General features: G+C 70.9%; 198 protein-coding genes, 1 tRNA gene, 3 pseudogenes and 2 riboswitches (2 of these 204 running past the window's edge). Of the genes and pseudogenes, 71 read left to right on the top strand and 131 right to left on the bottom strand.

Annotated elements, in window-relative coordinates; translation table 11 throughout:
- A protein-coding gene (locus OG485_RS29840; protein WP_328674715.1) for a purple acid phosphatase family protein crosses the window boundary here: on the top strand, window positions 1-264 show its end. 1,305 nt of this gene lie to the left of the window's left edge; 264 of the gene's 1,569 nt are visible here — the last part of the coding sequence; its start codon lies beyond the left edge, outside the window; it ends in the stop codon at window positions 262-264.
- Window positions 265-376: 112 nt separating this feature from the next.
- On the opposite strand, the gene OG485_RS29835 is transcribed toward OG485_RS29840, so the two are convergent.
- Together OG485_RS29835 and OG485_RS29830 are read right to left on the bottom strand one after the other, a co-directional pair.
- The gene (locus OG485_RS29835) at window positions 377-508 is read right to left on the bottom strand and encodes a hypothetical protein (RefSeq protein ID WP_328671621.1); all 132 of its coding nucleotides are present in this window, start codon (window positions 506-508) and stop codon (window positions 377-379) included.
- Between the two features lie 269 nt (window positions 509-777).
- Window positions 778-1,320 (bottom strand): GNAT family N-acetyltransferase, encoded by a 543-nt coding sequence (locus tag OG485_RS29830; RefSeq protein ID WP_328671619.1) that lies wholly within the window; start codon window positions 1,318-1,320, stop codon window positions 778-780.
- A gap of 198 nt (window positions 1,321-1,518) precedes the next feature.
- Here OG485_RS29830 and OG485_RS29825 point away from each other — a divergent pair, with 198 nt between their 5' ends.
- Together OG485_RS29825 and OG485_RS29820 are read left to right on the top strand one after the other, a co-directional pair.
- Entirely contained in the window at window positions 1,519-2,436 is a 918-nt protein-coding gene (locus OG485_RS29825; RefSeq protein ID WP_328671618.1) for an alpha/beta fold hydrolase, read from the top strand.
- A 52-nt stretch (window positions 2,437-2,488) separates the two neighbouring features.
- Entirely contained in the window at window positions 2,489-2,695 is a 207-nt protein-coding gene (locus tag OG485_RS29820) for a DUF5988 family protein (protein ID WP_328447798.1), read from the top strand.
- A 115-nt stretch (window positions 2,696-2,810) separates the two neighbouring features.
- On the opposite strand, the gene pruA is transcribed toward OG485_RS29820, so the two are convergent.
- Both pruA and OG485_RS29810 read right to left on the bottom strand, forming a co-directional pair.
- Complete coding sequence (gene pruA, locus OG485_RS29815) at window positions 2,811-4,442, bottom strand: L-glutamate gamma-semialdehyde dehydrogenase (protein ID WP_328671617.1); 1,632 nt, start codon at window positions 4,440-4,442, stop codon at window positions 2,811-2,813.
- Between the two features lie 130 nt (window positions 4,443-4,572).
- On the bottom strand, window positions 4,573-5,499 hold the full coding sequence (locus OG485_RS29810) for a proline dehydrogenase family protein (RefSeq protein ID WP_328671615.1): 927 nt from the start codon (window positions 5,497-5,499) through the stop codon (window positions 4,573-4,575).
- Between the two features lie 165 nt (window positions 5,500-5,664).
- On the opposite strand from OG485_RS29810, the gene OG485_RS29805 reads away from it, so the two are divergent.
- From OG485_RS29805 to OG485_RS29795, 3 genes and pseudogenes are all read left to right on the top strand, one after another.
- Complete coding sequence (locus tag OG485_RS29805; RefSeq protein ID WP_328671613.1) at window positions 5,665-6,909, top strand: PucR family transcriptional regulator; 1,245 nt, start codon at window positions 5,665-5,667, stop codon at window positions 6,907-6,909.
- Window positions 6,910-7,076: 167 nt separating this feature from the next.
- Window positions 7,077-7,832 (top strand): annotated as a pseudogene (locus OG485_RS29800) (transposase family protein).
- Between the two features lie 352 nt (window positions 7,833-8,184).
- Window positions 8,185-8,424: pseudogene (locus OG485_RS29795) on the top strand (helix-turn-helix domain-containing protein); the annotation flags it as partial.
- Between the two features lie 198 nt (window positions 8,425-8,622).
- On the opposite strand, the gene pdxR reads toward OG485_RS29795, so the two are convergent.
- A complete protein-coding gene (pdxR, locus tag OG485_RS29790) occupies window positions 8,623-10,059 on the bottom strand; it encodes a MocR-like pyridoxine biosynthesis transcription factor PdxR (protein ID WP_328671611.1) in 1,437 nt (478 codons plus the stop codon).
- A gap of 47 nt (window positions 10,060-10,106) precedes the next feature.
- Between pdxR and OG485_RS29785 the strand changes: the two genes are divergently transcribed.
- Window positions 10,107-11,420 carry an MFS transporter gene (locus OG485_RS29785; RefSeq protein WP_328671609.1) on the top strand — a complete coding sequence of 438 codons (1,314 nt, stop codon included), beginning with the start codon at window positions 10,107-10,109 and terminating at the stop codon, window positions 11,418-11,420.
- A 93-nt stretch (window positions 11,421-11,513) separates the two neighbouring features.
- On the opposite strand, the gene OG485_RS29780 is transcribed toward OG485_RS29785, so the two are convergent.
- A complete protein-coding gene (locus tag OG485_RS29780; protein ID WP_328671607.1) occupies window positions 11,514-12,089 on the bottom strand; it encodes a TetR/AcrR family transcriptional regulator in 576 nt (191 codons plus the stop codon).
- A 110-nt stretch (window positions 12,090-12,199) separates the two neighbouring features.
- Between OG485_RS29780 and OG485_RS29775 the strand changes: the two genes are divergently transcribed.
- Together OG485_RS29775 and OG485_RS29770 are read left to right on the top strand one after the other, a co-directional pair.
- Window positions 12,200-13,804 (top strand): MFS transporter, encoded by a 1,605-nt coding sequence (locus OG485_RS29775; protein WP_328671605.1) that lies wholly within the window; start codon window positions 12,200-12,202, stop codon window positions 13,802-13,804.
- 243 nt (window positions 13,805-14,047) lie between these two features.
- Window positions 14,048-17,020, top strand: a complete 2,973-nt coding sequence (locus OG485_RS29770) for an ATP-binding protein (RefSeq protein WP_328671603.1) — start codon at window positions 14,048-14,050, stop codon at window positions 17,018-17,020.
- A gap of 102 nt (window positions 17,021-17,122) precedes the next feature.
- Here OG485_RS29770 and serA read toward each other — a convergent pair whose 3' ends face one another.
- The 6 genes from serA to OG485_RS29740 all read right to left on the bottom strand — a co-directional run bounded on the left by serA (window position 17,123) and on the right by OG485_RS29740 (window position 27,324).
- Window positions 17,123-18,712 (bottom strand): phosphoglycerate dehydrogenase, encoded by a 1,590-nt coding sequence (gene serA / locus OG485_RS29765; RefSeq protein WP_328671601.1) that lies wholly within the window; start codon window positions 18,710-18,712, stop codon window positions 17,123-17,125.
- 309 nt (window positions 18,713-19,021) lie between these two features.
- Window positions 19,022-20,023, bottom strand: coding sequence for a ketol-acid reductoisomerase (gene ilvC, locus OG485_RS29760; protein WP_326785360.1), 1,002 nt, complete (start codon window positions 20,021-20,023; stop codon window positions 19,022-19,024).
- A 135-nt stretch (window positions 20,024-20,158) separates the two neighbouring features.
- On the bottom strand, window positions 20,159-20,686 hold the full coding sequence (gene ilvN / locus OG485_RS29755; RefSeq protein ID WP_037622651.1) for an acetolactate synthase small subunit: 528 nt from the start codon (window positions 20,684-20,686) through the stop codon (window positions 20,159-20,161).
- 20 nt (window positions 20,687-20,706) lie between these two features.
- Complete coding sequence (locus tag OG485_RS29750) at window positions 20,707-22,563, bottom strand: acetolactate synthase large subunit (RefSeq protein WP_328671594.1); 1,857 nt, start codon at window positions 22,561-22,563, stop codon at window positions 20,707-20,709.
- Between the two features lie 227 nt (window positions 22,564-22,790).
- Window positions 22,791-26,162: an EAL domain-containing protein gene (locus tag OG485_RS29745; protein ID WP_443048784.1), complete on the bottom strand. Its 3,372-nt coding sequence runs from the start codon at window positions 26,160-26,162 to the stop codon at window positions 22,791-22,793.
- 220 nt (window positions 26,163-26,382) lie between these two features.
- A complete protein-coding gene (locus OG485_RS29740; RefSeq protein WP_328671590.1) occupies window positions 26,383-27,324 on the bottom strand; it encodes a 2-hydroxyacid dehydrogenase in 942 nt (313 codons plus the stop codon).
- 73 nt (window positions 27,325-27,397) lie between these two features.
- Here OG485_RS29740 and OG485_RS29735 point away from each other — a divergent pair, with 73 nt between their 5' ends.
- Together OG485_RS29735 and OG485_RS29730 are read left to right on the top strand one after the other, a co-directional pair.
- Window positions 27,398-28,405 carry an aldo/keto reductase gene (locus OG485_RS29735; protein ID WP_328671588.1) on the top strand — a complete coding sequence of 336 codons (1,008 nt, stop codon included), beginning with the start codon at window positions 27,398-27,400 and terminating at the stop codon, window positions 28,403-28,405.
- A 103-nt stretch (window positions 28,406-28,508) separates the two neighbouring features.
- Window positions 28,509-29,681: a PQQ-dependent sugar dehydrogenase gene (locus OG485_RS29730; RefSeq protein ID WP_328671586.1), complete on the top strand. Its 1,173-nt coding sequence runs from the start codon at window positions 28,509-28,511 to the stop codon at window positions 29,679-29,681.
- A gap of 74 nt (window positions 29,682-29,755) precedes the next feature.
- Here OG485_RS29730 and OG485_RS29725 read toward each other — a convergent pair whose 3' ends face one another.
- From OG485_RS29725 to OG485_RS29655, 15 genes are all read right to left on the bottom strand, one after another.
- A complete protein-coding gene (locus tag OG485_RS29725; protein WP_328671585.1) occupies window positions 29,756-32,842 on the bottom strand; it encodes a helix-turn-helix transcriptional regulator in 3,087 nt (1,028 codons plus the stop codon).
- 167 nt (window positions 32,843-33,009) lie between these two features.
- The gene (locus tag OG485_RS29720) at window positions 33,010-33,207 is read right to left on the bottom strand and encodes a hypothetical protein (RefSeq protein ID WP_328671583.1); all 198 of its coding nucleotides are present in this window, start codon (window positions 33,205-33,207) and stop codon (window positions 33,010-33,012) included.
- A 200-nt stretch (window positions 33,208-33,407) separates the two neighbouring features.
- Complete coding sequence (locus OG485_RS29715) at window positions 33,408-34,022, bottom strand: hypothetical protein (protein WP_328671581.1); 615 nt, start codon at window positions 34,020-34,022, stop codon at window positions 33,408-33,410.
- A 34-nt stretch (window positions 34,023-34,056) separates the two neighbouring features.
- Entirely contained in the window at window positions 34,057-34,632 is a 576-nt protein-coding gene (locus tag OG485_RS29710; RefSeq protein WP_328671579.1) for a GNAT family N-acetyltransferase, read from the bottom strand.
- Between the two features lie 4 nt (window positions 34,633-34,636).
- Entirely contained in the window at window positions 34,637-36,952 is a 2,316-nt protein-coding gene (locus OG485_RS29705; protein WP_328671577.1) for an MMPL family transporter, read from the bottom strand.
- Window positions 36,953-37,135: 183 nt separating this feature from the next.
- A complete protein-coding gene (locus tag OG485_RS29700) occupies window positions 37,136-37,795 on the bottom strand; it encodes a hypothetical protein (RefSeq protein WP_328671575.1) in 660 nt (219 codons plus the stop codon).
- A 99-nt stretch (window positions 37,796-37,894) separates the two neighbouring features.
- Window positions 37,895-39,409: an Asp-tRNA(Asn)/Glu-tRNA(Gln) amidotransferase subunit GatB gene (gatB, locus tag OG485_RS29695; RefSeq protein ID WP_328671574.1), complete on the bottom strand. Its 1,515-nt coding sequence runs from the start codon at window positions 39,407-39,409 to the stop codon at window positions 37,895-37,897.
- A gap of 16 nt (window positions 39,410-39,425) precedes the next feature.
- Window positions 39,426-39,656, bottom strand: a complete 231-nt coding sequence (locus OG485_RS29690; RefSeq protein WP_326790784.1) for a hypothetical protein — start codon at window positions 39,654-39,656, stop codon at window positions 39,426-39,428.
- A gap of 8 nt (window positions 39,657-39,664) precedes the next feature.
- Window positions 39,665-41,170 carry an Asp-tRNA(Asn)/Glu-tRNA(Gln) amidotransferase subunit GatA gene (gatA, locus tag OG485_RS29685; RefSeq protein ID WP_328671572.1) on the bottom strand — a complete coding sequence of 502 codons (1,506 nt, stop codon included), beginning with the start codon at window positions 41,168-41,170 and terminating at the stop codon, window positions 39,665-39,667.
- 5 nt (window positions 41,171-41,175) lie between these two features.
- A complete protein-coding gene (gene gatC / locus OG485_RS29680; RefSeq protein ID WP_015036350.1) occupies window positions 41,176-41,472 on the bottom strand; it encodes an Asp-tRNA(Asn)/Glu-tRNA(Gln) amidotransferase subunit GatC in 297 nt (98 codons plus the stop codon).
- A 463-nt stretch (window positions 41,473-41,935) separates the two neighbouring features.
- The gene (locus OG485_RS29675) at window positions 41,936-44,167 is read right to left on the bottom strand and encodes a putative bifunctional diguanylate cyclase/phosphodiesterase (RefSeq protein WP_328671561.1); all 2,232 of its coding nucleotides are present in this window, start codon (window positions 44,165-44,167) and stop codon (window positions 41,936-41,938) included.
- A gap of 260 nt (window positions 44,168-44,427) precedes the next feature.
- Window positions 44,428-46,623, bottom strand: coding sequence for an NAD-dependent DNA ligase LigA (gene ligA, locus OG485_RS29670; protein ID WP_328671560.1), 2,196 nt, complete (start codon window positions 46,621-46,623; stop codon window positions 44,428-44,430).
- 15 nt (window positions 46,624-46,638) lie between these two features.
- A complete protein-coding gene (locus OG485_RS29665; RefSeq protein ID WP_328671559.1) occupies window positions 46,639-47,646 on the bottom strand; it encodes a methionine synthase in 1,008 nt (335 codons plus the stop codon).
- A 30-nt stretch (window positions 47,647-47,676) separates the two neighbouring features.
- Window positions 47,677-48,375, bottom strand: a complete 699-nt coding sequence (locus OG485_RS29660; protein ID WP_328671558.1) for an SDR family oxidoreductase — start codon at window positions 48,373-48,375, stop codon at window positions 47,677-47,679.
- A gap of 65 nt (window positions 48,376-48,440) precedes the next feature.
- A complete protein-coding gene (locus tag OG485_RS29655; protein ID WP_328671557.1) occupies window positions 48,441-48,980 on the bottom strand; it encodes a TIGR00730 family Rossman fold protein in 540 nt (179 codons plus the stop codon).
- Between the two features lie 50 nt (window positions 48,981-49,030).
- Between OG485_RS29655 and OG485_RS29650 the strand changes: the two genes are divergently transcribed.
- Complete coding sequence (locus tag OG485_RS29650; protein WP_328671556.1) at window positions 49,031-49,354, top strand: DUF427 domain-containing protein; 324 nt, start codon at window positions 49,031-49,033, stop codon at window positions 49,352-49,354.
- 76 nt (window positions 49,355-49,430) lie between these two features.
- Window positions 49,431-50,216, top strand: a complete 786-nt coding sequence (locus tag OG485_RS29645) for an alpha/beta fold hydrolase (RefSeq protein ID WP_328671555.1) — start codon at window positions 49,431-49,433, stop codon at window positions 50,214-50,216.
- Between the two features lie 162 nt (window positions 50,217-50,378).
- On the opposite strand, the gene mnmA is transcribed toward OG485_RS29645, so the two are convergent.
- A complete protein-coding gene (mnmA, locus tag OG485_RS29640; protein ID WP_328671554.1) occupies window positions 50,379-51,500 on the bottom strand; it encodes a tRNA 2-thiouridine(34) synthase MnmA in 1,122 nt (373 codons plus the stop codon).
- A gap of 60 nt (window positions 51,501-51,560) precedes the next feature.
- Between mnmA and OG485_RS29635 the strand changes: the two genes are divergently transcribed.
- Window positions 51,561-52,265 carry an N-acetylmuramoyl-L-alanine amidase gene (locus tag OG485_RS29635; RefSeq protein WP_328671553.1) on the top strand — a complete coding sequence of 235 codons (705 nt, stop codon included), beginning with the start codon at window positions 51,561-51,563 and terminating at the stop codon, window positions 52,263-52,265.
- A gap of 75 nt (window positions 52,266-52,340) precedes the next feature.
- Here OG485_RS29635 and OG485_RS29630 read toward each other — a convergent pair whose 3' ends face one another.
- The 3 genes from OG485_RS29630 to OG485_RS29620 form a co-directional block, all read right to left on the bottom strand.
- Window positions 52,341-53,510 (bottom strand): cysteine desulfurase family protein, encoded by a 1,170-nt coding sequence (locus OG485_RS29630; protein ID WP_328671552.1) that lies wholly within the window; start codon window positions 53,508-53,510, stop codon window positions 52,341-52,343.
- 180 nt (window positions 53,511-53,690) lie between these two features.
- Entirely contained in the window at window positions 53,691-54,065 is a 375-nt protein-coding gene (locus OG485_RS44055; RefSeq protein ID WP_443048783.1) for a DUF4190 domain-containing protein, read from the bottom strand.
- Window positions 54,066-54,143: 78 nt separating this feature from the next.
- Window positions 54,144-54,311 carry a hypothetical protein gene (locus OG485_RS29620; protein WP_326785385.1) on the bottom strand — a complete coding sequence of 56 codons (168 nt, stop codon included), beginning with the start codon at window positions 54,309-54,311 and terminating at the stop codon, window positions 54,144-54,146.
- A gap of 185 nt (window positions 54,312-54,496) precedes the next feature.
- Here OG485_RS29620 and OG485_RS29615 point away from each other — a divergent pair, with 185 nt between their 5' ends.
- Entirely contained in the window at window positions 54,497-55,123 is a 627-nt protein-coding gene (locus OG485_RS29615) for a TetR family transcriptional regulator (RefSeq protein ID WP_328447865.1), read from the top strand.
- Between the two features lie 284 nt (window positions 55,124-55,407).
- Here the strand turns inward: OG485_RS29615 and OG485_RS29610 are convergent, their stop codons facing one another.
- The 4 genes from OG485_RS29610 to OG485_RS29595 form a co-directional block, all read right to left on the bottom strand.
- Complete coding sequence (locus OG485_RS29610; RefSeq protein WP_328671551.1) at window positions 55,408-55,767, bottom strand: hypothetical protein; 360 nt, start codon at window positions 55,765-55,767, stop codon at window positions 55,408-55,410.
- A 145-nt stretch (window positions 55,768-55,912) separates the two neighbouring features.
- Window positions 55,913-57,556, bottom strand: a complete 1,644-nt coding sequence (locus OG485_RS29605) for a transposase (protein WP_328671550.1) — start codon at window positions 57,554-57,556, stop codon at window positions 55,913-55,915.
- Window positions 57,553-58,125: an IS607 family transposase gene (locus OG485_RS29600; RefSeq protein ID WP_328671549.1), complete on the bottom strand. Its 573-nt coding sequence runs from the start codon at window positions 58,123-58,125 to the stop codon at window positions 57,553-57,555. Before OG485_RS29600 ends, OG485_RS29605 begins: the two co-directional genes overlap by 4 nt.
- Before the next feature lie 21 nt (window positions 58,126-58,146).
- Complete coding sequence (locus OG485_RS29595; RefSeq protein ID WP_328671548.1) at window positions 58,147-59,160, bottom strand: helix-turn-helix transcriptional regulator; 1,014 nt, start codon at window positions 59,158-59,160, stop codon at window positions 58,147-58,149.
- Window positions 59,161-59,263: 103 nt separating this feature from the next.
- On the opposite strand from OG485_RS29595, the gene OG485_RS29590 reads away from it, so the two are divergent.
- Window positions 59,264-59,854 carry a TIGR03086 family metal-binding protein gene (locus OG485_RS29590; protein ID WP_328671547.1) on the top strand — a complete coding sequence of 197 codons (591 nt, stop codon included), beginning with the start codon at window positions 59,264-59,266 and terminating at the stop codon, window positions 59,852-59,854.
- A gap of 270 nt (window positions 59,855-60,124) precedes the next feature.
- Here the strand turns inward: OG485_RS29590 and OG485_RS29585 are convergent, their stop codons facing one another.
- Window positions 60,125-60,985: a thioesterase family protein gene (locus tag OG485_RS29585; RefSeq protein WP_328671546.1), complete on the bottom strand. Its 861-nt coding sequence runs from the start codon at window positions 60,983-60,985 to the stop codon at window positions 60,125-60,127.
- A gap of 173 nt (window positions 60,986-61,158) precedes the next feature.
- Here OG485_RS29585 and OG485_RS29580 point away from each other — a divergent pair, with 173 nt between their 5' ends.
- Window positions 61,159-62,484 (top strand): alpha/beta hydrolase, encoded by a 1,326-nt coding sequence (locus tag OG485_RS29580; RefSeq protein WP_328671545.1) that lies wholly within the window; start codon window positions 61,159-61,161, stop codon window positions 62,482-62,484.
- Here the strand turns inward: OG485_RS29580 and OG485_RS29575 are convergent.
- The 10 genes from OG485_RS29575 to OG485_RS29530 form a co-directional block, all read right to left on the bottom strand.
- Window positions 62,384-63,049 carry a trimeric intracellular cation channel family protein gene (locus tag OG485_RS29575; protein ID WP_328671544.1) on the bottom strand — a complete coding sequence of 222 codons (666 nt, stop codon included), beginning with the start codon at window positions 63,047-63,049 and terminating at the stop codon, window positions 62,384-62,386. The genes OG485_RS29580 and OG485_RS29575 overlap by 101 nt on opposite strands.
- A gap of 80 nt (window positions 63,050-63,129) precedes the next feature.
- A complete protein-coding gene (locus OG485_RS29570) occupies window positions 63,130-64,521 on the bottom strand; it encodes a M1 family metallopeptidase (protein ID WP_328671543.1) in 1,392 nt (463 codons plus the stop codon).
- A 106-nt stretch (window positions 64,522-64,627) separates the two neighbouring features.
- The gene (locus tag OG485_RS29565) at window positions 64,628-65,887 is read right to left on the bottom strand and encodes an ABC transporter ATP-binding protein (protein WP_443048782.1); all 1,260 of its coding nucleotides are present in this window, start codon (window positions 65,885-65,887) and stop codon (window positions 64,628-64,630) included.
- Window positions 65,884-66,978 (bottom strand): ABC transporter ATP-binding protein, encoded by a 1,095-nt coding sequence (locus tag OG485_RS29560; RefSeq protein WP_328671542.1) that lies wholly within the window; start codon window positions 66,976-66,978, stop codon window positions 65,884-65,886. Before OG485_RS29560 ends, OG485_RS29565 begins: the two co-directional genes overlap by 4 nt.
- Window positions 66,975-67,982 carry an ABC transporter permease gene (locus tag OG485_RS29555; protein ID WP_328671541.1) on the bottom strand — a complete coding sequence of 336 codons (1,008 nt, stop codon included), beginning with the start codon at window positions 67,980-67,982 and terminating at the stop codon, window positions 66,975-66,977. The genes OG485_RS29560 and OG485_RS29555 overlap by 4 nt, the downstream gene beginning before the upstream one ends.
- 72 nt (window positions 67,983-68,054) lie before the next feature.
- Entirely contained in the window at window positions 68,055-69,806 is a 1,752-nt protein-coding gene (locus OG485_RS29550; RefSeq protein ID WP_328671540.1) for an ABC transporter substrate-binding protein, read from the bottom strand.
- 59 nt (window positions 69,807-69,865) lie between these two features.
- The gene (locus OG485_RS29545; RefSeq protein ID WP_328671539.1) at window positions 69,866-70,864 is read right to left on the bottom strand and encodes an ABC transporter permease; all 999 of its coding nucleotides are present in this window, start codon (window positions 70,862-70,864) and stop codon (window positions 69,866-69,868) included.
- A 475-nt stretch (window positions 70,865-71,339) separates the two neighbouring features.
- Window positions 71,340-72,140 (bottom strand): enhanced serine sensitivity protein SseB C-terminal domain-containing protein, encoded by an 801-nt coding sequence (locus tag OG485_RS29540; protein ID WP_328671538.1) that lies wholly within the window; start codon window positions 72,138-72,140, stop codon window positions 71,340-71,342.
- Window positions 72,141-72,367: 227 nt separating this feature from the next.
- Window positions 72,368-73,141: an enhanced serine sensitivity protein SseB gene (locus tag OG485_RS29535; RefSeq protein WP_328671537.1), complete on the bottom strand. Its 774-nt coding sequence runs from the start codon at window positions 73,139-73,141 to the stop codon at window positions 72,368-72,370.
- Window positions 73,142-73,204: 63 nt separating this feature from the next.
- Window positions 73,205-73,873, bottom strand: coding sequence for an AAA family ATPase (locus OG485_RS29530; protein WP_328671536.1), 669 nt, complete (start codon window positions 73,871-73,873; stop codon window positions 73,205-73,207).
- A 175-nt stretch (window positions 73,874-74,048) separates the two neighbouring features.
- Window positions 74,049-74,145: riboswitch (glycine riboswitch) on the top strand.
- Window positions 74,146-74,256: riboswitch (glycine riboswitch) on the top strand. It begins immediately after the preceding riboswitch.
- Between the two features lie 34 nt (window positions 74,257-74,290).
- On the opposite strand from OG485_RS29530, the gene gcvT reads away from it, so the two are divergent.
- From gcvT to OG485_RS29500, 6 genes are all read left to right on the top strand, one after another.
- Window positions 74,291-75,409: a glycine cleavage system aminomethyltransferase GcvT gene (gcvT, locus tag OG485_RS29525; protein WP_328671535.1), complete on the top strand. Its 1,119-nt coding sequence runs from the start codon at window positions 74,291-74,293 to the stop codon at window positions 75,407-75,409.
- 158 nt (window positions 75,410-75,567) lie between these two features.
- A complete protein-coding gene (gene gcvH, locus OG485_RS29520; RefSeq protein WP_328671533.1) occupies window positions 75,568-75,945 on the top strand; it encodes a glycine cleavage system protein GcvH in 378 nt (125 codons plus the stop codon).
- An 11-nt stretch (window positions 75,946-75,956) separates the two neighbouring features.
- Entirely contained in the window at window positions 75,957-77,216 is a 1,260-nt protein-coding gene (gene glyA, locus OG485_RS29515; RefSeq protein WP_328671532.1) for a serine hydroxymethyltransferase, read from the top strand.
- Window positions 77,217-77,379: 163 nt separating this feature from the next.
- Window positions 77,380-78,747 (top strand): L-serine ammonia-lyase, encoded by a 1,368-nt coding sequence (locus OG485_RS29510; protein WP_328671531.1) that lies wholly within the window; start codon window positions 77,380-77,382, stop codon window positions 78,745-78,747.
- 425 nt (window positions 78,748-79,172) lie between these two features.
- Entirely contained in the window at window positions 79,173-79,730 is a 558-nt protein-coding gene (locus OG485_RS29505) for a glycoside hydrolase family 25 protein (RefSeq protein WP_328671530.1), read from the top strand.
- Between the two features lie 254 nt (window positions 79,731-79,984).
- Window positions 79,985-81,157, top strand: coding sequence for a N(5)-(carboxyethyl)ornithine synthase (locus OG485_RS29500; RefSeq protein ID WP_328671529.1), 1,173 nt, complete (start codon window positions 79,985-79,987; stop codon window positions 81,155-81,157).
- 26 nt (window positions 81,158-81,183) lie between these two features.
- Here the strand turns inward: OG485_RS29500 and OG485_RS29495 are convergent, their stop codons facing one another.
- On the bottom strand, window positions 81,184-81,846 hold the full coding sequence (locus tag OG485_RS29495; RefSeq protein ID WP_328671527.1) for an NADPH-dependent F420 reductase: 663 nt from the start codon (window positions 81,844-81,846) through the stop codon (window positions 81,184-81,186).
- Window positions 81,847-82,026: 180 nt separating this feature from the next.
- Window positions 82,027-83,055, bottom strand: coding sequence for a zinc-dependent alcohol dehydrogenase family protein (locus OG485_RS29490; protein ID WP_328671525.1), 1,029 nt, complete (start codon window positions 83,053-83,055; stop codon window positions 82,027-82,029).
- Window positions 83,056-83,156: 101 nt separating this feature from the next.
- On the opposite strand from OG485_RS29490, the gene OG485_RS29485 reads away from it, so the two are divergent.
- A complete protein-coding gene (locus OG485_RS29485; RefSeq protein WP_328671523.1) occupies window positions 83,157-84,080 on the top strand; it encodes an AraC family transcriptional regulator in 924 nt (307 codons plus the stop codon).
- Window positions 84,081-84,130: 50 nt separating this feature from the next.
- Here the strand turns inward: OG485_RS29485 and OG485_RS29480 are convergent, their stop codons facing one another.
- Together OG485_RS29480 and OG485_RS29475 are read right to left on the bottom strand one after the other, a co-directional pair.
- Entirely contained in the window at window positions 84,131-84,343 is a 213-nt protein-coding gene (locus tag OG485_RS29480) for an EF-hand domain-containing protein (protein ID WP_328671521.1), read from the bottom strand.
- A 60-nt stretch (window positions 84,344-84,403) separates the two neighbouring features.
- Window positions 84,404-85,318, bottom strand: coding sequence for a helix-turn-helix domain-containing protein (locus tag OG485_RS29475; protein WP_328671519.1), 915 nt, complete (start codon window positions 85,316-85,318; stop codon window positions 84,404-84,406).
- A gap of 54 nt (window positions 85,319-85,372) precedes the next feature.
- Between OG485_RS29475 and OG485_RS29470 the strand changes: the two genes are divergently transcribed.
- Window positions 85,373-86,008 carry a GNAT family N-acetyltransferase gene (locus tag OG485_RS29470; RefSeq protein WP_328671517.1) on the top strand — a complete coding sequence of 212 codons (636 nt, stop codon included), beginning with the start codon at window positions 85,373-85,375 and terminating at the stop codon, window positions 86,006-86,008.
- 37 nt (window positions 86,009-86,045) lie between these two features.
- On the opposite strand, the gene OG485_RS29465 is transcribed toward OG485_RS29470, so the two are convergent.
- The 6 genes from OG485_RS29465 to OG485_RS29440 form a co-directional block, all read right to left on the bottom strand.
- A complete protein-coding gene (locus OG485_RS29465) occupies window positions 86,046-87,245 on the bottom strand; it encodes a YncE family protein (RefSeq protein WP_328671515.1) in 1,200 nt (399 codons plus the stop codon).
- A complete protein-coding gene (locus OG485_RS29460) occupies window positions 87,245-88,084 on the bottom strand; it encodes a polysaccharide deacetylase family protein (protein WP_443048781.1) in 840 nt (279 codons plus the stop codon). Before OG485_RS29460 ends, OG485_RS29465 begins: the two co-directional genes overlap by 1 nt.
- A gap of 292 nt (window positions 88,085-88,376) precedes the next feature.
- Window positions 88,377-88,985, bottom strand: a complete 609-nt coding sequence (locus tag OG485_RS29455) for an ATP-binding protein (RefSeq protein ID WP_328674712.1) — start codon at window positions 88,983-88,985, stop codon at window positions 88,377-88,379.
- Window positions 88,986-89,164: 179 nt separating this feature from the next.
- The gene (locus tag OG485_RS29450) at window positions 89,165-89,932 is read right to left on the bottom strand and encodes an enoyl-CoA hydratase/isomerase family protein (RefSeq protein ID WP_328671513.1); all 768 of its coding nucleotides are present in this window, start codon (window positions 89,930-89,932) and stop codon (window positions 89,165-89,167) included.
- Window positions 89,933-90,124: 192 nt separating this feature from the next.
- Window positions 90,125-91,372, bottom strand: a complete 1,248-nt coding sequence (locus tag OG485_RS29445) for a L,D-transpeptidase (protein ID WP_443048780.1) — start codon at window positions 91,370-91,372, stop codon at window positions 90,125-90,127.
- A gap of 168 nt (window positions 91,373-91,540) precedes the next feature.
- A complete protein-coding gene (locus tag OG485_RS29440) occupies window positions 91,541-92,770 on the bottom strand; it encodes a L,D-transpeptidase (RefSeq protein ID WP_328671509.1) in 1,230 nt (409 codons plus the stop codon).
- A gap of 151 nt (window positions 92,771-92,921) precedes the next feature.
- Between OG485_RS29440 and glgX the strand changes: the two genes are divergently transcribed.
- The 5 genes from glgX to OG485_RS29415 all read left to right on the top strand — a co-directional run bounded on the left by glgX (window position 92,922) and on the right by OG485_RS29415 (window position 102,870).
- Window positions 92,922-95,243, top strand: a complete 2,322-nt coding sequence (gene glgX, locus OG485_RS29435; protein ID WP_328671507.1) for a glycogen debranching protein GlgX — start codon at window positions 92,922-92,924, stop codon at window positions 95,241-95,243.
- A 230-nt stretch (window positions 95,244-95,473) separates the two neighbouring features.
- On the top strand, window positions 95,474-97,276 hold the full coding sequence (locus OG485_RS29430) for an ABC transporter ATP-binding protein (RefSeq protein WP_328671506.1): 1,803 nt from the start codon (window positions 95,474-95,476) through the stop codon (window positions 97,274-97,276).
- On the top strand, window positions 97,273-99,300 hold the full coding sequence (locus tag OG485_RS29425) for an ABC transporter ATP-binding protein (protein WP_328671504.1): 2,028 nt from the start codon (window positions 97,273-97,275) through the stop codon (window positions 99,298-99,300). Before OG485_RS29430 ends, OG485_RS29425 begins: the two co-directional genes overlap by 4 nt.
- 43 nt (window positions 99,301-99,343) lie before the next feature.
- Window positions 99,344-101,116, top strand: a complete 1,773-nt coding sequence (locus OG485_RS29420) for an ABC transporter ATP-binding protein (RefSeq protein WP_328671502.1) — start codon at window positions 99,344-99,346, stop codon at window positions 101,114-101,116.
- A complete protein-coding gene (locus OG485_RS29415; RefSeq protein WP_328671501.1) occupies window positions 101,113-102,870 on the top strand; it encodes an ABC transporter ATP-binding protein in 1,758 nt (585 codons plus the stop codon). The genes OG485_RS29420 and OG485_RS29415 overlap by 4 nt, the downstream gene beginning before the upstream one ends.
- A gap of 142 nt (window positions 102,871-103,012) precedes the next feature.
- Here the strand turns inward: OG485_RS29415 and OG485_RS29410 are convergent, their stop codons facing one another.
- Both OG485_RS29410 and OG485_RS29405 read right to left on the bottom strand, forming a co-directional pair.
- A complete protein-coding gene (locus OG485_RS29410; RefSeq protein WP_328671500.1) occupies window positions 103,013-103,432 on the bottom strand; it encodes a hypothetical protein in 420 nt (139 codons plus the stop codon).
- Between the two features lie 89 nt (window positions 103,433-103,521).
- On the bottom strand, window positions 103,522-104,322 hold the full coding sequence (locus tag OG485_RS29405) for a TNT domain-containing protein (protein ID WP_328671499.1): 801 nt from the start codon (window positions 104,320-104,322) through the stop codon (window positions 103,522-103,524).
- Window positions 104,323-104,895: 573 nt separating this feature from the next.
- Between OG485_RS29405 and OG485_RS29400 the strand changes: the two genes are divergently transcribed.
- The 4 genes from OG485_RS29400 (at window position 104,896) to OG485_RS29385 (ending at window position 110,479) form a co-directional block, all read left to right on the top strand.
- The gene (locus tag OG485_RS29400; RefSeq protein ID WP_443048779.1) at window positions 104,896-106,941 is read left to right on the top strand and encodes a M4 family metallopeptidase; all 2,046 of its coding nucleotides are present in this window, start codon (window positions 104,896-104,898) and stop codon (window positions 106,939-106,941) included.
- A gap of 307 nt (window positions 106,942-107,248) precedes the next feature.
- On the top strand, window positions 107,249-108,910 hold the full coding sequence (locus OG485_RS29395; RefSeq protein WP_328671496.1) for a M4 family metallopeptidase: 1,662 nt from the start codon (window positions 107,249-107,251) through the stop codon (window positions 108,908-108,910).
- A gap of 70 nt (window positions 108,911-108,980) precedes the next feature.
- Window positions 108,981-109,481, top strand: coding sequence for a DUF1990 family protein (locus OG485_RS29390; protein WP_328671494.1), 501 nt, complete (start codon window positions 108,981-108,983; stop codon window positions 109,479-109,481).
- Between the two features lie 263 nt (window positions 109,482-109,744).
- Window positions 109,745-110,479, top strand: coding sequence for a thioredoxin domain-containing protein (locus tag OG485_RS29385; protein ID WP_328671493.1), 735 nt, complete (start codon window positions 109,745-109,747; stop codon window positions 110,477-110,479).
- A gap of 31 nt (window positions 110,480-110,510) precedes the next feature.
- On the opposite strand, the gene OG485_RS29380 is transcribed toward OG485_RS29385, so the two are convergent.
- Window positions 110,511-113,129 carry a glycosyltransferase family 1 protein gene (locus tag OG485_RS29380; protein ID WP_328671492.1) on the bottom strand — a complete coding sequence of 873 codons (2,619 nt, stop codon included), beginning with the start codon at window positions 113,127-113,129 and terminating at the stop codon, window positions 110,511-110,513.
- 349 nt (window positions 113,130-113,478) lie between these two features.
- On the opposite strand from OG485_RS29380, the gene OG485_RS29375 reads away from it, so the two are divergent.
- The 5 genes from OG485_RS29375 (at window position 113,479) to glgB (ending at window position 123,996) form a co-directional block, all read left to right on the top strand.
- The gene (locus OG485_RS29375) at window positions 113,479-114,705 is read left to right on the top strand and encodes a S8 family peptidase (protein WP_328671491.1); all 1,227 of its coding nucleotides are present in this window, start codon (window positions 113,479-113,481) and stop codon (window positions 114,703-114,705) included.
- 221 nt (window positions 114,706-114,926) lie between these two features.
- A complete protein-coding gene (locus tag OG485_RS29370; RefSeq protein WP_328671490.1) occupies window positions 114,927-117,500 on the top strand; it encodes a maltotransferase domain-containing protein in 2,574 nt (857 codons plus the stop codon).
- The gene (gene treS, locus OG485_RS29365; RefSeq protein ID WP_328671489.1) at window positions 117,497-119,218 is read left to right on the top strand and encodes a maltose alpha-D-glucosyltransferase; all 1,722 of its coding nucleotides are present in this window, start codon (window positions 117,497-117,499) and stop codon (window positions 119,216-119,218) included. Before OG485_RS29370 ends, treS begins: the two co-directional genes overlap by 4 nt.
- An 870-nt stretch (window positions 119,219-120,088) precedes the next feature.
- The gene (locus OG485_RS29360) at window positions 120,089-121,495 is read left to right on the top strand and encodes a maltokinase N-terminal cap-like domain-containing protein (RefSeq protein ID WP_328671488.1); all 1,407 of its coding nucleotides are present in this window, start codon (window positions 120,089-120,091) and stop codon (window positions 121,493-121,495) included.
- Window positions 121,496-121,542: 47 nt separating this feature from the next.
- Window positions 121,543-123,996, top strand: coding sequence for a 1,4-alpha-glucan branching enzyme (gene glgB / locus OG485_RS29355; RefSeq protein WP_328671487.1), 2,454 nt, complete (start codon window positions 121,543-121,545; stop codon window positions 123,994-123,996).
- A 57-nt stretch (window positions 123,997-124,053) separates the two neighbouring features.
- On the opposite strand, the gene OG485_RS29350 is transcribed toward glgB, so the two are convergent.
- From OG485_RS29350 to OG485_RS29335, 4 genes are all read right to left on the bottom strand, one after another.
- A complete protein-coding gene (locus OG485_RS29350) occupies window positions 124,054-126,381 on the bottom strand; it encodes a HelD family protein (protein ID WP_328674711.1) in 2,328 nt (775 codons plus the stop codon).
- 143 nt (window positions 126,382-126,524) lie between these two features.
- Window positions 126,525-126,857 carry a thioredoxin family protein gene (locus OG485_RS29345; RefSeq protein WP_328671486.1) on the bottom strand — a complete coding sequence of 111 codons (333 nt, stop codon included), beginning with the start codon at window positions 126,855-126,857 and terminating at the stop codon, window positions 126,525-126,527.
- Window positions 126,854-127,282 (bottom strand): MerR family transcriptional regulator, encoded by a 429-nt coding sequence (locus OG485_RS29340; RefSeq protein WP_328671485.1) that lies wholly within the window; start codon window positions 127,280-127,282, stop codon window positions 126,854-126,856. The genes OG485_RS29345 and OG485_RS29340 overlap by 4 nt, the downstream gene beginning before the upstream one ends.
- Window positions 127,283-127,347: 65 nt before the next feature.
- Window positions 127,348-127,869 (bottom strand): Lrp/AsnC family transcriptional regulator, encoded by a 522-nt coding sequence (locus OG485_RS29335; protein ID WP_328671484.1) that lies wholly within the window; start codon window positions 127,867-127,869, stop codon window positions 127,348-127,350.
- A 111-nt stretch (window positions 127,870-127,980) separates the two neighbouring features.
- Here OG485_RS29335 and OG485_RS29330 point away from each other — a divergent pair, with 111 nt between their 5' ends.
- Window positions 127,981-128,919 (top strand): NAD-dependent epimerase/dehydratase family protein, encoded by a 939-nt coding sequence (locus tag OG485_RS29330; RefSeq protein WP_328674710.1) that lies wholly within the window; start codon window positions 127,981-127,983, stop codon window positions 128,917-128,919.
- A gap of 1 nt (window position 128,920) precedes the next feature.
- On the top strand, window positions 128,921-129,820 hold the full coding sequence (locus OG485_RS29325) for an aldo/keto reductase (RefSeq protein ID WP_328671483.1): 900 nt from the start codon (window positions 128,921-128,923) through the stop codon (window positions 129,818-129,820).
- A 36-nt stretch (window positions 129,821-129,856) separates the two neighbouring features.
- Here OG485_RS29325 and OG485_RS29320 read toward each other — a convergent pair whose 3' ends face one another.
- Together OG485_RS29320 and OG485_RS29315 are read right to left on the bottom strand one after the other, a co-directional pair.
- Window positions 129,857-130,621: a DUF2127 domain-containing protein gene (locus OG485_RS29320; RefSeq protein ID WP_328671482.1), complete on the bottom strand. Its 765-nt coding sequence runs from the start codon at window positions 130,619-130,621 to the stop codon at window positions 129,857-129,859.
- A 426-nt stretch (window positions 130,622-131,047) separates the two neighbouring features.
- Window positions 131,048-132,715: pseudogene (locus tag OG485_RS29315) on the bottom strand (MFS transporter); the annotation flags it as partial.
- A gap of 178 nt (window positions 132,716-132,893) precedes the next feature.
- Here OG485_RS29315 and OG485_RS29310 point away from each other — a divergent pair.
- A complete protein-coding gene (locus tag OG485_RS29310; RefSeq protein ID WP_328674709.1) occupies window positions 132,894-133,511 on the top strand; it encodes a TetR/AcrR family transcriptional regulator in 618 nt (205 codons plus the stop codon).
- A 151-nt stretch (window positions 133,512-133,662) separates the two neighbouring features.
- Here OG485_RS29310 and OG485_RS29305 read toward each other — a convergent pair whose 3' ends face one another.
- The gene (locus OG485_RS29305; protein ID WP_328671481.1) at window positions 133,663-135,075 is read right to left on the bottom strand and encodes a cation:dicarboxylate symporter family transporter; all 1,413 of its coding nucleotides are present in this window, start codon (window positions 135,073-135,075) and stop codon (window positions 133,663-133,665) included.
- A 229-nt stretch (window positions 135,076-135,304) separates the two neighbouring features.
- Between OG485_RS29305 and OG485_RS29300 the strand changes: the two genes are divergently transcribed.
- From OG485_RS29300 to OG485_RS29290, 3 genes are all read left to right on the top strand, one after another.
- Window positions 135,305-137,215 (top strand): ATP-binding protein, encoded by a 1,911-nt coding sequence (locus tag OG485_RS29300; RefSeq protein ID WP_328671480.1) that lies wholly within the window; start codon window positions 135,305-135,307, stop codon window positions 137,213-137,215.
- Entirely contained in the window at window positions 137,212-137,889 is a 678-nt protein-coding gene (locus tag OG485_RS29295) for a response regulator (RefSeq protein ID WP_328671479.1), read from the top strand. The genes OG485_RS29300 and OG485_RS29295 overlap by 4 nt, the downstream gene beginning before the upstream one ends.
- A gap of 207 nt (window positions 137,890-138,096) precedes the next feature.
- The gene (locus tag OG485_RS29290) at window positions 138,097-138,810 is read left to right on the top strand and encodes a helix-turn-helix domain-containing protein (protein WP_443048948.1); all 714 of its coding nucleotides are present in this window, start codon (window positions 138,097-138,099) and stop codon (window positions 138,808-138,810) included.
- Window positions 138,811-139,007: 197 nt separating this feature from the next.
- Here the strand turns inward: OG485_RS29290 and OG485_RS29285 are convergent, their stop codons facing one another.
- Window positions 139,008-140,033, bottom strand: coding sequence for an ATP-dependent 6-phosphofructokinase (locus tag OG485_RS29285; protein WP_328671478.1), 1,026 nt, complete (start codon window positions 140,031-140,033; stop codon window positions 139,008-139,010).
- A 249-nt stretch (window positions 140,034-140,282) separates the two neighbouring features.
- On the opposite strand from OG485_RS29285, the gene pta reads away from it, so the two are divergent.
- The 3 genes from pta to pyk all read left to right on the top strand — a co-directional run bounded on the left by pta (window position 140,283) and on the right by pyk (window position 145,159).
- Entirely contained in the window at window positions 140,283-142,373 is a 2,091-nt protein-coding gene (gene pta, locus OG485_RS29280) for a phosphate acetyltransferase (protein ID WP_328671477.1), read from the top strand.
- Window positions 142,374-142,429: 56 nt separating this feature from the next.
- Window positions 142,430-143,632: an acetate kinase gene (locus OG485_RS29275; RefSeq protein ID WP_443048947.1), complete on the top strand. Its 1,203-nt coding sequence runs from the start codon at window positions 142,430-142,432 to the stop codon at window positions 143,630-143,632.
- Between the two features lie 96 nt (window positions 143,633-143,728).
- Entirely contained in the window at window positions 143,729-145,159 is a 1,431-nt protein-coding gene (pyk, locus tag OG485_RS29270; protein ID WP_328671475.1) for a pyruvate kinase, read from the top strand.
- Window positions 145,160-145,250: 91 nt separating this feature from the next.
- Here pyk and OG485_RS29265 read toward each other — a convergent pair whose 3' ends face one another.
- The 4 genes from OG485_RS29265 to OG485_RS29250 form a co-directional block, all read right to left on the bottom strand.
- Window positions 145,251-146,558 carry a hypothetical protein gene (locus OG485_RS29265; protein ID WP_328671474.1) on the bottom strand — a complete coding sequence of 436 codons (1,308 nt, stop codon included), beginning with the start codon at window positions 146,556-146,558 and terminating at the stop codon, window positions 145,251-145,253.
- A complete protein-coding gene (locus OG485_RS29260) occupies window positions 146,548-147,123 on the bottom strand; it encodes a DUF6114 domain-containing protein (RefSeq protein WP_328671473.1) in 576 nt (191 codons plus the stop codon). The genes OG485_RS29265 and OG485_RS29260 overlap by 11 nt, the downstream gene beginning before the upstream one ends.
- A gap of 120 nt (window positions 147,124-147,243) precedes the next feature.
- Entirely contained in the window at window positions 147,244-147,879 is a 636-nt protein-coding gene (locus OG485_RS29255; RefSeq protein ID WP_328448036.1) for a DUF6230 family protein, read from the bottom strand.
- 619 nt (window positions 147,880-148,498) lie between these two features.
- Window positions 148,499-149,479 carry a tetratricopeptide repeat protein gene (locus tag OG485_RS29250; RefSeq protein WP_328671472.1) on the bottom strand — a complete coding sequence of 327 codons (981 nt, stop codon included), beginning with the start codon at window positions 149,477-149,479 and terminating at the stop codon, window positions 148,499-148,501.
- Between the two features lie 245 nt (window positions 149,480-149,724).
- Between OG485_RS29250 and OG485_RS29245 the strand changes: the two genes are divergently transcribed.
- On the top strand, window positions 149,725-150,387 hold the full coding sequence (locus OG485_RS29245) for a TetR/AcrR family transcriptional regulator (RefSeq protein ID WP_328671471.1): 663 nt from the start codon (window positions 149,725-149,727) through the stop codon (window positions 150,385-150,387).
- Between the two features lie 411 nt (window positions 150,388-150,798).
- Here OG485_RS29245 and OG485_RS29240 read toward each other — a convergent pair whose 3' ends face one another.
- The 4 genes from OG485_RS29240 to OG485_RS29225 all read right to left on the bottom strand — a co-directional run bounded on the left by OG485_RS29240 (window position 150,799) and on the right by OG485_RS29225 (window position 155,226).
- Complete coding sequence (locus tag OG485_RS29240) at window positions 150,799-152,499, bottom strand: acyl-CoA mutase large subunit family protein (protein ID WP_326785448.1); 1,701 nt, start codon at window positions 152,497-152,499, stop codon at window positions 150,799-150,801.
- A gap of 74 nt (window positions 152,500-152,573) precedes the next feature.
- The gene (locus OG485_RS29235; RefSeq protein WP_328671470.1) at window positions 152,574-152,912 is read right to left on the bottom strand and encodes a DUF3817 domain-containing protein; all 339 of its coding nucleotides are present in this window, start codon (window positions 152,910-152,912) and stop codon (window positions 152,574-152,576) included.
- 112 nt (window positions 152,913-153,024) lie between these two features.
- Window positions 153,025-153,534 carry a MarR family winged helix-turn-helix transcriptional regulator gene (locus tag OG485_RS29230; protein WP_328671469.1) on the bottom strand — a complete coding sequence of 170 codons (510 nt, stop codon included), beginning with the start codon at window positions 153,532-153,534 and terminating at the stop codon, window positions 153,025-153,027.
- Between the two features lie 246 nt (window positions 153,535-153,780).
- Entirely contained in the window at window positions 153,781-155,226 is a 1,446-nt protein-coding gene (locus OG485_RS29225; RefSeq protein ID WP_328671468.1) for an MFS transporter, read from the bottom strand.
- A gap of 74 nt (window positions 155,227-155,300) precedes the next feature.
- On the opposite strand from OG485_RS29225, the gene OG485_RS29220 reads away from it, so the two are divergent.
- Both OG485_RS29220 and OG485_RS29215 read left to right on the top strand, forming a co-directional pair.
- The gene (locus OG485_RS29220; RefSeq protein ID WP_328671467.1) at window positions 155,301-156,284 is read left to right on the top strand and encodes an ArsR/SmtB family transcription factor; all 984 of its coding nucleotides are present in this window, start codon (window positions 155,301-155,303) and stop codon (window positions 156,282-156,284) included.
- 108 nt (window positions 156,285-156,392) lie between these two features.
- Entirely contained in the window at window positions 156,393-157,391 is a 999-nt protein-coding gene (locus tag OG485_RS29215; protein WP_328671466.1) for a glycoside hydrolase family 6 protein, read from the top strand.
- A 28-nt stretch (window positions 157,392-157,419) separates the two neighbouring features.
- Here OG485_RS29215 and OG485_RS29210 read toward each other — a convergent pair whose 3' ends face one another.
- The 4 genes from OG485_RS29210 to OG485_RS29195 form a co-directional block, all read right to left on the bottom strand.
- Window positions 157,420-159,408 (bottom strand): kelch motif-containing protein, encoded by a 1,989-nt coding sequence (locus OG485_RS29210; RefSeq protein ID WP_328671465.1) that lies wholly within the window; start codon window positions 159,406-159,408, stop codon window positions 157,420-157,422.
- Between the two features lie 3 nt (window positions 159,409-159,411).
- The gene (locus OG485_RS29205; RefSeq protein WP_328674707.1) at window positions 159,412-161,187 is read right to left on the bottom strand and encodes a glycosyltransferase family 2 protein; all 1,776 of its coding nucleotides are present in this window, start codon (window positions 161,185-161,187) and stop codon (window positions 159,412-159,414) included.
- Between the two features lie 229 nt (window positions 161,188-161,416).
- A complete protein-coding gene (locus OG485_RS29200; protein WP_326785456.1) occupies window positions 161,417-161,710 on the bottom strand; it encodes an MTH1187 family thiamine-binding protein in 294 nt (97 codons plus the stop codon).
- On the bottom strand, window positions 161,707-162,051 hold the full coding sequence (locus OG485_RS29195; protein WP_328671464.1) for a DUF3817 domain-containing protein: 345 nt from the start codon (window positions 162,049-162,051) through the stop codon (window positions 161,707-161,709). Before OG485_RS29195 ends, OG485_RS29200 begins: the two co-directional genes overlap by 4 nt.
- Window positions 162,052-162,288: 237 nt before the next feature.
- On the opposite strand from OG485_RS29195, the gene OG485_RS29190 reads away from it, so the two are divergent.
- Window positions 162,289-162,921: an AIM24 family protein gene (locus OG485_RS29190; protein WP_328674706.1), complete on the top strand. Its 633-nt coding sequence runs from the start codon at window positions 162,289-162,291 to the stop codon at window positions 162,919-162,921.
- A 10-nt stretch (window positions 162,922-162,931) separates the two neighbouring features.
- On the opposite strand, the gene OG485_RS29185 is transcribed toward OG485_RS29190, so the two are convergent.
- Window positions 162,932-164,158, bottom strand: a complete 1,227-nt coding sequence (locus OG485_RS29185; RefSeq protein ID WP_328671463.1) for an RNA-guided endonuclease InsQ/TnpB family protein — start codon at window positions 164,156-164,158, stop codon at window positions 162,932-162,934.
- 50 nt (window positions 164,159-164,208) lie between these two features.
- Here OG485_RS29185 and OG485_RS29180 point away from each other — a divergent pair, with 50 nt between their 5' ends.
- From OG485_RS29180 to OG485_RS29165, 4 genes are all read left to right on the top strand, one after another.
- The gene (locus tag OG485_RS29180) at window positions 164,209-164,367 is read left to right on the top strand and encodes an Arc family DNA-binding protein (RefSeq protein ID WP_328671462.1); all 159 of its coding nucleotides are present in this window, start codon (window positions 164,209-164,211) and stop codon (window positions 164,365-164,367) included.
- Window positions 164,368-164,456: 89 nt separating this feature from the next.
- Window positions 164,457-165,107: an AIM24 family protein gene (locus OG485_RS29175; protein ID WP_328671461.1), complete on the top strand. Its 651-nt coding sequence runs from the start codon at window positions 164,457-164,459 to the stop codon at window positions 165,105-165,107.
- Window positions 165,104-165,904: an AIM24 family protein gene (locus OG485_RS29170; RefSeq protein WP_328448064.1), complete on the top strand. Its 801-nt coding sequence runs from the start codon at window positions 165,104-165,106 to the stop codon at window positions 165,902-165,904. The genes OG485_RS29175 and OG485_RS29170 overlap by 4 nt, the downstream gene beginning before the upstream one ends.
- Before the next feature lie 104 nt (window positions 165,905-166,008).
- Window positions 166,009-166,485: a MarR family winged helix-turn-helix transcriptional regulator gene (locus OG485_RS29165; RefSeq protein WP_326785460.1), complete on the top strand. Its 477-nt coding sequence runs from the start codon at window positions 166,009-166,011 to the stop codon at window positions 166,483-166,485.
- Between the two features lie 44 nt (window positions 166,486-166,529).
- Here the strand turns inward: OG485_RS29165 and OG485_RS29160 are convergent, their stop codons facing one another.
- The 3 genes from OG485_RS29160 to OG485_RS29150 form a co-directional block, all read right to left on the bottom strand.
- Entirely contained in the window at window positions 166,530-166,814 is a 285-nt protein-coding gene (locus OG485_RS29160) for a hypothetical protein (RefSeq protein WP_328671460.1), read from the bottom strand.
- A 426-nt stretch (window positions 166,815-167,240) separates the two neighbouring features.
- Window positions 167,241-168,197: a methylmalonyl Co-A mutase-associated GTPase MeaB gene (meaB, locus tag OG485_RS29155; protein WP_326790793.1), complete on the bottom strand. Its 957-nt coding sequence runs from the start codon at window positions 168,195-168,197 to the stop codon at window positions 167,241-167,243.
- Between the two features lie 40 nt (window positions 168,198-168,237).
- Window positions 168,238-169,440, bottom strand: coding sequence for an acetyl-CoA C-acetyltransferase (locus tag OG485_RS29150; protein WP_328671459.1), 1,203 nt, complete (start codon window positions 169,438-169,440; stop codon window positions 168,238-168,240).
- A gap of 147 nt (window positions 169,441-169,587) precedes the next feature.
- On the opposite strand from OG485_RS29150, the gene mce reads away from it, so the two are divergent.
- The 5 genes from mce to OG485_RS29125 all read left to right on the top strand — a co-directional run bounded on the left by mce (window position 169,588) and on the right by OG485_RS29125 (window position 177,137).
- Window positions 169,588-170,028 (top strand): methylmalonyl-CoA epimerase, encoded by a 441-nt coding sequence (mce, locus tag OG485_RS29145; protein WP_328671458.1) that lies wholly within the window; start codon window positions 169,588-169,590, stop codon window positions 170,026-170,028.
- A 243-nt stretch (window positions 170,029-170,271) separates the two neighbouring features.
- The gene (gene scy, locus OG485_RS29140; RefSeq protein WP_328671457.1) at window positions 170,272-174,120 is read left to right on the top strand and encodes a polarized growth protein Scy; all 3,849 of its coding nucleotides are present in this window, start codon (window positions 170,272-170,274) and stop codon (window positions 174,118-174,120) included.
- A gap of 220 nt (window positions 174,121-174,340) precedes the next feature.
- On the top strand, window positions 174,341-175,276 hold the full coding sequence (locus tag OG485_RS29135; protein ID WP_328671456.1) for a cellulose-binding protein: 936 nt from the start codon (window positions 174,341-174,343) through the stop codon (window positions 175,274-175,276).
- A gap of 95 nt (window positions 175,277-175,371) precedes the next feature.
- Window positions 175,372-176,364, top strand: coding sequence for an ABC transporter ATP-binding protein (locus tag OG485_RS29130; RefSeq protein ID WP_328671455.1), 993 nt, complete (start codon window positions 175,372-175,374; stop codon window positions 176,362-176,364).
- 5 nt (window positions 176,365-176,369) lie between these two features.
- Window positions 176,370-177,137, top strand: a complete 768-nt coding sequence (locus OG485_RS29125; protein ID WP_328671454.1) for an ABC transporter permease — start codon at window positions 176,370-176,372, stop codon at window positions 177,135-177,137.
- Here the strand turns inward: OG485_RS29125 and OG485_RS29120 are convergent.
- The gene (locus OG485_RS29120) at window positions 177,118-178,062 is read right to left on the bottom strand and encodes a hypothetical protein (RefSeq protein ID WP_328671453.1); all 945 of its coding nucleotides are present in this window, start codon (window positions 178,060-178,062) and stop codon (window positions 177,118-177,120) included. The genes OG485_RS29125 and OG485_RS29120 overlap by 20 nt on opposite strands.
- A gap of 269 nt (window positions 178,063-178,331) precedes the next feature.
- On the opposite strand from OG485_RS29120, the gene OG485_RS29115 reads away from it, so the two are divergent.
- The 3 genes from OG485_RS29115 to OG485_RS29105 all read left to right on the top strand — a co-directional run bounded on the left by OG485_RS29115 (window position 178,332) and on the right by OG485_RS29105 (window position 181,572).
- Window positions 178,332-179,222, top strand: coding sequence for a hypothetical protein (locus OG485_RS29115; RefSeq protein WP_328671452.1), 891 nt, complete (start codon window positions 178,332-178,334; stop codon window positions 179,220-179,222).
- A gap of 227 nt (window positions 179,223-179,449) precedes the next feature.
- The gene (locus OG485_RS29110; RefSeq protein WP_328671451.1) at window positions 179,450-180,718 is read left to right on the top strand and encodes an ATP-binding cassette domain-containing protein; all 1,269 of its coding nucleotides are present in this window, start codon (window positions 179,450-179,452) and stop codon (window positions 180,716-180,718) included.
- Window positions 180,715-181,572: an ABC transporter permease gene (locus OG485_RS29105; protein ID WP_328671450.1), complete on the top strand. Its 858-nt coding sequence runs from the start codon at window positions 180,715-180,717 to the stop codon at window positions 181,570-181,572. Before OG485_RS29110 ends, OG485_RS29105 begins: the two co-directional genes overlap by 4 nt.
- Window positions 181,573-181,627: 55 nt before the next feature.
- Here OG485_RS29105 and OG485_RS29100 read toward each other — a convergent pair whose 3' ends face one another.
- Window positions 181,628-181,960: an ATP/GTP-binding protein gene (locus OG485_RS29100; protein ID WP_328448092.1), complete on the bottom strand. Its 333-nt coding sequence runs from the start codon at window positions 181,958-181,960 to the stop codon at window positions 181,628-181,630.
- Between the two features lie 266 nt (window positions 181,961-182,226).
- Here OG485_RS29100 and OG485_RS29095 point away from each other — a divergent pair, with 266 nt between their 5' ends.
- Entirely contained in the window at window positions 182,227-183,255 is a 1,029-nt protein-coding gene (locus OG485_RS29095; RefSeq protein WP_328671449.1) for an LLM class flavin-dependent oxidoreductase, read from the top strand.
- A 104-nt stretch (window positions 183,256-183,359) separates the two neighbouring features.
- Here OG485_RS29095 and OG485_RS29090 read toward each other — a convergent pair whose 3' ends face one another.
- Entirely contained in the window at window positions 183,360-183,752 is a 393-nt protein-coding gene (locus OG485_RS29090; RefSeq protein ID WP_266762851.1) for an SCO5389 family protein, read from the bottom strand.
- 364 nt (window positions 183,753-184,116) lie between these two features.
- On the opposite strand from OG485_RS29090, the gene nucS reads away from it, so the two are divergent.
- The gene (gene nucS, locus OG485_RS29085) at window positions 184,117-184,788 is read left to right on the top strand and encodes an endonuclease NucS (RefSeq protein WP_328671448.1); all 672 of its coding nucleotides are present in this window, start codon (window positions 184,117-184,119) and stop codon (window positions 184,786-184,788) included.
- A gap of 94 nt (window positions 184,789-184,882) precedes the next feature.
- Here the strand turns inward: nucS and OG485_RS29080 are convergent, their stop codons facing one another.
- The 4 genes from OG485_RS29080 to OG485_RS29065 form a co-directional block, all read right to left on the bottom strand.
- Window positions 184,883-187,417, bottom strand: a complete 2,535-nt coding sequence (locus OG485_RS29080; RefSeq protein ID WP_328671447.1) for an ATP-binding protein — start codon at window positions 187,415-187,417, stop codon at window positions 184,883-184,885.
- A gap of 272 nt (window positions 187,418-187,689) precedes the next feature.
- Entirely contained in the window at window positions 187,690-188,013 is a 324-nt protein-coding gene (locus OG485_RS29075; protein WP_261707178.1) for an STAS domain-containing protein, read from the bottom strand.
- A gap of 215 nt (window positions 188,014-188,228) precedes the next feature.
- Window positions 188,229-189,077: a 3-hydroxyacyl-CoA dehydrogenase family protein gene (locus tag OG485_RS29070; RefSeq protein WP_328671446.1), complete on the bottom strand. Its 849-nt coding sequence runs from the start codon at window positions 189,075-189,077 to the stop codon at window positions 188,229-188,231.
- Window positions 189,078-189,226: 149 nt separating this feature from the next.
- The gene (locus tag OG485_RS29065) at window positions 189,227-189,868 is read right to left on the bottom strand and encodes a TetR/AcrR family transcriptional regulator (RefSeq protein ID WP_328671445.1); all 642 of its coding nucleotides are present in this window, start codon (window positions 189,866-189,868) and stop codon (window positions 189,227-189,229) included.
- Between the two features lie 81 nt (window positions 189,869-189,949).
- On the opposite strand from OG485_RS29065, the gene OG485_RS29060 reads away from it, so the two are divergent.
- The 4 genes from OG485_RS29060 (at window position 189,950) to OG485_RS29045 (ending at window position 194,305) form a co-directional block, all read left to right on the top strand.
- On the top strand, window positions 189,950-190,732 hold the full coding sequence (locus OG485_RS29060; protein WP_328671444.1) for an ABC transporter ATP-binding protein: 783 nt from the start codon (window positions 189,950-189,952) through the stop codon (window positions 190,730-190,732).
- A 13-nt stretch (window positions 190,733-190,745) separates the two neighbouring features.
- Window positions 190,746-191,495 (top strand): ABC transporter permease, encoded by a 750-nt coding sequence (locus OG485_RS29055; RefSeq protein WP_328671443.1) that lies wholly within the window; start codon window positions 190,746-190,748, stop codon window positions 191,493-191,495.
- A 13-nt stretch (window positions 191,496-191,508) separates the two neighbouring features.
- A complete protein-coding gene (locus tag OG485_RS29050) occupies window positions 191,509-192,081 on the top strand; it encodes a cob(I)yrinic acid a,c-diamide adenosyltransferase (protein WP_328671442.1) in 573 nt (190 codons plus the stop codon).
- A gap of 394 nt (window positions 192,082-192,475) precedes the next feature.
- Window positions 192,476-194,305, top strand: coding sequence for a glycoside hydrolase family 18 chitinase (locus OG485_RS29045; protein WP_328671441.1), 1,830 nt, complete (start codon window positions 192,476-192,478; stop codon window positions 194,303-194,305).
- A 108-nt stretch (window positions 194,306-194,413) separates the two neighbouring features.
- Here OG485_RS29045 and OG485_RS29040 read toward each other — a convergent pair whose 3' ends face one another.
- The 27 genes from OG485_RS29040 to OG485_RS28910 all read right to left on the bottom strand — a co-directional run bounded on the left by OG485_RS29040 (window position 194,414) and on the right by OG485_RS28910 (window position 223,767).
- Complete coding sequence (locus tag OG485_RS29040; RefSeq protein ID WP_328671440.1) at window positions 194,414-194,860, bottom strand: DUF2550 domain-containing protein; 447 nt, start codon at window positions 194,858-194,860, stop codon at window positions 194,414-194,416.
- 160 nt (window positions 194,861-195,020) lie between these two features.
- On the bottom strand, window positions 195,021-195,395 hold the full coding sequence (locus OG485_RS29035) for a F0F1 ATP synthase subunit epsilon (protein ID WP_328671439.1): 375 nt from the start codon (window positions 195,393-195,395) through the stop codon (window positions 195,021-195,023).
- Window positions 195,396-195,524: 129 nt separating this feature from the next.
- Entirely contained in the window at window positions 195,525-196,961 is a 1,437-nt protein-coding gene (gene atpD, locus OG485_RS29030) for a F0F1 ATP synthase subunit beta (protein WP_326785481.1), read from the bottom strand.
- On the bottom strand, window positions 196,961-197,875 hold the full coding sequence (locus OG485_RS29025; RefSeq protein WP_328671438.1) for a F0F1 ATP synthase subunit gamma: 915 nt from the start codon (window positions 197,873-197,875) through the stop codon (window positions 196,961-196,963). The genes atpD and OG485_RS29025 overlap by 1 nt, the downstream gene beginning before the upstream one ends.
- 21 nt (window positions 197,876-197,896) lie before the next feature.
- Window positions 197,897-199,486 carry a F0F1 ATP synthase subunit alpha gene (atpA, locus tag OG485_RS29020; RefSeq protein WP_328671437.1) on the bottom strand — a complete coding sequence of 530 codons (1,590 nt, stop codon included), beginning with the start codon at window positions 199,484-199,486 and terminating at the stop codon, window positions 197,897-197,899.
- 127 nt (window positions 199,487-199,613) lie between these two features.
- A complete protein-coding gene (locus OG485_RS29015) occupies window positions 199,614-200,435 on the bottom strand; it encodes a F0F1 ATP synthase subunit delta (RefSeq protein ID WP_328671436.1) in 822 nt (273 codons plus the stop codon).
- On the bottom strand, window positions 200,432-200,977 hold the full coding sequence (locus OG485_RS29010; RefSeq protein WP_261707168.1) for a F0F1 ATP synthase subunit B: 546 nt from the start codon (window positions 200,975-200,977) through the stop codon (window positions 200,432-200,434). Before OG485_RS29010 ends, OG485_RS29015 begins: the two co-directional genes overlap by 4 nt.
- A 42-nt stretch (window positions 200,978-201,019) precedes the next feature.
- Window positions 201,020-201,250: an ATP synthase F0 subunit C gene (gene atpE, locus OG485_RS29005; protein ID WP_031039373.1), complete on the bottom strand. Its 231-nt coding sequence runs from the start codon at window positions 201,248-201,250 to the stop codon at window positions 201,020-201,022.
- 72 nt (window positions 201,251-201,322) lie between these two features.
- Window positions 201,323-202,144 carry a F0F1 ATP synthase subunit A gene (atpB, locus tag OG485_RS29000; RefSeq protein WP_328671435.1) on the bottom strand — a complete coding sequence of 274 codons (822 nt, stop codon included), beginning with the start codon at window positions 202,142-202,144 and terminating at the stop codon, window positions 201,323-201,325.
- A gap of 225 nt (window positions 202,145-202,369) precedes the next feature.
- Window positions 202,370-202,807, bottom strand: a complete 438-nt coding sequence (locus OG485_RS28995) for a hypothetical protein (RefSeq protein ID WP_326785487.1) — start codon at window positions 202,805-202,807, stop codon at window positions 202,370-202,372.
- A 294-nt stretch (window positions 202,808-203,101) separates the two neighbouring features.
- Window positions 203,102-204,457 carry an MraY family glycosyltransferase gene (locus OG485_RS28990; protein ID WP_328671434.1) on the bottom strand — a complete coding sequence of 452 codons (1,356 nt, stop codon included), beginning with the start codon at window positions 204,455-204,457 and terminating at the stop codon, window positions 203,102-203,104.
- Between the two features lie 129 nt (window positions 204,458-204,586).
- The gene (glyA, locus tag OG485_RS28985; RefSeq protein WP_328671433.1) at window positions 204,587-205,825 is read right to left on the bottom strand and encodes a serine hydroxymethyltransferase; all 1,239 of its coding nucleotides are present in this window, start codon (window positions 205,823-205,825) and stop codon (window positions 204,587-204,589) included.
- A 72-nt stretch (window positions 205,826-205,897) separates the two neighbouring features.
- Window positions 205,898-206,545, bottom strand: a complete 648-nt coding sequence (locus OG485_RS28980) for an arsenate reductase/protein-tyrosine-phosphatase family protein (protein WP_328671432.1) — start codon at window positions 206,543-206,545, stop codon at window positions 205,898-205,900.
- 52 nt (window positions 206,546-206,597) lie between these two features.
- Window positions 206,598-207,245: an L-threonylcarbamoyladenylate synthase gene (locus OG485_RS28975; RefSeq protein WP_103550972.1), complete on the bottom strand. Its 648-nt coding sequence runs from the start codon at window positions 207,243-207,245 to the stop codon at window positions 206,598-206,600.
- On the bottom strand, window positions 207,246-207,368 hold the full coding sequence (locus OG485_RS28970; protein WP_328671431.1) for a hypothetical protein: 123 nt from the start codon (window positions 207,366-207,368) through the stop codon (window positions 207,246-207,248).
- A complete protein-coding gene (prmC, locus tag OG485_RS28965) occupies window positions 207,365-208,204 on the bottom strand; it encodes a peptide chain release factor N(5)-glutamine methyltransferase (protein ID WP_328671430.1) in 840 nt (279 codons plus the stop codon). The genes OG485_RS28970 and prmC overlap by 4 nt, the downstream gene beginning before the upstream one ends.
- Before the next feature lie 79 nt (window positions 208,205-208,283).
- Window positions 208,284-209,360 (bottom strand): peptide chain release factor 1, encoded by a 1,077-nt coding sequence (gene prfA / locus OG485_RS28960; protein WP_326785496.1) that lies wholly within the window; start codon window positions 209,358-209,360, stop codon window positions 208,284-208,286.
- 170 nt (window positions 209,361-209,530) lie between these two features.
- Window positions 209,531-209,752 (bottom strand): 50S ribosomal protein L31, encoded by a 222-nt coding sequence (gene rpmE, locus OG485_RS28955; protein ID WP_100595864.1) that lies wholly within the window; start codon window positions 209,750-209,752, stop codon window positions 209,531-209,533.
- A 213-nt stretch (window positions 209,753-209,965) separates the two neighbouring features.
- Window positions 209,966-211,102 carry an LCP family glycopolymer transferase gene (locus OG485_RS28950; RefSeq protein WP_328671429.1) on the bottom strand — a complete coding sequence of 379 codons (1,137 nt, stop codon included), beginning with the start codon at window positions 211,100-211,102 and terminating at the stop codon, window positions 209,966-209,968.
- 212 nt (window positions 211,103-211,314) lie between these two features.
- Window positions 211,315-213,129, bottom strand: a complete 1,815-nt coding sequence (locus OG485_RS28945; RefSeq protein ID WP_328671428.1) for a trypsin-like serine protease — start codon at window positions 213,127-213,129, stop codon at window positions 211,315-211,317.
- Between the two features lie 178 nt (window positions 213,130-213,307).
- A complete protein-coding gene (rho, locus tag OG485_RS28940) occupies window positions 213,308-215,377 on the bottom strand; it encodes a transcription termination factor Rho (RefSeq protein WP_328671427.1) in 2,070 nt (689 codons plus the stop codon).
- 388 nt (window positions 215,378-215,765) lie between these two features.
- A complete protein-coding gene (gene thrB / locus OG485_RS28935; RefSeq protein ID WP_328671426.1) occupies window positions 215,766-216,695 on the bottom strand; it encodes a homoserine kinase in 930 nt (309 codons plus the stop codon).
- Between the two features lie 671 nt (window positions 216,696-217,366).
- Window positions 217,367-218,425 carry a threonine synthase gene (thrC, locus tag OG485_RS28930; RefSeq protein WP_326785500.1) on the bottom strand — a complete coding sequence of 353 codons (1,059 nt, stop codon included), beginning with the start codon at window positions 218,423-218,425 and terminating at the stop codon, window positions 217,367-217,369.
- 6 nt (window positions 218,426-218,431) lie between these two features.
- Entirely contained in the window at window positions 218,432-219,724 is a 1,293-nt protein-coding gene (locus OG485_RS28925) for a homoserine dehydrogenase (protein ID WP_326785501.1), read from the bottom strand.
- Window positions 219,725-219,962: 238 nt separating this feature from the next.
- Window positions 219,963-221,354 carry a diaminopimelate decarboxylase gene (gene lysA / locus OG485_RS28920; protein ID WP_326785502.1) on the bottom strand — a complete coding sequence of 464 codons (1,392 nt, stop codon included), beginning with the start codon at window positions 221,352-221,354 and terminating at the stop codon, window positions 219,963-219,965.
- 51 nt (window positions 221,355-221,405) lie between these two features.
- Window positions 221,406-222,617, bottom strand: coding sequence for an ArgS-related anticodon-binding protein NrtL (gene nrtL, locus OG485_RS28915; RefSeq protein WP_328671425.1), 1,212 nt, complete (start codon window positions 222,615-222,617; stop codon window positions 221,406-221,408).
- A 661-nt stretch (window positions 222,618-223,278) separates the two neighbouring features.
- Window positions 223,279-223,767: a response regulator gene (locus OG485_RS28910; RefSeq protein ID WP_328671424.1), complete on the bottom strand. Its 489-nt coding sequence runs from the start codon at window positions 223,765-223,767 to the stop codon at window positions 223,279-223,281.
- A 178-nt stretch (window positions 223,768-223,945) separates the two neighbouring features.
- On the opposite strand from OG485_RS28910, the gene OG485_RS28905 reads away from it, so the two are divergent.
- A tRNA-Arg gene (locus tag OG485_RS28905) sits at window positions 223,946-224,017 on the top strand.
- Between the two features lie 231 nt (window positions 224,018-224,248).
- Here OG485_RS28905 and OG485_RS28900 read toward each other — a convergent pair.
- The 14 genes from OG485_RS28900 to OG485_RS28835 all read right to left on the bottom strand — a co-directional run.
- Window positions 224,249-225,622 carry a tyrosine-type recombinase/integrase gene (locus OG485_RS28900; protein ID WP_328671423.1) on the bottom strand — a complete coding sequence of 458 codons (1,374 nt, stop codon included), beginning with the start codon at window positions 225,620-225,622 and terminating at the stop codon, window positions 224,249-224,251.
- Window positions 225,619-225,789: a helix-turn-helix transcriptional regulator gene (locus OG485_RS28895; RefSeq protein ID WP_328671422.1), complete on the bottom strand. Its 171-nt coding sequence runs from the start codon at window positions 225,787-225,789 to the stop codon at window positions 225,619-225,621. The genes OG485_RS28900 and OG485_RS28895 overlap by 4 nt, the downstream gene beginning before the upstream one ends.
- Window positions 225,790-225,800: 11 nt before the next feature.
- Complete coding sequence (gene repSA / locus OG485_RS28890; protein ID WP_328671421.1) at window positions 225,801-227,195, bottom strand: replication initiator protein RepSA; 1,395 nt, start codon at window positions 227,193-227,195, stop codon at window positions 225,801-225,803.
- Window positions 227,192-227,884, bottom strand: a complete 693-nt coding sequence (locus OG485_RS28885) for a DNA methylase (protein ID WP_328671420.1) — start codon at window positions 227,882-227,884, stop codon at window positions 227,192-227,194. Before OG485_RS28885 ends, repSA begins: the two co-directional genes overlap by 4 nt.
- On the bottom strand, window positions 227,881-228,093 hold the full coding sequence (locus OG485_RS28880; protein WP_328671419.1) for a hypothetical protein: 213 nt from the start codon (window positions 228,091-228,093) through the stop codon (window positions 227,881-227,883). The genes OG485_RS28885 and OG485_RS28880 overlap by 4 nt, the downstream gene beginning before the upstream one ends.
- On the bottom strand, window positions 228,071-228,328 hold the full coding sequence (locus OG485_RS28875) for a hypothetical protein (RefSeq protein ID WP_328671418.1): 258 nt from the start codon (window positions 228,326-228,328) through the stop codon (window positions 228,071-228,073). The genes OG485_RS28880 and OG485_RS28875 overlap by 23 nt, the downstream gene beginning before the upstream one ends.
- 5 nt (window positions 228,329-228,333) lie before the next feature.
- Window positions 228,334-228,519: a hypothetical protein gene (locus OG485_RS28870; RefSeq protein WP_328671417.1), complete on the bottom strand. Its 186-nt coding sequence runs from the start codon at window positions 228,517-228,519 to the stop codon at window positions 228,334-228,336.
- Between the two features lie 93 nt (window positions 228,520-228,612).
- The gene (locus OG485_RS28865; protein ID WP_328671416.1) at window positions 228,613-228,903 is read right to left on the bottom strand and encodes a SpdD protein; all 291 of its coding nucleotides are present in this window, start codon (window positions 228,901-228,903) and stop codon (window positions 228,613-228,615) included.
- Window positions 228,904-228,927: 24 nt separating this feature from the next.
- The gene (locus OG485_RS28860) at window positions 228,928-229,083 is read right to left on the bottom strand and encodes a hypothetical protein (RefSeq protein WP_093696326.1); all 156 of its coding nucleotides are present in this window, start codon (window positions 229,081-229,083) and stop codon (window positions 228,928-228,930) included.
- 12 nt (window positions 229,084-229,095) lie between these two features.
- Window positions 229,096-229,284 carry a mobile element transfer protein gene (locus OG485_RS28855; RefSeq protein ID WP_328671415.1) on the bottom strand — a complete coding sequence of 63 codons (189 nt, stop codon included), beginning with the start codon at window positions 229,282-229,284 and terminating at the stop codon, window positions 229,096-229,098.
- A gap of 15 nt (window positions 229,285-229,299) precedes the next feature.
- A complete protein-coding gene (locus tag OG485_RS28850; RefSeq protein WP_328671414.1) occupies window positions 229,300-229,965 on the bottom strand; it encodes a DUF2637 domain-containing protein in 666 nt (221 codons plus the stop codon).
- Window positions 229,966-230,039: 74 nt separating this feature from the next.
- Entirely contained in the window at window positions 230,040-230,213 is a 174-nt protein-coding gene (locus tag OG485_RS28845) for a hypothetical protein (protein ID WP_328671413.1), read from the bottom strand.
- Between the two features lie 4 nt (window positions 230,214-230,217).
- Window positions 230,218-230,421 carry a hypothetical protein gene (locus tag OG485_RS28840; protein WP_328671412.1) on the bottom strand — a complete coding sequence of 68 codons (204 nt, stop codon included), beginning with the start codon at window positions 230,419-230,421 and terminating at the stop codon, window positions 230,218-230,220.
- 83 nt (window positions 230,422-230,504) lie between these two features.
- A protein-coding gene (locus OG485_RS28835) for an FtsK/SpoIIIE domain-containing protein (RefSeq protein ID WP_328671411.1) crosses the window boundary here: on the bottom strand, window positions 230,505-230,686 show its 3' end. It continues 1,156 nt past the right edge of the window; the window shows 182 of its 1,338 coding nt (coding positions 1,157-1,338); its start codon lies off the right edge, out of view; its stop codon occupies window positions 230,505-230,507.

The raw sequence follows: 230,686 nt of genomic DNA, 5'->3' as shown, positions 1-230,686 counted from the left end.
GGCAAGAGCCTTTACCGCTTCCCCGTCGGGGTCAAGGACAGTTACGAGGGCAAGGTCACGCGGCGCGAGGCCGTCGAGACCTTCCACTGGACGAAGTCGAAGCAGCAGAAGGCGGACACCGTGGAGTGGTCCAGGGTGCGGTACACCGGCTTCTCCTTCCTCTCGGTGGAGGCGCAGGCGGGACCCTCGCCCCGGCTCACGGTGTCGGCGCTGGCCCAGAGCGGCGAGCGCATCGACCACTTCGAGGTGCGGCGCGGAAGCTGAAGGCCACGGCACCGTACGGCGTCCGGCGCAGCCGGGGCGAGGTGCGGCGCGGGGCACCGCCCCACGCCGCACCTTTCACGGGCGCGGCTCCCGGATACGAGGGCGGCGGGCCTCAGTGGCCCGTCGCTCCGCCGTTGTCCCTGCGGTCGAGGGCGCGCTGGAGCGCGGCGGCGGCGTTCTTGCGGTCGGACTCGCTGCTCGTGCGAGTGAGGTGACGGACTCGGCGGACGGTCGTCTCGGCCATGATGAATCGACTCCTTGCCTCCGACGGCGCCCGCACGGGCGGCCGGAAGTGCGATGAGGGATTTACGAGACGCCGGAAGGGGCGGGGAGCGGTGCCGCAGGGGTTGCCTGCCAAGGGCTCCGGCTCACGACCGCCATTCGCTTGGTCGAGCGAGACGTTCGGCTCCTACCAAGCTAGGTGAGGACCGCGCATCTGTCTCCACAATTACTCGGACTTCCTACTATCTGAGACGGCGGATTACGTCACACGGCCGCGACCTGGGGTTTCACTCAGAGCACGTCACCCTCGCGCCAGTCGAAGACCAGCGCGTACGTCGGGTCGAGGGGGCCCCGCACGGTGCCGGGGCGGACGAAGGTGGCACCCTCCTCCTCGGGGAGGCGGACGGCCCCGCCCGGAGCCAGCACGCACACCTGACCCGGCCAGAGCCGCCAGCCCCGCGCCGCGTAGAGAGCGGCCCCGTCCTCGCTCGCGGAGAGCGCGCCGAGTCCGTACGCACCCTCGATGATCCGTTCCAGCTCGGCCATCACCCGTCCGCCGAGCCCCGTACGGCGCACATCGGCGCGTACGCCGACCGCCTCCACGTATCCGACCCGCAGCGAGCGGCCGCGGTGCAGGACGCGCCGCTGGATCACCGAGCCGTGCGCCGCGAGACCCCGGCCGTCACGGACCAGGACGTGCAGGCCCCCGAGCGCGTGGTCCCAGTCCTCGTCCCTGAGGTCCCCGTCGAAGGCGTCCTCCAACAGGGCGCGTGCGGCGCGGAGTTCGGCGGTGCCGAGATCCGCCGTATGGGCGATCCGCAGTCGGGTGGCCATGCGGTCAGTATTCACACGGGAGACGGGAATCCCAGCCCTCCGGCCCACCGGCCGGCAGGCGACGGCAACCTCGGCGCGGCCCTTCACGGCGGCCACCTCTGGAGATCTAACCTTTAAAAACATCTTGACCGGTTAGGCGTGAGCATGCTGGACTGCTCTCACCACCAAGAAGACTTTCAGGGGTTAGGGGATCCGATCATGCGCAGCCACCCGGTCCAGCACCCGGTCCACCACCGCACCACCACCGTCGGCGGCCACCGCATCGCCTACCGCGAGGCGGGCCCCGCGGACGCTCCCGTCCTGCTCCTGCTGCACGGCTTCCCGGCCAGCTCGCACATGTTCCGGGACCTGCTGCCGCTGCTCGCCGACCGCTACCACCTGATCGCCCCCGACCACCTCGGCTTCGGCCGCTCGGACGCCCCGGCGGCCGCCGACTTCCCGTACTCCTTCGACCGCCTGGCCGAGATCACCGGGGAGTTCACCGAGCAGCTCGGCCTCAAGGAGTACGCGCTCTACATCCAGGACTACGGCGCCCCGATCGGCCTGCGCCTGGCGCTCGCGCACCCCGAGCGGGTGACCGCGATCATCACGCAGAACGGCAACGCGTACGAGGAGGGGCTGGGCGCGGACGCCTGGGCGCCGGTGCTGGCGCTGATCGCGGAGCGCACCCCCGCGACGGAGGCGCCGGTCCGGGCGATCAGCGGCCCGGACGGGATCCGGTGGCAGTACCTGACCGGCGTGCCGGACCCGACCCTGGTCAGCCCCGACGCCTACGAGCACGACACCGTTCTGATGGCCCGCCCCGGCCAGCCGGAGATCCAGCTCGACCTGATCTCCGACTACGGCTCCAACTTCGCGCTCTACCCGGCGTTCCAGGAGTACTTCCGCACCAGCCAGGTCCCGCTCCTGGCCGTCTGGGGAGGCGGCGACGAGATCTTCGTCCCGGAGGGAGCGCTCGCCTTCCGCCGCGACCTCCCGGACGCCGAGATCCATCTGCTCCCCACGGGGCACTTCGCCCTGGAGACGCACGCGGCCCAGATCGCGGCCCTCATCAGGGACTTCCTCGGCCGCGGCGCGACGGCCGACGGCCGCGAAGCGCGTCACCCGCACGACTGATCCTCGGCGCGGCATGCCACATCGGGCTCCGGCAACGGGAAACGGTGACGGCATGAGCGACACGACCAGAGCACTGCTTGAGGGCGGCCCGGACGACCTGCCCGAACGGATCGTCCCGGCCCCGGACCCCGGATCGGACGTGAAGATCGAGTTGCGCGGTGGATACGAGCACTTCAGGCCGACCCCGCGTCACGCGGACTCGCCGGAGGGCAGGCTGCCCGTGTACGAGTGGTGGGAGCGGACGGAGCTGCCCGGGTAGCTCCGCGGGGCCGGGAACCGGAACCGCCCCCGCTCCACGGACGGGGGAGACCGTGGGGCGGGGGCGGAGTGGGTGACGGGCGGCCGGCCCGGGGGCCGGCGGCCGCGTTCGGCTGTCAGCCCATGTGCGGGTAGCCGTAGTCGGTCGGCGGAACCAGCGTCTCCTTGATGGCGCGGGTCAGCGTCCAGCGCATCAGGTTCTGCGGGGCGCCCGCCTTGTCGTTGGTGCCGGAGGCACGGCCGCCGCCGAAGGGCTGCTGGCCGACGACGGCGCCGGTCGACTTGTCGTTGATGTAGAAGTTGCCCGCCGCGTAGCGGAGCTTGTCCATCGTGTACGCGGCCGCCGCGCGGTCGCCGGAGATGACCGCGCCGGTGAGCGCGTAGTCGGACGCCGACTCCATCTGGGTCAGCATCTCGTCGTACTTCTCGTCCTCGTAGACGTGCACGGCGAGGAAGGGGCCGAAGTACTCGGTCGTGAAGACCTCGTTCTCCGGGTCCGAGCACTCGACGACGGTCGGGCGCACGAAGTAGCCGACGGAGTCGTCGTACGAGCCGCCCGCGACGATCGTGCAGGTCGGGTCGGCCTTCGCGCGGTCGATGGCCGCCTTGTTCTTGGCGAACGAGCGCTCGTCGATGACCGCGCCGATGAAGTTCGACAGGTCGGTGACGTCACCCATGGTCAGTCCGTCGACCTCGGCCGCGAACTCCTCCTTGAAACCGGAGTTCCAGATGGAGGCCGGGACGTAGGCGCGGGAGCTCGCCGAGCACTTCTGGCCCTGGTACTCGAAGGAACCCCGGGTCAGGGCGGTCTTGAGGACCGCGCGGTCCGCCGACGGGTGGGCGACGACGAAGTCCTTGCCGCCGGTCTCGCCGACCAGACGCGGGTAGGAGCGGTACTTCTCGATGTTGTTGCCGACCGTCTTCCACAGGTACTGGAAGGTCTTGGTCGAGCCGGTGAAGTGGATGCCGGCGAGGTCGCGGTGCTCCAGGGCGACCTTGGAGACCTCGATGCCGTCACCGGTGACGAGGTTGATGACGCCCTTGGGCAGGCCCGCCTCCTCCAGGAGCTGCATCAGCAGCACGGCGGCGTGGGTCTGCGTCGGGGACGGCTTCCAGACGACGACGTTGCCCATGAGCGCCGGAGCAGTGGGCAGGTTGCCGGCGATCGCCGTGAAGTTGAAGGGCGTGATCGCGTAGACGAAGCCCTCCAGCGGACGGTGGTCCATGCGGTTCCACACGCCCGGGGAGTTCGCCGGCGGCTGCTCGGCGAGGATCTGGCGGGCGTAGTGGACGTTGAAGCGCCAGAAGTCGACGAGCTCGCAGGGGGTGTCGATCTCGGCCTGCTGGGCGGTCTTCGACTGGCCGAGCATGGTGGAGGCGGCCAGCGTCTCGCGCCAGGGACCGGCCAGCAGCTCGGCGGCGCGCAGGATGATCGCGGCGCGGTCGTCGAAGGCCATCGCGCGCCAGGCGGGAGCGGCGGCGAGGGCCGCGTCGACGGCGTCCTGGGCGTCCTGCTGCGTGGCGTTGGCGTACGTGCCGATGCGCGCCTTGTGGTTGTGCGGCTGCACGACGTCGAAACGGTCACCGCCGCCCATGCGCCGCTCGCCGCCGATGGTCATCGGCAGGTCGATCGGGTTCTCGGCCAGCTCCTTGAGCTTCGCCTCCAGGCGGGCGCGCTCGGGCGAGCCGGGGGCGTAGCCGTGCACCGGCTCGTTGACGGGGGTGGGGACCTGGGTCACAGCGTCCATTTTTTCCGTAACTCCTTGAGTCGAGCGGGTGGTTCGGTCTCAGCCCTTGGTGAGGATCGAGCGGGCGCTGTGCCTGCCCGGGGGACAACCCCCGGACCCCCGGCCGAAGCCGCGGCACAGCCAAGTGGAATCAGCCACGTGTGATCATGCTTCGCAGGAAGAACACGAGGTTGGCCGGCTTCTCCGCCAGGCGCCGCATGAAGTAGCCGTACCAGTCGGTGCCGTACGCGGTGTAGACGCGCATGCGGTGGCCCTCGGCGGCGAGCCGCAGGTGCTCGTCGCTGCGGATGCCGTAGAGCATCTGGAACTCGTACTCGTCCAGTTTGCGCCCGGCCGTCCGCGCCAGCTCCTGGGCGATCGAGATGAGACGGGGGTCGTGGGACCCGATCATCGGGTACCCCTCGCCCTCCATCAGGATCTTCAGGATGCGGACGTACGCCTTGTCGGTCTCCGCCTTCTGCTGGTACGCGACCTCGGCGGGCTCCTTGTAGGCGCCCTTCACCAGACGGACGCGGCTGCCGCTCCCGGCGAGGCGGCGGGCGTCGGCCTCGGTGCGGAAGAGGTAGGCCTGGATCACGCAGCCGGTCTGCGGGAAGTCCTTCCGCAGTTCCTCGTGGATCGCGAACATCGAGTCGAGGGTGGTGTGGTCCTCGGCGTCCAGCGTGACGGTGGTGCCGATGGCGGCGGCGGCCTCGACGACCGGACGGACGTTCGCGAGGGCCAGCTCGTGACCGCCCTCCAGCGCCTGCCCGAACATCGACAGCTTGATCGACATCTCGGCCTTGGTGCCGAGGCCGAGCTCTTCGAGGCGGCCGATCAGCTCCAGGTACGCGTCACGGGCGGCGTACGACTGCTCGGGGGTCGTGATGTCCTCGCCGACGACGTCCATCGTGACTTCCAGGCCCTTGCCCGTGAGGTCCTTGATGATCGGGACGACCTGGTCGACGGTCTCACCGGGGATGAAGCGGTCGACGACCGGCTTGGTCACCGGGGCGGCCGAGATCAGACGGCGCATCTTGTCGCTGCGCGAGGCGGCGAGAATCACGGGACCCAGCACGGGGCACCTCCACAACGAAAGTCAGCAGGAGGCCGCGTCCCGACGATTCGGGTACGGCACGGAGAACCACCGTGAAACCTAGGGATGTCTACGATCCTGGGCCATCGACAGCTGTCACGCATCCCTGCCCCGGATCTCAGACATATGTATGAAGGGCTCGCGGAAATGCGCGAGAATGCCGGGGTGAGCGGTGAACACAGAGGCGACTACCAAGAGCTGGTCGACGAGATCTCGGCGCTCCTCGGCGTCCCGGCGACGCTGGAGAACCGCGATTTCGAGCTGATCGCCTTCGGTGCGTACGACAGCGAGGGCGACCTCGACCCGTCCGCCCTGGACCCCGTGCGCACCCGCTCGATCCTCACCCGGCGTTCCACCACCGCGGTCCGCACCTGGTTCGAGGGCTTCGGCATCACCCGCGCGACCGGGCCCGTCCGTATCCCGCCGACCCCCGAGGCCGGGGTCTACCGGGGGCGGATCTGTCTCCCTGTACGTCACCGGGGCGTCGTCCTCGGCTATGTCTGGCTGCTCGACGACGACCCGGGCCCCACGGACGCCCAGCTCGCGGGGGCGATGCAGGTGGCCTCCCGCATCGGCGCGCTGCTCGCGGACGAGGCGCAGGCCGGCGCGGATCTCACCCGGGAGCTGCGTGCCGTCCTGACCGCCGAGCGCGGCTGGCAGCGGGACATGGCGGTGGCCGAACTGCGCACGGCGCTCGGCCCGCGCGGCGACGGCCTGCACACGGTGGTGTGCGTGGCCCCGTGGCCCTCGGCCGACCCGGACGACGCCCCTTCCGCCCGTTCGGTGCCGGGTACGACCGCCCTGTGCACCATCCCGTGGGGCACCACCGGCCAGAGCCTGGCCCTGCTGGTCCGGCTGCGTTCGCCCGACGTCCTGACTCCGGCGCTGACGGCGGCCGGCCGGTTCGTACGGGAGGCCGCGGGCGTCCGCGGCGAGGGCGCCGTCCCCGGCGGCGGTCCGGGAACCGCCTCCCCGGGCGGGACGGCGGCCGCCGGGGTCGCGGGGGCCCGGGAGGGGCTCGGGGAGCTGGGGGCCGCCTGGCGCGAGGCAGCCGCGGCCGCGCGCGCGGCGCTGGCCGAACCCCGGCTCGGTCCGGTCGCCGAGTGGGGGGCGATCGGCCCCTTCCGGCTCCTGACCGCCCTGCCGCCGGACGCGGCCCACGACCCCGCCGTGAACACCCTGTTGGGCACCGCGCACCGCGAACTCGCGCGCACGGCCGAGGTGTTCCTCGACCGTGCGGGCCAGGCCGGGCGCACGGCGGCCGAGTTGGGCATCCACCGCCAGACGCTCTACTACCGCCTGTCCCGCGTGGAACAGCTCACCGGCCTCGACCTGGACGACGGCGAGGACCGGCTGCTGCTGCACATGGCGTTGAAGGGGGCGCGGCTCTAAGGGCCTTCTAGGGTCCGCGACTTCGTTAGCAGCGAAGGCAGTTCGTTAGCAGTGAGCCTCTTCCAAGCTGGCGGCATTGACCGCCAGTTGGACAGTCCTGCGCAACGACGAAGCTCCTGGTAGACGGGTTCTCGACCAAGATCGCCCGTGTCCGCCAGGAGCTTCGCGTGCTTGTCTACCCGTCCTCGATCGACTTGTCCACCCGCACCCTGCAGTTCCTGGCCGGACAACTGACGGCCAGGCATCGGGACATCGGGACGCGGTGGCGGCGGCTTCCCGTGGCACGTTAGGCCCTGCTCGCCCTGGCCCACCTGCGGTGCGGCGACACCTACACCCAGCTCGCGGCTGGGTTCGGCATCGGGATCGCAACCGTCTACCGCTACATACGTGAGGCCATCGAGGTCCTGGCCGCCCTCGCCCCGACCCTGGCCGAGGCGATGAAGACCATCCGGACGAAGGCGTTCGTCATCCTCGACGGCACCCTGCTGCCCATCGACCGCATCGCCGCCGACACCCCGTACTACTCCGGGAAACACAAACGCCACGGCATGAACATCCAGGTCCTCACCGATCCGTTCGGACGGCTGCTCTGGGCCTCGCCAGCTCTGCCCGGCTCGACCCACGACCTGACCGCCGCCCGGCAGCACGGGATCATCGACGCCCTCACCGCAGCGGGCCTCAAGTGCTGGGCGGACAAGGCGTACCAAGGAGCCGGCAGGCCCGTCCGGGTCCCGTTTCAGGGCCGCCGCCTCAAGCAGTGGAAGCGCCGCCACAACACCACCCACGCCAAGATCCGTTGCCTTGGCGAGCAGGCCATGGCCACCCTCAAGGGCTGGCGGCTCCTGCGGAAACTCCGCTGCAGCACCAACCGCATTACCAACGTCGTGAAGGCAGTAGTCGTCCTTCACCACGCATCAGCGTGAGGTTGGAAAACGCTCAGTGAGGGGTCTCAAGCGGCAACGCCTGACTCGGAACCCAAGGGCGTGGGGAGTTTCGGGTGTGGTGCCGGGCCTCGAATTGGTGTCGTAGATCAGATTTAGTAAGCGGCTTACAGCGACCTATAATTGGGTTCTGATTACCTCATCCGGACGCGGCCACGGGAGCCTGGCGCATTGGACGTCTCAGATGAGCCACCGCCAGGACTGCGGACAGTGAGCCTTTTCCAACCTGTGGTCAGGCAAATGCAGTTGATGCTGTCGGGCTGTACGTAGCAGTGAAGCTCCTGATAGACGGGTTCACGACCAAGATCACCCGTAGCCTTCCAGGAGCTTCGTCGTGCTTGTCTACCGGTCCGCGATCGACCTGTCCAGTTCGGCCCTGCGCCTGCTGGCCCGGCACCTCGCCGCGCGACGCATCCAGCTGCGAACCCGCTGGCGGCGGCTGTCAACAGGACGTCAGGCTCTCCTGGCCCTGGCTCACTTGCGCTGTGGGGACACCTACACTCGCCTGGCCGCCGCCTTCCAAGTGGGCGTCGCCACCGCGCACCGGTACGTAGCCGAGGCAATCGACGTCCTGGAGACCTCCTTCGGTCGTACTCACCATCAGCAACTCGCGCACCTCACCACGCTTCTCTGCGTCGGCGGGTGAGATGCCCAGCAGCTCGGCAGTTCCGACACGGTCGTAGAGCGGGCCCCACCCTTCATGCGGCGACTTCTGAGGTCGCAGCTGCCGCACATTTCCGGGCTCCACCTGCTTCGTTGCGGGTGCCCGGCTCTAGCGGGTGCCCGGCTTGCCCGGCGGGCGGGCCTCGCCGGTCAGCAGGTCGCCGACGGCCGCGACGCCCTCGGCGATCGCCCGCTCCCCCACGTCACCGAAGCCGAGCACCAGCCGGGCCGGTGTCGTCGCCCGGTCCGAGCGGCACGGGCTCATGCCGTACAGGCCGACGGAGCGCTCCCGGGCCGCGGCGACGACGGCCCGCTCGTCGGCGGCCGGTGCCAGGTGCAGGACCGCGTGGAAGCCGGCGGCCAGCCCGGTGAGCCGGACCTCGGGAGCGTGCGCGGCCAGCGCGTCGACCAGGGCGTCGCGCCGGGCCGCGTAGACCGTGCGCATCCGGCGCAGATGGCGGTCGTGGCGCCCGGACTCGATCAGCCGGGCGAGGGCGAGCTGGTCGAGGGTCGGGGAGCCGCGGTCGGTGAGGCGCTTGGCCTCCGTCAGCGGGGCGGCGAGCGCGGGCGGACAGAGGATCCAGCCGATGCGCAGCGCCGGGGCGAGCGACTTGCTGACGGTGCCGATCGACACGACCCGGTCCGCGGCCAGCCCCTGGAGGGCGCCCACCGGCTCCCGGTCGTAGCGGAACTCGGCGTCGTAGTCGTCCTCGATGACGTACGCGTCCCGCCGCATGGCCCACTCGATCAGGGCGATCCGGCGTTCGGGGGCGAGGACGACCCCGGTGGGCCACTGGTGGGCCGGGGTCACGATGACGGCGCGGGCCCCGGTCGCGTCGAGCGCGCGCACGTCGACGCCGTCCTCGTCGACCGGGACGGGCACGGCCTTCAGTCCCGCTGCCCCGGCGGCGGCCGACGCGGTGGCGGGACCGCCGGGATCCTCGTACGCCACCACCCGTACACCGGTGTGCGCCAGGGTGCGCAGCGTCAGTCCGAGCCCCTGCGCGTACCCGGAGCAGACGACGATCCGCTCGGGGTCGGCCGCGGCCGCGCGCACCCGGCGCAGATATCCGGCCACCACCTCGCGCAGCACCGAACTCCCGCGCGGATCGCCGTAGTCGAGGTCCGCCGTCGGCATCGTGCGGGCCGCCTCGCGGGTCGCCCGGAGCCAGTCGGCGAGCGGGAAACTCCCCAAGTCCGGTACGCCGTGCCGGAAATCGGCGATCAGGCGCGGGGTCCCCCGGTCCCGGGAGGCGGTCGCGGGCGGTACGTGCGCTCCCTCGGCGACCCGGGTGGCGGAGCCGACGCGGGTCACCAGGTAGCCCTCCGCCTGGAGTTGGGCGTAGCAGTCCTGGACGAGGCCACGCGACAGACCGAGTTCGGCGGCGAGTCCGCGGGAGGAGGGGAGCCGTTCTCCGGCGCCGAGCCGGCCCGTACGGATCGCGTCGCGGAGCTGTCGCTCCAGCTGGGCGCGGAGCTGCTCGCCACTGTCCCGGTCGACGGACAGCAGCAGCTCGGGTGACGAACCGGCCCACTGCGGAGGCATGGAATTGGAGCTTACCGGCGGTCCGGCCGGAATCTACGGTCGTTCCCATGACGCCTTCCTCGATGCCACGGAGCTCCCGGCCGGCCGCGCGGACGCCGGTCCCGGCACCCACGCCGCCCTCGGCCGCCTCCCCGGCACCAACCCTGGCCCCGGCCCGCGCTCCCGCCACGGCATCCGCGGACCCGGCGACCGCGGCGGCCGCGGCGGCTCCGGTCGAGGGGGCCGCCGGTCGGCCGCCGCTGGTCACCCGGCCCCTGATGCTCCGCTTCGTGAGCATGATCGGGGCCTCGGTGAGCTTCTTCCTGCTGCTGTCGGTCGTCCCCGCCTACGCCACGGCGTCGGGGGCGGGCCCGGCCACCGGTGCGCTGATGCTGTCCACCGTGCTCGGTGAACTGGCCGGACCTCGGCTGGTCGGGAGGTACGGCTACCGGGTCGCGCTGGTCGCCGGTCTCGTGCTGCTCGGGGCGCCGGCGCTCCTCCTGACTCTCTCGGACTCCCTGGTGTGGATCGTGCTGGTCTGCCTGGTCCGCGGCCTCGGCTTCGCGCTGACACTGGTGGCCGGCGGCGCGCTGACCGCCTCGCTGATCCCGGCCGAGCGGCGGGGCGAGGGGCTGGCGCTGGTGGGCGTGGTCTCGGGCGTGCCGTCGCTGATCGCTCTGCCGCTGGGCATGTGGCTGGCCGGGCACGTGGGCTTCACCCCGGTCGCCCTCGCCGCGGGCGTGGCCGCGCTCGCCGCCGTCGCGTCGGTGCCGGCCCTGCCAGACCGGGACCGGGCGTCGGAGAAGCCCGTGGGGATGGTGGTGGCGCTGCGAACCGGCGCCCTGGCCCGGCCCGCGGCCGTCTTCGCGACCACGGCCCTGGCGACCGGCATCGTCGTCACCTTCCTGCCGCTGGCGGTCCCCGCCGCCGCCTCCGGGGTCGTCGCGGTGGCCCTCTTCGTCCAGCCCGCGGCGTCGACGGCGGCCCGGTGGGCGGCGGGCCGGTACGGTGACCGGCACGGGCCCGCGGGGCTCGTGCTGCCGGGCCTGCTCCTGTCGGCCGGCGGCACGCTGATCACCGCGTTCACCGGGAGCCCGGTCGCCGTCCTGGCCGGGGTGGCCGTCTTCGGAGCCGGCTTCGGCATCGCGCAGAACGCCACGCTGAGCCTGATGTACGCACGGGTCTCCGCTTCCGGCTACGGCACGGTCAGCGCGCTGTGGAATCTCGCCTACGACGGCGGCATGGGCGTCGGCGCCCTCGGCTTCGGAGTCCTGGCGGCACCGGTGGGGTACCCGGTGGCGTTCACCGTCACGGGTGTCCTGATGCTGGTGGCGCTGATCCCAGCTCTCCGGGACCTGCGTGCCCCCACCCCTCGGGAATGAGGGGGAACGGTCGCGGCCGGCCGGGAACGAGGGCCGTCGCCGGGCGACGGCGGTCCTCCCGTGACGTGACGGCAGGTGAGGGCCCTCCCCCGTTCACCCCGCCTCGCGCACCCCTTCGATCACCCGCCGCAGCCCCTCGGTCAGGGCGTCCCCGTCCGGGGCGGTCTTCGGGTCGAAGGTCCACTGCGCGATGAGGCCCGTCATCAGGGTCAGGTAGAAGCGGCCGAGCGTGTCCGCGGACTCGTCGGTCACCTCCTCCTCGGGCACGCCCATGAGGATCGCGACCAGGCCCCGCCCGCCTTCCCGCTGGGCGCGGGCCAGATGGTCGCGCACCTCGGGCAGTTCGATGGTCATGACCTCCATGCTGAGCCGCCACAGCGAGCCGGGCTCGCGCATGGTGCCGACGATGTTCGACCACACCTCGCGGAACCGCTCCAGCGAGCCGGGCGCACCGCTGATCCCGGTCACCCCGTCGCCGTCGAAGGGCATCTCCTCCACCAGCGCGATGTAAGCCTGCGCGAGCAGCGCGTCCTTCGACCCGTAGTGGTAGCCGATGGACGCCAGGTTCGTCCCCGACTCCTTGACGATGTCGCGCGCCGTGGTGCGCACGAAGCCCTTTTCCAGCAGGCAGCGCTTGGCGCCTTCGAGCAGATCCTCACGGTGTCCCATGCCCGCCAGCATACCCGCGATTCAGACAAGCGTCCCATACGGTCGTCAAAAACGAACGTCTTAAACGCTCGTACTAGACAAGCGTTTAAGACGTCCGTACAGTCGCTGTCATGACGAACCCGACGAGCACGACTACCGCCTCCGGCGCCCCGGGCGCCCTGGCCGGCCGCCGCGAATGGACCGCCCTCGGAGTCCTGATGCTTCCGCTGCTCCTGGTCTCGATGGACGTGTCCGTCCTCTACTTCGCGATCCCCTCGATCAGCGCGGACCTGGAGCCGAGCGGCACCCAGCAGCTGTGGATCTTCGACATCTACGCGTTCGTGCTCGCCGGGCTGCTGATGACGATGGGCTCGCTCGGCGACCGCATCGGGCGCCGCAAGCTGCTCCTGTTCGGCGCCGCCGCGTTCGGTACCGCCTCGGTGCTGGCCGCCTACGCGAACAGCGCCGAGATGCTGATCGCGGCCCGCGCGCTCCTCGGTGTGGGCGGCGCGACCCTGATGCCGTCGACCATGGCGATCATCCGGACGATGTTCACCGACCCCGGACAGCGCACGAAGGCGATCGGCCTGTGGTCCGGCGTCATGACCGGCGGCATCGCCCTCGGTTCGGTGATGAGCGGAGTCCTCGTCCAGTACTTCTGGTGGGGCTCGGTCTTCCTGGTCAACCTGCCCGCGATGGCGCTGCTGCTGGTCCTCGGCCCGTTCCTGCTGCCCGAGTCCAGGAACCCGGAGCCCGGCCGCTTCGACCTGCTGAGCGTTCCGCTGTCGATGGCCGCCGTCCTGCCGGTGATCTACGGCGTCAAGGAGATCCCGTCCGAGGGCTGGAAGACCGAGTACGTCGTCTCGGTCCTCGTCGGCCTGGTCTTCGCCGCCCTGTTCGTCCACCGCCAGCGCACCGCGAAGTCGCCGCTGATCTCCCCCGCCGTGTTCCGCGGCCGCGGCTTCGCACCCGCGGTCGTCCTCAACCTGATCTCGTCCTTCGGCATGATGGGCTCGGCGTTCTTCACCACCCAGTACCTCCAGTCGGTGCTCGGGAAGAGTTCCATGGCGGCCGCCCTGTGGTCCCTGCTTCCCACCGTCCTGGTGGGTGTGGCCGCGCCGGTCGCCGCGCAGCTCGTGCAGAAGGGCGTCCACCGCGCCCACGTCGTCTCCGGCGGATTCGTCGTCGCCGCCTGCGGCTACGGCCTGCTGGCCCTCGCCGGCACCGACTCCCTGTGGCTCGTACTGGCCGGCGCGGGCGTCCTCGCCTCCGGGATCGTCACCGTGATGTCGCAGATGATGGACCTGGCCCTCGGCACCGTGCCCCTCGGCAACACGGGCGCCGCCGCCTCCCTGCTGGAGACCGGCGCCGAGTTCGGCGGCGCCCTCGGCATGGCGGTCCTGGGCTCCATCGGCACGGCGGTCTACCGCCACGACATCCCGGCCGGCGTCCCGGCCGCGGCCCACGAGACGCTGGGCGGCGCGCTGGCCGTGGCCGGACAGCTGCCGGGCGACGCCGGGCGGGCGCTGACCGACGCCGCACGGGAGGCGTTCACCCACGGCATGCAGGCGGCGGCCGTGGCGGGCACGGTCCTGCTGCTGGGCGCCGCCGTCCTCGCCACGGCGAGCCTGCGCAAGGTGGCGGTGCGCGAGAGTGGCGATGTCGTCGACGCCGGGACCGGCGAGCCGCTCCAGGCGGCGGCTTCGGAGCAGAACAACGGTCTGACTCCCGCCTGAGGCCCGCTCACCGGGCGAACGGCGACCTGAACGCCCGTCCGCCGGGCGGGCCGGAGAACTCCGGCCCGCCCGGCGGACGCATGTGCCGGAAGGGCCCCTCCCGGCCAGGCATCCGCAGGCACCGGAAAGCCGCCCGGCACCGGGAAGCCGCGGGCAGAATCCCGCCCGGCCGGTCACCGGCGTGTGCCGCGATCAGGGCGGCTGCGCCGGGGAGTTGTCGGCGGGGCGTGCCAGGATGGGCGTGTGACACAGACATTCGGTACGCCGTTCATCGGCCGGGATGACGAACTCTCCCGGCTCACCGGCGTGCTGGAGCGCGCCAGGGGCGGCGAACCGCGCACGGTCCTGGTGGCCGGAGACGCCGGCGTCGGCAAGACCCGCACGCTGACGGAGGCCGCCGCGCGGGCGGCCGCCTCCGGGACGACCGTCCTGACCGGGCACTGTGTGGACCTCGGCGACGTGGGCCTGCCCTACCTCCCCTTCACGGAGATCCTGGGCGCCGCGGCCGAGGACGACCGCTTCGCTCCGGCGTTCGCGGCCCACCCGGCGGTGGACCGGCTGACCGGCTCCGGTCCGGGGCCCGGCGGCGCACCCGACGCCGGCGGCCGGCTCCGGCTCTTCGAGGCCATCACGGGTCTCCTCGCCGACCTGGCCGACATCACCCCGCTCCTGCTGATCCTCGAGGACCTCCACTGGGCGGACCAGTCCTCCCGCGACCTGCTCCGCTTCCTGCTCAGCCGGGGCGTGCTCCAGCGGCCCGGGGCCGGCAGCCCCGCCCGGCGTCTCGCGGTCTTCGCCTCGTACCGAGCGGACGACCTGCACCGCCGCCACCCTTTGCGCCCCCTGCTCGCCGAGCTGATCCGGCTGCCGGCCGTCGACCGGCTGGAGCTGCGGCCCATGGGCGACGCCGACGTGGCCCGGCTCGTGCGCGCGCTGCGCACCGGCCCGGTCTCCGACACCACGGTCAAAAGCATCGTCGAGCGCGCCGAGGGCAACGCCTTCTACGCCGAGGAGCTGCTCGCCGCGCTGCCCGGCGACGACGCCCGCGTCTCCCCCGCCATGCCCAGCGGACTGGCCGACCTCCTGCTCATCCGCATCGAGCAACTCTCCGGCACCGCCCAGCAGGTGCTGCGCACGGCGGCCGTCGCGGGGCGGCGCGTCGAGCACGAACTGCTGCGTGGCGCCGTACAACTCCCGGAGGACGAACTGGAGTCGGCGCTGCGCGAGGCCGTCGGCCACCAGCTCCTGGTCCCGGGGGACGACGCGACGTACTCGTTCCGGCACGCGCTCACCCGCGAGGCCGTGTACGCGGACCTGCTGCCCGGTGAACGCGTCCGGCTGCACCGCCAGTTCGCCGGACTTCTCGCGGGAGACGCCCGTTCGGCGAAGAACGCGGCGGAGCGCGCCCACCACTCACGCGAGAGCCACGACCTGGCCGACGCGCTCACCGCCTCCCTCGAAGCCGCCGATCACGCCCAGCGCGTCGGCGCCCCCGCCGAGGAACTGCGCCACCTGGAGGCCGCGCTCGAACTGTGGCCCGCGGTGGACGCCGGTGTCCGCCCCGACGGCGGCACGGTCGCCCTCACGCTGCGCGCCTCGGCCGCCGCCGCCAGCGCCGGGGAGACGCATCGCGCGGTCCACCTCACCCGTGACGCGCTCGCCAGGGCCGGCTCGGACGCCGACTCCGAGCTCGCCGCCCGGGTCCGGTACACCCTCGCGGGCAACCTGATGCGGATCGACAGCCTGAAGGACGCGTTCACGTACAGCAGCGAGGCGCTCGCCCTGATCCCCGCCGAACCGCCCTCGTACACCTGGGTGTGGGCGGCGGCGACCCATGTCATGGCGGCCCGCCTCGTGGGGCGGGAGGAGGACGCCGAGCGGGTCGCCCGGCAGGCGCTCGCCACCGCCGAACAGCTCCGGCTGGCCGACGCCCAGGCCGACCTGACGATCTCCCTGGTCGGTATGGAAGCGGACAACCGGCGCACCCCGAAGGGCCGCGAACGCCTGCGTCGGGCTCGTGAACTGGCCCACGGCGCCGGGAACTTCCCGGTGGAGATGCGTGCGCTGTTCAACCTGGCGATCGGGGCTTACGAATCCGGTGACCTGGAGGAGTGCCTGACCTGGCTCGGCGACGGTGTGGGCCGGGCCCGCCGCGCCGGTCTCCTCCCCTCGCCGTACGCCCTGGAGCTGCTCTATCTCCAGTCGCTGGTGCTGTACACGCTGGGCCGCTGGGACGCGTGCGCGCGGGCGGCCGCCGACGACGCCGAACTGCTGCCGACGGCGGCCGGGTTCGCGACGGGCCCCGCCCTGTACGTCGCCCTCGCCCGCGGTGAGCACGAGGCGGCCGTCGCCGGAGCCCGCGCCCTGCTCGACCGGCCGTTCGACTGGATGTCGACGCTCGTCGCGAGCATCGTCCTGACCGACGCGGCGGCCCGGAGCGGCGACGCCGAGGAGGCCGTACGGCGGCTGCGCACCGCGGCCGAGGACCTCACCGACGTCTCCGGCACCGGCCCGCCGCCGGTCGTGGCGCGGCTCGCCGCGCTCGCGCTGGCGGCGGTCGCGGACGCGGCGGAGGAGGCGCGCCGCTGCGGCGACGTGGCCGGCGGCGAGCGCTGGGCGGACACCGCGACCGAGCTGATGGAGCTGGCCGGGACCGCGGCGGACCGGGGCGGGAAGGAAGCCGAGCAGGGGCCCGAGGGCCTGGCCTGGTTCGCCCGTGCCGAGGCGGAGTCGCTGCGCGCCCGCACGGGACCGGACGTCGCGGCGTGGGAACGGGCCGTCGCGGCCTTCGGCTACGGCGATCCGTACGAGCTGGCCAGGAGCAGACGGCGGCTCGCCGAGGCCCTCCTCGCGGCGGGCCGCCGCGAGGAGGCCGGCGAACAGGCCCGCGCGGCCCACGACACCGCCGTACGGCTCGGCGCGGTGCCGCTGCGCGAGGCCCTGGAGGCGCTTCTGCGGCGCGGCCGCCTCACCCGGTCACCGGCCGCCGAGCAGCGCGTCGCCACACTGACCGCCCGGGAGAGCGACGTGCTGCGGCTGCTCGGCCACGGGCGCACCAACCGCCAGATCGGCGAGGAGCTGTTCATCAGCGGCAAGACGGCGAGCGTCCATGTCTCCAACATCCTCGCCAAGCTGGGTGCCGCGAGCCGGACCGAGGCCGTGGCCATCGCCTACCGCGAGGGCCTGATCCAGCCGGAGACGACACCGTCCGCGTGAGCGGGCCGCCGCGGACCAGGACGTCCCGCGACGCACGAGGGCCGGGACACCCGCGGGTGTCCCGGCCCTCGCTCGCGCACGGCAAGCCGTCGCGGATCCGCCTCAGACGAGGTTGACCGACCGCGCCGACGTCGCGCCGATCTCCTCGGACAGCTCGGTGAGGACACCCTGCGGCACGGTGTCGTCGACGGCGAGGACCGCGAGGGCCTCGCCACCGACGGCCGCGCGGGCGACCTGCATGCCGGCGATGTTGATGCCGGCCTCGCCGATGATGCGACCGACGGTGCCGACGACACCGGGACGGTCCTCGTACTTGAGCACGAGCATGTGGTCGGCGAGCGCGAGGTCCACGTCGTACTCGCCGACGGCGACGATCTTCTGCAGATGCTTCGGACCGGCCAGCGTGCCGGAGACCGAGATCTCCTGGCCGTCGCCGAGCGTGCCGCGCACGGTGACCACGTTGCGGTGGTCGGGAGACTCCGAGCTCGTGGTCAGCCGGACCTCGACGCCGCGCTCCTGCGCGAACAGCGGGGCGTTGACGTACGACACGGTCTCGTCGACGACGTCCTCGAACACGCCCTTGAGCGCGGAGAGTTCGAGCACCTTGACGTCGTGCTGGGTGATCTCGCCGTACACCTCGACGTCGAGGCGGGCCGCGACCTCGCCCGCGAGGGCGGTGAAGATGCGGCCGAGCTTCTCGGCGAGCGGCAGACCGGGCTTGACGTCCTCGGCGATGACGCCGCCCTGGACGTTGACCGCGTCGGGGACGAGCTCACCGGCGAGGGCGAGGCGCACCGAGCGGGCGACGGAGATACCGGCCTTCTCCTGCGCCTCGTCCGTGGAGGCGCCGAGGTGCGGGGTGCAGACGACCTCGTCGAGCTCGAAGAGCGGGGAGTCCGTGCAGGGCTCCTTCGCGTACACGTCGAGGCCGGCGCCGGCGACGCGGCCCTCCTTGAGCGCCGCGTACAGCGCCGCCTCGTCGACGATCCCGCCGCGCGCGGCGTTGACGATGCGCACCGTCGGCTTGACCTTGTGCAGGGCCTCGTGACCGATGAGACCGAGGGTCTCGGGGGTCTTCGGCAGGTGCACGGTGATGAAGTCCGAGACCTCGAGCAGCTCGTCGAGGGTGAGGACCTTCACGCCCATCTGCGCGGCCCGCGCGGGCTGGATGTAGGGGTCGTAGGCGACGACCTTCATGCCGAACGCCGACATGCGCTGCGCGACGAGCGCGCCGATGCGGCCGAGGCCGACGACACCGAGGGTCTTCTCGGCGAGCTCGACACCGGTGTACTTGCTGCGCTTCCACTCGCCGTTCTTCAGCGCCGTGTTGGCCTGCGGGATGTGCCGCGCGGTGGCGAGAAGGAGACCGCAGGCCAGCTCGGCCGCGGTCACGATGTTGGAGGTGGGGGCGTTGACGACCATCACGCCGGCCTTGGTGGCGGCGGAGACGTCGACGTTGTCCAGGCCGACGCCGGCTCGTGCGACGACCTTCAGCTTCTTGGCGGCGGCGACGGCCTCGGCGTCGACCTTGGTGGCCGAACGGATCAGGATGGCGTCGACGTCGGCGATGGCGGGCAGCAGCTCGGCGCGGTCCGCGCCGTTCACATGCCGGATCTCGAAGTCCGGGCCCAGGGCGTCCACAGTCGCGGGCGACAGCTCTTCAGCGATGAGTACGACAGGTTTCGAGCTCACGTGAGTCCTCACAAGTCCAATGCGGACGGCCGTCCCGACGGCCGCAGGCGGTGGAGGGTTTACAGCGGCCCCGGGGTGTGCCTGCACTTCTGGGGAGCCGCTCGAGCCGCGTGGAAGACGCACGACGCTGTGGGCCTGACGCGTTGTTGATGTGCAGCAGTGTAGTGGCGCCGTGGAGGTCGTCCTGCGCCTCCGCGGAAGGATCACCCGTCCGTGGCTGGACGGGATGTCCAACACCGTGTCCACCGGGGTTACCGGGGGTTCGACGAAGGGGCCGGAGCATGCCGCCCCGGCCCCCCGTCGTAGGGCTCACGCCTCGTCGTCGTTGACCCACGACATGAGCTTGCGCAGCTCCTTGCCGGTGGTCTCCAGGAGGTGGTTCTCGTCCTGGGTCTTGTACTCGTTGTACTTCTTCAGGCCCGAGTGGTACTCGTCCATCCAGTTACGGGCGAACGTCCCGTCCTGGATCTCGGCGAGGACCTTCTTCATCTCGGCCTTGGTGGCGTCCGTGATGATGCGCGGGCCGGTGATGTAGTCGCCCCACTCGGCGGTCTCGGAGACGGACCAGCGCATCTTCTCCAGGCCGCCCTCGTACATGAGGTCGACGATGAGCTTCAGCTCGTGCAGGCACTCGAAGTACGCGATCTCCGGCTGGTAGCCGGCCTCGGTCAGCGTCTCGAAACCGGCCTTGACCAGGGCGGCGGTGCCACCGCAGAGGACGGCCTGCTCACCGAACAGGTCGGTCTCGGTCTCCTCGGTGAAGGTCGTCTTGATGACGCCGGCGCGGGTGCCGCCGATGGCCTTGGCGTACGAGAGGGTGAGCGCGAAGGCGTTGCCGGTCGCGTCCTGCTCGACGGCCGCGATGCAGGGGACGCCGCGACCCTCCTCGTACTGGCGGCGCACGAGGTGGCCCGGGCCCTTGGGGGCGACCATGCAGACGTCGATGCCGGCCGGGGGCTTGATGAAGCCGTAGCGGATGTTCAGGCCGTGGCCGAAGAACAGCGCGTCGCCGTCGTTGAGGTTGTCCTTGATGGACTCCTCGTAGACCTGGGACTGGATCGGGTCCGGCACCAGGATCATGATGACGTCGGCCTCGGCGGCGGCCTCCGACGGCGTCACCACGCGCAGGCCCTGCTCCTCGGCCTTCGCCTTGGACTTGGAGCCCTCGTGCAGACCGACGCGGACGTCGACACCCGAGTCGCGCAGCGACAGCGCGTGGGCGTGGCCCTGGCTGCCGTAGCCGATGACCGCGACCTTGCGGCCCTGGATGATGGACAGGTCGGCGTCGTCGTCGTAGAACAGCTCGGCCACTGGGGTTCTCCTTGTTTTCCGGTATTTCCGGTGTTGCGTCCCACCGTACGGCGGGCGGGGGAAGTGAAGTTCTCTGGTCTCGGCATACGGGCGGACCGGGTGAGCGGCCCGCCCGTGGACCGGTGTCTTCCTGGCTTAGGCCGACCGGTCCAGTGCGCGCAGCGACCGGTCGGTGATCGAACGCGCCCCGCGTCCGATCGCGATCGTGCCGGACTGGACGAGCTCCTTGATGCCGAACGGCTCCAGCATCTTGAGCATGGCCTCCAGCTTGTCGGCGCCGCCCGTGGCCTCGATCGTGACGGCCTCCGGGGAGACGTCGACGGTCTTGGCGCGGAACAGCTGAACGATCTCCACGATCTGGGAGCGCGTCTCGTTGTCGGCGCGCACCTTCACCAGAACGAGTTCCCGCTGAACGGCCGAACCGGGTTCCAGCTCGACGATCTTCAGGACGTTGACGAGCTTGTTCAGCTGCTTGGTGACCTGTTCGAGCGGGAGTTCCTCGATCACGTTCACCACGATGGTGATGCGGGAGATCTCGGGGTGCTCGGTGACACCGACGGCGAGGGAGTCGATGTTGAAGCCGCGCCGGGAGAACAGGGCGGTGATCCGGGCGAGGACACCGGGCTTGTTCTCGACGAGGACGGAGAGGGTGTGCTTGCTCATGGGTCTGACTCGGCTCTCTCTCAGTCGTCTTCGTTGTCGCCGAAGTCGGGGCGGACGTCCCGGGCGAACATGACCTCGTCGTTGGAGGTGCCTGCGGCGACCATCGGCCACACCATCGCGTCCTCGTGGACGATGAAGTCGACCACGACCGGGCGGTCGTTGATCGAGTTCGCCTCCTCGATCACCTTGTCGAGGTCCTCCGGGGACTCGCAGCGGATGGCGTAGCAGCCCATGGCCTCCGACAGCTTCACGAAGTCGGGGACGCGGGTGCCGGCGCTCGGCTGCTTGCCGTCCGCGTCCGGGCCGCTGTGCAGCACGGTGTTGGAGTAGCGCTGGTTGTAGAAGAGGGTCTGCCACTGGCGGACCATCCCGAGGGCGCCGTTGTTGATGATGGCGACCTTGATCGGGATGTTGTTCAGGGCGCAGGTGGTGAGTTCCTGGTTGGTCATCTGGAAGCAGCCGTCGCCGTCGACCGCCCAGACCGTGCGGTCCGGCTGTCCCGCCTTGGCGCCCATCGCGGCCGGGACCGCGTAGCCCATCGTTCCGGCGCCCCCGGAGTTCAGCCAGGTGGAGGGCTGCTCGTACTGGATGTAGTGCGCGGCCCACATCTGGTGCTGGCCGACGCCGGCCGCGAAGATCGTGCCCTCCGGGGCGAGCTGCCCGATGCGCTCGATGACCTGCTGCGGCGAGAGCTGGCCGTTGTCGGGCTGCTCGTAGCCGAGCGGGTAGGTCTCGCGCCAGCGGTTGAGGTCGCTCCACCAGGCGGTGTAGTCGCCGGTGTTCCCCTCGCTGTGCTCCTTCTGGACCGCCTGGACCAGGTCGGCGATGACCTCGCGGGCGTCTCCGACGATCGGCACGTCGGCGGCGCGGTTCTTGCCGATCTCGGCCGGGTCGATGTCGGCGTGGACGATCTTGGCGAACGGGGCGAAGCTGTCCAGCTTGCCGGTGACGCGGTCGTCGAAGCGGGCTCCGAGGGCGACGATCAGGTCGGCCTTCTGCAGCGCGGTGACGGCGGTGACCGAACCGTGCATGCCCGGCATTCCCACGTGCAGCGGGTGGCTGTCGGGGAACGCGCCGAGCGCCATCAGGGTGGTGGTGACGGGCGCTCCGGTGAGTTCCGCGAGGACCTTCAGCTCGGTGGTGGCGTGCGCCTTGAGGACGCCGCCGCCGACGTACAGCACGGGCCGCTTGGCCTGGCTGAGCAGCTTGGCGGCCTCGCGGATCTGCTTGGCGTGCGGCTTGGTGACCGGGCGGTAGCCGGGCAGGTCCTGGGTGGGCGGCCACTGGAAGGTGGTCCGGGCCTGGAGGGCGTCCTTGGCGATGTCGACGAGGACCGGGCCGGGCCGGCCGGTGGAGGCGATGTGGAAGGCCTCCGCGATCGTCCGCGGGATGTCCTCGGCCTTGGTGACCAGGAAGTTGTGCTTGGTGATCGGCATGGTGATGCCGACGATGTCCGCCTCCTGGAAGGCGTCCGTGCCGATCGCCTTGGACGCGACCTGCCCGGTGATCGCCACGAGCGGGACCGAGTCCATGTGCGCGTCGGCGATCGGGGTGACCAGGTTGGTCGCGCCGGGGCCGCTGGTCGCCATGCAGACGCCGACCTTGCCGGTGGCCTGCGCGTAGCCGGTGGCCGCGTGGCCGGCTCCCTGCTCGTGGCGCACGAGCACGTGCCGCACCCGGCGGGAGTCCATCAGCGGGTCGTAGGCCGGAAGGATCGCACCGCCGGGGATGCCGAATACGGTCTCGGCCCCGACCTCCTCGAGCGAGCGGATGAGGGACTGCGCACCCGTGACGTGCTCGGGGGCGGACTGGTGTCCTCCGGAACGGGGCCGCGGCTGCGGATGGTGGGCCCCGGTGGCCTGCTCGGTCATCGGCATTCTCTTCTCGATGCTGAGGGTTTTTGCGTCTTTTGTGCGATGTACGACTGGTGCCTGTGCAACAAAAAACCCCTCGTGCCGTGAGGCAAGCGAGGGGAGCGCGCCGGGTGCGGTCGCTGGGTGTTCCGGAACTTTCCGGTGACCACCTAGCTTCAGCCGACGCGCTTTCCAAGTACGAGAATTCGGGTGCGCATGGCATTGACCCTCCCCCCGGCACGCACCGACTGTCAAGTGGGTGGGACGGGAGTCTCATTATGTGAGCGGAGGGCCGTTCCGCCCCCGAGAACGACGGGCACTCCACTCGTATACACCCCGGCGCCCCCGCCGCCCGCGAACACCGGCTCGGCGGGTCCGCTCGGCACCGGATAGTGGCCGGAAGAGAGCGCTCTGCGCAGCCGGTACTCGTCCAGCGGTCCGGAGAAGGCCATGCCCTGCCCATGGGTGCAGCCCATCGCGCGCAGCGCGACGACCTGCTCCGGGAGATCCACCCCGTCGGCCACGGACTGCAGCCCCAGATCGGCGGCGATCCGCAGCAGCCCGCTGGTGATCTTGTGCAGCCGGGCGGACTCGACGACTCCCTCGACCAGACTCCTGTCGAGACGCAGGACGTCCACGGGGAGCCGTCTCAGTGCCGTGATCGCCGCGTAGCCGCTGCCGAAGCCGTCCAGGGCGATCCGTACACCGAGACGTCTGAGCGCGTTCAGCCGGCGCTCCAGCTCGTCCAGGGGGACCCTCGGATCGGTGTCGGACAGCTCGATGATCAGGCCGCCGGAGGCGAGCCCGTGCCGGGTCAGCAGGGACTCCACTGAGCCCAGCGGCATCGAGCGGTCCACCAGACGCCGGGCGGTCATCCGGACCGCGACCGGCACGGCGACCCCCGCGGCGGTGCGCTCGGCGGCCTGCCCGACGGCCTCGTCGAGCATCCAGCGGCCGAGTTCGGCGGTCTTCTCGCCGTCCTCGGCGACCCGCAGGAACTCGGCGGGCGTGAACAGCACCCCCTGGGAGGAACGCCAGCGCGCCTGAGCGGTGACCGAAGCGATCCGGCCGTTCTCCAGCGACACCACGGGCTGGTGCAGCAGGGCGAACTCGCCGTCCTGGAGTGCGGAGCGCAGCCGGGTCGCCAGCTCCGCCCTGCGGACCACGTCCTGCTGCATCTGGGGCGCGTACAGCTCGACGCGGCCCTTTCCGGCGGCCTTCGCGCGGTACATGGCGAGGTCGGCGTTGCGCAGCAGCTCGCCCGCTCCCAGTCCCGGCTCGGCGAAGCCGACGCCGATGGACGCGGCGACCCGGACATCGTTGCCGTCGATACAGTACGGCTGGGAGAGCCTGATCCGCAGACGGTCGGCGAGTTCCCGTACCTGCTGCTCACGGGCGGTACGGTCGCGGCCTCCGTCACCGACGATGAGGGCCGCGAACTCGTCCCCGCCGAGCCGCGCGGCGGTGTCGCCGTGCCGGACGGAGTCCTGGAGTCTGCGGGCGGCCTGGACGAGCAGCTCGTCACCGGCCTGGTGCCCGATGGTGTCGTTGACGCCCTTGAATCCGTCGAGGTCGATGAAGAGGACGGCGGTACCCCGGTCGGTGGAGCGGCGCCCGGACAGGGCCTGCTGGACGCGCCGGGTGAACAGCGCGCGGTTGGGCAGGTCGGTGAGCGGGTCGTGCTCGGCGTTGTGCTGCAACTGCGCCTGGAGCCGGACGCGTTCGGTGACGTCACGGCTGTTGAAGATGAGGCCGCCGTGGTGCCGGTTGACGGTGGACTCCACGTTGAGCCAGCCGCCGTCGCCGGACCGGAACCTGCACTCGATCCGGGTGGTGGGTTCCTCGGCGTGGCTGGCCGCGAGGAAGCGCCGCACCTCGTGGACCACGCAGCCGAGGTCCTCGGGGTGGATGAGCGAGGCGAGTTCGGAGCCGACGAGTTCCTCGGCGTCACGGCCGTAGACCCCGGCGGCGGCCGGGCTGACGTACCTCAGGATGCCGTTCGGCGCGGCGATCATGATGACGTCGCTCGAACCCTGCACCAGGGAGCGGAAGTGGTTCTCCTTCTGGGCCAGTTCCTGGGTGAGGGTGATGTTGTCGAGCAGCATGATGCCCTGGCGCACCACCAGGGCCAGCACGACGAGGCCGGCGGTGACGAGCACCACGCGGTCCACCCGGCGTCCGTTCAGGATGTTGTAGAGGATCCCCAACGTGCAGACGGCGGCGGCCAGATAGGGCGTCAGCGCGGCCAGCGATCCCGTGATCGGACGCGCCGCCGGAGAGCGGCCGGGTCCGTGGCCCTGGGAGTCCGCGGGCGCGGATCCGTCCTGCCGCGGTCCCTGGGAGGGGTCCGGCTCCTCGTGCCGGCCCTGGCCCTCGTGGGATCCGGGCTCCTCCTGCGGGGCTCCCGGTCCGTACGGCGTGCGGGTCCCCTCGGGTCCGGACGACGTGTGGCTTCCCGGGGGCCCGTACTGCCCTTCCCTGCGCTGTCCCGGGATGACCTCGTGCGCCACGCGCGTGTGCTCCTGCGATCCCTGCTCGTCGGGTCCGCGGGGGTCCGGCCCGCGCGGGTCCGGGCCGTACGCGTCGATGCCGCGCTCGCCGCTGTCGTACTCCTCGGTGGCGTGCTCCTCGATGCCGTGCTCCTCCGCCTCGTTCCCGTGCCGGGTGACGACCCAGGGGGCGTACGCGAGGAGCAGCGAGCCGGCGAACCAGCCCGCGTCGAGGAGCTGGCCCGAGTGGTAGCTGTTGTGCAGGAGGGGCGAGGTGAACAGCGCGTCGCACATCACGGTCAGGGCGAGCGCCCCGATCGCCGTGTTCACCGCCGACCTGTTCACCGACGAGCGCCTGAAGTGCAGCGCCAGCACCATGCTGACCAGCGCGATGTCCAGCAGCGGGTACGCGAGCGACAGCGCGGTGTGCGCGACGCTCGGCCCGTCGAACTTCGCGGCCTGGGCGAGCGCCAGACTCCAGGACAGGGTGAGCAGCGATCCGCCGATCAGCCAGGCGTCCAGCGCGAGACACACCCAGCCCGCCCGGGTGACGGGCCGCTTGGCGAGCACCAGCAGTCCCACGATGGCGGGCGGCGCGAAGCAGAGGAAGAACAGATCGGCGTAGCTCGGGGTGGGCACGGGGCGGTCGAGGACGACCTCGTACCACCCCCAGACCAGGTTTCCGAGCGAGGCCATCACCGAGGAGAGGGCGAACAGCAGCCACGCGGGCCGAAAGCGGCTGCGGCGGCCACGGGCGTAGAGGAAGCAGGAGACCGCCGCGGTGCCCGCGGCGGCGCTCAGCCCGAAGTCGCCCATGACCAGTGCCAGGCTCGTGGAGCCCCAGCCGAGCGCGGAACCGACGGCGTAGGCCGCGCACACCAGGGCCAGCACGAGTTGCGAGAACAGGCCCGTCCCGCCGTCGAACACCGTCCGACGGGTCAGCAGCGCTCCGGGGGAGCTCACCGGGCCCACCGGGTCCGTGCCCCGGGGTCCCGCTGGTCCCGGTGCGCCGGATGTCCGTGCCTCCGGCGGCCCTGGTGCCTGCGGTGGTGATGGCTGCCGTGACCGCGGCTGTGCGTGGCCGCGCGCCAGGGTCGTCGGCGGCGGCCCCGCCGCGTCGGATCGTTGGTCCATAGGCCGTGCATCGCCCGTCGCCCCCCTCGCAGTCTCAATGTCCGTCCCCGGCGCCGAACGGTGCGCGGCGCAGCCCCTGTCGGGACGATACACCAGTCTCGTCACTCAGGGACATAGTTCCTCTACGCTGCGTAACGACCAGGGACTATGTCGGCACTGCCCGCATCCGGAGAACTGCGGAGCGTGCCCGAGGCGGGACGGCGAGCGGACAGGGCGTCGCTCAGGTGCCGGTGGTAAGGACCACGTTGCGCAGCGGCTCCCGGTTCACGAAGCGGGTCAGCTGATCCGCGAGCAGTCGCTTGGCGCGCGGCCAGAACGCCGAGGTCGGCCCTCCGACGTGGGGGCTGATGAGCACGCCGGGCGCGTGCCACAACGGGTGGCCCGGGGGCAGCGGTTCGGGGTCGGTGACGTCGAGGGCCGCGGTGATGCGCCCGCTCTTCAGCTCGCCGACCAGCGCGTCCGTGTCGACGACGGGGCCGCGGGCCACGTTCACCAGGAGCGCGCCGTCCTTCATCCGGGACAGGAAGTCGGCGTTCACCAGGCCGCGGGTGCTGTCCGTGAGCGGCGTGGTCAGCACGACGACGTCGAAGTCGGGAAGCAGGGAGGGCAGTTCGGCGAGGGGGCGCACAGGACCGCGCGCCGTGGCACGGGCGGAGCGTGCGACGCGCGCGACCCGCGCGAGCTCGAACGGCGTGAGCCTGTCCTCGATGGCGGACCCGATCGCCCCGTACCCCACGATGAGAACGGACTTGTCGGCCAGTGAGGGACGGAAGCCCGTGCGCCACTCCTGCTTGTCCTGGCCCCGCACGAAGTCGGGGATCCCGCGCAGCGAGGCGAGGATCAGGGCGAGCGTGAGTTCCGCGGTGCTCGCCTCGTGCACCCCGCGGGCGTTGCACAACACCACGCCGGAGGGAAGGGAGTTGAGGCTCGGCAGGACGTGGTCGACACCGGCGGAGAGGGTCTGCACGGCCCGGAGCGAGGTCATTTCGGCCATCGGCCGCCGCGAGACGGCGGGCGGCTTCATGTAGGGCACGACATAGAACACGCAGTCGGCGGGATCCGCGGGGAACTCCTGGCCGCCGTCCCAGAAACGGTAGTCGGGGCCCTCGGGGAGTCCGTCGATCTCGTCCGCGTGAAAGGGGAGCCAGACATCGGAAGTCATGGTCAGGAGGTTATGCCAGCCGCCCATGCGCACAGGTTAGGTTGGGGTCCGGCAGAAGGAGGATCACGGCCAGGTGGAGCGCAGAACGATCGGGGCGGCGGCGCTCTGTGTGGGGGCGGTCGGACTCGGATGCATGCCGATGAGCTGGGCTTACACCGGGTCGCAACGGCGTGGCGAGGAGTCGCTGCGTGCGGTGAACGCGGCACTGGACCGGGGGTCGACGCTGCTCGACACGGCCGACATGTACGGGCCCTTCACCAATGAGCTGCTCGTCGGGCGCGTCCTGAAGGAGCGGCGCTCCGAGGCCTTCGTGTCGACCAAGGTCGGCCTGCTGGTGGGTGATCAGCACCTCGTGGCCAACGGCCGCCCAGGCTATGTGAAGCGGGCCTGCGACGCCTCGCTGCGCCGGCTCCAGACGGACGTCATCGATCTCTACCAGTTGCACCGCGCGGACCCGGAAGTGCCGGTCGAGGAGACGTGGGGCGCGATGGCCGAGCTCGTCGCGGCCGGAAAGGTCCGCTCGCTCGGGCTGTGCGCGGTGGGCGCGGGGTCCGGCCGCCGGGCGGGGGCGCGGCCGCACGACGGAACGATCCGGCTGCTGGAGCGGGTGCAGCAGGTCTTCCCGGTGAGCACCGTGCAGGCCGAGCTGTCGGTGTGGTCGGCGGAGGCGCTGGACGCGCTGCTGCCGTGGTGTGCGGCGCGCGGTGTCGGGTTCCTCGCCGCGATGCCGCTCGGCAACGGCTTCCTGACCGGCACGCTGACCCCCGGCGAGGGCTTCGAGCCCGACGATCCACGGGCCCGCCATCCTCGTTTCACCGCCGAGATGATGGCGGCGAACCAGCCCATCGTCGTCGGTCTGCGGCGCGTCGCGCGGAGGCACGGGAGCGGTGCCCGTCCCGTCACACCCGCGCAGGTGGCGCTGGCGTGGGTGCTGGCGCAGGGTCCGCATGTCGTCCCGGTGCCGGGGGCCAAGCGGGAGCGCTGGGCCGTCGAGAACGCGGGGGCGGCCGGACTGCGGCTGACGGCGGAGGATCTCGCCGAGGTGGCGGCGCTGCCGGGGGCGCTGGGATCCTGGGACTGACCGGCGATCGCGGAGCCCGGCGCGGATCGCCCGGCCGGGACCGGGACCCCGGGGAACGCGAGCGGTGTATGAACAGGAGGACCGCCGCGTCGAAGGGACATTGATGGTGCAAGTTCGAGCAGTGACAGTCGTGTTGGCCACGACCGCGCTCCTGGTGACGGCCGGCTGCTCCTCCGGCGGCCGACCGGGCCCGGCGGGTCCGGGCACGTCCGCGGGCGCCGGGAGCACGGCCCCGCACTCGCCGTCCGCCCCGAGCGCCACCGCCGAGGCGACACCGCCCGCGAAGGGCTCGGTGAAGGTCCTGCGCACCGTCACCGAGGACCTCGACACCCCCTGGGGCCTCGCGCCGCTGGCCGGGGGCGGTCTGCTGGTGTCCTCGCGGGACAAGGGGACGATCACCCGGATCGACGAGAAGACCGGCAGGAAGACACTGCTGGGCGAGGTGCCCGGGGTGGCCCCGGCCCGTGAGGGCGGTCTCCTGGGCATAGCCCTCTCGCCGGACTACGCCTCCGACCACATGGTCTACGCGTACCTGACCACGGCGTCCGACAACCGCATCGTCCGCATGCTGTACGACGAGCGGAGGCCGTCCGGCGAACAACTCGGCGCGCCGGACACGATCTTCAAGGGCATCCCCAAGGGCCTGATCCACAACGGTGGCCGGATCGCCTTCGGCCCGGACAGGATGCTGTACGCGGGCGCCGGCGAGACGGGTGACCGGGGCCTGGCCCAGGACAAGAAGTCGCTCGCCGGGAAGATCCTGCGCATGACGCCGGAGGGCGAGCCCGCGCCGGGCAATCCGTTCCCCGACTCGGTCGTGTACTCGTACGGGCACCGCAACGTCCAGGGTCTGGCCTGGGACGACAAACAGCGGCTGTGGGCATCGGAGTTCGGCCAGGACACCTGGGACGAGCTGAACCGGATCAAGCCGGGCGACAACTACGGCTGGCCCGTGGTGGAAGGCATCGGCCACGACTCCAGGTACCACGATCCGATCGTCCAGTGGCACACCGACGAGGCCTCTCCGAGCGGGATCGCCTACGCCGGGGGGTCCCTGTGGATGGCGGCCCTCAAGGGGCAGCGCCTGTGGCGCGTCCCGTTGAACGGCACCGAGGCGTCCGCGGCACCCGAGGCCTTTCTCACGGGCAGGTACGGCCGCCTCCGCACGGTCGTCTCCGCGGGCGGCGACCGGCTCTGGCTGACCACGAGCGAGACCGACGGCCGCGGCACCCCCGTGAAGGGCGACGACCGGCTTCTGGAGCTGGAGGTGAAGTAGGACGGCGGCGGCCCGAGGGGCGGCCGCGGCGAACACGGCTCGGCCCTCGGCCGGTTTCCCTCACGGGCGCGCGCTCAGCCGGCCGCTCGGGCGGCCGGGGTGTCCGCCGGGAACAGCCGCAGTCTGTGGGCCAGCGCGGCCGCCTCCCCCCGTCCCGAGACGTCCAGCTTGGCCAGGATGTTCGAGACGTGGACGCTGGCCGTCTTCGGGGAGATGAAGAGTTCCTCGGCGATCCGGCGGTTGCTGCGCCCGGCCGCGACCAGGCGCAGGACATCGCGCTCGCGGCTGGTGAGACCGAACGCGGCCGCGGGGTCGGCGGGAGCGGTCCGGGACCGTTCACCGGTGTGCTCCAGGGCCAGGCGGGCGCGCCGGGCGAGCAGCGCGACCGCGTCACCGAGCGGACGGGCGCCGAGGTGTCCGGCGGCGGCGCCGGCCAGCCGGAGGAGTTCCGCGGCGCGGGCGCGCTCGTCGTCGTCCGCGCCCGTGAGCAGCAGGGACTCGGCGAGGCGGAGGCGGACCCGGGCGAGGTCGTAGGGGCGCTCCAGGGGTTCGAAAGCCTCGACCACCTCCGACCACTGGTCCGGGGTGCCCGCGCCGTCGGCCCGCCGGAGTTCGGCACCCACCCATGCGGCGTGGGCGAGCCAGACGGGCGCTCCGGTGGCCAGGGTCCGCGCGGCCGTGCGGACGCGTTCCAGGGCCGGGGCGCGGCCGGGGGCGGCGACGGGCAGGCCGCGGGCTGCGTCCTCCGCGGTGACGGCGGCCAGCAGCAGCGGCCAGGCGTAGCGCTGGGTGCCGGGCGGGAAGCCCGTGGCCAGTGCCTCGTCCAGGGCGGTACGGGCGTCGAGGAAGCGGCCCTCGCCCGCGGCGACGCCGATGGTGGTGCACAGCAGCGGCAGGGTGTGCTGGGGCATCGGGTCGTGGCTGCCGAAGTGGCCGCGGGCGGCGGTCAGCCGGCGGCCCGCCTCGGCGAGGTCGCCGCGGGCCAGGGCCACGGGCGCGAGCCGGGACGCGCCCACCCCGGAGGCCTTGCCGCCGAGTCCGACGGCAAGGGCGTTGCGGGCGGCCTCGGCGGCCTCGTCCCAGCGGCCGAGCGCGTACAACGATTCGGAGAGGTTGCCCCAGACCCAGGCCTGGGTGTCCAACAGGCCGTTCCGGCAGGCGAGTTCTATGCCCTCGCGCAGGATGGCGACGGCCTCGCGGGAGCGGCCCACCGACTCCAGATGGGAGGGCAGGTTGATGTGCAGACGGCCCACGACGTACGCGGCGCCCTGGCGGTTCGCCCGCTCCCTGACCCGGTACATCTCCGCGAGCCCGTCCTCGATCTGCCCGGCGTCGACCATCAGCCCGCCGAGGGTGAGCCGGGCGTTCAGCTCGGTGTCCCGGGCGCCCACCATGTGCGCGTACTCCACGGCGCGTTCGGCCGCGGAGAGGGCGCCGTGGCCCGGCTGGTGCACCATGCACCAGGCGGCGACCATGGACAGGACCTCGGCGTGCACCTGGGAGGGCGGCAGACCGCGTACCAGGTCCTGGGCGGTGGCGAGTTCCTTCCAGCCGTCGCCGCGGACCTGTGCCTGGACGAGCCGGGAGCGCTGGATCCAGAACCAGGCGGCGCGCAGTGGGTCGCCCGCGTCCTCCAGGAGGTGCAGCGCCCGTCCGGTCGTCTTCAGGGCCCGTTCGCGTTCCCCGCACAGCCGGCCGGCGACGGCGGCCTCGGCCATCAGGTCCAGGTAGCTCAGGGGTGTGGCCGCGGAGCCGCGGCCGTCGGAAGTCTCCCCGTGTCCCTCGGGCAGGGGAGGGGGGTAGGCCTCCACGTAGTCGATGGGGCGCAGTTCGGCCCGTACGGTGTCGGGGACCGTCTCCCACAGCTCCATCGCCCGCTCCAGGAGCCGCAGCTGCTCGGAGTGGGCGTGCCGGCGGCGGGCCGCGACCGAGGCGTCGAGGACGGCGGGCAGGGCCTTGGCGGCGTCATGGGCGTGGTACCAGTAGCTGGCCAGCCGGGTGACGCGCTCGTCGGCCGGTACGAGCACCGGGTCGGCCTCCAGGGCCTCGGCGTAGCGGCGGTTGAAGCGGGAGCGTTCGCCGGGCAGCAGGTCGTCGCTGACGGCCTCGCGGACCAGGGAGTGGCGGAAGCGGTAGCCGTCGCCGCCGGGCGAGGCGATCAGGATGTTGGCGCCGACGCAGGCGCGTAGGGCCTCGATGAGGTCGTCCTCGGCGAGCCGTGCCACCGCGGCGAGCAGGGAGTACTCGACGGTGCTGCCTCCCTCGGCGACGATCCGGGCGACCCGCTGGGCGCTCTCGGGCAGTCCTTCGACGCGGACGAGGAGCAGGTCGCGCAGGGTGTCGGTGAGTCCGGTGGGACAGCCGTCGCGGCCGGCGACGGCGAGTTCCTCGACGAAGAACGCGTTGCCGTCGGAGCGGGCGAAGATCTCGTCGGCCTGGGCGGTGTCGGGTTCGCGGGCGAGGATTCCGGCGATCTGGCGGCCGACCTCGGCCCGGTTGAAGCGGCCCAGGTCGATGCGGCGGACCGTGCGGAGGCGGTCGAGCTCGGCGAGCAGGGGGCGCAGCGGATGACGGCGGTGGATGTCGTCGGCCCGGTAGGTGGCGATCACGACGAGACGGCCGCTGCGCAGTGTGCGGAAGAGGTAGGCGAGCAGATGGCGGGTGGAGGCGTCGGCCCAGTGCAGGTCCTCGAGGACGACGACGACCGTGCGGTCCGCGGCGACCCGTTCCAGGAGGCGGGCGGTGAGCTCGAAGAGGCGGGCCATGCCGTCCTCCTCGTACTGCCGTCCCCGGGTCGTCTGCGCGAGCTCGGGCAGGAGGCGGGCGAGTTCCTCCTCCTGTCCGGCGGCCGCGGCGGCGAGTTCGTCGGGCAGGGCGCGGCGCAGGGCGCGCAGGGCGGTGGAGAAGGGGGCGAAGGGGAGGCCGTCGGCGCCGATCTCGACGCAGCCGCCCAAGGCGACGACGGCGCCCTCGCGGGTGGCGGCGGCGGAGAACTCCTCCAGGAAGCGGGTCTTGCCGACGCCGGCCTCGCCGCCGAGCAGGAACGCCTGCGGTTCTCCCCCGGCGGCTGCGCGGGCGAGCGCGTCGTTCAACGCCTCCAGTTCGTCGGCGCGTCCGACGAACACCGGGCTGACGGACCTGGTCTCCACGGCCCCGAGCATGGCACAGGGGTCCGACAGGGGGGCACCGGTCGCCGGGACGGCGGTCAGTGCCCCGCCCACCGGCCGGCCGCCGCCCGGCGGGAGACGGCCGGCCGCCGCGGGGGCGCCGTCCCGCACAGCCTGTGGACGGCCGGACGGTGCCCGGCCGTCCACGGGCGCCCCGGCGGTCATGCGGTGCGGGCCGACCGGTGCCGGCGGGGGCGGCCGCTATGTGCGCGTTCCTCGGTGCCGTCCTGTGCGGACCGGAGGGCGGCGGCGCGGCGGGCGGCCCGGCGGCCGCTCGCGGCCTCCCTGGCGAGCCGGTAGGTCTGGGCCCTGCGGATCAGTTCGTCGGACCGGATCTGCTGGAGCTCGAACTCGAACATCTTGTACCCCTCGTGAAGCGTCGGTTTCGGTCTCGCTCGTTCGCGATGCCTCAACCTTCGTCTCCCAGAGGGGTGCGCCACATCGGGAGAGTTCCGCATCTTGGGAACGCGAAGGGCCTTAGGGCGGCGGCCGGTTTCCCGTGCCGGCCCTAAGGCCCCTCTGAGTCGTCGTTCGTCGGTGGTGTCGGCGCTGCGCGGATTCAGCTGGTGGAAGGCAGTCCGAGGAGGATGTCGGAGTACTTGGCGACCGCCAGCACCAGTCCTACGACGCCGAGCGAGACGCCCGCCCAGGCGACGGACTTGATCCAGGCGGCCTGCGGCTTGCCGGGGGCGCCGAACGCGGGCCGGACCAGCACGACGACGCCGACGATCAGCGCGGCCAGCGCGAAGAGGCCGCCGACCAGCGCGGTGGTCGTCCAGGCGTCGCCGTAGACCTCCTTGACCTGCGTGGCCACGCTCGCGGACGACGAGGTCTGGAGCTGGCCGATCAGGGTCTCCCGGGCGGCGGCCACGGTGGCGACCCAGCTGCCGGTCAGCGACACCACGCCGAGTCCGGCGGACACCACGGCGGCGGCACCCTGGCCGACACCGGCGTCCCGGCCCGCGCCGGTGTCATCGAGGCCGGCGAGGTCCTCGTCGGCCTCGTCCCCCTCGTCCAGGTCCTCGTCCCGCTCCTCGGCCCCGGCCGGGGTCCCGGTCGCTTCGTCCGTGGACGCCCCGGCCGTGCCGGCCTCGGTGGCGTCCTCGGTCCGCTCGTCGCGCTGCGCCTCGGTGCCGGTCTCGGCCCCGGCCTCGTCAACTGTCTTGGTTCCCATACGGGCACCGTACGGATGCCGTATGAGAGGTTCCTTAATGATCCTTGTGGGCGGCGTCCGCGCGTGCGGCACGCCACTCGGGCGCGAGCAGGGACCACACCTCGAGGTCGTGCCGGACCCCGTGATGGGTGTGCTTCTCCCGGAACACGCCGTCCCGGCTCATGCCGAGCCGCCGGGCCACGTTCAGGCTCGGGACGTTGCCCGCCGCGGCGACCCACTCCACGCGGTGGATCCCGCGCTCCTCGACCGCCCAGTCGATGAGGATCCGCATCGCGCGGGTGACCAGACCGCGCCCGGAGGCGGCGGGTTCCAGCCAGCATCCGACCTCGCAGTTGCCCTGGTCCGCGTCGAAGTTCAGGAAGAGCACACCGCCCACGAGCTTCCCGTCCAGCCACAGGCCGTGCAGGGAACCGGTGTCGGCGCAGCGCATGTCGGCGTACCTCTGGAGATGCGCCCGCGCGGACGGCACGTCCGTGGACCGGGAGCCGAAGGGGACGAACTGCCCGATGAACTCGCGCCCGCGGTCCAGGTGGGCGAGGAACTCCTCGGCGTGCCAGGGCTCCAGGGGCCGCATTACGGCTCCGTCGTCGCCCAGGGATATCGCGTACATCCCGTCACCGCTCCTTCGTCGTCACGTCGGTGCCCCCGGCGTCCTTCGTCTCGGCGTCCGTCATCTCCGCGTCCAGGATTCCGGCGTCCAGGATTCCGGCGTCGGCCGCCCCGCGGCCCAGTACGTCGGCCGCCTCGGCGTCCGTGGCCTCGGCCAGCCTCTCATGCGCGGCCCGGCATTCGGGCGGCTCGATGCTGATGCGCGGCAGCCTCTTGTCGAGCGCCCGGGGCAGCCACCAGTTGGCGTCGCCGAGCAGGTGCATGAGGGCGGGGACGAGAAGCGTGCGCAGGACGAAGGCGTCCAGGGCGACGGCGGCGGCGAGGGCGATCCCGAACATCGCGATGACACGGTCGCCGCTGAGTACGAAGGCGAGGAAGACCGAGATCATGATGACGGCGGCGGAGTTGATCACCCGGCTGGTCTCGGCGAGGCCGACGCGGACCGCGCGCCGGTTGTCACCGGTCTCCAGCCACTCCTCGTACATCCGGCTGACCAGGAAGACCTGGTAGTCCATGGAGAGCCCGAAGAGCACCGACACCATGATCACGGGCAGGAACGGCTCGATCGGGCCCGCGCGGCCGAGACCGAGCAGTTCGCTCCCCCAGCCCCACTGGAAGATCGCGACGACGACTCCGAAGGCGGCGGCGACGGCGGCGACGTTCATGGCCGCGGCCTTGAGGGGGATGCCGATCGAGCGGAACGCGAGCAGCAGCAGGACACAGCCGAGGCTGATCACGACACCGACGAAGAGCGGGAGCTTGGCGATGATGACGTCCGCGAAGTCGTCGTAGCTCGCCGTGACACCGCCGACCTGTACGTCGAGGGAGGTGCCCGACTCGGCGCGCGGCAGGACGTCGGCGCGCAGCCGGTCCACCAGGTCGCTGGTCTTCTGGGACTGCGGCGCGGAGGCCGGGACGACGGTGAGCAAGGCGGTGTCACCGGTGCCGTTGTACGTCACCGGGGTCGCCGAGGCGACACCCTCGGTGGCCCGCAGCGTGGCGTCCAGGTTGTCCAGGGCGAGCCTGTCCTCGGCGCCGCCGACCTTGGTGACGAGGGTCAGGGGCCCGTTCACTCCGGGACCGAAGCCCTCCGAGATCAGGTCGTACGCCTGCCGGGTGGTCGTCGTCCTCGGGTCGTTGCCCTGGTCGGACGTACCCAGGTGGAGGGAGAGCGTGGGGAGGGCGAGCACGGCCATCACGACGACGGCCACGGCACCGAGCAGCTTGGGGTGGCGCTCCACGAAGGCGGACCAGCGGGCGGCGAACCCCGTGGCCATCTCCGGCTGGGGCCCCTGCTCCTCCAGACGCCGCCGCTCTCGGCGGCTCAGCGCGCGCGGACCGATGAAGGAGAGCAGCGCGGGCAGCAGGGTCACGGAGGCCGCGACGGTGAGGACGACGGTCAGGGAGGCGGCGATCGCCACACCGTTGAGGAAGTTGAGCCGCAGGATGAGCATGCCCAGCAGGGCGATGCAGACGGTGGCGCCGGCGAAGACGACCGCGCGTCCGGTGGTGGCCACGGCGTTCTGCGCCGCCTCGGCCACCGGCAGTCCGCGTTTGAGGCCGCGCCGGTGTCTGGTCACGATGAACAGCGCGTAGTCGATCCCGACGCCGAGGCCCACCAGCATGCCGAGCATGGGGGCGAAGTCGGCGACGGTCATGGCGTGTCCGAGGAGCACGATGCCGAAGTACGCCGTGCCGACGCCGACCAGGGCGGTGGCGATGGGCAGCATGGAGGCGGCGAGCGAGCCGAACGCGAGGAAGAGGACCACGGCGGCCACGGCCACGCCGACGATCTCGGCCGTGTGCCCGCCGGACGCCTTGGTGAGGGAGACGGCGGTGCCGCCCAGCTCGACGTCGAGCCCCTTGGCCTCGGCGGCCTTCGCGGCGTCGACGACGGCCTGGACCTCGCCCTTGTCGAGGTTCTCGGCCCGTTCGGCGAAGGTGACGGTCGCGTACGCCGTCCGGCCGTCCTGGCTGATCCGGCCCGATCCCTGGTGCGTGTACGGACTGTCGACGGAGGCCACTCCGGGGAGCTTCTCGATCTTGTCCAGGGCGCGGGTCATCGACTGTTCGACGTCGGCGGAGCGCACGGTGCCCGAACCGGTGTGCCAGACAACGGTGTCACTGTCGCCGCCGAGGCCGGGGAAGCCGCTGTTCAGGAGCTGCGTCGCGTGGCCCGATTCGGTGCCGGGGACCTCGTAGTCGTTGGAGTACGCGGAGCCCGTCACGGCAGCGGCCGCGGTCACACCGCCGAAGGCGAGAAGCCAGAGCAGGACGGCGACGAGGCGGTGCTGGACGCACCACCGTGCAAGGGCTGCCACGAGCGAGCTCCCTGGGGGATTTGTGGATCTTTATCGGGAACTGCCCGCAAAGAACACATGACTAATGCGTCATCACTCTTACAGCCTGAAGTGATCTTTTGTCGCATTCGTGGGCTTACTCACAGGGTTGCGTCCGACGTCACAGCGCATGCGTGTGGCCTCTGCCACCCCGCCCGTCACGGCTCAGTCGAGCTGGTCACCCACAGCCATGACCATCACGCCGACGATCATCAGCCACAGCGCCCGCCGGGTGCGGCCCTTGGCCCCGAGCGTCGACGCGCCGGCGCACAGGACGGCCCCCGAGGCATAGGAGAGGGGTATGAGCGCGGTCCCCGAGCCGGCGGTGCGCATCACCGACGCGGCGAGTCCGGCGACGGTCAGCAGGACGCCCGTCGCGACCGCGGTCCAGCGTGCCCGGCGCACCTCCGGGTCCGGATCCTCGTCGTCGGGATCCTCCGGGCCGTGGTCCTCACGGTCCTCGTGGTCCTCGTGGTCCTCGCGGTCCTCGCGGTCGGGACCGTCGGAGCCCTGGATCCCGGGACGCGGATCGTCCGAGCACGGATCGTCGGAGTCCAGTTTGTCAGGGCCGTGACTCCCGGGACGCGGATCGTCGGGGTCCGCCTCGCCCCGGTCCCGCTCGCCCCGCGCCGACTCCTCCGGCTCCGGCCCCGCTCGCTCCGGCCGGTCCCGGTCCGGCTCCTCTTGACCCTGCTCCTCTTGGGCCTGCTTCTCTTGGCCCTGCTTCTTTCGGCCCTGCGCTTCTTGATCCCGTGCTTCTTGGTCCCGCTCTTCCTGGTCCTGCGTCGTGCGGTCGTGCGTCTCGGAGTCGGTGCTTCCACTCATGGCGCGGGAGCGTAGCGCGTTGACCTGAGCACGCCGACACAGACCCCAGGGGGTGCATCGGCTGCGATGCACCCCCTGGGATGTGGGAAAACCCGGATCTCAGCCCTCGGAGACGCCCAGCTTCTCCAGGATGAGCTCCTTGACGCGAGCGGCGTCGGCCTGGCCGCGGGTGGCCTTCATGACCGCGCCGACGAGCGCGCCGACGGCCTGGACCTTGCCACCGCGGATCTTGTCGGCGATGCCCGGGTTCCCGGCGATGGCCTCGTCGACGGCGGCGGTCAGCGCGCCCTCGTCCGAGACGACCTTCAGGCCGCGCTTCTCGACGACCTCGTCCGGAGTGCCCTCGCCGGCGAGGACGCCTTCGATGACCTGACGGGCCAGCTTGTCGTTCAGATCACCGGCGGAGACCAGCTCGGCCACCCGGGCGACCTGCGCCGGGGTGATCGGCAGGTCCTCCAGGGCCGTGCCCGACTCGTTGGCGCTGCGGGCCAGCTCACCCATCCACCACTTGCGGGCGGAGGCGGAGTCGGCACCGGCCTCGATCGTCGCGACGATCGAGTCGATGGCACCGGCGTTGAGCATCGACTGCATGTCGTGGGCATTGACTCCCCACTCCTCGCGCAGCCGGTTGCGGCGGGCCAGCGGCTGCTCGGGCAGCGTGAGGCGCAGTTCCTCGACCCAGTCACGGGACGGGGCGACGGGGACGAGGTCGGGCTCCGGGAAGTACCGGTAGTCCTCGGCCTCCTCCTTCACACGGCCCGAGGTCGTGGACCCGGTGTCCTCGTGGAAGTGGCGGGTCTCCTGGATGATCGTGCCGCCGGAGTTCAGCACCGCGGCGTGGCGCTGGATCTCGAAGCGGGCGGCCCGCTCGACGGAACGCAGGGAGTTGACGTTCTTCGTCTCGGAGCGCGTGCCGAACTTGTCGCGGCCGTGCGGGCGCAGCGAGAGGTTCACGTCGCAGCGCATCTGGCCCTGCTCCATACGGGCCTCGGAGACACCGAGCGCCTTGATGAGCTCGCGCAGCTCGGCGACGTACGCCTTGGCGACCTCGGGAGCACGCTCACCCGCGCCCTCGATCGGCTTGGTGACGATCTCGATGAGCGGGATGCCCGCCCGGTTGTAGTCGAGCAGCGAGTGGGACGCGCCGTGGATACGGCCGGTGGCGCCGCCGACGTGCAGCGACTTGCCGGTGTCCTCCTCCATGTGGGCGCGCTCGATCTCCACGCGGAAGATTTCGCCGTCCTCCAGCTGGACGTCCAGATAGCCGTTGAAGGCGATCGGCTCGTCGTACTGGGAGGTCTGGAAGTTCTTCGGCATGTCCGGATAGAAGTAGTTCTTCCGGGCGAAGCGGCACCATTCGGCGATCTCGCAGTGCAGCGCGAGGCCGATCTTGATGGCGGACTCGACACCGGTCGCGTTGACGACCGGGAGGGCGCCGGGCATGCCGAGGCAGGTCGGGCAGGTCTGCGAGTTGGGCTCGGCGCCCAGCTCGGTCGAGCAGCCGCAGAACATCTTCGTCTTGGTGCCGAGTTCGACATGGACCTCGAGGCCCATGACGGGGTCGTACGTAGCGAGTGCGTCCTCGTACGACACCAGGTCGATCGTGGTGGTCACGGTGAAAACTTCCCTCTCAGCCCAGCAGGACGTCGTCGTCGCCCAGGCGCTTGAGCTCCCGGTAGAGGATGGCGAGGCCGGTGACGATGGCGGCGGCGGACACGGCCGCGTCGATGAGGCGCAGCGTGTCGTGTTCCTTGCGGGCCTTCTTGACCTGCTTCGCGACGCCGAGGGCGCCGAACGCCGTGCCCGCCATGGACAGATACGTGCCGGACTTGGACTTCTTGAAGCCCTTGGCCTTGGACATTGCCTTGCTCACAGCGACGGAGCCTCCTCAAGCAACGGGTGCCCCCACCTTTCCACGAAGGCGGCCTCCACGGCGGCTCCGACCTTGTACAGACGGTCGTCCTTCAGCGCCGGAGCGATGATCTGCAGTCCGACCGGAAGGTTGTCCTCCGGGGCGAGACCGCAGGGCAGCGACATGGCGGAGTTGCCGGCCAGGTTGGTCGGAATGGTGCACAGGTCCGCGAGGTACATCGCCATCGGGTCGTCGGCGCGCTCGCCGATCGGGAAGGCGGTGGTGGGCGTGGTCGGGCTGACGATCACGTCGACCTGCTCGAACGCCTTCTCGAAGTCGCGCGTGATGAGCGTGCGGACCTTCTGGGCACTGCCGTAGTACGCGTCGTAGTAGCCGGAGCTGAGCGCGTACGTGCCGAGCATGATGCGGCGCTTGACCTCGGGGCCGAAGCCGGCCTCACGGGTCAGCGCGGTGACGTCCTCGGCGGAGTGCGTGCCGTCGTCGCCGACGCGCGCGCCGTAGCGCAGGCCGTCGAAGCGGGCGAGGTTGCTCGAACACTCCGACGGGGCGATCAGGTAGTACGCGGAGAGCGCCAGGTCGAAGGACGGGCAGTCCAGTTCGACGATCTCGGCGCCCAGCTCCTTGAGCATCGCGACGGCCTCGTCGAAGCGCTGCACGACGCCGGCCTGGTAGCCCTCGCCGCGGAACTGCTTGACGACACCGACGCGCATGCCCGTCACGCTGCCGTTGCGGGCGGCCTCGACGACCGGCGGGACCGGGGCGTCGATGGAGGTCGAGTCGAGCGGGTCGTGCCCGGCGATGACCTCGTGGAGCAGGGCCGCGTCCAGGACCGTACGGGCGCAGGGGCCGCCCTGGTCGAGGGAGGACGAGAAGGCGACCATGCCGTAGCGGGAGACCGCGCCGTACGTCGGCTTGACGCCGACCGTGCCGGTGACGGCGGCCGGCTGGCGGATGGAGCCGCCGGTGTCGGTGCCGATGGCGAGGGGCGCCTGGTAGGAGGCGAGGGCCGCGGAGGAGCCGCCGCCCGAGCCGCCGGGGATCCGGGTGAGGTCCCAGGGGTTGCCCGTCGGACCGTAGGCGCTGTTCTCGGTGGAGGACCCCATGGCGAACTCGTCCATGTTGGTCTTGCCGAGGATGACGACGTCGGCGGCCTTGAGCCGCTTGGTGAGCGTCGCGTCGTACGGCGGGATCCAGCCTTCGAGGATCTTCGAGCCGACCGTGGTCGGGATGCCCTCGGTGGTGAAGATGTCCTTCAGCGCGAGGGGCACACCGGCGAGCGGGCCGAGCTTCTCGCCGGCCTCCCTCTTGGCGTCCACGGCACGCGCCTGGGCGAGGGCGCCCTCGCGGTCGACGTGCAGGAAGGCGTGCACCTTCTCGTCGACGGCCTCGATCCGGGCGAGGTGGGCCTCGGTGACCTCGACGGCGGTGAGCTCGCCGGCCGCGATCTTCGCGGCGATCTCGGCCGCGGTGAGCTTGATGATGTTGACGTTGGTGTCCGTCATGGTGATTAGTCCTCCCCCAGGATCTGCGGCACCTTGAAACGCTGCTGCTCCTGGGCCGGGGCGCCGGAGAGCGCCTGCTCGGGGGTGAGCGACGGACGGACCTCGTCCGCGCGCATGACGTTCGTCAGCGGCAGCGGATGAGAGGTCGGCGGTACGTCTTGGTCGGCGACCTCGCTGACGCGGGCGACCGCGCCGATGATGTCGTCGAGCTGGCCTGCGAAGTGGTCGAGCTCTTCGCCCTTCAGCTCCAGACGCGCCAGCCGTGCGAGGTGGGCGACCTCCTCGCGCGTGATGCCAGGCATGCAGCGATCCTCTGGGGTGAGTGCGGTGTGGTTTGGCCCAATCCTATGGGGCTCGGGCCGATGCCCGCGCCCGGGTTTGCCGGGGCACGCCCGCGGCCCGGCCTCCGGCCGGTCGCCTCCCACCCGCGCACCACCCGTTCACCGTCCCCCGGCAAGCCGAGCAATCCTGTTCGGCCGTCCCACCGTCGGCGGCGACCGGCCACCAACTCCCCGGCCTCCGGCCGGTCGTCTCCCACCCGCGCACCACCCGTTCGCCGTCCTCCGACAAGCTGAGCTCTCCCGTCCGGCCGTCCCGCCGTCGGCGTCCGCGGCTGCGCCGTGGTTCCCGCCCCGGCCTGCCGCGTGCACCGCACGGACGCGGCGGGCGCCGACGGCGGGACACCCTCGCGGGAGAGTTCACCTGTCCGGAGGCGGTCACGGGTGGTGCGCGGGTGGGAGGCATCCGGCCGGAGGCCGGGCGGCGCTACTCGGCGGCGGGAAGGGCGGCTCGCGGGCGCTGCCAGCCGCGGGAACCGCGGGCCAGCAGCCACGCCGTGGCCTCCTCCGGAGGCATCGCCGCGGCGACCAGCCACCCCTGGACGGCGTCACAGCCCAGGTCCCGCAACCGCTCCCACGTCTCGTCGTCCTCGACGCCCTCCGCCACGACGAGAAGCCCCAGCGAATGGGCGAGGTCGACGGTGCAGCGCACGATCTCGGCGTCCTCGGCGTCCACGGCCAGTCGCGCGACGAACGAACGGTCGATCTTCAGTTCGCTGACCGGCAGCCGGCGCAGATGGACCAGGGAGGAGTACCCGGTGCCGAAATCGTCCAGGGACATCTTCACGCCGTGCCCGGTGAGAGCCGCGAGGGTGTCGGCGGCCCGCTGCGGGTCCTCCAGGAGCACGTGCTCCGTTATCTCCAGTTGGAGCGCTCCCGCGGGGACTCCGTGCCGGGCGAGACGTGCGGCGACGGCGCCGGCGAACCCCGGCGTGTGGACGTCGCGCGGCGACACGTTCACCGCGACCGGCACGTACAGGCCCTGTGCCCGCCAGCGCGCGACCTGCCCGAGAGCCGTCTCCAGGACGTACTCGGTGAGGTGCGGCATCAGCCCGGACGACTCGGCGATGGCGATGAACTCGTCCGGCGGAACCTTCCCGCGCTCGGGATGCACCCAGCGCACCAGGGCCTCGAGACCGGCCACCTGTCCGTCGAAGCGGACCTTGGGCTGGTAGTGCAGTTCGACGTCGCCGGTGTCCAGGGCCCGGCGCAGATCGCCCAGCAGGCCCAGCCGGTCGGGGGTGTTGGAGTCCCGCTTGGACTCGTACACCTCCACGCCCGTCCGGTCCCGTTTCGCCTGGTACATCGCGATGTCCGCCCGGCGCAGCAACCCCTCCGCGTCGAGCGCGTGGTCGGGGAAGACGGCGAGCCCGGCGCTGGCCTCCAGGACGAGGGTGAGCCCGTCCAGGTCGAGCGGCGAGCCGAGGGCGGCGACCAGATTGCGGGCGACCCGCGTGGCCGACGTGGTGGAGTCCGCGACCGGCAGTAAGACGGCGAACTCGTCTCCGCCGAGCCGCGCGGCCTCCGCCCCGCGCGGCAGTGCGAGCCGCAGCCTGTCGGCTATCTGGAGGAGCAGCCGGTCACCGGCGAGGTGCCCCAGCGTGTCGTTCACCGAACGGAAGCGGTCCAGGTCGATGAGCATGAGGGCGGAGCGTGCGCCGATGCGCTCGGCGTCGTCCAGGGCCGTCCAGGTGCGTTCCAGCAGCCACTGACGGTTCGGCAGCCCGGTCAGCGGGTCGCGCAGTTGTTCCTCGGCCCGCGCGCGGGCTATCCACAGGGTGGAGTCGAGGGCGATCAGTGGGATCGAGAACAGGGGCAGCAGGGCGGGCTGGGCCATCGCCACGACACAGATCAGCGGCGCGATGCCGAGCAGCGCCACAGCGACGAGCCCGTGTCTGACCAGGGCCGTACGGGCGACGGTGGGCAGGCCCCCGACCGGCGTGTTCAGGTACCAGAGCAGGGCGCGGGTGACGGCGAGATAGGCGCCGGCGACCAGGACGAGCTGGGGAGCGGTGTAGAACGTCCAGGTGTCGGGGGCCCAGGGCGTCTCGACGCTCGGGAACCGCCCGAACGACGCGAGGACCAGGGCTCCGGCACCGATCCCGAGGATGTCGGCGGCGCCGTGCGTGACGGCTTGGCGCCAGCGGTTGCGGCGGGCCGTGCCCACCAGGACGACGACGGTGAGACTGACCATGCCGGCCGGGACCCAGCCGTACAGCAGCAGGACCGCGAGGGTCAGCGCGGCGCCGGAACCGGTGCCGCCCCACCAGCGCGCACGGCCGAGGGCGACGAGGTGACCGACGATGACGCCGGTGAGCAGGGCCAGCGCCCAGCCGACGGCGCCGCACGGGAAGAGGGCGTGATGACCGCTGAACGCCCGGTAGAAGCCGGCGCCCAGGACGAAGGCGGCCGTGGCCACGACCGCCGACGGCAGCGCGGGCCAGGACAGTTGGCGTTCGGGGTCCTGGCCGGGCAGGCCGGTGCCGCGTTCGGCGGTGAGAGCGCCGGGACCGGCGGGAACGGGGAGCGGCGCGGCGCCGAGCCCGCTGCGGGCGGCGCGCTCCGAAGGCCGTCCCGTCCGCAGGCCGGTCAGCCATGCGCCGGTCGTCCGGCGCAGGCGCAGCCGTGAGTCGGGAGCGGCGCTCTCGGTCGGTTCCATTCCCGTCCCTCTCACTGCCGGCGGTGCCCACGCCACACGATCCGTTGCCGGCGACAACCGCCAACGGTGGCCGCGTGGAAAACCCTTCCCCCGGCTCGTGAGGAGCGGGGGATGCGCCGACCGAGGCCGGGCACGGCGGGCGCACACGTCAACAGTAGGCCGCGGAAGGCTTCCACGGGCAGCGGTCGTCGACGGTTGCCCGAATGCGACCTGGTCACCCGCATGTCACCGATATGCGCCGAACGGGTGGTCTTCGACCACTATTCCTCGATCGGAAGCGCGACGTCCGCCGCCGCGTCCGGTCCCTGCTCCAACAGGACGACGAAGCCCTCCTCGTTCAGCACCGGAACCTTCAACTGCATCGCTTTGTCATACTTCGAGCCGGGATTGTCGCCCACCACGACGAAGGATGTCTTCTTCGAAACAGAGCCGGTCACCTTTGCTCCACGGCTCTGCAGTTCCTCCTTCGCCCCGTCCCGCGTGTGGTGTTCGAGCGTGCCCGTGACCACGACGGTGAGGCCTTCGAGCGGACGGGGCCCCTCGTCCTCGCCCGCGCCCTCGTCCTCCATCCGGACGCCGGCCGCCTTCCACTTGCGGATGATCTCGCGGTGCCAGTCCTCGGCGAACCACTCCTTGAGCGACGTCGCGATGATCCCGCCGACCCCGTCGACCGCGGCGAGCTCCGCCTCGGTGGCCTGCTCGATGCGGTCGATGGAGTGGAACTCGCGGGCCAGCGCCTCGGCGGCCACCGGGCCCACGTGCCTGATGGAGAGTCCGTTGATGAAACGGGCGAGCGGACGGCTCTTCGCCTCGGCGATCCCCTCCAGCATGGCAAGCGCGTTCTTCTTCGGCTCGCCCTTCTGGTTGGCGAAGACCGTGGCGATCTTCTCCTCGCCGGTCTTCGGGTCGCGCTTGGGCAGGCCGCTGTCCTGGTCGAGAACGTACGCCCTGATGGGGAGCAGCTGCTCGATCGTGAGGTCGAAGAGGTCGCCCTCGTCGAGAAGCGGCGGGGCGGCGGGCTCCAGCGGGCGGGTCAGCGCCGCCGCGGCCACGCTGCCGAAATGGTCGATGTCGAGGCACTCCCGGCCCGCGAGGTAGGAGACCCGCTCTCTCAACTGGGCAGGACATGATCGGGCGTTCGGGCAGCGCAGGTCGACGTCGCCCTCCTTCATGGGCCGCAGCGCCGTACCGCACTCGGGGCACTCGGCCGGCATCACGAACTCCCGCTCGGTGCCGTCACGCAGGTCGGCGACCGGTCCGAGGATCTCGGGGATGACGTCACCGGCCTTGCGCAGCACCACCGTGTCCCCGATGAGGACGCCCTTGGCCTTCACCACGTCCTGGTTGTGCAGGGTGGCGAACTCGACCTCGGAACCCGCGACCGTGACCGGCTCGACCTGCGCGTACGGCGTGACCCTGCCCGTACGGCCCACGCCGACACGGATGTTGACGAGCTTGGTGTTGACCTCCTCGGGCGCGTACTTCCAGGCGATCGCCCAGCGAGGTGCGCGCGCGGTGGAGCCGAGCCGGCCCTGGAGGGGGATCTCGTCGAGCTTGACGACCACCCCGTCGATCTCGTGTTCCACGGAGTGGCGGTTCTCCCCGTAGTACGCGATGAACTCCCGTACGCCGTCGAGGCCGTCGACCACCTTGGCGTACCGCGTGGTCGGCAGTCCCCAGGAGTGCAGCAGGCCGTAGGCCTCGGAGAGCCTGCCGAGGCCCCCGAACCCCTCCAGGGCGCCGATGCCGTGGACGACCATGTGGAGCGGGCGGGTCGCGGTGACGCGCGGGTCCTTCTGGCGCAGCGAACCGGCCGCCGCGTTGCGCGGGTTGGCGAAGGGCTTGTCGCCCGCCTCCACCAGCCGGGCGTTGAGCTCCTCGAACTTCTCCATCGGGAAGTAGACCTCGCCGCGGATCTCGACGAGGTCGGGGACGTGATCGCCGGTCAGACGGTCCGGGATCTCGGTGATCGTACGGACGTTGGGCGTGATGTCCTCGCCGGTACGGCCGTCGCCGCGGGTCGCCGCGCGCGTGAGACGGCCGTGCTCGTACGTGAGGTTGACGGCGAGGCCGTCGACCTTCAGCTCGCACAGGAAGTGGTGGTCGGAGGCGCCCACGTCCTTGGCCACGCGCTCGGCCCACGCCGCCAGTTCCAGGTCGGAGAAGGCGTTGTCGAGCGACAGCATCCGCTGCCGGTGCTGGACGGAGGTGAATTCCGTGGCGTACGCCCCCGCGACCTTCTGGGTCGGCGAGTCCGGCGTCCGCAGCTCGGAGTACTCCTCCTCCAGCGCCTGAAGGGAACGCAGCAGCGTGTCGAACTCCGCGTCGCTGACGACCGGGGCGTCCTTCACGTAGTACCGGAAGCGGTGCTCCTCGATCTCCTCGGCGAGCTGGGCGTGCCGCTCCCGCGCCTCGGCGGGTACCGATGTGGGCTCTGCGTGGATTTCGCCGGCCACCGTTGTGTCCTCCCGTTACTCAGGGTTGTCCGCGAGAGATCTCGCCGCCCGGACGCAGTGGGCCAGCGCCCTGCGCGCGAAGTCGGGGGAGGCCCCCGCGAGTCCGCACGACGGAGTGAGCGTGACCGCCTCCGCGAGAAGACCCGGCCGCAGCCCCAGCCTGCGCCACAGCGTCCTGACACCCATGACGCTACCGGCAGGGTCCGACAACGGGACGTCCACGCCGGGGACGACACCGGCGAACAGACGGGTACCGCCTTCGACCGCTTCCCCGATCGCTTCGTCGTCACGCTCGGTGAGAAGAGAGAAGTCGAACGAGATCGCCGCCGCACCCGCCCGGCGCAGCAGGGCGAAGGGGACGTCCGGCGCGCAGGAGTGGACGACGACGGGACCGCCCCCGTTCACACCGACGACGTCCCGGAGCGTGGCCTCGGCGACCTGGCGGTCCACGGCACGGTTGGTGCGGTAGCCGCTGGCGGTCGGCACCTGGCCGCGGAGCACGGCGACGAGGGAGGGTTCGTCGAGCTGGAGGACGACCTCGGCCCCGGGGATCCGCCGGCGTACGTCGTCGAGGTGGAGGCGCAGTCCCTCGGCGAGCGAGCCGGCGAGGTCGCGGCAGGCGCCTGGGTCGGAGAGGGCGGACTCGCCGTTCCTCAGTTCCAGGGCGGCGGCCAGGGTCCAGGGACCGACGGCCTGCACCTTGAGGGGGCCCTCGTACCCCTGGGTGAACTCCTCCAGTGCGTCGAGGTCCTCTCCCAGCCACGACCTGGCCCGCTTGGTGTCCCGGCCAGGCCGGTCCCCGAAGCGCCAGCCGCTGGGCTCCACGCGCGCGTACAGCTCGACTAGCATCCCCGCGGTCCGGCCGATCATGTCCGCCCCGGGCCCGCGCGCGGGCAGTTCGGCGAGGAAGGGGAAGTCCTCGAAGGAACCGGTGACGGTCTTGGCGGCCTCCCGCGCGTCTCCGCCCGGCATGGACCCGACCCCGGTGGCGGGACCGAACCTGAACTCGCTGTTTTCGCTCACCCCGGAAGCCTACGGAATCACGCGGGGAGCTCAGCCGCCCGGGCGCACCGTCAGATCGTTGACCTCGGCGTCCCGGGGCAGGTCGAGCGCCATCAGGACCGTCGTCGCCACCGACTCGGGGTCGATCCACTTCGAGGCGTCGTACTCCTTGCCCTCCTGCTGGTGGACCTTGGCCTGCATGGGGCTCGCGGTGCGGCCGGGGTAGACGGAGGTCACCCGGACCCCGGCCGCGTGCTCCTCGTGGCGCAGGGAGTCGGCGAGGGCCTTCAGGCCGTGCTTGGAGGCGGCGTAGGCGGACCAGTCGGCGTGGGCGTTCAGACCGGCGCCTGAGTTCACGAAGAGCACGTGGCCCTGGGCCAGGCGGAGCTGGGGCAGGAAGTGGCGGGTCAGCTCGGCGGGGGCGATCAGGTTGACGTTGAGCTGATGGCGCCAGGACTTCGGGGTCAGTTCGCCGACCGGACCGAGGTCGACCACGCCCGCGATGTGCAGCAGCGAGTCGACCTGGCCGGGGAGCGACTGGTGCGAGAACGCCCAGGAGAGCTTGTCGGGGTCCGCCAGGTCGCCGACCAGGGTCTTCGCCCCGGGGAACGCGGCGGTCAGTTCCTTGGCACGCCCGGCGTCGCGCGCGTGGAGCACGAGTTCGTCCCCGCGCGCGTGCAGACGGCGGGCGACGGCCGCGCCGATTCCGGAACCGGCCCCGGTGATCACATGTGTAGCCATGGACGCCATGCTCGCATCACCGGGCGCCGGTCTCGAACCGCCTGACCGGCACCTCAGCGGGCGCCTGTCGCGCCTCAGCGGGTGCCGACGCTCTCCTCCAGGTAGGCCAGCGCCCCCACCGGCTCCTCGGCGAAGAACACCAGGTCGGTGAGAGGGCGCGGCAGGAAGCCCTCGGTGTCCATCCGCCGGAACTGCTCCTTGAGGCCGTCGTAGAAGCCGGCCGTGTTGAGCAGGACCACCGGCATCTCGGTCTTCCCGTGCTTCTTCAGCTCCAGGATCTCGGTCGCCTCGTCGAGGGTGCCGGTGCCGCCGACCATGACGACCACCGCGTCGGCCTTCGCCAGGAGCAGCGCCTTGCGCTCGGCCAGGTCGCGGGCGACGACCATCTCGTCGGCGTCCGGGCGGGCCTTGGCGGCCAGGAAGTCCACGGAGACGCCCACCAGTCGTCCGCCCGCCTGCTGCACCCCGTCGGCGACGACCTTCATCAGGCCGACGTCGGAGCCGCCCCACACGAGTGTGTGGCCGCCCTTGCCGAGGAGTTCGGCGAACTCCCGGGCGGGGCGCGTGTAGCGGTCGTCGAGGTCGGCGGCGGAGAGGAAGACACAGATGTTCATGACTTCACCGTACGCGGGAAGGATTCGGGGCCCGCGAGCGCTTTCCCGGTATGGCTGAAGGACACACGATCACGATCGAGCAAGGCACGCGCCATGTCCGCGTCGTGCACGGCGACCAGGTCCTGGCGGAGAGCGACCGCCCCCTGGTGCTGCGCGAGACGGGCTGTCCGGTCCGCTACTACATCCCGCCCGAGGACGTCCGTCTGGAGCTGCTGACGCCCTCCGACACCCACACGTACTGCCCCTTCAAGGGCACCGCGTCCTACTGGTCGCGTCCCGGAGCGGCCGATCTCGTGTGGGCCTACCCCGATCCCAAGCCCGACGTCGCCGGGATCAAGGACCACCTCTGCTTCTACGAGGTCGACGTGTCCTGAGCTGCGTGTCCTGACTTCCGGACGCGCGGGCGTGGTGACGCGATGAGTTCCCGCTCGCCCGGCAGTCTCTACAGGCATGGACAAAAAGACGATCTCGCGCGACGGGACGCCCATCGCCTACGAACGCCACGGTGACGGCCCGACGGTCGTGCTGGTGGGTGGCGCCATGTGCACGGGCGCCACGCTCGCGCCCCTCGCGGAGGCCCTCTCGGACCGCTTCGGCGCCGTCACCTACGACCGGCGGGGCCGTGGCGGCAGCGGCGACACGGCGCCCTTCGCGGTGGCCCGGGAGATCGAGGACATCGCGGCGCTGATCGAGGCATTCGGGGACAGCGCGGCGCTCTACGGCATCTCGTCGGGCGGCGCGCTGGCCCTGGAGGCGGCCGCGAGCGGGCTGCCCGTCCGTGAAGTCGCCGTCTACGAGACGCCGTTCGCCGTCGACGAGGTGGCGGCCAAGCAGCGGGCCGAGTACACCGGGCGGCTGGCCGAGCTGCTAGGCCAGGGTCGTCGCGGTGACGCGGTCGAGCTGTTCCTGGCCCTCGTGGGCACGCCCCCGGAGATGATCGCCGGAGTGCGCATGTCCCACGCCTGGCCCGGCATGGAAGCCCTCGCTCCGACCCTGGCGTACGACGACGCCGCGATGGGCGGGGGCCGGGTGCCCCGCGAACGGCTGGCCGCGCTCTCCGTGCCGCTGCTGTCCGTCGCGGGCGACGCGAGCCCGGCGTGGATGCGCGAGGCGGCCCGGACCATCGCGGAGGCCGCGCCGAACGGGTCCTACCGCACGCTGGAGGGACAGACCCACATGGTGGAATCCCGGGCGCTCGCCCCGGTGCTGGCGGAGTTCTTCGGCACGGACGGTTAGCCGAGGGCGCCATCGAGGTCCCTCACCTGCGCGACCCGGTCGGCCCGGGGGCCCTCACCTGCCCTACACGGTCGGCCCGAGGTCTCTCACCTGCCCGGCCGGGTCGGCCACGAGGGCTCTCCCGTACCGGCCGGGCCGGCCGGGCCGGCCGGGCAGGTCGGTCTAGACGTCCGCCGTCGCGCGCGTGGTCGTCGCGATCGTCGCCGACCCCACCACACGGGTGCCGTCGTACAGGACGATCGCCTGGCCGGGGGCGACGCCCCGGACCGGCTCGGTGAAGGTGACCCGCAGCTCGCCGTCGACCAGGCCGGCGTTCACCTCGGTCTCGCCGCCGTGGGCGCGCAGCTGGGCGGTGTAGGTGCCGGGACCGACCGGGGCGGCGCCGCACCAGCGGGGCTTGATCGCGGTCAGGGCGGACACGTCCAGGGAGGCGGCCGGGCCGACCGTGACCGTGTTGTTCACCGGCGAGATGTCCAGGACGTAGCGCGGCTTGCCGTCGGCGGCGGGGGTGCCGATGCGCAGCCCCTTGCGCTGTCCGATCGTGAAGCCGAACGCACCCTCGTGGGAACCGATGACCGCTCCGGCCTCGTCGACGATGTCACCCTCCGCCTTGCCCAGGCGGTTCGCCAGGAAGCCCTGGGTGTCGCCGTCGGCGATGAAGCAGATGTCGTGCGAGTCAGGCTTCTTGGCGACGGCCAGGCCCCGGCGCTCGGCCTCGGCGCGGATCTCGTCCTTGGTGGTGACCGTGTCGCCGAGAGGGAACAGCGCGTGGGCGAGCTGGCGGTCGTCCAGGACGCCGAGGACGTACGACTGGTCCTTGGCCATGTCGGAGGCCCGGTGCAGCTCGCGCGTGCCGTCCTCGCGGACGATCACCTGCGCGTAGTGGCCGGTGCAGACCGCGTCGAAGCCGAGCGCGAGCGCCTTGTCCAGCAGGGCCGCGAACTTGATCTTCTCGTTGCAGCGCAGGCACGGGTTCGGGGTGCGGCCGGCCTCGTACTCGGCGATGAAGTCCTCGACGACGTCCTCGCGGAAGCGCTCGGCGAGGTCCCAGACGTAGAACGGGATGCCGATGACGTCGGCGGCCCGGCGGGCGTCGCGCGAGTCCTCGATCGTGCAGCAGCCGCGCGCGCCGGTCCTGAACGATTGCGGGTTCGCCGAGAGGGCGAGGTGCACTCCCGTCACGTCGTGCCCGGCCTCGGCGGCACGGGCGGCGGCTACGGCGGAGTCCACTCCGCCCGACATGGCGGCGAGGACGCGGAGGGGGCGCTGCGAGGTGTCAGTCATAACCCCTCCAGAGTACGGGGCCGCGGGAACCGGAACCCGCGAGTATCCGTTGAAGATCGCATGGGGGCGAAAAAGGAGAAGCCGGGAAGGCCGCGGAGCGGTGGGGCCGGGGCGGGAGCCAAGGACGGCGACCGGCCGGCGGGACGCCGCGTGCTGCTCATCGGCGGTCTGGCGGCGGCCGTGAGCGCGGCCGGGCTCGCCCGCGAGGAGCTGTCGCACCTGTGGTGGCGGCTGCCGGGTGTGGAGAAGGCACGCGTCGCGGGGGCGGTGGACTTCCGGGGCGCGCAGTGGGTGGCGGCTTCGGCGGCGAACTGGCGGCGGGCCGACCGTCCCGACGACTACGGGATAGACCGGGTGGTCATCCACGTCACCCAGGGCAGCTTCGCGAGCGCGGTGCGGGCCTTCCAGGACCCGAAGCACGAGGCGGCCGCTCACTACATCGTCCGCGGGGACGGTCATGTCACGCAGATGATCCGCGAGCTGGACGTGGCGTTCCACGCGGGCAACCGCGCGTACAACGAACGCAGCGTCGGCATCGAGCACGAGGGTTTCGTCGACCGCCCCTCGTCGTTCACGGACGCGATGTACGAGGCCTCGGCACGGCTGACGGCGAGGATATGCGGGCGGTACGGCATCCCCGTGGACCGCGAGCACATCATCGGACACATCGAGGTCCCGGGCACGGACCACACGGATCCCGGGCGGTACTGGGACTGGGACCGGTACATACGGCTCGTACGGCGGGCGCGGTCGGCAGCGGCCTGACGAGAAATCCCGTCTGCCGAGAACTCCCGGGAATCCTGTCTGCCGAGGATCCCCCGGCGCCTCACCAGGGGGGTGTCAGGTCAGACCTGCCATGCGCGCCCGCTCCACCGCCGGGCCGATGGCCCGCGCCACCGCCGCGACGTCCGCCCGGGTGGAGGTGTGGCCGAGGGAGAAGCGCAGGGTGCCCCGGGCGAGGTCCGGGTCGGTGCCGGTGGCGAGGACGACGTGGCTCGGCTGGGCCACGCCCGCCGTGCACGCCGAGCCGGTGGAGCACTCGATGCCCTGCGCGTCGAGCAGCAGGAGCAGCGAGTCGCCCTCGCAGCCGGGGAACGTGAAGTGCGCGTTGGCGGGCAGCCGGCCCCCGGGTTCCGGGTCACCGCCGAGGATCGCGTCGGGCACGGCCTTGACGACGGCGTCGGCCAGGTCGTCGCGCAGGGCGCCGATCTCGCGGGCGAACCCCTCCTGCCGTTCGGCGGCCAGCCGCCCGGCGACCGCGAAGGACACGGTGGCGGGGACGTCGAGGGTGCCGGAGCGCACATGGCGCTCCTGACCGCCCCCGTGCAGCACGGGCACGGGGCTGTACTCGCGGCCGAGAAGCAGCGCGCCGATCCCGTAGGGACCGCCGATCTTGTGGCCGGACACCGTCATCGCGGCGAGGCCGGAGGCCGCGAAGTCGACCGGGACCTGACCGAAGGCCTGGACCGCGTCGGCGTGCAGCGGGACATCGAACTCCGCCGCGACGTCCGCCAGTTCGCGGACCGGCATGATGGTGCCGATCTCGTTGTTGGCCCACATGACCGTGGCGAGGGCGACGTCCGCGGGGTTGCGGGCGATGGCCTCGCGCAGGGCGTCGGGGTGGACGCGGCCGTGGGCGTCGACGGGCAGGTACTCGACCGTGGCGCCCTCGTGCTCACCGAGCCAGTGGACCGCGTCGAGGACGGCATGGTGCTCGACGGGGCTCGCGAGAACACGGGTACGGGCCGGATCGGCGTCTCTGCGGGACCAGTACAGGCCCTTCACCGCGAGGTTGTCGGCCTCGGTGCCGCCGGAGGTGAGGACCACCTCGCTGGGGCGGGCGCCGAGGGCGTCCGCCAGGGTTTCACGGGCCTCCTCGACGGCCCGCCGCGCGGTGCGGCCGGCGGCGTGGAGGGAGGAGGCGTTGCCCGTGACGCTCAGTCGGGCGGTCAGAGCCTCTGCTGCCTCGGGAAGCATGGGGGTGGTCGCGGCGTGGTCGAGGTAAGCCATGGTGGGCTCGATTCTACGGGCCCGCTCCCCCTATCTCCCCTGCCCCCGGCGGCATGACGGCCCGCCCCGGCTCGCGCACGGCCCGGCGGTGCGCTCCGCGGCGTCGCGCCCGGCCCTCGCGCGGCGGCCCGGCGCCGCCCGCCGTGGGCCGTGACCTCGGCCCCGGCCGTCGCGGCGGCCTCAGAAGCTCCAGGACACCGTGTTGTCGACCTGCATGAAGGCGACCAGGACCACCAGGTCGGCGATGCCCAGGCCGAGGCCGAGGAAGGCGCGGCCCCGGCGGGCCGTGCCGCGCCAGAGGGCGACGGAGGCGAGGACGATGGCGACGGGGCCCAGGAAGACGTTCAGCACGAGCAGGCCGAGCAGGCCGAGGACGAAGGAGGCCACGGCCATGCCGTCGGCGTCCTTGACGCCGGTCCGGCGCGTGGCGCGGACGGTCTCGGTGGCGTCGGCGGCACGAACGGCTTCGGCGGTGCGGACGGCTTCGGCGGTGCGGGGCGTCGCGGCGGTGCGGGGCGAGCGGGTCGTGCCGGTGGTGCGCGCGGTGAGTTCCATGACGTGAGTCAGCTCCCAACGGTCAGTCGGTGAAGGTGTGGGACCAACGGCCGGTCGGCAAAGGTGCGGGACCAACGGTCAGTTGGCGGAGGGGTGACGCCGGCGGGCCCCGCGCTCGCGCAGCGCGAAGACGATCAGCCAGACGCCGATGACGGCCGCGGCGACGAGGGTGAAGGACAGCGGCGCGTGCGCCACGGAGCCCATCACGACGCCGAGCAGCAGGAGTGCGGCGACGAGGAACAGCATGAGATGCCTCTCGAAGAAGTCTCGAAGTCCGGTCCTGGAACCTCCGGGACCTCAACGGTGAGGGCCCGATGTTTCCGGGACTTGACAGTTCAGTGAACGGTTGTAGTAACAGTTGTTCACTGACTCTGGAGTCTAGCGCGCTCCACGGCTTTAAAATTCCGGAGAACAGTTGTTAACTGCATGGCATGAGTCACACTCTCGGCATCCGCCAGGCGCAGAAGCAGAAAACCCGACAGGCGCTGCTGGACGCCGCGTTGGGGCTTCTGGAGGATCAGAGCCTGAGCAGCCTGGGACTGCGGGAGGTCACCCGCGCCGTCGGAGTCGCTCCGACCGCCTTCTACCGGCATTTCCGCTCGACGGCGGATCTCGGTGCGGCGCTGGTCGAGGAGGCGCTCGGCAGCCTGCACCCGATGATCGAGGACATCGTGTCGACGGCCGGCGACGGCGACGAACGCATCGCGCGTGCCGTGGAACTGATCGCCCACCACGTCGCGACGCACCCGGCGCACGTCCGCTTCATCGCGCGCGAGCGGCACGGCGGTGTCCAGCCGGTGCGGGACGCGATCAGCGAGCAGCTGGCCCGGTTCGCCGAGGAGGTCAGGGACGCGCTGGCCGAGCACCCCGAGTCGGCGGGATGGAACGACGACGATCTGCTGATGCTGGCGGGCCTGTACGTCGACCACATGCTGATGGCGGCCTCGGCGTTCCTGGAGGCGCTGGACGGCTCCCCGGCGGAACGCGAACGGGTGGCCAGGACGGCGAGCCGTCAGATGCGGCTGATCAGCATCGGCCGCCGCCACTGGCTCGGCTGATCGGCATCGCCCGCCACCAACAACGCGACTGATCAGAACCGGCCGCCACCACCGGCTCGGCTGATCGGCATCAGCCGCCACCACCGGCCCGGCCGCCCCGCCCCGCCGCGGGGCCGCGCGGCGGGGCCCGCCGCCGAGGCGGCGACTCAGGCCGGCGGCGCGCCCGTTCCCGGACGCGCCGCACCGTCACTCGCCCTCACCCTCGGCCCGCGGGCCGCGCCGTACCGGCGTGACACCGCCTCCGTACGACACCGCCTCCGTACGACAGCGGGCCCTCCCCCGTCTCAGCCCTGAGCGGCCGACTGTCCCTGCCCCATCTGGCCGCCGCCGGGACCGCCGCCGCAGCCGCCCTGACCGCCGCCCGCACCACCGCCGGGGCCACCGCTCGGCATGCCCGAGGGGAACCCGGAGGGGGCCTTCCCGGTGGGCACGCCCGAAGGGGTACCGGACCGCGAGGGCATGCCCGAGGGCGCGCCGCTGAGGCGTCCGGAGGCTCCGCCCGGCATCCCGGACGGGCGCGCGCAGTTCTGCCCGCCGGAAGTCTTGCCGTCCGAGGACGACGAGTCACCGGAGCCGCAGGCCGCCAGCAGGGGCGAGAGCGCGAGGACGGCGACGAAGGGAACGAGTCGTGCACGACGGTTCATGGGGCAACTCCCGGTCAGGTCAGATAAGTCGGCCGACGAGGGCCGGACGAGCGGGAGACAGCGGACCAGATCCACGTAGGGCCCCGCTGTGCCGGAGCTGTGCCTTGCTGTGCGGCGCGGGCCCGGCGCCGGTGCTCAACCGTTTCTAAGGACTGAGCGGGAGTGGGTCCTGTTGCCAGAACCCGTGCTCAGCCGCGTGTCCCGAACGGTGTTGGACACGCTGGTTCCCCGCTTTGACCGCACGGCCGGTCGCCGCCCTCTGAGGGCTGGTTCCGTGCCGTGTCCGGCGGGGTCCCTCGCGCTCCAAGGTGCCCGGTTCGGCCTGGACGTTCCGATGCCCGCCACCATCGCTCCGGTGGGTGCGGGGCGGTTTCGTCCGTCGCCGGATCGGGTGCCCGAGGGCGCGCCTTCCGATCGCGATGCCCGCCGCGTCGTGGCGGGTCATCGCACGTTTCTTGCTGGTCAGGGGGGTCTTCCAGTGTTCGGCGCCCCACTTGGAGGTGTACGCCGGGTCGACGGCGACCAGGGAGAGGCCGTGCTCGGCGGCCATGTTCACCAGTCGGGCCTTGACCTTGCCGGTGGGGATGCCGTGGATGAGTTGCCGGAACCGCTTGCGGCGACCGAACCTCTCGCGGGTCTTCCCGTCGCAGAAGTCGAGGTCTTCGACAGCGATCGCGGTGACGCCGGTCCGGGTGGCCCAGCGCAGCAACTGGCTGAGCGCGTGCCGCAGCTGCGCGTCGCGGTGGTCCGCGCTGCCGGTCAGGTCGTAGCGGAACCGCTGCGGGTCGCCGACCGGGTTGCCGTGCCGGTCGAGGCGGTACGCGGCGAAGTGGTCGGCGTTGGTGTCCACGCCGATCAGGCCGCCTGCCCGGGCCGCTTCCAAGGCGATGGTCTGCACGGCGGGGCGTTTCCACGAGGCGGTCAGATACCAGCGGTCCTTGGCCACGTCGTAGTGGATCCCGTACGCGATCGCCCGGTTCCCGGCGACACGGTCGGCCCACTCCGCGCCCCGGTACCGGAAGGCGACGCGGCTGGTCAGGACGTACCGGCCATGCGGGCTGTTGGCGAGGTACTCCAGCGGCTTGGGCAGCTTGACGGAGACCTCGCCGTCCGGGGTGACGCGGATCGTTTCGTTCCCGAACCGCTTGCCCGACTCGCCGTCCGCGCTCAAGAACCAGCGGGCGGCCTCCCAGCGTTCCCGCCATCGGGTCTCGGTAAGACCGGCGGCGGCCAGGTTGTGCCGGTTGTTCGCGAGGCTCTTCCCGCCGCGCACGACGTGCACCTGCCCGGTCGCGATGTCCTCCTCCACCTTCGTGAGACGGGCCTTGAGGATGTGGAGTCGGCGGGACTTGTGGAACCACTCCGCCTTGGACCGGTAGCCGCCCGGTCTGCCCTTGGCACCCTTCTCCCCGACCGGAAGGGACAAGCGGTGCATGAGCATGCGGATGCCGTCGGCGAGCTTGTCCCGGTACGCGAACTGGCCACGCCGGGCCAGGGCGTACTGGTCGTGGGTGCCCTTGGTGACGGCACCGGCCCAGCGGGACGACGACCTGGCAGTCAGCTCCTGCTTGCGGGCGGCCCAGCTCTGGCCGGTGCGCTCGAAGCCGGCCCGCGAGTACACGGCGAGGTCGGCGGTGGCGAGACCGCCCAGGTGGGCGCCGATGAGACGCAGGACCCTGTCGTCCTTGGGTGTGAGGTCTTTGAGGCGGTCACGGATCGCGACGCCCGCGCGGTCCTGGACCACGAACGGGCCCCGGACCGCACGCAACGGCTTCTTGCGCTCGCTCACTTCGCGGCCGCCTCAAGCGCCTTCCGCGCGCGGTTCCCTACGGAGCGGCGTCCGTACAAGCGGGCGCAGAACCAGGTCAGGACCTCGGTCATGTCGCGGACCAGGTCGTCTTCGGCCTCGCCGTCGTCAAGGATGACGAGGCGACGGCCATGCGCGGCCAGTGCGGCCTCGACGAGCTCGGTGTTCATCCACCCCAGGCGGTCCTTGTGCTCGACGACCACCGTGGTCACGGCCGGGTCGGCCAGCAGTCGACGGACCTTCGCCCGCACGCCGTTCATGCCCGAGGCGATCTCCGACTCGGCCCGCACCACCCGGTGCCCCGCCTTCGCCGCCCACTCCACCAGCCGCGCGGTCTGCCGCACCAGATCAGCCTTCTGGCCGTGGGAGGAGACCCGGGCGTACAGGCCCACGCCCCCGACGGCATCGGCGACCTGGTTGGCCTCGATGTTCACCAGGATCGTGCGCGGGCCCACCCGCTCCGCAGGTACCGGCAGCGTTCCATCACGAAACCAGCGGCGCGCCGTCTGCGGATGGACGCCCTGGGCCTTCGCCCACTCGGTCAGATTCACAAGCCAGACCGTAGAGGCCACTCACTCATGAATGCTCATGATCGCTCGTTCATCACTAGAACGAGTGCAGTTCAAACCCCCCTCGTACACAGCGCCGATGGCGGCCGCCGTCGCCGCCAGCTCCTCGCGCGCCCCGGCCGGCGCGAGGACCTCCAGCGCGTCCCCGAAGGCCAGCAGCGTGCGGGTTTCCCGCACCGAGCCGAGGGTGAGGCGCGCGGTCACCCACTCACCGGCGCCGTCGTCCTCGGGCAGCTCCGCGAGGGAGGCCGCGTGGAGGCGTACGAACATGTCGAGGCGGGAGCGCCGTACCCGAACCGTGACGTCGACACCCCCCGGCCGCTCCTCGACCTGACGGCGCAGCACCTCCCAGGCGTCGGCGAGTTCGACGCCCGGACGGCGCCGCACCGGGTCCGGCAGCAGGGTGGCCGACCGGACCCGGTCGGCGCGGAACAGCCGCGGAGCTCCGCGCCGGTCGGCGACCAGGTACCAGACACCGGCCTTGGAGACGAGGCCGTACGGGTCGACGGTGCAGGTACTCGGTTCGGTGTCCCCGCCGTGGCGGTAGCGCAGCCGCAGCCGGCGGTCGGAGAAGACGGCGTCCTGCAGCACGTCCAGGTCCACCGCCCGCCGGGGACCGCACCTCCAGCGTGTGGCGTCGACGAGGATCCGCCGGCTGGTGACCTCGGCGGCGGGCCTGAAGGGCGCGGGCAGCGCGGCCATCACCTTGCGCAGCGCCGAGCCGAGCGCCGCGTCGAGGCCGAGGGCGGCGTGCGCGCCCTGCGCGGTCAGGACGAACAGCGAGCGGGACTCGTCCGCGGTCAGTCCCGTGACGTCCGTACGGAATCCGGCGAGCAGTTCGATGCCGCCGTGCCGCCCGCGTTCGGCGTAGACCGGGACGCCGGAGGCGGACAGGGCCTCGACGTCCCGGTAGATGGTGCGTACCGACACCTCCAGCCGTTCGGCGAGTTCGCGCGCCGGGACGCGTCCGCGCGTCTGGAGCAGCAGCAGGATCGAGAGCAGGCGATCGGACTTCACGCGCCCAGGATCGCGCCCGCCGCGGGCCGTCCACAAATGCTGACGGAAACTGTCAGGTTATGCGTCGAGGGTGAGGGCACACCGAGACACGGAAGAGGTAGTCATGAACGCCATGGACCCCCGCCCCCTGTACGCCCGCGCCGCCGCTCAGATCGCGTCGCTGATCGCGACCGTCCGGCCGGAACAGCTCGGCGGTGTCACTCCGTGCACCGAGTTCGACGTACGGCTGCTGCTGTCGCACATGGTCGGCGGCACCCGGCGGATCGCCGTGATCGGGGCGGGCGGCGACGGGCTCGCGGTGCGGCCGTTCGCCGACGGGGTGCCGGACGACGGCTGGAGCGCCGCGTACGAGGAGACCAGGGCGCAGGTCCGCGCCGGATGGGCGGACGACGCGCGGCTGGAGGCGCCGGTGCGGGTGCCGTGGGGTGAGGCGACCGGACGGATCGCCCTCTCCGGGTACGTCATGGAGGCCGTCACTCACACCTGGGACCTCTCGGAGGCGCTGGGCCGGCCGCTCGAACTCGATCCGGAACTGGCCGAGTTCGCGCTCACGATCGCGGCCCGGGTGCTGCCCGACGAGGGGCGCGAGGACCCCGAGCTGCCCTTCGGCGCGGTGGCGCCGGTGCCCGAGGGTGCCGACGCGTACGGGCGGCTGGCGGCCTGGACGGGCCGCCGCCCGCTGGTGACCGCCTGACGGCGGCTGCCCGACGGTAACCGCCCGCTGGCGGCCGGCTGAAGGCGGCCGGCTCCCGCTGCCGACCGCCTGACGGTGGCGGCCTGACGGCGCGGAGCACCGCGCCACGGGCGGGAAGGGGCACCGGGCAGGCAGGGGGTGCCTCCGAAGCCGTGAGCGCGCCGCAGGCGATCCTGCGCCGCGCTCACGGCTTCGGGCCGCGCTCACGGCTTCGGGGGCCGGGGTCCGGAGCCCCGGCCGTCCGGGGCGGGCCGGAAGCGGCCGTGGCGGTCAGGCGAGGCGGGCGCGGGCGAGTTGGCGGGACTGGGCGACCAGGCGGTCCTCGCTGTCCCAGACCTCCGCGTCCTCCTCCAGGAAGCCCCCGGCGAGGTTGCGGGTGGTGATCGACACCCGCAGCGGGCCGGGCGCCGGGCGGGAACGCACGTGCGCGGTCAGCTCGACGGTCGGCACCCAGCCGGACAGGCCGATCTCGAAGGCCGTCGGCGGCAGCGCGTCGACCGCGAGGAGCAGCGAGAGCGGGTCGGCGTCCCGGCCGTCGGCGAGTCCGAACCACGCCCGCATCTCGCCCTTCCCGGACGGAGCGCCGAGCGCCCAGCCGAGGGTCGCGGGGTCGAGCTTGAGGAACAGCCGGTCGGTGATCGCCGAGCTGCCGGGAATGGGGGCGGGCGCGTCCTGCGGGCCGAAGCACTGGTCCATGGGCGGGATCGCGGGCGGCAGCGCGGTCGTGCGGACGTCGTCGGGCAGGGAGTCGAGATCGCCGTACGAGGCGAGGACGCGGATGCGCTCGATCTCGCGGCCCTCGTCGTCGTACTGGAAGAGGGAGGCCTGTCCGGTCGACAGCGTCCGGCCGGCGCGTACGACGTCCGTGCGGATGACGGCGGGACCCGGCTGGGACGCGGTCAGATAGTGCGCGGAGACCGTGAACGGGTCGGAGTGCGGAAGGGCGTCGGCGAGCGCCCGGCCGAGGACGGCCAGCAGATAGCCGCCGTTGACGGCGTTGATGATCGTCCACCCGGCGGAGAGGTCGACGTCGTAGACACCGGCCCCACGCGGGGTGACGGCCGTGTCCCGGTCGAACTCGCTGTCGCCGATCGTGGCCCGTGCGGCCTGTACCGAAGCTGCTTCTGGCATACATGAACGGTACAACAGGAAATTACTAAGCGGTAGCTTTCGCCCATTCGGAGGCATGGGCGACTCCCCCGACTCCCTCACGATCCGACCATCCAGGTGAGGATTCGGCAATTTCCTGTCAAGTGTCCGTAATCATCCGTAACCAATCGGTCCGGGTTCTCCTCTGATGGGACATGAGCCTCACCGGGACATCATTCCTCCTGACCTCTTTCGTGCTGTGCGCCGTCGCCCTTCTGCTGCCCCTGGTCCTGTGGTCCCGGGTGCCAGGACCGGGGCCGGTGCGCGCCGCGGCCCGGCTCCTGATGCTGCTGTTCGTCCAGGGGACGGCGATCAGCCTCGTGTTCGTCCTCGTGAACAACGCCAACAACCTGTACGACGACTGGGCCGACCTCCTCGGCACCGGCAACCACGTCCAGCAGGCCGCCGACCTCGGCGTGGACGGCACCGGAGGGATCTCGCTGAAGAACCTGCCCCCGGTGCGGCAGACCTTCCGGCAGGCCGGCGGACCGCGCATGCGACAGGCCGGCGGGGTACGCGTCACCGACCTGAGGGGACGGATCTCGGGGGTGAACGCCGAGGTCTACGTCTGGCTGCCGCCGCAGTACGACGAACCCGCCTACCGGCACCGCGCGTTCCCCGTCGTGGAGCTGCTGCCGGGATATCCGGGCTCCGCCAAGGCGTGGTTCGGCTCCCTGAGGGTGCACGAGCAGCTGCGGCCGATGATGCTCGACGGCCGGGTCGCGCCCTTCATCCTGGTCGCGCCGCGCACCAACCTGCTGGCCCGCGCGGACACCGGCTGCGCGAACATCCCCGGAACGGTGAACGCCGAGAGCTGGCTCAGCGTCGACGTACCGCGGATGGTCATGGACAACTTCCGCGCCGAGCCCGCCCCGGACGGCTGGGCCGCGGCCGGGTACTCGGCCGGGGCGCACTGCGCCACCAAACTGGCCGTCGCCCATCCCGACCGCTACCGGGCCGCGGTGAGCATGTCCGGCTACAACGACCCCCGGGGCGAACGCAGTTCACTCGCCGGGCGGACCCTCGAACTGCGCCTGCGGAACAACCCCCGCCTGCTGCTGCGCGCAGCCCCTGTCCACCCCCGGATCGCCCTCTACTTCTCCGGCGAGTCGGGTGACGGATACCAGGCGGGCACCGCGATCCAGGCGATCGCGAAGCCGCCGACGAGCGTGGACGTGGTGCTGCTGCCGCGCAGCGCGGGCGGCCACGACATGGGACTGTGGCGGCCGCAGCTCCCGGAGGTCTTCCGCTGGCTGACCGAGCGGTTCGACTCCGGCGGGGTCGGCACGGCAGGGACACCGGGGACGGAGGAGACGGAAGGCACGCAGGGCGGGACGGGCGGTCCCGGAGACGCCGGCGGAGCGGTCGGCGCCGACCGGGTCAGGGGCTCTCTTCCTCACGAACCGTCGAGCGGCGGTTCCACGCGCGCGGAGCCCGCCAGTGGAACCGCATCGCGAACAGGCGCAGCACGAAGGCCGTGACGACGGCGAGACCGCTGGTGAACGGGGTGAGCGCGTCGAAGCGGATGCAGAGCACCACCATCGTGGCGCCGACCATCGCCGGGACCGCGTAGAGGTCACGGTCCCAGCGCAGCAGGGAGGGGACCTCGTTGGCGAGGACGTCACGCAGCACACCGCCGCCCACGGCGGTCGCGAGGCCGAGGGCGGCGGAGGCGGTCAGGCCGAGCCCGTAGTCGTACGCCTTGACGGTGCCGGTGACACAGAACAGTCCGAGCCCGGCCGCGTCGAAGACGTTCACGCCCACCTGGATGCGTTCCACCTGCGGGTGCAGGAAGAACACGAGCAGGGCGGCGACGAGCGGTGTGGTGAAGTACCCCAGGTCGGTGAAGGCCGCCGGGGGTACGGCGCCGATGATGATGTCGCGCAGCAGCCCTCCGCCCAGCGCGGTGATCTCCGCGAGGACGGCTATGCCGAAGACGTCGAAGTTCTTGCGGACGGCCAGCAGGGCGCCGGAGATCGCGAAGACGAAGATGCCGATCAGGTCGAGCGTGTGCTGGACGGAGGGGTTGAACAGATGCTGGAACACCCCCACATTCTCACCTGTCGCGGGGTGTGCGCCTTACGAAGGAAGGTCTGGAGGGCCGACTCGACCCTACGAAGGAAGGTCTAGACGGCCGGCTTGCCTGTGGTGAACAGCCAGGTCCCGAAGAGGTCGTCGAGCTGCTGGCCGGAGATCCGTTCTGCGAGGGCGATGAAGGCGGCGGTGTCCGCGTTCCCGTACCGGTGCAGCTTCGTCCACGCCGGCAGCAGCTTGAAGAAGGCCGTGTCGCCGATGCGCTCGCGCAGCGTCTGGAGCGTCATCGCGCCCCGCTGGTAGACCGCCGAGGCGAACATCGTGTCCCGCTGCGGGTCACCGACCGTGGTCTGCCAGAAGGCGGAGTCCGCGGGCCGCTGGTTGTACCCGGCGACGAACGAGTCGTGCGCCGAGCGGACGCCCTTGTGCTCGGCCCACAGCCACTGGGCGTAGGTCGCGAAGCCCTCGTTGAGCCAGATGTCCTTCCAGTGCGCCACCGAGACGGAGTCTCCGAACCACTGGTGGGCCAGTTCGTGCACGATCGTCGTCTCGTTGCGCACGGCCGAGTAGGCGGGCTTCGACTGCACCTCCAGCGAGAAGCCCGCCTGCGGCATGTCGTCGACGATCGCGCCGGTCTCCTCGAACGGGTACGGGCCGAACACCTGCGACCAGTAGTCGGTGGCCTCGGCGGTGACGGCGTACACGTCGACGCTGTTGCTGTTGGCGAGCACCGGGTCGATGGCGACGTAGATCGGTGTCCCGCCCGGGGTCGTGCCGGTCCTCACGTCGAACTTCCCGATGGTCGCCGTCGCGAGATAGGTGGCCATGGGGCGGCTCTCGCGCCAGTGCGTGACCGTGACGGCGCCCTTGTCGCGGGTCGACACCAGGCGTCCGTTGGACACCCCCGTCAGGCCCTTGGGGGCCGTGATGCGGATGTCGTAGGTCGCCTTGTCGGACGGGTGGTCGCTGGAGGGGAACCAGGTGGAGGCGGCGTTGGGCTCGCAGGCGACGAACACGCCGTCCGCGGTCTTCATCCACCCGTAGTCGGAGCCGAACACGATCGGGCCGTTGAGCGGCTCGGGAACTCCGCCGTAGGTGACGGTCACCGTGAAGTTCTTGCCCTTGGGCAGCGTGCCGCGCGGGGTGATGCGTATCTCGTCGCCCTCCCGCGTGAAGCGGGCCGCTCTGCCGTTCACCTCGACTCTCGTGACGTCCAGCTTCTGGAGGTCCAGGTCGAAGGCGGAGAGGTTCTGGGTGGCGCGGGCGGTGAGGGTCGTACGGCCGTCGAGGCGGTCGGTGCCTGGGTCGTACGCCACGTCGAGGGCGTAGTGGCGGGCGTCGAAGCCGCCGTTGCCGAGCTGAGGGAAGTACGTGTCGCCGATGCCGTCCGCGCCGGGAGTGGGGGCGGAGGAGGCGGCGACGAGAAGTAAGGAGGCGATCGCGGTCGCGAGTGCCCCTGAACGTGCCGAACGGGAGAGTGCCATCAACGTCCCTTTCGTACGTGTGCCGATCGTTTCCGATCAGACGGACACGCAGGACTCTGCACTCTCCCGTTCAGGCATGTTCATGACTTTGCCAAGTCGTCACGGCCTACTTGCCGGTTGACTCCTGACGATCGGCTTCCGCGACCGCGGAGTCCGACGCGGAGCCGGCCTCCTCACCGGTTGCGGCGAGCTCGGCCGGAGCCTCGCCCGACACCTCGGCGGATTCCACGCCGGACACCAGCTCGACGGCCTCGCGGGCGGCCGAGAGCAGGACGACGTCCTGCGGAGCCTGGTCCGCGGCGTTCTCCGGGTGGTGGCAGGCGACCTGCTGACCGGGCTTCAGCTCGATGAGCGGGGGCTCGACCGTCTTGCAGACCTGCGTGGCCTTCCAGCACCGGGTGTGGAACCGGCAGCCGCTCGGCGGCGCGATCGGCGAGGGCACGTCGCCCTTGAGCAGGATCCGCTCGCTCTTGGTGCCACGGCGCTTGGGGTCCGGCACCGGCACGGCCGACATCAGGGCCTTGGTGTACGGGTGCATCGGCGCCTCGTACAGCGAGGAGCGGTCGGCGAGCTCGACGATCTTGCCGAGGTACATCACCGCGATGCGGTCCGAGACATGGCGCACGACGGAGAGGTCGTGAGCGATGATCACGTACGTCAGGCCCAGCTCGGACTGGAGGTCGTCCATCAGGTTCACGACCTGCGCCTGGATCGACACGTCGAGCGCCGAGACCGGCTCGTCCGCCACGACCAGCTTCGGCTTCAGGGCGAGCGCACGGGCGATGCCGATGCGCTGGCGCTGACCGCCGGAGAATTCGTGCGGGTAGCGGTTGTAGTGCTCGGGGCTCAGACCCACCAGCTCCAGGAGCCGCTGGACCTCCTTCTTCACACCGCCCTCGGGCTCCACGTGCTGGAGCCGGAACGGCGCCGAGACGATCGAGCCGATGGTGTGACGGGGGTTCAGCGACCCGTACGGGTCCTGGAAGATCATCTGGATGTCACGGCGCAGCGGACGCATCTTCGAGGCGCTGAGCCGGGTGATGTCCTGGCCCTCGAACTCGATGGTGCCGCCGGTCGGGTCCTGGAGACGGGTGATGACCCGGCCCATGGTCGACTTGCCGCAGCCGGACTCGCCGACGACGCCGAGCGTCTCGCCCTTGCGGACCTCGAAGTCGATGCCGTCGACCGCCTTGACCGCACCGACCTGACGCTGGAGAACGCCCTTCCGGATGGGGAAGTGCTTCTGGAGCCCCTGGACCCGGAGGAGGACCTCACTGCTGTCCGAGGACTTCGCGCGGTGCGCGGGACCCGCGGCCTGCTGCGGGATCACCGCGCCGGCGCCGTCCGTCTTGTTGTTCTCACTCACAGCTTCGGCGCAATCTCTTCGGTCCAGATCCGCGTGCGGTCCTCCTGCGAGAGGTGGCAGGCGGTGTAGTGATCGCTGCCAACAAGCTGCAGTTCGGGGCGCACGGTGCGGGTGACATTGCCCTTGGGCAGGTCCGCGTACGGGCAGCGCGGGTGGAAGGCGCAGCCCGAGGGGACGTTGATGAGGCTCGGCGGCTGGCCCTTGACCGGGATGAGCCGGTCGGAGGTGTCACGGTCGATACGCGGCATCGAGCCGAGCAGACCCCAGGTGTAGGGGTGCTGCGGCTGCTCGAAGACCCGCTCGACGGAGCCGCGCTCCACGCACCGGCCGCCGTACATCACGAGGACGTCGTCGGCGATCTCGGCCACCACACCCAGGTCGTGGGTGATGAGGACGACCGCGGAGCCGAACTCCTTCTGCAGGTCGCGGATGAGGTCGAGGATCTGCGCCTGGACGGTGACGTCGAGGGCGGTCGTCGGCTCGTCCGCGATGAGCAGCTCGGGGTTGTTGACGAGCGCCATCGCGATCATCGCGCGCTGACGCATACCGCCCGAGAACTCGTGCGGGTAGCTGTCGACGCGCTTGCCCGGCTCCGGGATGCCCACACGGTCGAGCATCTCGATCGCCCGTCGGCGGGCGGTCTTCTTGTCGACCTTGTGGTGGTTGCGGTACGCCTCCACGATCTGGTTGCCGATCGTGTAGTACGGGTGCATCGCCGACAGCGGGTCCTGGAAGATCATCGCCATCTCGCGGCCGCGGAGCTTGCGCACCTCGTCCGGGTCGGCGTTGACCAGTTCCTTGCCGTCGAGCCAGATCTCACCGGACATCTGGACGTTCTTGCCGCGCGCGCCGAGGCGGTGCAGGCCCATGATCGCCAGCGAGGTCACGGACTTGCCGGAACCCGACTCGCCCACGACGCAGAGGGTCTTGCCCTTCTCCACCGAGAAGCTGAGCCCGTCGACGGACTTGACCAGACCGTCGTCGGTCGGGAAGTGCACCTTGAGGTCACGCACGTCGAGAAACGCCTTGGGGGCGTTCGGCGACGAGACGGGCTCGCCCAGCGCGGCGCCGGTCTTGGACAGTTCGGTCATGAGAGCCTCACCCGCGGGTCGGCGGCCGCGTAGAGCATGTCCACCAGAAGATTTGCCGCGACGACGAAGAACGCGGCGAGAAGGGTCACACCGAGGATCTTCGGCAGATCGTTGTCGGTGATGCCCTGCACCGCGTACTGGCCGACACCGTGCAGAGAGAAAACGGATTCGGTGATCACGGCACCGCCGAGCAGCAGACCGAGGTCCATGCCGAAGACGGTGATGATCGGGGTGAGGGCGGCGCGCAGTCCGTGCCGGATCACGACCTTGCCCTCGCGCAGGCCCTTGGCACGGGCCGTGCGGATGAAGTCCTCGTTCATCGTCTCCAGCATGCCCGAGCGGGTGAGCCGCGCGTAGATGGCGGAGTACAGGAGAGCGAGAGAACACCACGCGGGGAAGAGGGTGTTGGCCCACTGGGCGGGGTTCTCGGTGAGCGGGACGTAGTCGCGGCCGAAGATCGGCCAGTTGACGGTGAAGAGCAGCAGCGCCAGGTTGCCCGTGAAGAACATGGGCAGCGAGACACCGGCGAGCGCGATGCCCATGAAGGTGCGGTCGAGGAACGAACGCGGCTTGAGCGCGGAGATCACGCCGGCCGTCACACCGGACAGCAGCCACAGCACGGCGGCTCCCCCGGCGAGGGAGAGAGTGACCGGGATCCGGGAGGTGAGATCCGGCCAGACCGCCTGGTGGGTCTTGAAGGAGTACCCGAAGCACGGTGCGTCGCAGTGCGCCGTGGTGGGACCCAGGTCATAGGTCGCGCCGCTGACGATCCCCTTGATGAAGTGCCAGTACTGGACGTAGACGGGCTGGTCCAGACCGAGGTTGTGCTTGACCGCGAGGATGTCTGCCTTCGTCGGGCTCTTCCCGATGTACTGCTGCGCGAGCTGGTCGGCGGACTGGCCGACCAGTCTTGGCAGCAGGAAGAAGATGGCGAAGGTGACCGCGGAGACGACCAGGAGCAGGATCACTGCCGCTGCCGTCCGACGGAGGATGTACGAGATCACGGGGATCGGCGCTGGTGCCCGCGGGCCGCTAAGCCCGCGGGCACCAATGCCTTCACCTGCCTTCCGGGGCTGCTACTTCTTCGTGGTGCCGATGTTGAGGTAGTCGTACTGACCGCTGAAGGCCGCCGTGGAGACCAGGTTGGTCGCGTACTGCGGTCGGGCCAGCAGAACCTTGAAGTAGGTCAGCGGCACGAGGACGGCGTCGTCCATGGTCTTCTTGTCGATCTCGGTGTACAGGGCGAGGCGCGCCGCGTTGTCCTGCGTACCGATCGCCTTCTCGAGGAGGGCGTTGACGTCCTTGTTGTCGTACTGCGACAGGTTGGTGTTACCCGAGTCGCCGATCGCGGAGCCGTTCAGGATCTGCTGCAGGAAGCCGTAGCCGGAGGGCCAGTCGGCACCCCACTGCATCATGATCAGACCGATGTTGTTCTTCTCGGTGAACTTCGGGACACCCGCGTAGTCGGTGAAGTACTTGCCCGACGGGTACTGCTTCAGGCTGGCGTTGATGCCGACCTTCTTCAGCGAGGCGATGATCGCGGTGGCCGCGTCGATCTCCTGCGGGCGGTCGCTGCGAGCCGAGATGTTGGTGCTGATCGTCGACTTGCCACAGGCCTTGAGCTGGTCCTTGGCCTTGGCCGCGTCACCCTTGCTGCCGGCGGACGCGTAGACGTCCGACTTGGCGTAGCCCGGGATGTCCGGCGGGAGGACCGTGGAGGCGATGTCGCCGCGGACCGGACCACCCTCGGCGGTCTGCACCGAGACCTTGTCGATCGCGAACTGCACGGCCTTGCGGCACGCGACGTTGTCGAACGGCTTCACCTTGGTGTTGATCGCCATGTAGACGAGACGGCCACCGTAGGTGTTGTCCGTGTTGGCCTTCTTGTCGGCCGAGCTCAGGAGCTGCGCCTGGGTCGCGGCCTGGACACCGGCACCACCGAGGTCGATCGAGTCGCCCGCGAGGACGTTCTTGTCGATCGTCTCGGGGTTGACCTTCAGGTTGACGACGATCTTCTCGGGGTACTGCTTGCGCAGCGGGTCCGTCTTCGCGTCCCAGTTCTCGTTGCGCACGAGGACGGCCTGCTTGCCGTCGGCGTAGCTCTGGAACTTGTACGAGCCCGAGGACACGATGTTCTTGACGTAGTCGACGCCGTTGTCCTTGGCCTGCGGGACCGGCGCCGTCTGCGGCGAGGCGACCAGGTAGTCGAACTCCTGGAACGCGGTCTTCAGGTGGAAGACGACGGTGGTGTCGTCCGGGGTCTCGATGGACGAGAGGCCCTTGGCGCTCTTGTCCTTGTAGGGACCCTTGTACTTGTCGCCGCCCACGAGGAACTGCTGGAAGTAGTTCGGGCCGAGGGAGAGCACGTCACGCGCGAAGTTGGAGCGCTCGACCGCGTACTTGACGTCCTTGGACGTGATCGCGGTGCCGTCCTGGTACTTCAGACCCGCACGCAGCTTGTACGTCCAGGTCTTGCCGCCGTCGCTCGGGACACCCGCGCTGGCCGCGAGGTCCGGGACAAGGGTGTTGCCCTTCTCGCCGGCGCCGGGCTGGAACGTCATCAGCGGGCGGGCGTACAGACGCGAGAGGTTGTACATGTACGCGTAGTACGTGTTGCCCGGGTCGAAGGAGTCCGGCACGTCGGAGTACTCGTACGTGACCGTGCCCCCCTTCTGGGTGGAGGCGTTGACGACGTCCGTGGTCGCTGCGTTGGCCCCAGCTGACTTCGTGTTGTCGGTGTTCTTGTTGTCATCGGCCTTGCTGCAGCCTGCAACGAGCAGACTCGCGGAGCCGATGGCCGCAATTGCGGCCAGCGCTGACCTTCGCATGATGGGCGGGTTCCCCTTCATTGTAGGAAACTTGGTGGTCTCTCGGTGTCCGTCAGGCATCAGCGGCTGCGCGGGTCGAGAGCATCGCGGAGACCGTCGCCCAGCAGGTTGAAGGCGAGGACGGTCACGAAGATGGCGAGGCCGGGCACGATCATGAACTGCGGGTCGACCTCGTAATAGGTGACCGCTTCACGGAGCATGCCGCCCCAGGATGCCTGCGGGGGCTGGATGCCGACCCCGAGGAAGCTGAGGGACGCCTCGAAGAGGATGTTGGTCGGGATGAGCAGCGTCGAGTAGACGATGATCGGGCCGACCAGGTTGGGCAGCAGCTCCCGGAACAGGATGTACGGGCCCTTGGCGCCCATGCCCCGGGAGGCGTCCACGAATTCCCGCTCACGCAGGGCGAGGGTCTGGCCTCGGACGATCCGGCCCAGGTAGGGCCAGTTGAAGAAGCCGATCACGAAGATCAGCACGCTCAGGTGGAGCGGGAGCCCTTCGAGGCCGAACGCGCCTCCCTGCAGCGTCGCCGAGATGGCGATCGCGAACAGCAGGAGGGGGAAGGCGAGGAAGGTGTCCATCAGGCGGCTGATGATCGAGTCGACCCGCCCGCCGTAGAAGCCCGCGACGACGCCCAGGATCGCGCCGATCACGTTCGACAGGATGGTGGCGCCGAAGGCGACGACCAGCGACACCCAGGAGCCCTCCAGGAGGCGGGTGGCGAGGTCGCGGCCGAACTTCGGGTCCACACCGAGCGGGTGGTCACCGCTCATGCCACCCATGCCGCCCTTGGGCAGTGAGGTGTTCGGGTCGATCAGGTCCTGGTTGAAGGCGTTCGGGTCCAGCCCCAGCATCGACTGAAGGGGCCGGGCGAGGATCGCCATCAGGATGAGCAGTACGACGATGACACCGCCGGCGACCGCCACCTTGTCGCGCTTGAAGCGCGTCCAGGCGATCTGTCCCAGGGAACGGCCCTCGATCTGCCCCTTGCCGGCTCCGGCAAGCGCAGCCTCTGGCTGCGCTTCCGATGCCGCCGCGGTGGTCTCGATCGGTGCGGTCACAGTGACCCGACCCCTCTCGCCGGTGGTGACCGGCCTACGACTGCCGCTGTCTGCGGCTTGGTTCACTTGCTCGCCGGGAGGTTGACCGCAGATGGTGCGGTCCGATGACCCGGCTGATGATTCGACTGGCACTCGCTCACAGGAGCGATGTCCCGTGTCTGATGGGCGAGTCTTCAGTGCCGCCACGATCAGTCGCCAGGCCTCATGGAGAAACTATGCGCAACCGTGATGCTTGTTGGGGGATTCCGTTATCCGAACAGTGGGTAACAGGAGTCGGACGACTGTCAATTGACCCCAAAGAACCCATAAGGGTCTTTTGGATCAGAAGTCCCACCAAAATGGGACAATCGACACATGCGTCCACTTCCCCGCAGGTCAGCAGCATGGAGCGCACACTTCGTGAAGCCCGTGTGCAGACTCATGATGCCAGCCGTTCTCGCACGGGCATGCGACAGGTCCGGAATTCGGGACGCTCTCAGTAGCCGCCGCGGGCCGGCGGATAGCCGTAACCGCCCGCTGTCGGAGCCTGCGCCGGAGCGGCGTGCGCCTCGCGGTCGTAGAACGGGCGTGCGTTTGCACGCAGCCACATCGCCACCGGGTCGAACTCGTCCGACATCGCGACGGTGGAGACGGGCAGCCCGTCCGGGACGGCGCCGATGGACTGCTGCATCATCGCCCGCACCGAGTCGACGGCGGGCGGTGAAGTGTCGTACACGTCAAGGCCGATGGCCAGATACGGCGCCCCGAGCGTGGGTTGGACCCAGGCGCGGCGCAACGACCGTACGGCCGGGGTGAGATGAGCGTTCTGCGTGAGCAGGGCGTAGAACTGCGGGATCTCGATGGCCGGTTCGGACAGCCGCAGCGGGCCCGCGGGCTGCCGCTCCAGGCCCGTGGCGATCCGGCGCAGATCCAGCCACGGGATGCCGAGGCCGCCGCCCGGGGCATGCGGATTGAGCCAGAGACCGAAGTGGTCGGGGTACAGGGTGCGGGCGACGTCCAGCCCGTCCACGACCTCGTAACTGCGGTTCCAGCCGCTGGCCGAGAGTTCCTGCGCGGAGGTGACACAGGGCGCGTACCCGAGGCCGTCCACCTGCATGTTCCCGTACTGGGCGTCCGGGGAGCCGGCCTGGCCGTGCCAGAGCAGCATCCACACCTGGCCGGACGACGGGGTCGCGAGCGCGCGAAGGAGCGCCTCGTAGGCGTCGTAACGCCCGGGAGTCACCTGGCGCAGCATGTGCTCGACCTGCCCGGCCGCGGCCGTGCCCGACGCGCTCACCTTCAACCGCCCCTTCGCGAACAATTCACGACGAACTCATCCCTTACGCCCGAGGCACCGGTTACCGACATGCGTCAACACCTCGACCAGGCCATGAAACCAGCTTATGCGGCGATCGTGCTCCGCCGGGGGAAGCAGTCGAGAGCCGGGAACCGCCGCGCGGGGCGGCCGAGGGCCCCGCGCGGCGGGCCGGAGGCCCGGCCCGGCACTCCCGGCGCGGGCGCCGTTCAGTGACCGTGCTGGTAGAAGGGGCGCACCTGGGCACGCATCCAGTCGCCGACCGGGTCCTGCGTCACGTCGAGAAGAACCAGGTTCACCGGAATGCCGACCGGGACGCGGCCGAGGGCACGGCCCAGGGCGTCCAGGGGCAGGGCGCGGGCGTCGCCCTCCCACGCCGCGAGCTCGACGCCGATGAACATGACCGGTTCGTCGCCCTCGATGCTGGCCAGACAGCGGCGGGCGCTCAGGACGACACCCGTCGCGGCGAACTCCGCCGAGGCCGCGGCGAGGAAGTCCACCGGATCGTCCTGCCAGTCGGGCTCGAAGAGCCGCACCCGGCCGCCGCTGGCCGCCCCGTCCAGCTCGGTCCGCCCGGCCCGGCACAGTTCGGCCACGGCCAGGGGCGGCAGCGGTACGCCGACCACGCCGTCCGGGTTCACCACGATGCCGACCTGCGGGGGAAGTCCGCGGGCGAACTCCACGGCGGGCGCGATCGTGTACGACATGTGACCGCCGACGACCTGGCGGAACTGCTCCTCGGAGCTGAAGACGGGAACGTAGACCTGGCCCCCGATGTCCATGGTGGGCAGATCCAGCGGACCGCTGTTCGGGCCGCCGCCATTGGGCAGCGGCACCCATACGAAGCTGCGGCCGAGCACCTCGACGATGCGAGCGCCCGCCGAGGGCCCGGGCACGCCCAGGGAGGAGGACAACACCTCCTCCAGCTCGTTGCCGGGCCAACCGCTGTGCGGATGGGGGTGTGCCTGTGCCGGAAAGTCCATCTGTCTACCGCCCGCTTCGAACCACTGTTCCGGCTGGAAAGGTTAGTGGGCCACCGTGACCGGTCAGTGGCCGAAGTCGATCCTGCGCAGCACGTCCGCCGCGTCCCGGTCGATCAGTACCGCCGAGCCGCACCCCTCGGGCAGGTCTCCCGTCTCGGCGGAGCGCAGCAGCCGGGCGACCGCGCCGCGGTGGCGGGCGAAGGCGTAGCGCGAGACGCCCCGGCCTCGCTCGCGCTGGCCGTCCAGCGCGGTGCCGGGTGTGACGTCGAGCAGCAGCAGGTGCAGCGCGCCGCCGCGGCGCCGGGCCTCGCGGGCGAGCCAGCGGCGCACCCAGGCCTGCGTACCGCAGTCGTGCACGACGAGTCCGCCGCCCTCGCGCAGGGCGCGGCGCAGGCCGGCGTAGTGCGCGAGGCGGACGAGGGGACGGTAGACCGCGTACGGCAGCAGGCCGGCCATCCGGCCGTCCCAGCGCTCGCGGGTGTCCTGGGAGTCGACGCGGGTGCCCCGCACGGCCCGCCGCATCAGCGTCGACTTGCCGCTGCCGGGCAGTCCGGTGACGACGACGAGGTCCTGCGCCCCGAAGCGGAGGCCGTGCGGACTGCGCCCGACCCGGTCGCGAAGATCCCGCACGACGACCGCGGGACGCGCTCCGCGAGCCTCCCGGGCCCGTGCGCCGGGCTGCTCGGGCAGTGCGAGACCCGAGGTCGTCGCGTACGCCGTGGTCCTGTTCACCGTGACCGTCCTCCCCTGGGATGTGGAGTCCCATCCCCATCGAGTGTAAAGAGAAGGTAATGCCCGGCGCTTCCCATTTCCGTGCGCGGACTGCCACAGCCCCGTCACAGATGTCGGGCTGCCGTGATCCGACAGCGCGTGCGATGATGGCCGCGCCAACTGCATACCGGCCGCTTGAATCCGCGCGGGAGAGTCCTGGGTACGTGTACCCGGGCGCCGAAGGAGCAAGTCCCTCCCTTGAATCTCTCAGGCACCGTTACCGCGCGGGCGAGGCACATCTGAAAAGCGGGCCGCTCCGGCGGCTCCACCCAAGGTGCAAGTCAGGACCACCGATTCGTGTGGTCGTGATGAACCTCTCAGGTTCCGATGACAGATGGGGAGGAACGACCTCGCCGTCATGCCTTGGGAGCCAGACCGATGAGCAGCAACGCACCCCGTCACACCGCGCTCGATGCCCTGCATCGTTCGCTCGGCGCGACCATGACCGACTTCGCGGGCTGGGACATGCCCCTGCGCTACGGCTCGGAGCGTGACGAGCACGTCGCCGTCCGCACGAAGGCCGGTCTCTTCGACCTCTCCCACATGGGCGAGATCACCGTCACCGGCCCCGAGGCCGCGGCCCTCCTGAACCACGCGCTGGTCGGCAACATCGCCACCGTCGGCGTCGGCCGCGCCCGCTACACCATGATCTGCCAGGAGGACGGCGGCATCCTGGACGACCTGATCGTCTACCGCCTCGCCGAGCACGAATACATGGTCGTCGCGAACGCCTCCAACGCCCAGGTGGTGCTGGACGCGCTGACCGGGCGTGCCGCCGGTTTCGACGCCGTGGTGCGCGACGACCGTGACGCGTACGCGCTGATCGCCGTGCAGGGCCCCGAGTCCCCCGGCATCCTCAAGGCGGTCACCGACGCGGACCTCGACGGCCTGAAGTACTACGCGGGCCTGCCGGGCACGGTGGCCGGCGTCCCGGCCCTGATCGCCCGCACCGGCTACACCGGCGAGGACGGCTTCGAGCTGTTCGTCGCCCCCGCCGACGCCGAGAAGGTGTGGCAGGCGCTCACCGACGCGGGCACCCCGGCCGGTCTCGTCCCCTGCGGTCTGTCCTGCCGCGACACGCTGCGCCTGGAGGCCGGCATGCCGCTGTACGGGCACGAGCTGACCACCGCGCTGACCCCCTTCGACGCTGGCCTCGGCCGGGTCGTGAAGTTCGAGAAGGACGGCGACTTCGTGGGGCGCGAGGCCCTGACCGAAGCCGCCGAGCGTGCCGCCTCCGAGCCGCCGCGCGTGCTCGTCGGGCTGATCGCCGAGGGCCGTCGCGTGCCGCGCGCCGGGTATCCCGTCGTCGCAGGCGGCAAGGTGATCGGCGAGGTCACCTCCGGCGCCCCGTCCCCGACCCTGGGCAAGCCGATCGCCATGGCGTACGTCGACGCCGCGCACGCCGCGCCGGGCACGACCGGTGTGGGCGTGGACATCCGGGGCAGCCACGAACCGTACGAGGTCGTGGCGCTGCCGTTCTACAAGCGGCAGAAGTGACACTGGTCCGCACCGGCCGGACATGAACCGGATGCCCGTCGGGCGCCGGTACCGACGGGCGCCCTTCGCCGGGCCCCGGACGTGACCCTGGGCACATCCGCCCGGTCACCCACGCTTCCCTCCATCAGCACTCCACCGCGTACAGGAGAATTCAGGTCATGAGCAACCCCCAGCAGCTGCGTTACAGCAAGGAGCACGAGTGGCTGTCCGTCGCCGAGGACGGCGTCGCGACGGTCGGCATCACCGAGTTCGCGGCCAACGCGCTCGGCGATGTCGTCTACGCCCAGCTCCCGGCCGTCGGTGACACGGTGACCGCGGGCGAGTCCTGCGGTGAACTGGAGTCGACCAAGTCCGTCAGCGACCTGTACTCCCCGGTCAACGGCGAGGTCGTCGAGGCCAACCAGGACGTCGTGGACGACCCGGCCCTGGTCAACTCCGCTCCCTTCGAGGGCGGCTGGCTGTTCAAGGTGCGCGTCGCCGGCGAGCCCGAGGACCTGATGTCCGCCGACGAGTACACCGCCTCCACGGCCGGCTGAGGAGTCACCGCATGTCGCTCATGAACACCCCCCTGCACGAGCTCGACCCGGACGTCGCCGCCGCCGTCGACGCCGAGCTGCACCGCCAGCAGTCCACGCTGGAGATGATCGCCTCGGAGAACTTCGCTCCGGTCGCGGTCATGGAGGCCCAGGGCTCGGTCCTGACCAACAAGTACGCCGAGGGCTACCCGGGCCGCCGCTACTACGGCGGCTGCGAGCACGTCGACGTGGCCGAGCAGATCGCCATCGACCGGGTCAAGGACCTGTTCGGCGCCGAGTACGCCAACGTCCAGCCCCACTCGGGTGCCTCCGCCAACCAGGCCGCGCTGTTCGCGCTGGCCCAGCCCGGCGACACCATCCTCGGCCTGGACCTGGCCCACGGCGGCCACCTGACCCACGGCATGCGCCTGAACTTCTCGGGCAAGCAGTTCAACGTGGTCGCGTACCACGTGGACGAGGCCGGCCTGGTCGACATGGCCGAGGTCGAACGGCTCGCCAAGGAGCACCGCCCGAAGGTGATCATCGCGGGCTGGTCGGCGTACCCGCGGCAGCTCGACTTCGCCGAGTTCCGCCGGATCGCGGACGAGGCCGGCTCCTTCCTGTGGGTCGACATGGCCCACTTCGCGGGCCTGGTCGCGGCGGGTCTGCACCCGAACCCGGTGCCGTTCGCGGACGTGGTCACCTCCACCACGCACAAGACGCTCGGCGGTCCCCGCGGCGGGATCATCCTCGCGAAGAAGGATTTCGCGAAGAAGCTGAACTCCTCGGTCTTCCCGGGCTTCCAGGGCGGCCCCCTGGAGCACGTGATCGCCGCCAAGGCCGTCTCCTTCAAGGTCGCCGCCTCGGACGACTTCAAGGAGCGCCAGCAGCGCACGCTGGACGGCGCGCGCATCCTGGCCGAGCGTCTGGTCCGGGACGACGTGAAGGCCGTCGGCGTGGACGTCCTGTCCGGGGGCACGGACGTGCACCTGGTCCTGGTCGACCTGCGCAACTCCGAGCTGGACGGGCAGCAGGCCGAGGACCGCCTCCACGAGGTCGGCATCACGGTCAACCGCAACGCCATCCCGAACGACCCGCGCCCGCCGATGGTCACCTCCGGCCTGCGCATCGGCACGCCCGCCCTCGCCACCCGCGGCTTCACGGCCGAGGACTTCACCGAGGTCGCGGACATCATCGCCGAGACGCTGAAGCCGTCCTACGACACGGAGTCCCTGAAGGCCCGTGTGTCCGCTCTGGCCGATAAGCACCCGTTGTACCCCGGCCTGAAGTAGTTTCGTAGGCTTTTCGTCATATATTTTCACTCGTACGTTTTCTCTTCGTACGGACATCCGGGGCACCGCGCACACTGGAAGCACAGCGCGGTGCCCCGTTCCATGCAGTCCCGCACCACCTCCGTCGGACAACGGCGTCCGGCGAAACCAGCAAGGAGTTCCCGTGGCCATCTCGGTCTTCGACCTGTTCTCGATCGGCATCGGCCCGTCCAGCTCCCACACGGTGGGTCCGATGCGCGCCGCGCGCATGTTCGCCCTGCGGCTGCGCAACGAAGACCTGCTGGCCCCGGTCACGGCGATACGCGCCGAGCTGTACGGCTCCCTGGGCGCGACCGGCCACGGCCACGGCACCCCCAAGGCGGTGCTGCTCGGCCTGGAGGGCGCCTCACCCAGGACGGTGGACGTGGAGGGCGCCGACGAGCGGGTCGAGCGGATCAAGGCCTCGGGGCGGCTCAACCTGCTCGGCGAGCACGAGATCGGCTTCTCCTTCGACGACGACCTGGTCCTGCACCGCCGCAAGGCCCTGCCGTACCACGCCAACGGCATGACGATCTTCGCGTACGACGCCGCGGGCGAGCTCGTCCTGGAGAAGACCTATTACTCGGTGGGCGGCGGCTTCGTCGTCGACGAGGACGCGGTCGGCGAGGACCGCATCAAGCTCGACGACACGGTCCTGAAGTACCCGTTCCGCACGGGTGACGAACTGCTGCGGCTCACGAAGGAGACCGGTCTGTCGATCTCCGCCCTGATGCTGGAGAACGAGCGGGCCTGGCGCACCGAGGAGGAGATCCGCGAAGGGCTCCTCGGCATCTGGCGCGTGATGCAGGCGTGCGTCTCGCGCGGCATGGCCCGCGAGGGCATCCTGCCCGGCGGTCTGAAGGTCCGCCGCCGCGCCGCGCACTCGGCCCGCCAGCTGCGCGCCGAGGGCGATCCGCTGGCCCACGCGATGGAGTGGATCACCCTCTACGCGATGGCGGTCAACGAGGAGAACGCGGCGGGCGGCCGGGTGGTCACCGCCCCCACCAACGGCGCGGCGGGCATCATCCCGGCGGTGCTGCACTACTACATCAACTTCGTGCCGGGCGCCGACGAGGACGGAGTCGTACGGTTCCTGCTCGCGGCCGGAGCCATCGGCATGCTCTTCAAGGAGAACGCCTCCATCTCCGGCGCCGAGGTCGGCTGCCAGGGCGAGGTCGGCTCGGCCTGCTCGATGGCGGCCGGCGCGCTGGCCGAGGTCCTCGGCGGTTCCCCCGAGCAGGTCGAGAACGCCGCCGAGATCGGCATGGAGCACAACCTCGGCCTGACCTGCGACCCGGTCGGCGGCCTGGTCCAGATCCCCTGCATCGAGCGCAACGGCATGGCCGCGGTGAAGGCCGTCACGGCCGCCAGGATGTCCATGCGCGGCGACGGCTCCCACATGGTCTCCCTCGACAAGGTCATCAAGACCATGAAGGAGACCGGCGCCGACATGAGCGTCAAGTACAAGGAGACGGCCCGGGGCGGGCTGGCGGTCAACATCATCGAGTGCTGAGCAGCGGGCCCGCTCCCGGGAGGGCCGGCCGGAGCGGCGGGGACCGGGGACGGAGCGAGCGCCGGACCCGGTCCTGTCGGCGGACCGCACGCTCTCGTCGGCATGGACTGCCCGCCGGTGGCCGGTTCGGCCCCTGACGCGTGCCGACGGGCCGGCTCCCGCGCGGGCGGCTATCGGGCGCCGAGTCGGACGAGAGGCCCGGCCCTGACGGCCGGTGCGGGTGCGCCGCTCACGCGTGCGAGCGTGGAGGGGGCGAAGTGAGGGAACCCCAAAGGCAGTTGTCCCGTACGGACTGTCCCCGTGGACAACGGCGGCCGCCCCCCGACGACCGTCCCCCGGGACAGCGGCAGTTGTTCGCCACGGACACCCGGGGACCGCCCCGCGTGGCCCTCCCCCTCCCCCCCCCATGCACGGAGGCTCCACCCATGCTGCGAGGCATCGACGTCAGCGCCTACCAGTCGTCCACGTACAGCACCGCCGGTCTCTCCTTCGTCTTCGTCAAGGCGACGGAAGGCCGTTCGTACGTCAATCCGAAACTCACCGCGCAGGTGAGGACCGCCCGCGACGCGGACTGCGTCGTGGGCTTCTACCACTTCCTGTGGCCCGGCAACATCACCGCCCAGGCCGCCTACTTCGTGAGCAAGGCCCCCGAAAGGGCGGGTGACCTGCTCGCCGTCGACTGGGAGACCACCGGCGAGGGCACCCACGCGAGCAACGCGGAGAAGGACCGCTTCATCCGCAAGGTCAAGGAGCTCCGCCCGGACAACCGCGTGGTGCTCTACACGAACCGGAACTTCTGGCTGAACGTCGACACCACCTCGTACGCCGGTGACGGTCTGTGGATCGCCGACTACGTGACCGCCGGCGAACCCCGCATCCAGGCGAAGTGGCGCTTCCACCAGTACACCTCCGAGCCGGTGGACCGGGACGTCGCGGACTTCGACACCAGGGCCGCCCTGCGCGCGTGGGCGGGCAGCGCCTAGAGGTCACCGGTTCTCCGCCGACCGCCGACGCCGGGCGCCCCCGGCGCGCCGCCCCGGGGGCGCCCGGCATCCGCTTTCCCCGGAACGCCGGGCCGCCCGCCGGGCTCGGACGAGCGGCGGGCGGCCGGCGTCCGGGACCGGAGTACGGTTGACTTACCGAGCGCACCTCGCACGCCGCCATCCATCGCGGCGTCGCCCTCGGGGAACGGCAAGGCCGGAGCGCATCGCGTCCGGCAGGAAAAGAGCCGCCCCACATGAGCCTGATGAGTCTCGGAGTGCTCGCCTCCTCCCGCAAGGAGAACGAGTTCCGCCTGCCCCTGCACCCTCGCCACCTCGACCGGATCGCCCCGGACATCCGCGAGAAGATCTTCCTCGAACACGGCTACGGCCGACGGTTCGGCGTCGCCGACGACGCGCTGCGGCCCCTCGTGGCCGGACTGCGCTCCCGTGAGGAACTCGTCGCCGAGTGCGACATCATGCTGCTGCCCAAGCCCCTGCACGACGACCTCGCCGAGCTGCGCGAGGGCCAGGTGCTGTGGGGATGGCCGCACTGCGTGCAGGACGAGAAGATGACCCAGATCGGCATCGACCGGCGGCTGACGCTGATCGCCTGGGAAGCCATGAACCACTGGACCTCCACGGGCGCCTTCAGCGTCCATGTGTTCCACAAGAACAACGAACTCGCCGGCTACTGCTCGGTGCTGCACGCCCTGCAGCTCGGCGGCCTGACCGGCAGCTACGGGCGCCGCCTGCGCGCGGCGGTCATCAGTTTCGGTGCCACGGCGCGCGGAGCGGTCACGGGCCTGGGTGCCATGGGAGTCTCCGACGTCACGGTGCTCACTCAGCGCGCCGCCGCGGCGGTGGCCTCACCGATGCCCTCGGTCGTGATGAGCCACTTCGAGGAGCGGCCGGGCACCGCGTCGGGCCTGCAGGCCTCCACTCCGGCCGGGCCCGTGCCACTGGCGGAGTACCTGGCCGGGTTCGACATCATCGTCAACTGCGTCCTGCAGGACACCGACGCGCCGCTGACGTTCGTCACCGACGAGGAACTCGCCCTGTTCCGGCCGGGCACGTTCTTCATCGACGTCGCCTGCGACGAGGGCATGGGCTTCGGCTGGGCCCGCCCGACCACCTTCGGCGAGCCCATGCCCACCGTCGGAGCGGGCTGCCACTACTACGCGGTGGATCACAGCCCGTCCCACCTGTGGAACTCCGCCACCTGGGAGATCAGCGAGGCGCTGCTTCCCTACCTGCGCAAGGTCATGAGCGGCCCCGCCGCGTGGGACGCCGACATCACGGTCCGCAAGGCCATCGAGATCCGTGACGGCGTCGTCCAGAACCCGAAGATCCTCTCCTTCCAGCACCGGTCCGCCGTCTACCCGCACGCTTCGGAGATCCCGGCGGACGCGCTGGGCCAGGCGGTCTAGAGCGCGGGGCGCGGCGGGACGGCCGCTCAGCCGCGGAAGTCCGCCGCGCGTTCCGGGGACGCCTCCGCCAGCGCCTTCGTCACCGCGTCGCGGCCTTCCTGGAGGCCGTAGACGGGGGTGCCGGGCTGCTGGCGCCAGGAGTCGTCCAGGCCGCCGGCGTCGACGGTGTCGAAGCCGATCTCGTCGATGAGGTCGCGTACGCGCCGCTTCGCCGCCGTGTCGTCGCCGGCCACCGGGAGTGCCATCCGGTCGGGGGCACCGGCCGGACGGGCGCGGTCCAGGATGTCCTGCGCGTAGGTGCCGTTGAACGCCTTGACGACCGTGTGGCCGATCTGCCGGGCGGTCCAGCGGCTCTCGGTGAGGCCGTCGTCCTCGATCCCGGCGATCCTGCCGTCGCGCTGCTGGGGGTAGTAGTTGCCGGTGTCGATGACGGCGACGTCCTCGGCTGCTCCGTCCAGGATGCCGTCCGGCAGGTTCGGCACGGCCTTGAGCGGGATCGTGACGATCACGACGTCCGCGCCCTGTGCCGCCCGCTCGACCGTGACGGGGGTCGCGCCGGTCTCCTCGGCGAGCGCGCCAAGCGTGTGGGGACCGCGGGAGTTGGCGACGGAGACGTCGTGCCCGACGGCGGTGAGCCGCCGGGTGAGGTTGCCGCCGATGTTGCCCGCGCCGATGATGCCGATCTTCATGAGACAGACCCTTCCAGGGTTGGTGCGCCTGACGGGCACGGCAACTCCCGGGGCGGACGCGCTATTCCGGGACGTACGGCGTCCGGGTGACAAAGACCGGAAACAGCGGAGACGCGGGAAACAGCGACCGGTTTCCGGCCTCGGAGCCTTTGGGGTTCAGCCTTCGGGGACGGAAGCGGTTCAGGGCTTCACCACGATCTTGCCGATGTGCGTGTTGGTCTCCATCAGGCGGTGCGCGTCCCGGATGCGGTCGAGTCCCTCGAGGACCTCGGCGACCGGTGGCCGGAACCCGCCGTCCCGCAGACCCGCGTTCAGGAAGGCGGTGGAGCGGCGGCGGCCCTCCGGTGTCGACGTGAGGGCGAAGTTGGCGTATGTGTGGATCGTGAACGGCCAGTTCCAGGGCAGCTCGGCCGGGCGCCGGTCGAGCCAGCCGTAGACGACCATCACGCCTCCCTCGGCGAGGGCCTCGCCCAGCGGCCGGAACCCGGGGCCGCCGATCGCGTCGAAGACCACCTCGACGCCCCGGCCGCCGGTCAGTCGCCGGACCTCCTCCGGCACGTCCTCCTCGTCGGAGACGATCACTTCGGCCGCCCCGAGATCGAGCAGCCGCCGCCGCTTCGCCGCGGACCGGGTGGTGGCCAGCGGAATCGCGCCGATGCGGCGGGCGACCTGGACGGCCGCCGTGCCGACGCCGCTGGACGCCCCGGTGATCAGGACGTGGTCGCCGGGCTTGAGGTGCGCGGTCTCCAGCAGTGCCCCGTACGCCGTCGTGTACGTCAGCCATGACGCCGCGCCGGTGACGGCGTCCACCGACGCCGGGCGCGGCACGATCGCGGTGTCCGGCAGCACGACGCGTTCCGCGTACACGCCCTGGGTGCCCATCTCGATGCCGGGCCCGGTCGTCACGGGGTCTCCTACCGCGAAACCGGTGACCCCCTCGCCGACCGCCTCCACGGTGCCGGACGCCTCGTACCCGAGCCGAGATCCGGGCAGGGAGGGCTGGTAGTAGTACGTCCCCGCGCGGAACAGGGCCTCCGCGCGGTTGAGGCCGAGCGCCTCGACCCGTACGAGGACGTGCCGGGGGGCGGGCCGGGGGCCGGAGCCGGCGTCCGGGCCGGAGACGAGGCCCGGCAGGGGGACATCCTCGATCCGCAGGACGTCGGGTCCGCCGAGTTCATGGAAGAGCACGGTGCGTGCGGTGGTTGGCATACCCATGACGCTAGGAGCCGGACGCGAGACGATCCATGCCTGTCAGTCTCGTTTTCCTGTCTGTTCGTCTCGCTGGTGCGTGGTGGAGTTACGGTTCGGGCATGGACGTACTGAGCGACGCCATCGCCACCATGCGCACGGGGCGCCCGCACTCCTCACGCCAGGACAAGTACGCGCCCTGGGGAATGCGCTTCGAGGCCTCGGACGGTGCCGGATTCCACGTGGTGCTCCAGGGGTCGGCGTGGCTGCTCCCGGAGAACGGCGCACCGCTGGCGGTGGGACCCGGCGACGTGGTGTTCCTCGCCCACGGCCGCGGACACGCGCTCGCCAGCGACGTGGCCGTGCCCCTGGAGGAGGTGCGGGTGCGACCGGACGGACGCTGGCCCGAAGCCACGCCCCCCGAGGGGCCACCGACGGGGGCCCGGACCATTCTGCTGTGCGGGGCCTACGGGTTGGACCGGGCCCGCGCCCACCCGCTCCTCGCGGAACTGCCGGAGGTCGTCCATCTCCCCGCCCGCGTCGGCGCCCACCGCTCGCTGCGGACGGCGATCGAACTCCTCGGCACGGAACTGGAGGAGCCGCAGCCGGGCTCGGACACGGTCGTCACATCGCTGCTCGACACGCTCCTGCTGTACATCCTGCGCGCCTGGTGGCAGCGCGAGCGGCACGGCGACGGTCACCCCACGGGCTGGGCGGGCGCCCTCGCCGACCCGGCGGTCGCGGCCGCGCTGCACGCCATCCACCACACCCCGTCCCACCCGTGGACGGTCGGGGAACTCGGAGCGCGCGGCGGTCTCTCCCGGGCCGCGTTCGCCCGCCGGTTCACCGCCCTGGTGGGCGAGCCGCCGCTCGCGTACCTCACCCGGTGGCGCATGACGACGGCCGGACGGCTGCTGCGCTCGGCGGACCTCCCGCTCCGCCTGGTCGCCCAACGCACCGGCTACACCTCGGAGTTCGCGTTCGCCAAAGCCTTCAAACGGGAGTACGGGGTGGCGCCGGGGCAGTACCGCAAGCGGGCCTCGTGACGCCGAAGGGGCGCCCTCCGGGAGTCCGGCGGGCGCCCCTTCGGACGGCGTCACTTGTTCAGGTGGGCCCAGAACTCGTCGAACGAGAGAACCTTGTCACCGTTGAGGTCGCGGCTGGCGATGACGGCCTCCGCCACCGACTCGGTGACGTTCCAGTCGCCGCCCTGGGCGAGAGCGGCCTTGAACTCGGCTGCGGTGATGAACCCGTCACCGTCCGTATCGATCCGCTCGAACTGCTTGCGTGCTTCCTCGATGTCGGCCACCGATCCGCCCCTTCGTCGTGCATCACTGCATGCGTTACTGCCTTGTGTACGGAGGTCAGATTAACGGTCCGGGTGGGCGCGCAGTGCGGCGAGTACCCAGGCGAACTCCTCACGGTGCGCCGACAGCGGGTCCATGCCCCTGACCAGCGAGGCCAGCTCCCGGAAACGGGCCATCTCGGCATGGGCCACGGACTCCATGCGGGCCAGTACGGAAGCCCGGTCCGCGTCGCCGAGCAGGCCCCTCAGCACCGTGTCCGCCTCCGGGCTTCCGGGGTCGACGCCCCGCTCCAGCGCCTCGCCCGCGAGCTGCACCAGCCGGCTCATGAACCACAGGGACGTTCCCGCCGGCACGTCCGGTCCCCGGTCCGCCGCGTTGAACTCGATCATCTCGCGCATCCGCGCCCGGAAACCCGGGTCCTGGATCATCTCGGCCAGCTCCACCCAGGCGTCCACCTGCGCGGGTGTCGGGTCGTCCGGCAGATCACCGACGCTGAACCGCAGCCGGGTACGGATGTCGGGGTCCGCGGTGTCCAGGCCCCCGAAGGTCTCCTCCATGAAGTCGTCGATGATCCGCCCGCGTTCGGCGGCGGACAGCCGCGCCAGTCTGTTCATGAGTGTCGTCTCCTGTGCGCTCGAACCACGTCGTGCCACGGTCGACAGCACCGCCCGGGTCACCTTCAGCGACCTGATCTGCGCGTCCAGCGCGGCCACGTGCGCGGCCGCCACCTCCGCCACCGTCCTCTCGCCCGCCAGGACAGCGCGGACGTCGCCGAGCCCCAGTCCGAGTTCGCGCAGGGTCCGGATCAGCTCCAGGCGGGCCACGGAGCCGGCGTCGTACAGCCGGTAGCCGCCCGCCGACCTGGCCACCGGGGGCAGCGCGCCCTCGTCCGACCAATAGCGGATCGTGCGGACACTCAGGCCGGTGCTCCGGGACAGCTCGCCGATGGTGAGAAGTGCGGTGCCGTCGTCGATCATGTCTGCGAGTCTGGGCCTTCCAGCGGGTGGAGACTCAAGCGGTGGGGGACAGTCATGCCCGGCACTCTGCGCGACATTCTGGACGCCGTGGCCCGTGGAGTCTTCCCGCCGCCCGACGGCGCCACCACGGTCGTCCGCCCTCACTCCCCCCGCGACACCGGCGTCCTCGCCTTCACCGCGCACTCCGTCGTCTTCACCGACGAGGACGAGGGCTGGGTGCGCGCAACGCTGGGGGCCCTGGACTGCGACCCGCTCGCGGCGGCCATGAACCCGCGGTTCCTCGCCGCGCTCATGGAGCGGACGGGCCGGTCGCACGACACGGTGGACGTCCTGTCCGTGGCCGCCCCGCTCCCCGGCCCGGCGGCCCTCGCGCTCACGGAGATCGACGGCCTCGCCCACCCCCGGCTCACGGGCGCCCGCGGACGGCGCGACGGCGTGCGGGCGTGGGCCGCGGACGGCGGGATCCTCGTCCTCGGGCGGGGAGTCGGGGGACGTCTCGAGGCCGCGGTGGAGGTGGACGAGGGCGTACGGCACCGGGGGCTGGGCCGGGCGCTGGCGTCGGCGGCGCGGCACCTGGCCGGCGAACCGGTCTGGGCCCAGGTGGCCGCGGGGAACGCCCGCAGTGCGCGGGCGTTCCAGGCGGCGGGCTACCGGCCGGTGGGCGCGGAGGCTCTGCTCCTGCCCCGCTGAGCGGCGCGGAGGTTCTGCTTCCGCCCCGCCGACCGGGTCAGCGGAAGATGCCGGTGTGGCCGAGCGAGTAGCGGCCGGGCTGGGGATAGACGGCGAGGCCGTGCGGGCCGCTGCCGACGGGGATACGGGCGATCTGTTCGCCGGTGCGGGTGTCGAGGGCGTACACCTCGGAGTTGTACCGGCCGGAGAGCCACAGGACCTTGCCGTCCGCCGAGACGCCGCCCATGTCGGGGCTGCCGCCGTCGGGCAGGCGCCACTTCTTCGTGAGCCGGTTCTGCGTGAAGTCGTAGATGGAGATGGTGCCTTCGCCTCGGTTGGAGATGTACATCTCGCGCGAGTCCCGGCTGACGTACAGTCCGTGGGCGCCCTTGCCCGTGTGCAGCAGGGTCGGTTCGGTGAACTTGTCGCCGTCGAGGATCCATACGCCGTTGGCCATCATGTCGGCGATGTAGAACTTCTTGCCGTCCGGGGAGATCTTCACGTCCTGCGGCATCGCCCCGTGGAACGGCAGCCTCTGCTGTCCGATCACCTTCATCCGCTCGGTGTCGACCTTCAGGAGTTCGCCGCTGAACTCGCAGGAGACGATGAAGTAGCGGCCGTCCGGGGAGAAGTCGGCGTGGTTGACGCCGTAGCAGCTGACCGGCTCCGCCTTGACGGTGTTCATGGTGTGCGCGTCGCGGAAGACGAGTTCGCGGTCGAGGGAGGCCATCACGATCGCGTACTTGCCGTTGGGCGTGAAGTAGAGGTTGTACGGGTCGTGCACGTCGACCGGCTTGCCCGCCCTGCCGGTCTTCGGGTCGATGGGGGTGAGGGTGTTGCCCCGGTCGTTGTTGACCCACAGGGTCTTCAGGTCCCAGGAGGGGACGACGTGCTGGGGCTGGACACCGACCGGGATCGTCTCGATGACCTTGTACGACTTCGGGTCGATGACCGTGACCGTGTTGGAGTTGGTGTTGGGCACGTAGACGCGGGACGGGAAGTCCTTGACCACCGGGGAGAGCCGGTTCGGGCGGTCGGCGGCGTAGACGTCCGCGGGGTCCAGCAAGGGGGGCATGCCGGGCAGTCCCTGGACGGCCGGCCTCTTCACCGGGGCGGGCCGGACGGCCGCCTTGGTGGTGCTGTGCGTCCGGTCGGCCTGGTCCTGGGAGGAACCGCCGCAGCCCGCGAGGAGGGCAAGCGCGGTGAGGGCGGCGCCGGCGATCAGCACGCGGCGCGGGGAGGAGGGTGGCGTCAGCATCAGCTCAGCAGCTCCGTGGTGGTGACCGCGCGGAGACCGCGGCGGTCGAGTTCGTGCAGAAGGCCGGGGAGTGCGGCGACCGTGCCGGCGTATCCGAAGTGCAGGCTCACGACGGAGCCGGGCCGGACCTCGGCCAGCACCTTGCGGGTGACGGCGGTGGCTCCCGGCGAGGTGTAGTCGAGGGAGTCGACGTCGTAGGAGAGCGTGTGCGGGTAGCCCGCGTCGCGGGCGAGGCGCTGGACCAGGGGGGAGGCCCGGGGGCTGCGGGAGGGCCGGAACCAGGTGCCGACCGAGCCGGTGAGCCGTCTGAGGCGGTCCGCGCAGCCCCGGATCTCCGCCGCCGCCTCCGTCTCCGTCATCGCGTTGATGTCGAGATGGCGCAGGGTGTGGTTGCCGAGGTCGTGGCCGCCGTCGAGGATGCGGCGGGCGATGTCCGGGTGCTCGTCCAGCCAGGTGCCGACGGCGAGGACGGTGACCCGGGCGCCCGCCTTCTCCGCTTCGCCGAGAACCGCCTTCGCCACGGCGGGATCGCCCTGGCCGTGGAAGGTGAGGGCCACTCTGGACGGGTGGGTGCGGGGGCCGTGGGTGATCTCGGCGGGTCGGCCGGGGTAGCGGCGGGGGGCGGGGGCGAGCGCGGAGGCTCCGCGGGTCGCCGTGGCGGAGGGCGCGCTGGGCGCGGCCGGAGGTGTCGTGAGGTCGTGGGGCCGGCTGGTTCGCGGGGCGGAACAGCCGGCGGTCGCTCCGGCGGCGAGGGTTCCTGCGGTGAGCGCGAGTCCCGTGAGCAGGGCAGCGCGCCGGGGCGGGGCGGGGGCTGCGTGGTCTTCGGCGGACGTGGTCACCGGACCATTTAAGGGTGAATCAGCCGAAAAACCGGCGATTGGTCCGACTGGGTGGTGGTGCGGGTCGCCTCGCGGCGCGCGCGTTCGGGCCGTACGGGGCCGCGGGCCACGGTTGCCGCCGGTGGCGCGGTGCCCCCGTTCGTTCCGCGTCGCCCCGCACGCCCCGGCTGCCACGCGGCCGGGGCTCACGCTCGCCGGACGGAAGGACCGACGGCCGGAAACGGAGCGGCGGCCACGAGGGGGTCGGGCGGGGGGCGGCGGACGGTCGGAACGAAGCAGGGCCCGGAGCGGGTCAGCGGTCGGCGACGCGCATTTCGAACCAGGTGGTCTTGCCGCGGGGCAGCAGGTCGACACCCCAGCGGTCGGAGAGCTTGTCGACGAGGAAGAGGCCCCGGCCGCTCAGGTCCAGTTCCTGGACCGGCATGAGACAGGGAAGGCCGCGGGAGGGGTCACGGACCTCGACACGGATCCAGCCGCGGCGGCGGCGCGTACGGAGTCCGAAGGCGCGGGCGCCGGTGTGCCGTACGGCGTTGCCCACGAGTTCGGAGACGAGTAAGACCGCGTCCTCGGTCATCTTCGGGGACAGCCCCCAGTGCCGCAGGACCACGATCTGGGTGAGCCGCCGCGCAGTGGCCGCGGACTCCGGGCGGGACGGCAGCAGTACCTCCGACTCGGTCGGATTGCCGAACAACTCCAGCGCCTTGAGCGCTCGTTCGTCCTCGACCGCAGGCGTCCAGCGCGCCGCGGTCGCACTTCCGTGCCGCCGCGGCTGTTCCATACCCTCCAGCCCCGCCATGCCCCCATCATGGCCGCCCGGCGCCCGCTCCGGGGCCGTTCCGAAGGAATAGGCCCCCCGGAACGCGACATTCCACACTATTCGATAGGCATATGCCACAGGCAGTTCGGAGGCGGCGGGAGCCCGTCCGACCTGCCGGAACAGGCCGGTCGGGGGCAATCGCCGCCGCCTCTCGACAAGGTGGGCTTAAGGCTGCCTTAAGCCAGGGATAAAGCGCCCCATCGAGGGACGCGGCGATGACACCGCGTCAACCCCGAGGGGACCGGCGGTGACGCGGCGGAGGCTCAGAGGAACTTCGCCTTGCCGGGACCCTCTTCCACGAAGCTGCGCATGCCCCGCTCGCGGTCCTCCGTCGCGAACAGGCCCGCGAACCAGTTCCGCTCGATGGTCAGCCCGGTCTCGATGTCCGTCTCCAGACCCGCGTCGATGGACTCCTTCGCGGCGCGCAGCGCGATGGCCGGGCCCTGCGCGAGCCGGGCCGCCCAGGCGTGCGCCTCGGTGTAGACGTCGGCGGCGGGGACGACCCGGTCGACCAGGCCGAGCGTGAGGGCCTCGTCGGCCTTGACCATGCGGCCGGTGAAGATGAGGTCCTTGGCCTTGGAGGGGCCGATCAGCCGGGACAGGCGCTGGGTACCGCCGGCGCCGGGGATCAGGCCGAGCAGGATCTCGGGCTGGCCCAGCTTGGCGTTGTCCCCGGCGATGCGGTAGTCGGCGCACAGGGCCAGTTCGCAGCCGCCGCCGAGCGCGTATCCGGTGACGGCGGCGACGACGGGCTTGGGGATGCGGGCGACGGCGGTGAAGGAGTCCTGCAGGGCCCGGGACCGCACCACCATCGCGGCGTGGTCCATGGCCTGCATCTCCTTGATGTCCGCGCCCGCCGCGAACACCTTCTCCCCGCCGTACAGCACCACGGCGCGGACGTCCGGCCGGGTCGTGGCCTCCTCGGCCAGCTCCTTGAGACGGTCCTGCGTCGCCACGTCCAGGGCGTTCATGGGAGGGCGGTCCAGGCGGATGGTGCCCACGCCTTCGGCCACTTCGAGATGCACAGTCATGGAAGCAGGTTAGTGGCCGTTAACGGCACCGGGCCGGGTGTGCTGAGTCACAGCACACCCGGCCCGGTGGGGAGCGGTCGGGCGACGGGGCCGGAAACGGTCACGCGAGCCGGGCGAAAGCCGTCACGCGGTCCGGTCCTCGGTCCTCACGCGCTCCTGTCCTGCGAGATCACTCGGTCCGGTACGGCGAGATCACTTGGTCCAGTCCGCCCAGGAGATGTTCCAGCCGTTGAGGCCGTTGGCCGGGTCGACCGTCGGGTCGGTGGAGTTCTTCACGACCACCACGTCACCGACCATCGAGTGGTTGAAGAACCATGCGGCCGGCACACCGCTGTCGTAGCCGCCGCGCACGTCCCGCAGGCCGATGCAGCCGTGGCTGGCGTTGTAGTTGCCGAAGGCGCCGCCGCCCCAGTAGTTGCCGTGCACGAAGGTGCCGGAGTTGGTCAGGCGCATGGCGTGCGGGACGTCCTTGATGTCGTACTCGCCGTCGTAGCCGACCGTGTCGCCGTTCATCCGGGTCACGGTGAACTTCTCGCTGATGACCATCTGGCCGTTCCAGGTGGCGTAGCCGGGCTTGCCGGTGGTCACCGGGATGGTCTTGACGACCTTGCCCTCCTGCATGACCTTCATCGTGTGCTTCTTGGCGTCCACGACGGACACCTGGTCGCGGCCGATGGTGAAGGAGACGGTCTTGGCCTGCTTGCCGTAGACGCCCTTGCGGCCCTCGACGCCGTCGAGGTTCAGCTTCACGGTGACCTTGGTGCCGGCCTTCCAGTACTTCTCGGGCCGGAAGTCGAGGCGGTCGTTGCCGAACCAGTGGCCCTGGACGTCGACGGCCGGCTCGGTCGTGATCTTGATGGCCTTCTCGACGTCGTCCGGCTTGGTGATGCCCCGGGTGAAGCGGACCGAGAACGGCATGCCGACGCCGACCTTGGAGCCGTCCTCGGGCGTGAAGTTGCCGGTGAAGGTGTTCCGCGGGCTCAGCGTCGTGAAGGAAGAGTCCTCGGCCGCCGTGCGGCCCTCGGAGTCCTTCGCGACCGCGTGCACCTGGTACTTGGTGGACGCCGCGAGGTGCGTGGCGGGCGTCCAGCCGCTGCCGTCGGCCGATATCTCGCCGTCGACCTTCGTGCCCTCGTCGTCCTTGACGGTGACCTCGGTCAGTTCGCCCTTACTGGCCGTGACCTTGAGGGTGCCGCTGGTGTCGACGTCCTTGGCACCGGCCTTCGGCGCGATCGTGACGACGGCCACCGACTGCTTGCTCTCCGCGGTGGTGCTGCCCTTGCCGTCCTTGTCCTTCCCTCCGGACCCCGAGTCCGTTCCCCCGCCCCCGCCGCAGGCCGTGACGGCCAGCAGCACACCGCCGACGATCACCGCCCACCGCTTGTTGCGGCCGCGTGAGCGTCCACCTGCCGACGCCCACGATACCGGTCGCACGTTCACAGTCTTTCTCCCCTCGCAAGGCCTGATCAGGCCCCCACCCCAGCGCGTCCCGCGCGATCACTGGCGCATATTAACCTCACGGTTTTGAGCTCCGTGTCAGGTCAATGTCACCGTTCAGCCGCAACTTGGACCATCGACCGCGAAGATGGTTGCACCGGGGAGCGAAGATCAGTCGACTGCGCTGCCGGCCTTCCACTCCTTCCAGCCCATGTTCCAGCCGCCGAGTCCGTTGTCGGGGGCCACCTTCCTGTCCTTGCTGTGGACGACCTCGACGACGTCCCCGATGAGGCTGCGGTCGAAGAACCAGCCCGCCGGGGTGTCGGAGCCGCCGCCCTTCACGTCCCGCAGCCCCACGCAGCCGTGGCTCACGTTGGTGTTGCCGAAGGCGTCCGGCGCCCAGTAGTTGCCGTGCAGGAAGGTTCCGGAGTCGGTCAGGCGCATCGCGTGCGGGACGTCGGGGATGTCGTACTCGCCGCCGAAGCCGACGGTCCGGCTGTTCATCCGGGTCACCTCGAGCATCTCGGTGACGACCATCTTCCCGTTGTACGTCGTCGTCCTGGGCGCACCGGCCGTGATCGGCACCGTGGCCAGGAGGTTGCCTTCACGGCGTACCTCCATGGTGTGGGCGCGGGCGTCGACGAGGGACGTCTGGTCGCGGCCGACGGTGAACGAGAAGGTCCTGGACTGGAGTCCGTACACGCCGGGTGCCCCTTCGACGTCGCGCAGCCGCAGCGCCACGGTGACCTTCGTGCCCGGCTTCCAGTACCGCTCGGGACGGAAGTCGACGCGTCCGCCGCCGAACCAGTGGGCGCGGATCTCGACCGCGGGCCGCGCCTCGACACGGATGGCGCGTTCGACGGCGGCCCGGTTCTCGATCTCCCGGTTGAACTCCAGGGAGACGATCATCCCGGTGCCGACGACGGAGCGGTCCTCCGGGGTGACGTACCCGATGAACCGCTCGTCGGGGACGGATGTGGTGAACGTGGTGTGCCGGGCCGAGCGGTGCCCGCCGCCGTCCAGGGCCACCGCGTCCACGGTGTACTTGGCGGCCAGGGCGAGCCGCGCGTCGTCCGGTCTCCAGGACAGGCCGTCCTCGCTGATGCGCCCCGGTACGGGCGACTCCCGGGCGTCCTGGGACTTGACCACCTTCACGGACTCCAGGCGGCCGCCGGGCACCCGTACCAGCAGTGCCTCCCGCGGCCGTACGCCCTTGGAGTTGTCGTCGGGCGAGACGTGGATGACGTCCTCCGGCGACCGTGGTTTGCCGAACGCCTCCCCGATCCCGTCCGAGATCCCGCCGGAGGTGCAGCCGGAGGCTCCGGCCAGCAGACCGGCCCAGGTCAGTACGGCGGCCAGCGCGGCCCCTGCGCGCCGCGCGCGCGTGTGTACGTGCTTCACAAGGGACCCAACGACGCCGCCCCTCCGGGGAAACGTGAGTGCGAGCCACGCTCTGGGCAGAACAGTGGGGAGGACGACGCGCCAAGGAGCCGCGGCCGGGACGCCGTGCACCCTTTTCCGTGCCGTTCCATGAGCCGTGGGAGGCTGACCGGTGTCGAGCGCACCCGAGCAGGAGGCGGTCCACGAGGGACGCGCCGCGGGCGGCGGGCTGCCCGCGCAGACCGTCACGGACCCGGCGGGGCCGCCCGCCGCCGCACCGGCGGTCGCGGACCCGGCGGTGGAACCGGCCGCTCCCGCGCTGAACGGCTCACGGCGCCCCGCGGCGCCTCCCGTCGGCGCCTGGCCGGGCGCCCCGACCCCGCTCGGCGCACGCTTCCGGGTCGGCCCCGACGGCACCACGGGCACCAACTTCGCCCTGTGGGCGGGCGGCGCGGAGGCCGTCGACCTGTGCCTCTTCGACGAGGAGGGCGCCGAGACCCGCGTCCCGCTCACCGAACTCACCCACGAGATCTGGCACGGCTTCGTCCCCGGAGTGTTCCCCGGCCGCCGCTACGGCTTTCGGGTGCACGGCCGCTGGGACCCGTGGACCGGCGCCCGCTGGAACCCGGCGAAGCTGCTCCTGGACCCGTACGCCCGTGCCGTGGACGGCGACTTCACCCTGCCGCCCGAGGTGTACGGGCATGTACGCGACTGGCCGCAGCAGCAGGTCGCCGACACCGTGCGCGACGACCGCGACTCGGCGCCCCTCGTCCCCAAGGGCGTCGTCGTCCAGGACGACGACGACTGGTCGGACGACCACCGCCCCAAGACCCCGTGGGCGGACTCGGTCATCTACGAACTGCACGTGCGCGGGTTCACCCGTCTGCACCCCTCGATCCCCGGGGAACTGCGCGGCACGTACGCCGGACTGGCGCACCCGGCGGCCGTCGAGCACCTGGTGAACCTCGGGGTGACGGCGGTGGAGCTGCTGCCGGTGCACCAGTTCGCGCACGAGGACCACCTGCTGCGCCGGGGCATGAAGAACTACTGGGGCTACAACTCGATCGGCTACTTCGCCCCGCACGCGGGCTACGCCGCCTCCGGCACGAGGGGCGAGCAGGTCGGCGAGTTCAAGCGGATGGTGCGCGCACTGCACGCGGCGGGGATCGAGGTCATCCTCGACGTCGTCTACAACCACACCGCGGAGGCCGGCGAACTGGGCCCGACGCTGTCGCTGCGCGGCATCGACAACCGGGGGTACTACCGGCTCCAGTCGGACGCCCGCCGCTACGCGGACTACACGGGCTGCGGCAACACCCTGCACGTCGTGCAGCCGCAGGTGCTGCGGCTGATCACGGACTCGCTGCGGTACTGGGTCACCGAGATGGGCGTCGACGGTTTCCGCTTCGACCTGGCGGCCGCGCTCGCCCGCTCCATGCACGACGTCGACATGCTGTCGCCGTTCCTCGCCGTCATCGCGCAGGATCCGGTGCTGCGCAGGGTCAAGCTGATCGCCGAGCCGTGGGACGTCGGCTCCGGCGGCTACCAGGTCGGCGCCTTCCCGCCCCTGTGGACGGAGTGGAACGACCGCTACCGCAACGCCGTACGGGACTTCTGGCGCGGTGCGCTGCCCGACGTACGGGATCTGGGCTACCGCCTGTCCGGGTCGAGCGACCTGTACGCGTGGGGCGGCCGGCGCCCGTACGCCTCCGTCAACTTCGTGACCGCGCACGACGGTTTCACCCTGCGCGACCTCGTGTCGTACGAGCGCAAGCACAACGAGGCGAACGGCGAGGGCAACCGGGACGGCACCGACGACAACCGGGCCTGGAACGGCGGGACGGAGGGCGAGAGCGCGGACGACGGCCTGCGGGCCCTGCGACGGCGCCAGTTGAGGAACCTGCTGACGACGCTGCTGCTGTCGACGGGGGTGCCGATGCTGGTCGCCGGGGACGAGTTCGGGCGCACCCAGCGGGGCAACAACAACGCCTACTGCCAGGACAACGAGATCAGCTGGGTCGACTGGTCGCTGCTGGACGACCCCGGCTGGCGGGCGCTATTCGAACTGACGTCCCGTCTGATCGCGCTGCGCCACGCGCATCCCGTGCTGCGCCGCCGGGCCTTCTTCTCCGGGCGGGCGCACTCGGCCGACGGACTGCGGGATCTGGCCTGGTTCACCGCGCGGGGCACCGAGATGACGGAACGGGACTGGTACGCGCCCGCCGCGACCCTCGGCATGTACCTGTCCGGCCGGGACATCCCCGGACGGGACGCGCGGGGCGCCCCGGTCGTCGACGACAGCTTCCTCGCCGTGCTGCACGCCGGGGACCGGCCGGCCTCCTTCGACCTGCCGGGGGCGCCGTGGGCCGCGGCGTACGAGGTGGTCGTGGACACCTCGCGCGAGGATCAGACGGCGGCGCCCGCGCTCACGCACCGGGCGGGCACGGCGATCACGGTGCCGGCACGGTCCGTGCTGCTGCTCAGGGTCCACTGAGAGCGCGGCCCCTCGGAGGGGCGGGCTGGGGGCGCGGCCCCTCGGGTGCGGGCTGGGGGCGGGCGCCCTCCCGAGGTGACATCAGCCGATCGGCCGATGCGGCGGTACGACCCGTCGGACGCCCGCTCCGGGAGTCCGGCGGACGTCCACCTCTGGAGCGCTTCGAACGATTCGGGTGCGCCCAAAAACTCGGTGGGCACTGTCAGTGGTGAAACGTAGGCTCGCTGATGATGACCACATCCGATGCAGCCGCCCCGGACCACCCCGACCGTTCGACCGTACGCAGCCTGCTGCGCCTGTGGCCGTATGTACGCCCGGTGCGGGCGCGGCTGTTCTGCGCGGCGTTCGTCGCGGTGGTCGCATCCTGTCTGGCGCTGGTGTTCCCGCTGATCCTGAAGTGGATGGTGGACGGCCCGGTCACCGGGCACGATCCGGCGGGTGTCTGGCTCGGGGCGCTGTATCTGCTGCTGCTCGGTATCGCCGAAGCCGTTCTGTTCGGGCTGCGCCGATGGCTGGTGGCCCGCCCGCTAGCCGGTGTCGAGGCGGCGATGCGGGCCGGTCTGTACCGGCATCTGCAGCGTCTGCCGGTCGCCTTCCACGACCGCTGGGCCTCGGGCCAGCTGCTCTCGCGGGCGACCACCGATCTGATGCTGGTCCGCATGTTCCTGGCGTTCCCGCTGACCTTCCTGCTGGTGAACACCGTGACGATCACCGCGGGCATCGCCATCATGCTGGCCCAGCAATGGACCCTCGGACTGGTGCTCCTCGCCCCCGCCGTCCCCGTCATGATCGTCTGCTGGTTCTTCGAGCGGCGCTACTCGGAGGTGGCGCGGCGGGCGCAGGACCAGGTCGGCGATCTGACGACGGTGGTCGAGGAGAGTGTGCTCGGCATCCGGATCATCAAGGGGTTCGGGCGCCATCGCAGCCAGGCGCGCGCGTTCCGTGAACTCTCCCGTACCCTGCGCGGCACGGAGCTGGTCAAGGCCCGGCTGCTCGCCTCCATCTGGGGCGTCATCGTCACCCTGCCCGAGTTCGCCATCGGCGCCGCCCTCGTCCTCGGCACGGTCCAGGTCGCCGACGGCCGTCTCTCCGCCGGCACGCTGGTCGCGTTCCTGTCGACCGCGCTCGCCCTGCGCTGGCCCGTCGACTCCATCGGCTTCCTCCTCGCGATGAGCCAGGAGGCCGGGACGGCCACGGAGCGGTACTTCGAGGTCATGAACGCGACGCCGGAGTCGGACGGCACGGCCGGAGCGGCCGCCGCGCCCGCGGCCGGACGGAGCGAGGGCGAGGGCGGACTGCGGTTCCACGGCGTCGAGTTCCGCTATCCCGACGCCCCCGCGGACACGCCCCCGGTGCTGGCCCGCATCGACCTGCACGTCCGCCCCGGCGAGAGCATGGCGCTCGTCGGCGCCACCGGCACCGGCAAGACCACCCTCACCGCGCTCGTCCCCCGTCTGCACGAGGTGACCTCCGGCCGGATCACCCTGGACGGCCGGGACATCACCGGGATGCCCCGCGAGGAGTTGCGCGAACTCGTCGCCGTCGCCTTCGAGGAACCCACCCTCTTCTCGGCCACGGTCGGTGAGAACGTCCTGATGGGCGCACCCGAGACCGCCGGCCGCGCGGAGCTGGACCGTGCCCTCGCCGTCGCGCAGGCCGACTTCGCGCACGCGCTGCCCCAGGGCACGGGGACGCAGGTCGGCGAACAGGGGCTCAGCCTCTCCGGAGGGCAGCGGCAGCGGCTCGCGCTGGCCCGCGCGGTGGTCGGCCGGCCCCGCTTCCTGGTGCTCGACGACCCGCTGTCGGCGCTGGACGTGCACACGGAGGCGGCGGTCGAGGCCGCGCTGCGCCGGGTGCTGGCGGAGACGACCGCGCTGATCGTGGCGCACCGGCCGTCCACGGTCCTGCTGGCCGACCGGGTGGCCCTGATCTCCGACGGCCGGATCGCGGCGGTCGGCACCCACCACGAACTGCTGCGCACCCATGCCGAATACGCCCACCTGATGTCGGGTGCAGAGGAGGACGGCCGATGACGGCGGCGCCCACGACCACCGCGCCGGACAAGGAACCGAACGAGGAACCGGACGGAGGACCCGGAACCGGTCCCGGCGAGGGACCGGACGGCGGCCGAAGCCGCGGACAGGACGCGGGCCGGGACGACGGAACCGGCGGCGGCACCCACACCGACGCCGGCACCGGCCCGGACGACGGACCGGGCGGTCCGCGCCGAAAGGGCCGGGCGGCCCCGGAACCCGCGCCGTACGAGGACGCCTTCGACCACGACACCCTGCCCGCTCCGCCGGGCGCGACCGCGACGCTGCTGCGCTCGCTGCTCGCCCCGCTCCGGGCACGGGTCGCCGTGACCACCGTTCTGCTGCTGCTCCAGCAGGCCGCCGTGCAGGTGGGCCCGCTGCTGGTGGCGTACGCCATCGACCGTGCCGTACCGGCCTTCCGGCAGGACGACCACGGGCCGCTGATCGCCGTGGGCGTCGCCTACCTGCTGTGTGCGGCGGCCTCCGGCGGACTCCAGTACGCCTTCATCATCGCCTCGGCCCGGGTCAACCAGGACGTGCTGCTCGATCTGCGCGGCCGGATCTTCCGGCACGCCCAGGCGCTCAGCATCGACTTCCACGAGCGCTACACCTCGGGCCGGCTGATCTCCCGCTCCACGACGGACGTCGAGTCGCTGCGCGAACTGCTCAGCGAGGGGCTCCAGGAGCTCGTCACGGTCATCCTGTCCTTCGTCTACATCTCGGCGATGCTGCTCTGGCTGGACGTCGGGCTCGGCGCGGTCGCGGTGGTCTCCTTCGTGCCGCTGTATCTGCTCATCCGCCGCTACCAGCGCCGCGCGGGCCGGATCTTCGCCGTCCGTTCGACGACGATCGCCGCGGTGATCGTGAAGTTCGCGGAGACGATGAACGGCATCAGGCCGGTGCGCGCGTTCCGCCGGGAGGCCGCCAACGAGGCCGAGTTCGGGGTGCTCAACCGGCGGCACGAGCGGACGAACGGCGACGCCCTGCTGGAGATGGCCCGCTATGTCGTGGGCTCCCGGCTCGTCGCCAACACGGCGGTCGCGGGCATCGTGCTGTGGGGCGCCCACCGGGTGGCCTCGGGTTCGCTGGCGCTCGGTGTGCTCGCCGCGGCGGTCCTCTATCTGCGCCGGCTCTACGACCCCATCGACCGCCTCGGCATGTTCCTGAACTCCTACCAGTCCGCCGCGGCCTCGCTGGAGAAGATCGCCGGCCTGCTGGCCCAGACCCCGTCCGTGCCGGAGCCGTCCGTGCCCCGGCAGCTGCCCGCCCTCGCCTCCGAACACCCCGGCCGCGAGGTCGTGTTCGACGAGGTCCGCTTCGCGTACCGCACGGGCGGGGAGGTCCTGCCCTCCTTCTCGCTCACGCTGCCCGCCGGACAGACGGTGGCCGTGGTCGGCTCGACCGGCGCCGGCAAGTCGACGCTGGCCAAGCTCCTGGCCCGGTTCTACGACCCCACCGAGGGCCGGGTCCTGCTCGACGGCGTCGATCTGCGCGAGCTGCCGGTGCCCGAACTGCGGCGCGGGGTGGTGATGGTGACCCAGGAGGCGTTCCTGTTCTCGGGCACGGTCGCCGAGAACATCGCGATCGGCCGCCCCGAGGCGTCCCGCGAGGAGATCGAGCAGGCGGCGAAGGCGATCGGCGCGCACGACTTCATCAGCGCCCTGCCCGACGGCTACGACACGGACGTACGCAAGCGCGGCGGCCGGATCTCCGCGGGCCAGCGTCAACTCGTGGCCTTCGCACGAGCCCTGCTCGCCGACCCGGCCGTCCTGATCCTCGACGAGGCGACCAGCTCCCTGGACATCCCGGGCGAACGGGCCGTGCAGCGCGCCATGTCGACGGTCCTGCGGGGGCGTACGGCGGTGGTCATCGCGCACCGGCTGTCGACGGTGGCGATCGCCGACCGGGTGCTGGTGATGGAGCACGGGCGGGTCGTCGAGGACGGCACACCCGCCGAACTCGTCGCGGGCACGGGCCGGTTCGCGGACCTGCACCGGGCCTGGCGCGACAGCCTCGTCCAGTGACGGACGGGCGGATGAGGGCGGACGAAGGAGCGGACGAAACGCGATGATCGACACGTACGCGGCGCCGGGGACACCGGACCGCCGGGGCGGCTGGCGGTTCCTGTGGTGGCTGGTCACCCGGCAGACACACCGGTCGGTCACCGGCGCGGCGGTCTCCACCGTGTGGATGGGACTCCTGGCGCTGACGCCGTATCTGCTGTCCCGGGCGATCGACGACGGACTGGAGCCGCGCGACGGGGCGGCGCTGGCGGGCTGGACGGCCGCCGTGCTCGGTACCGGAGTGCTCAACGCCGGTCTGGGTGTCGTACGCCACCGCACGATGACCCAGGTCCGGATGGACGCCAACTTCCGTACGGTCAAACTCGTGGTCGAGCACGCGGCCCGGCTCGGCGCGGCCCTGTCGCGGCAGATCGGCACGGGGGAGATCATCACGGTCGGCGTGCGCGATGTGGACACGATCGGCAGATCGCTGACCGTCGTCGGACCCGGTCTGGCCGCGGTCGTCACCTACGGCGTCGTGGCCGCGCTGCTGCTGCCGGTCTCGGTGCAGCTGTCGGCGGTGCTCCTGCTCGGGGTTCCGCTGACGGCCGTGCTCGTCGGGCCGTTGACGCTCCGCCTCCAGGGGACCGAGACGGGGTACCGGGAAAGGCAGGCCGTCCTGACCGAGCGCATCGGCGATCTCGCGGGCGGTCTGCGCGTCCTGAACGGCCTCGGCGGCAAGGAGCTGTTCGCGGACGCGTTCCGCCGTGACGCGCGGAAGCTGCGTGAACAGGGGTACCGGGTCGGCGCGGTGACGAGCTGGATCCAGGCGCTCGCCGTGGGGCTGCCGTCCGTCCTGCTGGCCGCGGTGACCTGGCTCGCGGCCCGGCTGACCGCCCAGGGAGACATCACCATCGGCCAGTTGGTGTCGGTGTACGGCTATGTCGCGGTCCTCGTCATGCCGGTGTACTTCTTCATCGACTGCGGCTACGAACTCGCCCGGGGCGTGGTCGCCGCCCGGCGCGTCGTCAGGTTCCTGTCCCTGGAGCCCGTCGCCTCTCCCCCGGACGCGCTCGACGCCCCGGAGTTCCCGGCCGCCCTGCACGATCCGGAGTCCGGGGTCCGGGTGGTCCCGGGCCGGCTGACCGTGCTGGCCGGAGCCCGCCCCGACCAGTCCGCGGCCGTGGTCGACCGGCTCGGCCGGTACGCCCCCTCGGACGTGACCTGGGGCGGCGTACGGCTCGACCGGGTCGCGCTGCCCCAGGTGCGCGACCGGATCCTGGTGGCCGAACACGAGGCCGACCTGTTCGCGGGCGTCCTGCGCGACCTGGTCCGAGGACGCCGGGACGCCGACGAGGAGACCGTCGACCGGGCCGTGCGCGCGGCCGCCGCCGACGACATCGTCCTCGGGCTGCCGGGCGGCCTCGACGCGGCCGTCGACGCGCAGGGCCGGAACCTGTCCGGCGGGCAGCGGCAGCGGGTCCGGCTGGTGCGCGCGCTCCTCGCGGATCCCGAGGTGCTGCTCGCCCTGGAGCCGACCTCGGCGCTCGACGCCCACACCGAGGCCAAGGCCGCCGCCCGGCTGCGCGCCGCCCGCTCGGGCCGTACGACCCTCGTGACCAGCACGTCACCGCTCGTACTGGACCACGCGGACACGGTCTGCTTCCTCGTCGACGGCAAGGCGGCGGCCACCGGCACCCACCGCGAACTCCTGCGGAGCCAACCGGGATACCGGTCGCTGGTGGCCCGTGACACGGAGCCGGACGAGGACGCGGGTACGGGTGAGGAAGGGGACGCGGATCCGATGGCGGGCGTGGACGAGGAGGTCGTGCTGTGACGGCCCGGCTGCCGGTGGCGGGGCGCGCCGAGGTGCGGCGGGCGGCGCTACGGCTGATCCGGGCGGACGGACGCGTGTTCGCCGCCGTGCTCACGCTCAACGCGCTGGCCGCGGGCGCCGGACTGGCCGGCCCCTGGCTGCTCGGGCGGATGATCGACGACGTACGCGACGGCGCGGGTGTGGAGGCGGTGGACGGGCCGGCGCTCGTCATCCTCGTGGCCTCGCTGGTCCAGCTGCTGCTGTCGCGCTGGGCCGGGTACGTGGCGTACCGCTTCGGTGAGCGGACCCTCGCGCGGGTGCGGGAGGAGTTCGTGGAGCGGACGCTGACGCTGCCCGCGTCGGTCGTGGAACGCGCGGGCACCGGCGATCTGACGGCACGCGGCACCGGCGACGTCACGGTGGTGGGCAACACCCTGCGCGACGCGGGACCCCAGCTGCTGATCTCCGGCGCGCAGGCGCTGTTCGTCCTCGTCGCCGTCTTCGCCATCGACCCGCTGCTCGGCGCCTGCGGGGTGCTCGGACTGGGCGGCATCGGATTCGCGCTGCGCTGGTATCTGCGCCGGGCGCGCGCCGACTATCTCGCGCAGGAAGCCGCCACCTCGGAGGTCGCCGAGATCCTCGCGGCCACGGCGTCCGGCGCCCGCACGGTGGAGGCGTTCGGGCTGGGCGAGACCCGGATCCGGGCGGGCCGGGACGCGCTGGAGGTCTCCCGGGTGACGCGGATGCGGACCCTGTTCCTGCGCAGCGTGTTCTTCCCGGCGGTGGACATCTCGTACATCGTGCCGGTCGTCGCCGTCCTCCTGGTGGGCGGCGCGCTGCACGCCCGGGGCACGCTGAGCCTCGGCACCGTGGTCGCCGCGACGCTGTATCTGCACCGGCTCGCCGACCCGCTCGACCAGATCCTGAACCAGGTCGAGCAACTGCAGAGCAGCGGCGCCTCGTTCGCCCGCGTGGAGGGTCTCGCCGGGGCGCCGCGCTCCGTGCCGGCCGGTTCCCCCGTACCGGTGGACGACCGGATCGACGTCACCGGTGTGCGGTACGCGTACGACGGTGGCGGCGAGGTGCTGCGCGGTGTCGATCTGACGGTGCGGCCCGGGGAACGGCTGGCCGTCGTGGGCCCCTCGGGCGCCGGGAAGACCACGCTGAGCAGACTGCTGGCGGGGGTCGACGCTCCGGGCAGCGGGACGGTGACCGTCGGGCGGGTGCCGGTCGTCGACCTCGACCCGGAGCAGCTGCGCCGGCACGTCGTCCTCGTCACCCAGGAGCACCATGTGTTCCTCGGTACGGTCCGCGACAACCTGCTCATCGCCGAACCGGGCGCCGGTGACGCCGAGTTGTGGGCGGCACTCGCGGCCGTCGGCGCCGACGACTGGGCCGGGGAGCTCCCCGACGGGCTGGACACCGAACTGGGGCCGGAGGCCCTGCGCGTCGACGGCTCACGGGCCCAGCAGCTGGCGCTGGCCCGGGTGGTGCTCGCCGACCCGCACACCTTGATCCTCGACGAGGCCACGGCGCTCCTCGATCCGACGACCGCCCGGCACACGGAGCGTGCGCTGGCCACCGTGCTGGAGGGCCGCACCGTCATCGCGATCGCCCACCGGCTGCACACCGCCCATGACGCCGACCGGGTGGCGGTGATGGAGGACGGCCGGCTGACCGAACTGGGCACGCACGACGAACTGGTGGCGGCCGACGGGCCGTACGCGGCGCTGTGGCACTCGTGGCACGGGGACGGGAGTCCCTCGCCCGGCTGATCCGCGCCCCCGCGCCCCCGCGCTCCCTCCCCTGCCGGTCCGTCCGGCACTCCCTCCCGTGCCGGTCGCCCCACGGCGGACGGGCCGGTGCGCGGCGCGGTCTGTCCGGCCGTTCCCGCCGGATCCCCGGCGCCCGGCGCCCCTACGCGGGGCCGTCTCCTTCCGCGGCCTTTCCGGGGTGCTCCCGGCCGGGCGTCCCGGCCGCCCGGCGGCGCAACTCGGCGAGGGCCGCTTCGAGTTCGTCGTCGGCCTGTCGTCGCAGGGCCTCGGGGCCGGGCCCCGGACCGGCCGGCTCTCCGGGCGCGGGCGCGGGGTCCGTGGGGGACGGTTCCCCGCCGAGGAGCCGGTCGTGGATCCACCGGCAGGCCTCGTCCTCGTCGGCGAACCGCTCGAAGACCTGGCGGGTCCCCCGCTCGTGGACGCCCACGGTCCAGTCCCCGTCGTGACCGTCGAGGAAGTAGCGGTCGGCCGCGCGGTGGCGGCCGGGGCAGTCCGCGATCTCGTAGGACGTGGCGGGGACCCCGGCCTCTTCGAGGGCCCGGCACAGCGCGAACCGGTCCATGCGCTCGGCCTTCCCCCGGGCGGAGCCGGCCCGGTCGTCGCCCGGACCGGCTTCCGCGCGCGTACGTGTGCCACCGTGAAGGGGGCGGGTCAGCCGTTGGTGCGCACCAGCGTGCCGTTGCTCACGAGGTCCGCCACCGTGGTGCGGGGGATGTCCGGGCAGAACCGGCTCGACGTCACGTACTGGGTGCCGAGGCCGGGCTGCTCGAACCCGGGGGCGGTCTTGCCCGCGCAGACCGTCACGTCCTTGGCCAGCCGGTAGGTGTGGTAGTTGTACGGGTACCGCGGGTCCATGGTGTTGAGGCTCGACGGCGGGATGACACGCTTGCCGTACTTGGTGCCCTCCGGGGCCAGGAAGCGGCCCGCCTCGCTGCCGAAGCGGTCGAGCCTGAGTCCGGCGTGGAGCACCAGCGGGGTGGCGAGCACCGTCCCGTTCCGGTGGGTGTAGCCGTCGTCCGGCGGGTAACGCCAGTCGCCCTGGCCCGAGTCGGCGGTGGGGTCCCACCACTTGTCGAGGAACTTCACGGCGGTGAGACGGCCGAGGCGTTCGTAGCGGTCGAGGATGTTCCCCAGCGCGCCCCTGGTCGGCAGCCGACGGGGGCCCAGCCGCCAGTCACCGCAGAAGAAGAGGCGTTGCAGCCTCGGCGGGATGGGATCCGGCACGAGCCCCCGGCACGCGCGCGAGGGGTCGGAGCCGCCCCCGTCCCCCGGCTTCACGTGCCCGGGGGCCGGCTTCGGCCCCGGGGTGGCGGACAGGGCGTGGACGGTGCCGGTCGTACGGCTGTCGCCGGGATGGGCGGCCGCCGCGGACGGGAGGGAGGCGCCGAGCATGAGAGAGCCGGTCAGGCCTCCCAGCGCCGCCAGGCTCGCACACCAATGTGACCTTCTCACCAAACCTCCTGCGGGTGTACCTGTCCGGATCGCACCGCCTCGCCCGGTCGAAGACGCCGGGTACGGACCGGAATGTCGGGGATCACTCAAACCGCAGCGGCGGGAGGCGGGCGAGCGGACGTGCCGGAAAGCCCCCGAAAGGGTCTGGGCTTCATTCCGTTGCTGACGGCGGGCCGGTCATCTGGCGGTACGCCCCGCCGGGCCGGAGTCTCGCGCCGGGGCACCCCGAGGCGTTGGCCGAAACACCGTCACACCGGAACACCGGAACACCGTCCCGCCGTCCCGCCGTCCCCCGAGGCGAACACCCGAAGGGCAGTCCGTATACCGAACATGACTAACCGGACAACGAACCGTTTCCGGCCATTTTTGTGACGCGGTCCTGACAGAAAGGGTTATCTCCTGCCACTCTTCCCTCGGCTACTTCACAGCAACCTCACAGCAAACCCCGCTGTGTTGTGCCGTACGACCCCATGCACCTGGTTCCGCGTAACGCCCAGTTCTGCCCGGACGGGGTACTCCGTCGTCCGGTCTCCCCTGGCCGCGCGACCCGCGGCCATGCAGAAGGAGTCAGTGTTGAGCAGCAGTTCTCCCCACAGACGCACCTCCCACATCACCAAGCGCCGCGTCGCCGGTGTCGCCCTCGTCGGCGTCACCGCCCTGCTGGCCGCGGCCGTCCAGTCGGGCGCCGCGAGCGCCTCCCCCGAGCAGGCCCCCCCGGCCGGCAGGGTCGACCCGGGCGCCGTCTCCATGAAGCTCACCGCGTCACAGCGCGCCGAGCTGATACGCGACGCCGACGCGGCCAAGGCCACGACCGCCCGGGACCTGGGTCTCGGCTCCGGCGAGAACCTCGTCGCCCGTGACGTCATGAAGGACGCCGACGGCACCGTCCACACCCGCTACGAGCGGACGTACGAAGGACTGCCGGTCCTCGGCGGCGACCTGGTCGTCGACACCTCCAGGTCCGGGAAGACCGGGCACGTCTACAAGGCGACGAAGGCGTCCCTGAAGGTCGCCACCCTCAGGCCCGCGGTCGCCGCCGCAACGGCGGAGAAGCAGGCGCTGACCGCCGCCAAGGACGCCGGCTCGAAGAGCACCGCCGCCGACCGCGCGCCCCGCAAGGTGATCTGGGCCGCGAGCGGCAGGCCGACCCTGGCCTACGAGACCGTCGTCGGCGGCCTCCAGGACGACGGCACCCCCAACGAGCTGCACGTCATCACCGACGCGGCCACCGGCAAGAAGCTCTACGAGTACCAGGGCATCAAGACCGGTATCGGCAACACCCAGTACAGCGGCCAGGTGACCCTGACGACCACGCAGTCGGGCTCCAACTACACGCTGAACGACGGCGCGCGCGGCGCCCACAAGACGTACAACCTGAACCACGGGACGTCGGGCACCGGCACGCTGTTCTCGCAGACGAGCGACACCTGGGGCAACGGCACCACGTCGAACGCCGCCACGGCCGGCGCCGACGCGCACTACGGCGCCGCCGAGACGTGGGACTTCTACAAGAACACGTTCGGCCGCAGCGGCATCAAGAACAACGGCGTGGGCGCCTACTCCCGTGCCCACTACGGCAACTCGTACGTCAACGCGTTCTGGGACGACGGCTGCTTCTGCATGACCTACGGCGACGGCTCCGGGAACGCCGACCCGCTGACCGCGCTGGACGTCGCGGGCCACGAGATGAGCCACGGCGTCACCTCCAACACCGCGGGGCTCAACTACTCGGGCGAGTCCGGCGGTCTGAACGAGGCGACGTCCGACATCTTCGGCACCGGCGTGGAGTTCTACGCCAACAACTCGACCGACGTGGGCGACTACCTCATCGGCGAGAAGATCGACATCAACGGCGACGGCACCCCGCTGCGCTACATGGACAAGCCGAGCAAGGACGGCGGCTCCAAGGACTCCTGGTACTCGGGGGTCGGCAACGTCGACGTGCACTACTCGTCGGGTGTCGCCAACCACTTCTTCTACCTGCTGAGCGAGGGCAGCGGCGCCAAGGTCATCAACGGCGTCAGCTACAACTCGCCCACCTCCGACGGGCTTCCGGTCACCGGCATCGGCCGCGACAAGGCGCTGGCGATCTGGTACCGCTCGCTCACCACCAAGTTCACCTCGACCACCAACTACGCGGCGGCCCGGACCGGCACGCTCGCGGCGACGGGTGAGCTGTACGGCACGACGAGTGCCGAGTACACCGCGGTGCAGAACGCCTGGGCGGCCGTGAACGTCGGGACGCGTCCCGGCGGTGGCGGCGGTGGCGGTACGTCGTTCGAGAACACGGCCGACGTATCGATTCCGGACAACGGCGCGGCGGTCACCTCCTCGGTCACGGTCAGCGGCCGCACCGGCAATGCCCCGTCGAACCTCGCGGTGGCCGTGGACATCGTGCACACCTGGCGCGGTGACCTGGTGATCGATCTGGTCGCCCCCGACGGCTCGACGTACCGCCTGAAGAACTTCAGCTCGTCCGACTCGGCGGACAACGTGAACGCGACCTACACGGTCAACGCGTCCTCCGAAGTCGCCAACGGCACCTGGAAACTGAAGGTCCAGGACCAGGCGGCCCAGGACACCGGTTACATCAACAGCTGGAAGCTCACCTTCCCGTAGGCCGCGGCGGAAGTCCGCACGCGAGCAGCGCGCCAGGGCGCCGCCCCGGAGGTTCGACTCCCCGGGGCGGCGCCCTCCTTTGCCCGGACGGACGTTTGCGTTGACCCGCCCTTGACGATGCCCGGTCCGGCGCCGGTGAACCCAATTGTTCACCCGATCGACGATTTTCGGCCAAGGTCCTTATGGGCTCCTGACATGTACGCGCCTGGGATGGCACGCTTCACCCCGCACGGCTCACTCGCACCGCAACTTCCCAACCGTTTCTTCGGCCCCCACGCCGTCGGACGCCCCCACATAAGGAGCTTGCGTGACCCCCCTCTACGCGCGTCACAAGCGCACCTCTCTGGCCATCGCCACCGCTGTCGCCGCCGGAGCCCTGCTCGCCACCGGTCTGACCACCGGTGCCGCCGCCCAGACGGCGGCTCTCCCCACCGGCAAGACCACCCCCCTCGCCGGTTCGCCCCTCCTGCTCTCCGCGTCCGCACGCACCGCGCTCATCCAGAAGGCCGACGCCTCCAAGGTGGAGACGGCCCAGCGGATAGGCCTCGGTGCCAAGGAGAAGCTGGTCGTCAGAGACGTCGTCAAGGACGTCGACGGCACGGTCCACACCCGCTACGAGCGCACGTACAACGGACTTCCGGTCCTCGGCGGCGACCTCGTCGTGCACGAGAAGGCCGGCAAGAGCGAGAGCGTGACGAAGGCGACCAAGACGACCATCAAGGTCGCCTCGCTCAAGCCGCTCGTCACCACCGCCAAGGCCGAGAAGCAGGCGCTGACCGCCGCCAAGGACGCCGGCTCCGCCAAGACCGCCGCCGACCAGGCCCCCCGCAAGGTGATCTGGGCCGCCACCGGCAAGCCCACCCTCGCCTACGAGACCGTCGTCGGCGGCCTCCAGGACGACGGCACCCCCAACGAGCTGCACGTCATCACCGACGCGGCCACCGGCAAGAAGCTCTACGAGTACCAGGGCATCGAGACCGGCACCGGCAAGACCCTCTACTCGGGCACGGTGACCCTCAACTCGACCCTGTCGGGCTCGACGTACAGCCTGACCGACGGCACCCGCGGCAGCCACAAGACGTACAACAAGTCGCACACCACGACCTCCTCCGCGGGCACGCTGTTCACCGACGCGGACGACGTCTGGGGCACCGGCGCGGCCTCCAGCTCCACCACGGACCAGACCGCGGCCGCCGACGCCGCCTACGGCGCCCAGGTGACCTGGGACTTCTACAAGAACACCTTCGGCCGCAGCGGCATCAAGAACAACGGCGTGGGAGCGTACTCGCGCGTCCACTACGGCAGCGCGTACGTCAACGCGTTCTGGGACGACAGCTGCTTCTGCATGACCTACGGCGACGGCACCAGCAACACGCACCCGCTGACCTCGCTGGACGTGGCCGGCCACGAGATGAGCCACGGCGTCACCTCCAACACCGCCGGCCTGACCTACTCGGGCGAGTCCGGCGGCCTCAACGAGGCCACCTCGGACATCTTCGGCACCGGTGTCGAGTTCTACGCGGCGAACTCCTCCGACGTGGGCGACTACCTCATCGGCGAGAAGATCAACATCAACGGTGACGGCACGCCGCTGCGCTACATGGACAAGCCCAGCAAGGACGGCGGCTCCGCGGACTACTGGTCGTCCTCGGTCGGCAGCAAGGACGTGCACTACTCGTCCGGCGTCGCGAACCACTTCTTCTACCTCCTCTCGGAGGGCAGCGGTTCGAAGACGATCAACGGCGTCAGCTACAGCTCCCCGACCTACAGCGGCACGACGGTCACCGGCATCGGCCGGGCCAAGGCCCTGCAGATCTGGTACAAGGCGCTGACGACGTACATGACCTCGTCGACGAACTACAAGGCCGCCCGTACGGCGACCCTGTCGGCGGCGTCCGCGCTGTACGGCTCCAGCAGCACCGAGTACGCGACGGTGGCGGCCGCCTGGACCGCGGTCAACGTGAGCTAGTGCGACCGTAATCGAAACGAGGCGGCACCCGGCACGGTTCCGTGCCGGGTGCCGCCCTACTCTTGCCCCCATGCCCTACACGTACGAGGACGTGGGCGCGACCCGCGAGGACCGCTGCCCCCCGGGCTTCCACCGACTGCACGTCCGCTCCCGCATAGGCGAGGGCGAGGCCGTGTTCCGGCGGGCGTCCGAAGCCCTGATGACCTGGGAACTGCACCGGGCCATGGGGATCCGCATGGTCACCGAGGCCGACAAGGCGGCACCGGGCGTCGACGTCACGGTCGGCATCGGCCTGATCAAGGCCCCCTGCCGCGTGGTCTGGACCGCCGAGGAATACCGGCGCACCGCATGGGCCTACGGAACGCTTTCCGGCCATCCCGAGTGCGGCGAGGAGGCCTTCGTCGTCTCCCGCACCGGCGACGGCACCGTCTGGCTGACGATCACGGCCTTCAGCCGCGCGGCCAAGTGGTACGCCCGCGCGGGCGGCGCCGCGACGCGTGGCCTTCAGCGCGCCTACGCCCAGCGCTGCGGCACGGTGATGCGGCGGCTGTGCGCGGGGCTGGGGGAGTAGGTATCGCGGCCCGGCGAGCACGGGACCCCGCCCGCGCCTGCTCGCCTCCGGCGGTCCCGCGCCCGCCCGCCCGGGGAGGTGACGTCGCCCGCGTCGTCCTGGGGAGGAAAGGTCCCCTTGCGGGCGGGACGTCCGGGCGGTGTGAACGGGTCCGAAGGCCCTGCCGATCACGGCCGGAGGGCCGTTCCTGAGGGGTGGTGCGCCGTCGTAGCGTCGGGATCGGCGCCACCGGCCCACCCTCCCCCTCGCGACAAGGGACGCCCATGCCTGTCAACAAGACCTCACACCGTGCCCTGGTGATCGGTGCCGCGGCCACCGCGCTCGCGCTCACCGCCGGTGTCGGCATCGGGCTCGCCGCCGACGGCGACTCCGCACCGGGTACTTCGAAGGCGGCGCCGCTCGTCGTCCCGGCGCACACCACCGGGGACGACGGCACACTGATCACGTACGGGAAGGCGAGCGCCCCCCTCACCGTCAGCGTCTACGAGGACCTCCGCTGCCCCTACTGCGCGAGCTTCGAGCGCGAGCTGGGCGCGACCCTCACCTCCCTCGCCGACTCCGGCAAGGTGAAGGTCGAGTTCCATATGGCCACCTTCCTGGACAAGCGCCTCGACGGGAAGGGCTCCCGGACGGCGCTCGCCGCGCTCGGGGCGGCCCTGAACGAGAGCCCCGCCCTGTTCAAGCAGTTCCACACCGCCCTGTACGACGCCCAGCCGAGGGAGGAGACCACGGACACCTTCGGCAGCACGGCCGAACTGCTGAAGATCGCCGGGAAGGTGCCCGGTCTGCGCACGCACGCCTTCAACAAGGCCGTCAAGGAAGGCACCTACCTGACCTGGGCCGACAAGGTCGGCGAGACCTTCTACGACAGTGACGTCACCGGCACCCCGACAGTGAAGGCCGGCGGCCGGGGCATCACGGTGCTCGACGACGACGGCAAGCCCGTCGGCGCCCGGCAGTTCACCGAGGAGATCGAGGCCGCCGCGGCGAAGCGGTGACACCCCGGCCTCCCCGGTGCCCGGCGCCGGCCTACCGCAGCAGCACCCCCGCCCCCTCCCCCATCTCCTCCGAGGGCACCGCCACCAGTCCCAGTTCCGCGCCGGAGGCCAGCAGGGGGTGGGACGGCAGGATCCGGACCGTGTAGCCGAAGGAGCCCGTGCGGTCGAGGGACAGCGGCCCCTCGTACGCCCAGCGGCCCTCCAGGTCGGGGCCGTTGGCCGGTTTCAGCGGAACACAGACCGCGTCCGCGATGCGGTCGTCCCCGTCGACCCGGCCCGAGACCGCCTGGACCTCCACGTCGTCGGGGGCGAGGTCGCCGAGTCCGACGCGGACGCGCAGCGACAGCGTGGTGCCCAGTTCGGCGGTCGTGGTGACCGAGGACGCCTCGACGTGATCGACGGTGATCCGCGGCCAGGCGGCGCGGACCCGCGACTTCCAGGCGGCCAGCTCGCCGGCCGTCTCGGCGGTGAGGGAACGGTGGGCCTGGGCCGCGGGGGCGTACAGGCGCTCCACGTACTCACGCACCATCCGGCCCGCCAGGACCTTCGGGCCGAGGTGGGTCAGCGTCCGGCGGACCATCTCGATCCACCGGTCGGGCAGACCCTCCTGTCCGCGCTCGTAGAAGCGGGGCGCCACCCGCTGCTCCAGGAGGTCGTACAGGGCCCCGGCCTCCAGCTCGTCCCGCCGGTCGTCGTCGGTCGCGGTGCCGTCCGCGGTCGGGATCGCCCAGCCGAAGTCGGGCTGGAACCACTCGTCCCACCAGCCGTCCAGGACGGAGAGGTTGAGACAGCCGTTGAGCGCGGCCTTCATCCCGCTCGTGCCGCACGCCTCCAGCGGGCGCAGCGGGTTGTTGAGCCAGATGTCGCAGCCCGGGTAGAGCTTCTGCGCCATCGCCATGCCGTAGTCGGGCAGGAAGACGATCCGGTGGCGCACCCGGGGGTCGTCCGCGAACCGGACGAGTTCCTGGATCAGCCGCTTCCCGCCGTCGTCCGCGGGGTGCGCCTTGCCCGCGACGACGATCTGGACCGGCCGCTCGGCGTGCAGCATCAGGTCCATGAGCCGGTCACGGTCGCGCAGCATGAGGGTCAGCCGTTTGTACGAGGGCACCCGGCGCGCGAAGCCGATGGTGAGGACGTCGGGGTCGAGCACGCCGTCGATCCAGCCGAGTTCGGCCGTGCCGGCGCCGCGCTGGCGCCAGGACGCCCGCAGCCGGTCCCGTACCTCCAGCACGAGCTGTTCCCGCAGCACCCTGCGCAGGTCCCAGATCTCCTGGTCGGCGATCTCGGCCACCGCGTCCCAGCGGTCGGTGCCGCCGACGGTCAGCGCGTCCTCGGTGCGCTGCGCGCCGACCTGCCGGGCGCCGAGGCGGAAGACCTCGGGTGCCACCCAGGTCGGCGCGTGGACGCCGTTGGTGACGGAGGTGATCGGCACCTCCTCGGGGTCGAAGCCCGGCCAGAGCCCGGAGAACATCTCCCGGCTGACCTGGCCGTGCAGCAGGGAGACCCCGTTCGCCCGCTGGCCCAGGCGCAGGCCCATCACGGCCATGTTGAAGAGGTTCGGCTCGCCTCCGGGATAGGTCTCCATGCCGAGGGCGAGGATGCGCTGGACGTCGATGCGCGGGAGTTCGGCGTCGGGGCCGAAGTGGCGGGCGACCGCCTCCCGGTCGAAGCGGTCGATGCCGGCGGGCACCGGGGTGTGGGTGGTGAACACCGTGCCGGCCCTGACCGCCTCCAGCGCCGACGCGAAGTCCAGCCCCTCGTCGGCGAGTTCGGCGATCCGCTCCAGACCGAGGAACCCGGCGTGCCCCTCGTTGGTGTGGAACACCTCGGGCCCCGGGTGCCCGGTCAGGCGGCAGTACGTCCGGACCGCCCGCACCCCTCCTATACCGAGCAGCATCTCCTGGAGCAGCCGGTGCTCGCTGCCGCCGCCGTAGAGCCGGTCGGTGACCCCGCGTTCGCCGACGCCGTTCTCCTCGACGTCGGAGTCGAGCATGAGCAGCGGGACGCGGCCGACCTGGGCCAGCCAGATCCGGGCGCGCAGCGCGCGGCCGCCGGGCAGCGCGAGGGACACCAGGGCGGGCGTGCCGTCCTCCTCGCTCAGGGGTACCAGGGGCAGTTCGTTGGGGTCGAGGACCGGATAGTGCTCCTGCTGCCAGCCCTCGCGGGACAGGGACTGGCGGAAGTAGCCGTGCCGGTAGAGCAGGCCCACGCCGATCAGCGGGACGCCCAGGTCGCTGGCGGCCTTGAGATGGTCGCCCGCGAGGATGCCGAGGCCCCCGGAGTACTGCGGCAGGGCGGCGGTGATGCCGAACTCGGGCGAGAAGTAGGCGATGGCGGCGGGCAGGTCGGAGGTCTGCGTCTGGTACCAGCGGTCGCCGCCGACGTACTCGCGCAGGTCGTCACGGACCGCGGCGAGACGGCGCAGGAAGCGGCTGTCCTCGGTGAGCTCCGCGAGCCGTCCGCCCGGCACGCTGCCGAGCAGTCGTACGGGGTCGCCGCCGCACTCGGCCCAGCGCTCGGGGTCGACGGACTGGAAGAGGTCGCGGGTCTCGGCGTGCCAGGACCAGCGGAGGTTGCGGGCCAGGTCACTGAGCGGGTGAAGGGCTTCGGGGAGAACGGGTCGGACGGTGAATCTGCGGATCGCCTTCACGAATTCCACCTTCACGGAGGACGTACGCGGCTAAGGGACGCACGGCGTTGTGCGGCCTTCGTCACCACGACGTTAGCGGTGAGGGTGCCTTCGCGACACGGCGCATCGCGGCACGGCCCCCGATCGGGGCCGACCGTGTGACATCGGCGTGAAATCGACGCAACCTTCACGAACATCTCACCGCCGGGTTGGCCGATTCCGCCCGCATGGGCGGTCTTGTGGTGCTTCGCGCCGCACGAGAGGCTCACCGGGTGGCGTACGGCCGGACCCCGTCCCGAGCGGCCGGACCGGGCTCAGGGCCTGTCGGACAGGCCCTGGGTACGTCGAGTCGAGGAGGGGAACTCAGGTCATGGCACGGACGAGGAAGTGGCGTCTGCGCTGGGCGGCGGGTCTCACCGCGGTCACGACGGCCGCGGTGCTTTCGGCCAACGCCCCGCCCGCGCAGGCGGCTCCGGCGGGGCGGATATCCGGCGTGGGGGAGACCGGATCCGTCAGCGGCAGCTACATCGTGACACTCAAGGGGAGTACGCGGGCTCCGTCGTCGGCCGGCGCGGCCGTCGCGGCTCGGTACGGAGCGAGAATCAGCCATACCTACGGCACGGCTCTCAACGGCTTCGCCGTGCGGGCCGACGCGAGACGGGCCCGGCGGCTCGCCGCGGACCCCCGCGTGGCCTCCGTCGTCCAGGACACCCGGGTGACGTTCGACGGGGTCCGGGTGGCCGGTGCGGCGTCCGGCCGTGGCCGGCGGAACCCGCCGTCGTGGGGCCTGGACCGGATCGACCAGGCGGGCCGGCGGCTCGACGGGCGGTACACGGCACCCGGGTCGGCGGGTTCGGGGGTGACCGTCTACGTCATCGACACCGGCGTCCGCATCACGCACCGGGACTTCGGGGGCCGGGCGAGCTACGGCTGGGACTTCGTCGACGACGACGGGACGGCGCAGGACGGCAACGGCCACGGCACCCATGTCGCCGGAACGGTCGCCGGAACCGGATACGGCGTGGCCAAGAGGGCCAGGATCGTCGCCGTCCGCGTCCTCGACGACAGGGGGGCCGGTTCCACCGCCCAGGTGATCGCGGGCATCGACTGGGTCACCCGGCACGCGAGGAAGCCGGCCGTGGCCAATCTCAGCCTGGGCGGGTACGCCAACGCCCAGCTCGACGCGGCCGTACGCAACTCCATCGCCTCCGGCGTGACGTACACGGTCGCGGCCGGCAACTCCGGGATGCCGGCCGCGCTCTTCTCCCCGGCCCGGGTCGCCGGGGCGCTCACGGTCGGCGCGACCGGCCGGACCGACGCGCGGGCGGGCTTCTCGAACACCGGGTCCTCGCTCGACCTCTTCGCGCCGGGGGTGGACATCACGTCGACTTCGTACACCGGCGACAGGGCGAGAGCCACGAGCTCCGGTACCTCGATGGCGAGCCCGCACGCCGCCGGCGCGGCCGCGCTGTATCTGGCGGACCATCCCCGGGCCGCGCCCGCGCAGGTGGTGAAGGCGCTGGTGAGACGGGCGGTCCCGGGAAAGGTGTCGGGCGCGGGACCGGGTTCGCCGAACAGGCTCCTGCGTGTCGGATGAGCCTGGTGGGGCGCTGGTACAACCAGGGTGATTCGGCCACACCGCACCGGCCTCGCCTGCCCGGGACGAGGCCGGTCTTGTGTGTAGACATACGCGTGAGTAGTTAACAAAGTGCCGGAATGCCCACCCGCATAGGGTGGGAAGGCTCCTCCGGTACGCCCGCAGGCCCCACCTCCCCACACCTCATCCGCCCACCCACGTTGACGCGGACAGGAGCGGTCATGCCCGCCACGCACCACACGTCGCCACCCCCGACGACCACCCCCGAGACACCCCGAACACGCACGGCCGAGGCCGGGCCCCGTACACCTGCCCCACCCGTCGCACCCATCGCACACGTCGCACACGTCGCACACGTCGCACACGAGAAACCGTCGGCCGCCCCCGGTGCGCCCGGCTCCAGCTCGCCCGGCTCCGGCGCGCGCCCGACGAGCGCCTTCTCCACCACCGGCGCCGGCGACCCGGACACCGGTGCCTCCGCCGGGGCACCCGCCACCGCCCCGGAGACGTCGTCCTCCGACGCGTCGGCTCCGGGAACGTCCGCCCGTCGCGGTACCACGCCCAAGTCCAGGCCGGCCAAGTCGTCCGTTCCGAAAACGGCCAAGCCCGCCGTTCCCAAGACGGGGAAGACCGCGTCGAAGGAGGTCAAGACCGCTCCGAAGGCAGGCAAGGTCGCTCGTAAGGAGGTCAAGGCCGCCCCGAAGGCGGGCAAGGCCGCCGTCCCCGCCACCCGTACCCCCGACGCCTCCGGCACTCCCCTCGCCCAGGCCGCCACCCCGGCGACGGCCGTCGGACGCATCCCCGTCCTCGATGTCCACCCGGTCGTGCAGCACGGGCGCCGTCCGGCCAAGGCGGTGGTGGGCGAGGAGTTCGAGGTGTCGGCCACGGTCTTCCGCGAAGGGCATGACGCCGTCGCCGCGAATGTCGTCCTGCGCGGCCCCGACGGCCGCCCCGGCCCATGGACGCCGATGCGCGAACTGGCCCCGGGCACCGACCGCTGGGGTGCCCGGGTGAGCGCCGGCGCGGAGGGCCGCTGGACGTACACGGTGGAGGCGTGGGGAGACCCGGTCACCACCTGGCGGCATCACGCGGGGATCAAGATCCCGGCCGGACTGGACACCGAGCTGGTGCTGGAGGAGGGCGCGCTGCTGTACGAGCGGGCGGTCACCGCCCTGCCGAAGGGGACCAAGGGCAGAAAGAGCAGGGACACGCTCCTCGGAGCCGTGGACGCGCTGCGCGACACCACTCGTCCCGTGGCCTCCCGTCTCGCCGCCGCGCTCACCCCGCAGGTGGACGCCGTCCTCGCGGAGCATCCGCTGCGCGATCTGGTGACGTCGTCCGAGCCGTTGCCGCTGCTGGTGGAGCGGGAGCGGGCGCTGTACGGGGCGTGGTACGAGTTCTTCCCGCGTTCGGAGAGCGGGCAGGTCGATCCGCCGGTGCACGGCACGTTCGTGACGGCCGCCGAACGGCTGCCCGCGATCGCGGAGATGGGCTTCGACGTCGTCTACCTCCCGCCCATCCATCCCATCGGCGCCACCTACCGCAAGGGCCCCGACAACACGCTGTCCGCGGGTCCCGAGGACGTCGGGGTGCCCTGGGCCATCGGCTCCCCCGAGGGCGGCCACGACGCGATCCACCCGGACCTGGGCACCCTGGACGACTTCGACGCCTTCGTCGGCCGGGCCGGCTCCCTGGGCCTGGAGATCGCGCTCGACTTCGCCCTGCAGTGCTCCCCGGACCACCCCTGGGTGGAGAAGCACCCGGAATGGTTCCACCACCGCCCCGACGGCACCATCGCCCACGCGGAGAACCCGCCCAAGAAGTACCAGGACATCTACCCGATCGCCTTCGACCAGGACATGCCCGGCCTGGTCGCCGAGACCGTACGCGTCCTGCGGCACTGGATGGACCACGGGGTGCGGATCTTCCGCGTCGACAACCCGCACACCAAACCCGTCGTGTTCTGGGAACAGGTGATCGCGGACGTCAACGCGACCGACCCCGACGTGATCTTCCTGGCCGAGGCCTTCACCCGCCCCGCGATGATGCGGACCCTGGCCGAGGTGGGCTTCCAGCAGTCGTACACCTACTTCACCTGGCGCAACACCAAACAGGAGCTGACGGAGTACCTCACCGAACTCTCCGGCGACTCGGCCGCCCGCATGCGGCCCAACCTCTTCGTCAACACCCCCGACATCCTGCACGAGTTCCTGCAGACCGGCGGCCGCCCCGCCTTCGCGCTGCGCGCCGTCCTCGCCGCCACCCTCTCCCCCACCTGGGGCATCTACAGCGGCTACGAACTCTGCGAGAACACCCCCCTGCGCCAGGGCGGCGAGGAATACCTCCACTCCGAGAAGTACCAGCTCCGCCCCCGCGACTGGCAAGCCTCCGAGCGCGCAGGTCTGGGCATCGCGCCGCTGGTGAGGGAGCTCAACGCGATCAGGCGGCGCAGTCCCGCCCTGCACCGGCTGCGTGACCTGCACTTCCACCACGCCGACCAGGAGGCGGTGATCGCCTACTCGAGGTCCGTCACGGACGCCCGCGGTTCGAACACGGTTGTGGTGGTGGTCAACCTCGACCCCCACCACACCCAGGAGGCCACGGTCTCGTTGGACATGCCGCAACTCGGCCTGGAATGGCACGAGTCGGTGCCGGTGCGCGACGAGCTCACCGGCGAGACCTACAACTGGGGCAGGACCAACTATGTGCGCCTGGAGCCGGGTGACCGGCCCGCGCACATCCTCACCGTCCTGCGACCGTCCTCACCGTTGATCGGAGGGTCACCCACCACATGATCGTCAACGAGCCCGTCCCGGATACGTTCGAGGACACCCCGGCCAAGGACCGCGATCCCGAGTGGTTCAAACGCGCCGTCTTCTACGAGGTCCTGGTCCGCTCCTTCCAGGACAGCAACGGCGACGGCATCGGCGACCTCAAAGGCCTGACCGCCAAACTCGACTACCTGCAATGGCTGGGCGTCGACTGCCTGTGGCTGCCCCCGTTCTTCAAGTCCCCCCTGCGCGACGGCGGCTACGACGTCTCCGACTACACCGCCGTCCTGCCCGAGTTCGGCGACCTCGCCGACTTCGTCGAGTTCGTCGACGCCGCCCACCAGCGCGGCATGCGCGTCATCATCGACTTCGTCATGAACCACACCAGCGACCAGCACCCGTGGTTCCAGGAGTCCCGCGCCCACCCCGACGGACCCTACGGCGACTACTACGTCTGGGCCGACGACGACAAGCAGTACCAGGACGCCCGGATCATCTTCGTCGACACCGAGGCCTCCAACTGGACCTTCGACCCGGTCCGCAAGCAGTACTACTGGCACCGCTTCTTCTCCCACCAGCCCGACCTCAACTACGAGAACCCGGCCGTCCAGGAGGAGATCATCTCCGCGCTGCGGTTCTGGCTGGACCTGGGGATCGACGGCTTCCGGCTCGACGCGGTCCCCTACCTCTACCAGGTCGAGGGAACCAACTGCGAAAACCTTCCTGCGACCCACGAGTTCCTCAAGCGGGTGCGCAAGGAGATCGACACGCACTATCCGGACACGGTGCTGCTGGCCGAGGCGAACCAGTGGCCCGAGGACGTCGTCGACTACTTCGGCGACTTCCCCTCCGGCGGCGACGAGTGCCACATGGCCTTCCACTTCCCGGTCATGCCCCGCATCTTCATGGCCGTCCGCCGCGAGTCCCGCTACCCCGTCTCCGAGATCCTCGCCAAGACCCCCGCCATCCCCGGCAACTGCCAATGGGGCATCTTCCTGCGCAACCACGACGAGCTCACCCTCGAAATGGTCACCGACGAGGAACGCGACTACATGTACGCCGAATACGCGAAAGACCCGCGTATGCGCGCCAACATCGGCATCCGCCGCCGCCTCGCCCCCCTCCTGGACAACGACCGCAACCAGATCGAACTCTTCACCGCCCTGCTCCTGTCCCTGCCCGGCAGCCCGATCCTCTACTACGGCGACGAGATCGGCATGGGCGACAACATCTGGCTCGGCGACCGCGACGCCGTGCGCACCCCCATGCAGTGGACCCCCGACCGCAACGCCGGCTTCTCCTCCAGCGACCCCGGCCGCCTCTTCCTCCCCACGATCATGGACCCCGTCTACGGCTACCAGGTCACCAACGTCGAGGCGTCCATGTCGTCGCCCTCCTCGCTGCTCCACTGGACCCGCCGCATGATCGAGATCCGCAAACAGAACAAGGCCTTCGGACTCGGCTCCTACACCGAACTCCCCTCCTCCAACCCCGCCGTCCTCGCCTTCCTGCGCGAAGCGCCCTCGACGGAGGACGAAGGGGACGACGACCTGGTGCTGTGCGTGCACAACTTCTCGCGCTTCGCCCAGCCCACCGAGCTCGACCTGCGCGAGTTCGACGGCAGGCACCCGGTCGAGCTGATCGGCGGCGTGCGGTTCCCCGCCATCGGCGAGCTGCCCTACCTGCTCACCCTCGCCGGTCACGGCTTCTACTGGTTCCGCCTCCGGAAGGAAGCCGCCTAGCGGGCTCCGGCGAGCCGTCCAGAACGCTGTCCGGAGCCCGACCGGGTTCCGGACAGCGACGGTTCAGTACCCGTCAGATCCAGACACATCCTCCGGGAAGCCCCGATAGGCCCCGTCTCCCCACCTTCAAAGCATTCCGTTGTCACGTTTCGATAACGCGGCCTCCACACTTCTTCCACACACTTCCCACCGCGCACACACACCCCTAATCTGATCTTGGTCACCTCGACGGAGGCCACTCCCTGGGGGGGAGTTCACGGCATGCGCGCAACGCGGGAGTGGATGAGAGTGTCCAGGTCAGACACCGCTTCATAGCGGCTCTCCTACTCGGCGAACCGGCGCCCCGCACCAGCGGGTGACCTCACGGTCGACCGGCCGCCGACCCGACGTTGTGCGTGTCCTGTGAAGACCGCGGCGACGGGACGACCCGGGAACCCGCTCTGTATCCCGGGTAAAGGGCCCGTCCTGTCGCCGCCACGTTTCCGACCCGCACTCGGACACGGAATCCCGCGGCCTCCGCGGCTCCTCCCCACGACCGGCGCGGGGGATTCGTACGCCCCCGAGCGAACTCCCCCGCGCCACCCCCCGGTGACGCACCCACCGCGATCCCCGTGCGGCCCGCAGGACCGACGTGTTCACGCACAGAACACCGGTGGTGTCGGTCCCGCGCGGCACGCGCGGCCGGGAGTGAACACCACAAGGGTGTCCAGGTCTGGTATCACACACCGGAATTGGACACCCTTGTGCCGTGTCCGCAGGAAATCTCCCGGACCCGCTCGACCGAAAAGGCCCCGGGGCGGGGCGGTTTCCACGGCTGCGCCCGGGGCACGCATCAGGAACACCCCCGCCCCCGGGGAAAGGACGCGACCCATGTCGGAAGCCGTCACACGCACCGCACCCACAGGTCCCGGCCTTCTGGCGTCCCTCGATCCACTGCTGCGCACCTGGCTGCCGCGGCAGCGCTGGTTCGCCGGCAAGGGACGGCCCGTCACCGGCCTCTCGCTGGTCACCGCCACCGAGCTGCTCCCGGCGAACGGCCCGCTCGGCCTCCACCACCTGCTGGTGCGCGCCCACCAGCCGCCCGTGCCGGGTGCCCCGGCCGTCCCCGGCGACTGCTACCAGTTACTGATAGGCGTACGCGAGGCGCTGCCGCCCCGGCTGTCGCCGGCGCTGATCGGACACCTGAGCGAGGGACCGCTCTCCGGACGCACCGTGTACGAGGCCCTCTACGACCCCCAGCCCGCCGATGTGCTCCTGGAAGCCCTGCGCTCCCGGGCCCGCATCGGCGGACTGCGTTTCGAGCGGGACACCGGGCAGGAGATACGGCCCGGTCTCGTACCGCGGATGATGACCGCCGAGCAGTCCAACTCGTCCGTGGTCTACGGGGACACGTTCATCCTCAAGCTGCTGCGCCGGGTCGTTCCCGGGGTCAACCCCGACCTCGAACTGCCGCTGGCCCTGGCCCGCGAGGGCTGCGCCCGGGTTCCGGCCCCCACCGCCTGGCTGCGGGCCGAGCTGTCCGGGCAGTCGTATGTCCTGGGCGTGCTCCAGCCGTTCGTGCAGGGTGCCTCGGACGGCTGGGAGCTGGCGCTGCGCGAGCTCGCCAAGGGCGAGGACTTCGTCGCCGAGGCGCGGGCGCTGGGGCGCGCCACCGCCGAGGTGCACACGGCACTGGCCCGCGCGCTGCCCGTGGTGTCCATGGGCCACGCCCAGGTGAGGCCGCTGGCCGACGCGATGGCCGAGCGGCTGGACGCCGCCGCGCAGGCGGTGCCCGTGTTACGGCCCCACGCACCCGGTCTGCGGACCGCGTTCGAGGCGCTGGCGGATCTGTCCGCCGAGGGCCACACGTGGACGGCCCAGCGCATCCACGGCGATCTGCATCTCGGCCAGTGTCTGCGCTCCCCGGACGGGGAGTGGTCGCTCATCGACTTCGAGGGCGAACCGTCGAAACCGCTCGCCGAGCGCCGTATGCCCCAGCCCCCGGCACGCGACATCGCGGGCATGCTCCGCTCCTTCGACTACGCGGCCCACTCCGTGCCCCAAGCGCCCGGTGCCGCGGGGACACCACCGGAGTCCGGGTGGGCCGACACCTGCCGGGCCGCCTACTGCACCGGATACGCCGAGGTCAGCGGCCTCGACCCGCGCACGGATCCCGTACTGCTGCGTGCCTTCGAGACGGACAAGGCCGTGTACGAGGTCGTGTACGAGGCCCGGCACCGCCCGGACTGGCTGCCGGTTCCGCTGGCGGCGGTACGGCGGCTGGCCTCGTCTCCCTGAACCCCCTGTGACCTGCCCCAGCTCACCCGCCCGAGGAGGCCCTGCCCGTGACGCCCCGCCCCCGGCCCGACGACACTCCGAAGAAGACCAGCGCGAAGAGGACCAGCGCGAAGAAACCGGCGCCCGAGGACAAGAAGCCCGCCGAGCTGCCGACGGCCAGGAGGACGGCGCACGAGACGCCGGCCGACGAGAGGGCGGCCGAAGAAAGGGCTGTGGACGAGAGGGCCGTGGACGAAAAGGCGGTCGGGGTCCGGGACCCGGCCGCTCCCGTCCCGGCCGGGAGCGGTGGCCCCGTCGGCGCGACGCGTCCCGCCGGAGTCGGAATCGGCCCGGCGGACCGTCAGCGGCTGCTCGACGGCACGCACCACAACCCGCACGGAGTGCTGGGCGCCCATCCGGTGCCCGACGGCGTCGCGTTCCGGGCCTTTCGCCCGTACGCGCTCGGGGTCACCGTCGTCACGGACGAACTGCGCGCGGAACTGCGCGACGACGGGGACGGCTTCTTCTCGGGACTGCTGCCGCTGCGCGCGGTCCCGGACGCGTACCGGCTGCTCGTGTCCTACGAGGGGACGGTGCTGGAGACCGAGGACGCGTACCGGTTCCTGCCCGCGCTCGGTGAGCTGGACCTGCATCTGATCGGCGAGGGCCGGCACGAGGAGCTGTGGCGGGCGCTCGGCGCCGAGCCGATGGAGCATCAGGGCGTCGCCGGAACGCGGTTCACCGTGTGGGCCCCGAACGCGCGCGGTGTGCGGCTGGCCGGCGGCTTCAACTTCTGGGACGGCACGGGACATCCGATGCGGTCGCTGGGCTCGTCCGGGGTGTGGGAGCTGTTCGTTCCGGCGATCGGCGAGGGCGAGCTGTACAAGTTCGACATCGCCCGCCCGGACGGCTCGCGCACCCTGCGCGCGGACCCGATGGCCCGCCGCACCGAGACGCCGCCCGCCACGTCGTCGGTCGTCCACGCGTCCCACCACGAGTGGCACGACACGGACTGGATGGCGAGGCGGGCCGACCGGCCGGTCCACGAGGCGCCGTTCTCGGTGTACGAGGTGCATCTGCCTTCCTGGCGACCAGGCCTGACGTATCGTCAGCTCGCGGATCAGCTCCCCGCCTACGTCACGGACCTCGGCTTCACCCATGTCGAGCTGATGCCCGTCGCCGAGCATCCCTTCGGCGGCTCCTGGGGTTACCAGGTCACCGGGTTCTACGCGCCCACCGCACGCCTGGGCACCCCCGACGACTTCAAGTATCTCGTCGACGCCCTGCACCGCGCCGGTGTCGGCGTCCTCATGGACTGGGTCCCCGCCCATTTCCCGCGCGACGAATGGGCCCTCGCCGAGTTCGACGGCCGCCCGCTCTACGAGCACGCCGACCCGCTCCGGGCGGCCCACCCCGACTGGGGCACCCTGGAGTTCGACTACGGCCGCCGTGAGGTCCGCAACTTCCTCGTCGCCAACGCCACCTACTGGTGCGAGGAGTTCCACATCGACGGCCTGCGCGTCGACGCCGTGGCCTCCATGCTCTACCTCGACTACTCCCGCGAACCCGGCCAGTGGGTCCCCAACGAGCACGGCGGCCGCGAGAACCTGGACGCGGTGGCCTTCCTCCAGGAGATGAACGCCACCGTCTACCGCCGCAACCCGGGCGTGGTCACCGTCGCCGAGGAGTCCACCGCCTGGGACGGCGTCACCCGGGCCACCCACCACGCCGGTCCCGGAGGCTTCGGCGGTCTGGGGTTCGGGCTGAAGTGGAACATGGGGTGGATGCACGACTCGCTGGACTATGTGTCCCACGACCCGGTGCACCGCAAGTACCACCACGACGAGATGACCTTCTCGATGGTGTACGCCTACAGCGAGAACTACGTCCTGCCGATCTCCCACGACGAGGTCGTGCACGGCAAGCGCTCACTCGTCTCCAAGATGCCCGGCGACTGGTGGCAGCAGCGCGCCAACCTGCGCGCCTACCTCGCCTTCATGTGGGCCCACCCCGGCAAGCAACTCCTCTTCATGGGCCAGGAGTTCGCCCAGGGTGCCGAGTGGTCCGAGGCGCACGGCCCGGACTGGTGGCTCCTCGACCCGGCGTACGGCGCCGAGCCCGACCACCGTGGCGTGCGGGATCTCGTCCGCGACCTCAACACCGTCTACCGGCACGAACCCGCGCTGTGGGAACGCGACACCGACCCGTCCGGCTTCGCCTGGATCACCGGTGACTCCGCCGACGACAACGTCTTCGCCTTCCTGCGCCACGCCGCCGACGGCACCCCCCTCCTCGCCGTCTCCCACCTCTCCCCCGCCGTCCGCCACGGCTACCGCCTCGGCGTCCCCGAGGACATCCCGGCCTGGCACGAGATCCTCAACACCGACACCGCCCGCTACGGCGGCGGCGACATCACCAACCCCGACCCCGTCAAACCGGAATCCACGCCCTGGCACGGGCGCGCTGCCAGCATCCGGCTGACGCTGCCGCCCCTCGCGACGGTCTGGCTGCGGCCCGCATAGCGGCGCTCCCACGCGCCCGGTCCCCGGCGGCGCTCCGCCGGGGACCGGGCGGGAGCGTCACTCCAGGCCGGTGCCCCGCAGCGACGCGGGCAGTTCGCCGGTGTACAGCACGCCCAGCGTCTGGGTGGCCCGGGTCAGTGCCACGTACAGGTCGCTCGTCCCGTACGACGCCGGCTCGACCACCAGGACGGAGTCGAACTCCAGCCCCTTGGCCTGCCGGGGGTCGAGGAGGACGACCGTGCGGGTGAGGTCGGGCTCCTGGCCCGCCGTCACCCCGTCCAGCCGGCCGGCGAGCGCGGGGTGCAGGGCCCGCGGCGCGATCACCGCGAGCCGGCCCTCGGCCGGGGTCAGCTCGGCGACGGCCTTGGCGACCGCGCCGGGCAGGTCGTCCCCGGCCTCGCGCGCCCAGGGCCGTACCCCGGTGGACCGGACGGAGCGCGGCGGCTCGAAACCGGGGCGTTCGGCCCGCACCACACCGGCGGCGACGTCCATGATCTCGGACGGGGTGCGGTAGTTGACGCCGAGCCGGGTGTGCTCCCAGCGGTCCTCCACGTACGGGGAGAGGATCTCCTCCCACGATCCGACCCCCGCCGCCTCCGCGGTCTGCGCGGGATCGCCGACGAGTGTCATCGACCGCGTGGGACTGCGGCGCATCAGCAGCCGCCACGCCATCGGCGACAGCTCCTGCGCCTCGTCCACGATGATGTGGCCGAAGGCCCACGTCCGGTCGGCGGCGGCCCGCTCCGCGGCGCTGCGGTGGTCGTCCTCCTCGTGCCGTTCCGCCATCCGCTCGGCGTCGATGATGTTGTGCGCGGACAGGATCTCGGAGTCCTCCTCGTCCTTGTCCTCGAACTCGTAGGTCCGCGAGGCGTAGGAGACGTCCAGCACGCCCTGCGCGTAGGCGATCTGGGTACGGCGTTCCTGGTCGGCCAGCGCCCGTGCGACCCGGCCGTCCTCGCCGAGGAGTTCGGCGGCCTCGTCGAGGAGGGGGACGTCCCCGGCGGTCCAGTCGCCGGGGCGGGTCAGCGGGCGGTGGATCGCCGCCGCGTCCGCGTCCGGGACATGGCCGTACGGGTCGGCCAGGAAGTCGGCCACCAGGCGCTGCGGGGTCAGCCTCGGCCACAGTTGATCGACGGCCGACCAGACCTCGGGGTTCTCGGCGAGTTCGTCGCGGATCTGGGTGATGTCGCTCGGGTCGAGGAGGTTGGAGCCGTCGAAGGGGTCCGTGCCGATGCGTTCGGCGAGCATGTCGGTGAGCGTGTTGAGGATGTGGCCCTCGAAGTGCTCGCGGGCCACGTTGTGGGGCAGGCCGACCGCGCGGGTGCGTTCCCGGGCGACCTGGACGAGGCCCGCGTCGAGCATCAGGACGTCCCGGTCGTGCTCGATCGCGATCACCGGGTCGGGGAGCGCCTGGCGGTCCCGGACGACCTCGGCCAGGACGTCGGCCATCCCGGCGCGGCCCTTCACGGCGGCCGCCTCCGGTGTGTCGACGGCGGTCGCGTGGACGCCGGGGAAGAGCTCGCCGACGGTCGAGAGCAGCACGCCGGTCTCACCGAGCGAGGGCAGCACCTCGCCGATGTAGCCGAGGAAGGCGGGGTTGGGGCCGACGATCAGGACGGCCCGCTTGGCGAGCAGTTCCCGGTGTTCGTACAGCAGGTACGCGGCGCGGTGCAGGGCCACGGCGGTCTTGCCGGTGCCGGGGCCGCCCTCGACGACCATGATGCCCCGGTGCGGCGCGCGGATGATCCGGTCCTGCTCGGCCTGGATGGTCTGCACGATGTCGCTCATCCGGCCGGTGCGGGCCGAGTTGAGCGCGGCGAGCAGCACGGCGTCACCGGTCGGGTCCTCGTGGCCGGTGCGTTCCCGGTCGCCGAGGTCGAGGATCTCGTCGTGCAGGTCGGTGACGTGCCGACCCGCGGTGCCGATGTGCCGGCGGCGGCGCAGGCCCATCGGGGTGTGCCCGGTGGCCAGGTAGAAGGGGCGGGCGACCGGGGCCCGCCAGTCGATGAGGATCGGGGTGCGCTCGATGTCGTCGGCGCGGATGCCGATGCGGCCGATGTGATGGGTGACGCCGGCGGGGGGCGCCCCTTCCCCGGGGGACTCCACCGGGGCCAGGTCGATGCGGCCGAAGCAGAGCGAACCGTCCACGGCGTTCAGCGCGGCCAGCAGTCCCGAGCGTTCGGCGACCAGGACGTCCCGTTCGAGCCGGGCCTGCATGGGCGTGTTGCCCTGGGCGAGCGCGTCCCCGACGGAGGCCTCGGTGACACCGCGCAGGGCGTCGACACGCGCGTACAACCCGTCGATGAATTCCTGCTCACTTCGCAGTTCATCATCGGGGAATTCTGTGTGCGATCCCTTGTTTGACAATTCCGCTCCCGCCCGGATATACTGCGCCTACTGAACTTCTTCACGACTTGATTCCTCGAAGTCGCGAATCATTGAATATACGCAGCGAAATCCCCCGGGCGCAATTGCCCAGGGGATTTTTTGTGTGCCGGACTGTGTGCCGGGTTGTCCGCCGGGTGGGATCAGAGCACGTCGGCCAGCTCCTGGAGAAGCCGTCGCTTGGCCCGGGCGCCCACCATCGACTTCACGGGCTCACCGTCCCGGAAAACCATGAACGTCGGCATCGACAGCACGCCGTACGCCAGCGTCGTCTCCGGATTGGTGTCGACGTCGAGCTGGACCACCTTGAACCGGTCGCCCTCCTCGAAAGCCAGCTCGCTGAGCACCGGCCCCATCTGCCGGCACGGCGGACACCAGTCGGCCGTGAACTCCACCAGCACGGGCAGATCCGAGCCGATCACCTCCGCCCCGAAGTCCGCGTCCGTCACCTCGGCCACGCCTGCCGCCCTGATCATCGCGTCCGCCCTCCCAGTTCGCATACGGGTTCCGGACCGCCCGGAACCTCCGCGTCGGCCGCCAGCTCGTCACGGGCCCGCTCCGCCCGCGCGAGCTGCTCGCCGACCTGCGCGCGCACCGACCTCAGCTCGTCGATCACCGCGTCGAGCTCGCCGAGCTTGCGCCGGTAGACGTCCAACGACGCCGGGCACGAGTCGCCCTCGGGGTGTCCGGCCCGCAGACACTCCACGAACGGCCGCGTCTCCTCCAGGTCGAACCCGAAGTCCTGAAGGGTCCTGATCTGCCGGAGCAGCCGCAGATCGTGCTCGTCGTACGTCCGGTACCCGTTCTCGCCCCGCCGCGCGGGCAGCAGCCCCCGCGACTCGTAGTAGCGCAGGGTCCGCGTGGTCGTCCCGGCCTGTGCGGCCAGCTCGCCGATTCGCATGACCCCGACGGTAGTCCTTGACGCCGACGTCAAGGCAAGCGTCCCCGGGGGCGGTCCCGGCGGGGTCAGCGTGAGGTGCGCGGGAGCAGGGGTTTGCGGTCCACCGGGGACGACAGCACGATCGAGGTCGTCGTCCGCCCGAGCGCGGAGGTCTGTTCCAGGACGTCCTCCAGGTGGATCGTGTCCTCGACGGCGACCTTGAGGATCCAGCAGTCCTCGCCGACGACGTGGTGGGCCTCGGTGACCTCGGGACGGGCCAGCAGCTCCAGCGTCCGGGGATGCCTGAGGGTGTAGCCGCCGTGCGGATCGACGCGGATGAAGGCCTGGATGCCGTAGCCGAGGCGGGACGCCGACACCTGGGCGCCGTATCCGGTGATCGCCCCGGTCGCCTCCAGCCGGCGCACCCGCTCCGCGACCGCGGCCGGGCTCAGCCGGACGCGGCGGCCCAGCTCGCTGAGTTTGATGCGGCCCTCGCTCTGGAGCAGTTCCAGGATCTGCCGGTCGAGCGTGTCGAAGCCCACCGACGTTTCGCCGGAGACGACGCGCGGATGCCGTGTTTCCTTCGGTGCGACGGCCGGATCTCCCATGTCTCCCCCTTCGGGCCTGACCCCTGCGACGGGAGAATTATGACCACAGGCCGAAGCGCCGTGGACGCCCGGCGACCGGTGCGGGACGCGTGGAGCGGGACGCACGGGTGCATGGGGCACGGGTGCGCGGAAACAGGGGAGGGCGACGTGCGGGAGATCTGCGTCATCGGCGGAAACCGGTATTTCGGAAAACGTCTCATAGCCCGGCTGACGGCGGCGGGAGACCGGGTCACCGTCATCAACCGCGGGTCGTCCGCGCCGCCCGCCGGGACGGTGCATCTGGTCGCCGACCGCGACGACGAGAAGGCCCTGGAGGAGGCGCTGGGCTCTCGGGTCTTCGACGTCGTCGTCGACCAGGTCTGCTACACACCGCGGCAGGCGGAGATCGCCCGCCGGGTCTTCGCGGAGCGCACGCGCCGGTACGTGATGACGTCCACCGTCGAGGTGTACGAGTACGAGGACACGGCGGAGCCGGTCGCCGAGGACGCCGTGGACCCGCGTGAGGTCGCCGTCGACCTCTCTCTTCCCTGGGACGACGGGGAATTCCTCGACGCGCACTACGGCGAGGGCAAGCGGCAGGCCGAGGCGGTGTTCGCGGCCGGCCCGGCCTTCCCGTACGTGGCCGTGCGCGTCGCCCATGTGCTGGGCGGGGACGACGATTTCACCGGACGGCTGGAACACTACGTCGACCGCGTCCGCACCGGCGGGACGATCGTCGTGCCCTCCGTGAACCGTCCGGCGACCTACATCCACGTCGAGGAGATCGCCGACTTCCTGTTCTGGACGGTGGGCGGGGACTTCACCGGCCCGGTCAACGCCGCCTCCGACGGACCGCTGACCACCCAGGACTTGTGCGAGGCGATCAGCGCGCGCCTCCCGCACGGCCGGACGGTGCTGGAGGCGGTCGAGGTGGGCGAGGTCTCCCCCCTCTCCTTCCGCCGTTCCTACGGGATGGACAACACGCGGGCCGCCCGGCTCGGTTTCCCCTTCGGCGACGCGCGGGCCTGGCTGCCGCGCGCGGTGGCCGAGACGCTCGGAAAGGACGGCTGACATGCGCTACCGCACCCTGGGCGGACTACGGGTGAGCGCCGTGGGGCTCGGCACGATGCCGCTGTCCATCGAGGGGCGGCCGGACGAGGCGCGGGCCCTGGCGACGGTGCACGCGGCCCTCGACGCGGGCGTCACGCTCCTCGACACGGCGGACTCGTATCACCTGCCCGGCGACGGACCCGGCCACAACGAACGGCTCGTGGCCCGTGCCCTGGCGACGTACGGCGGCGACACCGCGGACGTCCTGGTGGCCACGAAGGGCGGGCGGGGCAGACCCGCCGACGGCTCCTGGACGGTGAACGGCTCCCCGCGCCATCTCAAGGCGGCGGCCGAGGCCTCCCTGAAGAGACTGGGCCTGGAGGCGGTCGGCCTCTACCAGCTCCACAAGCCCGACCCCGCCGTCCCGTTCGAGGACTCGGTGGGCGCCCTGCGCGACCTGCTCGACGCGGGCACGATCCGGCTGGCCGGCATCTCCAACACCACCGCGGCCCAGATCCGCCGGGCCCACGCGATCCTCGGCGACCGGCTGGTCTGCGTGCAGAACCAGTACTCCCCCGCGGTGCGCGACAGCGAACCCGAACTGCGCCTCTGCGCCGAGCTGGGGCTCGCCTTCCTGCCCTGGAGCCCGCTGGGCGGCATCTCCCGCAGCTCCCTGGACGGCCCCGCCGGTCCGTCCGGCGACGGGACCGGCGACGTTTCGCTGGAGCGGTTCGGGGCCTTCCACGCGGTGGCCCGGGAGCACGGCGTGAGCCCTCAGCAGGTCTGTCTCGCCTGGCTCTCGCGGCTGTCCCCCACGGTGATCCCGATCCCCGGCGCCAGTCGCCCGCGGACCGCCCGGGACTCCGCGGGGGCCGCGGACCTGGTCCTGAGCGCGGAGGACCTGGCCCGCCTCGGCCCGTGAGCCCGGGGTCCGGGCCCCGGGCTCACGGGGCCGTGGTCAGACCATGACCCCGGCGGACTCCTCCACCTCCAGCAGCGACGCGCTCTGCCGCTCCGCCTCGAACGCCTTGTGTCCGCCGCGCAGGCCGAACAGCCTTTTGGTGAGGGCGATGTAGAGGACGGCGAGGATGTTCATGACCAGCGTCGCGATCTTCAGCCAGCTGATGTGCTCGGTGAGTTCGTAGATCTCCAGCGGGAGGAACGCGGCGGTGGCGACGACCGTGAGGTACTCCGCCCAGCGCTTGGCGTACCAGAGCCCGAACGCCTCGACGAGCTCGATCAGCGCGTACGCCAGCAGCAGGACCGCGACCAGCAGCAGCGTGGAGTGCTTGTAGCCGAAGGTCTTCTGGATGGTGCCGACGACGGGCGAGTGGTCGAGGTCGTAGTGGAAGTGCCGGAAGACCGGCCTGAGGACGTCGAGGTACTCGTCGAAGAGCCGGCGCACCGCGTCCTGGCTGTTGCTGAACTTCCACACGGCGGCCGCGACCAGCACGATGAACACCCCGCGCACGGCCCGCTCGATGGCCAGGAAGCGCAGGACGAACAGGTCGCGGAGCACCTTGCCGCGCGGCACGAGCGGTGCCTCGTCCGCGGGGCCCGAGCCGTGCGGATCGCCGAGCGCGAAGTCGCCGCAGCGCAGGCAGCGCCAGGCCTCGCCGAGACCCGTCTCGGCGCGCAGCCGCTCCCGCAGCACGCGCTCGTCGGGCGCGTACGTCACGTGGCCGCGCCGCGCACAGGTACGCCGGTCCCAGTCGATCTTCATGCTCGGTGTCCTCCGCGGAAACGTGCCGTGCCGCGCCGGTCGGTCCGGCACGGCACGGTCATGCATGTTCTACGAGACGGCGGCCCGGGGGGTCACGGTTCCGTCGGGAGCACCACTCGCCCCCTCGGCCCCGCGGCCCCCCGCCGAGTCGCCCTCTTTCCCGGCCTCGGCCTCGACATCGGCCTCGGCTTCAGGCTCCGCTTCGGCTTCGGGCTCCGCTTCGGCTTCGGCTTCGGCTTCGGCTTCGGCTTCGGCTTCGGGCTGAGCCTCGGCCTCGGGCTGGGCCTCGGCTTCGGCCTCGGGCTCTGCTTCGGATTCGGGCTGAGCTTCGGCCTCGGGCTGAGCTTCGGCTTCAGCTTCAGGCTGAGCCTCGGCCTCGGGCTGGGCCTCGGCTTCGACCTCGGGCTGGGCCTCGGTTGTGGCTGCGGCTGCGGCTGCGGCTGCGGGCGCAGCCTCGGCGTCGGCCTCGGTCTCCGTGCGGGCCTTGCGCGGGAGCAGTACCGCCACCAGCACCGTGCCCACGCCCAGGATCACCGCTCCGACGAGGCTGGTGTGCGCCACCGCGTCCGAGAAGGACGAGCTGACGGCGTCCGCCATCTGCCGGGCGCCGTCGGCGAGTTGCCCGGCCTGAGCCTTCAACTGAGCCGCCTGCTCCGCGTTCGCGGACTGCGCGGCCTGTTCGCCGAGCGCGCGGGCCTTGTCGCCGATGCCCTGGGCGACGGCGTACCCCGCGCCCACCGAGTCCTGCGCCGTGGTCAGGGCGCCCGCCGGGAGCCGGCTGCCCGCGGTCGCGTCGGCGAGGTGCGAGGAGTACGAACTCGCCAGCACCGAGCCGAGGATGGCGATTCCGAGCGAGCCCCCGAGCTCCAGCGAGGTGTCGTTGACCGCGCCGCCGACGCCCAGTTCGGCCTCCGGGAACGCGCCCATGATGGCGTCCGTGCAGGGCGAGAGCGCCAGCCCGATGGCGAGGCCGAGCATGACGAGGGGCAGCACGAGGTCGCCGTACCCCGAGGAGGCGTCCACCTGGGTGAGCAGGGCCAGCGCCACGGTGCCGCCGACCATGCCCGCGGTGACCGTGAACTTCATGCCGATGCGCGGAGTGAGGTATCCGGTGAGCGCCGAGCCCACGAAGACTGCGCCGGCGAGCGGCAGCATCCGCACCCCGGTGTCCAGGGCGTCGTAGCCGAGGACGAACTGGAGGTGCTGGGTGAGGTAGTAGAAGGCGCCGAAGACGGCCAGGAAGAAGAGGGCGACGGCGAGGTTCGAGCCGGCGAAGCGACGGTTGGCGAAGCGTCGTACGTCGACGACCGGACGCGGGTGGCGCAGCTCCCACAGCACGAAGAGGACCAGTCCGGCCCCCGCGACCACGGCAGCGGTCACGGCCTTGACGCCCCACCCGAAGTGCGGACCCTCGATGATCATGTAGACGAGCGAGCCGATCCAGACGACCGAGAGCAGCCCGCCGACGTAGTCGATGCGGTTGTGGTGCGCGGCCCTGGACGGCGGTACGAGGACGAGGGCGCCGATGATGGCGAGGGCGGCGACCGGCACGTTGATCAGGAACGTGGACGACCAGCCGTGGTTCTCCAGCAGGGCGCCGGCGACCAGCGGACCGGCGGCGATGGCGAGTCCGGCGGTGGCGGTCCACAGGACGATCGCCTTGGCCCGCTCGGCGCGCGGGAAGGTCGCGGCGAGCAGGGAGAGCGTGGCGGGCATGATCAGCGCGGCGCCGACGCCCATGACGGCACGGGCCGCGATGACCCCGGTGGAGCTGCCGACGAGCGAACCGGCGATCGCGCCGCCGCCGAAGACGACGAGCCCGAGAATGAGCGCGCCGCGGCGGCTGTACTTGTCCCCGATGGCGCCGAGCAGCAGCATCAGCGCGGCGTACGGGACGGTGTAGCCGTCGATGACCCATTGCAGGTCGGCGCTGGACAGGCCGAGGTCCTGGGTCATGTCGGGTGCCGCGACGGTGAGGGCGGTGTTCGCCATCACGATGATCAGCAGGCTCAGGCAGAGCACCAGCAGCGCCCACCACCGCCTGGCGTAGGGCCGGTCCATCCTCTCGACCGGTTCGTTCATGACGAGACGCATGGCTACGGTCGCCCTTCCTTCGTCGACGGGCACGGAGATCGTCCGCGCCAGGACTTGCACAGTGGAGTGCAACTGCACAACAGTGTGCAAGATATGAGATTGCACAGCGCTGTGCAAATGAAGGAGGTCGAGGCCCGTGATCGCAGGACAGGCGGCCGCCCGGCGACGGGCGGGCAGAATGGCAGCCATGACCACGGGTAACCCGAGCCGCGCCGATGTGAACCGCCGCCGCATCCTGGACGTCGCGCTCGCCGAACTGCTGCGTGACCCCGACGCGTCCATGGACCAGATCGCGCGGGCGGCGGGGGTCGTACGGCGCACGGTCTACGGGCATTTCCCCAGCCGCGAGGCGCTGGTCGGCACCCTGACCGACGAGGCGGTGGCGGCGGTCGCGGCGGCGCACGCGGCGGGCCGCGAAGGGGTCGCGGACCCGGCCGAATCACTGGCCCGCTCGACCCTGGCCGTCTGGGAGATCGCCGACCGCTACCGGCTGCTGGTCGCCCTCGCCCAGCGCAGCGTCACCATGCAGGGGATCCGCGAACGTCTGACGCCGGTCCGCGAGGCCTGCGCGGAGATTCTCCGGCGCGGCCTGGAGCAGGGCGTGTTCGAATCGCCGCTGCCTCCGAACGCGCTGGCGTACGTGCACGAGCAGACCCTGTTCGCCCTCATGGAGGCGGTGAACGACGGTCTCCTGGCAGCGGAGGAGGCGGGCGGCTCCGCCACGGTCACCATGCTGACCGCGGCGGGCGTACCCGCCTCGCGCGCCACCGAACTGGTGGCGAAGCTGAGCGGCTGAGTCCGCGGAGGCGTCAGGAACCTCCGGGACCCGGCCGTTCCCAGCCGTGCACCGGGCGGCCGGGCCCGTGGGGGATGCCCTGCCGCCCGGCATCCCGGGGCCTGTCGGACGGGGAGTGCCGGACAGGCCCCGGGAGCTCCTGGGACGCGCCCTACGCCGTGGCGGACTCCTTCTCTCCGCCCTGCTCCGGCACGTCCGCGTGGACGTCGGCGGAGGCGTCGGCGTCGTCCAGCAGGGTCTTCTCGTCGAAGGGAAGCTGTCCGGCGAGGACCCGGGACACCCGCTCCTTGTCGATCTCCTTCGTCCAGGTTCCGATCAGGACCGTGGCCACGGCGTTGCCGGCGAAGTTCGTCAGCGCGCGTGCCTCGCTCATGAAACGGTCGATGCCGACGATGAGGCCGACGCCGTCCACCAGTGCGGGCTTGTGCGACTGGAGGCCGCCGGCCAGCGTGGCCAGGCCCGCCCCGCTGACGCCGGCCGCGCCCTTGGACGCGACCAGGAGGAAGAGCAGGAGCGGGATCTGCTCCCCGATCGACATGGGCGTGCCCATCGCGTCGGCGATGTAGAGCGAGGCCATGGTCATGTAGATCATCGTGCCGTCGAGGTTGAAGGAGTAGCCGGTCGGGACGGTGATGCCGACGACCGGCTTGCCGACGCCCAGGTGCTCCATCTTCGCGATGAGCCGCGGCAGGGCGGACTCGGAGGAGGAGGTGGACAGGATCAGCAGGAACTCGCGGCCCAGGTACTTGAAGAACGTGAGGATGTTCAGGCCCGTCACCACCCGCAGCAGCGTGCCGAGCACGATGAAGACGAACAGGAAACAGGTGACGTAGAAGCCGAGCATCAGCACGGCGAGACTCTTGAGCGCGTCCAGGCCCGCGGAACCGGTGACGGCGGCGATCGCGCCGAAGGCACCCAGCGGGGCGGCCCACATGACCATGGCGAGGATCCGGAACACGAGCCGCTGGATGTGCTCCACCCCACGCAGGACCGGCTGCCCGGCCGCTCCCATGGCCTGCAGCGCGAACCCGGTCAGGAGCGCGACGAGCAGAGTCTGCAGGACCTGGCCCTCGGTGAACGCCGAGACCATCGTGGTCGGGATGATCGAGAGCACGAAGTCGACCGGCGGCAGCGCCTCCGCCGACACCTGGCCCTGGCCGGCCTCCTTGACCGCGTCGGTCATCGCCAGGCCGCTGCCCGGCTCCAGGATGTTGCCGACGACCAGACCGATGGCCAGCGCGACCAGCGACATGACCAGGAAGTAGCCGAGCGCGATACCGCCGACGGCGCCGACCTTGGCGGCCTTGCGGACCGAGCCGATTCCCAGCACGATCGTGCAGAAGATGATCGGGGAGATCATCATCTTGATCAGGTTCACGAAGCCCGTGCCGATGGGCTTGAGCTCGACGGCGAAGTCGGGGGCGATCAGGCCCACCGCGATCCCGAGGGCCACGGCGCCGATCACGGCGATGTACAGATAGTGCGTGCGGTCCCGCTTGGCGGCGGGTGCGGCAGGTGCCGTTTGCGGCGTGCTGGCCACGGCTGCCCTCCTTGACGACGTCATCGGCATCATCCGGCGTGCGGCTCACGTCCGGCGGACCCGGCGTGCGGCTCACGTCCGGGGATCCGGAAGGCTTCGCTCCCGGGCTGAGGGGACTATCTCCCGGCGTGTGAGGGCGGTCACCCTTCCGTTCATTGAGTTCACAGGCCCCACCGGAACCACCCGGCCGAGTCGGTACGCCGAGTCCGTACGGCCCGAGGCGCACCCGGCCGGGCCAGGCACACTGAACGGCATGCGTCTTCCCCGTGTCCCGCGACCGCGCAGCCTGGCCGGCCAGCTCTTCGGCATGCAGGCCGTGCTCATCGCGGTCCTCGTCGCCGGATACGCGCTGTTCACCTACGTCAGCGACCGCAGCCAGGCCGAGGAGGCCGCGGGCCGTCAGGCGATGGCGGTCGCACGCTCGGTCGCGGACTCCCCGTCCGTCCACGCGGCCATCGGCACGGCGAACCCCACCGCGGAGCTCCAGCCGTACTCCCTGCGTGTGCAGCGGGACACCGACGTCGACTTCGTGACCATCATGGATCCGCGCGGCATCCGCTGGACGCACCCCGAGGAGAAGCAGATAGGCAAGCACTTCCTCGGGACGATCGGCCCCGCGCTGAGGGGCGACTCCTTCACCGAGACGTACACCGGCAACCTCGGCCCCTCCGTGCGCGCCGTCACCCGGATCCGGGTCGACGGCCGGACCATCGGCCTGGTCAGCGCCGGCATCAAGGTCGAGGCGATCACCAGACGCGTCCAGAACCAGATCACGCCCCTGATCGGGGTCGCGACCGGCGCGCTGCTGCTGGGCGCCGTCGGCGCGTACGTCATCAACGCCCGGCTGCGACGCTCCACCCACGGCATGAACGCGGCCGAGCTGAGCCGGATGCACGACTACCACCAGGCCGCGCTGCACGCCGTACGCGAGGGGCTGCTGATGCTGGACGGGCAGTTCCGGGTGGCACTGATGAACGACGGCGGACGGGAGCTGCTCGGCACCACGAACGACGTGGTCGGCCGTTCGGTGGCCGAACTCGGGCTGCCCGCGCCGCTGACGGGCGCGCTGCTGTCGGCGGAGCCCCGCGTGGACGAGGTCCATCTGACGGACACGCGGGTGCTGGTCGTGAACACCTCCCCGGTGTCCGGCGGCGAACGCCGCGGCACGGTGGTCACCCTGCGCGACGTGACCGAACTCCAGTCGCTGACGGGAGAACTGGACTCGGAACGCGGCTTCACCCAGGCGCTGCGCTCGCAGGCGCACGAGGCGGCGAACCGTCTGCACACGGTGGTCTCCCTCATCGAACTGGGCCGCGCCGAGGAGGCCGTCGACTTCGCCACCGCCGAACTGGAGCTGGCGCAGGCGCTCACCGACGAGGTGATCTCCGCGGTCAGCGAACCGGTCCTCGCCGCGCTGCTGCTGGGCAAGGCGGCACAGGCGAACGAGCGCGGGGTGGAGCTCGTGGTCTCCGAGGACAGCGGCATCGACGACGGACTGCTCCCGGCCTCGCTCACCCCGCGCGACCTGGTCACGGTGCTCGGCAACCTGATCGACAACGCGATGGACGCGGCGCAGGGGACGGCGGGCGCCCGCGTCACGGTGACGGCGTTCACCGAGATGTCGGCACTGGTGCTACGGGTCGCCGACACCGGCGCCGGGGTGGACCCCGCCCATGCCGAGCAGGTCTTCCGGCGCGGCTGGTCCACGAAACCGGCGGGCCCCGGCGGCCGTGGTCTCGGCCTGGCCCTGGCCCGCCAGACGGTGAGCCGGCACGCGGGCACACTGAACGTGCGCGAGGGAACGGACGGCGGAGCGGAGTTCGAGGTACGCCTGCCGCTCCCCACCACACCCGCCGCCCCGGCCCCGCCCCAGACCCAGCCCCCGGACGACACCCCGGCCCTCGGCCCCGGCCCGGCTCCGACCCGGCACACCGGCCCCACCCCGGTCCGAACCCCGGACGCCGGACCCACCGCAGACCGGGCCCAGGACCCCGGCCGCACCCCGGCCCGAACCCCGGGCACCGGCCCCGGCTCGGACCGGGACCCCGACGCCGGCACCGGCACCGGCACCGGCACCGGCTCGGTCCCGCACGCGTGCCCCGCCCAGCGCACGCGGTCCGAAGCACTGCCGTCCGAGACCGTTCCGCCCGGAGGTGGCGCATGAGTGATCCGATCCGCGTGCTCGTCGTCGAGGACGATCCGGTGGCCGCCGACGCGCACGTCATGTACGTCGGCCGGGTGCCCGGCTTCACGGCGGTGGGCAAGGTCCACACCGGTGCGCAGGCGCGCCGCGCGCTGGACCGTACGCCCGTGGACCTGCTGCTGCTCGACCTGCATCTGCCGGACACGCACGGCCTTCAGCTCGCGCGCTCGCTGCGCGCGGCCGGCCATCGCGCGGACGTCATCGCGGTGACCTCCGCGCGGGACCTGGCGGTCGTGCGGGAGGGGGTGTCGCTCGGCGTCGTCCAGTACGTGCTGAAGCCGTTCACCTTCGCCACCCTGCGCGACCGGCTGATCAGGTACGCGGAGTTCCGCGCGGCGGTCGGCGAGGCGAGCGGCCAGGCCGAGGTGGACCGCGCGCTGGCCGCCCTGCGGGCTCCCGGCCCGGCCGCGCTGCCCAAGGGGCTGAGCGGGCCGACCCTGGAACGCGTGAGTGTCACCCTCAGGGACCACGCGGACGGCCTGACGGCGGCCAAGGCCGCCGAGGCCGTCGGCATCTCCCGGATCACGGCCCGGCGCTATCTGGAACACCTGGTGGAGGGGGGCCGGGCGGCACGCGCCCCGCAGTACGGGACGGTCGGACGGCCGGAGCTCCAGTACCGCTGGATCAAGGGCTGACCCGCCGGACCGGGTCCCCGCGGACCGATCCGGCGCCGGCAGGCCGAAGCCCCTCGGCGGAGGGCCCGGTCATCCTCGGCCGGCTTTCGGGGCTGAACGCCCTCGACGGCACGGCGAATTCAGGGCCGCGGCCGAAACCGTATGTTCCTACAATCTGTGATTGTGGCCGAACAGACCGTAGTCACCGCTGCCCCGGGCCCATACCTTGTGCGCGTGCACCGACCGCAAGCCCAACAGCCCACCCCGCCCTTCAACGCCCCGGCCGCCCGAAGACTGCGGGCAGCGCTCGGAATGGGGCCCGAGCACGTCGCGTACGGCCTGAGAGCCTCGTACGGGCTGCCGTACGCCACACCCGATCTGGTCACCGCCTGGGAGCGTGGCATCGCCGCGCCGAGCAGTCCCGAACTCACCGCTCTCGCCGGCGTGTTGTGGTGTTCCGCGAATGAACTCATAGGCGCGCCACGCACGTTGCGCGAACACCGCGTCGCCCGTGATCTCGCCCCGGAGGACGTGGCACACGCCGTCGGGATCGAACTCCTCGCCTACGAACGGATGGAGGAGTCCGGCACCTGGCGCGGAAACGAGCGGCAGTCGACCGCGCTGGCCAAGGCGCTCGACCTCTCGCTGCCCGATTTCATCACGGTGACGGGCCGCGACGGCCGGCTCGCCGACCTGCTGCGCGGCGCCGTGACGACGCGGTGGCAGGCCTCTGTGCGCCCGGTCGCGAAGGTGGTGCCGCTGGAGCGCGACGTCCTGGAGGTCGTGCTCCAGGAGCTGCACACCGACTACCAGGGGCGGACGGCCGCCGCGCTGAACTGGGGCGGCGGTCCGGCCGCCACCGGCTCCGGCGAGTCCGGCCAGGACTTCCTCGACCGGATCGTCGACCATTTCTGGACAGCTGTCCGCGCCGGCGCGTACTGACGTCCCGGACCCAGGGGGACCACGGCCCCGGGCGGAAGCCGCTGACGGGGCCGTGGTCCGACACCCGGCCGAGCGCCGGACCGGCCTTCCGCCTCCGGGTCCCCAGGCATGGAAGCCCGGGCCCCGAGACCCTCGACGTCCAGGTCCCGAGGCCTGGACGTCCAGGTCCCGGGGGCCGGAAGTCCGCGTACCGGGGCCTAGAAGACCGACTCCGCCTCGTCCATCCGGTCCTTCGGCACGGTCTTCAGTTCGGTGGTCGCGTCCGCGAGCGGCACCATCTCGATGTCCGTGCCGCGCAGCGCCGTCATCATGCCGAAGTCGCCGCGGTGCGCGGCCTCGACGGCGTGCCAGCCGAAACGGGTGGCGAGGACGCGGTCGTACGCGGTCGGCGAGCCGCCGCGCTGGACGTGGCCGAGGATGACCGGCTTGGCCTCCTTGCCGAGGCGGCGCTCCAGCTCGTACGCGAGGGCCGTGCCGATGCCCTGGAAGCGCTCGTGGCCGAACTGGTCGATCTCGCCGTGGCCGTAGTCCATGCTGCCCTCGGCGGGGTGAGCGCCCTCGGCGACACAGATGACGGCGAACCGCTTGCCGCGCGCGAAGCGCTCCTCGACCATCGCGACCAGGTCGGCCGGGTCGAAGGCGCGCTCGGGCAGGCAGATGCCGTGGGCGCCGGCCGCCATGCCGGACTCCAGGGCGATCCAGCCCGCGTGCCGGCCCATGACCTCGACGACCATCACACGCTGGTGGGACTCGGCCGTCGTCTTCAGACGGTCCATGGCCTCCGTGGCGACACCGACGGCGGTGTCGAAGCCGAAGGTGCGGTCCGTCGCGGAGATGTCGTTGTCGATGGTCTTCGGCACGCCGACCACGGGCAGACCCGCGTCCGACAGCATCCGGGCCGCGGTGAGCGTGCCCTCGCCGCCGATCGGGATGAGCGCGTCGATACCGAACTCGCGGGCCATGTCCTGGGCGTTTTCGCAGGCCTCGCGGAGCCGGTCGCGCTGGAGCCGGGAAGAGCCGAGTATGGTTCCGCCGCGGGCGAGGATGCCGCTGACGGCGTTCAGGTCGAGGGTGCGGAAATGGCTGTCGAGGAGCCCGGCGTAGCCGTCCTCGAAGCCGATGACCTCGTCCCCGAAGTTGGTGACCGCTCGGTGCACGACCGACCGGATCACTGCGTTCAGGCCAGGGCAGTCGCCGCCTGCCGTGAGAACTCCGATGCGCATCGTGCTGTGTCTCCTGCTCCCTGCGGTTCGTGTGAGCCGTTTCGATTGTTTCACGGCCCGGGGTGACCCGCCGATTCCGTCCGCCGCCACCCGCGCGGCCCGGAGGCCGCCCCCGGCTGACCGGCACGTTCCTCCTGGCGGGCGTCCTAGCCAGCGCCAGAGGTATTGTCAAGAGGGTTCTGCTCACGTTGGTGGGCCCTTTTTCCGAGCCCAGACACCGCCTGGCGACGAAACGGATGGAGAGCACGCGTGACGCGCAGCGTGTACGTGACCGGGATCGACCGAGGTGACGGCCGTCAGGTCGTCGAACTGGGGGTCATGGAACTGCTGACCCGCCAGGTCGACCGGGTGGGGGTGTTCCGTCCGCTCGTGCACGACGGTCCGGACCGGCTCTTCGAGCTGCTGCGGGCCCGTTACCGGCTGGCGCAGGACCCGGCGACGGTCTACGGCATGGACTACCACGAAGCGTCCGCGCTCCAGGCCGAGCAGGGCACCGACGAGCTGGTGTCCGCGCTCGTCGACCGGTTCCACCTGGTCGCCCGCGACTACGACGTCGTCCTCGTCCTCGGCACCGACTTCGCCGGCACCCAGGTGCCCGACGAGCTGGCGCTCAACGCCCGTCTGGCCAACGAGTTCGCCGCGTCCGTGATCCCGGTCGTCGGCGGCCGGGGCCAGAGCGCCGAGTCGGTGCGCGCCGAGACCCGCAACGCGTACCGCGCGTACGACGGGCTCGGGTGCGACGTCCTCGCCATGGTGGTGAACCGGGTGGCCCCCGAGGACCGCACGGCGATCGTGGAACGGCTCGACTCCCGGCTCCCGGTGCCCTGTTACGTCCTTCCGGACGAACCCGCGCTCTCCGCCCCCACGGTCGCGCAGATCACCCACGCGCTCGGCGGCACGGTGCTCCTCGGCGACGACGCGGGGCTCGCCCGTGACGCGCTCGGCTTCATCTTCGGCGGAGCGATGCTGCCGAACTTCCTCAAGGCGCTGACCCCGGGATGCCTCGTGGTCACGCCGGGGGACCGGGCCGATCTGGTGATCGGCTCGCTGGCCGCGCACAGCGCCGGCACCCCGCCCATAGCCGGCATCCTGCTCACCCTGGACGAGCGGCCCGACAGCGAGATCCTCACGCTCGCGGCCCGCCTCGCGCCCGGCACCCCGGTCGTGTCGGTGGCCGGTAACTCCTTCCCCACCGCGGAGGCGCTCTTCGCCATGGAGGGCAAGCTGAACGCGGCCACGCCCCGCAAGGCGGAGACCGCGCTCGGCCTGTTCGAGCGGCATGTGGACACCGCCGACCTGCTGAAGCGGGTCTCCGCGCCCAGCAGCGACCGGCTCACCCCGATGATGTTCGAGCACCAGCTCCTGGAGCAGGCCCGCTCCGACCGGCGTCGCGTCGTGCTGCCCGAGGGCACCGAGGAGCGCGTCCTGCACGCCGCCGAGGTGCTGCTGCGCCGGGGTGTGTGCGATCTGACCCTGCTGGGCCCGGTCGACCAGATCCGCAAGAAGGCCGCCGACCTCGGCATCGACATCAGCGCCACCCAGATCGTCGACCCGCAGACGTCACCGCTGCGGGACTCCTTCGCCGAGAAGTACGCCGAACTGCGCGCCCACAAGGGGGTCACGGTCGAGCTGGCCTACGACGTCGTCGCCGACGTGAACTACTTCGGCACGCTCATGGTGCAGGAGGGCCTCGCCGACGGGATGGTGTCGGGGGCCGCGCACTCGACGGCGGCGACGATCCGGCCCGCGTTCGAGATCATCAAGACCAGGCCGGAGTCACGGATCGTCTCGTCCGTCTTCTTCATGTGCCTGGCCGACAAGGTCCTGGTCTACGGCGACTGCGCGGTGAACCCCGACCCGGACGCCGAGCAGCTCTGCGACATCGCCATCTCCTCGGCCGCCACCGCGCGGCAGTTCGGTGTCGAGCCGCGGATCGCGATGCTGTCGTACTCCACGGGCACCTCGGGTTCGGGCGCCGACGTCGACAAGGTGCGCGAGGCGACCGAGCTGGTCCGCGCGCGCCGGGGCGACCTGCGGATCGAGGGGCCGATCCAGTACGACGCCGCCGTCGAGCCGTCGGTCGCGGCGACCAAGCTGCCGGGCTCGAAGGTCGCCGGACAGGCGTCCGTGCTGATCTTCCCCGACCTCAACACCGGCAACAACACCTACAAGGCCGTGCAGCGTTCGGCCGGCGCGATCGCCGTCGGCCCGGTGCTCCAGGGTCTGCGCAAGCCCGTCAACGACCTGTCCCGCGGCGCGCTCGTCCAGGACATCGTCAACACGGTCGCCATCACGGCGATCCAGTCCCAGACCCCCGACCAGAAGGCTGCCCGTCCGTGAGCGCCCACCCGTCCCCCTCGGCCGCCGCGCCGAAGGAGCCCGCCGCCCCGCCGGCCGTGCGGGTCCTCGTCCTCAACTCCGGCTCGTCGTCGGTGAAGTACCAGTTGCTCGACATGCGCGACGGCACCCGGCTGGCCGTCGGCCTGGTGGAGCGCATCGGCGAGGGAACCTCCCTGCTGCGCCACACCACGCGAACGACGGGCGAGACCCGCGAGAGGGCCGACACGTTCGCCGACCACGACGCCGCGCTGAAGGCGATGGCGCAGGAACTGGCGGTGGACGGGCTCGGCCTCGACTCCCCCGAACTGGCCGCCATCGGCCACCGGGTGGTGCACGGCGGGCAGACCTTCACCGAACCGACGGTCATCGACGACGCGGTGCTCGCCGAGATCGAGCGGCTGATCCCGGTCGCTCCGCTGCACAACCCGGCGAACCTCACCGGCATCCGCACCGCGATGGCACTGCGCCCGGACCTCCCCCAGGTCGCGATCTTCGACACGGCGTTCCACACGACGATGCCGGAGGCGGCCGCGCGCTACGCGATCGACGTGGCGACCGCCGACGAACACCGCATCCGCCGCTACGGCTTCCACGGCACCTCGCACGCCTACGTCTCCCGAACGACCGCCGAACTGCTCGGCAAGGCGCCCGAGGAGGTCAACGTCATCGTGCTGCACCTGGGCAACGGGGCCTCGGCGTCCGCGGTCAGGGGCGGGCGGTGCGTGGACACCTCGATGGGGCTCACCCCTCTGGAGGGGCTGGTGATGGGAACGCGGTCCGGCGACGTGGACCCGGCCGTCATCTTCCATTTGGAGCGTGTTGGCGGCATGTCCACGGACGAGATCGACACTCTTCTCAACAAGAAGAGCGGTCTGATCGGTCTGTGCGGCGACAACGACATGCGGGAGATCGACCGACGTGTCGACGAGGGGGACGAACAGGCCCGGCTCGCCTTCGACATCTACATCCACCGGCTGAAGAAATACATCGGCGCCTACTACGCGGTCCTCGGCCGGGTGGACGCCGTCACCTTCACCGCCGGAGTGGGCGAGAACGCCACCTCGGTGCGCGAGGCCGCGATCCGGGGCCTGGAGGAACTGGGGCTCGCGGTCGACGGCGAACTGAACGCCGTGCGCGGCGGTGAGCCCCGGCTCATCTCACCGCCGTACGCGCGCGTCGCGGTCGCCGTCGTGCCGACGGACGAGGAACTGGAAATCGCCACACAGACGTACGCGCTGGTCGGAAAGGGCGATGCCTGAGCGGGCCGGAAAGCCACGCCTGAGCACCCGCCCGCCCATTTGTATCTTCCGCCAGACGGAATATTCCGATGCGAAACAAACCGATAGGATCGCCCCATGCGCCGTTCGAAAATCGTCTGTACTCTCGGCCCCGCGGTCGACTCCCACGAGAAGCTGGTCGAGCTGATCCAGGCCGGCATGAACGTGGCCCGTTTCAACTTCAGCCACGGATCCCACGCCGAGCACCAGGGCCGGTACGACCGTGTCCGGACCGCCTCGGCCGAGACCGGTGTCGCCATCGGTGTGCTCGCCGACCTGCAGGGCCCGAAGATCCGCCTGGAGACCTTCGCCGAAGGCCCCGTCGAGCTGGAGCGTGGCGACGAGTTCGTCATCACGGCCGAGGACGTGCCGGGTGACAAGCACATCTGCGGCACGACCTACAAGGGTCTGCCCGGGGACGTCTCCCACGGCGACCAGATCCTCATCAACGACGGCAACGTCGAGCTGCGCGTCGTCGAGATCGACGGCCCCCGGGTCAAGACGGTCGTCATCGAGGGCGGCGTGATCTCCGACCACAAGGGCATCAACCTGCCCGGCGCGGCCGTGAACGTGCCCGCGCTGTCGGAGAAGGACGTCGAGGACCTGCGCTTCGCCCTGCGGATGGGCTGCGACATGGTCGCCCTGTCCTTCGTGCGCGACGCCAACGACGTGAACGACGTCCACAAGGTGATGGACGAGGAGGGCCGCCGCGTCCCCGTCATCGCCAAGGTGGAGAAGCCGCAGGCGGTCGACAACATGGAGGGCGTCGTCGCGGCGTTCGACGCCGTCATGGTGGCCCGTGGCGACCTCGCCGTCGAGTACCCGCTGGAGCGGGTCCCGATGGTGCAGAAGCGCCTCGTGGAGCTGTGCCGCCGCAACGCCAAGCCGGTGATCGTGGCGACCCAGATGATGGAGTCGATGATCACCAACTCCCGTCCGACGCGCGCCGAGGCCTCCGACGTGGCCAACGCGATCCTGGACGGCGCGGACGCGGTCATGCTGTCCGCCGAGTCCAGCGTGGGCGCGTACCCGGTCGAGACCGTGAAGACGATGTCGAAGATCGTCACCGCGGCCGAGGAGGAGCTCCTCTCCAAGGGTCTTCAGCCGCTGGTCCCGGGCAAGAAGCCGCGCACGCAGGGTGGTTCGGTCGCCCGCGCCGCCTGCGAGATCGCCGACTTCCTCGGCGGCAAGGGCCTGGTGGCCTTCACCAAGTCCGGTGACACCGCCCGCCGGCTCTCGCGCTACCGCGCGGCCCAGCCGATCCTGGCCTTCACCACGGACGAGGGCACCCGCAACCAGCTCACGCTGAGCTGGGGCGTCGAGTCGCACGTCGTCCCGTTCGTGAACAGCACCGACGAGATGGTCGAGCTGGTCGACCACGAGCTGCAGAAGCTCAAGCGGTTCAACGAGGGCGACGTCGTCGTGATCACCGCCGGTTCGCCCCCCGGCGTCGCCGGCACCACCAACATGGTCCGGGTGCACCACCTGGGCGAGGGCAACCGCGCCTGATCCCGCCCGCCGTACGCCGCTGAGGGCGCCCCCTGTCGAACAGGGGGCGCCCTCAGCGTTTTGTGCGGCTCCCGGACGGGCTCTGGACGACTCAGCCGGTCGTGTACTGGTGGAGTCCGGGGACGTGCAGGGTCCCGCCGAACTGGCCGGCCTGAACGACCTTCACCTTGGTGAAGTAGATCAGCGGGATGTTCAGCGGCGGAGGGTTGTCCGGGTCGAACGTGACCGGGATGAGCCCGAGCAGGTTCCCGGAGATGCTCTCCGTGTACATGATCGTCTTGCCGTCACGGATGGTGGACGTCGAACCCGAGGCGGCCTGCACGTGGTAGGTCTTGCCGGACTGCTTGTCGGTCACGGTCTGGTGGAGATCGCCGATGTCGGTGCCGTCGGATATGACGTACTTCAGCACCTTCTTGACGGTGCCGTCGGCGGTCCTCACCTTGACTATGCCCTGGTAGTCGGCGCCCTTGAGCAGCAGCGAACTGGCGTTGAGGTACCAGGGATCGGTCGGCAGGGCGACCTGGTTGTCCACGCCGCCCGTGTCGTCGGTGGCGACAGGGCAGTCCGCGGGGTCCGTGGTGGCGCTCGCGGAGGGGCTGGGTGTCGCGGTGGCCTCGGCGGCCTCGTCCTCGGCCTTCCCGGTGGTCTCCGAAGCGGCCTTCGACGCCGTGTCGGTGACCTTGTCGCTGGTGTCCTCGACCGTCTCGGTGACCTTGTCGGTCGTGTCCTTGACGGTGTCCGCGGCGCCCTTGTCGTCCGACGTGTCCGAGCCGGCGGTCGCGCTCGCGCTCGCCGAGGCGGACGGCGCCGGAGTGGAGCTCGCCGTCTCGTCGGGCGTGAGGATGTCCTTGATGGCGTCGCCGACGCCCAGCGGGTCGAGCGGGTTCTTGCTGCTCTCGCTCGCCGAGGGGGTCGGTGTGGAGACGGCGCTGTCCGCCGCCTTCTCCTGCGTGCTCGCGGAGGCCGACGGGGACGCGGTGGGCTCGGCCTTGTCGTCGGAACCTGAATCCGACGAAGAGGCCGTGTCCTTGTCCGTCGAGTCCGACGACGCGGAGGGGCTCGGCGTGGCCTGGTCCGAGGACGCGCTCGCGCTCGCGCTCGCCGAGGCGGAGGGCGACGCCGTGTCCGACGCCTCCTCACCGGTGACGGCCTCGACACACGCCTGGTACTCCTCGGCCGTGAGGCTCCTGGAGGTGGAGTGGTCGTCGGCCTGGGCGAGCGTCGGGGTGAACCCCATGCCCATGAGCACCGCCGTCGGCATCGCCGCTATGGCTATCACCTTGCCGGCGGGCATCTGGAACCTGGTGAACAGCGGCTTCCTCGGGGCCGCGTGGCGCGGCCCGGTTCTCACACGGGACTCCTCCACAGCAGTCCCATGGGTCACCTCGTCAGCCGGCACTGTGCCTCCCGTTCGCCCCGTTGGTCGGGCTCGTTCCTGACAGATCGTTCGGGTCGCCCGCACCGTGCGCCGCCTCGTGCCCGATGGACTCGGCCGCCGAACCGTCCGGCGTGTCCTTCTTGGCGAGGGAACCCGACGCGGCGTAGCTCTCCTCGGGCTCTCCGGGAACCCAGGAGACCGCCATGGCACCGCCGAGCAGGGCGAACAGGAAGCCGATCAGGAAGCCGCCCAGGTTAGCCACCGGAATGGACACGAGGGCCAGGAGGATCGCGGCGACACCCGCGAACGTCCGTACGTGCTTCTGGAACCAGAGGCTGATCCCGAGCACGACGAGGAGTACGCCGATGATCAGGGACCCGGCACCGGCGGTGGTGGACATCGCCAGCGTCAGATGGCCGAGGTGAAGGTGCGCGTACGGGAAGTAGGCGATGGGGAAACCACCGAACACGATGTACAGACCCGCCCAGAACGGGCGATCGCCCCTCCAGTTACGGAAGTTCCGCCGGAACACCTGAAGGTAGTGCTCATCGTGCTGGCCGGGCGCGGCAGGGGTCTCGGCGCTCATGGAAACAGCTCCCTGGAACGGCATTGCTGTGAGAAGTACGCGTTGAGTGCTCCGCGTACGACGGGCGGAGCGGCGGGGCGGGCGAAGCGGCCTGAGCCTCCTCGCCCACCCCTGGGGTGCTCAGTAGCACTCGTGGGTGCCCGCGGACACCGACATCTTCAGACCGCTGAGCTTGAACGTGCCGGCGGTGGTCGCCCACGCCGTCTGCTTCACGTCGGTCAGCACGGCCTTCTCGGCCTGCTGGGCGAACCCGTAGGGGTTGGCCTGCTCGCCGCCGCCCTTCATGCCCGGACCCTTGCTGGCGTCCTTGGCGGCAACACCGATGTCGATGTTCGTGAACGTCGCGTCGGCGCCGAGGTCCTCGACATCGATGTAGAGGTTGTCGGCGTGAACCGGCGTGCTGCCGCCACCGGCCTTCAGCACGAGGCTGACGGAGCCGAGCACCGGAATGTTCGGGGTGACGACGGACTGACACATGCTCGTGATGTCGGCGCTCTTGAACGCCGACACCGCGACGGGGTGCAGCGCAGCCTTGCCGTCGAGGCCCGTGCCCTGGTCCAGGGCTCCGTACTGCGAGAAGCCCGTTCCCTCAAGCTTGTCCGCGGTCACCTTGAAGGACTGACCGGAGACACTGAACGATGCGGCGAGGGCACCCTGCGCGAGGGCGACACCTATCGCTGCCGTGGCTGCCACGCTGGGCACCATGACGACGGCGAACCGCTTCCATCTGGTCCCGCCACGCACCTGGGACATAATTTTTCCTCCTTCTCGGACGTACATCTCCTGGCCCTGACTGCCACGTTGCGGCGGCTCAGTCGGGCAGGGATGGGAGAAGTGCTACGTCCTCGGGAAGGAGAGCGCCCGTACCCGGAGGTGCGAAATGCACCCGAATCACCGGCGATCACCCCCGAGCGACAACCACTGGTCGCGCCTGAACACATCACGCACAACCTGCTGGACAGGCTCCGCCGGACGGCGAAGACCCCCCTGCCCAAGAACCGATCGCACTGCTGTCGGTCCTACTCGGTGGGGACCCAGAAAGTCCGCCGACCCGATTGGCTGTCGGGGTGCGGGAATGGACCGAGCGTCGCCGATCGTGGTGCATTCTCGCCGCGTGCACAAGGGGGTTCGTTACTCGCTAGTAACGGCGGGATAACCGAAGAACGACCCGTCGGTATCGGGTGGCGACTCAGGGTGGCACCGCCAGGGGTGACACAGCGGTCAAATTCCGGACGGAATCAGACAGTTCAACGCTCTCGACTTACTACGAGTAACAGCGGCCGCGTTTACCAAGTTTTGGTAAAGCGCGGCCACATGCGTCCCTGTCGGCCAATCTTTCACCCGGGCATCACAGGCCCTGGCGTTTACGGACTGGTCAGAACAGCGCCCGGGCAAGGGCCCTGCGCGCCGCGATCACGCGGGGGTCGTCGGCGCCGACGACCTCGAAGAGTTCCAACAGCCGCACGCGTACGGCGTCCCGGTCGTCGCCCGCCGTGCGCCGCACGGTGTCGATGAGCCGCCCGAAGGCGTCCTCCACATGGCCGCCGACGAGGTCCAGGTCGGCCCCCGCGATCTGCGCCGCCACGTCACCGGGCTTCTCGGCGGCGTCCTGGCGCACCCGCTGCGGGTCGAGACTCTGCACCCGCTGGAGCAACTCGGCCTGGGCCAGGCCGAGTTTGGCCTCCGTGTTGCCCGGGTCGTCGCCCAGCACGTTCTTGTACGCCTGGACGGCACCGCCGAAGTCGCCCGCGTCCAGCGCCTGCACGGCGGCCTCCAGCAGAGCGTCGTACGGTCCGGCCGGCACCTCCCGTGCCGCGGGGGACTCGCCCGGCCCGGCGTCGGCGTCGGCGTCGACCGTCAGGCCGGTCAGACCGAAGCGCTGCTCGGCCACCTGGACGAGCTGGTCGAGGGTCCCGCGGATCTGCGCCTCGGCGGCGGCTCCCTGGAAGAGCGGCAGGGCCTGTCCGGCCACCACCGCGAATACGGCCGGGATCCCCTGGACCCCGAACTGCTGCATCAGCATCTGATTGGCGTCGACGTCGATCTTGGCGAGCACGAAGCGCCCGTCGTACTCGACGGCCAGCCGCTCCAGGAGCGGGCTCAGCTGCTTGCAGGGCTCGCACCACTCGGCCCAGAAGTCGATGACGACGGGCACCTCGGTGGAGCGCTGCAGGACATCCTGCTCGAATCCGGCCTCGTCGACGTCGATGACGAGGCTCGCGGGAGTCACGGCCCCGCCTCCGCCCTGCCTGGCGGCTTCGGCTCGCGCCTGCTCCGCCTTCGACTTGGCCTCCTGGGCCGCCTTCACCGCGGCGAGGTCGACGACTCCGCTCATGGACATGTTCCGTGGCTGCATGAGTACATCCTCCCCCTTCCTCGCGCACGTGTGAAAAGCGTCGTGAAAGCCAGGCTGTGTCAGGCCTGTTCGGCGCCGGGTCCCCACCTGACGCCTGTGCGGTTGTCGCCGCGGTCGAGCTTTCGCTACGAGTCGTAGCGTAACTGCACGGGGGCGTGCCCGCGTACCGTCTTCCGGTGATCTCCCTCACGGCTTCACACAACCGCCGGATATCGACGGTGATGCGGCCGGATATGGTCACTGACATGCACTGTCGCTCCCAGGCCGCCCGGACGGGCCGCCCCCGCAGCGCCGCCGCCGACGCCGCGATCCTGGAGGCGACTCGCACGGCGCTGGTCGAACTCGGCTGGTCCAAACTGACGTTGGGGTACGTGGCGACCCTCGCCGGGGTCGCCAAGACGACCCTCTACCGTCGCTGGGCGGGCAAGAACGAACTGGTCGTCGACGCGGTGGCCGAGCTCTTCGACGAGCTGGAGCTCCCCGACCGGGGGAGTCTGGCCGCCGACATCGAGGGCGTGGTGCTCCAGTTCGCGGCGATCCTGGACCGACCGGAGGCGAAGACGGCGCTGATGGCCGTGGTCGCGGAGTCCACCCGTGACGAGCCGCTGCGCGAGCGCATCCGCACGTCCATCGTCGACCGGCAGAAGCGCCTGGTCATGGAGGGCCGCGCCCGCGCCCAGGAGCGCGGCGAACTCCCCCCGGAGCCGGACCCGGCCGCCGCCGACCGCACCGCCGCCCTGATCTTCGACGTGGTCGCCGGGGCGGTCGTCCATCGCACCCTGGTCAGCGCGGAACCCGCGGACGAGGAATGGGTGCGCTCGTTCACCCGGGTCCTGCTCTTCGGCCTGACCGGAGTGGCAGCCGACGAACCGGCGCCTCCCTCGACGGAGGGCCCGGCCGGAGTCTGACCGGGCGGCCGGGAACGTCGTGGGTCGGGGCCGCGCCGGTGCATCAGCCCGTCGCTGTCGGACGAGGCGTGACCGTCGGTGGCGACGGGCATCGATGTACCGGCACGGCCCCTCGCGCCGCATGCCGACTGCGGGTGCATCGTGGTGGCCGCGCCACATTTCAGCCCGGCCGCGCCACATTTCAGCCCGGCCGGGGCAAGTTTCAGCCCCGGCCAGGGAAATCCAGCCCCTCCGGCGATTGAGGAGCGGGGGTCCGGGGGCGGAGCCCCCGGGTACGGGACGGGTAGGGGCGGAGGGGGCGAGAAAAGGGCACCTGGCGCCGGGCAGGCCTCGGTGGCGGAGCGAGAGCCCGGAGCCCCGGGCCCGGCCCGGATGCCGGGCAGGCAGGGGCGCCGGGCTGCCCGGGGCCGTTCAGAAGCCCGCCGGCTCCGTGTACACACCCCACTCGTCGCGCAGGACACCGCAGATCTCGCCCAGCGTCGCCTCGGCGCGGACCGCCTCCAGCATGGGGGCGATCATGTTGGACCCGTCGCGCGCGGCGGCGAGCATGGCGTCCAGCGCACCGCGCACGGCCGCCTCGTCACGGTCTCCCTTGCGCGAGGCCAGCACCCGCACCTGCTCGCGCTCCACCTCGTGGCTGACCCGGAGGATCTCCAGGTCGCCGGTCACGGACCCGTGGTGGACGTTGACGCCGACGACCCGCTTGTCGCCCTTCTCGACCGAGCGCTGGTACTGGAACGCCGACTCGGCAATCTCGCCGGTGAACCAGCCGTCCTCGATCCCGCGCAGGATGCCGGAGGTGATGGGACCGATGGGGTGCTTCCCGTCCGGGTGCGCCCGCAGTCCGCGCTCCTTGATCTGCTCGAAGATCTTCTCCGCGTCGGCCTCGATCCGGTCGGTGAGCTGCTCGACGTACCAGGAACCGCCCAGCGGGTCGGCGACGTTGGCGACGCCGGTCTCCTCCATGAGCACCTGCTGCGTCCGCAGGGCGATCTCCGCGGCCTGCTCGGACGGCAGGGCGAGCGTCTCGTCCAGCGCGTTGGTGTGCAGCGAGTTCGTGCCGCCGAGGACCGCGGCGAGCGCCTCCACGGCCGTACGCACGACGTTGTTGTACGGCTGCTGGGCGGTCAGCGAGACGCCGGCGGTCTGCGTGTGGAAGCGCAGCCACTGCGCCTTCTCGGAGGTGGCGCCGTACACGTCCCGCATCCAGCGGGCCCAGATCCGGCGGGCCGCGCGGAACTTGGCGATCTCCTCGAAGAAGTCGACGTGCGCGTCGAAGAAGAACGAGAGGCCGGGGGCGAACACGTTCACGTCGAGCCCGCGGGACAGGCCCAGTTCCACGTAGCCGAAGCCGTCCGCCAGCGTGTAGGCGAGCTCCTGCGCGGCCGTGGAGCCGGCCTCCCGGATGTGGTACCCGGAGACGGACAGCGGCTTGTACGCGGGGATCTTCTCGGCGCAGTGCTCCATCAGGTCGCCGATGAGGCGCAGGTGCGGCTCGGGCTGGAAGAGCCACTCCTTCTGCGCGATGTACTCCTTGAAGATGTCGGTCTGGAGCGTGCCGTTCAGCACCGCGGGGTCGATGCCCTGGCGCTCGGCGGCGACCAGGTACATGCAGAAGACCGGCACGGCGGGACCGCTGATCGTCATCGACGTCGTGACGTCACCGAGCGGGATGTCCTGGAAGAGGACCTCCATGTCGGCCGCCGAGTCGATCGCGACACCGCAGTGCCCGACCTCGCCGAGCGCACGGGGGTCGTCCGAGTCGCGGCCCATCAGCGTGGGCATGTCGAAGGCGACGGAGAGGCCCCCGCCGCCGTTGGCGAGGATCTTCTTGTAGCGCTCGTTGGTCTGTTCGGCGTTGCCGAACCCGGCGAACTGCCGGATGGTCCACGTACGCCCCCGGTAGCCGGTCGCGTACAGACCGCGCGTGAAGGGGTACTCCCCGGGCCAGCCGATCTGCTCGAAGCCCTCGTAGTTGTCCCCGGGCCGGGGACCGTACACCGGCTCCACGGAATCACCCGAGAGCGTGGTGAAGTCGGCTTCGCGCTTGCGCGAAGCGTCGTAACGGGCCTGCCAGCGTCGGCGGCCTTCCTCGATGGCGTGAGCGTCCATACCTCGAATTTACTAGGACGTCCTAGTAAATGTCGATGGCAAACCGCCGTGCGATGCCACACGGCGGTCGTGGATCAGGCCTTGGCGACCGCGGGAACACCCTCCGCGACCTTGGATTCCAGCTCGCGGCTGATGCGGCGCTCCACGAAGAAGGCGGCCGTCGGAATCGTGCCCGCCAGCAGCACCCAGAGCTGCTTGCCGACCGGCCACTTCGCCTTGGAACCCAGGTCGAAGGCGAAGATCAGGTAGACGACGTACAGCCAGCCGTGCGCGATGGCGACGACACGGGTGAAGTCCGCGGCTCCGTCCATGCCCATGCCGTACTTGGCGATCATGCCGAGGCACAGCAGGACCAGCAGGACGCCGGTGACGTAGGCCATGACGCGGTAGCGGGTCAACACGCTCTTCTTCATGGCACGAGGGTAGCCACCCTTTTCGGCCGATCTTCACGCGCCCCCACGCCACGCCGCCCGGGCTCCCGGGCACCCGCCCGTCGCCGCGCCCCCGCGCCCGGCCCGCCCGCGGCTACGCCTCGTCGAAGTCGTGCGCGGCGACCCGCAGGGGCCGCAGCATGGCGAAGATCTCCGCGCACTCCTCGGCGTCGTAGGCCCCGAGACCGAAGTCCATCGCCATCAGGTCACGGGTGGCCGCGTCGCAGACCTCACGGCCCTTGTCCGTGATGGAGGCGAGGGTGCCCCGGCCGTCGTTCGGGTTCGGCCGCTTGTCGACGAGCCCGGACCGCACCAGCCGGTCCACCGTGTTCGTGACGGACGTCGGGTGCACCATGAGCCGCTCGCCGATCTTGGACATCGGCAGCTCGCCCGCCTTGGAGAACGTCAGGAGCACCAGCGCCTCGTAGCGAGCGAAGGTCAGTCCGTACGGCTTGACGACCGCGTCCACCTCGGCGAGCAGGATCTGGTGCGCGCGCATGATCGAGGTGATCGCGGACATGGACGGCACGGCACCCCAGCGCTGGCGCCAGTGTTCGTCGGCGCGGGCGATGGGATCGAAGGCAAGACTGAGCGGCTTCGGCACGCCAACGACCTTACCGGCCGGTCACATCGTGGTCAGCCCCGTCTCGCTTTTCGGTATCCGCCCCCGCGGAAACGGGCTCCGGGGCGGTCCCGGGACCCCGGGACGACAGGGTCCGGGAGGTGGGTCCGGGGCCGGTTCGGCCGACTCAGGGGAGCGAGCCAAGGGCCGGTTCGCCCGGCGGTTCCACGCGCCTGCCGGCTCCCTCCGCTCCCCCGTTCCGCCCGCCGCGCCCGCTCCCCGTCCCGTTCACCGCTCCCCGTCGTCCTGGCCGTCGCCCTGGCCGTCCTCCTCGCCCGGTTCCGTGCCGTGTCCGGCACGCCGGGCCGCCACCGCCAGGACCACACAGACCACGGTCCCGAGGACGCCCGCGCCCACGACCGTCGCCCTCACCCCGGCGAACTCCGCCACCGCGCCCGACAGGGCCATCCCCACGCCCTGAACGGTCATCAGCCCGGCCGTGTTCAACGTCATGGCCCGCCCGAGCAGTTCGTCCGGCACCGCCCGCACGAACCACTGGTCCAGGCCGAGGGTGTACGCCGATCCGGCGCCCGCGAGCACCAGCAGGACCAGCGTCCAGCCGAGTCCGGGCCGCAGCGCGTAAGCGGCGTAGGGCAGCAAGGTGACGCAGACCAGCGGGAGCGTGAGCCGGCCCCGGGTCACCGGCCGCAGCCGCGAACCCGCGAACAGCTCCCCCGCGATCGTGCCGACGGGCAGCGCGCACATCAGCAGGCCGAGCCCGGCCGTACCGGCCCCGAGCCCTTCGGCGTACGGCGCGGCCAGCGCCTCCGGCACGACGACGAACATCGGCGGGACCCAGAACAGCAGGAGCAGCACGAGGATCCGCCGGTCGGCCAGCACCCGGCGGGCACCGCGCAGGGAGTCGCGCACGAGCGCCTGCCCCCGGTGCGCCCGCGCGGGCCGCCGCCGGGTGCCGAAGCGCAGCAGCGCCGCGGAGGCGAGGAAGGTGCAGACCGTGACGAGGAGCGCGTGACGCGGGGAGACGACGGTGAGCAGCAGGCCGCCCGTCCCGAAACCGGCGAGCAGCGCGCTCTGCGACAGGATCCGCAGCAGGGACCGGCCCAGTACGAACAGTTCCCCGTCGCCGAGGACGTCCGCGAGGGTCGCCGTCCGCGTCCCCTGGAAGACCGGCGCGACCAGGGCGAGCGCGGTCCGCATCACGAGCAGCACCGCGACGGGCGCGCCCGGCAGCACCATCACGGCCACGCAGCCCGCGCACACCAGATCGCACCCCACCAGGACCCGGCGGGCCGGGAAGCGGTCCGCGACGCCCGCGAGCAGGGTCCCGCCGATCAGGTAGGGCAGAAAGCCGAGCGCGAACGTCAGGGCGCTCAGCAGCGGGGAGCCGGTCAGTCCGTAGACGAGGACGGAGAGCGCGATCTCGCTGACGACGAGCCCGAGCAGCGAGAACGCGTGCGCGGCGAAGACGGCACGGAACTCGGGCACGGCGAACACGGGACCGTACCCGGTCCGCGCGGGGACGGCCTGCGGGTCACCCTCCGCCGGGGGCGTCAGCGGCCCGACGGCGCCCTCCGAGGCGGGCCCGGCGGACTTCTCCGCGGCATCCTCCGTCGGCGTGGTCGGGTTCCCCGTGGCGGGCAGCGCGGTGTTCCCCTTGGCGGCCCGCGCCGCGGTGGGCACCGTCGTCGCGCCCTTCGTCTCTGCTTCCGGCATGGGCGACAGCGTGCCCCCGCCCCGCTCCGGCCCCGTAGAGTTTCGGCCTCAGCCGAATCCTGTGGGGTCGTTTCATGCCGTCGCTGCTGCACTTCGGGGAGGACGACCTCCTCAACTGCCGGTTCGCGGTGTCGCCGCTGTGGGAGACGCAGGAGGCGGTACGCACGCTCAACCGGCCCGCGCGGCACGGCTATCACGCACACTGGCTGCGCCGTATGCGCGCGGCGGCCGCCGGACTCGACCTCACCCCGCTGTGGCTGCTGATGCCGCAGCGCGGCTACTCCCCCGACTGGCTGGGCCCGCCACCGCTGGGCCCCGCGGCGAGCTTCGAGGAGGAGATCGCCGTCATCCGCACGGCCGACCCGGACGTGGCCCGCGAGGAGAGCGCGCGTTCGCTCGCCGACACCCCCGGCGCCCTGGCCTCGGCGCGCGGCCGGGCCCTGCTGGCCGACCCGGCCCGCATGGTGCGCGAACTGACCGGCCTGCTGGAACAGGCCTGGCACACCCTCGTCGAACCGGACTGGCCACGGCTGCGCGCCCTGCTGGAGGCCGACGTCGCCTTCCACTCGCGGCGGCTCGCCGAGGTCGGCCTCGGCGGACTCCTCCCGGAGATCGACCGGCGGTTCGGCTGGCGCTCCCACACCCTGACCGTCGAGGTCAGGGGCCGGCACGAACGGCACCTGGCCGGGCAGGGTCTGGTCCTCATGCCGAGCGTGTTCTCGTGGCCGGACGTGATCAGCGGCTTCGAACCGCCCTGGCAGCCGACACTCGTCTACCCGGCGCGCGGCATCGGCGGCCTGTGGGCCGAGCCGACGGACCGCACCCCCGACGTGCTCGTACGGCTCCTCGGGCGCGGCCGGGCCGCCGTGCTCACCGCGCTCGACGAACCGGCCGGCACGACCGCGCTCGCGCACCGGCTGCGCCTCGCCCCGTCGTCGGTCTCCGCGCATCTCACCGCCCTGCGCGACGCGGGCCTGCTCGTCTCGCGCCGGTACGGGCACCAGGTGCTGTACGAGCGGACGCCGCTCGGGATCGCGCTGGCGTCGGGCGGCGGCTGACCGCGGGGCGCCCCACCGCGCCATGCCGCTCCCCCGCGTAAATACCGCCGCAATGCCCCCTTGTGCCACGATTGGTGACCGGTTGTCACCCTCGTACAAGGGAGCAGCATGCCCCGGCTGATCCGCGCCCTCGCGGCGCTCGCGGTGCTCGGGCTCACCGCGGGCTGCGCGCCCTCGCCCGAGACGGGCCGGACCCCGGTCGCCGGTGGCGCCTCGAAGCAGGCGGGCCCCGCCGCCCGCTCGCCCTTCTGGGTCGACCCGCGGGGCCCGGCGGCCCGGCAGATCGAGCTGTGGCGCCATCAGGGCCGTGCCGGGGACGCCGCGCTGCTGAAGCGGATCGCGGACGAGCCCGTCGCCCTGTGGCCGGCCGGCGAGCTCGACCCCGGTCCGGCGGTCCGGTCGGCGACCGCTTCCGCCGCCCGCGAGGGGCGGACGGCGCTCTTCGTGGCGTACGACATCCCGCACCGGGACTGCGGCCAGCACTCGGCGGGCGGGGCGGCAGACGCGGACGCCTACCGGCGGTGGATCGGCAGGTTCGCCGACGCCCTCGGTGACGGCCGGGCCCTGGTGATCCTGGAACCGGACGCGGTCGCCCACATCGTGGACGGCTGTACGCCGGGCGAGTACCACGACGAGCGCGAGCGGCTGCTGAGCGAGGCGATCGTCCGGCTGAAGCGCCGGCCGGGCACCACGGTGTACCTGGACGCCGGAAACCCCTCCTGGATCCCCGACCCGGAGAAGCTGGTCGGGCCCCTGGAACGCGCGGGCATCACGCACGCCGACGGCTTCTCGCTCAACGTCGCCAACTTCCAGACGGACACGGTCAGCAAGGAGTACGGCGTCCGCCTCTCCGGCAGACTCGGCGGCAAGCACTTCGTCGTCGACACCAGCCGCAACGGCAACGGCCCGCTGGAGGGAGTCTGGTGCAACCCGCCGGGCCGGGCGCTGGGCACCCCGCCGACCACGGCCACCGGCGAACCCCTCCTCGACGCCTACCTGTGGATCAAACGGCCCGGCGAGTCGGACGGAGAGTGCGGGGGCGGACCGGCGGCCGGCCGGTGGTGGCCGGAGTACGCCCTGGAGCTGACGCGCGATCCCACCGGCTGACGGCCGCCGAACGGCTCCGTGTACGGGGTCACCTGACGTGGATCCACTTCGCCTCGGACGGTGTGCCCTGCGCGTCGGTCACGAACAGCATGTACCAGCCGGGCGGCACCAGCGCCGGGTCCCTCGGTACGTCCACGGTGACCGAGTCCGCCGTCCTCGTCAGCCCCAGCTCGATCGACCGCTGCTCGACGTCCGTGGTGTGGGTGACGGCGCTCGGCCGCATCAGCCGCGCCTTGACGGCCCGTTCCGGGTGGCCGGTGGCGAACGTCGCCCGGTGGTTCGCGTCGAGTTCCTCCGGGCCGGCGCCCAGCACCGGGCGGTTCGCGCGGTTGCGGTGCAGGGCGGGCGGGGTGAAGACCTCCATGCGCTGTTCGAAGTGGCCCAGCTTGGTGTTCCGCTGATCGTCGAAGAGCGGGTCCGAACCGAAGGTGACGACACGGCCGTCGGGCAGGAGCAGTGCCTCGGAGTGGTAGTTGCGGCCCACGCGGGGGGACGCGGCCTCGTGGAAGGTGTTGGTCCGGGGATCGTAGAACTGCGCTTTGAGGATGTTGCTGGCGCCGCGGCCGCGGTAGTCCCGGGAGCCGTTCGTGGTGAACACGGTGTCGTCCGGCATGATCACGCTGTTCAGATAGCGCGTGCCCTGGGGAAGGTCGGGGCCGTCCTCGAAGGCCGGGCTGTCCTTCTTGAGGTCGACGACGGCGGTGCGGGCGGTGGACTTCCTGGACTCGCCGACGCCTCCGCCGCCGAGGATCATCACCTTCTGCTCCTGAGCGGGCGGGAGCAGGACCGACGCCGAGGTCTCCGTCCGGTCGGCGTCCCGCAGGCCGGGAACCTTCTGGAAGGTGTTGGTCCGCGGGTCCCACAGGCCCGGATCGCGGCCCTGGCCGGCGGGTCCGTACCCGGCGTTGGAGGCCGGGTAGAAGAGTTTGCCGCCCTTGGTGAGGAAGAGGGCCGGGTAGGTGGGGAAGTAGCGGTGGGGCCCGGGGCTCCACCGCTTCGTCACCGGGTCGTAGATCTCGGTGTCGCCCGGGTCGATGACCCCGACGTCGTCGAGCCCGGAGACGGCGAGGACGCGTCCGTCGTCGAGTCCCACGAGGGTCGGGTACCAGCGGGCCTTGTCCATCGGGTCGACGGGGATGTACCGCTCGGCCCTCGGGTCGAACTCGTAGGCGGCCCGGATGCCCTGGAAGTCCTGCTTCTCCAGGGTGATCTTCTCCGAGAGGCCGTAGGTGTTGTAGGCGTCCTCGCCGCGCAGGCCGACGATCTCGTACTGGGCCTGCCGGTCGGTGACCGGCCCCGGTCCCTTCTCCTCCGCCTCCACGAAGACACGGGCCTCTCCTGCGGTGACCTCGGTCCTCCAGGGCTGCATGGCGCCGTTGCGGTCGTAGGTGATGATCTGGTTCCGCTTCGCCCTGGGGACCGTCACGTCGACCCTGCTGACGTAGTCGACGCCGGCGGGCGAGCGGAAGACGGTGCCCTTCTTGAGGACGACGGTTTTGTCGGGATTCTCGTTCTTCACCCGCATGCCGCCGCCGGCCCGGACGACCTCGCCGTCCAGCTTCTCGTAGCGGGCGGTGCCTCCGGCCACGAGCATCCTGCCGTCGGGGAGCTGGGCGTGTCCGGAGCAGAAGAAGTCGTCCGGTGTGGGGATCTTCTTGAAGGTGTCCGTCCTCGGATCCCACAGGACCGTGTCGAAGGACCCCTGGTCGAACTTCTTCTGCTCGTTGCCCGAGCCGGCGACGATGAGCACCTTCCCGGTGTGCAGCAGGGCCGCGTGGATCGCGTTGGTGCGGTACTGCGCGGGGATGTCGACGCTGCTCCAGGAGCCGTACTTCGCCGTGTAGGCGGGCCGGGAGATCTTGTACTCGTGGTACGTCTCACCGGCGAAACCGAGCGCGGCCGGGGCGTTGAGCCCCGCGAGGACGGCGAGGCCCGTGATGCCGAGCAGCCCCTTCTTCGCCTTCTTCGTACTCTTCGTATCCTTCGTATTCGTCTTCTTCGAGGGCCGGTGGGCCATGGACTAGGTGCCTCCTGTCGTGGAGCCGGTGACCGTGACGGGGGTGGCCGCCGGCGATTCCCGACTGTCGGGGACGCGGACGGGAGCGGGCGCAACGAGCCGGGTCCCGCGCTCCCCGGCGAGGGTGCGGATCCAGACCGCGACCGGGGCCAGGGAGATCCCCATGGCCAGCAGCGCCCAGGCCCGCATGGCCGCGTGGGTGTGGCCGAGGACGGCCGAGGCGCCGAGCGAGACGGCGAGCAGCGCGGCCCAGCCGAGATGGACACGGAAGGTCCCCAGCCGGTCGGGGCTCGCGTCGCGGCCCTTCGGGGTGACGACGAAACGGCTGGGGCGCCGGACGACCGCCTCGCTCAGCGCCTTCAGATAGATGGGGGCCGACAGCGCAGACATCGCCATGCCGGCCAGGCCGCCGGATCCCTCGGGTTCGTGCGGTGAGACGTTGTGCCGCCGGTTCCACAGGTACAGACAGATCTGGAGGGCGGCGGCGTCGCTGTAGAGCATCAGCCACATGGACGCGGTGACCTGCGTCCCGGATGCCCCGAACCACAGGAACAGGAAGCAGCTGACGATGCCCAGGAGCCAGTTGACGGCGGTCATCGGGTAGTAGAGGAGCATCAGCGTGTACGACAGGAGCCGGCCGGGAGGCATGGTGACCAGCGCCTTCCCGTACTGCTTGATCAGGGTCTCGTAGGTGCCGCGCGACCAGCGCATCTGCTGGGTGAAGAAGTCGGTCCAGGAGGAGGGACCCTCGCCGACGGCGAGCACGTCCGGTGTGTAGACGGAGCGCCAGTGCCGGCCCGTCCGGGGGTTGCGGTGCCGGTGCAGTTCGAACCCGGTGGCCATGTCCTCGGTGATGGAGTCGTACAGCCCGCCGATCTGCTTGAGGGCCGCGATCCGGACGACGTTGTTGGTGCCGACGAACATGGGCGAGCCGTAGCGGTTTCCGGCGCGCTGGATGAGGGCGTGGAAGAGGAACTGCTGGGACTCGGCCGCCTTGGTGACGGGGTTCTCGTAGTTCCCGTACACCTGGGGGCCGACGACGAACGCGACGTCGGGGTCCCGGAAGTAGCCCATCATGCGCTCGAGGAATCCGGGCAGCGGGACATGGTCGGTGTCGACGGAGGCGAAGAAGTCGTACGCGTGCCCGTACAGGGCGAGCCACGCGTTGTAGTTGCCGTGTTTGGTACGGGCCTTGTGGCTTCCCTCCGGTGTGTTCCACTCGGGCACGCCGAACCGGGTGAAGTGCCGGACGCCGAGCTCGGCGCACAGGGCTCTGGCCTGCTCGTCGTCGCCCTCGTCGAGCAGCCAGACGTCGAGGGGGCCGGAGTGGGTGAGCCGGACCGCGGCTTCGAGGGTGGCGCGGACCGTGGTGAGGGGTTCCTTTCCCGGGACGTAGGTGGTGAGGAAGGCGACCCGGGTCCCCTGCGCGGGAAGGACGGGTACGGGGTCGCGGGCGACCAGCGTCGCGTGGGCGATGCTCATGACGTTGACGACCATGAAGAGTTCGATCAGGCCGATGACGACGAGCATCGTGGTGTCGAGGGCGTTCCGCCATGGCTCGCCGCCCTCGCGTCGCACCCAGTGGGTGGGCCACACGAGGTAGACGAGGAGCGCGCCGGTGAGGACCGGGGCGAGGGTCGTCAGCAGGATGGCGCCTATTCGGCGCGGCTCGCGCGACAGGAGCTTGGTGTACTGCACCCGGTAGCCGGTGCCGGACGGCTGGGTCAGGGGTCCGGCGAGCCGGCTGTGGGTGTCGTAGTCGTAGCCCGCGGGCCGCACATCGCCCTCCCGTGGTTCGACGAGTCCGGTGATCGTCACGGCTGGTAACCACACATAAGTGGAGTTTCCGTGCCATGTCGAACGGGGCGGGTCCGAAGGGGTACGGGGGCGTGCGGGCGGGTGGTCTTTCGCCCCTGAGGTTCCGTCACCTCCGCCACGTCACCGTGCGGGCACGAAAGAACCCCGGTCCGAGGGACCGGGGTTCCGGGTACGGGGGCCGCCCCCGGGGTCACTCCGACAGGTGTCGCTCCACCGTCTCCACCTTCGAGGTGAGGCCGTCCGTCACGCCGGGGCGGATGTCCGCCTTGAGGACGACCGAGACGCGGGGCGCGCGGGCCTCGACGGCGGCGACGGCACGCTTGACGACCGCCATCACCTCGTCCCACTCACCTTCGATCGAGGTGAACATCGCGTCGGTGCGGTTGGGCAGCCCCGACTCACGGACGACACGGACGGCGTCGGCGACGTACTCCCCCACGTCCTCGCCGACGCCGAGCGGTGTCACGGAGAAGGCGACGATCATGCCTTCACGGCCCCTTCCGAGAATGCGCGGGAGGCGACGACCGCTTCCTCGGCCTCGCGCTTGAGCTTGCGCTCGGCGAAGAAGCCGCCGGTGGGCAGCACCGACAGGACGAAGTAGAAGGCGGCGATGCCGAAGCTCCACCGGGCGCGGTACCAGGCGAACGCCCAGAAGATCGCGTACAGGACGAAGAGGACGGCGTGGACCCGGCCCATGACGGGCACGGCATCGAAGTCCGTGGTCCGCTTCAGCACCGAGCAGACGAGCAGCAGCAGGAAGGAGACGGCTTCGGGGGCCGAGACCAGTCGGAGCCGGCGGAGTGCGGTGGCGGTCTTTATGTCCACGGGTCACCTTCGGTGGGATTCGCTGTCGGGGGGAACGCCGCCCTTGTGAACGCAAGCACAAGCGTCCCGGACATTGTGGCATCCGGCGGGCGGGATCCCGGGCCCGGGGGCCCCGACGACACCGGGTGATACCGGACGGCACCGGACGACACGCCCCCTAGGGGGCGGATCAGGGACAGGATCCACCCGTGGGCTCTGTCCGCCGTCCCGCGCTGCGGCTACCTTCACACCGTGGCGATGTTTCGACTTCAGGGCAGCAAGGTGCTCGCCGTCGACATGACCGGGGACGCCGTGAAAGCGAAGAACGGCTCCATGGTCGCGTACGACGGCCAGATGGCCTTCAAGAAGCTCAGCGGGGGCGGTGAGGGGCTCCGGGGAATGGTGACCCGTCGCCTCACCGGCGAGCAGATGACGGTGATGGAGGTGAAGGGGCACGGCACCTGCTGGTTCGCCGACCGGGCCTCGGAGATCAACCTGGTGTCCCTTCAGGGGGACAAGCTGTACGTGGAGTCGAGCAATCTGCTCGCCACGGACACGGGGCTGCGCACGGGCACGACGTTCACGGGGCTGCGCGGCGCCTCGCAGGGCAACGGCCTGTTCACGACGACCGTCGAGGGCCACGGCCAGGCGGCGATCATGTCGGACGGGCCCGCGGTGGTGCTGCGCGTCAGTTCCCAGTACCCGCTGACGGTCGATCCGGGCGCGTACATCGCGCACCAGGGCAACGTGCGGCAGTCGCTGCAGTCCGGTGTGACGTTCCGCACGCTGATCGGCGAGGGCGGCGGCGAGGCGTTCCAGATGCGCTTCGAGGGCGACGGGCTGGTCTACGTCCAGCCCAGTGAGCGCAACACGATCGCGGGGGATGTTTGACTCCTCCCCCCTAAAGGAGGGGGATTCCTGGCTCACGTTGGCCGAGGACCGGCGGTCCGGCAGCTCTTACACGATCGGCACCAGCCGGGTTGAGACCAGCCCGGACGAGCATCACGCGGGCGGAGTTCTTGTCCCTGGGGGAGAAGGCTCCGCACGCGGTGCATGCGTAGATTCGTTCCGAAAGAGGTAGTGCGTGCTTGGTTCTCGCTCCGCACTGTGCGCAGTCCATCGTGGTGTGCGCGGGGTTGACGAGGTGCAGTTCACGGCCGTGCTTGCGGGCCATATGGATCAGCGCCTGCTTGGTCGCACCGATCGCGGCATCGGCGGCCTTACGGGCCATCGTCGTCTTGGCGAGGAACCTGGGGCGGAAGTCCTCGACGGCCAGGCGGTCGTGGTCAGTTACGACCTTCTTGGCCCACTTACGGGCGGCGTCCTCGCGTTGGCGGGCGACCTTCTTGTGGAGCTTCGCGGTCTGCTTCCGCGCCTCGCGATACCCCTTCGAACCAGCCTGTCCACGCTTGGGTTTCCTGCGGTCCGTCATCCGCTGGTAGCGGGCCAGGCGCTGCGCGGCGTTCCTGCCGTGCTGGGCATGAGGCAGGTCGTGGGCGTCCGAGGTGGTCGTCGCGGTCTCTTTGACGCCCCAGTCGATGCCAATGTCCCGCCCTGTGGCGGGCAGAGACTCGGCGGTGGTCGCCACGACGAACGAGGCATACCAGTGGCCGAGGCTGTCGCAGTAGACGCGGACGGAGGACGGCGGCGCGGGCAGGTCCCGCGACCACACCACGCCCAGGCTGATCCCGCCCGCGAGGTGCAAGCGTCCGTCCTTCAGGCGGAATCCGCGCTGCGTGTAGTTCAGCGTGGGGTAGGCGGCATGCTTCTTCTTGTACCTCGGCATCCCTGCCCGTCGGCGTTGTGGCAGCCGGGCCTTGACATCCTTCAGCGCCTTGGAGCGGGACTTGGCGAAGTCGCGGATGATCTGCTGCTGCGGCACCGACGATCCGTGACGCAGCCACACGTTCGCACTGCGGGCCTCGGTCAGCATCCTGTCCAACCGGGCCGGACCGCACTTCTCGCCCTCGGCGTGCGCCTTCTTCGAGCGGGCCACGCACTCGTTCCAGATCCACCGGCACCGCGCCCACTCCGCCTCCAGCGCGGTGCGGGCGGCCAACGACGTACGCAGACGGTAGGTGTACCGGGCACACCCGGCATCACCTGTCTGTCGTTCTACCGTCGTCATGACGTCAAACATATAGCAACGCTGTGTCATCAGACAACTACAATGGCGGCATGGATGAAGAGAAACGCATCACTGTCCGGCTCCCCAGCGAACTCCACGACCGCCTCGCCGCACTGGCGAAGCGAGACCACAGGTCGGTCAACAGCGAGATCGTGCACCTCCTGGAGGTCGCACTCGCCGGTCAGCCGCAAGACGCCGGATCACCCTGACGACGACCCGTCTCTCCCTGATCTGCTCCACAGGAGTCCGATTCCTCCCCGGCCCAAAGGCCGGGACATCCACAAAGGAGCCCGGTGAGATGGCGTTCCGCGAGGTGAACTCGAAGGTCGTCGAGGCGACCGTGGTGCCGGGGCAGCGGCTGTTCAGTCAGCGCGGCGCGATGCTCGCCTACAAGGGCGAGGTGTCGTTCACCCCCAACATCCAGGGCGGGCAGGGCGGGGTGATGTCCATGATCGGCCGCCGCCTGGCCAACGAGGCGACTCCCCTCATGACCGTGGAGGGTTCGGGCACGGTCCTCTTCGGGCACGGCGGCCACCATGTCCAGGTGATCGGCCTCACGGGGGACACGCTGTACGTCGAGGCGGACCGGCTGCTGGCCTTCGACGGCACGCTCCAGCAGGGCACGATGTTCCTGGGCTCGCAGGGCGGCGTCATGGGCATGGTGCGGGGCCAGGTGACGGGTCAGGGGCTCTTCACGACCACGCTCAAGGGCCACGGGGCAGTGGCGGTCATGGCGCACGGCGGTGTCTTCGAGATCCCGATCACCCCGCAGCGCGCGGTGCACGTCGACCCGCAGGCGTATGTGGCGCACCACGGCGACGTGCGCAACAAGCTGTCCACGGCGCTGGGCTGGCGCGACATGGTGGGACGCGGTTCGGGCGAGGCGTTCCAGCTGGAGCTGAGCGGCAGCGGTTCGGTGTACGTCCAGGCCTCGGAGGAGAAGCTGTGAGCGGGTACGGAACCCCCGGCGGTCCGGTGATCCACGATCCGATGTCGCTGCCGGTCGACGACAACGTCAACAAGTACACCTTCTGCGTGGAGCTCAAGGGGAGCCAGTGGTTCCTGCAGAAGGGCAAGATGATCGCCTACTACGGATCGATGGAGTTCAACGGCATCGGGCACGGTCGACTTGACCGTCTTGTCCGTACGTCGTTCCATTCGCCTCTGCACGCGAGCGACTGGGTCGTGGCGCAGGGCTCGGGCAAGATGCTGCTCGCCGACCGGGCCTTCGACGTGAATTCGTACGACCTCGACGACGGCAACCTGACCATTCGCTCCGGCAACTTGCTCGCTTTTCAGCCAAGTCTCGCGCTCAAGCAGTCGATCGTGCCGGGGTTTCTGACACTGATCGGAACCGGCAAGTTCGTGGCCGCCTCCAACGGTCCGGTGGTGTTCATGGAACCCCCGATCCGGGTGGACCCGCAGGCCCTCGTCGGATGGGCGGACTGCCCCTCCCCCTGCCATCACTACGACCATGCGTACATGACAGGCGTGATGGGCGGTCTACGTGCGATGACGGGCCTCGGAGGAGCCTCCGGCGAGGAGCACCAGTTCGAGTTCGTGGGGGCGGGCACGGTGCTGCTCCAGTCCACCGAGATCCTGATGGCCGAGCAGGCCACGGGGGCGGTCCCGCAGCAGGCCGGGGTGCCCGGAGCGGGAGGGGTGCCCGGTCAGCACGGAGGGCAAGCCGGCGCACCGCGCCTTCCCGGACAGCTGGGGGACCTCCAGCGTCGCTTCGGGCTGTGAGCGGTAGTCTGCGGAGTGTGACGTCGAACGCACGTCGAACACGTGCGCACGGTCACACAACCCCTCACTAGTTCGCATTTCAACATTTTAGGTAGACTTCATTTATGGAGACCGAGACGGCCACGCGCTGGCTGACCGATGCGGAGCAGTGCGCCTGGCGCACCCACCTGGAGGTCAACAGGCTGTTGACGTACCAGCTTGAGAGGGACCTTCAGCCGTTCGGGCTGACCATGAACGACTACGAGATCCTGGTGAACCTCTCCGAGTCGGAGGGCGTGCGCATGCGGATGAGCGATCTGGCGTCCGCCACCCTCCAGTCCAAGAGCCGGCTCTCGCATCAGATCACGCGCATGGAGAACGCGGATCTGGTGCGCCGGGAGAACTGCGAGTCCGACCGGCGAGGGCTGTACGCGGTCCTCACCCAGCATGGCATGGAGACGATGCAGAAGGTCTCGCCTCATCATGTGGCGTCCGTGCGGCGGCACTTCATCGACCTGCTGTCGCCCGAGGCGCTCGAGGACCTGCACAAGTCGCTGCGTCCGATCGCCGAACACCTGCTGGGACAGCGCGGCAAGCCGTAGCACCCCGGGGCGCCGCGTCCGCGGCGTGATCCCGGCGGCAGGCCTCAGCCGGGCAGTCGCGCACCGTCCGGCACCTCGGGCCGCGCGCCGCCGGCCGCACCGGTCCCCGCGTCCGCACCAGGGCGCGGGGACCGTGCGCTCCGCGCGCAGACCAGGGCCGCCGCCCCCGAGACCGCGAAGCACAGCCCCGGCGGGGCCGCCGCGTCGGCCATCAGATACGACGTCGTCAGGGCCCGGGCGACGAAGAAGCCGGCACAGGCGAACGCCATGACCAGGAAGTCGACCGCGCCGAGCGAGGGACCCACGTCCAGCGCCACGACGACGGGCACCGCCTGTGGCGCTCGTCCCGGCGGCACACCCGCGTATGCCGGCGCACCCGTGCGTGGCGCCGTACCCCGAAGCGCCCCACGGGGCACCGGCGCGAAGCCGGTGCCTGGCCGGCGCTCGCTCCGCGAGCGCACCCGCCCGTGTCATCGCACCCCGGGACGGATCACGAGTGCTCCACCCCGGTGGGCGGTGCGGCATGGCGTCGCCGCCGGGGCGGCTCCCGCAAGGATCCGGACACACCGTGCCGTGCCGCTCCCGCTCCCGCTCCCGCTCCCGCCAGGGTCCCGGCGCACTGTGTCGTGCCGCTCCCGCCAGGGGGGCCTGTCGTGCGGGTGCGCGCCGCATCGTGCCGGGGCACGTCGAGCCGACCCGGCACGGGAGGGTGCGGGTCGACTCGGAGCGTGTGTCCGGCCTCGCGCCGGGCCGGTTCAGCTCTCCGTCAGGCCCTGGATCAGGGTGTCGGCGGCTTCGTAGGGGTCCAGTTCGCCCGCGACGATGCGCTCGGCGAGGGCGCTGAGACGGCGGTCGCCGTGGAGGTCGCCGATGCGCCGGCGCAGCGCGGTGACGGCGATCGTCTCGACCTCCTGGGACGCCCGGGCGAGCCTGCGCTCGGCCAGGACGCCGCGCTCCTCCATCCACGCCCGGTGCTTCTCCAGGGCCTCGACGACCTCGTCGATGCCCTCCCCGCGCGCGGCCACGGTCTTGACGATCGGCGGGCGCCAGTCCCCCGGGCCCCGGGACTCGCCGAGGCTGAGCATGTGGTTGAGCTCGCGGGCGGTGGCATCGGCGCCGTCGCGGTCGGCCTTGTTGACGACGTACACGTCGCCGATCTCCAGGATTCCCGCCTTGGCGGCCTGGATGCCGTCGCCCATACCGGGGGCGAGGAGGACGACGGAGGTGTCGGCCTGGGAGGCGATCTCCACCTCCGACTGGCCGACGCCCACCGTCTCCACCAGGATCACGTCGCAGCCCGCCGCGTCCAGGACACGGATGGCCTGGGGGGCCGACCAGGCCAGTCCGCCCAGGTGGCCGCGCGTCGCCATCGAGCGGATGTAGACGCCCGGGTCCGAGGCGTGGTCGGACATCCGGACACGGTCGCCGAGCAGCGCGCCGCCGGAGAACGGCGAGGACGGGTCGACGGCCAGTACGCCGACCCGCTTGCCCTGCCGGCGGTAGGCCGTCACCAGCGCCGACGTCGACGTCGACTTGCCGACGCCGGGCGAGCCGGTGAGCCCCACCACGTACGCGTTGCCGGTGAGCGGGGCCAGCGCGGCCATGACCTCACGGAGCTGCGGTGCCGCTCCCTCCACGAGGGAGATCAGCCGGGCCACCGCCCGCGGCCGCCCTTCCCTGGCCTGGGTCACCAGCGAGGAGACGTCCTGCATCACAGCTCCGTTCACGAGGGGTCGGTCGTTCGAACGCGGGTCAGGCCTTGGCCACCCGCACGATCAGCGCGTCGCCCTGACCGCCGCCGCCGCACAGGGCGGCCGCGCCCACACCGCCGCCGCGCCGCTTGAGTTCGAGGGCCAGGTGCAGCACGAGACGGGCGCCGGACATGCCGATCGGGTGACCGAGGGCGATGGCGCCGCCGTTGACGTTCACCTTTTCCGTGGACACCCCGAGGTCCTTCATTGACTGGACCGCGACGGCCGCGAAGGCCTCGTTGATCTCGATCAGGTCGAGGTCCTCGACCTCCAGGCCCTCCTTCTTCAGGGCGTGCAGGATCGCGTTCGAAGGCTGCGACTGGAGAGAATTGTCCGGGCCCGCCACGTTGCCGTGGGCGCCGATCTCCGCGATCCAGTCCAGACCGAGCTCCAGCGCCTTGGCCTTGCTCATCACGACCACGGCGGCCGCGCCGTCCGAGATCTGGGAGGCGCTGCCGGCGGTGATGGTGCCGTCCTTGGCGAAGGCGGGGCGCAGCTTGCCGAGCGACTCGGCGGTCGTCTCGGCGCGGATGCCCTCGTCCTTGCTGAAGACGACGGGCTCGCCCTTGCGCTGCGGGATCTCGATCGGTGTGATCTCCGCCTCGAAGATACCGTTCTTCTGGGCGGTGGCCGCGCGCTGGTGCGAGAGGGCGGCGATCTCGTCCTGCGCCGGACGCTGGATCCCGAGACGGGTGTTGTGCTTCTCCGTCGACTCGCCCATGGCGATGTTCTCGAAGGCGTCCGTCAGACCGTCGTGGGCCATGGCGTCGAGCATCTCGATGGCGCCGTACTTGTAGCCCTCGCGGGACTTCGGGAGCAGGTGCGGGGCGTTCGTCATGGACTCCTGGCCGCCGGCGACCACGATGTCGAACTCGCCGGCGCGGATCAGCTGGTCCGCGAGGGCGATGGCGTCGAGGCCGGAGAGGCACACCTTGTTGATGGTGAGAGCCGGGACGCTCATGGGGATGCCCGCCTTGACGGCGGCCTGACGTGCCGGGATCTGCCCTGCCCCGGCCTGGAGCACCTGGCCCATGATCACGTACTGCACCTGGTCGCCGCCGATGCCCGCACGGTCGAGGGCGGCCTTGATCGCGAAGCCACCGAGGTCGGCCCCGGAGAAGGACTTCAGCGAGCCCAGCAACCGTCCCATGGGCGTACGGGCGCCCGCGACGATCACCGAGGTACTGCTGTTCGTTCCAGACATGAGGTGCGATCCCCTTACCGGCTGCACAGCCGAGGAGTGAACGAGGGTTTACTGAGAATGTACTGAGCGGTAGGCCACCCGTCATCCGGCCCGCGGTGTGATCGCGCGCACGTTGCGTAACCACGCCGGGAGCGCTGCACTGACTCCATGCTGACGCGAATCGACCACATCGGGATCGCCTGTTTCGACCTCGACGCCACTGTCGAGTTCTACCGTGCGACGTACGGCTTCGAAGTCTTCCACTCCGAGATCAATGAGGAGCAGGGCGTCCGCGAGGCCATGCTCAAGATCAACGAGACGTCCGACGGCGGCGCCTCCTACCTCCAGCTGCTGGAACCCACCCGCGAGGACTCCGCCGTGGGCAAGTGGCTGGCCAAGAACGGCGAGGGCGTGCACCACATCGCCTTCGGCACCGCGGACGTCGACGGTGACGCCGCCGGCATCCGCGGCAAGGGCGTGCGGGTGCTCTACGACGAGCCCCGGACCGGGTCCATGGGGTCCCGGATCACGTTCCTGCACCCCAAGGATTGCCACGGAGTACTGACAGAACTGGTCACTTCGGCGGCGGTTGAGTCACCTGAGCACTGACCTCCGTATATCTGGGCCGGTAGGGTTGGGGTCGGTCGTCGCCTTTCACGGGGGACGGCCGTGGTCCTGGCGCCTTCCGGCGAGCGGGACCAAGGGCCGGGGTCCAGGTTTCGGGGGGCGAGCGTCGGGGCAGCAGCCCGTGCTCAGCCGTTGATCTGACACCATTCCCCGGGGGCCCCGTTCGGCGGAAGAACGGTGCTCGTTCGGAATTACTTGCGACCAGGGGACGGATGGGACCGCGCAGTGCGGGGCTACGAACGCCAGGAGCGAGAGCCGGCGGCTGACGTCGACCACCTCTCTCGGTTCGAGGCCGAGATGGAACGGCTGAAGACCGAGCGGGAGAAGGCCGTCCAGCACGCCGAGGACCGCGGCTATCAGGTCGAGGTGCTGCGCGCCAAGCTGCATGAGGCGCGCCGCAGTCTGGCGACCCGTCCTGCCTACGACGGGGCCGACATCGGCTATCAGGCCGAGCAGATGCTCCGCAATGCCCAGATGCAGGCCGACCAGCTGCGCGTCGACGCCGAGCGGGAGATCAGCCAGGCACGGGCGCAGACCCAGCGTCTCCTTCAGGAGCACGCCGAGCATTCGGCCCGGCTCCAGGCGGAGCTGCACCAGGAGGCCGTCACCCGGCGTCAGCAGCTCGACCAGGAGCTGGCGGAACGCCGCCAGACCGTCGAGTCGCACGTCAACGAGAACGTGGCGTGGGCGGAGCAGCTCCGCGCCCGCTCCGAGTCCCAGGCCCGGCGGCTGCTGGACGAGTCGCGTGCCGAGGCCGAGCAGGCGCTCGCCGCGGCCCGCGCCGAGGCCGAGCGGGTCGCCGCCGAGGCGCGCCAGCGGCTCACCACCGACGCCGAGGCGGCCCGCGCGGAGGCCGAGGCGCTGCTGCGCCGTGCCCGCACGGACGCCGAGCGGCTGCTGAACGCCGCCTCGACGCAGGCCCAGGAGGCCACCGACCACGCCGAGCAGCTGCGCAGCTCCACGGCGAACGAGTCGGACAACGCCCGCCGCCAGGCCACCGAGCTGAGCCGGGCCGCCGAGCAGCGCATGAGCGCCGCCGAGACGGCGCTGCGCGAGGCGCAGGCCGAGGCGGACAAGGTCCTGAACGAGGCCAAGGAAGCCGCCTCGAAGACGATCGCGAGCGCCGAGTCGGTCAACGAACAGCGCACCAGGACGGCGAAGGAGCAGGTCGCCCGGCTGGTCAGCGAGGCCAGCCAGGAGGCCGAGACCACCAAGTCCGAGGCCGAGCAGATCGTCGCGGACGCCCGCAGCAAGGCCGAGACGATCGTCGCGGAGGCCGAGGAGAGCGCGCGCAGCCTCACCGCCGAGGAGACCGCCTCCCAGCTCGCCAAGGCGGCCCGGACCGCCGAGGACGTGCTGGACAAGGCGTCCGAGGAGGCCAAGCGGACCACTAAGGCGGCGTCCGAGGAGGCCGAGCGGATCCGCACCGAGGCGGAGACCGAGGCCGACCGGCTGCGCGCCGAGGCGCACGACATCGCCGAGCAGCTCAAGGGCACGGCGAAGGACGACACCAAGGAGTACCGCGCCAAGACGGTCGAGCTCCAGGAGGAGGCGCGGCGGCTGCGCGGGGACGCGGAGCAGCTGCGTTCGGACGCGGTCGCCGAGGGTGAGCGCATCCGCGCCGAGGCCCGGCGCGAGGCCGTCCAGCAGATCGAGGAGGGCGCGCGGACCGCCGAGGAAGTGCTCGCCAAGGCGAAGGCGGACGCGGACGAGCTGCGCCAGGCCGCCACGGCGGACAGCGAGAAGGTCCGCACCGAGGCCATCGAGCGCGCCACGACGCTGCGCCGGCAGGCCGAGGAGACGCTGGAGCGCACCCGCGCGGAGGCCGAGCGGAACCGCGCAGACGCCGTCGAGCAGGCCGAGACGATCGCGGCCGACGCGGAGCGGGCCGCCGAGCGGCAGCGCGAGGAGACCGAGCGGGCCATAGAGGCCCGCCAGGCCGAGGCCGCCGAGGGGCTGGCCCGGCTGCACACCGAGACCGAGGAGCGTCTGGCCGCCGCCGAGCAGGCGCTGACCGACGCCCGCGCGGAGGCCGAGCGGATCCGCCGCGAGGCCTCCGAGGAGATCGACCGGCTGCGTTCGGAGTCCGCCGAGCGGATCCGTACGCTCCAGGCTCAGGCCGAGACGGAGGCCGACCGGCTGCGCGACGAGGCCGCGGCGGACGCGGCGGCGTCCCGTGCCGAGGGCGAGGCCATCGCCGTACGGCTGCGTTCGGACGCCGTGGCGGAGGCCGAGCGGCTCAAGTCGGAGGCACAGGACAGCGCCGACCGGGTGCGGAGCGAGGCGCAGGCCGCGGCCGAGCGCCTGGCGACCGAGGGTGCCGAGACGCTGGCCGCCGCCCAGGAGGAGGCCGCCCGGCGCCGCCGCGAGGCCGAGGAGACCCTCGGTTCGGCGCGCCAGGAGGCCGACCAGGAGCGCGAGCGGGCCCGCGAGCAGAGCGAGGAACTGCTGGCTTCCGCGCGCAAGCGCGTCGAGGAGGCACAGGCCGAGGCCGTACGTCTCGTCGAGGAGGCCGACCGGCGCGCGACCGAGATGGTCTCCAACGCCGAGCAGACCGCGCAGCAGGTGCGCGACTCGGTGGCGGGGCTGCACGAGCAGGCCCAGGACGAGATCACCGGGCTGCGCTCGGCCGCCGAGCACGTGGCGGACCGTACGCGGACCGAGGCGCAGGAGGAGGCGGACCGGGTCCGCGCCGACGCGTACGCCGAGCGCGAGCGGGCGTCCGAGGACGCGGCGCGCCTGCGGCGCGAGGCGAACGAGGAGACGGAGGCCGCGCGCGCCCTCGCGGAGCGCACGGTCGCGGAGGCGATCGCCGAGGCGGAGCGGATGCGTTCGGACGCCTCCGACCACGCCCAGCGGGTGCGCACCGAGGTGTCGGACGCGATCGCGAACGCCGACCAGGACGCCGCGCGCACCCGTGCGGACGCCCGGGAGGACGCGAACCGGATCCGTTCGGACGCGGCCGCGCAGGTGGACACCCTCATCACGGAGGCGACGGCGGAGGCCGAGCGGCTCGGCACCGAGACCGCGGCCGAGGCCGAGCGGGTACGCGCCGAGGCCGTGGCCAAGGCCGAGAAGCTCATCTCGGACGCGACCGGTGACGCGGAGCGGCTGCGCGCCGAGGCCTCCGAGGCGGTCGGTTCCGCCCAGCAGCACTCCGAGCGGATCCGCACCGAGGCCGAGCGCTTCAAGGTACGGGCGACGGAGGAGGGCGAGCGGCGTACGGCGGCGGCGCGCGAGGAGTCCGAGCGCCTGCTGGACGAGGCACGCCGGGAGGCCAACAAGAAGCGCTCCGAGGCGGCCGAGCAGGTCGACACGCTCATCACCGAGACGGCGGCCGAGGCGGACAAGCTGCTCTCGGAGGCGCAGCAGAGCGCGCAGAAGACGACGGCGGACGCCGAGTCGCAGGCCGACACGATGGTCGGGGTGGCGCGTGGCGAGGCCGAGCGGCTCGTCTCGGAGGCGACCGTCGAGGGCAACACCCGCGTGGAGCGGGCCCGTGCGGACGCGGACGAGCTGCTGATCGGCGCTCGCCGGGACGCCACGGCGATCCGGGAGCGCGCCGAGGAACTGCGCGACCGTGTCACGTCCGAGATCGAGGATCTGCACGAGCGGGCGCGCCGTGAGTCGTCCGAGGCGATGAAGAACGCGGGCGACCGGTGCGACGCGCTCATCAAGGCCGCCGAGGACCAGCTCGCCGAGGCCGAGGCGAAGGCCAAGGACCTGGTGGCGGAGGCGAACTCCGAGGCGAGCAAGGTCCGGATCGCCGCCGTGCGCAAGGCCGAGGGGCTCCTCAAGGAGGCCGAGCAGAAGAAGTCCTCGCTCGTCACCGAGGCGGAGAAGATCAGGTCCGAGGCGATTCAGGAGGCGAAGGCGGCCGTCGAGGAGGGCAAGCGCGACCTGGAGGTCCTGGTCCGCCGGCGTGAGGACATCAACACGGAGATCTCCCGTGTCCAGGATGTCCTGGAAGCGTTGGAGTCCTTCGAGGCTCCTACGGCCGGCAAGGACGGCGCGGTGAAGGCGGGTGCGGCCGCGGGGGCGGCACGGTCGGGTGGGAAGGCGTCGGAGAGCTAGACGACGGCCGGTCGGGTGGCAGGGCGTCGGAGAGCTGGACGGAAGCGTGGATTACGTGCTTAGTAGGACGTTTGTCACAGGTTCTGGCAAGCCTTCCGGCGGCCGGCCACCCAAAAGGGGTGTCATTCTCCAGATCAAACACGTATCCGCTCGATGACACACCGCATTGCCCCCTAGGATTCCACCTATCACCTCACCGGTCTCATTCGACAGGAACCCCATGAGCGACACTTCCCCCTACGGCTTCGAGCTTGTGCGGCGTGGATACGACCGCGCTCAGGTGGACGAACGCATCTCGAAGCTCGTCTCCGACCGTGACAGCGCTCTGGCCCGTATCACCGCCCTTGAAAAGCGCATCGAGGAACTCCATCTCGAAACGCAGAACGCCCAGGCACAGGTGAGCGACGCCGAGCCGTCGTACGCCGGTCTCGGCGCACGCGTCGAGAAGATCCTCCGCCTCGCCGAGGAGGAGGCCAAGGACCTGCGCGAGGAGGCCCGTCGCGCGTCCGAGCAGCACCGCGAGCTCGCCGAGTCGGCGGCTCAGCAGGTGCGCAACGACGCCGAGTCGTTCGCCGCGGACCGCAAGTCCAAGGCGGAGGACGAGGGCGTCCGGATCGTCGAGAAGGCCAAGAGCGACGCCTCGCAGCTGCGCTCCGATGCGCAGAAGGACGCCGCGTCCAAGCGTGAGGAGGCGGACGCCCTCTTCGAGGAGACCCGCGCCAAGGCCGCCCAGGCCGCCGCCGATTTCGAGACGAACCTCGCCAAGCGCCGCGAGCAGTCCGAGCGCGACCTGGCCTCGCGTCAGGCCAAGGCCGAGAAGCGCCTCGCGGAGATCGAGCACCGCGCGGAGCAGCTCCGCCTGGAGGCCGAGAAGCTGCGCACGGACGCCGAGCGCCGCGCCCGCCAGACGGTGGAGACGGCTCAGCGCCAGGCCGAGGACATCGTGGCCGACGCCAACGCCAAGGCCGACCGGATCCGTTCGGAATCCGAGCGCGAGCTGGCCGCCCTCACCAACCGCCGCGACTCGATCAACGCGCAGCTCACGAACGTCCGCGAGATGCTCGCGACGCTCACGGGCGCCGCGGTGGCCGCCGCCACCGGCCCGGCGGAGGACGAGCCGATCTCCCGCGGGGTTCCGGCACAGCAGTCCCGGTAACCGCACAGCACGACACCAGGGCCCGCTCCCTCTGCCGAGGGCGCGGGCCTTGTCGTCGGGTGGCAGGCCCCTGGGGGCCGTCTTAGCGTGGCCGCATGATCGAGCTCGAGGGGCTGACGAAGCGGTACGGCGAGAAGGTGGCGGTCAACAACCTCACCTTCACCGTCAGACCGGGCATCGTGACCGGCTTCCTCGGTCCCAACGGCGCCGGGAAGTCCACGACGATGCGGATGATGCTCGGGCTCGACCGTCCCACGGCCGGCGACGTACGGATCGACGGGCAGCACTACGACCGGCTCAAGGACCCGCTGAAGTACATCGGCGCCCTGCTGGACGCCCAGGCCATGCACGGCGGCCGCAGCGCCTTCAACCATCTGCTGTGCCTCGCCCAGAGCAACGGCATCCCGAGGGCGCGGGTGCACGAGGTCCTCGACACCGTCGGCCTCACCGCGGTCGCGCGGAAGAAGGCGAAGGGGTTCTCGCTGGGCATGGGCCAGCGGCTCGGCATCGCGGGCGCGCTGCTGGGCGACCCGCGGATCCTGATGTTCGACGAGCCGGTCAACGGCCTCGACCCCGAGGGCATCCACTGGATCCGCAACCTGATGAAATCCCTCGCGTCCCAGGGCCGTACGGTCTTCGTCTCCTCCCACCTCATGAGCGAGATGGCGCTGACCGCCGACCATCTCGTCGTCATCGGCCAGGGCAGGCTGCTCGCCGACACCTCGATGGCGGACTTCATCCGGCAGAACTCGCGCAGTTACGTCCGTGTCCGCTCCCCGCAGCGCGAGCGGCTGCTGGACGTGCTGAGGAACGCGGGGATCACCGTCGTCCAGACGGGCAGCGGGGCGCTGGAGGTGGACGCCGGGAAACCGGAGCACATCGGGGAGCTGGCCGCGCAGCACCAGCTCGTGCTGCACGAGCTGAGCCCTCAGCAGGCTTCGCTGGAGGAGGCGTTCATGCAGCTGACCGCGGAGTCGGTCGAGTACCACGCGCACACGGACGCGCCGGGACAGGAGCTCGCGCCGAGCCCGCCGGACACGCCCCCCGCCCCTGGCCCGCAGTGGGGCAGCGGCTGGAAGAAGGGCTGAGCGGGATGGCGGCGACCCAGGTCCTCAGGTCCGAATGGACCAAGATCCGTTCCGTGTCGTCCACGGTGTGGACGCTGAGCCTCGCGGCGGTCGTCACGATCGCGCTGGGCCTGCTCATCTCGCTCCTCTCCAACAACGAGTTCGACAACATGAGCCGACAGGACCGGCTCACCTTCGACCCGACGTACATCAGTTTCGCGGGCATGACCCTCGGCCAGCTCGCGATGATCGTGTTCGGGGTGCTCGTCGTCGGCAACGAGTACAGCACCGGCATGATCCGCACCTCGCTCTCGGCGGTCCCCCAGCGCGGCACCTTCCTGTTCAGCAAGGTCGCGGTGGCGGCCGGCCTCGCCCTGGCCGTCGGGATGATCACCAGCTTCATCACGTTCTTCGTGGGCCAGGCGGCGCTCGGCACGCACAAGGCGTCGATCAGCGACACGGGGGTGCTGCGCGCGGTGATCGGCGGGGGGCTCTACATGACGCTCATCGCCGTCTTCTCGATGGGTGTCGCGGCGATGCTGCGCTCTCCGATGCTCTCGCTCGGCATCCTGATGCCGTTCTTCTTCCTGATCTCCAACATCCTGGGCGCGGTCTCCGCGACCAAGAGGGTCGCCCGCTACCTCCCCGACCAGGCCGGCAACAGGATCCTGCGGGTGGTGACACCCATCGACGACACCCCCTACGGTCCCTGGGGCGGCCTCGGCATCATGACGCTGTGGGTGGCCGTGGCCCTGGCCGGCGGCTACGCCCTGCTCAAGAAGCGGGACGCGTAGGACGTCCGGGCGGCTCGTCACCGTCCGGGCAGGGATGGGTCAGTCCGTCGAAGTCGGACCACCCCTCCCACTGCCACACGTCCTTGCCGAGGTCCGGCTGGAGCGGTACGAAACGGCCGAGTTCGAAGTCCCCGGCCTCCAGGTCGAACCAGCGCTCGTCGGCGACCTCGGTGCCGAGTCCGACGGTCCGTGCGGTCAGCCGGACGAGCAGTTTCACCCCGGACGAGCGGGACAGGTCCTTGCCCTGGATCCGGCGGAACGGGAGTTCGGCCACCGGCGCCTCGACCGGTATCCAGACCGTGAAGGGGGCCCCTCGTTCGACCGCGAGCCAGCTCCGCTCGTCGGCCGGCTCGCCCTGCGCGTCCAGGACCTTCAGCCACTGCTTGTAGATGACGAGACTGCCGTCGTGCGGGGAGTCCTCCAGGTAGCGCAGATGGGCGCGGGCCCGCAGGTCCACGACCGACAGGTTGTCGAAACGGTTGTAGAAGCGGACGGCGATGATGGCGTCGTCGCTGTCCGCGTGGCGCCGCGAGTAGCCCGGGAAGTCGGCGGTCCAGGCGTGCGAGACGCTGGCCCGCCGCCGCCAGACGAAGGGCCGCAGCGCGAACAGCTTGATCAGGACGATGCCGAGCAGCACCGCCGGCACCAGCGCTCCGGTCACGGAGGCGAGCGTGGCGAGCAGCTGGTGGGCGGTGCTGTCCGGTTCGGGGTCGAGGCTGTCGGTGCCGACGCAGGCCCGCAGCACCCCCAGGCTGAGGTCGAGCAGCCGCTCCCCGTCCGAGAAACGTTCCGTCATCGAGCGCGGCGAGTCCTCGGTCAGCGTCCACGCCGCCGCCACGACGACCGAGAGTCCGGCCAGCGCGCCCAGAGTCATCAGCAGCAGGGCGTGGACGGTGCGTCCCGCGATCCACCAGCGAACGGACATGCGATAGCGCGGATGCGCCGGTCCCCGCCCCGATCGTCCCACTCTCCCCAACCCCTGCCTCATGAGCCTCAACTCGCTTCCCCCGCAACCGATTTCACCCCGACCCATACAATAGGGGCGACATGATTCCCGGTGCCGGTTCAGGCCAACCGCGCTCAGCCGGGGAGACCGGGTCCCACGACGGGTACACCTCGGATGAAGGCCCAGGTCCATCTCGCGTGAAAGGCTGTGGCCGCACGCGCGCGACACCACCCCCGGAGGGCGTCACCGTGACGACGAAGGACCGAAGCCTCGAGGCGCTGGGCCTGAGCGACGTGCCCGCGCAGAAGCCCCTGACGTATCCCGGCCGGCCCACCACCGAGCCGTCCCTGTTGACCGGCGGCGAGCTGCTCCAGCTCGACGTAAGGCCGCTGCGGCTCGGCGAGTGGTACGTGGAGGAGCGCCAGGCGCAGCAACGGCTGGACGAGGCCCTCGCCGACCTGGGGCAGGTGGGCACCGGGCTGCGCCACCCGGTCATCGCCGTCGGTTCGAACGCCTCCCCCGGGCAGGTCTCCCACAAGCTGACCCGGCTGGGCATCCCGGCGGCGGTGCCGATGGTTCCGGTGCGGGTGCGCGGAATCGGCGTGGGCTGCTCCGGACACATCAGTCCGGCGGGCTACGTGGCCGGGACGCCGTACGTGGACCGGGGGGCCGAGACGACGCTCGTGGTGACCTGGCTGGACTCGACGCAGCTCAAGGCCGTCGACGACACCGAGTTCCCCGACTACCGGCGGGCGATACTCCCCGGCGACGCGTTCACGATGACGATGCCCTCCGGGGAACGGCTCGGCGGCGCGTACATCTACTTCAGCGCGCACGGTGTGCTCGCCGAGCCGGAGACCGGGCGGCCTCGCGCGGGCGGGGGTGACCAGTCCGAGCTGCTCGCGGCCCTGCTGGCCGGCTCCGAGCGCCTGCGCGACCTGCTCGGGCCCGACCCCGCGGCCTGGGTGCGCCGTGCGGGTGCCGACCCGTCGCTGCGCGAGGCGGGCACGCTGATCTTCGGCGAGGAGGGCTGGGTACTGCCGCAGACCGACTTCCTGCCCTACCTCGACGAATCGGCCGAGCTGCGGCTGTACGACGATCTTCCGCCGCTGGACGATTCCCTGCCGGGGCGCGTCTGAGAATTTCCCGCCGCCGGGCCGGCGCGCATTCTCTTTTCCCGTCCCACCAGGAAAGACGAGTACCTGACAGAACGGCCGTACGAAATCTCGCCCTCTCCTGGATCTTTCACCAGGCGATGGGCGGGACTTTACCTGCCCTTGAGTGGAACCGCCGGCGCCCGGATATCCTCCTAACCCTTACGGGGGCGTGCGCCCCGACGTCCTGAACCTTTCGATGGGTGCGGAGAATGATCGAGGCAGTCGGCCTGACGAAGCGCTACGGCGCCAAGACAGCCGTGTACAACCTTTCCTTCCAGGTCCGGCCGGGTGCCGTCACCGGGTTCCTCGGGCCCAACGGCTCGGGCAAGTCGACGACGATGCGCATGATCCTCGGCCTCGACAACCCGACCTCCGGGCGGGTGACGATCGGCGGCTTCCCCTACCGCAAGCTGCCGAACGCGCCCCGCCAGGTCGGGGCGCTCCTCGACGCCAAGGCCGTCCACGGCGGCCGGAGCGCCCGCAGCCACCTGCTGAGCCTGGCCCAGCTCTCGGGCATCCCGGCCCGCCGCGTGGACGAGGTGCTCGGCGTCGTCGGTCTCCAGGACGTGGCCCGAAAGCGCTCCAAGGGCTTCTCGCTCGGTATGGGCCAGCGCCTCGGCATCGCCGCCGCGCTCCTCGGCGACCCCCAGGTGCTGCTCTTCGACGAGCCGGTCAACGGCCTCGACCCCGAGGGCATCCTCTGGGTGCGCAACCTGATGAAGTCCCTCGCCGCGGAGGGCCGTACGGTCTTCGTCTCCTCGCACCTCATGAGCGAGATGGCGCTGACCGCCGACCACCTCATCGTGATCGGCCGCGGCCAGCTCCTCGCCGACCAGAGCATCAAGGAGTTCATCTCCCACAACTCGGCCGACTTCGCCCGGGTGCGCACCCCCGACACCGAGCCGCAGCAGCGCGAGAAGCTGACCGCCGCGCTGACCGAGGCCGGCGGCCAGGTGCTGCCCGAGCAGGACGGCGCGCTGCGCGTCACCGGACTGCCGCTCCCCCGCATCAGCGACCTCGCGCACTCCGCCGATGTGCGCCTGTGGGAGCTGTCGCCGCACCAGGCCTCGCTGGAGGAGGCGTACATGCGGATGACGCAGGGCGCCGTCGACTACCGCTCGACCGTCGACCAGAAGGCCGGGCTCCAGCAGCAGCTGCCGCCGGGCGCCATGCCGCCGCCGCAGATGCCGGTGGCGGGCCAGGGCCAGCCCGGCTGGTACGCGCCGCTGCCGCCCCAGCAGGGCGGGCAGCCCTTCGCCATGCCGCAGACCGGGCCCTACGGCGCCCCCGCGGCCCCCGGCACGGGCGCTCCGGGCCCGTACGGCGCTCCGGCGGCCCCCGGCGCCACGGACGTCAACCCGTATGCCCAGGGCCCCGCGAGCCCGCCCGCCGCCGCGCCCGCTCCGGCGCCCGCGCCCGAGTCCGCACCCACGACCGCGCCCGCCGCCGACCTGACCAAGCCCGAGGACGCCCGATGAGCACGCCCCAGCCCCCGATGCCGCAGCAGGCCGCCGCTGCCCCCGACTGGCAGGCGGCGCCCGGCAATTCGTACACCTCGCCGATCCCCGTCACCCGCACCCACCTCGGGCACGCGCTCAACTCCGAGTGGACGAAGATCAAGTCGGTGCGCTCCACGATGTGGACGCTCGGGATCTTCCTGCTCCTGGTGGTCGGCATCGGCTTCCTGGTCGCCGCACAGACCACGAACGAGGACTTCGGCGACGTGCCGTACACGATCCCGGCGTTCTTCGGCCTGATGCTCGGACAGATCTGCCTGATCACGCTGGGCGTGCTGGTGGTCTCCTCCGAGTACGGCACCGGCATGATCCGTACGACGTTCACGGCCTCGCCGCAGCGTCACCGGGTGCTCGCCGCCAAGCTGGTCATCTTCTTCGCGGTGGCGTTCGCCGTCTCGGCGTTCTCGATCGGTCTCGTCGGCCTGTTCACCGAGGGGATGCACGGCGACGCCTCCGGCGAAGCCTCCGAGGTCGCCTGGGGCGGCACCGTCGTGATGGGCGCGCTGTACGTCTCCCTGCTCGGCGTGCTCGCGCTCGCGGTGGGCTCGATGCTGCGTCACTCGGCGGGCGCGATCACCACGATGCTCGGTGTCGTGCTCCTGCCCGCGATCATGCCCGCGTTCCTGATGATGTCCGAGAGCTTGCGCACGATCGGCGAGAAGATGCAGGAGTACAACGCTCCGAACGCCCTCGCCCATGTCTTCCGGCTCGACTCTGAGAGCGGCAACGGCGGTGCGCAGCTCGGTCTGCTCGCCGGGGTGACGGCGGCGGCGGTCGTCGGCGCCTTCGTCCTCCTGGAGCGCCGGGACGTGTGACGGCCCGGCCGACGGCACACCGCGCCTCGGCGCCACCTGAACCGGACAACAGCCCCTAGAACCTGGGCGCGTTACGGGACCGCTGCACCCGCGAGGTGCGGCGGTCCTTCGCGTTCCAGCAGGCCTTGTGCCAGTGCCGTCGCTCGTCGACGCCCGAGTGCTCCGGCCAGGCCACCACGTGCGGCACCCCGGAGGGGATCAACTGGTCGCAGCCGGGGCAGCGGTAGGTCTTGCCCTGCGCGCTCGCGCCCGCCACATGGCGCACGCTCCACTCCTCGCCCTGCCAGCTCTCCGTGGACTGCCAGCCGCCGTAACGGTCCGACGAGTCCTCCTCCGGGCTCCTGCCGGACGAGCCGGTGTCCTTCGGACGGTTGCGACGCGGGGACAAGGGACACCTCACGGAGCTATACAGGGAGCAGGGGCCGACACCAGCCTACGCGGGACGCACACGGGTACGCGTACTCCGCCGACCCGCTCAGATCCCCCCTCGGACAGTCCTCGGACAGTCCTCGGACAGTCCCCCGGACGGTCTTCGGACAGCCCAATTCCCAGACAATCCGCAAATCTCCCCGCAAGGCCGTGTCTTCGGCACGTGTCAGGCGGTTATGCCGGGTGGGGGAGCTCCGTGTCGGAGCCGAGGAAGCAGGAAGTTCGATGCACGTTGGAAGTTTTGTACTGGCCGCCCAGTTCCCTGGGCAGGGCCAGGGAGAAGCCCTGCACCGCGCGGTGCGGTCGGCCGAGGTCGCCGAGGAGGCCGGGCTCGACGCGGTCTGGCTGGCAGAACACCACTTCGTGCCGTACGGGACATGCCCGTCGGCCATCACACTCGCCGCGTATCTGCTCGGCCGCACCGACCGGATCCGGATCGGCACGGCGGTCAGCGTGCTGCCCACCGTCCATCCCGTGGCGCTCGGCGAGCAGGCCGCCCTGCTGCACCTGACGTCCGGGGGGCGGTTCTCACTGGGAGTCGGCCGGGGCGGCCCCTGGGTCGATCTGGAGGTCTTCGGCGCGGGCCTCGCGGCGTACGAACACGGGTTCCCGGAGTCACTCGATCTGCTGCTCCGCTGGCTGCGCGAGCCGTCGGTCGCCGGCACCTCCGAACGGTTCCCGTTCCGTGAAGTCCCCGTCGTGCCGCGCCCGTCGGAGGCGCTGAGCGGCGCTCCGGGTACCGAGGTCGTCGTGGCGTGCACCTCGCCCGCGAGCATTCGGCTCGCCGCCGAACGCGGGCTGCCGATGCTTCTCGGCATGCACGTCGGGGACGAGGAGAAGGCCGAAATGGTCGCGCTGTGGAGGCGGCACGCGCGCGCGGCGGGCCGCCCCTCGGACGAGATCCTCACGGCCGCCCACGTCTCCGCCGGTGTCTGCCAGATCGCGGACCGCCGGACCGACGCCGTCGAGACACTCGTCAAGGCGATGCCGGGCTGGCTGAGGCAGGGACTGGACGCCCATGTGACGGTCGACGGCCGTGCCCGCTCGATGCGGGACCCGGTGGCGTACACCGAACTGCTCTGCGGACTGCACCCGGTGGGCACGCCGCGGCTGTGCGCCGACCGGCTCGCGGCGACCTCGGAGCGGACCGGCATCGCGCGGTTCGCCCTGCTCGTCGAGGGTTCGGGCGACCTCGCGGCGACCGAGGAGAACGTACGGCGGCTGGGGGCCGAGGTACTGCCCCAGCTCAGGTGACCGCACGGGGTCCGGCCCGACGGGCCGGACACGCGGGGAGCTTGCCGCCCCAGTACCAATGCACCTCCCGCGTACGGAGCGGCAAGCAATGCGGCATCAGTGCGTCAGCAGTCCCTGAACTCCGGGGACTGGTTGAGCAGCTGACTGCGGACCGAGGTGAAGCGTGCCAGTGTGTCGTCCACCGAGTCGTCCAGTGGGAACACCGCCACCCGGTGGCAGTTCTGGAAGGCCAGCCGCACTCCGAAGTGCCGCTGCAGCGCGCCGCGTATCGCGTCACTCGCGAGCGCACGCAGCAGCTGGCCACGTGCCTGCTCGTCCGGCGGGGGCGTCTGGTTGTCGGCGAAATTGCCGCCGTCCACCTTCAGCTGGGCCACCAGGGAGCTGATCATCTCCCACGCGTAGGGCAGGGAGGTCCGGACGCAGTCGACGAATTCAGCTTCATCGACCTCGCCTCGCTCGGCCTGTTGGAGTAGGGCCGGTGAGACGTCGAGCGACATGGGTACTCCTCTCGCACCCCCACACATCGGGGGTTGCCGGACAGGGACGGGGATCGCGATACCGAACACGCTGAGTACATGCATCGCGACCTCCCGTTCATACGGTAAGCATCGGCAGGTAACGGCACCAGGAGAATGGGCACATAGCGAACCGCGGGTAGGCCGACAATCGGCCACGGAGGAACAGGGAATCTTCAGGATCAATGGGGTGACCCGCGAGAACGCCGGCCGGGCCGGGCGACGGAAGCCGAAGGAACAAATGAGGCGAACCATGAGTTCCTCCTCGGCGCAGGTCACGGGAGGCGGGTGCGGGACGGGCACGAGAATCGCGTACACCGCCACCGGTCGAGTAGCGTTGCCGACCATGCGTCTCGTCATTGCCCGCTGTTCCGTGGACTACGCGGGCCGGCTCACCGCCCATCTCCCGTCGGCTCCCCGCCTGATCCTCGTGAAGGCGGACGGCAGCGTCTCGATCCACGCGGACGACCGGGCCTACAAGCCCCTCAACTGGATGTCGCCGCCCTGCACACTGAAGGAGGGGTCCGGCGACGACGAAGGCACCTGGACCGTCATCAACAAGGCGGGCGAGAAGCTCATCATCACGATGGAGGAGATCCTCCACGACTCCTCGCACGAACTCGGCGTGGACCCCGGCCTGATCAAGGACGGCGTGGAAGCGCACCTCCAGGAGCTGCTCGCCGACCGCATCGAGACCCTCGGCGAGGGCTACTCGCTCATCCGCCGCGAGTACATGACGGCCATCGGCCCGGTCGACATCCTGTGCCGGGACGCCGAGGGGCAGACCGTCGCCGTGGAGATCAAGCGCCGCGGCGAGATCGACGGCGTGGAGCAACTCACGCGCTATCTGGAGCTGTTGAACCGCGACCCGCACCTCACGCCGGTCCGCGGCATCTTCGCCGCCCAGGAGATCAAGCCGCAGGCCCGCGTCCTCGCCACCGACCGCGGCATCGGGTGCGCGGTCCTGGACTACGACGCCCTGCGCGGCATCGAGGACGACAAGCTGCGGCTGTTCTGAGCCCCCCTGGTTCGTATACGGCAGAGGGCCGGGTCCGCCATCGGACCCGGCCCTCTCCTTTGTCCAGACGGTCCGGTACGTCCGGACCCCACGGTCAGATCAGCGTGCCGCTCGGCGACGTCGTGGCGAAGCCGGTTCCCGTCGACCCGCTGCCCGCCGACGTCTGCACCGGCGCGCTGCTCGGCACGGGGCCGCTTGCGGAGTCGGTGGTGGCCGGGGTCGTCGACGTACTGGCCGACGGCGACGTGGACGGCGAAGGGCTCGACGACTTCGTGGAGGACGCCGACGGCGAGGCGCTCGACGACTTCGAGGGGGACGAGGAGGGCCTGTGCGTGGGCGACTTCGACGGCGACGCGGACGACGACTTCGAGGGCTTGCTCGTGCCGGTGTGCGTCCCGCTCGGTTCGCCGGACGGCTGCCGGCTCGCCGTGGCGGTGGGGGTCGGATCGTCCGAGGTGCCGTACGTGCCGTCGGGGCCCGGGTCGGTGGGGGTGGCCACCGCGCCGGGAGAGGAGTCGTCGCCCTTCTTCGGCGTGTCCGCGCCCAGGCTGTCCTCCTGGCTGTCCTGCGTGGCCGACGGGTTGACGCCGATCTTCTCGGACGGCGTGTCGTTGTTGTGCTCCGAGGTCGCTCCGAGGGTCACCACGGTCCCGAGGACGGCGACGAGGAGCGCGCCCGCGCCCGCGGCCACCAGATTGCGCCGGGTTCCGGCGACCAGCCGCCCCGCGACGCTCCGCGGCCCGGCCGGTGGAATGCCGGGGCTGCCCGGGTGGGCGAGCACCGTGAGGGTGTCGCCCGACGGGTCGCTGCGGGGGAAGGCGGCCGGTACACCGCCGGGAGGCGACACCGACTCCTCGTGACGCGCGTCGGGCACCTCTTCACCCGCCGCGGTGCGCCCGCCGGTCAGCTGAAGGGTTCCCGAGCGGTCGGTGACCAGCGCGAGGGCGCGGCGGCCGGCGGTGGTGCCGCGCTTGTCGGCGAGTTCGCCGCGCATGGCGACGGAGGCCTCCAGCTCGGCGCGGGACCGGTCGAGCTGGTGGCCGCAGAGCGCGAGTACACCCAACTCGTGGTGGAAGTAGGCCTGTTCACCGAGGTCGTCGGCCAGCTCGGAGGCCTCGACGCCGAAGCGCAGGACGCGCTCCCAGGCGCTCCAGTGCAGCCCCGCCGCGAAGGCGGGCGCGGCCGTGCGGGCGAGCTGGACGGAGACGCTCTCCTCGTCCTCGTCCTGCGGGACGGTGGTGACCGGGACGAGCACGTCCAGGGCGGCGAGCAGCGCGTCGGCCTCGGCGCAGACCCGCTCCGGGGTGACCGAGGGGTGCCCGGCCCACCAGGTGTAGTGCCGCGCGGCGGCCAGCGCGCTCTCCTGGACGGTGTCCGCGTATCCGGAGGCCTCCAGCTGGGCCTGCACCCCGGCGGCGAGCCGGTAGCGGGAGCCGACCGGGGAGACCAGCGCGGAGGACGCGAGTTCGGCGAGCGCGGCGTCGGCGTGGGTGTCGCCCACGAGTGCGGGCAGATGGGCCTGGTGGGGCACCTCGCCGCCGAGCGCGACGGCGAAGCGCAGAGTGGCGCGCGCCGACTCGCTGAGCCGGGAGGCGAGCAGCGCGGCGGGCGCGGCGCCCTCGGCGAGCGAGGGCAGCGGTACGTCGGTGCCGTCGCCGGTCTCGAAGGTCGCGTCGGCCGGGGCTTCCTGGAAGACGCCGTAGTCGTCGAAGGCCTCTTCGCTGGCCTGCATCCGGTCGCGCTGCCGCAGCAGCGCTCCGGCCTGTATGAAGCGCAGCGGCAGTCCCTCGGACTCGAACCAGAGGTCGCCCGCCCAGTTCGACTCGTCCTCGCTCAGGACGCGGCCGACGGCGCGCTCCAGCAGTTCGAGGCCGCCGCTGCGGTCGAGACCGCCGAGGAGGACCTCGTCGAGCTCGGCCTGGGCGGACGGGGCCGGGATGTCGGGAGTGGCGGCGATCACGAAGGCGCACTCGGGGGTGGCGTCGAGCAGCACGTCGAGGGCGCTGCCGCCGATCTCCGCGTCGTCGAGGATGACGACCGCCCCGATCTCGCGGACGAGCCGGTGCAGTTCCTCGTGGTCCGGGCGGTACAGGGGGGCTTCGTAGACGGCGGCGAAGAGGTCGTACAGCACGTCGCTCGCGGTGCGCCCGAGGCCGGACAGGCGGACGACACCGTCCGGGGCGAGGTCCGCGCAGTCCTCGGCGACGGCGTCCAGCAGGACGGTGCGGCCCGATCCCGAGGGGCCGGTGAGCCGTACCGAGCGGCCGCGCGCGAGGAGGCGTACGACCTGCTCGCGCTCCTCGTGGCGTTCGAGGAGCGGCAGCCGGGGCTGTGCCGGGCCGGGCGGAACGGGCGGCTGGGCCGCGCGGGCCAGTTCGGCGCGTTTCGCGGCGCCGTGTCTGGCCGGCGTCGCCGGCCGCTCGTGCGGCGGGCAGTTCTCTATCTCGCTGCCGTCGACGGGGTTGACCGTGAGCGCGAATTCGCCCGTGACGAGTCTGACCGTGCGGACGGGCACGGGTTTGTGCTGGCCGAGGTCGGCTGCGAGCGGGTCGCGCGGCGGGCGCGGGCGAGTCACCTGACCGTCGTCGTCATGGCCGTGCTCTTCGGCTCCCCGGTTGATCGGGTCCATGTTCCAAGCCCCCCAAAAGCGTCGTGTGCCGATGCCCTCCCGGCCTGGCTGCACACCGCTTCGTCGCTTCTGGTCCGGTGCCCGCTCGTAGGGTTTCGGTCGGCGGGCAGCCGAACCCTAAACCTTCGCACAGTATCTATGAACAGGCGGGGTACCGCGCCGCCCGAAGCATCACAGCTTCGTGAGGATTGTGCACGCGGTGCGCGCAGTGCGACGGCCGGGGCGCGTACGCGGTCGCGCACGTGGAGGAGTGACCGGGGCGTGCGCTCAGGTCACACCCGGGGCAGGGACTCGACCCCGATGCCGCCCTCGATCGCCAGGATCCGGTGCAGTCGGGTGGCCACCAGCAGGCGCTGCATCTGCGGCGGTACGCCGCGCAGCACGAGCCGTCGGCCGCACCGCCCGGCGCGTCGGTGGGCCCCCATGATGACACCGAGCCCGGTGGCGTCCCAGGAATCCAGCTCGGACAGATCCAGCACCAGGTCGCCCGCTCCGTCGTCGACGGCCGAGTGCAGGACCGTACGGGCGTCCGCCGCGCTGCGTACGTCGAGGCGGCCCCCGACGACCAGCTCGGCGTGGTCGCCCCTGATGTACATATGCGCTCCCCGAGAATGTGTCTCGTAACTCCGCGTGTGTCTGTTTCCGCGTCTTCGCGTCTGCATGTTGTGCATGGTCTGACTGCCTGAGGGCCGCGGAGGTTGCCGTCTGTAAGCGAACCGATACCGAATTCACCTCATGGAGTGACATCCGAGAGGCGTGCACGGCTTCCGTGGCACATGCGGCGACCGGATCCCGGTCGCCGCATGATCGTTCAGTGCTTGTAGAAGCCCTGCCCGCTCTTGCGCCCGATGTCACCGGCGTCAACCATCCGGCGCATCAGCTCCGGCGGGGCGAACTTCTCGTCCTGGGTCTCGGTGTAGATGTTGCCGGTGGCGTGCAGCAGGATGTCGACGCCCGTGAGGTCGGCGGTGGCCAGGGGGCCCATGGCGTGGCCGAAGCCCAGCCGGCAGGCGAGGTCGATGTCCTCGGCGGTGGCCACGCCCGACTCGTACAGCTTCGTCGCCTCGACGACGAGGGCCGAGATGAGGCGGGTGGTCACGAAGCCGGCGACGTCGCGGTTGACGACGATGCAGGTCTTGCCGACGGACTCGCTGAACTCCCGCGCGGCGGCGAGCGTTTCGTCGCTGGTCTTGTAGCCGCGGACCAGCTCGACGAGCTGCATCATCGGCACCGGCGAGAAGAAGTGCACGCCCACGACCCGCTCCGGGCGCTCCGTGGCCGCCGCGATCTTGGTGATCGGGATCGCGGAGGTGTTGGAGGCGAGCACGGCGTCGGGGCGGACGATCTTGTCCAGGGCCTGGAAGATCTCGTGCTTGACCTCGAGCTTCTCGAAGACCGCCTCGACGACGATGTCCGCGTCGGCGGCCGCGTCCAGATCGGTGGTCGCCGTGATCCGCGCGAGCGCGGCGTCCGCGTCGGCGGCTTCCAGCTTGCCCTTGCTCACGAACCTGTCGTACGAGGCCCTGATGCCGTCGAGGCCGCGGTTCAGCGCCTCGTCGGTGACATCGCGCAGAACGACGTCCCAGCCCGCCTGCGCGGAGACCTGGGCGATACCGGACCCCATGAGTCCGGCTCCGATGACGGCGAGCTTCCCAGCCACTCGTACTCCCTTAACACGCTGCTTGTGTATGCCTCTTCGGCGGAGAGTAGCGTTCGGAAGGGGGCGGGAAACCCGTAAGTAACGCGTGTCACGGTCTCAGGGCGTGAGACACCCGTCACGTCCGGTCCGGAGTGTCACCGGGCCTCGGATCATCCGTCAGCCCGTACGGCGTAGCCGAGAACCTTCGGGCTCAGGAGCTCCTCCAGGTCGTCGAGGAGCACGAGGATCTCGCGCGACACCTCGTCCGGGGCGCGGCCCGCCCTCATCTCGCGGCTGATGACCGTCGTGACGGTCTGGTGCACCCAGTTGATCTGGCCGGCGACGAGACCCGGCAGGGGGTCCCCGGGCGGCGCGCCGGTCTCCTCGCGCAGGGCTTCCTCCAGGTTCTCCAGGGCCTCCTGGCCGATCGCCCAGAGCCGCGAGCGGAGCGCGGGGGCGTCGTCGACGACCTGCATGAAGCGGGCGACACCCGCCGCCAGGCCGAGCCGGGGCGAGACCGCCTCGACCTCCTCGCGCAGTTCGCGCAGGACGGCGACGGCGGCGGACTCGCCCTTCGAACGGCCGCGCACCCAACGGGCGAGCCGGTCGACCACGCCCGCGGACCGGTCGAGGAAGAGGTCCTCCTTGGCCGGGAAGTAGTTGTAGACGGTGTTCACGGAGACGTTCGCGGCGTCCGCGACCTCCGCGACCTTCACCGCGTCGAAGCCCCGCTCCAGGAACAGCCCCGTGGCGACATCGGAGATGTACTGCCGGGTCTGCCGCTTCTTGCGCTCCCTGAGCCCCTCGGTCATGCACGCATCGTAGCTTTCGCTGGAGCTCCTGAATTTTTGGAGTCATTGCAAATTTTCAGTGACTCTGTTTTTCTTGGCGGCATGGCAATCATCAGTACGGCCGGCCTGGCCCGTACCTTCGCGACGAAGCGCGGCCCGGTCGAGGCGGTGCGCGGCATCGACCTCACGGTGCGGCCCGGCGAGATCCTCGGCCTCCTCGGCCCGAACGGCGCGGGCAAGACCACCACTCTCAAGATGCTCACCACCCTGCTCGCGCCCACCGGCGGCGCGGCGACGGTCGCGGGCCGCGACCTGGCCGGCGATCCGGCCGGTGTGCGCCGAGCCTGCGGCTATGTGGCCCAGTCGGGCGGCGTCGACCCGCAGGTGACGGTGCGGGAGGAACTCGTCACCCAGGGACGGCTGTACCGGCTGACGAAGCCGCGGGCGACCGAGCGGGCCGGGGAACTGGCCCACGAGCTCGGCCTCACCGACGTGCTGGACCGCAGGACGGCAGCGCTCTCCGGGGGACAGCGACGGCGCCTGGACATCGCACTCGGCCTCACCCACCGCCCCGAGGTGCTGTTCCTCGACGAGCCGACGACCGGTCTCGACCCCGGCAGCCGGGCCGGCCTCTGGGACCTCGTCCGCGAGCTGCGCGACACCTACGGCACCACGGTCCTCCTGACTACCCACCACCTCGACGAGGCGGACGCGCTCGCGGACCGGATCGTGATCGTCGACCGGGGCGTCGTGGTCGCCGACGGCACGCCCGCCGCGCTGAAACTCGCCCACACCGGCTCTCTCGACGCGAGCCTCCAGGACACGTTCCTCGCCATCACCGGCCGCGGCCCGGAGCCCGCCGGTGCCGCCCCCGTAGCCGTATAGGACGTACCGGCCGATGCTTCTCCACGACACCGCGCTGATCTTCGGGCGCTATGCCCGCCAGACCCTGCGTTCCCGCTTCGCGATGCTCTTCGGCGTCCTCATGCCCCTGCTCTACCTGCTCCTCTTCGGCCCGCTCCTGACCGGTCTGCCGCTCGGCGCCCGGGGCACGTCCTGGCAGATCCTCGTCCCCGGACTGCTCCTCCAACTGAGCCTGTTCGGAGCCGCGTTCGCCGGGTTCTCCGTCATCGTCGAGAAGAACCTGGGCATCGTGGAGCGTATGCGGGTCACTCCGGTGAGCCGCCTCGCGCTCCTGCTGGGCCGCATCCTGCGCGACGCCGCCGTCCTCGTGCTCCAGTCGGTGCTGCTCGTCCTGGCGGCACTGGTGACGGGTCTGCGCGCGCCGCTCGCCGGCGTCCTGATCGGCTTCGCCTTCGTCGCCCTGCTGGCCCTCTCGCTCGCCTCGCTGTCCTACGCGCTCGCCATGAAGGTCCGTACGCCCCAGGAGTTCGGCCCGGCCGTCAACGCGCTCACCGTGCCGTCCATGCTGCTGTCCGGCCTGATACTGCCGATGGCGCTCGCCCCCGGCTGGCTGGACGTCCTCTCGCACCTCATGCCGCTGCGCTACCTCGCGGACGCGATGCGGGACGCCTACGTCGGCTCGTACGCCTCCGCCCACATGCTGTACGGGGTGCTGGTGGCCCTCGCCCTCGGCGCGCTCGCCGTGACGGTGGGCACACGGGCGTTCCGCACGGCCGGGGCGTAACTAGGCTGACCTCATGGTCAATCTGACGCGCATCTACACCAGGACCGGCGACCAGGGCACCACCGCCCTCGGCGACATGAGCAGGGTCGCCAAAACCGATCTGCGGATCTCGGCGTACGCCGACGCCAACGAGGCGAACGCGGTGATCGGAACGGCGATCGCCCTGGGCGGCCTGGAGGACGAGGTCGTCCAGGTCCTCACCCGCGTGCAGAACGACCTGTTCGACGTGGGCGCGGATCTGTCGACTCCGGTGGTCGAGGACCCGAAGTTCCCGCCGCTGCGGGTCGAGCAGTTCTACATCGACAGGCTGGAGGCCGACTGCGACCTGTTCAACGAGCGCCTGGAGAAGCTCCGCTCCTTCATCCTGCCCGGCGGCACCGCCGGCGCGGCGCTCCTGCACCAGGCGTGCACGGTCGTGCGCCGGGCCGAGCGCTCGACCTGGGCGGCGCTGGAGGTCCACGGCGAGGTGATGAACCCGCTGGCCGCCACCTACCTCAACCGGCTCTCGGACCTCCTGTTCATCCTGGCCCGCACGGCGAACAAGGACACCGGCGACGTGCTGTGGGTCCCGGGCGGGGAGCGCTGAGCGGCTCCTCGGCCCCGCACGCCGTAGACCCGCTACACCCCGAACACCCCGAACATGCCATACACGCCGAACAGGACCAGGGCGTCTGCGGCAGAGGGCTCGAAACGACCTTCGAGCCCTCTGCCGCAGGCGCCCTTCGTCGTTCCCGCCGAAGGCTCCGGCCGACCGCGGCAGAAACGCGAAGCCCCACTTCATCCGCCTGCCGGACCGCCGGGACCGTACGAACCGGTCGTCAACGCGCCCCCACGGCAAGGGAGTTGATGATCAAGTGCAACAATGAGCAAGTGGTCCAGACCTATTGACCTATGGTCCAGACCTTCCTATCCTCACGGGCACCGTGGGTGTGAAGGCTCAGTCACGCCCCCTCCCCCAACTCCCCCCGAGGAGGCGCGGAATGCGCTTCAGACAACGAGCGACGGCAGGGCTCGCCACCCTGCTGCTCCCCCTGGCAGGCCTGGTCGGTCTCGCGAGTCCGGCGCACGCCGCCGACAGCGCCACCGCCACGTACTCCAAGACCCAGGACTGGGGTACGGGCTTCGAAGGCAAGTGGACCGTCAAGAACACCGGTACCACCGCGATCAGTTCGTGGACGATCCAGTGGGACTTCCCCTCCGGCACGTCCGTCACCTCGGCCTGGGACGCGGACGTCACCAGCTCGGGCAACCACTGGACCGCCAAGAACAAGTCCTGGAACGGGGCCCTCGCCGCGGGTGCCTCCGTCTCCTTCGGCTTCAACGGGGCGGGCTCCGGCTCCCCGTCCAACTGCACGCTCAACGGCGGCAGTTGTGACGGCGGCACCACCGTCCCCGGCGACAACCCGCCCTCCGCGGCGGGCACCCCCACCGCGTCCTCGGTCACCGACACCTCGGTGAAGCTCTCCTGGAGCGCGGCCACCGACGACAAGGGCGTCAAGAACTACGACGTCCTGCGCGGCGGCAGCAAGGTCGCGACGGTCACGACGACCTCGTACACGGACACCGGCCTGACCGCCGGCACCGACTACTCGTACACCGTGCAGGCCCGTGACACCGCCGACCAGACCGGTCCGGTCAGCGGTGCGGTCGCGGTCCACACCACCGGCGGCGGCACCACCGACCCGCCGCCCACCGGCAAGAACGTCAAGCTCGGCTACTTCACCGAGTGGGGCATCTACGGCCGCAACTACCAGGTCAAGAACCTGGTGACGTCCGGCTCGGCCGCCAAGATCACGCACATCAACTACGCGTTCGGCAACGTCACCAACGGCCAGTGCGCGATCGGCGACTCCTACGCCGACTACGACAAGGCCTTCACCGCCGACCAGTCGGTCAGCGGCGTCGCCGACACCTGGGACCAGCCGCTGCGCGGCAACTTCAACCAGCTGCGCGAGCTGAAGGCCAAGTACCCGAACATCAAGATCCTCTGGTCCTTCGGCGGCTGGACCTGGTCCGGCGGCTTCGCCCAGGCCGCCGCCAACCCGGCCGCGTTCGCGCAGTCCTGCTACAACCTGGTCGAGGACCCGCGCTGGGCCGATGTCTTCGACGGCATCGACATCGACTGGGAGTACCCGAACTCCTGCGGCCTGTCCTGCGACACCAGCGGTGCCGCGTCCTACAAGAACCTGATGCAGGCCCTGCGCGCCAAGTTCGGCTCGAACAACCTGGTCACCGCGGCCACCACGGCCGACGGCACCTCCGGCGGCAAGATCGACGCCGCGGACTACGGCGGCGCCTCGCAGTACGTCGACTGGTACAACGTGATGTCGTACGACTTCTTCGGCGCGTTCGCCGCACAGGGCCCGACCGCCCCGCACTCGCCGCTCACCTCGTACAGCGGCATCCCGACGCCGGGCTTCACCACGGCCGACGCGATCGCCAAGTTCAAGTCGAAGGGCGTGCCCGCGAGCAAGCTGCTCATCGGTATCGGCTTCTACGGCCGCGGCTGGACCGGGGTCACCCAGTCCGCGCCCGGCGGCACCGCGACCGGCCCGGCCGCCGGTACGTACGAGCAGGGCATCGAGGACTACAAGGTCCTCAAGACGTCCTGCCCCTCCACCGGCCTCGTCGCCGGTACGGCGTACGCCTACTGCGGCAACAACTGGTGGTCGTACGACACCCCGGCCACCATCGGGACGAAGATGTCGTGGGCCAAGAGCCAGGGCCTCGGCGGCGCCTTCTTCTGGGAGTTCAGCGGTGACACCAGCAACGGTGAACTGGTCGGCGCCATCAACAGCGGCCTGAGCTGATCACCGTCCGGTACTGAGCACCGCACCACGAAACGAACCGCGGGCAGACCTCATGGTCTGCCCGCGGTTCGCTGTCGGGGGACCCGTCCAACGGGGCCCTGAACGTCGCTACGCGACGTTCACCCTTTGTCCGGGCGGGGCCGCCTCCAGCCAGGCGAGGAATCCTGTCAGCGCGTCCTCGCTCATCGCCAGCTCGAGACGCGTCCCGCGATGGAGGCAGGCCAGGATGATCGCGTCCGAGAGCAGCGCGAGCTCCTCCTCGCCGGCGGCGGCGCGACGGCCGTCCACCTCGATCGCCGAGCGTTCGAGGACGCGGCGCGGGCGGGGGGCGTACGAGAAGACGCGGTACCACTCGATCCGGTCGCCGTTGTAGCGGGCCACTCCGTAGCTCCAGCCCTTGCCGCTGGGGTCACCCTTCTCGGCGACGTCCCAGCGCAGGCTGCAGTCGAACGTTCCGCCGGAACGCTGGATGAGCCGGCGGCGGAGGCCGAAGACGAACAGCCCCACCACCACGAGCGCCACTACCACTCCGCACACAGTCAGAGCGAGGACCATCGACACCGACCTCCTCGTCTCCTAGGTAACGGAAAAGAAAAAACTTCCGGATTCGCCTCAGCCGCGGCCAGGGCCGGAGTGATCCGGTCCCAGCCGCGGCTGAGTCAAAGCCTTGCACAGTGCTCCCCCAGCGCCCGCAGGCCTGGGGTCACACCGATCGTCAGCGGGTCGACACCGCACGCAGGCGGACGTCCGCGCGACGCTCGGCGGACGCGTCGGCGTCCGACTTCGCGCGCTCGAGCGCCCGCTCCGCACGCTGGACGTCGATCTCGTCCGAAAGCTCGGCGATCTCGGCCAGCAGCGACAGCTTGTTGTCGGCGAACGAGATGAAACCGCCGTGCACCGCGGCGATGACCGTTCCACCATCACTCGTACGAATGGTCACCGGGCCCGACTCCAGCACACCGAGAAGCGGCTGGTGACCGGGCATGACGCCGATGTCGCCGGACGCGGTACGCGCGACGACCAGGGTGGCCTCGCCGGACCAGACATTGCGGTCCGCGGCGACGAGCTCGACGTGCAGCTCAGTAGCCAAGGTGGGCTCCTCGGGTCACCACCCGGCGTTGCTGCCGGGTGTTGGGTCAAAGTCTAGTAGGCGTACGGAGGGGGAAGGACCGCACCCCGCGAGGCGCGCGGTCCCGCCCCCTCACTCAGAACACGAGGTTCAGGAGACGCCGAGCTCCTTGGCGTTGGCCTTGAGGTCCTCAATGCCACCGCAGAGGAAGAACGCCTGCTCCGGGAAGTGGTCGTACTCACCGTCGATGATCGCGTTGAAGGCCGCGATCGACTCGTCCAGCGGGACGTCCGACCCGTCGACGCCGGTGAACTGCTTGGCGACGTGGGTGTTCTGGGACAGGAAGCGCTCCACGCGACGGGCGCGGTGGACGGTGAGCTTGTCCTCCTCGCCCAGCTCGTCGATACCGAGGATCGCGATGATGTCCTGAAGGTCCTTGTACTTCTGAAGAACCGACTTGACGCGCATCGCGGCCGCGTAGTGGTCCGCCGCGATGTAGCGGGGGTCCAGGATGCGGGACGTGGAGTCCAGCGGGTCCACGGCCGGGTAGATGCCCTTCTCGGAGATCGGACGGGAGAGAACCGTCGTCGCGTCGAGGTGGGCGAACGTGGTGGCCGGGGCCGGGTCGGTCAGGTCGTCCGCGGGGACGTAGATCGCCTGCATCGAGGTGATCGAGTGACCACGGGTCGAGGTGATGCGCTCCTGGAGGAGACCCATCTCGTCGGCCAGGTTCGGCTGGTAACCCACCGCGGAGGGCATACGGCCGAGCAGGGTCGAGACCTCGGAACCGGCCTGCGTGAAGCGGAAGATGTTGTCGATGAAGAACAGCACGTCCTGCTTCTGCACATCGCGGAAGTACTCCGCCATGGTCAGACCCGCGAGGGCCACGCGCAGACGGGTGCCCGGGGGCTCGTCCATCTGGCCGAAGACGAGCGCCGTCTTGTCGATGACGCCCGACTCGGACATCTCCGCGATGAGGTCGTTGCCCTCACGCGTGCGCTCACCGACACCGGCGAACACGGAGACACCGTCGTGGTTGTTGGCGACGCGGTAGATCATCTCCTGGATGAGCACCGTCTTGCCGACACCGGCACCACCGAACAGACCGATCTTTCCACCCTTGACGTACGGGGTGAGAAGGTCGATGACCTTGACGCCGGTCTCGAACATCTCGGTCTTCGACTCGAGCTCGTCGAAGCGCGGGGCCTTGCGGTGGATGGTCCAGCGCTCGCCCGAGTACGTCTCGTCGGAGTTCAGCACCTCACCGAGGGTGTTGAACACCTTGCCCTTGGTGAAGTCGCCGACCGGGACGCTGATGCCCGTTCCGGTGTCGGTGACCACGGCCTGGCGGACCAGACCGTCGGTGGGCTGCATGGAGATCGTGCGGACCAGGCCGTCACCCAGGTGCTGGGCGACTTCCAGGGTCAGCGTCTTCTTCTCGCCGGCGTTGGCCGGGTCGGCCACCTCGACGTGAAGGGCGTTGTAAATCTCCGGCATCGCGTCGACGGGGAACTCCACGTCGACGACCGGGCCGATGACCCGGGCGACGCGGCCCGTGGCAACGGCCGTCTCAGAAGTCGTCGTCATTACTTGTCACTCCCCGCGGTCGCGTCGGCAAGGGCTGCGGAGCCGCCGACGATCTCGCTGATTTCCTGGGTGATTTCGGCCTGGCGGGCCGCATTGGCAAGTCGGGAGAGCGTGGTGATCAGGTCTCCCGCGTTGTCGGTCGCCGACTTCATCGCGCGGCGCGTGGCGGCGTGCTTGGAAGCAGCCGACTGGAGCAGCGCGTTGTAGATACGGCTCTCGACGTAGCGCGGCAGCAGGGCGTCGAGGACGTCCTCCGCCGACGGCTCGAACTCGAACAGCGGGAGGATCTCGCCCTTCGGCGTCTCCTCCGCGACCTCTTCGAGGCGAAGCGGCAGCAGACGGCCGTCGATGGCCGACTGCGTCATCATCGAGACGAACTCGGTGTAGACGATGTGGAGTTCATCCACGCCGCCGTCCGCCGTGTCCTTCTCGATGGCCTCGATCAGCGGACCCGCGACCTTCTTCGCGTCCGCGTAGGTGGGCTCGTCGGTGAAACCCGACCACGACTCCACGACCTTGCGCTCGCGGAAGTTGTAGTGGGACAGACCGCGGCGGCCGACGATGTACGTGTCGACCGTCTTGCCCTCGGCCTCGAGACGGGCGGTCAGCAGCTCCGCCGCCTTGATGGCGTTGGAGTTGAAGGCGCCGGCCAGACCGCGGTCGCTCGTGAGGAGCAGGACCGCGGAACGGGTCGCCGTCTCCGCCTCCGTGGTCAGCGGGTGCTTGGTGTTCGAGCCGGTGCCGACCGCCGTGACCGCGCGGGTGAGCTCGGTCGCGTACGGCGTGGAGGCCGCCACCTTGCGCTGCGCCTTGACGACGCGCGAGGCGGCGATCATCTCCATCGCCTTGGTGATCTTCTTGGTCGCGGTGACGGATCGGATGCGACGCTTGTAGACCCGGAGCTGGGCTCCCATGAGTCAGGTCCCTTCCTTACGTCACTTGGCGGCGGCCGGAGCGTCCTCGCCGAGAAGCTTCCCGTCCGAGGTCTCGAACTGCTTCTTGAACTCCGTGATGCCGTCGGCGATGGCGGTGAGCGTGTCGTCCGACATCTTGCCGCCCTCCTTGATGGAGGTCATGAGGCCCTGCTCCTTGCGGTGCAGGTACTCCAGGAGCTCCTTCTCGAAGCGGCGGATGTCGGCGACGGGTACGTCGTCCATCTTGCCCGTGGTGGCGGACCACACGGAGACGACCTGGTCCTCGGTCGGCATCGGCTGGTACTGAGCCTGCTTGAGCAGCTCGACCAGGCGCTGACCGCGCTCCAGCTGCGCCTTCGACGCGGCGTCCAGGTCGGAACCGAAGGCGGCGAACGCCTCCAGCTCGCGGTACTGGGCCAGGTCGAGGCGAAGACGGCCGGAGACCTGCTTCATCGCCTTGTGCTGGGCCGAGCCACCGACGCGGGAGACCGAGATACCGACGTTCAGGGCCGGACGCTGGCCGGCGTTGAACAGGTCGGACTCAAGGAAGCACTGGCCGTCGGTGATGGAGATGACGTTGGTCGGGATGAACGCCGACACGTCGTTCGCCTTGGTCTCGACGATCGGCAGACCCGTCATCGAACCGGCGCCCAGGTCGTCGGAGAGCTTCGCGCAGCGCTCCAGCAGACGGGAGTGCAGGTAGAAGACGTCACCGGGGTAGGCCTCGCGGCCCGGCGGACGGCGGAGCAGGAGGGACACCGCGCGGTAGGCGTCGGCCTGCTTCGAGAGGTCGTCGAAGATGATGAGGACGTGCTTGCCCTCGTACATCCACTGCTGACCGATGGCCGAACCGGTGTACGGCGCAAGGTACTTGAAGCCGGCCGGGTCGGACGCCGGGGCGGCGACGATGGTCGTGTACTCCAGCGCGCCGGCCTCTTCGAGGGCGCCACGCACGGAGGCGATGGTCGAACCCTTCTGGCCGATGGCGACGTAGATGCAGCGGACCTGCTTCTTGGTGTCGCCCGAGCGCCAGTTGTCGCGCTGGTTGATGATCGTGTCGACGGCCAGCGCGGTCTTGCCGGTCTGACGGTCGCCGATGACCAGCTGACGCTGGCCACGGCCGATCGGGGTCATCGCGTCGACGGCCTTGTAGCCCGTCTCCATCGGCTCGTGCACCGACTTGCGGACCATGACGCCCGGGGCCTGCAGCTCGAGGGCGCGGCGGCCGGACGTCTCGATCTCGCCGAGGCCGTCGATCGGGTTGCCGAGCGGGTCGACGACGCGGCCGAGGTAGCCCTCGCCCACGGCGACGGACAGCACCTCACCGGTGCGCTGCACCGGCTGGCCTTCTTCGATACCGCTGAACTCGCCGAGGACGACCGCACCGATCTCGCGCTCTTCCAGGTTCAGCGCGAGGCCGAGGGTTCCGTCCTCGAACTTCAGCAGTTCATTGGCCATGGCCGAGGGAAGACCCTCGATCTTGGCGATACCGTCGCCGGCGACGGTGACCGTACCGACCTCCTCGCGCGAGGCCGCGTCCGGCTGGTACGACTGGACAAAGTTCTCCAGTGCGTCCCGGATCTCCTCCGGCCGGATCGTGAGCTCCGCCATCTGGGTTCCCTGCTCTCCTTGTTGGGCCCGAAGTTTCACTTGGGGGGATGGGGGACTCCCCCCGATGAGAGGTGAATCCTCTGCACGGCCCAACCAGGGCCGTAATTGCGTACTGCTTGTGTGGTTACTAGCTCGCCATGCGGCGGGCGGCGTCCTCGAGACGGTCCGCGATGGAACCGTTGATGACCTCGTCGCCGACCTGCACCCGGATCCCGCCGAGGACATCGGGGTCCACGTCGAGGTTGAGGTGCATCGGGCGGCCGTAGAGCTTGGCCAGAGAGGCGCCGAGGCGCTGCTTCTGTCCGTCGCTCAGCGGCACCGCCGAGGTGACCACGGCGACCATGCGGTCACGGCGCTCGGCGGCGAGCCTGGACTGGGACTCGAGTCCCGCTTCCAGGCTACGTCCGCGGGGCGCGGTCACGAGGCGCGTCACCAGACGCTCGGTCGTCACGTCGGCCCGGCCGCCGAGCAGGCTGCGCAGCAGCTCGCTCTTGGCCGCCGTGGTGGCGGCCCGGTCGGTCAGCGCGGCGCGCAGCTCGGTGTTCGAGGCGACGATCCGGCCGAAGCGGAACAGCTCGTCCTCGACGTTGTCGAGCGCGCCCGTCCGCTGCGCCGCCGTGAGGTCGGCGGTGGCGGTGAGCTCCTCGAGGGCGTCCACCAGGTCGCGGGGCTGCGACCAGCGGGAGCGCACCATTCCGGAGACCAGGTCGGTGGCACTGCTGCCCACCTGGGTGCCCAGCAGGCGCTGGACCAGCTCGGCCTTGGCCTCGCCGGGCTGCGCCGGGTCGGTGAGGACCCGACGCAGCGACACCTCGCGGTGGAGCAGCGTGGTGACCGCGGCCAGCTCGTCGGCGAGCTGGGCCGCGTCCACGGACGTCGAGTCCGTCAGCGCGTCGAGACGCTCACGTGCGGCTGCGGTTGCCTCGCGGCTCGCTCCGTGTGCAGTCATCGAGCCGCCTCGGCCTTCTCCTCAAGCTCGGAGAGGAAACGGTCGATGACGCGGCTCTGGCGGGCGTGGTCCTCGAGGGACTCGCCGACCAGCTTGCCGGCCAGGTCGGTGGCCAGGTGGCCGACGTCCTGACGCAGCGCCTGAGCGGCGGCCTTGCGGTCGGCCTCGATCTGCGTGTGACCGGCGGCGACGATCTCCTCGCGCTGCCGCTGGCCTTCCGCGCGCATCTCGGCGATGAGCGTGGCGCCCTGCTCCGTGGCTTCCTGGCGCAGGCGCGCGGCCTCGTGACGGGCCTCGGCGAGCTGAGCCTTGTACTGCTCAAGAACGCTCTGGGCCTCGGTCTGCGCGGCCTCGGCCTTTTCGATACCGCCCTCGATGGCCTCGCGGCGCTGCTCCAGAACCTTGTTGATGTTCGGGAGAAGCTTCCAGGCCAGGAAACCGAAGACGATGACGAAGGCGAGCAGGCCGATGACAAGCTCGGGGATCGGCGGGATGAGAGGGTTTTCCTTCTCCTCGGCCGCCAGAATGAGCAAGTGGCTCATGTCAGTGCCTTTCGTCTAGTGGGCTGTCGCTGATCGGGTGGATCAGACGCCGTAGACGAACGGCATGACCAGACCGATGAGGGCGAGCGCCTCACAGAAGGCGAAGCCGAGGATCTGGTTGGCGCGGATCAGACCGGCGGCCTCAGGCTGACGGGCGAGAGCCTGGGTGCCGTTACCGAAGATGATGCCGACGCCGACGCCGGGGCCGATGGCCGCGAGGCCGTAACCGATCGAGCCGAGCGAGCCGGAGACAGCGGCAAGGGTCTGGGACATGCCAGTTCTTCCTTTTCTTTACGGACCGGTGGGGGTTGGCCACCGGACGACTGCGGGTTCAGAGACGGGCGCTCAGTGGTGCTCGGCCAGCGCGCCCTGGATGAAGGTGCAGGTCAGCAGCACGAACACGTACGCCTGCAGGGCCTGGATGAACAGCTCGAAGGCCGTCATGACGATGACCATGACGAACGAGACGCTCGCATAAGCGATCCCGAAACCGTTGAGCAGGTACCAGGAAGCGATCGTGAACAGCAGCAGCAGGGTGTGGCCCGCGAACATGTTCGCGAACAGTCGCACCGCGTGCGTGAACGGCCGGACGATCAGGTTCGAGAGGAGCTCGATGAACATGGCCAGCGGGAGAACCGGGCCCAGCGACTTGTCGTAGCCGCTGAAGTTCTTGAACGCTCCGACGAATCCGTGGCGCTTGAACGTCAGGGACACCCAGACGATGTAGACGATTCCGGCGAGTACCGCGGGGTAGGCGATGATCGCCGTGACCGGGAACTGGGCGACCGGAATGATCGACCAGAGATTCATCATCCAGATGAAGAAGAACAGCGAGACGACCAGCGGGACGTACTTCTCGCCTTCCTTCTTGCCGATCGTCTCGTAGACGACACCGCGGCGGATGAAGTCGTAGCCGGCTTCGGCGACCATCTGCAGCTTGCCCGGGACGACCTTCGGCTTACGGAAGGCGGCCCAGAAGAAGCCGACGACGACGATCGAGCCGAGCAGCGCCAGGAGCATCGTCTTGTTGAAGTACAAGTTGCTGTCCCCGTCGCCCCAGAGGGGCTCGAACAGGAACGAGTGCAGCCCGGGAGCCGGGAAGCCACAGCCGTCGAAGATGTGGCAGTCGGTCTCGAAGGCGAGCACCTGCGTCGGGTCAGCACTCACCGCGGGCTCCTTCAGCGTGGCGCATAGGTACGGCAACCTCGTTGTGTCGGCGCGGCGCACAGCCGCGGTTCGGCACTGGACTGGTGTTACGGATGTGGGGGCGGCAGAGGGGCATCAAGCCTCGCGATCGAACAGGCGTCAGCTCAGATGCCCGCGCCCGCGATGCCGCAGTTGGCACCGGACGATAGCAGGATCTCCCGCGTGCACTTATCCCGGCCCTACCCCTCACGACGAATGACCCTTGTTCTCGGGCTTTTCGGCCTTCGAGGAGTCGGGTTCGACGTAGAGGATCTTGGCCTTCATATGGGCACGTGCCTGTGCGCCGATCCACACGAGGGTGGTGACGACCAGGGTGAGCGCGAAGGACTTGGGGTTGAACAGCGATGTGTTCTTGAACGCGGCGACAAAGATGAACAGCAGAAGAATCTGCGCCGTGTAGAGCAGGAGACCCATCGCCTGGAACAAGTGCGGAAGCGATTTGGCGGTGCGCTGCAGAACGTAGAGCCCGAGCCCCATGAAGAGGATCACGACCAGCGTCGCGACGACCGCCCCGAGCGCTCCCTTGCCGCCGGCGACCACACCGCTGACGACGGCGGCAATCGCGCCGACGGCAGCTGTGGGTACAGCGGCCTGAAGGAGGATCCGGGCGTCATTGGACGGCATGGCGGCAACTCCGCTTGCTAAGGGGGGCGTGTCGTCATGGACGAGCGTAGTCCCGGGCTGAGAGAGAACCTCACGCCAAAGGACCTTCGTACTGGGGTCCTTCGGCTCTGCCCTGGGTTCTCGTGAACCGTATCACAAACTATTTGATGAGGTCTTTACCTGGTTGGTGTGCTGACTGTCACACATGAGGGTGAAGCTGCGCGTCTGTGCATTTCAAGCGCCCATTTGTCTGGTATTGGGGCGCTTTACTTCCCCACGATTTGGTCACGCGTTAGTCAGATTCTTACCTTCGGCTCAGCGCGAGGACTCGGCCTCGCGCCGGTCCAGAAGTCGCGCACGGGTCCCGATCGCCGTCGCTCCATTGACTCCTGAGACTCCGGCGACCGCCGGAGCACGGTGCTCACGCGCCTCGTCCGGCTCGCTCTCGAGCGCCGCCTCGTGGGTCACGGGCGCCACCTCCCGGGCCGCGGCCGCGGCGGCCCTGCGGCGGCGGTAGCGCGGCGGCAGGAGGTGCTCCGCCCAGCGCGGGGCACGCGGTGTGAAGCGCGGCAGCAGGAGCAGCACGAGACCGACCGCGCTGAGCGCCGCGATGACGAGCACGCTCCACATGGCCCCGGAGTTGACCGAGTACGCGAGGGCGCCGAAGGAGATCAGCGCCGACCAGAAGTACATGATCAGGACGGCCCGGCTGTGCGAGTGGCCGACCTCCAGCAGGCGGTGGTGCAGATGGCCCCGGTCGGCGGCGAACGGCGACTGCCCGCGCCAGGTGCGCCGCACGATGGCGAGCACCAGGTCGGCGGCCGGGATCGCGATGATCGTCAGCGGCAGCAGCAGCGGGATGAACACGGGCACCGTCTGGTGCACGGTGTTGCGCGGGGAACCGGTGAAGAGGTTCATCACGTCGGGGTCGATCTGCCCGGTGATGGAGATCGCGCCGGCGGCCAGCACCAGACCGATGAGCATCGACCCGGAGTCGCCCATGAAGATCCGCGCGGGATGCATGTTGTGCGGCAGGAAGCCCAGGCACATGCCCATCAGGATCGCCGCGAACAGCGTCGCCGGAGCGGCCGCCTCGATGCCGTACGAGTACCAGATCCGGTAGGCGTACAGGAAGAACGCGGCGGACGCGATGCACACCATGCCGGCGGCCAGTCCGTCGAGGCCGTCCACGAAGTTGACCGCGTTGATGGTGATGACGACGAGCGCCACCGTCAGCAGCGTGCCCTGCCACTGGGTCAGCGCGACCAGGCCGACCCCGGGGATCGGCAGCCACAGGATCGTCAGACCCTGCATGACCATCACACCGGCGGCGATCATCTGGCCGCCGAGCTTGATCAGGGCGTCGATCTCGAACTTGTCGTCCAGCACACCGATCAGCCAGATCAGCGCGGCGCCGGAGAGAAGGGCACGCGGTTCGTTCGAGTTGGCGAAGACCTCGTTGAGGTTCGTCAGATGGTCCGCGACCAGCAGGCCGGCGCACAGACCGAAGAACATCGCGATGCCGCCGAGCCGCGGCGTGGGTTCACGGTGCACGTCACGTGCCCGGATTTCCGGCATGGCTCCGGCCACGATCGCGAATTTCCGTACCGGCCCTGTCAGCAGGTACGTCACCGCGGCCGTGATGCAGAGCGTCAGCAGGTATTCACGCACGGGCTTCCCCACAGGTCTCGCTGGCCATCACAGCCCCACACCCTAGCGATGCACGCATATGGTTGAGGACTTTCGGGTAGCGACGATGGTTGCACGTGTGGCTGTGCGGCTCGGTACGCGTACCCCCGGTCAGTCCGGATAAGGCGGAAATCTTCCCGTCAGTTCGCGCACTTCCTCCCGTGCCGCCCGGCCCTCGATCTCGTCGCGCAGCACCCCCGCGAACAGTGCCGCGACCCGTGCCATCTCCGGCTCGCCCATCCCCTGGGTGGTCAGCGCCGCGGTGCCGAGCCGCAGGCCCCGGGCGTCGCCGTGAGGCAGCGCACAGGTGTCGAGGACCATACCGGCGGCGGCCAGCCGGCCGCGCGCGGTGCGCCCGTCGACGCCGAGCGGTACCGGATCGGCGACCAGCAGATGCGTGTCGGTGCCGCCCGTGGTGACCGCGAGCCCCTCCGCCTCCAGACCCGCGGCCAGCACCCGGGCGTTCGCGGTCACCTGATGGACGTACGCCGTGAACGCCGGGGTCGCCGCCTCGCCGAACGCGACGGCCTTGGCCGCGATGGTGTTCATCTGCGCACCGCCCTGGGTGAACGGGAAGACGGCCCGGTCGACCCGCTCCGCCAGTTCGCCACCGCACAGGACCATGCCGCCGCGCGGCCCCCGGAGCACCTTGTGCGTGGTGGCGCACACCACGTCGGCGTACGGCACCGGGTTCGGCGCCGCTCCCCCCGCGACGAGCCCGATGGGGTGGGCGGCGTCCGCGATGAGATAGGCGCCGACCTCGTCGGCGATCTCCCGGAACAGCGCGTAGTCGATGTGCCGCGGGTACGAGATCGACCCGCACACGACGGCCTTGGGGCGACGGGCGCGGGCCAGGGCGCGCACCTGCTCGTAGTCGATCAGTCCCGACTCCGCCTCGACGCCGTAGCCGACGAAGTCGAACCAGCGGCCGGAGAAGTTCGCGGGCGACCCGTGGGTGAGATGACCGCCGAAGGGCAGGCCCATCGCCAGCACGGTGTCCCCGGGGCGCAGCAGGGCGGCGTACGCGGCCAGGACGGCCGAACTCCCGGAGTGGGACTGGACGTTGGCGTGATCGGCGCCGAAGAGGGCCTTGGCGCGGTCGACGGCGATCCGCTCGGCGACGTCGACGATCTCGCAGCCGCCGTGGTGGCGGGCGCCGGGATACCCCTCGGCGTACTTGTTCGCCAGCGGCGAGCCGAGCGCGGCCAGCACGGCCGGCGAGGTGAAGTTCTCCGCCGCGATGAGCTGCAGCGTGGTCGACTGCCGGTCCAGCTCACCGAGCAGGATCTCGGCGAGCTCGGGATCCTGGCGGCTCAGGACATCCGCTTCGGGCATGGTGGCGACCGGCATGGTGGACTCCGGACATCTGGCGGGGGGACGCTTATGTCCAATGTAGAACCGGGACCGGTCGCACGCCCGGTGTCACGTCCGAGCGGGTACCCCCGTCAGAGCAGTGACGACCGGGTCCAGTGCCTCGTTGATCTCGTCCCCGATGGACCGGAAGAACGGCAGGGGCGCCCCGTAGGGGTCGTACACCTCGTCGGCCTCCGCGGTCGGGGCCAGCAGCCAGCCGCGCAGCGCGGCGGCGGCCCGTACCAGCGCGACGGCGCGCTCGACCACGCCGTCCTGGAGGGGCGGCAGGGTCGAGCTGTCTATGGCGCGCACCAGCCGGGTGAACTCCTTCAGCGTGAAGGTGCGCAGGCCGGCGGAGTGGCCCATGGAGATGACCTGGGCGCGGTGGTCGCGGGTGGCCGTCAGGACGAGGTCGGCGCGGATGACGTGGTCGTCGAGGAGCTCGCGCCCGACGAAGCCGGAGGGGTCCGCGCCGAAGTCGGTCAGAACGGTCGCGGCGTTGGCCTCCATGGGCGCGCCCTCGTGGCCCCAGGTGCCGGCGCTCTCCACGATGAGGCCGCCCCACAGGGGATCGCCCAGCCGGTCCGCCAGGGCATGCCGGGTCAGCCGCTCGGTGATCGGCGAGCGGCACACGTTGCCGGTGCTGACGTGGAGGATGCGGAAGGACCCGCTCGGGGATCCGCCGTTCCCGGTGAACCCCGCGCCTATGCCACGCATGGGACTGCTCCCTGCTCCGGCCGAGCCGGGAGCCCGGGGGACTCGGGGGCTGTCAATTCGCCACCTCGAGGTCGGGTACGACCTTGCGGAGCTCCTCCGCCGACAGGGCGCCCGCGCGCAGCAGGACGGGGACCTTGCCGGTGACGTCGACGATCGAGGAGGGCACGTTGCCCGGGGTCGGGCCGCCGTCCAGGTAGACCGAGACGGAGTCGCCGAGCATGCCCTGGGCGGCGTCGCAGTCCTCCGGCGCGGGGTGGCCGGTGAGGTTGGCGGAGGAGACGGCCATCGGTCCGACCTCCGTGAGGAGCTCGATGGCGACGGGGTGCAGCGGCATACGGATCGCCACCGTGCCCCGGGTGTCCCCCAGGTCCCACTGGAGCGACGGCTGGTGCTTGGCGACGAGGGTCAGGGCGCCCGGCCAGAACGCGTCGACGAGCTCCCAGGCCATCTCGGAGAAGTCCGTGACGAGGCCGTGCAGGGTGTTCGGGGAGCCGATGAGGACAGGGGTGGGCATGTTGCGGCCCCGGCCCTTGGCGTCGAGCAGGTCGGCGACGGCCTCCGAGGTGAACGCGTCGGCGCCGATGCCGTAGACGGTGTCGGTGGGGAGGACCACCAGTTCGCCACGGCGGACGGCGGACGCCGCCTCACGCAGACCTGTGGTGCGGTCGGTCGCGTCGTTGGTGTCGTATCGCCGTGCCATTTAGCGGGCCTCCTCATACACGTACTGCTGGCTGGGGGTGCGAAGAAACGCGATGCGGGCGAAGGCGACGCGCGGGCGCACCACGGCGCCGCCGCGCGCCGGGACCTGGTGAGCCGCGCTCACGGCATCGCCTTGCGGGCGGTCGCGAACCGCGGCCGGTTGTTGAGATCCGGGTGGTCGGCCGCGTCGGCCCAGCCCCGCTCCTCGGTGAAGATCCACGGCACCTGTCCGCCCTGGGTGTCGGCGTGCTCGATGACGACGACACCGCCGGGCCGCAGCAGCCGGTGCGCGGTGCGCTCGATGCCGCGGATGAGGTCGAGTCCGTCCTCGCCGGAGAACAGGGCGAGCTCCGGGTCGTGGTCCCGGGCCTCCGGCTGCACGTACTCCCATTCGGTGAGCGGGATGTACGGAGGGTTGGAGATCACCAGGTCGACCTGGCCGTCGAGGTCCGGGAACGATGTGAGGGCGTCTCCCTGGCGCAGGTCGACCCTGGACCCCTCGACGTTCTTGCGCGTCCACCGGAGGGCGTCCTCGGACAGCTCCACGGCGTGCACCCGGGAGCGCGGGACCTCCTGGGCGAGCGCGAGCGCGATGGCGCCCGAACCGGTGCACAGGTCGACGATCATCGGTTCGACGACGTCCATCGCGCGGACGGCGTCTATCGCCCAGCCGACGACCGACTCGGTCTCGGGGCGGGGGACGAAGACGCCGGGCCCCACCTGGAGTTCGAGGTAGCGGAAGTAGGCGCGCCCGGTGATGTGCTGGAGCGGCTCGCGGGCCTCGCGGCGCGCGATCACCTCCCAGTAGCGGGCGTCGAAGTCCGCGTCCTTGACGCTGTGCAGTTCGCCCCGCTTCACGCCGTGCACGAAGGCGGCGAGCTCCTCCGCGTCGTTGCGCGGCGAGGGCACGCCGGCGTCGGCCAGCCGCTGGGTGGCCTGGGCCACTTCCGCGAGCAGCACGCTGCGGGGGTTTGGGGATCGACCCCCAAAATGTTGCTGCACGCTGGTCCCTCCGGGGCTGAGCTGTTGTCGTTTGCTGTTACGCGTTGGCGAGCTTGGCGGCCGAGTCCGCGTCGACGCAGGCCTGGATGACCGCGTCGAGCTCGCCGTCCAGCACCTGGTCCAAGTTGTACGCCTTGAAGCCGACGCGGTGGTCCGAGATGCGATTCTCCGGGAAGTTGTACGTACGGATCTTCTCGGAGCGGTCGACCGTGCGGACCTGGCTGCGGCGGACGTCGGAGGCTTCCCGCTCCGCTTCCTCCTGCGCCGCCGCGAGGAGCCTGGAGCGCAGGATACGCATCGCCTGCTCCTTGTTCTGCAGCTGGCTCTTCTCGTTCTGACAGGAGGCGACGACTCCGGTGGGAATGTGCGTGATGCGCACCGCGGAGTCGGTCGTGTTGACGGACTGGCCGCCGGGGCCCGAGGAGCGGTAGACGTCGATACGGAGATCGTTCGCGAGGATCTCGACGTCGACCTCCTCGGCCTCGGGCGTGACCAGGACGCCGGCGGCCGACGTGTGGATACGGCCCTGCGACTCGGTCGAGGGCACGCGCTGCACCCGGTGCACGCCGCCCTCGTACTTCATCCGGGCCCAGACACCCTGGCCGGGCTCGGTGGCACCCTGGCCGCCCTTGGTCTTCACCGCGACCTGGACGTCCTTGTAGCCGCCGAGCTCGGACTCGGTGGCGTCGATGAGCTCGGTCTTCCAGCCGACGCGCTCGGCGTAGCGCAGGTACATGCGCAGCAGGTCACCGGCGAACAGGGCGGACTCGTCGCCGCCGGCGCCCGCCTTGATCTCCAGGATGACGTCCTTGTCGTCGCTCGGGTCGCGCGGGACCAGGAGCAGGCGGAGCTTCTCGGTGAGCTCCTCCTTCTGCTTCTCCAGGTCCTTGACCTCGGCGGCGAAGTCGGGGTCGTCGGCGGCGAACTCCTTGGCCGTGCCGATGTCGTCCCCGGTCTGCTTCCAGGAGCGGTACGTCGCGACGATCGGGGTCAGCTCGGCGTAGCGCTTGTTGAGCTTGCGCGCGTTGGCCTGGTCGGCGTGCACCGACGGGTCAGCGAGCTTCTTCTCCAGATCGGCGTGCTCGCCGATCAGTTCCTCGACCGCCTCGAACATCTCCGGCTCCAATGGACTGTCCCCGGCCCTGTGCAGGACGTGGGGACGTAGGTACGGCGTGGGGTTCCCCTGCTCGAACGCGTCGAGAGCCCGGGGAGGGGGCTGGACCGCAAAGCGCCGGTCCCGGCGTCCCCGTGCGGGGGACTCCGAAGACCGGCGCTGTGGGCTCGCTACTTGTTGGCAGCGGCAGCCTTGCCGAAGCGGGCCTCGAAGCGGGCCACACGGCCACCGGTGTCGAGGATCTTCTGCTTGCCCGTGTAGAACGGGTGGCACTCGGAGCAGACCTCGGCGCGGACGGTGCCGCTGGAGATCGTGCTGCGGGTGGTGAACGACGCGCCACAGGTACAGCTGACCTGCGTCTCGACGTACTCGGGGTGGATGTCGCGCTTCAAGGTGTCTCCTAGATTCGGGAGGGCACCGGGTCGCCGCCGCTGGATGCGGATGCGTGAACCGGGGCCGACGTACCAGTCTGCCAGCACTGGCCGTATCCCCCAAAACGGAGGGGCACGACGATCTATTCCCCGTGCGGCCCCGTACGGCTCGGGGACGGCCCGCGCCCGAGCCGCACGGACTCGGCCGGGGCTCAGCGGCAGCTCAGCGGGGGCTCAGCCGGGGCTGACGACGCCCTTCGCGGTGCCGGTGGCGGTTCCCTCGGTGGCCGCCTTCGGGATCGGCCGGTCGGCCTTCAGCGCCTTCCACATCAGCTCGGACCTGGTCTTGTCGACCAGGACGCGGTTGGCGTCGGCCGGGTCGTACTGGACCGGCATCGTCACCATGGTCATGTGGGACGAGCCGATGCCCTTGAGGCCGCCCGCGAAGGAGGCGAGGTCGGTGACGCTGCCGAGGTCGGAGTCGGTGGTCACCGTCTTGGTCGCGGTGTCGGCGAGGTCGTACAGCTTTTTCGGGTTGGACAGGAGCCCGATGTGCTTGACCTGGTCGACCAGGGCCTTCATGAACGCCTGCTGGAGCTGGATGCGGCCGAGGTCGGAGCCGTCGCCGACGCCGTGCCGGGTACGGACCAGGCCGAGCGCCTGCTTGCCGTCGAGCTCGTGGGACCCGGCCGTCAGGTGCAGATGGCTCTCGTGGTCCGAGATGGCCTTGGTCGTGGTGATCGTGACGCCGCCGAGGTCGTCGACCAGCTTCTGGAAGCCGCTGAAGTCGATCTCGATGTAGTGGTCCATGCGGATGCCGGTCATGGACTCGACGGTCTTCACCGCGCAGGCGGCGCCGCCGGTGGAGTAGGCGGAGTTGAACATCGCGCCGGTGACCGCGCTGTGGACGGTGCCCTTGGAGTCGGTGCAGGAGGGCCGCTCGACGAGGGTGTCCCGGGGGACGGAGACCACGCTGGCCCGCTTGTGGCCCTTGTACACGTGGACGATCATCGCGGTGTCGGAGCGGGCGCTGCCGTCGTCGGTGCCGCCGCCGAGCTTCTTGTTGGTTCCGGAGCGGGTGTCGGAGCCCAGGACCAGGATGTTCTCCGAGCCGTTGTCGACCTTCAGGGGCCGGTCGCTGCCGAGCGCCTGGTTGATGTCGACGCTCTTGAGGTTGCCGTTGAGCTTGAAGAACAGATACCCGGCTCCGGCGCCGCCGAGCGCCACGACACCCGCCGCGGTCCAGGCCGTGACGAGAAGGGCCTTGCTGCGCGGGCTGCGGGCCTTGCGGCTGCTGCCCTTCGGGCGGGGCGGGGTGCTGTCGCCGGGGGCGCCCGGTATGGCGGGCTCCGGCGTGCTCTCGGCGGGCATGTGTTCCTCGGCTTCCTCTTTACGGTCGGTTACCCCCTGCTTTCAGGGCCAGGCCCATCCGGTCGTGACGAGGCGTACCGCTCCATGGTCACTCCGTACGGTCAGACGGGGAAACCCGGGGAAGGGTTGCACGACGCAAAGTGCCCACCGCGTGACGCGGTGGGCACCCTGTGCACTCGGCCGGAGCGGGCAGAACCCGCTCACCTGCGATGTCAGCCGAAGATGTCGTACTGCTTGAAATCGGTACCGACCGAGATCCTTGTGGCAAAGATCTCGGAGGTGGCCTTTCCGGTCCCGGGGTACAGGTAGAGCGTGCCGCCGGGGGTGCGGGCCAGGAAGTCGGCCTTGCCGTCGCCGGTCACGTCACCGGGGGCGTCGAAGGCGTTGTAGTCGGCCCAGGTGCGCACCTTGATGCGGGCGGAGAAGGCGTCGCTGCCGGTCTTGCCGGTGCCCTTGTACAGGTAGACGTACGAGCCGGACGAGCTGCGCGCGATCAGGTCGGCCTTGCCGTCGCCGGTGAAGTCGCCGTGCGCGCGGATGGAGTTGTACTGGTTCCAGCCGGTGCGGACCTGGACGCGCGCCGAGAAGGTGCCGTTGCCCTTGCCCGGGTACTCCCACATCGCTCCGGCGGAGTCGACGGAGAGCATGTCGGGCAGGCCGTCGCCGGTGAGGTCGCCGGGGGCGAGGATCCGGGTGCGGGTCTTCCAGTTGGTGAAGATCCTGTCGTTGCCCCACTCCTCGGTGGACGGCAGCCAGTGCATCCAGTGGACGTCACCGGTGGCGCTCTCGCGCACGACGAAGTCCTGGTAGCCGTCCCGGTTGAGGTCGGCCTGGAGCACGACGTTCACGCCGTCCCACGAGCCCCACGACTGACGCGCGCCGAACGAGGTGCCGTTGGAGTCCTTCTCGTAGCCCGTCTTCGTCGACGAGTTACGGACCCACAGGTCGGCCTTGTGGTCGTCGTTCAGGTTGCTGTCCTCGACGCGCGGGTAGGCGGCGCCGACGTAGGTGCTGACCTTCGAGAAGACGCTGTACGCGCCGGCGGCGACACAGTCCTCGACACCCCAGGACACGACACCGACGATGCGGCCGCCCACGATCAGCGGGCCGCCCGAGTCGCCGTTGCAGGCGGTGGTCGTACCGGCGTCGGAGCCGGTCGCCTTCTTGCCCGCGCAGACCATGTGGCCCTTGACGAAGTCGGTGCCGTAGGTGGCGGAGCAGGTGGTGTCCGAGTTGATCGGCAGCGTGGCCGTCTTCAGCGTCTCGGAGATGTCCTGCGTGGTGGACGTGGTGCGGCCCCAGCCGTAGAGCGTCGCGTTGGTGCCGGACGCGTACGACGTGGTGTCACCGGACGTCGTCATGCGGATCGGCTTGGCCGTGACGGGCCTCGCCAGCGTGATGACCGCGATGTCGTTGTCGATGGTCGTCGAGCTGTACGACGGGTGGTTCCACTGCCGCCAGGCGCCGGTGACCGTACCGCCGTGCAGGTTGGTGTTGCCCGCCGAGTCGCTGGTCGGCAGCTGGGCGGTGCCGGTGATGACGGCGCCGTTGGCCTTCCAGTCGTAGCCCTTGACGCAGTGCGCGGCGGTGAGGATCTTCGTCGGCGACACGACGGAGCCACCGCAGAAGAAGCCGAGGTCGTCGGCCTCGCTGGTGGTGCCCTTGTCGTCGTAGTACCAGAGCTGCGCCATCCACGGGGCCGTGGAGATGGTGGTCGTGGTACCGCCGATGATCTTCGGATCCACGTGCGCCGGGGTCGTGGAGGCGCTCAGGGACGCCTTCTGCGTCGTCCGGCCCGCGGTGTCGTCACCGGCGAGCGCGCCCGCGACACGCTTCTCCAGCGTGGCCTGGGACGGCGTGGCGTTGGCCAGGTTGACCGTGGGCGCGGGCGTCGGGCTGGGCGTGGCGTTCGCGGACGACACCAGGAGCGCACCGGCGACTACCGCGGCGAGGCCGGCCGCGGCGACCGGAACGGCGATCCGTATGCGGCGTCTGTGCCTACCGCCCCCGGGCGTGGACGTATCCACTCAAGTCCCCCCTCAGAGATAAGAGTTCAGATCTGCTTCAGCAGTTGTTCAAGGGCGCGATCGTACACGTGTGCCGAACGGCGCAAAGGGCCGCCCCCGTCACCTGGGTGACGGGGGCGGCCCTTTGCGGTTTCTGCCCTGCGAACTCCGGTCGCGGACGACCTCGGCCGCGAAGACGTCAGTCGTTGTTGTTGCCCGGCGACGGCGTCGTCTTCTGGATCTGGAGCAGGAACTCGGCGTTCGACTTCGTCTGCTTCATCTTGTCGAGCAGCAGCTCGATCGCCTGCTGCTGGTCGAGCGCGTGGAGCACGCGACGCAGCTTCCAGGTGATGGCGAGCTCGTCGCTGCCGAGCAGGAGCTCTTCCTTACGGGTACCGGACGCGTCCACGTCCACCGCCGGGAAGACACGCTTGTCGGCGAGCTTCCGGTCGAGCTTGAGCTCGGCGTTGCCGGTGCCCTTGAACTCCTCGAAGATGACCTCGTCCATGCGCGAGCCGGTGTCGACGAGCGCGGTGGCCAGGATGGTCAGCGAGCCGCCGTCCTCGATGTTGCGCGCGGCACCGAAGAAGCGCTTCGGCGGGTACAGCGCGGTCGAGTCGACACCACCGGACAGGATGCGGCCGGAGGCCGGGGCGGCGAGGTTGTACGCACGGCCCAGACGCGTGATCGAGTCGAGCAGCACGACGACGTCGTGGCCCAGCTCCACCAGACGCTTGGCACGCTCGATGGCGAGCTCGGCGACCGTGGTGTGGTCCTCGGCCGGACGGTCGAAGGTCGAGGAGATGACCTCGCCCTTGACCGACCGCTGCATGTCGGTGACCTCTTCCGGACGCTCGTCGACCAGGACGACCATCAGGTGGCACTCGGGGTTGTTGTGCGTGATCGCGTTGGCGATCGCCTGCATGATCATGGTCTTGCCGGTCTTCGGCGGGGCCACGATCAGACCGCGCTGGCCCTTGCCGATCGGCGCGACGAGGTCGATGATGCGGGTCGTCAGCACGCCCGGGTCGGTCTCCAGGCGGAGCCGGTCCTGCGGGTAGAGCGGCGTGAGCTTGTTGAACTCCGGCCGGCCGCGACCGGAGTCGGGGGCCATGCCGTTGGTCGAGTCCAGGCGCACGAGCGCGTTGAACTTCTCGCGGCGCTCGCCGTCCTTGGGCTGACGAACCGCGCCGGTGACGTGGTCACCCTTGCGCAGACCGTTCTTGCGGACCTGGGCGAGGGAGACGTACACGTCGTTGGGACCCGGCAGGTAGCCCGACGTACGGATGAACGCGTAGTTGTCGAGGATGTCGAGGATGCCCGCGACGGGGATCAGCACGTCGTCGTCGGCGACCTGCGGCTCGGCGATCTCGTCGCGTCCACGACGCCCGCGGCGGTCGCGGTAACGGCCGCGCCGGCCGCGGCGGCCGCCCTCGAAGTCGTCGTCGTCCTGCGGGCCGTTGTCGCGGGGACCGTTGTCGCGGGGACCGTTGTCGCGGGGGCCGCTGTCACGCGGCTGCTGCTGGCGGTCCTGACGGCCGCCGCCCTGCTGCTGACGGTCCGGACGGTCCTGGCGCTCCTGACGGTCCGGGCGCTGCTGGCCGGCACCCTGGCCGCCCTGCTGCTCGTCGCCCTTGGCCGGGCGGCGGTCGCGGTCACGGCCGCCCCGGTCGCGGTCACGGCGGTCACGGCGGTCACGACGGCCCTCGGCGCTCTCGGCGTCGCCCTGCGTCTCGGTCTTCGCCTCGGCGGTGACCGTCTCGGGGCTGCCCGCCTCGGCGGTGGCACGGCGACGGCGGCGCTCGGCGGGGGCGTCGTCTCCCCCGCGGTCGGCCTCGCTCGGGCGGGAGGGACCTCCGGCCGGCTGGCCGGGGATCTCGATCTGCTGCTGGGCCACGGCCTTCTCGGCGGCCTTCTCGGCCTTGGCCTCGGCCGGCGCGGCGGCCTCGTCACCCGTACGGGCCTTCGAGGCGGTCCGGCGCTTCGGCTTGGTCTCGGCGGCGTCGTCGGACGCCGTCTTGGCCGGAGCGCCCGCTCCGGCCTGCGCCTCCTTGATGACCTCGATCAGCTGGCTCTTGCGCATCCGCGCGGTGCCCCTGATTCCGAGGCCTGATGCGACCTGCTGCAGCTCGGCCAGCACCATGCCTTCGAGGCCGGTACCGCGGCGTCGCCTGGAGCCGGCACCGGTGGCAGGCGCGGAGGCGTCCGTGGCGGGCGCGGCAGCGGTCTCCTCGACACGTGCGCCCATCAGATCGGTGGTGTCGCTCACGAAGGGTCCTTCCCTGGAGCGGACGTCGGCCTGTCTGGCTCGGCGACCGGTTGTGCTGTCCGGCATTGGTCCTTGCTGTGTGGACCGTGCCGGGGCGGTGGTCCGCCAAAGCGGCGGAAGACATTGCTGGTGATGACGATTCCGGAGCCGTGGCACTGAGGTTCGGTGTCATCGGCTCGGTCACGCCGGTTCCGGAGCGTGCTCAGCACTGCTCAGCGCATAGCACCCAATGCAAGGCACGTAGCAGTTTGGGAGGCTCCCGGAAGAATGGGTGTCCCGAACAGGGACGCGAAGCACCTCGCCATGGTGGGGTCGGGTGCAGACTTGAGGTTAACACTACCGGATCCAACAAACATTCCCCCTCTCCAAATCCGGCGACCGAGCGTCGTCAATCGACCTCGACGGGTGCGAGGGGCAGCACGCACGCCCCTTGTGCGTCGAGGTCCAGACGGTTGGCGGCCCAGCTCTGACCTGCGAGATCAGCCACCTTGTCGGCTGACGCGCGGTCCGCCAGCGCGAGGACCGTGGGTCCCGCGCCGGAGATCACCGCCGGGATGCCGTCGGCGCGCAGGCGCTCCACGAGGGCGGCGCTCTCCGGCATCGCCGGGGCGCGGTACTCCTGGTGCAGCCGGTCCTCGGTCGCGGGCAGCAGCAACTCGGGACGCCGGGTCAGCGCCTCGACGAGCAGTGCCGCGCGGCCCGCGTTGGCGGCGGCGTCGACATGCGGGACCGTGCGCGGCAGCAGACCGCGCGCGGTCTCGGTGAGCACCGGCTTTCCGGGTACGAAGACCACCGGGACGATGGAGTCGGCGGGGTCCATCCTGATGGCCCGCGCGGCACCGGACTCCATCCAGGAGAGCGTGAATCCGCCGAGCAGACAGGCCGCGACGTTGTCGGGGTGTCCCTCGATCTCGGTGGCGAGCTCCAGGAGCGCGGTGTCGTCGAGCCTGTTGTCCCCGCCTATCGTCACCGCGCGGGCGGCGACGATGCCGGCGCAGATGGCGGCCGACGAGGAGCCGAGACCCCGGCCGTGCGGGATGCGGTTGGCGCAGACGATCTCGAGGCCGCGCGGCTGTCCGCCGAGCAGGTCGAAAGCGGTGCGCAGGGAACGTACGAGGAGATGCTTCTCGTCGCGGGGCAGCGTCTCGCTGCCCTCACCCGCGATGTCGATGTGCAGTCCTGAGTCGGCCACCCGGACGACCACGTCGTCGTAGAGCCCCAGTGACAGGCCGAAGGCGTCGAAACCCGGGCCGAGGTTGGCACTGGTGGCGGGGACGCGCACCCGGACGGCGGCGGCGCGGAACGCTGGACCGGCCATCGCTCGATGACTCTCCTTGAGCTGCGTGATGTACGAGATTTCCGAGAACTGCGAGATGAACTACGAGATGAACTACGACGGACGGGCACCAGGACCCGGAGTCCGCAAAGACCGCGCGGCACCGCGGCATATGCGGCGGGCGGGTTCGGTACAGCCTATCGAAGGAAGGTTCTGTGGCGACATAGGGCGCACAGGAGGCGCACGATGCGTGTCGTAAGCCCCTCGTGCACCCCCCGTCGGGTCGGCATGGGGATACCCCCCGTGAGCGGGGGGTTTGCGTCGGCTTTCGGACGGTTTCCCGCCCGTTCACAGCGAGTTCCCCGGGATGGACGGCTCAAGAAGAGTCCGCCCGTCCCGCGCTCCGGGTTCGCGCCCGGCGTGTCGCCACCGGCGGATTCACGCCGGACAAGGCCTGACTTCACGCCAATCCGAGGCCGACTTTCCGCCAATCCGAGCCCGCTTTCGCGCCGGACCGGTCGTGACGTCACCCCGGATCGAGAGCGACTTCAGGCCGGACCTGCCCTGCCCTCACACCGAACCCGGCCCGGTCCCGCAGTTCGGCCGGCGGACCGGTCCCGCGCTACGGCCGACAGCCCGGTCCTGAACCTCGACCGGCGAACCGCTCCTGAACCTCGGCCGGACCGAGCCCGGGACTACGCCAGACCAAACCCCTACGCCAGACCGAGCCGCTCCGCCGCCGTCGCCGCGTCCACCGGGACCGTGACCGGCTGGGGAGCGCCGGCGACGGCCCAGTCGGGGTCCTTGAGACCGTTGCCGGTGACGGTGCAGACGATGCGCTGCCCCGGGTCGACCTTGCCCTGCTCGGCGGCCTTCAGCAGACCGGCGACGGACGCGGCGGACGCGGGCTCGACGAAGACACCCTCCTGCGCGGCCAACAGCCGGTAGGCGCGCAGGATCTCACGGTCCGTCACCTCGTCGATGAGGCCGCCCGACTCGTCCCGCGCGGCCAGCGCGAACTGCCACGAGGCCGGGTTGCCGATCCGGATCGCGGTGGCGATGGTCGACGGGTCCTTGACCACCTCGCCGCGCACGATGGGCGCGGAGCCGGAGGCCTGGAACCCCCACATGCGCGGGGTCCGCCCGGCGATGCCGTCGGCGGCGTACTCCGTGTACCCCTTCCAGTACGCGGTGATGTTGCCCGCGTTGCCCACCGGAAGGACATGGATGTCGGGCGCGTCGCCGAGCATGTCCACGATCTCGAAGGCGGCGGTCTTCTGGCCCTCGATACGCACCGGGTTGACCGAATTGACCAGCGCCACCGGGTAGTTGTCGGACAGCGAGCGCGCCAGCGTCAGACAGTCGTCGAAGTTGCCGTCGACCTGGAGGATCTTGGCGCCGTGGATGAGGGCCTGGCCCATCTTGCCGAGCGCGATCTTGCCCTGCGGCACGAGGACGGCGCAGACCATCCCGGCGCGCACGGCGTACGCCGCGGCGCTCGCCGACGTGTTGCCGGTGGAGGCGCAGATGACGGCCTTCGCGCCCTCCTCCTTCGCCCGCGTGATGGCCATGGTCATACCGCGGTCCTTGAAGGAACCGGTCGGGTTGGCGCCCTCCACCTTGAGGTGGACCTCGCATCCCGTGCGCTCAGAGAGCACCTGCGCGGGTACGAGCGGCGTGCCGCCCTCGCGGAGCGACACGACCGGCGTGCTGTCGGACACCGGAAGCCGGTCCCGGTACTCCTCGATGATTCCGCGCCACTGGTGGGTCATTGCTGGTTACTCTCCTTCAACCCGCATGATGCTGGCGACACCCCGCACGGTGTCGAGGCTGCGCAACGCCTCGACGGTCCCGGCGAGGGACGCGTCGGACGCACGATGGGTGACGACGACGAGGGAGGCCTCGCCGTCCTTGCCCGACTGACGCACGGTGTCGATGGACACCCCGTGCTCGGCGAAGACCGTGGCGACCTGGGCGAGAACACCGGGCTTGTCGGCCACGTCGAGGCTGATGTGGTACCGCGTGACGACATCGCCCATGGGCGAGACGGGAAGCTGGGTGTACGCGGAGTCGCCGGGGCCGGTGGCACCGCCGAGCTTGTTGCGGCAGACGGCCACCAGGTCGCCGAGGACGGCGGAGGCGGTCGGGGCGCCGCCGGCGCCCGGTCCGTAGAACATGAGCTGACCGGCGGCCTCCGCCTCGACGAACACGGCGTTGTACGCGCCGCGCACGGAGGCGAGGGGGTGGGTCAGCGGAATCATCGCGGGATGGACGCGCGCCGTCACCGAGCCCCCGTCGGCGGCGCGCTCGCAGATGGCGAGCAGCTTGATGGTGCAGCCCATCCCCCGCGCCGAGGCGAAGTCGGCGGCGGTGACCTCGGTCATGCCCTCGCGGTAGACGTCGTCGAGGCGCACCCGCGTGTGGAAGGCGATCCCGGCGAGGATGGCGGCCTTGGCGGCGGCGTCGAAGGCCTCGACGTCGGCGGTGGGGTCGGCCTCGGCGTACCCGAGCGCGGTGGCCTCGTCGAGGGCCTCCTGGTAACCCGCCCCCGTGGAGTCCATCTTGTCGAGGATGAAGTTGGTGGTCCCGTTGACGATGCCCATCACCCGGTTGATCTTGTCGCCGGCGAGGGACTCGCGCAGCGGCCGGATCAGCGGGATGGCACCGGCGACGGCGGCCTCGTAGTAGAGGTCCCTGCCGTGCTCGTCGGCCGCCGCGTGCAGGGCGGCACCGTCCTGGGCGAGCAGCGCCTTGTTCGCGGAGACGACGGAGGCACCGTGCTCGAACGCGGTGGTGATCAGCGCCCGGGCGGGCTCGATGCCGCCGATGACCTCGACGACGACGTCGATGTCCCCGCGTTTGACGAGGGCGGTGGCGTCGGTGGTGACGAGATCGGGGTCGATGCCCTCACGCACCCGGGAGGGCCGCCGGACGGCGACACCGGCCAGCTCGACGGGGGCTCCGATGCGCGCGGCGAGGTCATCGGCGTGCGTCGTCATGATGCGCGCCACCTCTGAGCCGACAACCCCGCAGCCCAGCAGCGCCACCTTCAGCGGACGCGTACGCATCATCCGACCTCGTTTCCTCATACCGTCTTCGGTTGGACCAGTCTCACTCACCGGACGGGAGTTTCTACCCTTCGTCCGGATCGTGAGACGTCCATTTCATTTTCCTGGTAGGTGACGACAGGAGATCTTCCGTCCCGGTCCGCACCCTGCCGATCCGGTCCATCCGACCACCTGAAGTCACCTCCTGTCACTTGACGTCATCCCTGAACGACGGGGACCACGCCGTCGCGCCTACTCCCGCTCACCCGACATCGAGACGCAGGAGGTCCTCCTCCGTCTCACGGCGGACGATCACCCGCGCCGCGCCGTCCTTCACGGCGACGACCGGCGGGCGGAGGGCGTGGTTGTAGTTGCTGGCCATGGACCGGCAGTACGCGCCGGTGGCCGGCACGGCGATCAGGTCACCCGGTGCGAGGTCGGCCGGCAGGAAGGCGTCCTTGACCACGATGTCCCCGCTCTCGCAGTGCTTGCCGACGACGCGCACCAGCATCGGCTCGGCGTCGGAGGTGCGCGAGACGAGGGCGACGCTGTACTCGGCGTCATACAGCGCGGTCCGGATGTTGTCGGACATGCCGCCGTCGACGGAGACGTACGTCCGCAGCCCGTCGAGCGGCTTGACGGTGCCGACCTCGTACAGCGTGAACGCGGTGGGGCCCACGATGGCGCGCCCCGGCTCCACGGAGATCCGCGGCGTACGCAGCTTCGCCGCCTCGCACTCACGCGTCACGATCTCGCTCAGCGCCTTGGCGATCTCGTGCGGCTCGCGGGGGTCGTCGTCGCTGGTGTACGCGATGCCGAGACCGCCGCCGAGGTCGATCTCGGGCAGCTCGACGCCGTGCTCGTCGCGCACGGCGGCCAGCAGCGCCACGACCCGTCGGGCGGCGACCTCGAAGCCGGCCATGTCGAAGATCTGCGAGCCGATGTGCGAGTGGATCCCGACGAGTTCGAGCGCGTCGAGCGCCAGCGTCCGCCGCACGGCCTCGGCGGCCTGCCCGTCGGCGAGCGCGATCCCGAACTTCTGGTCCTCGTGCGCCGTGGCGATGAACTCGTGCGTGTGCGCTTCGACGCCCACGGTCACCCGGATCTGCACCCGCTGCCGCTTGCCCAGGGACTGCGCGATGTGGGCGACCCGCACGATCTCCTGGAAGGAGTCGAGCACGATCCGCCCGACACCGGCCTCGATGGCCGTACGGATCTCGTTCACGGACTTGTTGTTGCCGTGGAAGGCGATGCGGTCGGCGGGCATCCCGGCGGAGAGGGCCGTCGCCAGCTCACCCCCGGAACACACGTCCAGGTTGAGCCCCTCCTCGTGCAGCCACCGTACGACGGCGCGCGAGAGGAAGGCCTTGCCCGCGTAGAAGACATCGGCGTCGTGCCCGAACGCGGTGCGCCAGGCACGCGCCCGCTCACGGAAGTCGCTCTCGTCGAGGAAGTACGCCGGAGTCCCGAACTCCTCGGCCAGCGCGGTGACTTCGAGCCCGCCGACGGTCACGACACCGTCCTCCGTACGGCTCACGGTGTGCGACCACACCTTCGGGTCGAGGGCGTTGAGGTCGGCGGGCGGGGCGCTGTAGTGGCCCTCGGTGAGAACGTCGGCGTGACGGGGCCCGGCGGGGTGTGCGGAACGACTCATGTCTGTAGGGCTTTCTGCTGTGTCATCTGTGTCATCTGCGTCATCTGCTGATCAGAGATGTTCGGGTGCGCTGATGCCGAGCAGGGACAGGCCGCCGGCCAGCACCGTCCCGGCGGCTTCGGCGAGCGCGAGCCGGGCACGGTGGGCGGCCGAGGGTTTCTCGTCGCCGAGCGGCAGCACGACGTGCTGAAAACCGAGAACAGCGTCAGCGGTCACGACAAGATGCCGCGCCAGCCGGTCGGGCGCCCGATGCCGCGCGGCGAGACGCAGGGCGTGCGGATATTCGGCCAGGGCGGTGAGGAGATCGGACTCGGCGGGGGTGGGGCCGAGGAGGCGATCGACTTCGGCGGGGGTGGGGCCGACGTCGAGACCGGACTCGGTGGAGGCGGGTCCGACGAGGGCGGAGCCGGCTGTCCGGGGCAGGACACCCGCACGACGGGCGTCACCGGGGCCCCCGACACCCGGACCCGCACCCGAACCCGCACCCACACTGGTGGCTGCACCGGCACCGGCACCGGCACCGGCACCGGCGAGAACACCGGAACGACCCGCGGGACGTACTTCCAGGAAGGGGGCGCCGGTGTAACCGAGGGTGGCGGCGTTGCGGCGCAGGGCGCGGGTGCGGGCGTGGGCGTAACGGACGCGGAAGAGAGGGTTGCTCTCGCGCTGGAGAAGATGGTCGGCGCTGATCCGGGGCCGGTCGTGCGGCGCGGGGTGGAGCAGCGCCCAGCGGGCGGCGTCGTGGCCGAGGGGGGCGGGGTCCTCGGGCGCGGGCACGGGCCGGAGGTTCACCGGCTCGAGGTGGCGGACCTCGACACGTCCGCCCTGGGTGGCGACGATCCGCACGAGGGCGTCGGCGACGATCTCGGCCCGGGTGTCGTAGGGCACGCGCAGCTCGACGACCTGCCCGGCGAGAGTGTCGCCGTACCCGTACCGCGTCCCCTGCTCCAGAACCACCTCCACCAGGTCGGCGAGGGCGCCACCCGCGAGGGTGATGTTGAGGAAACCGGGTCCGGTGACGGTCACGTCGGCGACACCGGAATCACGCGCGATGTACGGCCGCAGGATCTCGGCGACCTCAGGAGCCGGCCGCCCGGCCGGACCGGCGAGCCGCAACGCGATGTTCGTCGCGTAGTCCCCGCACCCACCCGGCCCCGGCGCGGTGACCACCGCACTCGCGGGCACGGAGACGCTCAGTTCCCCCACGTCGACAGCACAACGCACCGCGCGCAGCACGGTACGGGAGAGCTCGACGGGAGTCACGGCACAAGCCTAGGGGAGAGGGGGGGTGGGAAAGCGAGCCGGTTTGGGTGATGGTCCGGGATGTGGACGGGGGGCGGGGAGGGAGATGGGGGCGGTCAGTGGGGAGGGGCGGCGTTGAGGGGAGTGACTAAGGGGTGGGGGCGGTCGGCGGGGGCGCGGTTGTTGAGGGCTGATGCTGGGGGTGCTGATGCCGGTTGCTGACGCCAGGGCCAATGGCGGGGGCTGGAGCGCGGGTCGGCAGGGGTAGGCGTTGCCGTCGCCGGCGTGCGGAGGTACTGGACCAGGGAGACGAGTCTCGCCGTCGAGGCCAGAGTCACGGACGGACGCTGTCGAAGCCGGCCGCCGTCGAGACGGGGGCGAAGCCGGATCGGTGTAGCTGAGCCGGGCTCGTCCATTCGAGCCAGGGTCCGTGAACCTGGCCTGAGCAGGCGAGCAGGCGAGGGTGCGAGCGCAAGAGAGAAACGAGCGAGACCGGGTGATCGACGGCGGGGCCGACGTACGCAGGCGGCAACCGGAACGGGTACTCAACACAGCCCGCCGACCGACCAGCGAAGAAGAACCCCGTTGCCTGCCCCAGCCCGGGAGCTCAACGGACGCCCCACCCCACCCGATACGCCTCTACTACACCCCTACACCCACCACCCCGACACACCCACACGCCTCAATGACCACTGCGCCCCGCGCGCTCGGTCTCCTCAACGGTGGCGTCCGTGACACCGCCCACATCACGCCGCCCCATCAACCGCCTTACAAGGTCCACGAGTTCGGACGGCTCGAAGGGTTTGGCGAGAAAGGCGTCGACCCCGACGTCGAGCCCGCTCTCGACCTCGTACTGCGTGCAGGCACTGACGATGGCGAGGGGCAGGTTCCGGGTCCGGGGGTCGGCACGCAGCCGAGCAGCGGTACGCAGGCCGTCGAGCCGGGGCATCACGACGTCGAGGGTGACGACATCGGGCCGAACCTGATGGACGACGTCCAGACACTCGGCACCGTCAGCCGCGGTCACGACCTCGAGACCCTCCAGCTCGAGGTTGACCCTGATCAGCTGCCGGATGACCTTGTTGTCGTCCACAACAAGCACCCGACCGGACACGCCTGGCACAACTCGAGAGTAGGTCCGCGCCCACCGCCGCGTCCGGGTTTTCCCCACTTCCACCCCGTGCGGCCCACACCACCCCCCACAGCCCCACCCCAGCCACCCACCACACCCGTCCCGCGCCCCTCCCCCGCTCCCGCAACACCACCCGGCCCCGACCAAAACACGTGGCGATCACCCCTGAAAGAGCTGGTAGGGTTCTACCCGTCGCCGCACACAAAGCGCCCGACACGCCCCCGTAGCTCAGGGGATAGAGCAACGGCCTCCGGAGCCGTGTGCGCAGGTTCGAATCCTGCCGGGGGCACCCCTTACGAGGTGCCCAAAGACCCCGTCACCAGCGGAAACGCTGAGGCCGGGGTCTTCGCGTATCTACGGTCGTGTGCAGCCGTATGCCACTCGAAGCGGCCCCATGTCAGACCCTGTGGACTATTCGTGGACAGGATCTTGAAGCGTTTCCCCTGGTCAGCCCCGCAAAACGGCGAAGGCCCCTGGAAAGGTCCAGGGGCCCAGCGTAGGACGCGCGACGCTCGCACCGTCAGTCGTACTCGTTCAGAAGATCCTCGATGCGCCGGTTGGCCACCTCCTGGCGCCCGTCCAGGCACTTCGCGTACCGGCCGAGCAGCACCTCAACGCTGTTGCCTGCTCGTTCAGCCACCTCGGTCGGGTCGACGCCGGCGTTGAGCCACGTCGACAGCGCGGAGTGACGGAGGTCGTACGGCCGACGGGCCAACGGAGAGGCCACGACGGCCGGTGGGAGCGCGAGCGTCCGGGCTTCCTGCCAGGCTCGCGAGTAGGTCGAGGAGGCGACCACTCCCCCGCCCTCGCTGTAGAAAAGGCGGCCGTCGGCAGCAGTCCCGAAGGTGTCGAGCTGTTCGCAGAGGATCACCACGAGTTGGGGCGGGATCGGCACCCGGCGTACGTCTTCGGCTGGCCGGTTCTTCAGCCCGCGGTCGTCGTGGTTCTCTCCCGAATCCGTCCACTGCTTGCCGACGCTCGGACGTGTGCGATGCAAAAGCACAGCGCCCCAGCCCTGCTCAGGCAGCGTCAGATCAGCTTTGGCAAGCCCGATGGCCTCAGCAGGCCGCAGGCCGGCGAAGTACATGCAGGCGAAGAGCCCGACCAGCCGACGACCGCGGGCCCTGCGGTAACCGCCCACGTAGGACACGGCGTGGAGGAGTGAGAGAGCCTGCTGCGGATTGACCACAACGCGCGGATCCACTTCGCTGGACACCTTGGGCTTCTGCCAGCGCACGGCCGTCAGAGGGTTCTCTTTGAATTCGCCCAGGTCAACGGCGTAGTGCAGGGCATTGACGAAAGTACGTCGCTTGCGGCGGACAGTCTCGGCCGCGGCACCTTTCCCGTCAAGCCGGACCTTGAACGAGTCGAGTACTTCACGCGCCGTCACAGGATCGGCCAGATCATTCAACGGCCGCGACGCCTTGGCGATCCAATGCAGGGTGTTCGCAATCTCGGTAGGCGCTTCCCGCTCGGCCGGCCCAGGGAGGACAAACGCCCAGTTGCGCAGAGCCTGCCTGATCAAGGGAGCGCTCGGCCGTCCCGGGCGGTCGCCGAGGAGTGCGATCGTCACCGAGGTCAGCGATTCGTTGATCCCGTCGCGGGTGTTGGGAGCAGCGTGCGGCCATTTCATGGCCAGGTACTTCAAGGCGAAGTCGTACCAGGTGAGCTTGGCCTTTTGCTCGGCCATCGAGTCCGGAAGACCCGTGACATCGTCGAATTCCTGACCGTCGCGCGCAACGGCCATGAGCTTGGTCCGGTAGTGATCCGCCAGGCCTTTCGTGCGAAATGATTCGGAGAAGACCTTTCCGGCCACGGCCCAACGGACGTCGTAGGAGGTCCGCTTCGAGGGGCGCTTGCGGACCCCCCAGATCTTCACGTCCAGGGACTTCACGCGGCTTCCTCCCGCTCCCGCAGCCATGCCGTGAAGTCGCTCCGCCACACCCGCAGCTCGCCGTTGGGAAGCTTCATGGCTTTCGGCGCCTGGCCCAGCTCCCGCCAGCGATAGAAGGTACGCCGGGAGACCTTCCGCAACTCGCTGAGGATCTCTGGGACTGTCATCAGTTCATCCCTCACAGGAGCACTCCTTCCAGAGCGAGTTGGTCGGGCAGGGCTTCGCGTGCGGTTTCTCGGTTGAGCTGGATGTCCCGGCGGATGTTCGCGGCCAGCCAGGCTTCGCCTGGGGTGTAGCCGTGGCCGGCGTAGGTCCAGTGGGAGAGCACGAGGGTGGTGGCCTCCGGGTTGTCGTCGAGGTCGGGCAGGCCGAGGGCGGCGCGTTGCTGGGCGGCGCGGTAGTCGGCTCTCACCTGTCGGAGGGCGCCGAGGGTGGTGGAGTAGCGACGGGACTTGGTGGAGAAGTGGCCGCGGAAGCCGAGCATGTGGGCCCAGTCGCGGAGCTTCCGGTCCGGGTAGAGCGCGTGCAGGTCGAGGCAGGCTTCGATGAGCCGCCGCGGGTGGTCGGGCACGTCGAGGAGCACCAGTGCTTCCTTGTTGCCGATCCGGCGGTCGACGGCGCCCGTGCTCTCAGCTGCCTTCGTGGCGTACTTGGCGACGTAGGAGGCCACGGCCTGTTCGGTGATCTCTTCACCGTCCCCGAAGGCACTGATCGGCTGGACGTCGAGCTGTGTCCCCCAGCGCAGCGTCCGAGCCGGCTCGTCACCCGCGGCGGCGACATCGAGGGCGACGCGGGCAGCAGCGGCACCGATCGCGTCGGTAAGCAGGCCGAGGGTGGCCCAGTGCGGGGGCGGGGTGTCGGGTCCTTCGGGTCCGTCGAAGCGGATCACCGCGTGGAAGTGGACCGCGCCGCGCTTTTGGTACTCGGCGACCTTGCCGAAGGAGACGCGGGACTGTTCGCGAGCGTCTTTGTGGGTGAGGCTGGCGCGGGCGGCGATCTCCCGGCGGAGGTAGATCGAGAAGTAGCGCCACAGGTCGGATGCGTGGTTGTTCCACAGCACGGCGCCCGCGTAGTCGTACGAGTCCGGGTCCAGCGGCGTGCCGAGTTCGGGCGCGTCCTCGGGGTGGTCCTGTCCGCAGCGGCAGGGCCGGTTCCCGGGACGGTTGTGGACGGGCCCGAAACTCGGGGCGGTGAGGGTGGCGAAGACCCGCGGGTGATCCCGGACCGTGTGCGGGGTGCCCTTGTCGGGGTCTCCGGTCAGTCCGGCGCGGATCAGGTGGTAGGTGTCGCCGGCGTAGGTCCAGGCGCAGGCCGGGCAACGGGAGGCGCGGCGGTTGCCGCAGGCGATGCGGAGCATGCCGCCCGGCTCGTGCTCGGTCGTGTACGCGTGCAGGACGGTCTTGGTCGTCGGGTCGATGGTCTTGGTGGCGCCGGTTAACCGGATGGGGTCGGAGCATCCTCCGGTGCGGCGGATCTGTTCCTGCCAGCGGTCGAAGTCGGCCGACCCGGCCACCCTCAGCACGTCGCCGAAGGTGGCCGCGTCCAGGCCCGCCACGGTGGCGGAGTCGTTCACACCAACACCTCCTGACGAGCGGTCAGGAAGGCGGTGCCGATCCACCGCGTGTAGGCGGGCGGGATGGCCTCGGTCAGTTCCTCGTGCACGTCGGTCCAGGTGATGCCCATCGCGGCCTGCATCTCGGGCACGGTGGCCTTGCCGCCGCCCTTGCCGTACGCGGCGACGTACGGGCCGTCGCGGTAGACACCGTGGCGGTGGCCACGGACGTAGCCGTCGTGCTTGACGTGCACGGGCTTGGCCGTGGCCCAGTTGCCCAGCTCGAAGTTCCGGTGCCGGAAGACCTTCAGCCCGAACATCACGCCGCACAGCGAGACGTCCTTGCGGATCTTCGCGCGGCCGTTGGGCTGCTCGATCACGTACGGAAGGCCGGTCCGATCGAGGAGTTCGCGGGTCGGTGCCACCAGGTCTTCGTGAGAACCGCCCCAACCCTGGGACCGGTTGGTGCCCACGGTGAGGGCACAGCCGGCCTGGCAGGGCGGAGAGGCGTGCACGAGCGTGTAGCGGTCGATCTCGCCGGTGGCGATCAGGTGGGCGAGGTATTCCAGCGCGTCACCGCAGTGGTAGGGGAAGGGGTAGCGGGGGCGGTCGGCGATGTCGCAGCCGTCGACCTCGAACCCGGCAAGCCGATAGCCGAAGCCAGCCCCGCCGGAGCAGGAGAACAGATCCAGGACGCGGGGAGCGGTCATCGACGGCCCCCTCGGTGGGCGGGTCCGTGGTGGTCGGTGTAGTCCTCGACCAGGGCTTTCACGTCGTTGTCGCCGTTGGCGTGGTCCTCGGCACCGCAACCGCCGCACACGTAGTCGCCCTGGGACCGGGTGTGCTTCGTGCCGCCGCGGACGCGAAGGCCGGGGCTTTCCTCGGTCGGTGTGAGGTCAGCGGGGAGTTTGCGGAACATCCCGGTCACCTCCCGACGCGTCGGTGGTCATGGCGTCCAGCTCTCCGGCGGCCTCGATCGCTGCCGCGGCCAGGTTGCGCAGGGCCTCGGAGGTGCCGCAGGGGGCGATCAGCACGACCTCGACGAAGTCACCCTTGACGCGGAGGCTGACGAAGGAATTGCCGCGATCCGGGAACGGCGTGACGCGGAAGCGCGTCTCCGGCTCGATGTGGGCCGTGGTGGTGATGGTCTGCACGGCGGTCACCTCCCGGCCGGTGCGAGGAGGGCCAGGCGGGGAAGGGCGCGGCCGGTGCCGTGGCAGGCCTGGCAGGTGATGCGGAGGGTGGTGCGAGAGCCGTCGTGATTGCGTGCGCCGGTGGTGATGGCGGCGGTGGCGAAGCCGTCGCAGTCGCGGCAGACGGGCATGTTCGGGTGGTGCTGGGGCATGATGAGACTTCCCTTTCGGGTCCGTTGGATCAGGAAGAGGTCAGGCGCCCGGAGCGGCGGAAGTTTGGCGACCGAGGCCGCTCCGGGAGCCCTTCAGCGGTGCTTGTCGAAGTCCTTGAGCAGCGAGCGCAGCACGACCGCGACCACGGCCACAGACATCCCTGTGATGGCGACGGCGAGGAGCAGCGAGACCAGGACCGCGCCGACGACGAGGACCACGGCACCTCCGCCCGCGGCGAGGGCGAGCGCGCTGCCGGGGGTGAGCTGCACGGTCGGCCGGTTCGAGACCTGGGCGACCGGGGCCGGGGGCTGTGCGACGGGCATCGAGGCGCCGGCGGTCGGGGGCCGGGCGGTGTCGGGGGTCGGGTACTTCGGGGTGAACATGACGGTGGTCCTTCCTAGTTGGGGTTACTTGACGACGGTGGCGACGGCCGGACCGAGGAAGCTGTCCGCGATGAGGTAGCCACCCAGGAGGAGCACGGCCACGAGCCACCAGGGCGGGCGGACGAGCTTGACGCCGAGGGCGCCGACGACGATCAGGGCGAGCCAGAGCGGGACGTCCATGACGGCGGTCTCCTATGCCTTGCATCGGTGGGTACGGGCGGCGAGTTCGGCGCCGGAGCGGTCGTGGTAGTCGGCGGAGAAGCCGCAGCCGGGGGCGGAGCAGGCCGCCGTGTGCTTGTCCCGGCCGTGTCCGTCGAAGTAGGTGGCGACCTGGACGGGGCCGATGCGGATCACGTCGCGAAAGCGCCGGTGGACGGGCATGACGGTCCTTTCCGATCAAGTGAGTTGAAGCTGTGCAGCGATGGCGGCGGACATCGGGCCGGGCAGCCCGAGCCGGGCCGAGAGGACGTCCGCGGCCATCGGCGATCCGGTCGCGGCGCGGTGGCTGTCGGCGATCTTTCGGGCGTGGTCCAAAAGCGCGACCGGCACCGTCACCGCAGGCGTAGGAGCAGCGGGCGCGGCGGCCGGTAGCTCCGGAGCCGCGGGCGGGGCGGGCGCGTCGCGGCGTACGTCGACCTCGGTCGCGGCCGGTTTGTCCACAGGCTGTGTGGAAACCGCGGCCGGAGTGGGGGTGTTGGTGGGTGCGTGGACGAGGAGGGTGCCGCCGAGGAAGGCGAGGGCGGGCCAGCCGGCGACGAGGATGCACAGCCAGTTGGGCACGTGGTCGAGGTCGAGGAGTCCGGCGGTGGAGATGTTCGCGCCGAGCGAGGCGAACAGGGCGATCACGAACCAGGTCCAGGCGGAGCGGTCCTTGCGGGCGGTCCGCAGCCGGCGCCATGCGGCGACGAGCAGCAGGTCGACGCTGATCGGATACGCCCAGGCCTTCCATCCCGACTGTCCGGCGGCGGAAGCGAGGTCGTGCAGGTGGGCGAAGGACAGCGCACCGGCGATCACGGCCTGAACGAGCACGGCATCCGGTCGGATCGAGATCGAGCGGGACATGTCTTCACCTCCTTCAGGGGAGTTGGGCCGGGAGCGGGCGGGGAGCAGGGTCCGGCCGCCCACTCCGGGCGGGGTCAGTCGGTGGCTTCTCCGGTGCCGAAGCAGGCCAGGCAGATCCCGGCCTGTTGACCGACGGTGCGGCGATTGCGGCCGACGCGGACGGTGCGGGCGACCTCTCCGGTGCCGTTGCAGGGCCCGCACTTCGGCGGAGCAGGCGCGGGGCGCGGGGGTGTCTTCTTGGTGGCCACGGGGTCACCAGCCGCCGGGGTAGTCGGGGCCGGCGGTGGGGTCGTAGCCGGGCGGGAACATGCCCGGCGGCGGCTCCGGCAGCGACGCGGCCAGCGACGGGCCCACCGCCTCGACGAACGCGATGTCGGCACCAGTCTGGTCGGCGTACACGGCCAGCGCGCCGAGCATCAACACGGTGCGCTGGAAGTCCTCGATGTGCTCACACATGGATTGGGTCCTCCTGTTTCCGGCATGGCTCGGGTAGGGACCTGGCGTGAGACGGTCACGCCAACCGGGATGGATCAGAGGAGCTAGTCGGTCACCGGGACCGGCTTGACCAGCGACGGACCGTCGACCGCGGGTTCCGGGACGTAGGGCCGGAACGGATCCAGCGCGGGCAGGTGCGGGACCAGGTGGGCGAACTCCCGGCACACCGCCGTGGCTTCGGCCGGGGTCGTCATCGGGGTGCGGATGCGGGACCAGCCGCCGGAGG

The sequence above is a fragment of the Streptomyces sp. NBC_00328 genome (genome assembly GCF_036139655.1).
GTDB lineage: Bacteria > Actinomycetota > Actinomycetes > Streptomycetales > Streptomycetaceae > Streptomyces.
Note: the sequence above shows the minus strand (reverse complement) of the source record. Positions and strands in the feature narration are given on the sequence as shown.

Bases quoted from the DNA above. Each gene is read 5' to 3' on its own strand.
- OG485_RS29835 (WP_328671621.1), bottom strand. From the start codon at position 508: ATGGCCGAGACGACCGTCCGCCGAGTCCGTCACCTCACTCGCACGAGC.
- OG485_RS29830 (WP_328671619.1), bottom strand. From the start codon at position 1,320: ATGGCCACCCGACTGCGGATCGCCCATACGGCGGATCTCGGCACCGCC.
- OG485_RS29825 (WP_328671618.1), top strand. From the start codon at position 1,519: ATGCGCAGCCACCCGGTCCAGCACCCGGTCCACCACCGCACCACCACC.
- OG485_RS29820 (WP_328447798.1), top strand. From the start codon at position 2,489: ATGAGCGACACGACCAGAGCACTGCTTGAGGGCGGCCCGGACGACCTG.
- pruA (WP_328671617.1), bottom strand. From the start codon at position 4,442: ATGGACGCTGTGACCCAGGTCCCCACCCCCGTCAACGAGCCGGTGCAC.
- OG485_RS29805 (WP_328671613.1), top strand. From the start codon at position 5,665: ATGCGCGAGAATGCCGGGGTGAGCGGTGAACACAGAGGCGACTACCAA.
- pdxR (WP_328671611.1), bottom strand. From the start codon at position 10,059: ATGCCTCCGCAGTGGGCCGGTTCGTCACCCGAGCTGCTGCTGTCCGTC.
- OG485_RS29785 (WP_328671609.1), top strand. From the start codon at position 10,107: ATGACGCCTTCCTCGATGCCACGGAGCTCCCGGCCGGCCGCGCGGACG.
- OG485_RS29780 (WP_328671607.1), bottom strand. From the start codon at position 12,089: ATGGGACACCGTGAGGATCTGCTCGAAGGCGCCAAGCGCTGCCTGCTG.
- OG485_RS29775 (WP_328671605.1), top strand. From the start codon at position 12,200: ATGACGAACCCGACGAGCACGACTACCGCCTCCGGCGCCCCGGGCGCC.
- ilvN (WP_037622651.1), bottom strand. From the start codon at position 20,686: ATGAGCAAGCACACCCTCTCCGTCCTCGTCGAGAACAAGCCCGGTGTC.
- OG485_RS29750 (WP_328671594.1), bottom strand. From the start codon at position 22,563: ATGCCGATGACCGAGCAGGCCACCGGGGCCCACCATCCGCAGCCGCGG.
- OG485_RS29745 (WP_443048784.1), bottom strand. From the start codon at position 26,162: ATGGACCAACGATCCGACGCGGCGGGGCCGCCGCCGACGACCCTGGCG.
- OG485_RS29740 (WP_328671590.1), bottom strand. From the start codon at position 27,324: ATGACTTCCGATGTCTGGCTCCCCTTTCACGCGGACGAGATCGACGGA.
- OG485_RS29730 (WP_328671586.1), top strand. From the start codon at position 28,509: ATGGTGCAAGTTCGAGCAGTGACAGTCGTGTTGGCCACGACCGCGCTC.
- OG485_RS29725 (WP_328671585.1), bottom strand. From the start codon at position 32,842: ATGCTCGGGGCCGTGGAGACCAGGTCCGTCAGCCCGGTGTTCGTCGGA.
- OG485_RS29720 (WP_328671583.1), bottom strand. From the start codon at position 33,207: ATGTTCGAGTTCGAGCTCCAGCAGATCCGGTCCGACGAACTGATCCGC.
- OG485_RS29715 (WP_328671581.1), bottom strand. From the start codon at position 34,022: ATGGGAACCAAGACAGTTGACGAGGCCGGGGCCGAGACCGGCACCGAG.
- OG485_RS29710 (WP_328671579.1), bottom strand. From the start codon at position 34,632: ATGTACGCGATATCCCTGGGCGACGACGGAGCCGTAATGCGGCCCCTG.
- OG485_RS29700 (WP_328671575.1), bottom strand. From the start codon at position 37,795: ATGAGTGGAAGCACCGACTCCGAGACGCACGACCGCACGACGCAGGAC.
- OG485_RS29690 (WP_326790784.1), bottom strand. From the start codon at position 39,656: ATGTCCAAGGCCAAGGGCTTCAAGAAGTCCAAGTCCGGCACGTATCTG.
- gatA (WP_328671572.1), bottom strand. From the start codon at position 41,170: ATGACGGACACCAACGTCAACATCATCAAGCTCACCGCGGCCGAGATC.
- gatC (WP_015036350.1), bottom strand. From the start codon at position 41,472: ATGCCTGGCATCACGCGCGAGGAGGTCGCCCACCTCGCACGGCTGGCG.
- OG485_RS29675 (WP_328671561.1), bottom strand. From the start codon at position 44,167: ATGGAACCGACCGAGAGCGCCGCTCCCGACTCACGGCTGCGCCTGCGC.
- OG485_RS29660 (WP_328671558.1), bottom strand. From the start codon at position 48,375: ATGGCGTCCATGGCTACACATGTGATCACCGGGGCCGGTTCCGGAATC.
- OG485_RS29655 (WP_328671557.1), bottom strand. From the start codon at position 48,980: ATGAACATCTGTGTCTTCCTCTCCGCCGCCGACCTCGACGACCGCTAC.
- OG485_RS29650 (WP_328671556.1), top strand. From the start codon at position 49,031: ATGGCTGAAGGACACACGATCACGATCGAGCAAGGCACGCGCCATGTC.
- OG485_RS29645 (WP_328671555.1), top strand. From the start codon at position 49,431: ATGGACAAAAAGACGATCTCGCGCGACGGGACGCCCATCGCCTACGAA.
- mnmA (WP_328671554.1), bottom strand. From the start codon at position 51,500: ATGACTGACACCTCGCAGCGCCCCCTCCGCGTCCTCGCCGCCATGTCG.
- OG485_RS29635 (WP_328671553.1), top strand. From the start codon at position 51,561: ATGGGGGCGAAAAAGGAGAAGCCGGGAAGGCCGCGGAGCGGTGGGGCC.
- OG485_RS29630 (WP_328671552.1), bottom strand. From the start codon at position 53,510: ATGGCTTACCTCGACCACGCCGCGACCACCCCCATGCTTCCCGAGGCA.
- OG485_RS44055 (WP_443048783.1), bottom strand. From the start codon at position 54,065: ATGGAACTCACCGCGCGCACCACCGGCACGACCCGCTCGCCCCGCACC.
- OG485_RS29620 (WP_326785385.1), bottom strand. From the start codon at position 54,311: ATGCTGTTCCTCGTCGCCGCACTCCTGCTGCTCGGCGTCGTGATGGGC.
- OG485_RS29615 (WP_328447865.1), top strand. From the start codon at position 54,497: ATGAGTCACACTCTCGGCATCCGCCAGGCGCAGAAGCAGAAAACCCGA.
- OG485_RS29610 (WP_328671551.1), bottom strand. From the start codon at position 55,767: ATGAACCGTCGTGCACGACTCGTTCCCTTCGTCGCCGTCCTCGCGCTC.
- OG485_RS29590 (WP_328671547.1), top strand. From the start codon at position 59,264: ATGAACGCCATGGACCCCCGCCCCCTGTACGCCCGCGCCGCCGCTCAG.
- OG485_RS29585 (WP_328671546.1), bottom strand. From the start codon at position 60,985: ATGCCAGAAGCAGCTTCGGTACAGGCCGCACGGGCCACGATCGGCGAC.
- OG485_RS29580 (WP_328671545.1), top strand. From the start codon at position 61,159: ATGAGCCTCACCGGGACATCATTCCTCCTGACCTCTTTCGTGCTGTGC.
- OG485_RS29570 (WP_328671543.1), bottom strand. From the start codon at position 64,521: ATGGCACTCTCCCGTTCGGCACGTTCAGGGGCACTCGCGACCGCGATC.
- OG485_RS29560 (WP_328671542.1), bottom strand. From the start codon at position 66,978: ATGACCGAACTGTCCAAGACCGGCGCCGCGCTGGGCGAGCCCGTCTCG.
- OG485_RS29550 (WP_328671540.1), bottom strand. From the start codon at position 69,806: ATGCGAAGGTCAGCGCTGGCCGCAATTGCGGCCATCGGCTCCGCGAGT.
- OG485_RS29535 (WP_328671537.1), bottom strand. From the start codon at position 73,141: ATGGACTTTCCGGCACAGGCACACCCCCATCCGCACAGCGGTTGGCCC.
- gcvT (WP_328671535.1), top strand. From the start codon at position 74,291: ATGAGCAGCAACGCACCCCGTCACACCGCGCTCGATGCCCTGCATCGT.
- gcvH (WP_328671533.1), top strand. From the start codon at position 75,568: ATGAGCAACCCCCAGCAGCTGCGTTACAGCAAGGAGCACGAGTGGCTG.
- glyA (WP_328671532.1), top strand. From the start codon at position 75,957: ATGTCGCTCATGAACACCCCCCTGCACGAGCTCGACCCGGACGTCGCC.
- OG485_RS29505 (WP_328671530.1), top strand. From the start codon at position 79,173: ATGCTGCGAGGCATCGACGTCAGCGCCTACCAGTCGTCCACGTACAGC.
- OG485_RS29500 (WP_328671529.1), top strand. From the start codon at position 79,985: ATGAGCCTGATGAGTCTCGGAGTGCTCGCCTCCTCCCGCAAGGAGAAC.
- OG485_RS29495 (WP_328671527.1), bottom strand. From the start codon at position 81,846: ATGAAGATCGGCATCATCGGCGCGGGCAACATCGGCGGCAACCTCACC.
- OG485_RS29490 (WP_328671525.1), bottom strand. From the start codon at position 83,055: ATGCCAACCACCGCACGCACCGTGCTCTTCCATGAACTCGGCGGACCC.
- OG485_RS29485 (WP_328671523.1), top strand. From the start codon at position 83,157: ATGGACGTACTGAGCGACGCCATCGCCACCATGCGCACGGGGCGCCCG.
- OG485_RS29475 (WP_328671519.1), bottom strand. From the start codon at position 85,318: ATGATCGACGACGGCACCGCACTTCTCACCATCGGCGAGCTGTCCCGG.
- OG485_RS29470 (WP_328671517.1), top strand. From the start codon at position 85,373: ATGCCCGGCACTCTGCGCGACATTCTGGACGCCGTGGCCCGTGGAGTC.
- OG485_RS29465 (WP_328671515.1), bottom strand. From the start codon at position 87,245: ATGCTGACGCCACCCTCCTCCCCGCGCCGCGTGCTGATCGCCGGCGCC.
- OG485_RS29450 (WP_328671513.1), bottom strand. From the start codon at position 89,932: ATGACTGTGCATCTCGAAGTGGCCGAAGGCGTGGGCACCATCCGCCTG.
- OG485_RS29430 (WP_328671506.1), top strand. From the start codon at position 95,474: ATGACCACATCCGATGCAGCCGCCCCGGACCACCCCGACCGTTCGACC.
- OG485_RS29425 (WP_328671504.1), top strand. From the start codon at position 97,273: ATGACGGCGGCGCCCACGACCACCGCGCCGGACAAGGAACCGAACGAG.
- OG485_RS29420 (WP_328671502.1), top strand. From the start codon at position 99,344: ATGATCGACACGTACGCGGCGCCGGGGACACCGGACCGCCGGGGCGGC.
- OG485_RS29410 (WP_328671500.1), bottom strand. From the start codon at position 103,432: ATGGACCGGTTCGCGCTGTGCCGGGCCCTCGAAGAGGCCGGGGTCCCC.
- OG485_RS29390 (WP_328671494.1), top strand. From the start codon at position 108,981: ATGCCCTACACGTACGAGGACGTGGGCGCGACCCGCGAGGACCGCTGC.
- OG485_RS29385 (WP_328671493.1), top strand. From the start codon at position 109,745: ATGCCTGTCAACAAGACCTCACACCGTGCCCTGGTGATCGGTGCCGCG.
- OG485_RS29375 (WP_328671491.1), top strand. From the start codon at position 113,479: ATGGCACGGACGAGGAAGTGGCGTCTGCGCTGGGCGGCGGGTCTCACC.
- OG485_RS29370 (WP_328671490.1), top strand. From the start codon at position 114,927: ATGCCCGCCACGCACCACACGTCGCCACCCCCGACGACCACCCCCGAG.
- treS (WP_328671489.1), top strand. From the start codon at position 117,497: ATGATCGTCAACGAGCCCGTCCCGGATACGTTCGAGGACACCCCGGCC.
- OG485_RS29360 (WP_328671488.1), top strand. From the start codon at position 120,089: ATGTCGGAAGCCGTCACACGCACCGCACCCACAGGTCCCGGCCTTCTG.
- OG485_RS29345 (WP_328671486.1), bottom strand. From the start codon at position 126,857: ATGATCAGGGCGGCAGGCGTGGCCGAGGTGACGGACGCGGACTTCGGG.
- OG485_RS29340 (WP_328671485.1), bottom strand. From the start codon at position 127,282: ATGCGAATCGGCGAGCTGGCCGCACAGGCCGGGACGACCACGCGGACC.
- OG485_RS29335 (WP_328671484.1), bottom strand. From the start codon at position 127,869: ATGGGAGATCCGGCCGTCGCACCGAAGGAAACACGGCATCCGCGCGTC.
- OG485_RS29330 (WP_328674710.1), top strand. From the start codon at position 127,981: ATGGGGCACGGGTGCGCGGAAACAGGGGAGGGCGACGTGCGGGAGATC.
- OG485_RS29325 (WP_328671483.1), top strand. From the start codon at position 128,921: ATGCGCTACCGCACCCTGGGCGGACTACGGGTGAGCGCCGTGGGGCTC.
- OG485_RS29320 (WP_328671482.1), bottom strand. From the start codon at position 130,621: ATGAAGATCGACTGGGACCGGCGTACCTGTGCGCGGCGCGGCCACGTG.
- OG485_RS29310 (WP_328674709.1), top strand. From the start codon at position 132,894: ATGGCAGCCATGACCACGGGTAACCCGAGCCGCGCCGATGTGAACCGC.
- OG485_RS29305 (WP_328671481.1), bottom strand. From the start codon at position 135,075: ATGACGTCGTCAAGGAGGGCAGCCGTGGCCAGCACGCCGCAAACGGCA.
- OG485_RS29300 (WP_328671480.1), top strand. From the start codon at position 135,305: ATGCGTCTTCCCCGTGTCCCGCGACCGCGCAGCCTGGCCGGCCAGCTC.
- OG485_RS29295 (WP_328671479.1), top strand. From the start codon at position 137,212: ATGAGTGATCCGATCCGCGTGCTCGTCGTCGAGGACGATCCGGTGGCC.
- OG485_RS29285 (WP_328671478.1), bottom strand. From the start codon at position 140,033: ATGCGCATCGGAGTTCTCACGGCAGGCGGCGACTGCCCTGGCCTGAAC.
- pyk (WP_328671475.1), top strand. From the start codon at position 143,729: ATGCGCCGTTCGAAAATCGTCTGTACTCTCGGCCCCGCGGTCGACTCC.
- OG485_RS29260 (WP_328671473.1), bottom strand. From the start codon at position 147,123: ATGAGCGCCGAGACCCCTGCCGCGCCCGGCCAGCACGATGAGCACTAC.
- OG485_RS29250 (WP_328671472.1), bottom strand. From the start codon at position 149,479: ATGCAGCCACGGAACATGTCCATGAGCGGAGTCGTCGACCTCGCCGCG.
- OG485_RS29245 (WP_328671471.1), top strand. From the start codon at position 149,725: ATGCACTGTCGCTCCCAGGCCGCCCGGACGGGCCGCCCCCGCAGCGCC.
- OG485_RS29240 (WP_326785448.1), bottom strand. From the start codon at position 152,499: ATGGACGCTCACGCCATCGAGGAAGGCCGCCGACGCTGGCAGGCCCGT.
- OG485_RS29235 (WP_328671470.1), bottom strand. From the start codon at position 152,912: ATGAAGAAGAGCGTGTTGACCCGCTACCGCGTCATGGCCTACGTCACC.
- OG485_RS29225 (WP_328671468.1), bottom strand. From the start codon at position 155,226: ATGCCGGAAGCAGAGACGAAGGGCGCGACGACGGTGCCCACCGCGGCG.
- OG485_RS29220 (WP_328671467.1), top strand. From the start codon at position 155,301: ATGCCGTCGCTGCTGCACTTCGGGGAGGACGACCTCCTCAACTGCCGG.
- OG485_RS29215 (WP_328671466.1), top strand. From the start codon at position 156,393: ATGCCCCGGCTGATCCGCGCCCTCGCGGCGCTCGCGGTGCTCGGGCTC.
- OG485_RS29210 (WP_328671465.1), bottom strand. From the start codon at position 159,408: ATGGCCCACCGGCCCTCGAAGAAGACGAATACGAAGGATACGAAGAGT.
- OG485_RS29200 (WP_326785456.1), bottom strand. From the start codon at position 161,710: ATGATCGTCGCCTTCTCCGTGACACCGCTCGGCGTCGGCGAGGACGTG.
- OG485_RS29190 (WP_328674706.1), top strand. From the start codon at position 162,289: ATGTTTCGACTTCAGGGCAGCAAGGTGCTCGCCGTCGACATGACCGGG.
- OG485_RS29185 (WP_328671463.1), bottom strand. From the start codon at position 164,158: ATGACGACGGTAGAACGACAGACAGGTGATGCCGGGTGTGCCCGGTAC.
- OG485_RS29180 (WP_328671462.1), top strand. From the start codon at position 164,209: ATGGATGAAGAGAAACGCATCACTGTCCGGCTCCCCAGCGAACTCCAC.
- OG485_RS29175 (WP_328671461.1), top strand. From the start codon at position 164,457: ATGGCGTTCCGCGAGGTGAACTCGAAGGTCGTCGAGGCGACCGTGGTG.
- OG485_RS29165 (WP_326785460.1), top strand. From the start codon at position 166,009: ATGGAGACCGAGACGGCCACGCGCTGGCTGACCGATGCGGAGCAGTGC.
- meaB (WP_326790793.1), bottom strand. From the start codon at position 168,197: ATGCAGGACGTCTCCTCGCTGGTGACCCAGGCCAGGGAAGGGCGGCCG.
- OG485_RS29150 (WP_328671459.1), bottom strand. From the start codon at position 169,440: ATGTCTGGAACGAACAGCAGTACCTCGGTGATCGTCGCGGGCGCCCGT.
- mce (WP_328671458.1), top strand. From the start codon at position 169,588: ATGCTGACGCGAATCGACCACATCGGGATCGCCTGTTTCGACCTCGAC.
- OG485_RS29135 (WP_328671456.1), top strand. From the start codon at position 174,341: ATGAGCGACACTTCCCCCTACGGCTTCGAGCTTGTGCGGCGTGGATAC.
- OG485_RS29130 (WP_328671455.1), top strand. From the start codon at position 175,372: ATGATCGAGCTCGAGGGGCTGACGAAGCGGTACGGCGAGAAGGTGGCG.
- OG485_RS29125 (WP_328671454.1), top strand. From the start codon at position 176,370: ATGGCGGCGACCCAGGTCCTCAGGTCCGAATGGACCAAGATCCGTTCC.
- OG485_RS29120 (WP_328671453.1), bottom strand. From the start codon at position 178,062: ATGTCCGTTCGCTGGTGGATCGCGGGACGCACCGTCCACGCCCTGCTG.
- OG485_RS29110 (WP_328671451.1), top strand. From the start codon at position 179,450: ATGATCGAGGCAGTCGGCCTGACGAAGCGCTACGGCGCCAAGACAGCC.
- OG485_RS29105 (WP_328671450.1), top strand. From the start codon at position 180,715: ATGAGCACGCCCCAGCCCCCGATGCCGCAGCAGGCCGCCGCTGCCCCC.
- OG485_RS29095 (WP_328671449.1), top strand. From the start codon at position 182,227: ATGCACGTTGGAAGTTTTGTACTGGCCGCCCAGTTCCCTGGGCAGGGC.
- OG485_RS29090 (WP_266762851.1), bottom strand. From the start codon at position 183,752: ATGTCGCTCGACGTCTCACCGGCCCTACTCCAACAGGCCGAGCGAGGC.
- nucS (WP_328671448.1), top strand. From the start codon at position 184,117: ATGCGTCTCGTCATTGCCCGCTGTTCCGTGGACTACGCGGGCCGGCTC.
- OG485_RS29080 (WP_328671447.1), bottom strand. From the start codon at position 187,417: ATGGACCCGATCAACCGGGGAGCCGAAGAGCACGGCCATGACGACGAC.
- OG485_RS29075 (WP_261707178.1), bottom strand. From the start codon at position 188,013: ATGTACATCAGGGGCGACCACGCCGAGCTGGTCGTCGGGGGCCGCCTC.
- OG485_RS29065 (WP_328671445.1), bottom strand. From the start codon at position 189,868: ATGACCGAGGGGCTCAGGGAGCGCAAGAAGCGGCAGACCCGGCAGTAC.
- OG485_RS29060 (WP_328671444.1), top strand. From the start codon at position 189,950: ATGGCAATCATCAGTACGGCCGGCCTGGCCCGTACCTTCGCGACGAAG.
- OG485_RS29055 (WP_328671443.1), top strand. From the start codon at position 190,746: ATGCTTCTCCACGACACCGCGCTGATCTTCGGGCGCTATGCCCGCCAG.
- OG485_RS29050 (WP_328671442.1), top strand. From the start codon at position 191,509: ATGGTCAATCTGACGCGCATCTACACCAGGACCGGCGACCAGGGCACC.
- OG485_RS29045 (WP_328671441.1), top strand. From the start codon at position 192,476: ATGCGCTTCAGACAACGAGCGACGGCAGGGCTCGCCACCCTGCTGCTC.
- OG485_RS29040 (WP_328671440.1), bottom strand. From the start codon at position 194,860: ATGGTCCTCGCTCTGACTGTGTGCGGAGTGGTAGTGGCGCTCGTGGTG.
- atpD (WP_326785481.1), bottom strand. From the start codon at position 196,961: ATGACGACGACTTCTGAGACGGCCGTTGCCACGGGCCGCGTCGCCCGG.
- OG485_RS29025 (WP_328671438.1), bottom strand. From the start codon at position 197,875: ATGGGAGCCCAGCTCCGGGTCTACAAGCGTCGCATCCGATCCGTCACC.
- atpA (WP_328671437.1), bottom strand. From the start codon at position 199,486: ATGGCGGAGCTCACGATCCGGCCGGAGGAGATCCGGGACGCACTGGAG.
- OG485_RS29015 (WP_328671436.1), bottom strand. From the start codon at position 200,435: ATGACTGCACACGGAGCGAGCCGCGAGGCAACCGCAGCCGCACGTGAG.
- OG485_RS29010 (WP_261707168.1), bottom strand. From the start codon at position 200,977: ATGAGCCACTTGCTCATTCTGGCGGCCGAGGAGAAGGAAAACCCTCTC.
- atpE (WP_031039373.1), bottom strand. From the start codon at position 201,250: ATGTCCCAGACCCTTGCCGCTGTCTCCGGCTCGCTCGGCTCGATCGGT.
- OG485_RS28995 (WP_326785487.1), bottom strand. From the start codon at position 202,807: ATGCCGTCCAATGACGCCCGGATCCTCCTTCAGGCCGCTGTACCCACA.
- glyA (WP_328671433.1), bottom strand. From the start codon at position 205,825: ATGCCGGTCGCCACCATGCCCGAAGCGGATGTCCTGAGCCGCCAGGAT.
- OG485_RS28980 (WP_328671432.1), bottom strand. From the start codon at position 206,545: ATGCGTGGCATAGGCGCGGGGTTCACCGGGAACGGCGGATCCCCGAGC.
- OG485_RS28975 (WP_103550972.1), bottom strand. From the start codon at position 207,245: ATGGCACGGCGATACGACACCAACGACGCGACCGACCGCACCACAGGT.
- prfA (WP_326785496.1), bottom strand. From the start codon at position 209,360: ATGTTCGAGGCGGTCGAGGAACTGATCGGCGAGCACGCCGATCTGGAG.
- OG485_RS28950 (WP_328671429.1), bottom strand. From the start codon at position 211,102: ATGCCCGCCGAGAGCACGCCGGAGCCCGCCATACCGGGCGCCCCCGGC.
- thrB (WP_328671426.1), bottom strand. From the start codon at position 216,695: ATGGCCGGTCCAGCGTTCCGCGCCGCCGCCGTCCGGGTGCGCGTCCCC.
- thrC (WP_326785500.1), bottom strand. From the start codon at position 218,425: ATGACCCACCAGTGGCGCGGAATCATCGAGGAGTACCGGGACCGGCTT.
- OG485_RS28925 (WP_326785501.1), bottom strand. From the start codon at position 219,724: ATGATGCGTACGCGTCCGCTGAAGGTGGCGCTGCTGGGCTGCGGGGTT.
- lysA (WP_326785502.1), bottom strand. From the start codon at position 221,354: ATGAGTCGTTCCGCACACCCCGCCGGGCCCCGTCACGCCGACGTTCTC.
- OG485_RS28895 (WP_328671422.1), bottom strand. From the start codon at position 225,789: ATGACAGTCCCAGAGATCCTCAGCGAGTTGCGGAAGGTCTCCCGGCGT.
- OG485_RS28885 (WP_328671420.1), bottom strand. From the start codon at position 227,884: ATGACCGCTCCCCGCGTCCTGGATCTGTTCTCCTGCTCCGGCGGGGCT.
- OG485_RS28880 (WP_328671419.1), bottom strand. From the start codon at position 228,093: ATGTTCCGCAAACTCCCCGCTGACCTCACACCGACCGAGGAAAGCCCC.
- OG485_RS28870 (WP_328671417.1), bottom strand. From the start codon at position 228,519: ATGCCCCAGCACCACCCGAACATGCCCGTCTGCCGCGACTGCGACGGC.
- OG485_RS28865 (WP_328671416.1), bottom strand. From the start codon at position 228,903: ATGTTCACCCCGAAGTACCCGACCCCCGACACCGCCCGGCCCCCGACC.
- OG485_RS28860 (WP_093696326.1), bottom strand. From the start codon at position 229,083: ATGGACGTCCCGCTCTGGCTCGCCCTGATCGTCGTCGGCGCCCTCGGC.
- OG485_RS28855 (WP_328671415.1), bottom strand. From the start codon at position 229,284: ATGCCCGTCCACCGGCGCTTTCGCGACGTGATCCGCATCGGCCCCGTC.
- OG485_RS28850 (WP_328671414.1), bottom strand. From the start codon at position 229,965: ATGTCCCGCTCGATCTCGATCCGACCGGATGCCGTGCTCGTTCAGGCC.
- OG485_RS28840 (WP_328671412.1), bottom strand. From the start codon at position 230,421: ATGTGTGAGCACATCGAGGACTTCCAGCGCACCGTGTTGATGCTCGGC.